Here is a 225682-nt window from a genome sequence, read left to right as displayed (position 1 = left end):
ACTCTTCGTCTGGTTTGAAAGTTTCTGCTATTGCTGTAGAAGTTTCTACTGGTTGATTGGATATTGCTTCTTGGCTTTTATCAAGGGGCGAGGGCGAAAGCATTACTGGTTGGCTGATTAGTTCAAGTTGCTCAGCTGATTGAGCTAAGTCTTGAAGTGCCCCTGTTAAATAGTCTTGAAAACCTTTAACTCTTCTAGCAATCGCATCTGACTGCCCTGAAAAAGAAGTTTTGAATTCTTTTTCAATCTGGGACTTTCTTTCTGACAAATCGGCGAGTTCGCCTTCTAATGCAATTCTCTTTTCTGTGAGATCTTGGAGAGCTACTTCTAGAATTTGTGCGAGGTTCGCTTCTGATGGAGGTTTTTGGGGATCTTTTGGAGTTGGAGCTTTGAATTCATTTGTCGATTCGTATTTACTCTCCTCTAAGGGAACTCGAAAACTTGGATCATCAATAGACGCTTTCTCCCCATCCTTGCTTTCTGTTGAAGATTGAGTGTTTTCTGGGAGCTCGGCTTCAGTCATTAAATATTTCTCTTGTTAGGTGGATTTTATGATGGAACTTTTTGGTTGTTTTCATTAAGTATTTGAAGCTTCCCAACATGAATCTTAAGTTGCTCTTCAAGCATTTTTGTGTTGAAAAGGATTGGTAATAAATGAGGACTGGCTTCTTCGCGAAAGTAAAGAAGTCCAGGTAACTTAGGCAGTAAAATACGCCATGCGATCCATTTTTTAAAGGGGAAACGTCGTAATTCTCTCCCTAATTGTAAAACGATTAGTTCTTTCGACGTAAATTTCAATCTAAGAGTGAATGATTGGAGTAGTAGGAAAAGACCAAATCCACTTATAACTAAAGTAGGCCAGGGCCTAATTGGTAGTAGTAATAAAGGGAATCCCATTGACATTATGAAGAGAGGTAATCGATACATTGGAGTCAGAATTACACCGTCTTCGTCTTGAATATTGGGTTGAAGTGAAGATTTTGAAAACATTAGCCGAAAAGTACTTTGGTTAAAAGGACATCCATTAATGAGACACTTAATAATGTCATAACTACAGCTCCAGTAGTACTTGTTCCAACTTCTTTAGCGCCACCTCTAGTAGTAAGCCCCCATCCACAGGCAATAACAGCAATTTGAAAGCCAAATACTACTGCTTTAATAAGCATGAAAGGGATATCACTGATAACTAACCATTCATTCACTGAATTCCAAAATACATTTATTGGAATGCTGTAAAAGTACGTACTACTGATTTGGCCACTCCATAAAGCCACTGTAAAAAATAGCAGGCATTGCAAAGGAGCCATTATGACCATTGCAATCACTCTAGGGACAACCAGGTAATCAATTGGATCAGTTTGGAGCATTGTGATTGCATCGATCTGCTCAGTAACCTTCATCGTTCCAAGTTGAGCGGCATATGCTGTTGCCACTTTTCCTGTTAAAAGAGTTGCCGTAAGTAAAGGAGCAATTTCTCTTGCTAATCCAATGGCTAGGAGACCACCAACTTCTGAACCGACTCCTTGTCTACTTAGTTCAGCTGCGACCTGAATATTAAAAACCGTGCCTGCTGAAATCCCTGTGATTAAAACGATAATGAAACTTGCTGGACCAGCTTCCATTAATTGATCAATTAAGTCTGACTTGTTTATATTCCCTTTTGTCGAAGAAGTTATTGCTTGACCTCCTATAAGCATGCTTGATCCCAGTCTTTTTAGCCAGCGAGGTGATTTCATTAATTAGCAGTTTGAAGTGGAGAGGGGGTGTCATTCCAACCTTTCATTATGTATATCCCGCTGCCTACAAGTAATGATGGGATTAAACCCATACATATACGTATTGTTGTTATAGCGCTATCAGGTTGGTCAATACAGCTTGTTATTTTTAAGCATTCATTTGAAGAAATATAGCCTGCGAGAGAAAGAAGCAATCCTAATAGTTGAACACTTAGGCCAATTCCAAGTTTTTGAATTAAGACCATCCAGGCTGTATAAATTCCTGCAGGTTTTTCTGGATCAGCGTCAATTGCATCTGGTAGAAGCGACCATGGAATTAGGTATGCAGTTGATGCGCCAAAACCAACCAGCGTAATTGTTAACAATAAAAGAAGCATTTTTGAGCTCTCTAAACTAGTTATGTTTAAAAGGTTCCCTAATGAGAAATCGGAAGATAGTGGCGGCAGCAGCATGGCTATTAGGCAAGCCGTTATCCAGATTGAGCCTCCTTTATATAATGCTTTCAATCTGGAGTATCTATTGGAGTAGAAACTCCAGAATTGAAGGCCTAATAGAGCACTTATTTGAAAAGGAATGGGGATCCATTTTGAAAACCCTGTTGGTACCTTCATAACTTGCTCAAGATAAATGAGGGAAACTGTTTGCATTAATTGAAGACCGCACCAAAGAAGTAGATAAAGCCCAATGATTTGTATAAAACGCTTGTTCTTAAGAATTCTTTTTAGTTGAAGTTTAAATGGCTCAGACTTTTCTATTGGCTTTCTTGCTTTTTTCGCGAAAGGTGCAAGCCCCCAGCATGAGATTAAAGTCGTAATGGTAGCCAAAGAGCCAGTTATTCGACCCATCATTAAATAGCCATCATTTCCATTGGCCAAAAGCCTTGCAGCAATAATCAAACCACTTAAACCAGCAAGAATTGATCCAGTAAATCTTGCTGCATTTAAACGAGTCCTAATAGATGTTTTGGGAGTGAGTTCTGTTGATAATGCTGCGAATGGAAGGTTTACGCTTGTATAGGCGGTCATCAGAAGAACTGTAATGGCTATGTAATACGCTGTTTTTTCAGTTGTATTTCCTGGTGGCACCCACCAAATAGCAGCAAGACTTATACCTAATGGAGTGGCTGCTCCAATCATCCATGGAAGGCGAGGTCCCCATCGGGATTTTGTGTGATCACTTAACCAACCAATTAATGGATCATTGATTGCATCCCAAACTTTTATAACCATTAATAAAGAACCAGCTATGAACGCAGGCAGTCCGGCGGCCCCTGTAAAGAAAGGGAAAAGATAAAAGCCAAGCTGAGTAGCAGCCAATCCTGTGCCAGAATCCCCTAGTCCATAGGAAATCATTAGCCTTCTGCGCCCCCTTTCAATTGGCGATCTGGATTTTGTCAAGCTATTTGGAAGGGCAGGCACAAGGTAATAATGTAAGAAGTGCTAAATCAAGACTCAGATAATATGTGATCTGGAGACTTGATTCTTAGCGCGGGCGTAGTTTAGTGGTAAAACCTCAGCCTTCCAAGCTGATGATGCGGGTTCGATTCCCGCCGCCCGCTTTAGAAAGTACACTTCAAATTCTTAGCTTTTTTGTATATTCTTTAGCAACCAATACCACGAGGCTTTTGCTTTCTATCTCAATCTCAAGTTGATTAGAAAGTCTAAATAGGCCGTACTCTTTTTGGGTGAGTAAAGTTGTATCTAATATTTTTACCCATGGTGATAATGGCTTAGGCAATTCGAACTTCATAGATTGATTGAATGCATTGAATCCCATCCATATAATGGCTCCTTCTTTTGCTTTGTTAATGCTAAAACCTATTGTATTAGACCAACTTCCCCAGTCTGGGGCATTAATTTTAACTCCATGCCATTGAACCCATAACTTCTCTTGACTTTGCAGAGAAGGTGAGTCTGAATTTATGTTGATTAAGGGAGCAAAGAAATCTGACAGTTCTTTCCTTATATAAATACACATTGAGACAAAACTCCTCAGCTCATTATCACAATTATCAGTCCTCCAAATCATCCAACCTAGAGGGTTGTCCTGACACCAAGCATTATTATTTCCTCCTTGACTTCTTCCAACCTCATCCCCCATAAGAATCATTGGAATACCAGGGGATAAAAGAAGAGTAGCAATAAGATTTCTTTGATTCTTACTTCTAATAAGATTTACTTTTTTATTTGTAGTTGGACCTTCTATCCCATTATTACAGCTATTGTTATGATTTTCTCCATCACGATTACTCTCACCATTAGAAAGATTATGCTTTAAATTAAAACTAACTAAATCTTTAAGTGTAAAGCCATCATGGGAAGTAATAAAATTGATAGATTTCTGTGCACTTTTAAAATTATCTTTATATAATTCAGGACTTCCAGTTAGGCGATCTTTTAAGGGCCAAGTACTATTTTTATCTCCGTTCCAGAATCTTCGAATATCATCCCTGAAATGACCATTCCAAGTGCAGCATCTTTTAGCGGGAAAATCAGAAAGTCTATAAAGCCCTCCACAATCCCATGGCTCACTTATTAACTTTAAATCACTTAATGCAGGATCACTTTCTATCTCTTCAAAAAGAGGAGGAGAATCAAGCGGCTTAAGATCTTTTCCCCTACTTAAAGATATCCCTAAATCAAAACGAAAACCATCTACACCTAGCTCATTTGCCCAACAGCGCATTGATTCAAGTATTAATTGCCTTACAAGAGGATTATTTGCTGCAATAGTGTTTCCGCAACCCGTGACATCTAAATACTTACCTTCTTTATTTTGATGATAATAAGTTGACTCTGCAAATCCCTTCCAGCTAATTATTGGACCCTTTTCATTACCTTCTGTTGTGTGATTGTATACAACGTCTAGAATTACTTCTAAATCATTTTTATGACAAACTTTTATGAAATTACGAAATTGGTCTCTTGCATTTATTGGATTGTTACTTGCAATAAAACTGTGATGTGGTGTGAACCAATTGATTGGGCTATAACCCCAATAATTATTCAGGCCATATGGAGAATCCGTTGTATCGAATGCAAAAACTGGTAAAAGTTCAAGAGTTGTTACTCCTAGTTGCTTTAGGTAGGGTATCTTTTCAATCAAGCCAAGAAAAGTACCTTTAATCTTATCCTTGACGTCAGATTCAGAGCTTTTAGTGAATCCTCCAACATGTAACTCATAAATAATTGTTTTATCCCATGAATGTTTTGGACGAGGATAGGATTGGAAGTCAAATTGATCTCTTTCAGTTACTATACTTTTGAGACATTTATCTATGTTTGTGGATAGACCTGTTGCAGACTCTCTTTGAAATATATTCCATCCTGCGATACCTCTAGAGCATGGGTCTAATAATATCTTTCTAGAAAAGATATCTTGCTTACAAGTACTTCTATTTCCAATTACTCTATAGCAGTAGAAGCATCCAGTATTTATACCTTCAACTTCAATATGCCAATAGTCTCCTGATCTATGGTTCTTATCAAGGGTTAGTATTTTCTTCGGCTGTAAGTCATCTTCATTTTTAAAAATAAGTAACTCTATATAGCTTGCTTCAGGTGAAGCTACAGAGAAATTTACTCCTCGACTAGTTATGCTACTGCCAAGTGGCCATGGAGAACCTTTATGAATTTTGCCCACTGGCCTTTTCTTCTCTATCAGTAAGCATTAAGTACAAACTAGTTGTTTAGATTTTTTTGGCAACATTCTTTTTTTAACTTTATTCCCTAGTTCAACTAACACAGTATGCAAGTGAGTGAAAAAATTTGGGTTTTCCATTCTAAAAACGCTAGTGAAGGAGTTACTTCATGGTGGTTGAACTGCGATCCTGAGCCTGTTTTGATCGATTGTCCTGATATAACAACAAGTTTGCTTGACCAATTGACTGAATTGGCAAATGGACGAAAACCAAGAATTCTTTTGACGAATAAATACTCTCACGGGAAGGTTAGACAATTACAACAAACACTTGGTTGGTCTGTTTTGCTACAAGAGCAGGAAGCTTATCTTCTTCCTGGTCTTGAGTCTTTGGAAAGCTTCTCAGAGGAGTTTCAAACACCTTCCGGCTTGAAATTGCTTTGGACTCCTGGTCCGACTCCAGGAAGCTGTGTTGTATACGCACCTCCTCCTTCCAACGTGCTTTTCTGTGGTCGTTTGTTAATACCAGCATCATCTTCTGAATTGATAGCTTCTCGGACAAAAAAGACTTTTCACTGGTCGATTCAGCAGAGGAGCTTGGTTAAGCTTCGGCACTGGCTTCCTCGAGAATCCAATCCCTTACTTGCATCAGGGACGGGCTTCGGCTTGTTAGCAAAGCAAAAGTTGCTTCGCTGGGATGCTTGGAAATAGCACAAAATGACCTGAATTTAAAAACTGTTTTTTGTATAAAGCTTTGCCTTACTAACTTTTTGAGTTGCTTCTAAGGCGTTACGTCCATACCATTAGCGAGTTCGAGTATTTGAAGGACTGATTCCTTTTTAGGTCTCTTCCGCCTTTACTCTCTGCAAAAACTAATTTTCCCAATGAACAAAGCAGATCTGGTCAACCTTGTTGCAGCTCGTACCGAGCTGACAAAAACAGACGTTGCACTTGTTATCGATGCCGCCATAGACACCATCATCGATTCAGTGGTGGAGGGTAAAAAAGTCTCCATTCTTGGATTTGGTTCTTTCGAACCTCGTGATCGCTCTGCCAGACAAGGCCTTAATCCAAAAACTGGTGAGAAAATTAAGATTCCTGCTAAGCGAGTACCTGCTTTTACAGCTGGCAAATTATTTAAGGATCGCGTTCAAGCAGGCTGATTATTGCTTTGTAGAAGAGCTTTTACTTGTTTGACAGTTAGGTTACCTAGCTCTTTAAAAGGGCCTATTTTACTAACTCTTCTTACTAGTAAATGGCTACTTGTAAGTCACTAAATGAAGGCTTGTTCGAGGCCTTTAATGTTGGAAAGTCCCTAAGGGGGAAGGGGTATTGCGGACGCTTTGCTCCTTCTCCCACAGGCCCACTTCATTTGGGCAATCTTCGTACCGCTTTGGTCTCTTGGTTGAAAGCGCGTATGAGCCAGGGGAAATGGCTTCTTCGAATAGATGATCTAGATACTCCTAGGAATCGTCCTGGCGCCATAGAGAGTATTCAAAATGATCTTCTTTGGCTTGGTTTGTCCTGGGATGATCAGGTTGTTTTTCAAAGTCAAAGAATAGATTTGTATGTTTCAGCCCTTTCTTTCTTTAAAAGCCAGGGTAAAATTTTTGCTTGTCAATGCACTAGGAAAACTTTAGACAAAGATAATAATACCTTTGGAGAATTTATTACTTATTCTGGAAAATGCAAGAACTTAGGATTAGATTTGGAACCTAAAAAAGATCAATTAACTTCTTGGCGCCTGAAAGTAAATAAAAAATTTTCTCGAACTGCTGGTGATCTCATTGTAAGAAGATCAGATGGATTTATTGCATATCATTTGGCAACTGTTGTTGATGAGTTAACGCTTGGGATTAATGAAGTTATTAGAGGCAATGACCTTAACCCAGCAATGTATGTACAATTGGCAATTTTTGATGCCTTTAACCAGTCCCCAATTTCTTATGGGCATGTTCCTCTAATGCTAAACTCCGATGGCACTAAGCTCTCTAAAAGACATGGTGGAGTTTGCGTGGACTCCTTGAAGAAGCAAGGTATGAACTCATCAAAAGTCATTGGATGCCTAGCATCTGATCTAAAATTAGTTCCATCTAATACAGAACTATCATCTCTTGAACTTTTAGATTACCTAAGAAGTAAGAAGACAAATCTTGATAATTTGCTTCAGGAAAGATTCACCTCAGAAAACTAAATTTAGGTTTAAAATGAAGAATATTAATCTTTACAAATTCACCTTGTTAAGACTTAGACAAATGGAAAGTAATCAGTTACTTATATTTATAATTTTGATATTAGGCTTTGAAAGTTTCTTTTCCAGTGTTAAGTCAGAACATTTTTATGACGTTAACCTTTTGACCAATAATTGTATTAAATCTAGGCTTTTAAGAGATTGTAGACTGGCCTTAACTAAATCAGAAGCATTCCAATTGTATGCAGTTTCAAAAGGAAGGTATGACTGTCAAACACGTTTAATAGGTTTACAATCAGATTTAACAATGATGATATTAAATCCATCTACAAAGAAACAATCAGCATTGGTTATGCTGGAGGATCTAAAGAATTCCTGCAACAATTTTTAAAGCCTTGTGAAGAACAAAAGTTCAATATTTTCATTAATAAGACAGGCTTTAATCTTTAATTTTTCCTATTCGGTGTAAAGTAAAGAATGTTTTCTACCTACTGCTAGCAGATTATTTTTATTTTGACTAATGGCTGAATCAAAAAAAGTTTCTGAAGGAGAGGCTAAATCCCAAAAGCCAGATTCTTTAGACCGTAACGTAAAATCTAAGAAATCAGCAAAAGCTTCTTCTAATTCTACGGTTGAGGCAAATGCAAGTAAGGAAGATGTCCTTTTAAGAATTCCTGGAGTTTTAGAATATAAAGTTCCTAGTAAAAAAACCAGGATTATCCTAGGAGCTCTTGTACTAGCATTAAATATGCTGCTGCTTGTTGCAGTTGGCCTTTATTTCTATGTCCCAGGATTTAAAGACTTTATATATAATATTGGTCGCTAGAATAGTTATTAAAGAATATACAAATAACCTGGTAGCAGAATATATTTCACCCTTTCAATGAATACCTTGTAAATTATTTTATATAGTCAGTATTTAAACTTAAAAAAAGTTCTTTTTGACCTGTCAGCAGAACCTCATTAGATTTTACTTTTAAAGCATAAAAAAAGAGACCCTGCCGAAGGCAGGGTCTCTTTGAGATTCAACAAGGAAGTCTTTCCTAGTTTCGACTCCTTAGTGAATCTCAACTCCTCACGTTTTCATTATTGCCAATGTTTCTATATTTGCAACCATCCTTACTGCAACTAGGGCAACTGTCACAGTGACAGTTGGGGGAGGTGACTGACCAAAGTTAAAAATGAAGAATGCTAAAGATTTCTGCATTAGCAAGTCTTTTCAGGGTTTAATGTCACAACTGATACCAAAGGAGCCGTTCATGAGTAATCCAAGGCAGTCAGGCTTTAACAATGGCAAGGCACCTCTTCAGAGGAAAACAACTTTAAAATGGAGTGTTGATGGAGAGCTTTCAGCTGTTGATATGACAAGAATTCTTGAAAGGCTTGAAAATACTGAATTAATAGAGTGTGATTTGACCTGCAATTTAGAAGATTAATCTGTAGTTGCTCTTGGCTAGCATTTCTTTATAAGGCTAACTTTTGCTTTTGCAGTTAAAAATTTATAAGATTATAAGAGTTTCTTATTAATTAGGCTATTTAGATGAAAGTAGTTTTTATTGTAGCTTCTACTATCTTAGCTATCTTAATAACAATTCTTTTAGTAAAAAATTCTTTGAATAAGTACGGATCTGCTTTTGAGGCTGATCAACAATGTCATGCTGACATGCAGAATAATTATGTAGAAGACTCTACCTTTGGTTGTGATCATGACCTGGAGACTAGGCAGTGGATCCTTTTCAATAAAGGCGTTGAAGCAGCCCCAGCAATCGTTTTGGAAAGATATAGATATTAATAATGCATATAACCCCTGAGCTACTTTGTATAATTAAGTGGTGCTTACTTGGTAAGTCTATCTCTAACTTTAGGAAATATTACTATTGCCATAATAATGCATATTATGGCAGTCAAGGAAAAAGTGGTTAATTGTCCTATAGAACCAGCGTTATAAATACTTTTCTGAAGTAGTGGGTAGTCAATTAAGGATCCAAATGTCCCCCAAATTATTACCCAAGTTGATACATAGGCAATACCAATCCAATCCTTTCTGCTCATAATTAACTATAGAGAAGTCTTTTGGTTACATCTTAAAGGAATTTTAGACGGTTTTGATAATCAGCCGATACCAAAAATACTGTGAGTTGTTGCTTGGCCTCCAAATACTATTTCAGTGATTACAAGCATTAAGAACCCAAACATTGCAGCTCTTCCATTGACTAGCTCTGCATTTTGATTGAACCCGAAAACTTTTTCTACAGCTTCTCCGCTATTGTCTATCCATTTTGCCTCTGTGAGACTCGCTTTGCTGACTTGTTCTAAAGATGAAAGCTTGTTCTTCGTAAAGTTGTTTTCTGAGTCGGAAGGAGAATCTGGCATTACTTAAAAGTTCCCATATTTAAAAATTCTATTTGCTTTTCCTTTTTCTTCGACCCTTTTTTTTGAGTTTCTTGACCATTCGCGTTGATTTCTCCAATAAGTATCTACTTTCTACGATATTTAACCTAAACCCAATTATTGAGATGAAAACAACTATAAAAAAAATAATAATGTAATTATTCATAGTTATTGGATGCTGATAGTATCAGCCTAATATGTGAAAATAAGTTTTTCCTATTTTATTAAATTAAATTCTTATTACTCTCGAAGATTAGAAGAACCTATTTATAGGATTGAGTTGATGGGGCAGAATTTTCTTCATAGATTTAATATCTTTTTGGCTTAGTCTGGGCAATATTCGCTTGCATAGTTTTTAAATGTGTTTTAATTTTTGCAGATTTGATAACTGGTGTAGAATTTCAGAAGGATCTTTTCTTGATAGCCACAAAAAAGTAAGCAGATGCCTTCATTGATAGATGTCTCTTGGTTAATCCCAATTTCACCTTTGGTATGCGCAACTTTAATTGGGGTCTTGCTCCTCAGTTTTAACAGGACAATGAACAGGCTTACAAAGCCTGTTAGCTTTTTCATAATTAATAGCATAATCTTGTCAACCTTGATAAGTTTTCTCTTGATATTGAATCATCAATCAGGAACACCAATTAATTGGCATCTCAAGCTTCTTTCATATGAGATTAAATTAAATCTAAGATTTGACTATATATCTGAAATAAGTTCGCTTGCCACAGGCTTATTCTTGATACTTACCTTGACATTGTCTTATTTCCGTTTACCAAGAGCAAAAGGCTATGTAAGGTATGTTACTTTATTATGCTTTGCCTCTGGGTTGCTATTTTTATTAATACTTGGCACTGACTTAACTCAATCAACTTTCCATGATTTTTTTGCTTAGTAGATTTTATAATGACCATTTATTTGTATAAGATTTAATCACTGCTCATTGTAAGAGGCTTGGAATTTGGTTAACAAAGTCCCTACTGATTTTCCAGAGAGAGTAGCTCTTGTGCATGAGTGGTTTTCTTCTCGATCAACTGGGGGTGCAGAGCAGGTAGTTCATGCAATTGATAATTTGATTTTATCTTTAGGTTCTAAACCCCAACTTTTTTCTTTGGTTGAGAGCGAAAGTGCTCGTCCAGATAGTTGGTTGTTTGGCAGATCAATTGAAACTAGTTTTATTCAGAATCTTCCATTTGGTTCCTCTCATGTTCAAAGATTTTTGCCATTGCTACCTTATGCAATCGAGCAAATTGACCTTAGCGATTACCCTCTGGTAGTCAGCAGCAACCATCTTGTAGCAAAGGGAATACTTACCTCGCCTGATCAACTCCATATTAGTTATATACATACTCCAGTTAGATATGCATGGGATCAGATGAATGTCTATTTAAAGAGGTCTTCTTTAAGGAAAGTTGGTTTAGAGCCTTTAATACGTTGGCAATTACATCAGTTAAGGCAATGGGATCAGCTTAGTGCAGCAAGAGTTGATTGTATTTTGGCAAATTCAAGCTTTACTGCTAGAAGAATTTTTAAATATTGGGGCCGCAGGGCTCAGATTGTCCATCCGCCAGTTGAAGTTGATCGGTTCTCATTTTGTGAGCGTAGAGATGAATATTATTTATGCCTTTGTAGGCTTGTTCCCAATAAGAAAGTAGATGTTGTAGTAGAAGCTTTTAATTTATTGAAGTTGCCTTTGATTATTGTAGGAGAAGGGCCTGAGAGGAATTATTTAGAAAAGATTGCAGGCCCAAATATAGAGTTCCTAGGCTTTCAGAGTAGAAGAAATGTTGAGAGACTTATGGAACGATGCAGGGCTTACGTCTACGCAGGTGTTGAAGACTTTGGGATTGCTCCTGTAGAAGCTATGGCAGCAGGAGCACCCGTAATTGCTTTGGCGAAGGGTGGGCTATTGGATACTATTACCTGTGCGAGGAAAGATATCAATACCTCTACAGGTGTTCTTTTCTCAAACCAAACTATGGAATCTTTGTTCGAAGCAGTTTCTTGGTTTGAAGAAAAGAGAATCTATGAGAAGTTGAGCCCTGAATTAATCAATCAGCGGGCTCAAGAATTTCGACCTGAGGTTTTCTCTAGGAATTTCCAATCTGCTCTCAAAACAGCATGGGAAGGTCATTTGAAATCTTCTTTGTGCGGTTCCTTTAACTGACCTTAGAATTACGGCAAGAAAATAGATCTTTAATACAATATTTATCATAGAAGTTGCTTTTTTATAATTACTAAAAAGATGTTCTATTTTTGATCCATGGCATTAGATCAACAATTTTCCCAAGATGATCAGATCATAAGAAAGAACTATTATTACAGGTCTATAAAAAGATTTGCAGATATTATTTTTTCTCTATCAATTTTGCTAGTAGGGTTTCCATTCTTTCTTTTGTTTGCTTTATTGGTCAAGCTAAGTTCTGTTGGCCCTGTTTTCTATGTTCAGGAAAGAGTTGGTCGAAACTTTTCTAGATTTGGTTGTATAAAGTTTCGTACAATGCATCCTGAAGCAGAAGATATATTAAATAATTTACTTGAAGAGAACTCACTTTTAAAGGAAGAGTTTCAAAAGGATTTTAAATTAAGAAATGATCCTAGAATAACATCAATTGGCAAATTTCTTAGGAGAACTAGCCTTGACGAATTACCACAATTTTTTAATGTTCTAAGAGGTGAAATGAGTGTTGTGGGACCAAGGCCAATTGTTCCAGAAGAGGTAGAGCGCTACGGAGAATTTATGGAGGAAGTTAACTCAGTAAGACCAGGAATAACAGGCTTGTGGCAAATCAGTGGAAGAAATAACCTAAGTTATAAAAGACGCATTAGCTTAGACCTTGTATATGTAAGACAAAAGAATATTTGGATGGACTTTAGAATAATTATGCGTACATTTTTTGTATTATTATTTCCTATTGATAGAGGTGCATACTAGTTGAATGTTATTGAAATAGTCATTATTGAGATTAGCCAAAGCATTTCCAGATAAAATCCAATCTTTAGGATATTGTAAATACCTTCTTTGTTTGCTTCTGGTGAATATTTAGAAAGTATTGGTTTATATATTAGCTTCCCTTTATATAAGTTTGCTCCACCCATCTTTATTCCCGCACAGTAAGCAAAGATTGCTTCTGATAAACCGGAATTAGGAGATAAATCTTTTGAACCATCTTCAAAAGCACCTTTCACAAGATTAGGTAATTCATTTAATGGACGACTTACCAAAGGCAGTGAAAGCAATACTAATCTGCAAGGAATAAAAGTCAAAATGTCATCTAATCGAGCACTTGCTGTGCCAAGCCATCTTAAATTACCTTCACGATAACCCAGCATGGAATCCATTGTGCTAGCAGATTTAAATGCAAAAGCACATGCTAATGGACCTGGCAAATTAGGAGAGATGTTCCAAAGTAAAATACCAGTTGCCATCCAAAATAGAGGAGCAAAAACTCCATCAACAGCATTTTCGCTAGCAGTTTCTGCAGTCGCTCTTAGTATTTCTTGCTTTTCTAATTGATCAACATCTCGACCAACAATATAACCAAGCTCTTTACGTGCAGCTTCTATAGATTCTTCAGAAGATTGATTGTTTAAACTATTAATCACTCTCAAAATGCTGTCATAAAGACTTCGGGCTGACAAGCAACTTGCTAAAGAAATTATAAGAATTGAATTATTAAATAAAATAGGAAAAAATGATTCTTTGTAAGCTAATCGCTCAATCATCCAGCCACTGAGGCCTGCAGTAGTAAATACTATAAAAGTTATTAATACTCCGCCTAAGCGTAAACTAAGGATATTTTCCTCAGCAAATGATTCAACTTTTTTTTGTAAAAAGTTGATTAAGTAGCCCATAAAAACTACTGGATGGGGAAGCTTTTTGGGATCTCCTGCAGCTAAATCTAATAAAACTGCGGCCAAGATTAATAATGTAGAAATTTTCAGTCTGTTTTTAACCAGCTGAACATTGCTCGCAGACCTTTACCAACTTGTTCAACAGGTAAAGCAGCGTCTTCATTTCGAATCCTTTTCATCTCGGGTTTTCCGGCTTCACACTCGGCTACAAAGTTTCTGGCGAAAGTTCCATCTTGAATATCAGAAAGTATTCTCTTCATCTCAGCTTTTGTTTCTGATGTAATTAACCTGGGACCAGATATGTAGTCACCATACTCGGCAGTATTTGAGATTGAATCTCTCATAGCAGTTAGCCCGCCCTTTACCATTAGGTCGACAATTAGTTTTACCTCATGAAGACATTCAAAATAGGCTAATTCTGGTTGATAACCAGCATCTACAAGTGTTTCAAACCCAGCTTTTACAAGTGCTGAAAGACCTCCACAAAGAACAGCTTGCTCACCAAATAAGTCAGTTTCTGTTTCTTCTTTGAAATTAGTTTCAAGAATGCCTGCTCGAGTTCCTCCAATACCTTTTGCATAAGCCATTGCAAGATCTCTTGCTTTGCCTGAGGCATCTTGTTCTATAGCAAAAAGCGCTGGTACGCCTTGACCATTTTGAAATTCCCAACGCACAGTGTGACCAGGTCCTTTGGGTGCAATCATCACGACATCAACAAAAGATGGTGGCTTTATCAACTCAAAGCGAATATTGAAACCATGCGCAAAACTTAAAACTTTTCCTGGTTGCAGGTGGGGAGATATCTCTTTGTTATATACATCCTTTTGGAACTCATCTGGGAGAAGAACCATTATCCAATCAGCTTTTGCTGAAGCTTCTCCCACGCTTAGAACTTCAAGACCATCGGCGATTGCTTTGCTAGCAGATCGACTTCCGTCATAAAGCCCTACAACAACATTAATTCCGCTGTCTTTTAGGTTTAATGCATGTGCATGACCTTGCGATCCATAGCCAATAATTGCAACGGTTTTGCCACTTAAGAGGCTAAGGTCTGCATCTGAGTCGTAAAAGAGTTGAGCCATTAGGTTGCTGTGTTCGTTCTGTATTAGTGCAGGGCTTTCGAAAGAGAGCGTATAAAACCTATTAAACGCTTCAATTAAAAGTTTGTTTGATTCTAAGAAACTTTCAGAAAATTAGATCACTAAGCTTCATTGGGATGACAGATTACTTTGTCAATTAAGCCATACTCTTCTGCTTCTTTTGCACTAAGAAAGTAGTCTCTGTCAGTATCCTTTTCGATTTTTTCAAAGCTCTGCCCTGTCATCTCAGCTAATGATCTATTTAACATCTCTTTGATTCGAAGAATTTCTTTAGCTTCAATTTCTATATCACTTGCTTGTCTTTGAGATGTCCCACCAAGAGGTTGATGAATCATGATGCGACTGTGGGGTAAGGCTAAGCGTTTGTTCTTTGTACCTGCTGATAAAAGGAATGCACCCATAGATGCCGCAAGACCAACGCAAATAGTTACTACATCACTTTTTACATATTTCATGGTGTCATATATAGCCAGACCAGCAGTCACTGATCCTCCAGGGCTATTGATGTATAAGTAGATAGGTTTTGTGCTGTCTTCAGAATCAAGGTAAAGCATTTGCGCTACAAGGCTGTTAGCCACGCCATCATTAACTTCTTGACCAAGAAATAGGATCCTTTCAGCTCCTAGTCTTGTATAAATATCTACCCAGCGTTCAAATTGGCTGCCTGGAAGTCTATAAGGAACACTTGGAGTACCAATTGGCATAATAAAAAAAGTTTTTGAAAGGTGATAACTGAGAGGTTTTAGAAGTTTTAAGGCGACATTGCTTCGCAAATTTTGATTAGGTTTCTGGAGTTGGGCAAGGTAAATCTTTTCTGCTTTTAAGGACTCTGTCGATTAACCCATATTCAACCGCTTGGTTTGGATTGAGATAACTCATTCGATCTGAATCTTTAGATAGCTCTTCAACACTACGACCAGTATTTTTTGAAAGTATTTCAAGCATGGACTGCTTGTTATGTATCACTTCTTTCGCTCTGATCTGTATATCAGTTGCTTGTCCTTGAGCCCCACTCCTGGGTTGGTGAAGAACTATTGATGAATGAGGTAGAGCAGCGCGTTGCCCTTTTGTCCCTGCAGATAGGATTACGGCGGCAGTCCCCATCGCTTGTCCTATGCAGATTGTATGAACTGGGGGTTTTATGTAGCTAATGGTGTCACAAATGGCAAATGCTTCTGTCTCAAAACCTATGGCATCTCCTGTGTACCAACTTGTACCTGTTGAATTGATATAGAAGTAAACAGGTTTATCTGGATTGTCGAACTCTAAATAAAGAAGTTGAGCAACTATCAATTCGGTAACATCCATCCCAAGTTGTCTCTTGGCATCATCATCCGAAAACAAAGGAAGTCCAAGATATACAATCCTTTCCTTTAGAAGCAGTGAAGGAAGGTCAGGAGGAGGAGTTTTGAGTACTGAGGAGTCTCCGTAGTAAGGAGCAGATACAGTCATATGAAATAAATTTGTCCAGGTTTTGAGCCTAGCTACGACTGGCTAGAAGAGGGCTTTTTTTTGTCAGATTTGTTGGCCGGATGATCTTTCTCAAGCTTTCCAAAAATCATTCTGCCTGTAGAAGTCTGTAAAGCTCCTGTGACAATAACTTCTAAGCGCTCACCTATAGATTTCCTAGCACCTTCGATAACCACCATTGTTCCGTCTTCAAGATAACCAACACCTTGTGTTTCTTCCTTTCCTTCTCGAACAATTTTTAGGTTGAGTTTTTCTCCTGGCTGTACTTCTGGTCTCAGGGCAATGACCAAATCACTGAGATTTAATACTCTTAATTCTTTGACTTGGGCTACTTGCGAGAGATTGAAATCTGCAGTAATTAAAGTCCCGCCTGTATCTTCAGTTAATTTCAAGAGACGGTCGTCAGTACCTTGACCCTGATACTTTGTGCTATTTATTACAAGTCTTCTGCCATAGTCTTCTCTTAACTCTGTTAATAGCTTTAGTCCTCGTCTTCCTTTTGCCCTTTTTTCGTTGTTACTTGAATCAGCTAATTGTTGCAATTCTTCGATAACAGTTTGAGCTACAATCACCTGCCCTTCTATAAGTCCACATTTTAAAAGGCCTTGAATTCGTCCATCAATAATTACACTTGTGTCAAGAATTTTTCCACTTGCAGGAGTAAGAATACCTTCAGCTATTAAAAGAGCTTCTGTGCTGTTTGGATTTAACAACCTAAGGAATGTTCTGCCATGCACTTCTGCGAGGTTGTAGCCAAGAACTCCAAAAAAAATGTTGCTTAATATTGCAATAAGAGGCTTTATATAAAACACTTCTTTTGCAAGTGGCAATAGCAATAATGGCGCTAAAAGAAGATTGGCAATCAGTAACCCTAGGATTAGGCCTACAGATCTGCTTACTAGAAGATCCGTAGGTGTGCTTTTTGTTTCTTGAGTGATTTTTGTCGTTAATTGCTGAAAAAGAATTCCTGTTATTAGTCCTAGAAACCCTCCAAGAGCTGTAATTACAGTTTTTGTTTCCCCAAAGTAGGAAGCACCTTGCACAACTTTCTCGGGTAAATACTCAAACCCAAGCCAAGAGCTAGCAGCTCCAGCAATTAGGAATAAAATAATTGTCAGGAAGCCCGCCATGGAATTAATTTTTGGGACCTGCTTTTTGTATATGCAGCATGATTCATCTTTAAGGTATCAGCCTAGAAAAATCTGCACACCTTTGCGGATTGATTTATAGATGAAGTCGTGAAAGAACCTAGAAGTGCTTACTTGCATATTCCGTTTTGTCATAGACGTTGTTTTTATTGTGACTTTCCTATTGTGCCTTTGGGAGATAAAGCTCGCGGGGAAGGAGCTGCTGGGAGTAAATCAATTAAGTCTTATTTAAAACTACTTTTCAGAGAAATTTCCTTGGCTCCCCAAGCCTCGCCTTTGTCAACCGTTTATATAGGAGGAGGAACTCCTTCTCTTTTGACTCCTAATCAACTAGGTGATTTGTTACAACATCTTTTTGATCACTTTGGACTTCAAGATGGTGCGGAAGTTACTGTTGAGGTTGATCCGGCAAGTTTTAATGAAGAAGATCTTCGAGAGTATTTAGAAATTGGTATTACGAGACTGAGTCTTGGTGCACAAAGTTTTGATAATGAAGCACTTTCTATGCTTGGCAGAAGACATGATTCTTCGCAATTATTTGATTCTTGCCAATGGATAAAAAAAGCTTATAGCCAAGGGAATCTATTTAGTTGGAGTTTAGACCTTATTCAGAACCTCCCAAAACAAAATTTATTTACTTGGGAACAACAACTCAAAAAACTCTTGGAGATTTCTCCGCCACATCTTTCTATCTATGATCTTAGTATTGAGGAAGGAACAGTGTTTGCATGGAGACAATCTCGAGGCGAATTGAATTTACCAAGCGATGAATTTGCTGCGGATATTACTTCCTTAACTAGTTCAATACTTCAAGAAGCTGGTTATTCGCGTTATGAGATTTCTAATTTTGCATTACCTGGTCATACTTCTCGACATAATAGAGTTTATTGGAGTGGGGCTAGATGGTGGGGATTTGGATTAGGTGCCACAAGTTGTCCTTGGGGAAAAAGATTAGAGCGACCAAAAACAAGAGCTGCTTATGAAGCATGGCTTCTAAAGCAAGAGTTAGAAGGTATAGACAAATCCTTGCTCCCTACAAATCAAAGTTCAATAGATTTGGACGAACTTTTTCTTGTTGGACTCCGTAGACGCGAGGGGATAAATTTTGAAGAAATGGCTATTGAATGGGGGTGGGATCAAACTCATAGCAATATTTTTTTGAAAGAATTGGAAAACCACTGGAATGGAGCTATTGAGAAAGGTTGGTTAAAGCGGCAAGGTAAGAGGTTTGTATTGACTGATCCAGTGGGAATGAATGTCAGTAATCAAGTCCTTGTAGAAATGCTTTTATGGTGGGACTCTCTCCCTAAGTCCGCTGTTGCTCAACCCAGTTTTTAAGAGCACCAACAAATATTTCCCGTCCTTTTATAAGGGGCTTGCTAAAAGGTGGTTGTTTTTTCGTAAGACCAAGTAAGTCAGCTGTCACTCTTACTTGTCCATCGCAGTTTTCACCAGCGCCTATTCCGATGACAGGAACTCTTAGTTTGCTTTTCAATTGAAGAGCAAGCGTCTCTGGAACATGCTCTAAAACTATTGCAAAGCATCCAGCTTCCTCTAATTGAATACCCTGACGCATGATTTTTTTTTGACTGATTGGATCTTCGGCTTGTTTTCGATAACCAAGATTGTTAACTGATTGAGGCGTCAATCCAAGATGTCCCATTACAGGTATTCCCATTCTTATTAAACGTTCGATAACTTTTAGAACTTCCGGTTCGGCACCTTCAATTTTTACAGCAGAAGTACATGAGTGCTTTAGTAAAGTCCCTGCAGCTGAAACGGCTCTATCTTCTCCGCATTGAAAACTTAGGAAGGGCAGATCACACACAACTAAAGGTTGTTTTTCGGCTGGATTAACGAAACCTCTCCCTACAGCCTGTGCATGAAGGAGCATTTGCTCAAGTGTTACAGGTAATGTTGATGTATGACCATGAACAAACATGGCCAAGGAATCTCCTACTAGTACAACATCTGCTCCTGCAGCCTCAACAATTGCCGATGACAAGCTATCCCATGCAGTAAGGACTGTGATTGGTTTTCCTAGCTCTTTAAGTAGAGCTAATTCCTTTGGAATCATTTAGCTGTTTTGCTAAAACATTGAGGTTGCTAAGATTGAGACGACTCGGACCTATGCGGCTTTGACGCCTATACCTGGTCAGAACCGGAAGGTAGCAGCCAAACGGGATGCTTGAAGCAGGCGTGGACTCCGGGTCACCTAAAAATCTAGTTTTCCGGATCTTTTCTGATTTGGCGGAGTCTTAGAAACTCAGGAATGCTTGCTCCAGCTTCTTTACTAGCACCTTGTCTATAAAACGCTTGAGGAGATAACTTAGCCCCTGACTTTTGATTCTTGTATGGTTGGCTCCCATTGAAACCTGTTGCTATAACAGTGACTTGTACCTCTCCGTCAAGTTCAGGGTCAATAACTGCTCCAACGATAATATTTGCTTCTGGGTCGACCACATCAGCAATCACCTCTGATGCTGTAGTCATATCTTCTAGGGTCATATCTTTCCCACCAGTAATATTTAATACACATCCTCTAGCGCCATCAATACGACTTGCTTCTAATAGCGGGCTGTTTATTGCTGCCTGGGCAGCTTCTACTGCTCTAGAACGACCTGATCCAAAACCAATTCCAAGCAAGGAAGTTCCTGCTTCTGTCATTACAGATCTGACATCTGCGAAGTCCACATTTACAAGACCAGGACATGTAATTATGTCACTGATGCCTTTCACTCCCATTCTTAGAATGTCATCTGCATTTCTGAATGCTTCTTGAAGAGGTGCTCCTGCATTTACATCTTTGAGACGGTCATTGGGAATCACAATCAGAGTGTCAACATTCTCTGCAAGTCTTTCAATCCCTTCATCGGCTTGACGCATTCGACGGCGACCTTCAAATCCAAATGGCTTCGTAACAATTGCCACAGTCAGTGCACCAGTCTCTTTTGCAACTTCAGCAACTACAGGAGCTGCTCCTGTCCCCGTTCCTCCTCCCATCCCTGCAGCTATAAATACCAGATCTGCACCTTCTAAGGCTTGTTGAAGATCAGCGCGGGATTCTTCTGCAGCCTTTTGGCCAATGCTTGGATTTCCTCCTGCTCCTAACCCTCTAGTGAGAGTTTGGCCTAGTTGCACTCTGTTTTCGGCAGAAGATTGAAGTAATGCTTGAGCATCTGTATTGAGAACCCTATATGAAACCCCTTTTAAGTCACTAAGAATCATCCGGTTGACGGCATTACTACCTCCACCGCCTACTCCGATAACTTCAATTCGAGCGTTTTGGCTTGGTTGAATGTCTTCAACTTTGGAAGCCCCCAAATTGTTTCCCATGCCTATAGCCATATCGAGAGTTTAAACGCTAATTTTTTGTGCATTATGAACTAGTAATAGAGTTCTGTTGGGTTTTTCAATAATCTCTAGATATTAATAGGGTAATAAATCAGAGTTCACTGACTTTTCTCGAAAAATTGTCCAAATTTGGAACAATACGTTATCTGATTTTTTATTAGAACCCTATCTATTCCAATAGTAATTTGGGATTTGAGGGGTCTTTTAGATCAATAGTCGTTTTCTTGTTTTTAAACTGACTTGGTAAAGCCTTCATAAGGTGAGAAAGGGTAGAAATTTGTTTTTTTAACAAACTATGATTACTGCCTAAATAGATGAACTCAAAATCCCTTGTTTTAAAGCTGATGTCTCCATTGGGGCTCAAAATTATCTTTTCTAGAGGACTACTGAGCTTTTCTTGATTATTAATGATGTATGAGATCAGTTCCTTTTGATTCTCAGACCAACCCTGAATATGCATACTTTGTTTGTTAAGGATCTTTTTTGCTTGAATTTGATCGTATATAGGAATCCAATGAGCTTCTGCGTCTAGCATGCCTTGTTCAATGCCATTTACAGTAGTCCTTGTAGCGAAGGCAATTGGTTTTCTTTCGAGTATTTGTATATAAATTGTTGGTGGTGTAATGATTCGACCTGATTTTGTTGCTTTTATGGGTAGTTTTTTTAAGAGATTCTCTTCAATTTGTTTGGGGTTGATTGCTAGAAGAGGAGAAGGGAGTTTGATTCCCATGCCTTGGATTATTAAGTCCTTGTCTAAATAACTATTGCCTTCTATATGAATTTGACTAGTATCAATTTCCTCCCAGCCATTCTTGAAGATTAAGAAGCCGAATGTAAATGATATAACGCTAAAAAAAGTTAATCTCCATAGGTTTATAAGAAGAGGAGAAAGATCTTTGAGAGAGATTCTTTTGGAACTTCTTCTTTTCACAGATCACAACGAGCTTTTTCCATAAGTTGAGACATCCATTCACGGGCCCTTTCTGCATCTGCAAACGGTACATCTGTTTCTTTCCCTGAACCAATAAGCCTTAAGCGGCATTGACCTTGGGATTCATTGGTTAGTGGCGCTTCTCCAGAACTAAGTGCCATAAGCTCAACAAGTTCTAACTGTTTGATTTCAAAAGAATCCTTGTCGTTGAACTTCCCTGCTTCAAAATTACTCCAGCAAAGGATTCCTTCTTTAAGGCGAGCAGCTCCAGAGCTATCTAATTTTGCCAATTCCGCACCTTTAGCCCAACTTCTGTAGAGTGCCTGACGCCTTTTCTCAATCCAACCAAGGCCAGTTAAAAGGACAAAAGCTATTAATAAAGGGAACCAAAGTAGTCCGTGAGTCATTGTTTCAGCAAGAGCGTTTTCCTTATCAAAAAGAGAATTAAGTTAATTCAATCTTGAGCCGTTTCTACCAAAATTGCCACTAGTTTTTCGATATTTAATCCAGATTGATTCCAGAGCATTGGATACATGCTTTGCATGGTAAAGCCAGGTAAGGTATTTATTTCATTAATCAAAACATGATTAGTATCTTCTTTGTAGAAAAAATCAACTCTTGCAATGCCTTCTACTGAGATTGCTTTGCATGCAAGTAAAGATAATTCTTGAATTTTCTTTGAAATCTCTTCAGATATGGGGGCAGGAATTAAGACTTCACTAGAGACTCCTGAATACTTTGCTTGATAGTCATACCAATCAGATTGATGCTTTACTTCCCCTACTGTTGAAGCAATCATCTTCTCTTTCCCAAGTACCCCACATTCAAGTTCTCTACCAGTGACACTCTCCTCAATAACTATCCTTGGGTCATGATTTGCAGCAATGTTTAGGCCTTCTATGAGTTGTTGTTTGTTGTATGCCTTTGTAATACCAACTGATGAACCAAGATTGGCTGGCTTTATAAAACATGGATATCCAAGCTTGGCTTCTATTCTTTTAATGAATAATGAATGTGCATGAGGGTTTATAAGTTCATTTTTATTAATTGAGAAGTATTTAACTTGAGGCAAATTTGCCGAGGCAAAAGCTATTTTCATGGCAATCTTATCCATGCCTAATGCCGAACCGAGCACCCCAGATCCAACGAAAGGCTTTCCTGTTAACTTTAAGAGTCCCTGAATTGTGCCATCTTCTCCGTTTGGGCCATGAAGGACTGGAAACCAAACATCTATTTCTTCTATATCTTCTGGAAAATATCTAAAACCTTGGCTTGATAAGTTTTCTGGAGTTTCATTTGTGGAAGGTTTTCGACCATTGCTTAAAACTTCCTTTGCAACATTGTTATTCATCCATCTACCTTGCGAATCTATATATAGGCTTATTACTTCAAAGCGATTTGCATTTTCTCCTTGCTTTAATGCATTAACTACTGTAATCGCAGATTGAATGGATACATTGTGTTCCCCAGAAACCCCTCCAAAAATGACGCATACTTTTGTTTTAGATTTTGACATATAAAGATATTAATTGCTGTTTAATGAAAAGTAGCTCATGCGATTATCTTTTTAATTTTCAATTACTCCACTTAAGGAAAATGCGCGAATATCTTTCACTCTTACTTTTACCAGATCCCCAGGCTTATAGGAATTACCCTGATTGTCTACTTTAGGGAAAAAAGTTAGACGATTGGTTCTAGTCCTTCCCATTAATTGTTGTTTATCTTTTGGATTAGTATTTTCAGCAAGAACTTCTTCTACTCTGTCCTTATAGCGTACATTCCTTTCTTTAGCTTTAATTTCTACAAGAGAATTTAGTTTTCTTAGCCTTTCAATCTTTATTTCTTCTGGTATTTGATTTGGCCATAAAGCTGCGGGCGTATTAGGCCTTGGTGAATAAGCAGCAGTATTTAGTTGATCAAAACCAATCTCTTCTACAAGGCTTAGAGAGCGTTGAAATTGTTCATTTGTTTCTCCAGGGAAGGCAACTATTACATCGGCAGTTATTGATGCATTAGGCATGAGTTCTCGAATGCGACCAATAATTTTTTTGTAGGTCTTAATTTTGTATCCTCTTCTCATCTGATTGAGGATTTCATCGTCACCGCTTTGGAAAGGGATATGAAAGTGTTCGCAAACTTTTGGGAGTTCTGCACAAGCCTCTATTAGTCTTGAAGTGAAATAACGAGGGTGACTTGTCGCAAATCGAATACGTTCAATTCCCTCAATATCATGAATGTAATAAAGAAGATCAGTGAGAGTATTTTTTTTACGACCTTGAGGGGTTGTACCTGGTAAATCGCGTCCATATGCATCAATGTTTTGTCCTAGTAAAGTCACTTCTTTAAAACCTGTATTTGCGAGATTTTCTATTTCACGTTTTATGGCTGGAGGGGTTCTTGATTGTTCTTTGCCTCGTACAGAAGGGACTACACAATATGTGCATCTTTCATTGCATCCATAAATGACGTTTACCCAGGCACATATTGAACTATCTCTTCTTGCGGTGGTTAAGTCTTCGATGATGTAAAGCTCTTCTGTAGCTAAAACTTGTTGCCCTGTTTCCACTTTGTTTAGCAAGGTTTCTAGTCGATTTGCATGTTGAGGTCCCATTACGAGATCTAGTTCTGGGACTCTTCTAAGTAGAGATTCACCTTCTTGTTGAGCAACGCAACCAGCAACAATCAGCTTGAGCTGAGGAAATAATTTTTTTCTAAGAGCTTGTCTGCCAAGATAGCTGTAAACTTTTTGCTCAGCGTTATCTCTGATAGTGCAAGTGTTGTAAAGAACTAAATCTGCCTGTAATTCTTCCTCTGCTTGTTTGTAACCCATCCTTTCAAGAATGCCTGCCATACGCTCAGAGTCGGCTTTATTCATTTGACAGCCAAAGGTGGTAATCCAGTAGCTTCCTTTGGTTGGACTTTGTAGGCTCTCCTGAGCTTTGCTTGATGGAAGTGTTTTAGTTGATAACACGGCGAAAGTTGATTGCTCTGAAAGAGTGTTTGTTTTTCTTATATTGCGACTATTAAGCCAATTTTAATTTTGCCAAAGGTTCTCACTCCATAAAATTGTTTAATCAGGGCGAGCGAGGGGATTCGAACCCCCGAATAGCGGCGCCACAAGCCGCTGCCTTAACCACTTGGCGACGCCCGCCGCGTATCTATGAATTTACCAATTCTTCTTTACAGGATTAGAAATGATTGGCAAAAGAACAGAAGATTTAGATATTTCTTCTCTTGAGGCTTTTGTTCCTAGAGGCTTAATTAGTCAAAATTTAGCTTCAAAAGTTACTCTGGATGGGCTTTCTCCCATTCGTATTACTTGGCATCAGGACCGTATTACTAAGCTGGAAGCAATTGATATACCTAATAGATCATCATTAAAACTTCTTCTTCCTAGATTCGTTGAACCTCATGCTCATATTGATAAAGCATTTACTTGGCAAAACTTCCCAAATTTAGAGGGGAGCTACGAGGGTGCTTTAAAAGCAAACCTTCAAGAGCATCTAACCCGCTCAGTTATGCAAGTTCGACTTAGTGCGGAGAGATGTTTACAGCTTGCTTTGAAAAATGGGCTGAGGGCAATTAGAAGTCATGTTGATAGTTTTGGGCCTTTTGCAGATCAAACATGGGAGGTTCTAGTTGATCTTCAAAATGAATGGAAGCAATTAATTCAATTGCAATTTGTAGCAATGGTCCCTTTGGATTATTGGAGCACTAAAAATGGTAAAACTTTTGCTAGAAAGGTCGCATGTCATCAAGGACTCTTAGGAGGTGTGCTTACCCCACCTTTTTGTAAAAGGGAGACTAGAGATCACTTATATAAATTATTCAACCTGGCTAATGATTTTGGTTGTGGAGTTGATTTACATATAGATGAATCACATATTTCTCCAGGTGCTGGATTGAGGCAATTGATAAACGTTCTTGATCAGATTGACTTAAAAGTTCCTTTAACTTGTAGTCATTTAAGTAGCATGAGCCTTCTAGGGAAACGATCGTTGGTTGAATGTGCAGATCGACTGGCCCACCATGAAGTAAATGTGGTGGCAATGCCTTTAACTAATTCTTGGTTGCTTGGGGACAAAGAACTAAGCCCACCCTTAGAAAGGCCATTGGCTCCTATTGGGCATCTTCAAAATGCAGGAGTAAATGTTGCTATAGGAGGAGATAATGTTCAAGACCCTTGGTTCCCTGGCGGAAACTTTGATCCTCTTTCTTTGATGGCTTTCTCATTGCCTATAGCGCAGTTGGCACCATGGAATAGATTAGGACTTTCCCCTTTCACAACTTCAGCTTCCAGAGTAATGGGAATGGATTGGGATGGAACTTTTTCATTAGGTAGCCCTGCAGACTTTATTTACTTAGAGGCAAAAAATTGGTCAGAGGTGCTTGCCTCTCCACCTAAGCGAAATGTAATAATTAAAGGTAAACATCTTCATGAGAAGAGTTTTGATTTGAACCAATCTACTTTTAAAAATTATTTAAAATGAATAATAGATTGCCAGATAATTTTTTTAAAGATCTTGCTCGTGTTGATGGACTAATTATCATATCTTCTGCCAATGAAATTCAAAGATATTCTCGAGATTTTTATGACTATTCACCAATCCTATTAGAAAAACTTGGCCATTGTTGTGCTGATTTTGTAGTTAAACCATTGGCAATTGATGCAGTTATTGCAGTAGCCGGTATTTGTTATAAGTATTCCATCCCTTTGACTTTGCGAGGTGCAGGAACTGGCAATTATGGTCAGTGCGTTCCTCTTCAAGGGGGAGTGGTCATGCTAATGGGAGCTCTTAATAAGATAAGAAAATTTGATTCTTTTACAGGCCAAGTAATTGTTGAATGCGGTTGTTTAATGGGTGATTTGGACAATTATCTTTCAACAAAGGGACGTCAGTTGAGAATCTTGCCAAGCACCTGGAGAACGGCATCTATTGGGGGATTTATTGCAGGAGGTTCAGGAGGTATAGGGTCAATTAGGTGGGGCTTTTTGCGAGACCCAGGACACTTGCTTGCTCTAGAAGTTGTGACCACTGAAAAAGATCCAAAAATATTGCAATTAAATTCTCGTTCTTCAGAGTCGCTCAACCATGCATACGGAACTAATGGAATTATTACAGCATTAACTTTGGCGACTTCTTCTTTAATCCAATGGCAACAGGTAGTAATTGATTGTGAAAACTGGTCTGATGCTGTTCATCTTTTGCAAAGTTGTGCAAATGCATCTGTAAATCTTTTTTTGGGAAGCTTGCTGGAAAAGGAGATTATTGAAGCTATTCCTAATTGGAGCGGAGTTAGCCATGGTAAGCATCGCTTGCTTCTGTTAGTTGCTCCAGATGGCGTTACTACTATTGAAAGGCTCTCTTCCAGCATTGGAGCTAGGTTTAAAGATTTAGGCGGGGAAGGTAGAGGTAATGGATTGAGGGAACTGACATGGAACCACACCACATTGCATATGAGATCTATTGATTCAAATTGGACTTATCTTCAAATGCTTCTACCGCAAAATGAGGTTGAGGCAATGAACATTATTAGAAAAAAATGGGGTAAGAGTATTCTTTGGCATCTTGAGGCTGTTCGCCAGCAAGGAGCTCAACGAATAGCTGCTTTGCCACTTGTTAGATGGCAAGGCGAAGAGTCTTTGGGGGAATTAATTAATGATTGCAAGAAGGTTGGAGCAGTTATCTTTAATCCGCATGTAATTAGTGTTGAGGATGGCGGACTAGGAATTATTGATAGTGATCAAGTAAATACTAAAAAGATTTTTGATCCAAAAGGCATACTTAATCCAGGTAAATTAAGAGGGTGGACCTAGTTTTAAAAGAGAAGTAAGTCTTTTCTTAAAAGGTTTCCTATAAGAAGTAAGGAACCAGTTATTACAATGGTTTTTTTATCCTTACACATCTCTCCAGATGAAATCTTCTCTAGGACTTTTGCCACGCTATTGGCTTCATTTAATTGATTCGACATTTCAGGATATGTTTTGCAAAGATTACTTTTGCTCCAACTTTTAGTATTTGGAACTGGAACAACCCATCCAAGATCATTGACTTTTAGCAATTTCCTAATTATCTCAGGACCATCTTTATGCGCTTGAATGCCAAAAATCCAAAAAATTCCATTGCTTTCTGATGGCCAGAGCAATCGTTCTTTAGCTAATTGATTGGCTGCATGTTCATTATGGGCTCCATCTAAAATTAATGGCATATTCCCCCAGCTTGCTTTTTGAAGCCTTCCTGGCCATTTTGCTAGGGACAGCCCTCTACGAATTGTTGTTTGATTGACTTCCCATCCAAAGCTTGGTAAGGCTTCTAAAATTCCTTTAGCTACTGCGGCGTTTGTTCTTTGAATTTCACCAGCTATACCTAATTCCCAATCTTTAGATAATGGCTCTACCCATATAATTCTTGCATTATTTTTAGATACAACTTTCTCAATAACTCTTTTTACTTCTGGTTCCTGGGGTGAACTAATTACAGTACTTCCATATGAAATCACAGCGGCTTTTTCTTTAGTAATTGCTGTTAAAGTATTTCCCAGATATTCACAATGGTCTAAGCCAATTCCTCCAATAGCTATTAAAGGTCTGAAAGGATGTGCTGTTGTTGCATCGAGTTTTCCTCCTAGCCCCACCTCTAAAACCATTAACTCAACTTGATTGCTGTAAAAATAATCAAATGCAGAAAGTATTATTAGTTCAAATGGGGTTAAGCGGTAGCTTTTTGCGATTGCTTGGAATTTGGTAAGAATTTTCAGAAAGTCTTGAGAAGATATTTCTTGCCCATTAATGCGAATTCGCTCGCGCCAGCTTACGAGATGAGGAGAGGTGCTACATCCAATTTTAATTCTTGCTTCTTTTAGGCAGCTCTCAAGAAAACTTACAATTGAACCTTTCCCATTTGTTCCTATAACTTGTATTGCAGGAATTTCGTTGTAAGGATTGCCAAGATTTTTTAGAGCTGCTTGCATCCTATTTAATTCAAGACTTATACCTCTAGCCTTATATAAACTTAGAAGGTTTTCAATTTCGTCATCGCCATCGACTGTGAAGTTAATCAATTAAATAATATTAACTAAGGTCTTACTTAGACGATCTATTATGAAATCCACTTGTCTCTTTGTGATAACAAGAGGAGGTACCATTCTTACTACTTTTTGACCAGCAGAAATAATTAATAGTCCTTGATTAATTGCTTCTTCGACTATGATTTGTGATGTTAAGTCTGACTGATTTTTAATAACTAGTCCTTGGATTAATCCAATCCCCCTCACTTCTTCTAAATGATCTAAATGATCTTTAACAATACTTTGAAGACCTTCTCTTAGTTGTTTCCCTCTAGATAAAGTTTCTTCTAGAAGATTACGTTCCTCTATCGCTTTCGCAATAGTTAAGCCTGCTCTGCAAGCAAACGGATTGCCCCCAAAAGTACTTGCATGATCACCAGGCTCAAAAATATTGGCATTATTTTTTACTAATAATGCTCCAATCGCATGCCCACCTCCTAACCCTTTTGCAATAGTTAAAGCATCTGGCTCCACTTCAAGATTTTGATAGCCCCATAACCTTCCTGTTCTTCCCATGCCTGATTGAACCTCATCAAAGATCAATAAGATTTTGTTTTTAGTACATATATCTCTTAGTAATTTAAAAAATTTCTTATTGCCTGGTCTAATACCTCCTTCTCCTTGAATTGGTTCAATTAATACAGCAGCAATTCTTGGCCCATTAGCTTCAATTTGATCATGTAATTCTTGAAAGGATGCCGAATCGTTGAATTTGAAAAATGCAAACCCTTCTACTAAAGGCTTAAAACCTTCATGATACTTTTCTTGACCGGTAGCACTTAACGCTGCAAGTGTTCTTCCATGGAAGCTTCCATTTGCGCAAAGGATAACGGGCCGATCTATTTGCCTTTCTTTATGCCCATACTTGCGGGCTAGCTTGATGGCTGCTTCGTTGGCTTCCGCACCGCTATTGCAGAAAAAAGCACTGTCTGCACAACTTTTCTTTATCAACCATTTCGCAAGCTCTTCTTGTTCTGGGATTTGATAAAGGTTGGAAACGTGTTGGATTTTTCTTAGTTGATTGATTAATGCCTTGCGTAGTTTTCTATCACTATGTCCAAGAGTACAAGTGGCAATTCCTGCAACGGCATCAATATATTTCTTACCTTTATCGTCCCAAACCCAAGCACCTTGGCCTTTTACCAGGCTAATTGGCAGGCGTTTATATGTTTGCATTAAGGGAGTGGGAGCGGTCGGACTCGAACCGACAAACCCGAAGGTGCCGCATTTTGAGTGCGGTGCGTCTACCAATTCCACCACGCTCCCAAGGGATCTCAGCGAATCAACGCTAAAGATTTTTGAAATACAAGCTTAAAATAACCCTTTTTTGTGTTGTGGTGCAAGCATTCCATCTACTTACTTTTTCGGATTATAAGGATTCATTGAAAAATACTGGCTTTATATTTTAACGCTTAGGGTAAATAACTTAGAGAGTTAATCGTTTCTTTCATTGAGGTAAAAATATTCATATAAATGCTCAAATATAAATTCTTTATGATCCTAGCTTTTAATTATTTATTCAAATCCTTTGATTTTAGACTCAAGCCACTTCTTGCTGAATGCTTTGAGGAGTTAGTGGCTTAAAGCCTTCCTTAGAATTTTTATTAGCAGAAATTGTTATTTTTTCTCGAGAAATATCAGCTCCTACTTTTTTTAGCTTATCTTCCATTCTTTCATATCCTCTATCAAGGTAATCGAGTCCTATGATCTTACTAACTCCCTTTGCTGAAAGACTCGCCAGAACCATTGCGGCTGATGCACGTAAATCACCTGCGGATAAAGATGTTCCTGTTAATTGAGGAACTCCTGTAATCAAAGCTGTGTTACCTAAAAGCTTTATTGAGCTTCCCATTCGATTTAGCTCAGATACATGTTGCATTCTTTTCTCAAAGACTGTCTCAGTGATTTTGCTTGTGCCCTTAGCGGTTGTCATAAGAGCCATGAAGGGAGCTTGCAAATCAGTTGGGAATCCTGGATAAGGAGAAGTTGTTACGTCTACAGCGGTTATTTCGTTTGGAGTGATTTTTACTGAATCCCCCATGGTGTTAATTAGGCAACCACATTCACGAAGTTTTTTGAAGACTGCCTCAAGGTGCTCAGGTATAACAGGGGTTAAAGAAATGGATGATCGAGTTATTGCTGCTGCGATAAGAAATGTTCCTGCTTCAATGCGATCTGGGATGACAGTGTGATTACAACCGTTTAATTTCTCTACACCTTCAATAATAATTTCTTTCGTCCCTGCGCCTCTTATTTGTGCACCCATAGAATTCAACATGTTTGCAAGATCTTGGATCTCAGGCTCTTGAGCAGAATTCTCTAAAACGGTACGTCCTTCAGCAAGAGTTGCTGCCATAAGTATGGTTTCAGTAGCTCCTACACTTTGGCAATTGAATTTTATATGAGCTCCTTTTAATTTCTTTTTGTTCTTAGGTAGTTTTGCCTTTACCACTCCTTTCTCAATACTTACTGAGGCGCCTAAAGCTTCAAGACCTCTGATGTGCTCTTCAATAGGTCTATTCCCTATGCGACATCCCCCAGGTAATGGGATGCTAACTTCTCCAATTCTTGCAAGAAGAGGTCCAGCGCAGACAAAACTAGCTCTTAGAGCATGAACTAATTTGTAAGGAAGTTCCGATTGAAGGAGGTCTCTAGCGGTTAAAGAAATTTCATTCGACTTGCGTTCAATGCGTACTCCTATAGAACTAAGTAGTTCTGACATCACATTGATATCTGTAAGACTTGGGATATTTTTAAGAAAAAGAGCCTCTTCTGTAAGCAATGTTGCTGCCATTAGTACTAATGCAGAGTTTTTAGCACCGCTAATTTTTATTTGTCCAGACAAAAAATTGCTTCCACGAACCTCTAAATGATGCTTCGCAACTGTGTTTGAAATTGAAGCCACACTATTCATGCAGTACATATAATCACTAATGCACCTATATTGACAAGTGCTCTTAATACCGTCTAGGTATATGAAAGACAAATACTAGAAATTGAGAATTACTTAAGCTTTAATTAAGTAAATTCAATATTCTAGAAATTAGTTAAATAACCATTGATTCATTTCCTCTTTCTTTCTATTTGATATCACATATGCTTTCTTTGATTACTAGAAAAACTATTAGAGCTATTGTCTTTTTTTTACTAGTTTGATTGGGCTCGCGGATGTGGCGGAATTGGTAGACGCGCATGTTTCAGGTACATGTGGCCTTGTGCTATGGGAGTTCAAGTCTCCCCATCCGCATTATTCTTAGTTAAGGAAAAGAGGGTTTTTTAATGATTGTGCTAAAGATAACTAATTCCTCGGAATTGGTAGCCTCAAAAATAGGTCAATTTATTGAGCGTTTGACACCAGATAGTATGGATGAGACCCTTGTGGAGGAAATAGTCATGAAGAAGATGATAGAAACCCTTACTGCAGAAGGATTGAGAGGTGAGATTTCTTTGATTAATGGGATTGAAGTAGATAAAAAAAAATTGATTTTAAATGATGAATTGAAAGTTTCTGAACCTACACAATTTTAAGGTAATAGGATCATTAAGTTTGATTTGCCATTGATATCAAGCCGTAGGAACCCTTTGGTACGGCGCTTGAGAGCTTTATCAACTCCCAAAGGACGCTCTATTGAGTCTTTATTGCTTTTAGAAGGCACTCATTTGCTTGAAGAGGCTTTAAAAAATGGTTCTATACCCGAAGAAATTATCGCCACTTCGAAATGGCTTGAAAATCATTCAAGAATTTTGGAATTTCTTCCTAAGAATGTCCAATTTCATCTAGTTACAGCCTCTGTCCTTCAAGCTTCGTTGACCACTGTTACTCCAGACGGAGTGGCCTCTTTATTGTCTTTATCTGCTCTGCCAAAACTTAAGCACTCACCAGATTTTATTTTAGTTTTGGATCGATTGCAGGACCCAGGCAATGTAGGAACTTTATTTAGAACAGCACTTGCTGCAGATATAGATGCGTTGTGGCTTGCTCTAGGCGCTGACCCCTTAAGTCAAAAGGTTTTAAGATCTTCTGCAGGAGCTGTTCTGAAATTGCCATTTGAACGTCTTGCTGATTCAGAGGATATAGCTATTGATGGACTGGTTGATAAATTAAGAGGGGTTTCCCAAGAGGGGTATCAAGTTGTAGCTACGTACGTTGCTGGAAAACCTTCAGATTTTGAAGTTATACCTTATTGGGAGCTTGATTGGATAAAGCCAACTGTATTGGTCTTAGGAAATGAGGGGAGTGGCCTTTCTCCAAGAATCCAAGCTTGTTGTACACATGGTGTAACTTTGCCGCATAGTGAAGCTGTTGAGTCTTTAAATGTTGCGGTGGCTGCCGCTCCTTTACTGTTAGAGAGGCGAAGGGCCAAAATGACCTCTTATATGAGCAAGAACGGTGAGCGAAGCAAACTTTGAATTTGACCTGATCGTCATAGGCGCTGGATATGGCGGCTTTGATGCTGCTAAGCATGCTGCCGAGCATGGTTTAAGTGTCGCGATTATTGAATCACGAGAAATGGGAGGTACATGTGTCAATAGAGGCTGTGTCCCCTCAAAGGCTTTGCTTGCGGCAAGCGGGAAAGTTAGAGAGCTGGCAGATGCTGAACACCTTTCGTCCTTTGGTATTCATGCTGCACCAGTTCGCTTTGAGAGAAGAAAGATAGCTGAGCATGCTAATCAATTAGTGAAGAACATTCGAAATAATTTAACTAAGGCGCTTGAGCGTTCGGGTGTAAAGATCTTGAGAGGGTATGGACGAATAGAAGGTACCCAGAAAGTTGGCTTACGAGAAAGTAATGGTGTGGATCGCTTAATTTCGGCTAAGGATATTGTCATTGCTACAGGTTCAGATCCATTTGTTCCGCCAGGGATAGAAACTGATGGACGTACTGTTTTTACTAGTGATGAAGCTATTAATCTTGAGTGGTTACCTCGTTGGATAGCAATTATTGGTAGTGGATATATCGGCCTTGAATTTGCTGATGTTTACACAGCATTAGGTTGCGAAGTAACAATGATCGAAGCTTTGGAAAGAGTTATGCCGACATTTGATACTGATATTGCAAAAATTGCCGGGAGAAATTTGATCCAAGGAAGAGATATAGATGCTAGGGCTGGTGTTTTGGCAAGTAAAGTTTCTCCTGGCTGTCCAGTGAAGATTGAATTGTCCGATGTCAAAAACCGGGAGTTGCTAGAAGAATTGGAAGTAGATGCAGTTTTAGTAGCAACAGGCAGAGTCCCAACGAGTGCAGGCTTAAACTTAGAGTCAGTTGGAGTTAAAACTAATCGTGGTTATATCCCCATTGATGATTCAATGAGGGTTCTTGTTGACGGTAAGCCTCTAAAGAATCTTTGGGCTGTTGGAGATGTCACTGGAAAACTAATGCTTGCTCATACAGCAGCTGCTCAAGGGACGGTAGCAGTCGATAACATCCTTGGTAAAAATAGAGAAATTGATTATCGAAGTATTCCTGCTGCGACATTTACACACCCTGAAATTAGCTCGGTTGGCATGGCGGAATCAGAGGCAAAGGAGTTCGCTGAAAAAAATAATTTTGAACTTGGCATTGTCAGGAGTTACTTTAAAGCAAACTCAAAAGCATTGGCAGAGTTGGAAAGTGATGGATTAATGAAATTACTTTTTAGGAAAGATAATGGTGAAGTATTAGGAGCACATATTTATGGACTACATGCTGCAGATTTAATACAGGAAGTTGCAAATGCAGTTGCAAGACGACAGAAAGTCAATGAATTGGCTATTGAAGTCCATACTCACCCAACACTTAGTGAAGTAATAGAGGTTGCCTATAAACAGGCTGTTGCTCAATTAAAACAGTCTTAGAAGGCTAAAAAACAATTAAGTTTTCCCATGGAGATTCGTCGACGTCCACCAAACCCTAAAGTTAAGGTTGCAAACCTTGAATATGCTATTCCGCATGAAGATGGTGAACCCAGAAATATTCTTGAAAAAATCTTGTGGGAGAAAGATCGTGAAGTAAAAGTTTCAAGAGAGAGAGTTCCTCTTTCGGAATTAAAGGCTCAGATCAATAATTTGCCTCAAACTAAAGATTTCTTAGGGGCTTTGAGACAATCCTCTACTTCACCAGCTGTTATAGCAGAAATAAAGAAAGCAAGTCCTAGCAAGGGAGTGATTCGCGAAAACTTTGATCCAATAGAAATAGCACTTGCTTATAAGTTAGGAGGTGCAACATGCTTATCAGTGTTGACAGATAAAAGTTTTTTTCAAGGAGGCTTTGAGGTACTTGTTCAAGTCAGAAAGACTGTTGATTTACCATTGTTATGCAAGGAATTCATTATTCAGCCTTACCAGATTTATCAAGCAAGAGTTGCTGGTGCTGATGCGGTTTTATTGATTGCAGCCATACTTTCTGATCAAGATCTTCTTTATCTGAGAAAAGTTGCAATTAGCCTTGGATTAACAATATTGGTTGAAGTGCATGACTCTAATGAGTTGAAAAGAGTACTAGATTTAGAAGGATTTCCTCTGGTTGGAATTAATAATCGCGACCTTAAGACTTTCAATACTGATTTAAGAACGACAAAAGAAGTAGTAAAAGAGCATAAAAAGAGAATTTCTGAACAAGAGGTTCTATTGGTAAGTGAGTCTGGTTTATTTAACTCTGCAGATCTAGAAGAAGTTAGTTCCTATGGAGCAAAGGCTGTTCTTGTTGGTGAGTCTTTGATGAGACAACCTGATATTGGATTGGCGTTAAAAAACTTGCAAGGATTTAAGTAGATCTGACTTGTTCGCAACAAGAATATCTTCTTATGTTGGAAAATTGCCAAATAAAGCTTCTCAATGGTTCAAACTAAAAGCAATGTCGCTTCGATATTTTGATTAGTGTTTTTGCAGGTTTTTTAGCTGGAGCTGTCCATGTAGTTGGGGGGGTGGACCATATAGTTGCAATGGCACCAAATGCCTTTAAGAGTCCTAAATTGGCGCTTCGAGATGGTTTGGCTTGGGGATTAGGTCATTCGACAGGAATTTTGTTTCTATTAGGGCTCGCAATATTGCTAAAAGATTTGGTTCATATACAAAGAATGTCCTCTTTCGCTGAATTCAGTGTTGGCGTTGTGTTGCTAGTAGGAGGAACTGTGGCGATAAAAACCTCATTCGGATTGAAAATACATACTCATCTTCACAATCATGGAGAAGGGCATAATCATCAACATTTTCACCTTCATTTTAGAGGCGCAAAGAAGCATGCTCAACATTCACATGCTTCAACAAGCTTGGGAGTTTTGCATGGTTTAGCAGGGGCTAGCCACCTTTTTGCAGTTATTCCTGCTTTGGCATTGCCACCTATTGGGGCTGTTGCATATATGGCCGCTTATCTTCTTGGTTCCATCGTTGCGATGGGAGCAATGTTGCTAGCAATGTCTTTGGCAACCCTGAAAGCTGGAAGAAAGGCTTTGCCTGGCCTGATTGGATTTACAGGAGGTTTATCTATAATTACTGGATTCTTCTGGGTACATAAAACATCAAGTTATATTCTTTGATGATTGATACTTAATCAAGGTTTTTGGGGATGATTTGTTCTACAATACCAATAACATTTTCTATGCTTATAAACCCAAATTGTCGACTATCAATACTATTAAACTCATTATCCCCTCTTACTTCTAAAAATGGTAAGTCTAGTTTAAAGATCCTTTTGACTAATAATGTCTTTTGTTTTTGTGGGTGTTCAATTACCACCATGTTGCCTTTTTTTAGCAAATGAATCTTCTCTTTTAGAGGAATGTAAATTAAGGTATCACCTGACTTAATAGTTGGATGCATAGAGTCTCCGACAACACGACAATGTTGCCGGAGACCAAGTATTAGAAGGACTAAAGACTTGAATGCCTCAATCCTTGATAAATATTTGTCAGCTTGCAGTAACCCAGGAGTCAGAACGTCCTTTGGATGTCCAAAACATGTGATGAATTTTTTCTACAGTATCCATAAGCTCTTGGGCTTTTGCTTGATCAATATTGACCTTGCAAGCACTGCAAAGCTTGGCTGCTTTCCAAAAAGTTTCATGCAGGTCTGGGTACGCAGATAGATGTTCAGGCTTGAAATAATCTGTCCAAAGAATTAGAAGCTCTTTTTTTGCTTGTTGGGCTTGTTCTTCTTTAACTGCCACAAAACGAGAGAAAGTGTTGTTATATGCAGCCAATGTGAGTGGATCATTGTCTTCTGGAGGAGTCAATGCCAGCAGTTTCTTTGTCATAGAAAGCACTGCTTCAGCGGCTACTCGCGCTGATGTAGGGTCATAAACACCACATGGGCCATCACAGTGAGCATGCACTGTCTTGGCGGGAAGTCTATTGAAGATTACGGAAAGTGCCGAATACAGCATCTGGCGTAGATAAAAAATCTTAAAGATAGCCTACTTGGCAATCTCCCATTTGAGTGCTGCTTTTGCTTTCTTCCTTATTCTGATTTTAATTCAGCTCTAATAATTCAACTTCAAAAATCAAAGTAGCGTTAGGTGGAATCAGTCCATTGCCTGCTCCCCTGCTTCCATACCCAAGTTCAGATGGTATTACTAGTTTCCTTTTCCCTCCAACCTTCATGCCAGCTACTCCTTCATCCCAACCTTTAATTACTCTTCCTGCTCCAAGTGGAAATTTGAACGGACCTCTGCCGTAACTGCTATCAAATTCTTTGCCATTCTCAAGTGTTCCTTTGTAGTTAACAGAAACGTTTTGGCCAGCTGTAGCCTCTGGACCTTCGCCGACTCGGATGTCAGTAATTCTGAGTCCACTTGCTGTAAGAATTGATTCTTGTGTTTCCATAATGCTGCCTAGAGGTGTTTTGTTCTGGGATTTTGTCTCTTTTGCCATTACGAAAAGAGTTGGATTAGGGTCGTTGGGATCTAATTCAAAAGGATTCTTAACAGAGTTTTCTGCAGGTTTGAATGCAGCTTGCTCAGTTGAATTCAAATTTACCGCATCAACTTTTGTAGGAGAAATGATTTGGCTTGTGATTGCAATCATTACGCAAGCAACAAAAACGCTGAAACTAATTAAGACTTCTTTCACGGATAGATATAGTGATTATGCAAAGATTCTTGCAGAACAGGGGTACCTAAAACCTTTTTTATCTTTTTAAGAGAAGAGAATATCTAAATAGATAACTCTTGAATTGCTTCGTGAGGAAAATGATAACGGATAAATATTCCACTTTTTTGAGAGCAGGTTTTGGAGGAATACTCGCGGGGGTTGGCCTTTCACAAGGAGGAATATTGCTTATGCCACTCGCAATTGCTTTCCTTTGGTCAAGTAGTAGGTTCCCTTTGGCTGGAAGTATTTGGGGAGCAGTAGCAGTACTTATAAGTCATAGATGGTTGCTGGCTCTTCACCCTTTGATGTGGATGGGAGTTTCTCAACCGTTTAGTTTGTTTATAACGATTTCAATATGGTTATTTTGTGGTCTCTTAGGAGCATTCCTCTCAGCCTTGTGGTGCTGGTTAGGAAGACTCAATTTTTTGGTTGATGCTAGAAATGGTTGCTTCAAAAGAAAGTTTCTTTATGCGTTTGTTTTGTCAGCATGCTGGGGGCTTGGAGAAAATGTTCTTGCTCAATCCCCTCTACTGTGGGTAGGCATTTCAAGTAGTTTGCTGCCTGGAGATCGATTGCTTGCCGGATTGTCTAGTTGGTTTGGTTCAAGTGGTTTAACAACAGTTCAGTTTCTTGTTGGGTGGTGGTTGTGGCAAACAGGAATTTTATTTAAGTCTCAAAATAATTGGCAAAGATTTTTTTCTTTTGGTTTAGCAGCATTGGTTTTTGCACATTTGTTTGGATGGGCACTATTAGAAAAAGAAATCTTCTCTTCGTCGAAAGCTGTTGCTATTTGGCAAAGCGCTATTCCTACAAGAGAGAAGTTCTCAATAGATCAATTAAGGCGTTTGCCTTTTTCCCTGGAACAGGCTTTAAAAGAGGCCAATGTATTAGGGGCATCGTTTATGGTTGCCCCTGAAGGAACCTTGCCTATTGGACAAGAACTTCTTTCTCCTGCTCAAATTCCTTTGCTTTCAGGAGGCTTTAGAGCTGATAAAGGGAATCAAAGGAGTTCATTGCTTGTTTTTAAAAAAGACCAGACAACTTTTACTGATTTTGTTGACAAGTATCGCTTGGTCCCTTTAGGGGAATGGATACCTCCTTTGCCAGGATTATCTATTCCAGGACTGTCTTCTATTGGTGGAATTGAACCAGGAGAATCTTCAAGATTGCTTATTTGGGATGGCCCTCCAATTGCTGTGGCAATTTGTTATGAGATAACTAATGGGAATGGATTAAGTAAAGCGGTCAAAGATGGGGCGCAATGGATCTTAGCAATAGCGAACCTTGATCCATACCCAATTTCTCTTCAAAAGCAATTTCTTGCATTGGCTCAAATGAGAAGTATTGAGTCGGCAAGGGACTTGATAACAGTTTCTAATACTGGACCTTCTACGATGATCTCTGCTGACGGTAGTATTACACCTGTCATACCACCTTTTAAACAAAAGGTGGGGCTAGCATCTCTGCATTTTTCTGAAAAAATAACTCCTTATGTTAGGTGGGGAGAAAAACCGTTGATAGTTTTTTTGATAGCGGGAATATTTGGATTATTTTTTCTAGAGCCAAAAGCATGAAAAATTAATATTCAAAAGGTTGAATTATTCCTCCGCCAAGGACCACTTCACCTTTATAAAAAACAGCAGCTTGACCTGGTGAAATTGAAAACTGCGGGTTCTCAAACTCAATTCTGCATCTGTGAGGACGGTTGTTTTTTATATCCTTAATTGTTGGCTCTATTGGAACTAGCTTTGCTTTTACAGGATCACTCCTATACCTAACTTGAACTTCGACAAGCCTCTCTTGCATAGGGGCAGAAATTGATACCCAATTAACTTCTCCAACAGTGCAATTTGATCGACCAGATTGATCTCTAGGACCAACTATTACTCGATTTAAAGAGGGTTGAATATTGATTACGTGTAATGGCTCTTTCCATGCGATCCCCAAGCCCTTCCTTTGACCAATTGTGAAATGTTCAATTCCATCATGCTCGCCAACTACCAGGCCATCTGTAAGGACAATTTCGCCTTTTCTGGGAGGGAGATAATTGTTTAAAAAAGCTTTCATGGATCCATGCTTTTCAGCAAGGCAAAGATCTTGACTTTCCTTTTTGTTGGCTGTTCTTAGGCCATACCGATTTGCTTCCTTGCGAGTAAAAGATTTGGTTAATGCTCCTAAAGGAAAAACAACATGTCCAAGAATCTCTTGTGATAAATCATATAAAAAATAACTTTGGTCTTTGTTTTGATCTATCCCACGCAAAAGCTGATGTCTATTTTTTCTTTCATCTAGGCTATTTAATTTATTTGTCTCAGCATGTTTAATGCGTGCATAATGACCAGTTGCGATCCTCTTAAGATTTCGATTTTTTCTTGCCCAGTTAATCATTGGTGAGAACTTTACGAACCTATTGCATCTGGAGCAAGGTAAAGGGGTTATGCCTTCTTGATATCCGTTGACTAAATTCTCAACTACTTCTTTTTGAAATGTCGATCTTTCATCTACGACATGATGAGGGATTTTTAACTGTTCACAAATCCCTGCTGCATCAACCAACCCTTCCGTACAACAAGAACCTTTACCTTCCATTAACCAAAGAGTTAACCCTTCGACTTTCCATCCAGCTTCAACTAGAAGCGCAGCTGTTAATGAACTGTCAACTCCACCTGAAAGGCCTACTGCAATGGCATGCTCTCCCTGAAGTTGCTTGAGATGTGATACAACTTCCATTTCAATAGGAGATCTTTCCAGCTTGCTTTTGTTAGATATTGGCTTGGCTTTTTGAGATTTCATAGCCATTATCGCAATGATGTCTCCATAGTGGAATGGAGTGGAGATTTTTTTTGTGAACTGGCCTAAATCAGATGCAGATCATTTAATTGCCTCAACTGCTCAGATGAGAAGCTTTGAAAACAATCTCATCAATAGAGGCATGCCTGTTGAGGCATTAATGGAAAAAGTAGGGCAAAAACTGAAAGATTGGTTTTTGGAAAGGCCTGAATTACTTTTAAACGGTGTATTGATTTTAGTTGGTCCAGGGCACAATGGAGGGGACGGGCTGGTTTTAGCTAGAGAATTGTTCTTGGAGAACATAGATGTATCTATTTGGTGTCCTTTGCCAATTACGCAATCTTTAACTCGGCGTCATCAGGCTTATTCGCATTGGCTGGGTATTAAGGAATTGCATGAAGAACCTAATGTTTATTGTAAGACTCTTTGGATTGACGCCCTTTTTGGACTTGGACAGACCCGTCCTCTTCCTGAGAAAATAGCAAATCTTTTAAAGGGTAGAGAGGAAAAACAACCAAGAAGATTAATCTCTATTGATGTTCCATCTGGGATTTGTTCAGATACAGGAAAGACTTTCTCAAACGTTGCAGCTACAGCTTCTTATACCTTGACTATTGGCTTGAATAAGCAGGGATTGATTCAAGACATTGCTATCCCATATGTGGGTGAATTAATAAGACTTGATATTGGTATTCCACAGAAAGTTCTCAAGAAAGATAAGCAAATTAACTTCTTCAAACTTGCAGGTGATGATCTTTTTTCGATCCCTTGGCCTGAGCCTTCTTCAATTTCTTCTAAATATCAGCGTGGAAGACTTTTGGTTGTTGCCGGCAGTGACAAGTATAAAGGTGCTGCTTTACTTGCTTTACAAGGCGCATTAGCAAGTGGTGTGGGCAGTATTAAGGCGCTTTTGCCCCAAAAAATGGCAGATAATATTTGGCAAGTTTCTCCAGAAATTGTTGTTTCAGGAATATTGGGAAATTCAATTGATGGAGAATCTGAGATAGGGGAGGCGATCTTAAAACACAAATTAGACCGTCTAGACTCATTATTAATTGGTCCTGGTTTAGCTTTGGCTAACGAAAAGTGGAGTGATATTGCTTGCCAGCTTGAAAAATTTCCAGGGTTATTAGTTCTTGATGCTGATGCTTTAAATAGATTAGCTTTTTCTACTGAGAGCTGGGAGTGGATTAATAAGCGTGAAGGACCAACATGGCTGACTCCTCATTTACAGGAGTTCTATCGTTTATTCCCAAATCTTAAGGACTTATCACCTTTGGATGCAGCGCCTAAAGCGGCAAAGATGACTGGGGCAAATGTATTGCTTAAAGGGGCACATAGCCTTATAGCATCCCCCTCTGGGGTGAGATGGCAATTGGTGTCTACATCTAGCTGTGCTGCGCGTGCAGGTTTAGGGGATGTTTTGGCTGGATTTGTTGCTGGAGTAGGTGCAATAGGGTTTTCTATAGGAGGAGCAATGAATGATGAATTACTTGCTTTAGCAGCATTGCTTCACGCGGAAGCGGCAAAAAGTTGCAAAAAAGGAAGTAAAGCAAGCTCAATTGCATTGGCTTTAGAAAAACTTGTAAGACACATTCAGTGTCCTGAATGTGTTCAAAGAAACATTTAAGAGTGTTAGATGAACAGTTTTGGCTGAATTGTGTAGGTTTGCAAGCAAGAATCTGAAGGGTTTTTGAAGGCTTGGCCTCTTTTCCAATATCTGTAGGAAAGTCGTTGTTAGTTAATTGGGATAAGAGACAATGGTTTCATCTGCACCCAAGGCGGCTGAATCACAAAAGCGACGTAGTAGTGACCCAATAAGTTGGTACTTATCAACAATTGGGAGGGTTCCACTTCTTACTCCTGCTGAGGAAATTGAGTTAGGCAATCAGGTTCAGGTAATGATGAACTTGACCGAAGACGGGAGTATTGATGTAAAGAGTGAGGAGTTCACATCTCATCAGCGACGTTTAATTAGAATTGGTCGTAGGGCTAAAGAGAGGATGATGAAGGCCAATCTCAGGCTGGTAGTTAGTGTTGCTAAGAAATATCAGGGTAAAGGGCTCGAGTTGCTTGATCTTGTTCAAGAAGGATCTTTAGGCTTAGAAAGAGCTGTGGAGAAGTTTGACCCTACGAGAGGATATAAATTCTCAACTTATGCTTTTTGGTGGATTAGACAGAGCATGACTAGGGCTATAGCTTGTCAGTCAAGAACTATTAGGCTTCCAGTTCATTTAAGTGAACGTCTTGCAACTATAAGAAAAATCAGCTCAGACTTGGCTCATAAATTAGGAGCAATGCCAAGTAGGGCTGAGCTTGCAGAAGCTATGGAAATTGATGCTGAAGAGCTAGATTCCATTCTGCGCCAAGCTCTTACAACAAGTAGTTTAGATGCACCAGTAAATGGTGATGACGGACGTAGTTTCTTGGGGGATTTGATTGCTGACTCTTCTTTAGAAGAACCGTTAGATAAAGTTGAGCAACGTATTCATCAAGAGCAACTTGGTAGATGGTTGACACACCTAAGTGAGCAAGAACAGCATGTTCTTAAACTTAGATTTGGCTTAGAAGGAAATGAAAGACATACTCTTGCTGAGATTGGACGTTTGTTACAAGTCTCTAGAGAGAGAGTAAGGCAAGTTGAATTGAAGTCCCTTCGAAAATTACGCAATCTGACTAGGAAACTTCCAAGTGGTATATAAACTTTTTTGATTGAAAGTTATTCCTCAATCTAAATCCTTAAGTTGATTTAAAGAATACATACCATATATTTCAATTGATTTTTTCAGGTCTTTAATACATAGGGACTAGTCAGCAGTTTCTTCTCCTTATTCAGCCCAGATATATTTAGTTAATTCACTTGGGTCAGGGTCTTTAGCTGCAAGTGCAAATTCAACTGCATCAGTAACTTCAGAATCAATCTCTTTCTCAATATTTTTAAGTTCATTTTCATTTGCCAATTCTTTTGATACAAGAACCTTGGCAAGGTTCTTTAATGGATCTCTTTGTGCCCAAAACTCTTTTTCTTGTTCAGATCTTAATTCGTCCGGATCAGCAAGAGAATGACCTCTAAATCTATAGGTAAGACATTCAATTAAAGAAGGTCCTTCTCCTGCTCTAGCTCTTTCAAGGGCCCTTTCTGCTGCTCCTCTAACCGCTAGGACATCCATTCCATCAACCTCTTCTCCCTCCATGCCAAAAGCTCCAGCTTTTCTCCAAATTTCAGGATCACTAGTAGCTCTGTCATGAGCCATCCCTATAGCCCATTTATTGTTTTCAACAACAAAAATTATTGGCAGCTTCCATAGTTGGGCCATGTTGAGGCATTCGAAAAATTGACCGTTATTACACGTACCATCTCCAAAGAAGGCGGCTGTTACAGCATCGCTATTTTTATCTTTAAAAACCTCTTTTTTGTAACGACTGCTAAAGGCTGCACCTAGAGCGACTGGAATCCCTTCTCCAATAAATGCATAGCCTCCCAAAAGATGATGTTCTTTGGAAAAAAGATGCATGGATCCTCCTCTCCCCTTGCTGCATCCAGTCTCTTTGCCAAATAGCTCACTCATTACTTCCCTTGCAGGGACTCCAGCGCTAAGAGCATGTACATGATCGCGATAGGTGCTGCAAAACCAATCGTGTTTGAGCTTCATTGCTCCTATGACACCGGAACTCACAGCTTCTTGCCCGTTGTAAAGATGAACAAATCCAAACATTTTCCCTCGGTAATACATCTCAGCACATTTGTCCTCAAACCTTCTTCCTAAGGTCATGTCTTTGAAAAGCCTTAGGCCTGTATCGCGATCTATAACTGCAGACTCACCTCCTGATAACGAGGAAAGTCGCTCAGCATGATCCTCTTTCTTGGGGAGATTACTCATCTCATGATCTGCAATTGTGCTCTGATTCATCTTGATTTATCTATCAAACCTTTTACAACTTTAAGGGTCTATGGAAGAAGAATGTGCAGAGATCGTGCATATGCCTAGAGTTTCTTTTTAATAGCCAATTAATGCTTGGAACTCCCAATAGATCATTTTCGTTTGCTCGGAGTTAGTCCATCTGCTGATGCAGAGGAGGTTCTTAGGTTCTTTCAGCTGAGATTAAATCGTATTCCGCATCCTGGATTTACTCCTGAAGTTATTGCGCAGAGGTCTGAACTTTTACGTCTTTCTGCTGATTTGCTTTGTGATAAAGATTTGAGGGAGGATTATGAGTCAGCTCTTTTAAATGGAGCCGTAGGGCTTGATCTTTCATTTAATAGAGAAGTAGCAGGACTCATTCTGCTTTGGGAAGGCGGAGTAGCGGATGAAGCTTTTAAGCTTGCAAGAAAAGCACTTCAACCTCCTCAAACACCAGCACTGGGAAGCGGCCGTGAGGCGGATTTGGCATTGATAGGGGCCTTGGCTTGTAGAGATGCTGCAATACAGGAGCAAGAACTAAGACGTTACGCTTCGGCTGCGGAACTCCTTGAGGAAGGTATTCAATTGCTTCAAAGGATGGGGAAACTTCCTGAACAGAGAAAGATAATTGAAAGAGATTTAGAAGTGTTACTACCTTATAGAATCCTTGATTTGTTAAGCAGAGATTTATCTGATGAGAAATCTCACGAAGAAGGATTGAATCTATTAGATAGTCTTGTCCTTAAGAGGGGAGGCTTGGAAGGGGATAATTTGTCGAATTCTTCTATTGAACTATCACAGCGAGAGTTTGAACTTTTCTTTCAGCAAATAAGGAATTTCCTAACTGCGCAAGAGCAGATTGACTTATTTCTCCATTGGCAAAGGAGAGGATCTCCAGATGCTGGTTTTTTGGGTGCCCTGGCTTTGGTCGCATCAGGCTTCCATTGGCGGAAACCTGAATTTTTGCAAAAAGCAAAGAAACAGTTGAAGGCATTGAATCAGCAGGGCTTTGATTCAATGCCTTTGCTTGGCTGTATAGATCTTTTGCTGGCGGATGTTCAGCAGGCAGGCGTTCGTTTTAAAAGTAGTCCTGATAAAGGATTACAAGATTGGCTAAATGCATATCCTGGAGAAGAATTGGCTGCTTTATGTCATTACTGTAGAAATTGGCTGCTTAGAGACGTTCTACCAGGTTTCAGAGATATTGAGATTGACACTGTTGATTTAGAGGCTTGGTTCGCAGATAGGGATGTTCAAGAATATGTAGAGCAAATAGAACGCAGAGGGGCTTTTGGGATTGCTCGAGCAGGGTTTTCTCTTTTTTCTGGACTGTCTTCAGATAAAACAAATGATTCAATAAACTCCTTAGAGAATGATTCGACTCTTTCTAATGTTGATGAAATTGAGAAGGATTCTGAAAAAAACAACAAATACCTAGGTTCTCCTGAAGAGGAGCTCAGTGATGAGAAAACTTTCTTGGAAAACTTAGTTCAATTGTTGAAGTGGAGACCTTTTTATATAGAAATAGCAAAACCACGAATTAAAATTCCAGAAAATAACTTTTTTAAAGCAACTTTAGCGTTGTTCCTATTACTGTTTTCAGGAACATTTACTGCTTTGATTTTATATAGAAATAATCCAACTGAAGATAATATATCTGAAAGCTTTAAAGAGCCTTCTGAAAAAATTGTCAGTAAAAAAACAGATATTAATTTGAATATAAAGCAACAGGATCAGACTAAATTAGAAAAAAGATACAACACTTTAACAAACAAATCACCATCAAAAGATGAAGTCCAACAATTAATTGAGGCTTGGCTTTCTGGGAAGGCAGGTATCTTATCTGGGGTTAACAATTTAGATTTATCAAATGTAGCAAGACCTTCTCTTGTGAAAATTGTTCTCGAGCAAAGGGAGAAAGATATTGCTCTTGGAGAAAGACAGATTATCTATGCAAATATTAAAAGTTTAGAGATAGAGGAACAAACTGAAAAGAGAATATCTGTAAAAGCAGTACTTAACTATAAAGACCAAAGAGTTAATTCTTCTGATCAGATCATTTCCGAGACAACGATTCCCTCATTAAAGCTAAAGTATGTTTTAGGAAGAGAAAAAAATATATGGCAGTTGCTTGATTTTTCAAGTAGCACATAGTTCTAGTAATATTTTCTTACTAGCTTAGTCTTATCTCTATTGGCACCTTTTAGTAATGTTTGATGATCTTTCAGCGAGCTTTGAAGACGCAATTAAAGGTTTAAGAGGTGAAAATAAAATCAGTGAAGAGAATATAGGGCCTGCACTAAAGCAAGTGCGTAGGGCTTTGTTGGAGGCAGATGTTAGCTTGTCAGTCGTTAAAGAATTTGTAGCAGAGGTTGGCCAAAAAGCTATTGGTGCAGAAGTAGTAAGAGGTGTTAAGCCTGGACAGAAGTTTGTAGAAGTTGTTAAGCAAGAATTGGTTGAAGTTATGGGAGGAGAAAATGCCCCATTAGCCAATGTTTCAGAAAAGCCCACAGTAATACTTATGGCAGGCTTACAAGGGGCTGGAAAAACTACTGCTACCGCAAAACTTGCTTTGCATTTAAAGGATCAAGGGCGTAAAGCTCTTATGGTCGCTGCAGATGTTTATAGGCCAGCAGCAATAGAGCAATTGACAACTTTGGGGAGCCAAATTGATATAGATGTTTTTAGTCTTGGGAGCAATTTAAAGCCTGAACAAATTGCTGCATCAGGCCTTGAGAAAGCTCGGAACGAAGGCTTTGACACATTATTGGTTGATACCGCTGGAAGACTTCAGATAGATAGCGAAATGATGGATGAAATGGTGCGAATTCGCTCAGCAGTTAATCCTGATGAAGTACTACTTGTAGTTGATTCGATGATTGGCCAGGAAGCCGCTGAGTTAACTAGGGCTTTTCATGAAAAAGTAGGAATTACTGGAGCTGTACTTACAAAATTAGATGGCGACTCGAGAGGTGGTGCAGCCCTTTCAATTAAGAAGATTAGCGGGAAACCAATCAAGTTCATTGGTACTGGAGAGAAAGTAGAAGCTTTAGAGCCATTTCACCCAGAAAGGATGGCCAGTCGAATACTTGGCATGGGCGATGTGCTCACACTAGTTGAGAAAGCGCAGAAAGAAGTAGAGATTGCAGATGCAGAGCAGATGCAAAAGAAGTTTCAGGAGGCAAGCTTCGATTTCTCAGATTTTGTTAAACAAATGCGTTTGATTAAAAGGATGGGCTCGTTAGGAGGGTTGATGAAAATGATCCCTGGGATGAATAAAATTGATGATGGAATGATTAAAAGTGGGGAAGAACAGCTTAAGCGTATTGAGGCAATGATTGGCTCTATGACCCCAGCAGAGAGAACTCAACCAGAATTGCTTGCTGCTCAACCTTCTCGTCGAAGAAGAGTCGCTCTAGGTAGTGGCCATACCCCGGCTGATATGGATAAGGTCTTGGCGGACTTTCAAAAAATGAGAGGCTTTATGAAGCAAATGTCTAGTGGGGCAGGTATCCCTGGTATGGGTGGCTTGCCTGGGCTTGGAGGCCCTGGAGCTATGCAAGGTATAGATCGCAGTCAATTATCGGGAAGAAATAATAGAAGCTCTAATGGACCTTTAAAAAGACAACGCCCGCCTAAAAAAAAGAAAGGATTTGGAGACTTATGACCCCTTAACCAGCTAAAGTATATGGATGGTAAGTGTTTTATGCACATGCCTTAAATTAAGACCACTTAGAACTAATCAAAGATGATCAAGCTCCGCCTTAAGCGGTATGGGAAAAAAAGGGAGGCAAGCTTCCGATTGGTAGCTTGCAATAGTACTTCTCGTAGAGACGGAAGACCTTTAGAAGAATTAGGCTTTTACAATCCTCGTACTAAAGAAACGAGATTGGATACTGAAGCCCTCAGAACGCGTTTGAGTCAAGGAGCACAGCCAACAGATGCTGTGAGATCTCTTCTGGAGAAAGGTGGTTTAATTGAAAAAACTATTCGCCCCGCTGAGATTGAGGGTAAGAAGAAACAGGCATTGGCTAGACAATCCGCCTCTAAAAAAGCTGTAAAAGAAAAAACGGAAGAATCAAAAGGCTCTGAAGTGGACTCTGAAACCTCAACTTCAGCAGATTAAAGAAATTTATGTCTGATGCAGCGTCTTTAAGGCGCTTCTCGATTGATTTGCCTGACTCTGATGCTGCGATTGCTCTTGCTGGTGCAGGACAGACAACGCTTCATACATTAGAGTCAATCACTGGTGCCTCTTTGGTTTTAAGAGGACTTAAGCTCGAGATAAGTGGTCTTTCTAACCAGCTTGAAAGAGCAGCAGCATTGGTGGAGTTAATACGACCAATATGGCAAGAGGGTCAGTCTGTTTCCTCAGTTGATTTACAGGCCGCACTTACTTCTTTAGATACAGGGAGACGAAATGATCATGCTTCTTTGACTGATCATGTAGTTGCAAGAAGTAAGAGTGGCAACCTTTTAAGACCCAGGACTATTAGGCAAAAGACTTATTTAGAGGCTATGGAGGCTCATGATTTGACTTTTGCTTTAGGGCCTGCAGGTACGGGTAAAACTTTTCTTGCAACAGTTCTTGCAGTTCGAATGTTGACAGAGAGAAGAATCGAGAAAATAGTGCTTACCAGACCAGCTTTAGAGGCAGGAGAGCGTCTTGGCTTCCTTCCAGGTGATCTTCAGCAAAAGGTTGATCCTTATTTGAGACCTTTGTATGACGCACTTCATACTTTGCTTGGATTGGAGAAAACCACTTCATTGCTTGATAAAGGAATTATTGAAGTAGCTCCCTTGGCCTATATGAGAGGAAGAACTCTTGAAGATGCTTTTGTGATTCTTGATGAGGCGCAAAACACAACATCTGCTCAGATGAGGATGGTTTTGACGAGACTTGGCGAAAAATCCCGAATGGTTGTTACTGGAGATATAACTCAAATAGATCTTCCCTTTGGACAAAAGAGTGGCCTAGTAGAAGCAATTGATGTTTTGCAATTAGTGAAGGGGATCTCTATTTGCCGTTTAACTACAGCAGACATTGTTCGACACCCACTTGTGCAAAAAGTCGTAGAGGCTTATGCAAGCAAAGAAAAGTAATAGTGACATCCGCACAATATAAACATCCCAATTATTTTTTTTTCTGCCAGAGTAAGTAACAAGTTTAAGTAGTGAATTATGCCAGCTAGTAGCAATTTTCAACAGGCTATTCGCGAAGCACAAACAAGTGCTTTGGTTGGACCCAATGTCGTAAATAAGGCTTTGCCTTATGTCGGAGGGGGAATGGTCCTTACTGCATTGGGAGTTATTAGTGGACTTTCCCTTTTGGCTTCGAACCCTTCTCTATTTCAGCCACTTGCCCTTGTAGCTTTTATTGGGGAGATTGTTCTTTTTTTCATGGCAACAAGTGCTGCAAACAATGCTAATAACAGCAAAGCATTGCCACTTTTAACAGCATTTAGTGTCCTGACCGGATTTACTCTAAGCGGTATTGTTGCTATAGCGATAGGCACAGCTGGCATAGGTTCTGTTGGTACAGCGGCCTTTGCTACAGGCATTACTTTTGTTGTTGCCTCTTCTGTTGGCCGTCGAATGAGTGACAGTGTTGGCCAAGCTCTGTCAGGAGTAGTTGGCTTAGGCCTTATGGGCTTAATTATTGCAATGGTTGTGCAGCTAATAGGAGGATTCTTTGCTCCAGGGATGTTTGGAGGTACTGGACTAGAGCTAATGATTGCTGGATTTGGAACAGTACTTTTTGTAGGAATGTCTTTTGTTGATTTCTATACCATGCCAAGGAGATATAACGATGAACAATATTTAGCTGGAGCTTTAGGCATGTACTTAACTTATATAAACTTGTTTGTATTTATCTTGCGGTTAATAATTGCCCTTCAAGGTGGTGGACGTAGGGATTAATTTAGTTTAGCTATTGGTTAATCTAGGAGAAGAGAGGGGCTTAATGCTCCTCTCTTTTTTTCTTTTATGCAATTGAACGAATGCTCTCAGAAATTGCGTTAATTTGTTCTTCATCATATTTCCATCGCTTTAAGAACTCCACATCTTTACCTTTCCCTTCAGTTGCCTCTAGTAGTGTATCCAGCTTTTTTTTAACTAGTTTTGCTTCCAATAACCTGAGAAGGTCTATGCATCTTTGTCTTATTCTTTCGGAACTATGTTGTTGTTCAGAGTTATTGCTTCTCTTATGAAATATTGCCATTGCTGAACTCATTGCCATATTCTTTATTGTTAAATCAATTACATGTTCACCCTCTTCTCTTAATGAGAAAATAAGAGGGTCTGGCAAACGATCCATAAGAGGAGAATCACTTAAAAGACTTATAACAAAAAAACCTCTTGCGCCTTCTTTCTTTCTTAAAAGATTCAGAATTTTATCTGCCAGTACTTCATCGCTTAATTCTCCTTGATCCCAAGCATTACACCAAAAAGATGCGATTTCTAATGCTTGTTCAAAATCAGGGTTTTGTTTTTTCATGGCTTTGTGCAACTTTTGTAGTAAGGCTATTAGGGTGTATACAGTTGGTTGATGTCCTTAGTTGAGCCCAAGGAAAAGATTTTTAGATCAGGGTTTGTTGCTTTGATTGGAAGGCCAAATGTAGGCAAATCAACTTTGGTGAATGAATTGGTTGGGCAAAAAGTATCCATTACTTCTCCAGTTGCACAGACTACAAGGAATCGACTTAGGGCTATTTTGACTACCCAAAATGCACAATTGGTTTTTGTAGATACACCTGGGATCCATAAACCTCATCATTTATTAGGGCAACGTTTAGTCCAAAGTGCGAGAAGGTCTATAGGGGAAGTTGATACTATTCTCCTTATATTCGAAGGGTGTCATCCTCCTGGGAAGGGAGACTATTTTGTGGTTAACTTGCTTCGCGAAGAAGAAAGGCCAGTATTAATAGTATTAAATAAGTGGGACCTTCTCCCATTAGAAAAATCTAAGCAAAGAGAAAATGAATATAAGGATCTATTCCGCGAGCTAGATTGGCCTATCTTTTGTTGTAGCGCAACTCATGGGACAGGCCTTGAAGGTCTAATTGAAGAGATTTCAAGGAATTTGCCCATTGGTCCTAGGCTTTTCCCCCCTGAAATGGTCTCTGATCAGAGCGAGCAAACCATATTTAGGGAGTTGATTCGTGAGCAAGTTTTATTACATACAAGAGAGGAAATACCTCATAGTGTTGCTGTAAGGATTGATCGTTTAGAAGAAATTCTTCCAAAACCAGGCAAGAAATCTCAAAATGTACATACTGCAATTCTTGCAACAATTCTGGTTGAACGAAAAAGCCAGAAAGGCATTCTTATTGGGAAAGGAGGTTCAATGTTGAAGCAGATTGGCCAAGCTGCACGGCTTCAAATGCAGGTATTCATAAATGGCTCTGTTTACCTTGAATTATTTGTCAAGGTTGTTCCCAATTGGAGAAGCAATCCAGCTAGCTTGGCGGAACTTGGTTATGAGGGTAATTGAACCTTATGACGGTATATCGTTTTGATGTTATAAGCCTTGCTCCAGAAGCATTCTCGAGTTTTAAAGAACTTGGTGTGGTTGGCAGGGCATTTTCATCTGGAATAGCGGAATTGCATGTTCATAACCCCCGAGAGTTTGCTTATGACAACTATCGAAAAGTAGATGACCAACCTTATGGAGGTGGTGCAGGCATGGTTCTTAAGCCAGAACCTTTTTTTGCTGCTTTTGATTCGGTTCCTTTTTCTTTAAAGAGGAGAGTTTTGTTAATGAGTCCTCAAGGTCAAACTCTTTCACAAGAAAAACTTTGGCGCTGGTCAGAAGAGTACAAACAACTTGTTTTGATTTGTGGCCATTATGAGGGCTTTGATGAACGGATTAGAACTATTGCTGACGAAGAGGTATCTATAGGTGATGTTGTTTTAACTGGAGGAGAGCTGCCTGCAATGACAGTTGTAAATGGTGTGGTTCGTTTGCTTCCTGGGACTGTTGGGGATCCTCAGTCATTGATTGAGGAAAGTCACTCGGATATTCTTCTTGAGCACCCGCATTACACACGCCCAGCAAAATTTCGTGGGATGGAAGTTCCCTCAGTCTTGCGTAGTGGTAATCATCAAGCAATCTCTAAATGGAGACAAGATCAAAGAGAGCTTCGTACGAAATATCGTCGACCAGATCTTTATGATCGTTGGCTTTCCAAAAAGTCATCAGATACTTAAAAGCTCTAAACCAGTAATAAATGCAATACAGCTATACTTTTAAGCCAACCAGAAATATCAATATGCAAATAAGAATTGGCAACGGTTATGACATCCATCGCTTGGTTGTTGGCAGAAGGCTTATCCTTGGAGGAGTCTTGTTAGAGCACCCTGAAGGTCTCGGGTTGGATGGACATAGTGATGCGGATGTACTTGTGCATGCAATTATGGATGCACTTTTAGGTGCTCTTGGTTTGGGCGATATTGGTAAGTTTTTCCCTCCAGACAATCCTCAATGGAAGAATGCTGACAGCCTTGTGCTTCTAGAAAATATTGAAAAATTAATTTCAGAAAAAAATTGGAAAATTGTAAATGTAGATTCTGTCATCATTGCTGAACGACCAAAATTAAAAAATCACATTGATTTAATGCGAAATAACATTGCTAAAAGATTGCGCATAGAGATCGATTTTGTGGGTATTAAGGCAACAACAAATGAGAGACTTGGTCCTGAAGGTCGAGAGGAAGGGATTAGTAGCCATGCAGTTGTCTTATTGGAGAAGGAATAGAAATGTATAGAGTTTTCAAAAAAAGTGGAATTGGGTTGTTTTTTTTAAAATTATTTATTTGCGTTGTAATTTTATTCTTTGGCACAACGCACATTGCTGTTGCTTCTTCTCAAATAACCTTGGAAAGCCCAAAAGAATATATGATTGTTGAATATCTTCGATTAAGAGTTCCTGAGGAAGATAGAGAGGCATGGTTAATTGCTGAGAAAAAAAGTTGGGAGCCTTGGCTGGAGAAGAAGGATGGTTTTCTAGGAAGGCAACTTTTTTGGGATAAGCAATCAGAGGAAGGAACAGTGCTGATTAGCTGGTCTAGTCGAGGCGATTGGAAATCTATACCTAAAGAAGAGATAGAGAAAGTGCAAGGTCTTTTTGAAGAATTGGCGAGGGGCCAAACGGGTAAGGAATTTGGCAATCCTTTTCCTATTCAGTTTGAAGGTGAGTTGTTGCCTCAATGATTAGCAAGGAAGCTCGTCTAGATCTTGACCGTTTGAGCAGGCTAGGAATGGTAGAGGCGATTTGGGGAGAACATAAAACATTTGAACAAATTGCTGAAATCTTAAAAAGCTTTTCTGAAGCTGGTCAATTGGCTTTTGTTACAAGAGTGTCTGTAGACAAAGCTGAAAAATTGATGCAGATCTTTGAACAAGCTGAATACCATTCAAAGGCGAAATGTCTCACACTTGGTAGGCCTTTTGAAGTTCATCCCACAGAAGGAAAAGTCGTTATCTTAAGTGGTGGAACAAGTGATCTAGCCGTAGCCTCTGAGGCTGAATTGTCCTTGCGCCTGCATGGCATTAAAACAGAGATTCTTTTGGATATAGGTGTTGCTGGGTTGCATAGACTATTGAATAATTTGGATAAATTAACGAGTGCAGAAGTTGTAATTGCTTGCGCAGGAATGGAAGGGGCTCTTCCCACAGTTTTGGGAGGTTTGATTCCTCAGCCAGTTATAGGAGTCCCTGTTTCGGTTGGATATGGAGTTAGCGCAGGTGGTATTACTGCTCTTAAGGGAATGCTTGCAAGTTGCTCACCAGGGCTGACAGTTGTCAATATTGATAATGGATATGGTGCCGCAATGGCTGCATTGAGGATTATTAGGTCTAGGAGCAATAAATAAAATAATTCGTTATTAGTGGTGCTTAATATTAGTGACTAGATTTGTTTTTTGGCTTGTATTTATATCAAGAAGCTTTTCAAGCCATAATTTCATTGGTCTAGGAAGCCGATTCTCTTGGTAGCGAAGCATTGCCTCCATAATTACAGGAGTATTAACCCATGCAATGGATCTGCTATTCATATGCACAACAAGTTTGATAGATCCAAGGTGAGTTATAAATTCCTTATGCGCAAGAGTGAGGATAATTAATTAATCTGCTTCGTCATATTTAGTGCCAAGCCATGAAAGTTCATTGCCATGAGTTGATGATTCAACATCAAGTAATTTATTGACTAGCTCAGAAAGATCTCTTTGAGCCAATTCGCCATTGCTCTCCCACTTCATCGAGCGTGGCTCTTGTTGTGATGAAGTTGACACTTAAAAATAAAATAAATTTCACACACCTTAATTGTGTTGAAGCCCTGATGAGGGAGATATTGCGATATTTTAGCGAAAGAAATTATGAAGATTTTTGGAGCTCCATGATCTAATGAGCTTTATAAATGTTTTAAATGCGGATAAGAAGTAAGAAGCTCTTCAGAGCTAAGTAATTCTCCTTCATTCTCAGGTTGCCAAAGAATTTCAAAAGCAAGCAAATCATTTGCAGATGTTCCTCCAATAATTCTGAGTCCTTCTTGCAAAGAGTCGGAAGTAATCGTTTCGCCTAGTGAGATATTTGCCTTTGATGCAAGTAAGACCGTTACAACAATAAATTCATTTCCTAGTTCTGGGGTTTGATTAGAGACCAAAGATTCTTGGTTGGTTTTTATTTCTCCAGAAACATTGGAAACGATCTCAACTGTTAGCTTGCTCCTTTCGGTAATTGAAAGCCTGTTGAATGTTGCTTCCGCTGCGTTAATAGGAACTTCGCCGCTTTCCAGGTTTGCATATGCCCATAGGTCTGGCAGACGTAGTAGAGCAAGAATTGTTTCTTGAAGAACCTTTTGTAAGCCTTTGGAGGTTGTTGTATCAGCTGTTTCAGCTAGTAGCCTTAATTCACTTTGAATAGACTTTGCATTAGAAAGAAGAGCTATTTGAGCCTGAATAATCTTTGCGGTTCCACTATTTCCCTCATTTATAATTTTTTCATTATTTGTAGAGGGTATAACTCCTTTTCTTAGTGAATTAATTATTGCTCCTGTAATTGCAAAAAGAATTAAAAAGCTGAATAGGCCGCCACCTCCAAGCCCAAAGAGTGGGATTATGAAAGGGAAGCCAATTCCTCCACGATTAAATCCACCATAGTTGCTTTGATAATTCCCTCCATATCCTCCAGACCTTGAGATAGAAGGCGAGCTGAAACTACCTCCTCCAATACGTCCTCCATTTGCTGCATTGACATTTTGTGGAAGGACCACAATGAATACTGCAAATAATATTGGAAGCAATACTGCTGATAGAAAGCGTTTGATTGATGTAAACAAGTTGATTAGCTAGAGAAACTAGTTAAAAAGTGATTGACGATTTAACAGACACTAGGCACCACCTCCAACAATGGTGACAATCTCTAGGTTGTCACCATCTTTAACGGCTTGGTTGTCCCAATCTTGTTGAGGCAAAATAATCCCATTGAATTCCACAACAATTAATTTTGGATTATGACCAAGGTCCTTGATCACTTCTGATAGAGATAAAGGCGTTGAAGAGTTTTGAAAGACTTTAAGGAGTCCATTGACTGTGATTTTCATGTCAAATCTCAAGTAGCTGCTTGCTTGCTTGAAAAGGGTCTTCTGCTTTCATGATGGCATCAATGACTGCTATTCGAGAGACTCCAGTTGACAACAATTTAGATCTGTTGAGATGGTTGATTCCACCAATTGCAAAACAAGGTTGATTAATTGAATTTGATATTTGCTTTAAGCACTCAAGACCAAGTGGAGCAACCTCTGGCTTTGAAGTAGTTCGAAAAATAGGACCAAAGCCTATATAGTCAGAACCATTTTTATCTGCCTTTTGAGCTTCTTCAAGAGAATGGCAACTAACTCCTATTAACTTTTCGGGACCTATAAGCTTTCTTGCTATATCTAGTGGTAAGTCTTCTTGACCAATATGAATACCGTCAGCATCTACGGCTAGAGCTATATCGATTCGGTCATTGACTATAAAGAGAGCACCATAATCTTTGCAAATCACAGCAAGTTTTTCAGCTTCAGAAAACTTGTCAATGTCTTTACCCTTTTTACAGCGATATTGCACCATCCCTACTCCTGCCTTTAATCCTGCAGAAACCTTTGCTATAAGCTCTTGGTGGGGGGTCGTTATTAAGCATAATTTGCAAGCTGAGAGTTCCTTTTGACGTTTTTTCCCAGAAGTTGCTTCTTGAATATTGATTTCTAGATCGTAAATCTCATAACGAATTTTTGAGGCTGCTTTTGTAAGCTCTGGATCAATATTTCTGGCAAATTCTTCTATCACGCGAAGAGCTTCTTGAACTCTTGCACAATTAGCACTCACGATTTGTAGAGGACTTATACGATCATTTTGAGCTTCGTGAGTTAATCCTGAACCTTGGTCAGTCTGTGCTGAGCGAGCTTGCTTATAAGTCTTTTGATGGAGGCGACCTAATTGATGACGATAATCCTTAATAATAATTATCAAGTCTTTTCTTTGCAGGCCATATCTGCACCAATCTTCAATGACTCTTAAACCTTCTCTTGCTCTATCAAGGTTTGCATCTATCAGCTGAGCAACATGTTTTTCAGGAGTAGGGATGACAGCCATTTATTTCGTGCCAACCTTGACATAATCCCATAGCTCCAAGTTCATGGAGAAAAATAATGCTAATGGCACCATTAATGTGCTCCTCTGGGGTGTGTTTTTGTTGGGAGGTATAGGTTTTTTTGTGGTTTGGGGCCTGGCTAATGCCTATCCTTCCTCTTTATAGGTTAGATCTTGCTCAATATCTCCTGAGCAATTTTTGCATCGAGACCAATTTGTTCGCTAAGTGTATTTAGGTCTTTAAATTTCTTTTGACTTCTAATGCGCTTTACCGGCTCAATAATCAATTCATTCTGAGTTAAATCAATTTCTTGATTTAGCAAATGTACTTCTACTGCTGAGGGTGCTAATGGGTCAATTGTTGGTTGAGGTCCTAAATTCATTACGGCAGGAAATTTATTTTTGCCATTGAGCTTCGTTGCCCAGGCAGCGTATACCCCAATCCCTGGGAGTAATTTCCTACCATCAACTTGAAGGTTTGCAGTAGGCCAGCCAATAGTTTTCCCTAAACCTTTGCCAGGAATTACTAATCCTCTAAAGATATACGGTCTGCCTAGCAGATCCTTAGTGGCTTTCAAATTGCCTTGTTTTAACTCTGATCTTATTCTGCTGCTACTCATTCTCCCTTGGGCATCTTCCAGAATAGGGACTATAGAAAGTTCTAAATCAGCACTTTCGCAAAGTTTTTTTAAAACATAGGGATCTCCTTCTCTATTTTTCCCAAATCGAAAATTTGCTCCCACAGCAATTCGCTTGGATTGAAGTTTGTTTATTAGTACCTCATTAAAAAATTTTTCTGCAGTTAGCTCTGCTAAATAATGATCGAAAGGCACTAGCACTAATTGCTTTACTCCTAAGGTCTCAAGAAGAGCCCCTTTCTCTGATGGGAGGTCTAAGCGAAGCCTTGATTCTCCATATAACACCTCTCTAGGATGAGGCCAAAAGCTAACTACAGTTGGTACTCCTTTATCTGAATTGGTTATTTCTTTGATAACTCTTTTGTGCCCTGCATGAAGGCCATCAAAACTTCCTAAAGCTATTGCAGTAGGAAGACAAGCTTGTGACGGAGAACAGAGAGGAATCAAGAGTTACGTGCAAAAGTTTGGATTAAGTGGCAAGTTTGAACTAACAATATATTTATCTTGATGCCAGACCAGCCCGATTTCCCATTGCTTTCTTTAGGGATGCGAAGAATTGGTTGGATACGTTTCTGGATCCAGACAATTCTTGGAGTCGTTGTCATAGGAGTTTTGCTTTTTAACAATGTTGGCAGCAGCTTGGCAAGAAATTCAGAAAGAGCATTAGGTCTAGGACCTGGTTTGTCATTAACCACTTTTGCATTTTTCTTATTGTTGTACAGCCTTTGGCAGGGATGGTTGATAGTTCGCGCTGGTAGAGCCATTAATAGTCCAGCAAGACCTAGTAGAGGAGAAACCAGTCGATTGTTAAAAAGAGGATTAATTGTCGACCTTTTGGGATTGGTTTTTTCTTCTGTTGGTTATCAGTCTTTGGCAGGTGCTCTATTTGTTCAAGCTTCAATGCAGGCACCTGGAATTTCACTTGGGGTAGGCAAGTTTGATATGAATAATTATCCAATTACTTCGCTGGAAATGCTCTCTGTTTTGAGTAATACGCAGGTTCTGTTTGCTCACTTAATTGGATTAATCTTTTCTCTTTGGTTGCTTCAAAGGATTTATCGGCTGAAATAGTTTTTTAAGTTTATAGCTGGGAGATCTGAGATATTTCCTCGCCAAAACAGGTCAGGTTCTATTGGTGTAATTGATGGAGAATTTGATTCGATTTGAGCTACATCACTTGGCCACTGAGAGGGACCATCTCCTGCCGAATCAATGTCTTTAACTGCATTCCCAGCCATCCAATAGTAAGGATTGCCTCTAGGGTCTATCCGCCTAGTGAATTGTTCTTCGTATTGCCTGATTGAAAGTCTGGTCCAACCTAATTGACCCATTTCTGAGGATTTGCAAGGTGGAGTATTTATATTCAAAAGCAACTTTTGAGGCCAGTTTTTGGTTAGAGCCTCTTCTGCAATTTCTAAAGCCAGTTGACTTGCAAAAGAAAAATCACGCCACTGGAAACTGGCTATGCTTATGGCTATAGCAGGAATGCCAGCAAGAGTTCCCTCAAGTGCAGCTGCAACTGTTCCAGAACAAAAAATATCAGTTCCTAAATTTGGTCCATGATTTATTCCAGAAAGAATTAGATCAGGTTTCTCTGGAAGAATTTCATTTAAAGCAAGCTTCACGCAATCTGCAGGCGTTCCATTACACCCCCATGCGCTCACTCCTTTCCCAAATAACTCATTTGCTTTTTCGGCTCTTATTGGTGAATGTAAGGTAAGCCCGTGACCAGTCGCAGAACGTTCTTGATCTGGACAAACCACTGTGACTTGGTGGCCTCTAAATGCTGCAGCGCCTGCAAGCGTTCTTATCCCTTCAGCAAAGACCCCATCGTCATTACTAATTAGAATTTTCAAAGGTTTCATTACTCTGAGATTTCTTTAAGCAAAATAATGACCCATAGCTGTTTAAAGTTTGTATTCAATACTTTTTACTCGTGAGCGAAACTGTATCTCTTAGGCAGCTTACTAATCAACTAGATCTTTTAGAGGAAAAGGCTGTAAAAGACATTTCACAGGCCGTTGAAGAGAAATCACTTGAGGAATTAAGAGTTGGTTTTCTTGGTAAAAAAGGAAGTGTTTCCAAGATTCTTGGCTCTATGGGATCACTGAGTGGAGAAGAGCGTCCAGTAATTGGTCAGAGAGCAAATTTATTAAAGAATCAAATCCAAAAACTCATTTCTGAAAGATTAAATGATTTAAAAACGAAAGCTCTTCGTGAATTGGTTGCTAAAGAAACTATTGATATCACTGTTCCCGTCAAAGGAATCCCTTTAGGACATAGACACCCTTTGATTACAACCACAGAACAAATTGTCGATTTGTTCTGTGGGTTAGGGTATTCAGTTGAAGAGGGACCTGAGGTTGAGAATGATTACTACAACTTTGCGGCTTTAAATATTCCTGAGGACCATCCGGCTAGAGATATGCAGGATACATTTTATTTAGGAGGGAACTTACTGCTTCGTACTCATACTTCTCCAGTACAAATTCGTTATTTGGAAAAGACTCCCCCACCAGTAAGGATAGTTTCTCCTGGAAGGGTTTATAGGCGTGATGCTGTTGATGCGACTCATTCGCCTGTATTCCATCAGGTTGAAGTTTTAGCAATAGACGAAGGACTTGACTTCAGTCATTTGCGGGGGACAGTTATGGCTTTCTTAAAAGCATTTTTTGGCGATTTACCAGTGCGATTTAGGGCAAGTTATTTTCCATTTACTGAGCCATCTGCCGAGGTTGATGTTCAATGGAGAGGTAAATGGCTTGAAGTTATGGGATGTGGCATGGTTGATCCTTCAGTATTAGAAGGACTTGGAATTGATTCTGAAAAGTGGACAGGTTTTGCTGCAGGCCTTGGAGTTGAACGCTTTTGTATGGTTCGTCATGGCATAGACGATATAAGACGTCTTTATACGAGTGATTTAAGGTTCCTTGAACAGTTTTAGCTTTAGGTTCTTTTTTAGTTTTTTTATTAAAATAAACTTAAAATAAAAAACATATTTTTTTTTAAATATGGCTCAGGGGTTTAATTATTGGATTTCAATCAGTGCCTAAATTAGGACTGATCGTAAATGATGGCAAAGAGCGTGCTGTTGAAATTGCTCTAACTATTCAGAAGAGACTTGAAAGCTCAGGCTATGAAGTGGTGAGAGCTAGTAGTTCAGGTGGAATGGTTGGTTTCGCTAATCCTGACCAGCACATGCGAATGAATGGTTATAGCGCTCATGTCCCAGAGGGCTTTGATTCATCTATGAAAATGGCAATAGTATTAGGTGGTGATGGAACTGTTTTATCTGCTGCACGTCAGACTGCTCCAGTACAAGTTCCTATTCTCACAATAAATACAGGTCATTTAGGCTTTTTGGCAGAGGCTTATCTCTCAGATCTTGATAATGCTATAGACCAGATTCTTTCTAGCGATTGGGAGATAGAACTAAGAACAAGTCTTGTTGTAAGCATACTAAGAGGTGATCAAAGAAGGTGGGAAGCTCTTTGCTTAAACGAGATGGCGCTTCACCGTGAGCCACTAACAAGTATGTGTCATTTCGAGATATCAATTGGTCGGCATGCTCCAGTGGATATTTCAGCTGATGGAGTAATTCTTTCTACACCAACTGGTTCGACAGCTTATTCACTTAGTGCGGGGGGGCCAGTCATTACTCCTGATTGCCCAGTCCTTCAATTGACTCCAATTGCTCCTCATTCTCTTGCTTCAAGGGCACTTGTGTTTAGTGATTTGGAGCCTGTAACTGTTTTCCCGGCAACTCCTGAGAGGCTAATGATGGTAGTAGATGGTACCGCCGGTTGTTATGTTTGGCCTGAAGATCGTGTCTTAATTCGAAGAAGTAACCACCCAGTAAAATTTGTAAGACTATCTGACCATGAATTTTTCCAAGTGCTTAGGAAGAAACTTGGTTGGGGGTTGCCTCATGAAGCCAAACCTGACAAAAGTTAAATAGATTTTAAATTTTTTCTAGATTAACTTGGCTTTTAAAATAAATACTGGGTTCATAGGTGAAAGTCTTGTTGCTTTGCCTATTTTAATTCCTCTGTAATTTTGATGCTGACTAATTTTTAATATGCAACCCCAGTCATTAAATATTTTTTCTATTTGATCAATTGATTGTAAAGTTGTTAAAGGGATTACAATAATTCCCTTGGGATTTAGCCTTTCGAGTAATTGCCCAATCAGATCTCTTTTTTCTCCTCCTCCTAGTATTATTCTGTCAGCTTTAGATACATTTTTTGGAATAGTTCCTTGCTCTAATAATCTTTCTATATCAGATTCAATAATTACTGAAGGTTTAACAGAAAGCCTTACTGCATTTTCATTAATTAGCTTTTGGCTACCAACTCTTTTATCTACTAGAAGTAGTTTTAGTTTTGGTCTTATTCTCAGGGCTTCTAGTCCTATGCTCCCTACACCAGCACCGATATCCCAAATTACTCCTTCTTCAGGTAACTCAATATCTGCAAGAATTTGGACCCTAACTTCTCTTTTAGTCATAAGACCTGGACGATCATCATGTTGAATAAATAGACCATCCTCAATACCAAATAGGGGTAAGTCAGTCTTTTGATGTATAGGGATACTTTCTTTTATTAGGACAACTATATTTAAAGGATCTATTGATTCGGGCAGTTTTTGAGAAGGCATGATCTTATAGATCCGCTCTTCAGAATGACCAAGCCTTTCAAATATCCAAAAAGTGTAGATTTTATCTAGTTCAGCTGATTCAAGAATATGTTTAATTTGCTTTGGGCTACCTAATTTAGGATCGGTTAGTATTGCTATTGCATTCGGCCTTTTCTTTAGAAGGTTTATAAGAGGGCTTGGATCCCTCCCGTGAAGACTAATCCAAGAGGCATCTTGCCAAGGTCTACCTATTCTAGCAAAAGCAAGCTGCAAAGATGTTGTTGAGGGGTGAAAAACAATTTCACGATTTGGTAAGTTTTCAATTAATACTCTTCCTATACCAAACCAAAGTGGATCGCCACTGGCTAATAAGATAGTTTTTTGATTTTGGCTTTTGAGCCAGTGAATTAGCTCATTTGTATTTGTGCTATCAAATAATTCTGGTAACTTTTTGCCGACTTCTGTTTTATGCCACCAATTAGTCAAGGGCGTCAAGATCCTTGCAGGACAAGCAATTCTCTCGGCTGAGACAATTAGCTCTTGAAGTGACAATGGAAGCTTTTCAACCCCCCCAGCGCAAATTCCTATCACATAGATTGGCTTTGAAGATCTGTTCATTGGTGTATTCTTTCGGTCCACCTAAAAGGTCTCTTATACAAGTTAAATGAGTTCTTAGCTCAAGGCCTAAATCTTCAATTACAAGACTCCGTGGAAAAAACAACCTTTCATAACGATAAATATTCAATAAGACGACAACGTCAGCATGAGCTTTTAGTGGCACTTATCAATAGACAAGAGGATTTAGAGCTTATGAATACTGATGCGCGGAGTTTGAATGGCAGTAATAGAGAGATTGATCCAGCTAGATGGATTGACCACAATCGACGTATTCTTGAGAAATATCAGTCCTTAGTTCGATCTGCAATGACTTTGGACGCGTTGCTTGACTCGGAACAAAGTGAGAACAGCTAAAATCATTTCAAAAAAAACTTTTAAAGGATTCTTTTTAGGACTCTTATTCTTTTTAGCAATAACAATTTTGCTTTTTAACCCTTCAGCTTTGGATGCAAAATTAGAGACAACACGAAATATAGATGGTGAAGAAACCCAAAGAAGTTTAGAAAGCCTTAGAGATCTTGATTATCAAACTTGGCAAGTAGTTGCGTATGCCAAAAATCTTGTTGAGAAGTCCATTACTTTGAGAATTGTAGGCTTTCCAGGAAGCCTACGCTTGTCTCACCCTGCAATATTAAATGTTCAATCTGGAATTAGGAGCTGGGATCTTGATGATATAACATTACAAAATAGTCTATTACTCAAAGATACTAGAGAGGCGGCTGCAGAATTTAATCTAACACCTTTACTCATAGATTTAAGTAACAATCGACCATTAAGATTATCTTTGAAAGGAGGATTTGATGAATTACCAGTTCCTCCATATGTCGTAGAAGAATGGCGGTCTTTAATTGAAAATAACTTATCAAATGACTAAAAAAGATTTGAATATTGAAGAATGCTTTTATTGGATGCAACGTGCATTCCAATTGGCTCAATTGGCAGATGGTGAGACAAATCCGAATCCATTAGTAGGAGCAGTGGTTCTTGATCCTGACAAGCTCTTGATAGGAGAAGGTTTTCATTCAAAAGCTGGTAGTCCACATGCTGAAGTAGAGGCTTTACGGCAAGCTGGTGATGCGGCAAAGGGAGGGACTCTTTTAGTTACTCTTGAGCCTTGTTGCCATTATGGGTTAACGCCACCTTGCACTAAAACTATTATTGAGTCCGGGGTCTCAAGAGTAGTTGTTGGCTTGCAAGACCCTGATCCAAGAGTGTCAGGGAATGGCATACGTTTGTTAAAGGAAGCTGGTATAGAAGTAATTACTGGAATTCTGAAAGAAGAAATTTCATTTCAGAATAGGGCCTTCATTTTTAGAATTAAAACAGGTAGGCCTTGGGGCATACTGAAATTAGCAATGAGTTTTGATGGTCGAACTGGTTTATCTAATGGGAAAAGTAAATGGATAACTTCACAAGAAGCAAGAGAAAAGGTCCATGCTCTTAGAGCCAAGTGTGATGCTGTAATTATCGGTGGGGGTACCCTTAGAGCCGATGACCCTCTTTTGACTAGTAGAGGTTTAAGAAATCCTGAGCCTTTAAGAGTTGTTTTTAGTCAAAGCCTTTCCTTGCCCATTGGCGCTCAAATTTGGAGGACTGAAAGTGCAAAAACCCTTGTTGCTTTCAGTAATGAAAACGCATTACCGCTTATTCAGGAATTGCCTGAAAATGTAGAAAAACTAAAACTTCACGAAAGTAATCCAAGAGAATTGCTTGAAGAACTTGCAAAAAAAGGCTGCAACAGAATTTTGTGGGAATGCGGCCCCTCTTTGGCTACCAGTGCAATAAAGCAAAATTGTGTTCAAGAGATTGTTATTTTTATGGCCCCTAAATTGTTAGGGGGCTTGCCTGCAATGACTCTCCTTGGAAATTTCGGCTTTGATTCTTTGGACCAGGCCCTGATCTTAAAAGAAGTTTCTTTGGCAAAAAGTGGTAAAGATTTTGTATTAAATACTTTTTTGGAATAGGCTCAATAGCCTGATATAGATAGAAAGCGTTCGGTTCTTACGCCTTAGATCAATCAACGGATTTGATGATATTTGTTTAGTTTGGTATTCAATCGAATTTTTGATCCCATGCCGATTCGTCAAGACGAGAATCAACCAAATCGGCGTTTTGGAATTATTAACTTAGTTTTGATTGGGTTTGGAGCTCTGTTGTTATTTAGCAGCTTCTTTCCAAATCAAAATATGCAAGTTCCCAGAGTTCCATACTCTCTTTTTATTAATCAAGTTAATGATGGTGAAGTAAAAAGGGCATACATAACTCAAGAACAAATTAGATATGAGCTTTCTTCACCAGCAGAAGACTCTCCATCAGTATTGGCCACTACGCCAATCTTTGATATGGATCTTCCTCAGCGTTTAGAAAGTAAAGGGGTTGAATTTGCAGCAGCTCCTCCTAAAAAACCAAACATCTTTACAACCATCCTTAGTTGGGTTGTACCTCCACTGATTTTCATCTTAGTTCTTCAGTTTTTTGCTCGAAGAAGTATGGGTGGTGGTGGAGCTCAAGGAGCATTGAGTTTTACAAAGAGCAAGGCAAAAGTTTATGTTCCTGATGAGGAATCCAGAGTTACTTTCGCTGATGTAGCAGGCGTGGACGAAGCAAAAGATGAATTAACAGAAATTGTTGATTTTTTAAAAAGGCCACAAAGGTATTCAGATATAGGAGCACGAATACCTAAAGGCGTGTTGTTGGTTGGACCTCCGGGGACAGGAAAAACATTACTTTCTAAAGCAGTCGCAGGAGAGGCTGAAGTCCCTTTCTTTATAATTTCAGGTTCTGAATTTGTAGAGCTTTTTGTTGGGGCTGGTGCTGCAAGAGTTCGTGATTTATTTGAGCAGGCAAAGAAAAAAGCTCCCTGCATTATCTTCATTGATGAATTAGATGCAATTGGAAAAAGCAGGTCTGGCTCAATGGGTGTTGTAGGAGGTAACGATGAAAGAGAGCAAACTCTTAATCAGCTCCTTACTGAAATGGATGGCTTCGCTTCTGCAGATAAGCCAGTAATAGTTTTAGCGGCAACTAACCAGCCCGAAGTACTTGATGCTGCACTTTTGAGGCCAGGCAGATTTGACAGACAGGTATTGGTAGATAGACCAGATCTTTCAGGCCGTAAGACGATATTAGAGATATATACAAAGAAAGTTAAGTTGGCTGATGATATTGATTTGGATTTGATTGCACAAGCAACAAGTGGTTTTGCTGGAGCTGACCTTGCAAATATGGTTAATGAGGCTGCATTACTAGCTGCTAGAAATAAGAGAAATAAAGTTGAGCAACAAGATTTAAATGAGGCAATAGAAAGAGTTGTTGCAGGCTTAGAGAAAAAAAGTAGAGTCCTCCAAGAAGATGAAAAAAAAGTTGTTGCTTATCACGAGGTAGGTCATGCAATTGTTGGGCATTTAATGCCAGGTGGAAGCAAGGTCGCAAAGATATCTATAGTTCCCAGAGGAATGAGCGCACTTGGGTATACCTTGCAATTGCCTACTGAAGAAAGGTTCCTTAATTCCAAAGAGGAATTGAAGGGGCAAATAGCAACTTTGCTAGGAGGAAGGTCTGCAGAAGAAATTGTCTTTGGCAAAATCACAACTGGCGCTTCAAATGACCTACAAAGAGCTACTGACCTTGCTGAACAAATGGTGGGCACATATGGAATGAGTGAGATCTTAGGACCTTTGGCATATGACAAACAAGGTGGAGGAGCTTTTCTTGGTGGGACTAACAACCCTAGAAGAGCAGTTAGTGATGCAACTGCTCAAGCCATAGACAAAGAAGTAAGGGGTCTTGTTGATGATGCGCATGAGAGTGCATTAAATATTCTCAGACATAACTTGCCTTTGCTTGAAAATATTGCTCAGAAGATTCTTGAAAGAGAAGTTATTGAAGGTAATGATCTTAAAGATATGCTTGCAGAAACAACTTTGCCTTAATTTTCTTTGATTAGGGCTTGACGAAAGGGGCCTTAATCTCCGATAAAGGCTTTTTAGTGCTAACTACATGGACGCTTCTTCCCAAGGAGTAGCTAGGGAGCTTTCTTTATTGAAAGGAAAGGACTTGATATCATCTGCTGATTTTCAGATGGAGCAGATAAATGCTTTATTTAATCTTTCAATACAACTTAAGAAGGAAGAAAGGAGGATAGATCTTGGTAATCGTGTATTAGGACTAATTTTTAGTAAAGCATCAACAAGAACAAGAGTAAGTTTTCAAGTTGCAATGGCCCGTTTAGGGGGACAAGTTGTTGATTTAAGTCTTCAAGCAACCCAAATAGGGAGAGGAGAACCTGTAAAAGATACTGCTAGGGTTTTGAGTCGTTATTGTGATGCTCTTGCTATAAGAACTTATTCCCATGAGGAGCTTATTGAGTATGCTAATTGGGCTTCAATTCCAGTAATAAATGCACTTACAGATTTAGAGCACCCCTGTCAGGCATTGGCTGATTTCCTTACAATTAAAGAAACTTTTGGTAAATTAAAAGGTCTAACGCTTGCTTATATAGGCGATGGAAATAATGTTTCTAACTCTCTGATTCTGTTAGGTGCAATTTTAGGGGTTCATTTACGTGTTGCATGCCCTTCTGGTTTCGAGCCAAGTGCCTGGGTTGTCGAAAAAGCACGTTCCTTGGCTTCTTTTGACTCGACTCTTCAAATTTTAAATGAACCAGTAGAAGCGGTTAGGGGAGCCAATGCAATTTATACGGATGTTTGGGCTTCAATGGGCCAAGAAAAAGAGCAACAAGAGCGAAAAGAAATTTTCAAGAAATTTACTGTAGATGAAAATTTATTTTGCGAAGCAAGTCAAGAGGCAATAGTTTTGCATTGCTTGCCTGCTCATAGAGGCGAAGAAATTACTGATGAATTAATTGAAAGTAAGGCTAGTAAAATATTTCATCAAGCAGAGAATCGACTGCATATACAACAGGCTCTGTTGGCATCCTTACTTGGAGGGCTGTGAAATTTGCCAAAAATTAGTTTTATAGGTACATATGTATTGAAGAACAAATGAATTACACGAATTGGTTATGGGAGAAGAGTCGCTTACACCAGCTCAGCAAGAGCTTTATGAATGGTTAACGGACTATATAGGCACGCATCATCACAGTCCTTCTATTAGGCAGATGATGAATGCGATGGGTTTGCGTTCTCCTGCTCCAATACAAAGTAGGTTGCGCCATCTTCAGGAGAAAGGATGGATTACATGGACTGAAGGTCATGCGAGAACTTTGCAATTACTTAGCGACTCTTTCTCTGGGGTCCCTGTATTGGGCGCAGTAGCTGCCGGAGGCTTAGTGGAAACATTTGATGATGTCCAAGAAACACTTGATTTAAATACTGTTCTTCAGACCAAAGGGATATTTGCTTTAACAGTTAATGGTGACTCAATGATTGATTCTTATATAGCCGATGGGGACATGGTTTTAATGGAGCCAGTCAATGATCCATCTGCACTTAGGAATGGGACTGTTGTTAGCGCAATGGTCCCTGGATCTGGGACTACTTTGAAGCATTTCTTTCGTAAAGGACCTTTAGTTCGTCTTGAAGCTGCCAATCCAGCTTATGAACCTATAGAGATTGATGCAGACCAAGTGCAAATTCAAGGAAAACTTTTGGCAGTTTGGCGCAAAACATAATTGACTTGGGTGTAAAGTTTCTGGTCTGGGGCCATAGCTCAGCTGGTAGAGCACCTGCATGGCATGCAGGGGGTCAGCGGTTCAAGTCCGCTTGGCTCCATAATTATTATCTTGTTGAGGCTATAATGAAGAAATATTCAAGGTCTTAGACGAAAATAATGTGCCTGCTAATTCATATACTTTATCTATACTAGACTTAGCTTAAGTATCAACCTTCCAAGAAAGTAGCTAGATGAGAGATGACAGACTAGAAGAATTAAAGAAGGGTTTAAGTCAGATTTTAGATGAAGAAAATATTCTCTCAGGTAATAGTCAAACTAAAAGTTATAGAGAGGGTATACGAGTAGGCAAAGGGATAGCAAGCTTTGTTGTTTTACCTCAAAACCTAGTTCAATTTTGGGATATTTTAAATCTTTGTATTTTCTTAGATAAGATTGTTATTATACAGGCAGCGAATACAGGACTTACAGGAGGCTCAACTCCTGATGGAGATACTTATGATCGAGATGTAGTAATTATAAATACATTAGCTATTGATAGAATAATATTATTAAATAATGCCAAACAAGTCATTGCGCTCCCTGGCTCTACGCTATCAAATCTAGAAAATATTTTGTTAGATTATGGGAGGGAGCCTCATTCATTGATAGGATCATCATGTATTGGGGCTTCTATAATAGGAGGCATATGTAATAATTCTGGAGGAAATTTAGTTAATAGAGGTCCTGCATATACTGAATTATCTCTTTATGCATCTGTAGATAAAAACGGAGAATTGGAATTAATTAATAACCTTGGTATTGATCTTGGTGAAACACCACAAGAGATATTATGTAATCTTGAAAATGCTAAATTTGATCAGAATAATTTACCGTACACTCACAGAAAAGCCTCTGATTATGAATATAAAAATCGTTTACGAGATATGACTTCTAAAATACCCGCTAGATTTAACTCTGATAAAAGACGTTTGTATGATTCTAGTGGGTGCGCTGGTAAAATTGCTGTATTTGCAGTCCGATTGGATACTTTTATAAAGCCAAAAAATGAGCAGGTTTTTTTGGTGGGGACAAATAATCCAGGTAACTTTAGTCAAATACGGAAAGAAATACTAACTTCTTTTGATCAACTGCCTGACATGGCAGAGTATATGCATAAAAGCTTTTTTGATGGAGCAGATAAATATGGGAAAGATACATTTCTAATAATTAAATATTTTGGTCAGAGATTTATGCCTAGGCTATTTAAACTTAAAAAACGATTTGATTTATTTTTTGATCGGCTTCCCTTTGCTAAGAAAAACTTATTTGAAAAGATATTGCATAACCACGCTCAACTGTTACCAGATCACCTTCCAGTCAGAATAAGGCAATATAGACATGCATACTCTCACCTTCTAATAATTAAGTCTAGTGATCTATGTATAGAAGAGACTAGAGATATGCTTGCCAAAAAAATAAATAATACTAGTGATGTTAAATTTCTCGAATGCTCTCAGTCCGAAGGTGAAGATTTGCTTTTACATAGATATGTAGCAGGAATTGCACCAAAGAGGTTTTGCATTATTAATGAAGATCAAACAACTAGCTTGCTTCCCTTAGATGTTGCTTTGCCTAGGAACAACAAAAATTGGCATGAAATTCTTCCTGAAAGTGCGTTTTTAGAGTCAGAAGCTTCTTTTCAAATGGGACATTTCCTATGCATGGTTTTTCATTGGGATTTCGTCTTTAATTCAGAATCAGACCTTGTTAAAATCAAGAAAGAAATTTTATCAGTCTTAGATAAAGCAGGAGCTAAATACCCTGCAGAACATAATGTCGGCCACTTGTACTTTGCTGAACATGACTTGTCTAACTTTTATAAGAAGATAGACCCAACCAATTCATTTAATGCTGGAATAGGAAAGATGTCGAAAAATAAATACTATGCTTAATAAAGTTATAAATCTAACGCTAAGTTATATTTATTGAGAAGATTAAAAGTAATTCATTTTTTCAACCCAAACCTAGTCTGGTGTCTACTATATTATGATTATAGACTAAATCTATTTTCTAAAGCAATGGATATAGCCATCCTATAGTTTCATCATAGTTTAAATCTATTGCAATAATGTATATATTCTTTTAAATTAGGCAGAGGCAGAGAAATCTTGATGAGTGAAAATAATTTGATTTTCTTAAATGCTAGTGAGCATTTATTTGGGCTAGACATTTCAGAGACTTTAATGCTACGAAATTACTCTCATGTTAATGGGTTCCTATTTTGTTCAATGATGGGGGGATCTGAGTCAATAAGAGACCTTCAGGAGGCTAGGAATCTTGGAGTTGAAGCGTATGAATTCCCTCTTGTTGAATCGTTATTTTCGGTTTCCAAGATCTTTCTTGCACTTGAGAAAGTCTTTTCTGATGATTTAAGTCTTTTGGCTAAGCATAAAATCTTTATAGACATATGTACAAAAGATGCTCTAGAGATGCTTTTGGATGTTAAGAAGTTATCAATACCATCTTTTTTGAAACGATCAAATCTTATTTTTAATCTTAATCGTAGAAGCTTAATTAGGTCTTCAAGAAACATAAGAACATCCTCTTATGAAGTTTCAGACTATGAAAATCAGATTAATCATATTATTTTGGAGATATCTAAGCCATTAAAAGACTCTGGACATTCTTTTTCTATAAGTGGAGGAATAAGTAATCAAAGTCTTCATTGTCTAGGCAAAGCTAATATTAAGCCTGATTTTATCAAAACAGGCTTGTTTACTATATCAAGAGAAGGTTTTTCTATAGATGAACTCTCTAGAAAAATATTAAACTTTCAAAGTATAGAAGCCAAGCTACTTGACCTTATGAATAATTCAATGCACTTTAAACATAGTTATGTAAACAAGAGGCAAATGCATATGATGAATTTTATAATTGAGAGTTTAGTTTAATGAAAACGTATTTATCTGTTTTAGAGAATAGTCTTCTAGATCTTTCTAAAACAAGTCAATTATTGGCTATTAAGGCGGAATTTGAGGCAGAAGGAACTCGTATCGAAGAGCTATCTGTATTATCTCAACTTTGTTGTAAATACTCAATTCCTCTTACTCTAAAAGTGGGAGGACCGTCTGCAAGTAGAGATATTTATGAAGCTTTTCAATTAGGAGCTTCTAATATTTTAATACCAATGGTTGAGTCCTCATTTGCTGTAGAAGTTTGTTCAGAGACTTTCTCGAAACTTTTGCCTGTTTTCCATGTATTAAAACAGAAACCGAAGCTTTTTGTAAACATAGAGACAAAATTAGCAGTTAAAAATTTTGATTCGATTTTACAGACTATCGATTCCTATAAACTGCCTATCTCTTCTATTGTCTTAGGTAGGACAGACCTTTCCGCTTCTTTAAATATAAGTGATGTTAACTCGCTAGAAATTTTTGAGATTGCCAAACAAATTCATACAAAGGCATCCTCAAGGTCTATAGGATTTACCGTAGGCGGTAATTTGTCAACAAATAGTTTTGAATTTATAGACCGACTAAGTTCTTTTGGACTCGATTCTTTTGAGTCTAGGAAATGTACCTTTAGATCTTCAAAAAACTGTTCAAGGGAATATTTTGTAGATATTATCAATAAAGGACTACAGTTTGAACTTGCTTGGTTAAGATATAAGAGGGCCTTATATGAACTTCGATCAGCAGAAGAGAATATTAGGATAGGTGTAATAAAAGCCAGGATTGAATGAATTAATATGGTAGATATTAGTGTAAACCAGAGAACTTATAAAAACATCAAGGCTGTCATCTTTGACAAAGATGGTACTCTTACAGATAGTCATATCTACTGGAAAGAAATTATCTTAAGGAGGGCTAATATTCTTTTAAAAGAGTTTAAACTCCCAAAATCATATTTGCATAGCCTTATGCTATCAATGGGATTTGACAGCTCATCTAATCGACTTTTGCCAGAGGGACCAATAGCTATAAAAAGTAGGGATGAAGTTATAGATGCTGTTTTAAGATATTTATATAATCATTCAATACAATCTACAGAAAAAGAAATAAACTTAATCTTTGAATCAGTTCAATTAGGCTTCAAAATAGAATCTAATAATTATATTAAGCCATTAGAATCAGCACTAAATTTTGCCACGCTATTATATTCATTAGGAGTTAAGCTTGCATTGGTTACAAGTGATAAGGAGTATAACGCTATTTCCACTTTACAAAAATTAGAATTAATGAATATTTTCGAGATTATTTTAGGCGGAGATTCTGGGTATGGGAAAAAGATTACAGGAGAACCAGCTTTGCAGGTTTGTAAATCTCTTTGTTTATCTCCTAATAATGTTATGGCAATAGGAGATGCGAAAATGGATTATATTATGGCCAACAAAGCAGAATTAGCGGGTTCAATACTTGTAGCAACAGGTCAAATAGGATTAGAAGAATTACTTTCAATTAATCCTTCATCAGTTCAAACCCTAAAGGAAATTATTGTCAATCAACAGTAGGTTAATTCCTTTTACCTTTAAAAATGTTATTATCTACATGTATTTAATTGATCGATGGATAGATTCGCGAGATATAAGGAGCTTTTGTCGACGGGATCTTTTTTTAAGCTGGTTTGTGGCGCAGGTAATGAAGACATCAATGAAGTCAGAAAACTATCCTTTATATATACCTTGGCTGGATGTAAGGGGTTCGATGTTTCTGCTAGTCCTGATGTAGTCAGGGCTTGCAAGGAAGGTATTGATTCTGCGTACTCCTATCCTAATCCATACTGGTCAGACCCTAAAGACCCTCCTTTTATTACCGTAAGTGTTGGGATGCCTGGAGACCATCATGTTAGAAAGGCAATTATCACTGATGATTGCGTAAAATGTAATTTATGCATCCCTGTTTGTCCAACAGATGCTATTCCTTCAACGCTAGAAATTGTAGATAGCTTATGCATAGGATGTGGTAATTGTGAGGCAGTATGCCCCCCTGCAGCTTCAGCTATTACTTATAGGCATAATGCTAAAGAACTTTCCTTGATACTTCCTCAATGCGTTGATGCTGGAGCTGAAAGTATTGAGCTGCATGCTGGTGTTCCTGATGATAAAACTACTATGAATGAATGGAAAACTGTATGTGAAGCAGTCCCAAATGGAATGGTATCTATGTGCCTAGATAGATATCATATGACAAATGTACATTTAATAGATCGAATTAAACAAGCACAGCAAATAGCAGATGATCGCATAATTATACAAGCAGATGGGATACCAATGAGTGGAGGTAAAGATGACTTTAATACTACTCTTCAGGCAGTAGCAATAGCAGATATCATAAATAAAGAACTGAAATTAAAAGACAGAAAATTTAGCAAAATGCCTGTTCTTATATCAGGTGGTACTAATACCTTAACTGGACAACTCGCTCGTCAATGTGAAGTTAACTTCTCAGGAATTACTATAGGAACGCATGCTAGAAAAATAGTTAAAAATGAGATTCAGTCTATAATTTTAGGAGATACTAGTCATAATATATATGATGCTGTTTCATCAGCACATAAATTAATTTCTAATAATCTTGGTTATGACTTTTAGATCAGGCCTAGGAATCTGGCAAATACTTTCTTCTGAGCTAATTACGGATATTATTGGCAAGTCAGGCTTTGATCTTTCCATATTAGATTTAGAACATGGTCTGCATGACCATCAAACTGTTCAAAAATGTCTTTTTGCTGCACAATCTAATAACTTGCTTACAATTGTTAGAGTACCTTCTATAAACTATCCATATTTGAATCAACTTGTTGATTCAGGTGTTGATGGAATACTTTTCCCACATATTGAAAATACATCACAAATAGATAGTTTAAAAAGTAATGCTCTGTTATACCCTGCAGGTAATAGAAGTTTCAGTCCATTTGTCCATAGATTTTCTTATGGGAAAGCATCACCTGCTAAAGACCATAATCCTAATATAGGAATTCTGATTGAATCTTTAAAGGGTATTAAATCATCAGATGATTTATTAGCTGATTCTTATATTGATTTTGTATATTTTGGAGCATATGATATTTCGGTTGAGCTATCTTGCAAGGGAGATATCTTCTCTGAACCTGTTATTAACCAACTTAGAGAATTATTAAAACTTTCAAAGCATTATAAAAAGAAAATGCTTGCTATTTACAGGACATTGGATGAGTTGAAGATCTTATTGGAACTAGGAGTACAATATCCTATCGCCTCTGTAGATACATCGAAATTCTTTAACTCATTGAATAGTGATGTAATTGAATATACTAGTATAATGAGGGATTACTGCTGATGATTTTTGTCACATCTATTAAATCAGATTCATTGTCAACAGCTTTTCCTGAATTCTTCAATTCAATACATTTAACTCTTATATCTAACTCTAAAAACCTATTAATTTCAAGGTCTTCTTCATCCTCAAAAGTTGTTTTTTTAATGCATTGAGAAAAAGCTTCTAAATGTAATCTATTAAAAGCATAAATACAAATATGCTTATAACCGAAACTAAAAGAACTCTGTTTATTAGATGGTATAGGAGCACGAGAAGAATAAAGCAAGTTTTTTGATTTTGTAAAGACCATTTTAGGGATTGAACTATTAAAAAATTCTTCCTTTGAAGTTATCCTCTTTACAGCCGTATAAACAAATTTGTTATTGACATTGACGCTATTAATAAATTCGTTCAATTCGCTGACTGGGAAAATTGGCTCATCGCCCTGAAGATTTATATATTGATCTACTTCAATATGCTTGGCTACTTCGGCAACTCGGTCAGTTCCAGTTAGACAATTTTTAGAAGTTAGGCAAACTTTGGCATTGATATCATCACAATGCTTCTTTATTTCTAAGGAATCTGTTGCAATTATGATTTTGTTTTTGTCCTTTACTGCTTTTAATGCCTGGCTATAGGTTCTTTCAATGATTGTCTTGCCTAGTATTTTTATCAGAGGTTTGCTTGGCAGACGTTTTGAATCTAGCCTCGCTGGAATAATGAGGACCCAACTGGAATTATTGCTTTTGACCATTAGATAAATGATTTTCTAAATTCTAGCAAAAATTGAAATTATTTTTATAGAAATCATATACTTGCGTAGCTTCACATTGATTAAATATAAACCTATTTTAACAAGAATATAAATGTGCTATTGTATTATCAAACTAGTAAATTACTAAGATGTTAACTTTAAAGCAAACAATACATATTTTCTAAAACATGTTTCTTGACAGGCAGGAACCTTTTATAGTTTCTTTCACAGAAGCAAATAAACTTTTCTTAGCGCTATCTCGCTTAAATGAGTTCAGAAAGATATCTAGTAAATCTTTATATTCTAGGAAAAGATACTTATTACTTTCCTTTATTTGTGATAGGGACATTGGAGGTTTAGACACTACTCCTTTACAAACAATGTTTATTTTAGGTTCAACTAATCATACTATATCAGCCGATTTATTCGCTTCTTTAAATGAAGAAGAAAAAATAGCCTATAGGATAGGTAAATTATATGCTTTAAAATTGATACTTACCTTTAAGGATTTCAAGTATATAGCCACTTCATTTCTCATTCTCCTAATAAAAATACTCAAGTCAACCATTGATTTAATTGGAATTATTTTACTTACCACTCTATACTCTTTCTATAAGTATGCTTTACCTTCCCCTTTTAATAGAAGAGAAATAGATTCCTTAAAAAATGATTTGTATACTATTTATTTCTGGAAAACAAAAGAAGAAAAATCCATAGAATATTATTATCCTGACTTTAACGATCAATCTAATATTAACTCTGCATTAGCTACTTCCTTTTATGGATTTAAATTTATAACCTTCGGAATTCTATCTACTTTTAGATTTAGAAATATTCATTCAGCCTTAGACTTTATTAAACCTATTCATATTCTCCAGGCCATATATAGATTAGTATTGATTCATTTCTATGAGTTATCATATGTGAGGTATTTTTCATATTCTTCTTTCATAGCTTCATTTAAAGCTTTCTCGAGTTTACATCAACGTTATTATTCTCTATTAAACTATTATTCAGCAGATGCAATTCTTAAAAGATATAGGTCTGAGAGAATATATCTCTGGCAGGAAAACCAAATTTATAACAAGTCACTGAGTATTGGTCTTTTAAACTCTAAATATTTTATCCCTGAACTCGCATCTAACATAATTACTTATTATGGATTTGCCTATTCACTTAACTCTTTACCTCAGTATAAGCCAACACAGTTTGAACAAGAAATGGGGTTTTGTGCAGTCAACAACTTTATGCTACAAGATAAAACATCCTTATTGGAACTAAAGGAAGCCACAAAAAATAATAGTTCAAAATCATCATTTTCTTTGGCTAGGATATCTTTGAAAAGATATAAATCACCACAACTTTCTATAAGAGAAACTCCCCCATCAGAATCTAGATATATTACTTACTTCTCTCATTCTGAGTCTCAGGAAATCTATATTTGTTTAAGACGTTTCTTCCATCATTATAACTACAGTCAAATAACTTATGCTGAGTTAAAGCATAATGATTTTTATTTACGTTTACATCCAAGCATATCATTAACAGAAGCACTTAGGCAATTAAAAAAGCTAAGGAGAGAATCTAATTTAGAATTACCTAATTTTAAAATAATAAACTCTAAACAAGAATCTATCTTAGAGTCAATCAGCTATACAGAATTTTGCATCTTTAGCAACTCATCATATGTAAATTTAGCATTAGAGTCAAAGGCTAATGTTATAGCAATAACCACATCCTATCTAAGAAATCCACCTATACATATAAATCACTTTAAAAAGGAGTTTCTAACTAGAATTTGAGTTGGAATAAATACTTAAACTTTAATATAGCCATTTCTTATTATATAGATAATTCCTAAATTTCATTGAAATATAGCCAACTATTGGAATAAAGGAAAGTATTACAAATAAATGGTTTTTCCTTATTTTATAGTTAAAGAAAAGATCTTTCATATCTTTGTAGCTTGGGAATAAACTCTCCATTCTAGTCTTAGCCTTTATAATCCTTAGTAACTCTTCTAGGGCCATTTTTTCATAAGAAAAAAGATTATTTACAAGGTTACATTTTGCCCATTTTAATTTCTCTATATCAAACAATCTGGGCTTTTTATTGCCCTCACTTTGAGCATGGATTCTATACATGGCCAAAGTCTTTGGCACATATACAATCTTAGTTACCTTAGACAATCTTGTTATTAAATCGAAGTCAGATATATGGCTATAGTCAGGATCAAAAGCTTTTTCCAATTTTTTTAGGTCTCTCACTCTTAGCATTACTGTCTCAAGGGAAATGTGATAATTTGTTATTAAACTATCTGTACTATCATTGATCCGAATGTCATCCGTGTATAACTTCATTTGGTTCTTATGGCTGAAAAATATTGTATTTGAGTAACAGATGCCCACCTCTTCCTGCTTGAAGTATTTTACTTGCTCACTTAATTTATTTTGCATCCATATATCATCACAGTCTAGGATTGTTAACATCTCACCTGTTATTTTATTATAGGCAAGTGCTCTTGCTTCCCCAAGATTTGTCCTCTTCCCAGCCTTGTAATACTTAATTCTTTCATCTTGATAACTAAGTACTATACTCTTTGAATTGTCAGTAGAAAGGTTGTCCCAAAATATCAGCTCCCAATTGCTATATGTTTGGTTTATTACACTATCAATTGCTTCACAAAGAAATTCTTCACCATTGAAGCAATTCATTATTATGCTTATTAGTGGCTGTTTATACATTATTCTTATACCAATTAATCACACTATAGAGGCTATCTTCCATTTCATAGTTAGCAGACCAATTGAGTATACTCTTTGCCTTTTCTAGGTTAGGGTATAGAGCCATACTTTCTGAATCTCTATAAGCTACTTCACCATAAAGGGGTTTCCCATAACCTATAATATTAACCACTTTGTTTGTAACTTCTCTAATAGATATAGGCTTTCCAGATCCTATATTAATTATTTCACCATAGGCACTTTTGTTTTCTATGCAATTTCTAATTGCAGATGTAAAGTCTTTTACATAGCAGTAATCTCTTAATTGATAACCTTCTGTTACCTTAAACTCTTTTTTGTTTATGCACTCTTTGATGATAAATGGAAGAAATCTATCAGTTTTTTGTTTCTCACCATATATAAGAAATGGTCTTAGTATGATTACAGGAAAAGACTTTGATCTAAACAAGTGTTGAAGATAATGTGAACACATTACTTTGCTTAGGGAATAGGGAGATATAGGTTTTTCTCTTGCTTTTTCATCTATAGGTGAACCTATGTCGCCATATTCGTCGCTCGATCCTAAGTGAATCATAGTTCTTAAAGGTATAGCTTTGGCTATTTCCACTAAATTAATTAATGACTTCATATTGTTATCGAATACTGATTGACCGCCACTTTCAAAACTTCTGTGATCGATATAACCTGAGCAGTTAACTATGTATTCTACATTAGATATTCTTTCTAATATATTCTTAGGTATTGGTCTGGTTATATCATGGACTATATAAGTAGCTTTTGGGTTATATTTGGTACCTATAGGTTGATTCTTCGAAATACTGATTACATTATAGTCATCTTCTAATAGGCTATCTATAACATGAGAACCAATAAAGCCCGAACCCCCAGAAACTAATGCACTCTTTTTAATTACCATATTTTAGAACCTTCACTTATTAACTTATCAAGCATATCCTTATCTCTTTTTGTATCTACGCATTGCCAGTAGCCTTGATGTAAGTAAGCCATCAACTGCGAGTCTTTTGCAGCTCTTTCTAATGGTTCTTTCTCTAGGATTGTTGAATCTCCTGAAATATAATCCAGGAACTCAGGTTCTATTACAAAAAATCCACCGTTAATCCATCCTTCTTCAAGTTGAGGCTTTTCCCTAAAGCTAGTAACTTGATTTGTTTTTGATATATTTAGTTCTCCAAACCTAGCTGTCGGCCTCACCCCTGTGACAGTAACCAACCTGCCATGTGACTTATGAAATTTTATTGTTTCATTGATATCTATATCGCTTACAGCATCGCCATAAGTTAATAAAAATGTCTCGTTATTAATATACTTCTTTAGCCTTAAGACTCTCCCCCCAGTCATTGTGTCTTTACCAGTGTCTATTAGGCTGACTGACCAATTTGGTGAATGCCTTTGGTAAGGGACTACAGCTCCACTAGCAAGATCAACTTTAAAGTCAGAGTCTAGGATTTGGTAGTTATAAAAATAATCTTTTATGATCTCAGCTTTATAACCCAGAGCTAGATAGAAATCATTCAAGCCATATTTTGAGTATATATTCATTATATGTTCAATAATTGGCTTATCACCAATTCTGATCATAGGTTTTGGTATAACAGCAGTATATTCGGAGAGCCTAGTGCCATAACCGCCTGCTAAAATTACTACTTTCATTTTTGAACAGGTAAGAACTTAAGGAAATTCAGTGGTTGTCTTTCCACTTCATTGCCATCATGAATAATGTCAGCAATATTTAGTATATAACTATCGCTTTCAGATAAACCTTTAAATCCGAACCAGATTCCAGGTCTGATAGTCAGTAAACAGTAGTTATCTTCTCCGATTATGGTATTTAGTATGAGCTTTTGATCTTCATAAAATATGAATTGTACATTTCCTATAGGAACGACAATGTTAAGGGTCATTCTTTGGTGCTTTTTCCATGCTTTGATTGATCCAGACTTTATTATTGAGAAGTAAGCTTCATTAAAACAATTATATTGTCTGTCTGTTGATTTAAGTACATGTAGAACATCTCCTCCTTCTACTCCTATTCTTTTTAGAGGCATTTGTATTATTTTTTGACTGCTACTTATATCCATTTGTTACCAGTTAACTTGGCTTCGGCAGAGTAAGAATTAATCTGTTTAAGACAAAGCTCATAAGGGTCTATAGATTTTGATTCTGAATAATAATCTAAATACCATGAGCTTGTATACAGTAGAGTTGATTCGAAGTTAAGTGTAGATTGCCAGCTTAATTGGGCCAAGGCTTTGTCACAATTTAATTTTAGAAGTGCTGATTCATTAGCTTTTGATTCACTCTTTTCTTCTATATCCAATAAATTGTATGACCATCCTTTAGCTAGTTCATTCACAACATCTAGAACTGAATAGTTCAGAGAAGATGTTGGGCCAAAATTAAATGACTCCCCATTAAGCAAACTTTCTGAGGTTAATTGTTGTGCAAGGCAAAGATATCCGCTTAGGGGCTCAAGCACATGTTGCCATGGTCTTGTTGAATATGGAGCTCTAATAGAAACTTCTCTCTCTTGTGTCCAAGCTCTTATACAGTCTGGGACTATTCTATTGTTGGCCCAATCTCCTCCTCCTATAACGTTACCTGCTCTTGCTGAAGCTATAGTTACCTTACTATTATTGTCATGAAAATAAGAACGATAAAAAGAACTAAATGCTAACTCTGCAGATCCTTTAGAGGCACTATAAGGATCTCCTCCTCCTAACTTATCAGACTCTCTATAACCCCATAACCATTCCTGGTTGTCATAGCACTTATCACTTGTAATTATTATGGCTGTACATCTATGGTTTACTACCCTAAGAGCATTTAGAACATTAACTGTACCTAACACATTTGTGTGCCATGTTTCAACTGGGTCAAGGTATGACTCTCTTACCAAAGGTTGTGCAGCTAAATGAAATAAAAAGTCAGGTTTAACTTCGTCTATAATTTCAATAACTTTATTAGTATCTTTTATATTAATTCTATTATCCACTACTCTCTCACTCATTAATGCTTCATCAAAAAGAGAAGGCAAGCTAGGAGGATCTAGTGCTATTCCATATACTTTTGCTCCAAGGGATAATAGCCAAATTGAGAGCCATGAACCTTTAAAGCCAGTATGACCGGTTACAACTACTCTTTTATTTTTGAATGTTGTGTTCAGATTCATTTATCAATAATAACATGCGAGATCATATAGGGATTAGTTTCTAAAATATCGTATTAGATTTAAAGCAAACTATGAAAATTATATGACATCTAAGAAATTGTTTTTACGACCTTCTAATGGATTAGTACTGTAAATAAAAGTTCTCATTAGTAGTTTTTCAATCCTTTGAAGTTGAAGATACTTAGGATGGTTATTTGGAAGTTTAAGCTGTTTATAATATGAAAGGTGATCATAACTGGTTTTCCCTATACTCATTACAGGTATAGAAGAGTTAAAGCCTTCTTCTAGTGTTGTTGATGAGTGTGCTATTAGGCAATCTGATTTATATAGATCTTCTTTAAGAGTGCTATTACTCGATAGTCTGGTAAATTGTGAAAACCGACGAAGAATATTTTCTAGATAAATCTTGTTCACTTCATTCTCATGAAAACGGACTCTTACAATAAATTCAATATCATCCTTAATTGGAGCAAGCTTTTCACAAATATTTACTAGGCCACTTAAGTATTCATAAGAAGATTCGAAATAATAACGCCTTACACCTTCAGGTTTAAAAGTTGATGCATGTAAAATCGTTAACTTAGAATTCTTTATTGTTCCCTCACAAGGAATTTTATTATTAATAGTTACTTGACCTAGAGGTAATATATTTAAATACTTGTAACCAATGGAATCGAAGTAATTATCAGTAAATATTGACTGACTGCAATGTATAATAGATTTTAAATTAGAGTAAAGAACTCCTAATGCTAGCTGTCTAGATGCAATGAAAGAAGGTGAACCTTTCATTTGAAGAGTATGTGTTCCATGCGATATGAGATACATCTTACCTTTGGCCTTTTCTAAAGTAGAGGCTAAAGCATACAGATCAGGGTATCTAGTGCTATGAAAGATAGAGGTTATATTTCTCCCTTTAAAAATTGTACTTAAATAATCAATATATGAAATTGTAAGGTTAAGATAGTTTGATATATCTAATGCCAAAATTCCTTTGTATTTTTCCGGAATTAGTTCTAATGGTACTTTTTTAATTAACCTTAGGATTACTTTACTACTTAGCTTAGTCTTCTCTTCATAGGGGTGGAGTATCATCCTAATAGGAGCACGGCTCCGCTTAAAAATTAAATTAACGATGTTAATTAACATCAAAATAAAAATCTTTCTTAAATCTTTAGTACATTGAAAAGTAATTAATCTCTTATTTTCTTTTTTTAGCTTATCTTTTATTTTGGGGAAATAATATGAGGATCTGTCTGAAAGAAAATAATGTTTTTGTTTAGAATTTAGTCTAAACCCAATTAGGTACCTTTGTAGCCTTATCAGGCAACTGCTTAATAGGTTTGACGATAGTCTACTATATCTATATGTACTGACTAAGGAACTACCTTTGTCTTGTATAAGAATATTCTCTATACCAATAATTAGATCTGTTTTATTAGTTAAAACAATCCACTTACCTTTATTAAATAATGAATATCTTTTCGAATTAGGTATTATACTTTCTAGGTAGTAAAAAGAGGATAGTCTTACGTGAAGGTAAGGTGCCATTAGCTCCTCGATCGAATTGATACAATCTAGTGTTGTACAATTCTCTATTAAATTATTTATTAGGGTTGTTGCTGCCTCTACCCTCTCTAATAAATTTGCTGACAAAGAAGCTGTTTTATTGGGATTGGGATGACTATTTACTTGACTTTGAAATAACCATTCAGTAGATATTAATGGTGTTATAGAGTAATGGCTTGTATTTTTTAGATTAATTCGATCTTTATCAGTCTCCTTTACAAGAATATGCAAAATTTCATTGGCTTCTTTCATGGCAAATTTTTACTAATTTAATCTTCTTGATGCTAAATTAATGCTCATTAGTTAAACAATCCTATTAATAATATTTCTGCCTTTAATAATATTTAGACAATTTTTGCAGGCCTTGGTCCTAGCCTCTTCTAATGATTCGTGACTATAGTAGGCAGTATGCGGGTTAATTATTATTCTACCTGCATAAGCATTTTCTTTTTTCCAATTTATATATAACTGATCTTTGTCTGTTGGAGGCTCTTGTGTCCATACATCGGTCCCATATCCTTCTAATTTGTGTGAGACAAGAGCATCATAGATTATGCTCTTGTCTTTCACTATGGCACCTCTTGAAACATTAATTAGGTAAGAACCATCCTTCATGTTTGATATGAAGTCTTCATTGACTAACCCTTTTGACTCATGGTTAAGAGGAGTATGAATTGAAACAATATCCGAATTTCGAAGTAAATCTTGCAAACTCTGAAACCTTTTTAATCCAAGGACTTTCTCCACGCCTGAAGGCAGGTAAGGGTCGTGGAATCCAACATTATTTGATAATGCTGTGAATTTCCTAGCTAAGCAGCCGCCTATCCTACCAAGACCAATTATCCCTAGGCTCATATCTCGTATCCTTTTAACAGGGAAGGGTATATCTTTCCCGCTCCAAGAATATTCATCTTCTTTGGCAAATTCTTGAAAGGAATTAATTTTTCTTGTTAAACATAAGATCATCGCTAGAGCAGTATCAGATACTTCGTCAATTCCATAGTCAGGAGTATTTACAACAATTATTTTTCTTTTTCTACAGATTTCTAGATCTATATTGTCAAAGCCAACTCCATATCTTACAATTGCTCTAATACTTGGATATTTTGATAGAAAATCTTGATTGATTACTTCATGCCAAACTAAAGCTATTGTAGTCTGACTAGTTAATTGATCTGAAAAGTATTCTCCAAGAATATCTCTTTCAACAATATAATCTTTTATATGATCTGTTACTGATACTATATCATTCTGCATGTTGATTCTTTTATAGGTTTTCTTTAAATGAATTATGTATCATTTTATATGACTCATTTAATATATTCATATCTACCATGTGAACAATAAAGTTAACTCCTATGCTCATTAGAAATTTCATATGATCAAATGATGTAGCAATTGTCCCGATTGATTTTTTATGCTTCTTGGCACTTTTTATAACATCTTTAAGTTTATCAATAACTATTTGATTTTGAACCTCACCAGCTATCCCTAAAGCTTTCGACAAATCAAATAGACCAACAAATATAATATCTATCCCATCGATAGACATAATAGAATCTATACTCTCTATTCCTTCTTTGCCTTCTACATTGATTCCAGTAACAAGAAGTTCATTCATTTGAATATTCCATGATGGCCCATTGTTCTGATAATTTGAACTTGGTACAAATGGGGAATAACCTCTAGAACCGATTGGTGGGTACTTAGCATAATCTACTACTAGCATTGCATCCTGTACATTCTCAACATTTGGTACTTGTATACCATGAGCTCCATTGTCTAAGGCTTGTTGAATGGAATCTTTATTAATTGATGAAGGCCTAACCATCGCGAAACAGTTATGAGCCTTAGCCGTATTGATTAGGGGCAGCAAGTCACCAAAAGCAATTGTCCCATGCTCTTGATCAAGAATCACAAAATCAATTCCAGTAGAGCAAATTGAATCTAAGCTATGAACGGATGGGCTTGTAACCCATGTGCCTAGGACTTTTTCTCTTTTTATTAGCTTTTCTCTAAAATTCATTTCTCAATATTATTAAGTTCATTTTTGTTGTCATTCAGAATTTGTGCCATCTTAAACTCCCATTTTGTATCAATGTCAATTCCATACTTTGAATCAATTTCATATAAGAATGGCTTTGTATTTATAACGTATCTAGTCTTTTTCATTTCCGCAAGATAATTTATGAATAAAGAACCTGATATTTTGTATAGGGAAGGTAGATTCTGTGAATAGGGATGCCATACTCCATAGGAATAATTCCAGGGCCTGCCCTTATCATCTATAATAAATTCTTTAAGTTTTTCTACAACTACTAAAGAATTGAAATTATTTTTATCTAGGTCTATAAATTTATTCAATGCTTTTTGGTACTCATCGAAAAGTGGTGTTGTTGTATGACACCATAGTATTATTGAGTTATCATCTTCAGGAATAGAGTTAACTATATTATAGATAACATCACTCCAAGAAGTTATGTTATTGCAATAAGTATCATCTCGGTCTATAAGACTGATTTTATTATCGCTTTCAATGCTTAAATCTTGATAGTTTGTACTAATGTATATATGATCTACAGTCTTTATCTTTAATAACTTCTCTAAAAGTATATCTAATAGAGAAGAACCATCTTTGGTAAATTCTCTAAAGTTTTTATTAGGTACTCTCTCGGAAACCTTTTTGACTGGTACAACCGCTATGACTCTTGGTAGATTTCCTTTATACATTTTTTTAGATAATTATTTATTCCTTATATACTATTAAAGAAACTAGCAATATGCTTTACTTGACACATCACCTTACAAGAGTAACCATATTCATTATCATACCAAAGAACAACCTTAATAAGATTTTCGCCTATTACATCTAACCACCGTGTGTCTATAATCGCAGAATAATCTTCTCCAATATAATCTAATGATACAAGAGGTTCATTTGACATTTTAATTATTGGATTGCTTTGATTCTCTTCATAACATTTAAAAAGTTTTATTAGGTTATCTTTACTTACCTTAGAATTAACTATATATGTTATATCTGCAGATCCTATTATTTGAGTTGGTGTCCGGTAAGATAGTGAGCCAATAGATTTTGAGCTAAGGGAAGGAATAACTTTAAAGACTGCATCCATTGCCGATGTAGGCTTTGGGATCATGTTCCCTATTGCAGACCTTCCAAGTGCATAATGATGGAAAATTTCTCCTGCAACTGCCCATGAACTTGATGGTCCATCCATAAGGTTTTGATAACTAAGCCATGGGTGTAGTGTTGTTACATAACCAGAATCAATTCTAAAGTTGTCATTAATTAATTTAGTAACCGGTCCAATAGCTGTAGCATCACAAATACTAGATGATATTAAATGATCAGTCTTATGATTGTATTTATTATCATTTACACCCATTACCATTGTGAAGTCAACTTCATCAGGTGAGTGAGTAACTATAACTTTCTTAGCATCATTTCGCTCTAGTAGCTTTCTTGCATTGATTACATTTTTTTGTATCCCCGTGCAATCTATAACAATATCAACATTCCATGTTCCCCAATCAACCTTGTCTATGTCCTCTTCGTGTGATGTATTGATTCTATTACCATTGACTATTAATCTATTTTCTTTAGTGGTAACTGTGGTGTCTAATTTTCCATAAATTGTATCGTAATTTAATGTATAAGCCCAATTCTTAATGTCTGGATTAAGTTCATTTACTCCAATTATATCAATTTGAGGATCTTTAATTGCTAAGCGAAATATTTGCCTTCCTATTCGGCCTAGTCCATTTATTCCAACCTTAATTGTATTCTTCATATTATTGGCTCTAGTTCACTTAGATTTTTAACTGTAATGTTAATAGCATCGAATTGATCTTTTGTTGGACTGGAATGGTCTGAAACAAAACCATCTACATATATAAACTTTAATGGATGACTTAAAGCAACGCTCAGATCACTCTTGCTGTCGCCTATAAAAATATCATCTCTATTGGCCTTAGACCTTTTTAGGTGATAAGACTTGCTTTCTTCTGAACACAGCAATTCATTAAAGTAACTATCCATCTTATTCTTAAGTATGAAAGATCTTATTTCTTCTTTTTCTCCACCACTTAAAATATATACTTTTATGGAAGGTTTAATCGCCTTGACCCTTTTAAGGAAATCGATAGAACCGCTTGTTGACTTAGAGTTGACGAAGAATTCTCTGCACTTTTTCCCATAACTTTGCATTATTAAATCAACATCGCCCATCTTAAAATATTTTCTTAATTTCACCTTTCTGCTGATACCAGCATATTCATTGAAATAATCTATTGCTTCTTTAGCAAGAATTGTGTTGCCAGCAACCTCTTTAATTGACTGATGTATTGCATCTTCCTTGAATCTATTTGAATCTACCAATACACCATCAAAGTCAACAAACAACTTTGCACAGTTAGAAACCGAGAATTTCTTAGTCATCTTCTTATTAACTCGCTCTATTCACAATATATCGTATTCTTTGATCTGCTAAACACATAAAGTTAGTTTAAATATGAGTTTATTCATAATTAAACAAAACCTTAAGTCGTTTAAATATACGACTATTTGTGAGATAGTAAATAAGCTATTTAATTAACTTTAGCCTAGCCTAAATATGTTTCGAGGCCAAATTTAGCTTTAGCAACCCATTTTTTACTAAAGTAGTAGTTATAATCTATTCTTGAAAGTATAATTATCTAAAGTTTCTCTATCAATGCCTTCTTTCTCAAGACCTTTTTTAGTTACAGGTGCAGCGGGATTTATTGGAGCAGCTTTAGTAAAAAAGCTGCTTAAAAATGGAGAAAAAGTAATTGGTATAGACGATTTAAATTCTTATTATGATCCTGGCTTAAAACAAGCAAGACTTGATGAGATTCAGAAAATATTAAAACCTTCTTCAAGTGAATGGGCTTTTTACAAAATTGGTTTAGAAGATATGGATTCTTTAAGGGAACTATTTCTCGAAAAATCACCTTCGGTTGTGGTTAACCTTGCAGCGCAGGCAGGAGTTAGGTATTCAATAGAAAACCCATCTGCATATCTCAATAGTAATTTGGTTGGATTTTTCAATATTCTAGAACTTTGTCGTCATCATTCCGTTGAAAATTTGATATATGCTTCAAGCAGCTCTGTTTATGGAGGTAATAGGAATCTACCTTTTGTGGAAACTCAGCCAGTTAATCATCCTGTAAGTTTCTATGCAGCTACAAAAAAATCTAATGAGTTGATGGCTCATTCATATAGTCATCTTTATAAAATTCCTGCCACAGGTTTAAGGTTCTTCACAGTATATGGCCCATGGGGCAGACCTGACATGGCTCCAATGATTTTTGCTAAAGCAATTTTTTCTGGGAAGCCGATCAACATTTATAACCAAGGGGAGATGCTTAGGGATTTCACTTATATAGATGATATAGCTGAGTCGCTACTTCGTTGTTGTTACAAGCCAGCTACTCCGAATTCTAATTTCGACTCATTGAACCCTGACCCTTCAAGTTCTTTGGCTTCGCATCGCATTTTTAATATAGGAAACAGTGAGCCAATAGAGCTTTTAAGGTTTATTGAATTATTAGAAGACTCTTTAGGCATAAGGGCCATTAAAAATATGCTGCCTATGCAGCTTGGAGATGTAGTTGCAACTGCTGCTGATACAAATTTACTTGAAAAGTGGATAGATTTTAGGCCAAGAACATCTATAGAAGAGGGAGTCAAGATGTTTACAAAATGGTATCGCGACTTTTATAAATGCTGAATAAATATGAGTTAATATTAAAGATACTTATCTTCTCTCTTGTATCTCAGAAAGTAATTTTTTTGTGAAATTATGAGAACTATCTTGATTACTGGTGGGGCTGGTTTTATAGGTAGCCATACATGTTTAACTCTCCTAGACCATGGATATGATTTATTGGTATTAGATTCATATGTAAATAGCTCTCCTATTGCTATAAAAAAAGTAATTATTTTGCATAAAAGGAATAATCAAATATCCAATAATCAATTAATGCAGATTTCAGGTGATATTAGAGACTATAAATTTCTGAAAAAATTATTCTTTGAGTCGAAATTAAATGGGAAACCTATTGAAGCAGTCATACATTTTGCTGGTTTAAAAGCTGTGGAGGAATCAGTGGAGAATCCTTTGCTTTATTGGGATGTCAACGTCGGCGGGTCAATTAACTTATTGCGTGTTATGGATGAATTCCGTTGCAGAACGATTGTATTTAGCAGTAGTGCGACAATTTACGCTCCTAAAACTGATGAACTATTGAAAGAGGATTCTGACATTGCCCCTTTAAACCCTTATGGGCAAACAAAGGCTGCTATTGAGCAAATACTTAGTGATCTTTTTCAACACACTGACCAACAGTGGCGTATAGCAAATCTCCGTTACTTCAATCCAATTGGTGCCCACCAATCTGGAGAGATTGGAGAGTCCCCATTAGGTAAACCAAACAATTTGTTCCCTTATATCAGTCAAGTTGCTGTTGGGGCTAGGGATATATTAAACATCTTTGGAAATGACTGGCCGACGCCTGACGGGACAGGAATTCGTGATTACATTCATGTCATGGATTTAGCAGAAGCTCACCATGCAGCATTGGAATACTTATTAGATAATGAATCTATATTGACTAATCTAAATATCGGTACAGGAAAAGGTACAAGTGTTCTTGAACTTATTAATACATTTATAAATGTCAATGACTGCAAAGTACCTTATACTTTTTGCAATAGGCGATTGGGGGATGTCCCTGTCTCTGTCGCAAATAATGAATTGGCAATTAAAACTTTAAATTGGCATCCTAAAAGAAGCTTAGAAGATATATGTCGTGATGGTTGGAAATGGCAAATGCTTAATCCCCAGGGCTATTTAAATAAAGCCATTTAGCTTTTTTAGGAATTTCTTGTGAAATGATGCTTCATAGATAAACTTTTCTTAAGCCAGTAGACTTCTAGCTTGAATCTTGTGTAATTAGATACAAAATTAAAAAAGTTCTCTGTTGATTCTGATGATCCCTTTTGAGATCACTGTAGCGAGCGTTGTGTTCTTATCTCTTATTTATTGGGAAGTGAGGTTTTTGTATGCATCACGCTGATTTAAGAAATCTTTTGTTGAAAGCCTTAAAAAGGCTTTCAAACGCTCCGTTCAGGATTCGAACCTGAGACCCACTGCTTAGAAGGCAGTTGCTCTATCCAGCTGAGCTAACGGAGCAGTATTTCAATATTAGTGATTGATAAGGTGCCAAACTATGTTTAGTCCAATTTCAATTTAATCGATTTGGCTAGGAAGCTTTCGAAAAATCAAAAATCGGAGATTGTTAAAAAAGCTCTTTTGGGGATGCCTTTTGGGGAACTCGCAAAAGAATATGATTGTACTCCAAGCACAATAACAAGAACAGTCAAAGGGTGTTTATCTGATCAAGAGTACCTTTCTTTAAAAAAATTACGGTCTAAGTTTAATCCTTTAAATCAAGACCAAGCTCCTGAGAATCTCTCCAAAGAAAATCAGAGTGAAACTTTAGGAAATAACTTGGTTAGAGAAGATGACTTTGAGAATAATCAATTTTCTCAAGTATTTGACGAAGAGGAAGAAAATTCTGAGTTCAATGATCAGGACCCAAAGGAAAACTTCCAAGAAGTAATTCCATTGATTTCTGAATTTGCTTGGGAAGAACAAAAGGAAGTTGCTGCAAAAGCCTTTGCTGTTGAACTTTTGCCTGAAACTGTATATATGCTTGTTGATAAGAAGGTGGAATTGGAATCGAAACCTTTAAAGGAATTCTCTCAATGGAGCTTTCTCCCAGAACATGATCAGGAAAGGCTGGCAATAATGCTTTTTTCTAATCAGCGCTCTGCAAAGAGGAATTGCTCTAGAAATCAGAGAGTTCTTAAGGTCCCTAACCCAGATGTTTTTAAACTGTCGTGCCCTTTTTTGCTGTCTAAAGGAATTACCAGATTAATAATTGATGATTGCTTAATAGCCCTTGATATTATAGAGAAGGAGATAAGTTAATTATCAGACTCTCTTTGATTAGAAGTTAGTACAGCTGCTGTGCAGCCACCACTAATAAAGCCTAAAGTTATTGACATACCTACAATAAATCCTGTTGGATATGAAGATGTTGAAGAAAAGCCTAGGTTTAGTGATTTTCTGCTATTAAGGTTTTGAGTACCTAAGCAAAGAACAAGAAGAATTAAACTTGCGTTAGCAAAAGTAAAAAAAACTAGAAGAAGTTTTTTTAGCATTTAATACTTAAGCAACAGTATAGATATTCATTTTGCCTCTTTAGTGTCTATTTGACTATCAAGATTGGATTTATTGTGAAGTAATTCATAAAGAAACCTTTTTGATAATTTAGTTTCATTTGAGATTTGTTTAGCAGCAAAATTTGCGCTTGCACCTGTTTTGATTATAGCTTCCATCTTTTTAAGCAACTCAGTTTGGCTTTGATTGGCTATTTTCTTTTTATACTTTTCAGTGCCTCCCAAGACAATTGTGCATTCACCTTTAGGCTTATTTTCTTTGAAATGTTTTAGTACTTCTCCAAGAGTTGGACCAATATGCTCCTCATATTTTTTGGTCAATTCTCGGGCGACTTGAACCGGCCTGTCTTCTCCGCATAATTCATATAGTTGTTCTAATAGCTTTATTAACTTTTTAGGAGATTCATAAATAACAGTTGTTCTTTCTTCATTTGCAATAGAAGAAAGAGCTTTGTTGCGATCTTTTGTCTTTGATGGAAGAAATCCCTCGAAGCAAAACTTTTGCGAAGGTAAGCCACTACTGACTAACGCTGTAGTTATTGCACAGGGACCCGGTATGCAAATCGCTGAATAACCGGCTTCTTTAGCCGCTTTAACAAGCTCCTCGCCAGGGTCGCTAATGCCCGGAAGTCCAGCATCACTAATCAATCCAATATTTTGTCCCTCTTTTAGGCATTTCAATAGCTTCGGGAGTCTGCTTTGAGTGTTGTGCTTGTGAAAACTTATAAGATTATTTTTAATTCCTAACTTTTTTAGAAGCTGCCCACTATGACGCGTGTCTTCACAAGCTATAAGTGAGACTTTTTGAAGTATAGATTTTGCTCTTGGAGATAAATCTCCAAGATTTCCTATAGGTGTTCCAATAATGTATAGATTCCCTGAGGTTGGTTCGCTCGATTTTCCTAAAGCTTCGTTTTCTAAAAAATCCATGAGTTCTACTGATTGTTTTCTTCCGAATGGGGTCAATCTTGAAGATCTATTAGAAGGTCTTAGAAGTTTGAGTTGGGGAGCTGCTGATATTTTGATGGCATATGCCAGGGGAAGTAAGCCTCCTTATGGTTTTCCAATGGAATTGGAGATCGAAGATAATCCTGGAGGACCGGTCTCTGCAGCTGACTTGGCCGTTAATAGTTGGTTGCTTGATGGTATTAACTCTAAGTTTCCTACTGCAACTTGGAAGTTATTGAGTGAAGAGAATGCAAAAGAAGAATTTGTTGAAGGACTTTCAGCTTGTAATGGTTGGATCTGGATCTTAGACCCTCTTGACGGGACTAAGGATTTTATTAAAGGAACGGGAGAATACGCCGTGCATTTGGCACTTGTGAATGATCATCATTTAAAAATGGGGGTCGTTTTGATTCCAGAGAAGGAAGAATTATGGTTCGGAGTTTTAGGGGAAGGCGCGTGGTGTGAGAATCGGTTGGGAGAAAAAAGGAATGTGAAATTTAGTAATAGAACGCAAATTTCGGAAATGATTCTTGTAGCAAGTAAAAGTCATAGAGATAAAACACTGTCTCAATTAATGGAAAGGATCTCTCCTGGAGAGACTAAAGGTATTGGAAGTGTTGGATGCAAAGTAGGGACCATACTTAGAGGAGAAGCAGATTTCTATATATCTTTGTCAGGCAAAACAGCTCCTAAAGATTGGGATATGGCAGCACCTGAGGCAGTCCTAAGGGCTGCAGGAGGAGGATTTACACACGCCGATGGTAGACCCCTTTCATACAACAAAGATAACTATGAGCAACGAGGATGCTTGATTGTTAGCCATGGTAAAAACCATGACCTTATATGTAAACTAGCTGAAGATGAAATAAAAAAATTAGACCCTTTTTTTGAAATTTAAATTAGATAAACCTATTAATTTAATGGTGCTACTGGAGTAGGGGTTGGTTGAGGGTAATTCATGTCATTGTTATTCTGAGAAACTCCTCGCAAAGTAAGATTAATTCTACCTCTATTATCAATTTCTCTAACTCTTACTGTGACCTCATCGCCGACTTTTACTACATCCTCAACTTTCTCTACTCTAGCTTCTGATAATTGAGAGATATGTATCATTCCTTCTTTGCCAGGAAGAATTTCAACAAATGCTCCTATTGGGATAATGCGAGTTATTGAACCTGTAAAGATCTCTCCTTCATGTACTTTTCTGGTTAACCCTTCAATAATCTTCTGGGCTTCTTCCGCTGCGACACCATCATGAGAAGCAATGGTAACTATTCCTCCATCTTCAATATCTATCTTTGTATTTGTTCTTTCAGTTATCCCTTTAATAGTTCTACCACCAGGACCAATAACAGTACCAATAAGCTCTGGATCAATTCTGAAGCTTAGAAGTCTAGGTGCATGAGGAGAAAGTGTTTCTCTAGGCTTGTCAATAGTCTCATTCATTTTTTCAAGGATATGTGTCCTTGCAGGCTTGGCTTGATTTATGGCATCTGCAATTGTTTTTACTTCTAACCCAGTTACTTTCATATCCATTTGAAGAGCAGTAATTCCTTTTTCTGTCCCAGCGACTTTGAAGTCCATATCACCAAGGAAGTCTTCAATCCCTTGAATATCTGTGAGTATCCTTATTTCTTTACCTTCTTTAATTAGACCCATTGCTGCTCCACTTACAGGAGCTTTCAATGGAACGCCTGCATCTAAAAGGGCAATAGTACTTCCACAAACTGAACCCATAGAAGTTGAACCATTGGAACTGAGTACTTCGCTAACCACCCTCAGGACATAAGGGAAAGACTCTTTTGGAGGTAATACTGGTATAAGAGCTCTTTCTGCTAATGCCCCATGGCCAACTTCTCTTCGGCCTGGGGTCCTCATTGGTCGTGTCTCCCCAACTGAATAAGGTGGAAAGTTGTAATGATGAATATAGGTTTTATCAGAGCTAGGGTTTAGATCATCCATCTCTTGAGCATCACTTGGTGTACCTAATGTTGCTGTTGATAGCACTTGGGTAAGACCTCTTTGAAATAGTCCTGAACCATGAACTCTTTTTGGAAGAATGCCAGCGGCAGCTTCGATTTTTCTTACTTCGTCTAAAGCCCTACCGTCCACACGCTTACCATCTTTAATTATTTGCTCCCTCATAAGTTTCTTAGTGAGGGATTTAAAGCTGGTGGTAAGTAGTTTTGGGTTTGAGGAAATAGCTTTCTTTACAGCATTGTCTTCTTTTAAAGAATCTATTTTCTCACCTAAGTTAGTTTTGATTTCTTCAAGTTTTAAATCTCGTTCTTTTTTTGTGAGTTCAAACTTTTTGAGTAATTCACCTATTGGCTTTCTGCCATTCTTGTCTAAATAATTAGGCAGTGTTTCATCGATCTCTTGTTCATCTGGCTTTTTGTGATCTATTCCAGATTCTTTGAGAATCGATTGCTGAGCTTTAATTAATTCTGTGACTGCTTCATACCCAAAATCTACCGCTTCAATAACGTCTTGTTCGGAAAGTTGATTGGCCCCTGCTTCTATCATCACTACTCCATCTGGAGTTCCAGCAACTACTAGATCAAGATCGCCACGCTCTATTTCCCTAAAGCTTGGGTTTAAAACAAAGTCATCTCCAAGCAAGCCAACTCTTACTGCAGCCATTGGTCCGTAAAACGGTATCTCTGCAAGCAGAGTGGCCATTGATGAAGCGGTTACAGCAAGTACGTCACTAGGGACTCTTTCATCTAATGAAAGACAAGTCGCAACAACTTGAATATCGTCTCTCATCCAACTTGGGAAAAGAGGCCTTAATGGGCGATCAATTAGTCGTGAAATTAAAGTAGCTCTCTCTGGAGGCCTCCCCTCCCGCCTCATAAAGCTGCCAGGTATTCTTCCGGCTGCATAAAGTCTTTCTTCGTAATCACAGATTAGTGGAAGGAAGTCGGCGCCTTCTCGACCTGGAGACTGAGTTGCTGTAACTAAGACTGCGGTATCACCGCATTCAATAAGTACTGAACCACCAGCTTGTGGAGCATATCGTCCTGTAGTTAGCCGTATTTCCCGACCATCAAAGGAGACCGTTGTTGTCTGACCTTGCACGTTTGCTTATGTCTTTTTATCTTTTAACATTCTTGCACTTGATAGGTACTTATTTAGTAGAAAACTTCATTTGCTCGTCTTTCTAAATTGTTGTATAGGTTCTCCTTTTGCTCAAGATCCCTTTGATAGATTGGCTTCTTGGTTTATTAGGCGCTGATTTTTTTTTGGTGTTAATTTCTTGAGTTTTGTTTTTACCAGCTTGATTTAACAACTCCTGGTAATTCACCTTTATGAGCTCTTTCACGAAGTTGATTTCTGCACAGGCCAAAATCGCGATATACACCTCTTGGCTTGCCAGTTGCCCAACAACGATTTCTCATCCTTGAAGGTGCACTATTCCTTGGTAGAGCTTGAATCTTTCTATGAATCTCAAGCCGCTCCATAGGATCTTTTGCAGAATTAAACTCATCTAATAGTTTTTTCCTCTTAGTTGCATAGCGCTCAACGAGTTTCTTTCGCTTGACGTCGCGGGCAATCATCGATTTCTTTGCCATGAAATAGGAGTTGATCTGCAATTTCTTTAGAGACTTTACTCCTTTGGGTTGTTTAAAGCGAGCAGAATGTCTAACTAGTGATTACTTGCTAATTGTTGAAGTATTGATAATTGACTTGTATCGCGAATAATAAGCACAATGCTTAGTCCTATTAGAAGAAGAAAGCCTGATTGCATAAAAGCGAGTTGAATTTTTTCTGGAACTGGCTTTCCTCTTACCGCCTCTATAAGAATTAATGCAAATTGACCTCCATCAAGGACCGGCAAGGGTAAGGAATTTAAAACGGCAAGATTTATTGAAACTAGAGAAGCAAAAAATATTAATCCAGATACCCCTTGCCCTGACATTTGGGCCCCTAATTCAACAATTTTAACTGGTCCGCTAATTTGCTTTGATGTTGAGGCGAAATCTGTAAACAGTCCTTGATACCCTTTAACAGTTCGAATTAATAAATCTGTAAATTGAGAATTAGAATGAACAATAATTTCTAATATTCCCTTTGCAGGCCTTGAAGAAACAACAGTATTTTGTTGTAATTGTGCACCTACTCTGCCGTTGCCAAAATAATCTGAAGGAGTGATGGTGATAGTAAAGTTACCTTTACTATTTGCTTTATCAAGTTCTATTGATTTACCTGGAGAAGCTTTAATTTTGTCAACTAAAGATTGAACAGCTTCTTGGCCTGAACCTAGTTTGATGCCGTCAATGCTTAAGACTTTATCGCCTATTTCTAGGCCTGCTTGGTAAGCAGCTTCTTGATCTTGTACTCCAATAATAAGAACACCAGGATCAGGCTGATTTGGCAGGCCTATAAAAGTTGCTTGGCTAAATAATGCAATCCATGCAACTAATAGATTGGCAATAACACCAGCTGAAATAACCAATAATCTTTGATAAATTGGCCTATTACTTAATAGATCAGGATCGTCTAGAGAAATCTTTTCTTTTTCATTGTCATCATCAGGAAAGGATACAAACCCTCCTAAAGGGAATGCTCTTATTGAGTAAGTGACACCTTTAAATTCTTTTTCTAAAAGTGCAGGACCAAAGCCAATTGAAAATCCACTGACTCGAATGCCTTGCAATGTGGCTGCAAGAAAATGCCCTGCTTCATGGAAAAAAATTAGAAGCGCTAAGACGGCAATGGAAGCAATCACATTAAAAAAAGTCATAGTATTTATTTGGCTTCGGGTTGAATCTTATTTTTGCCAAAATATGGTACGAGTGCATCTGGGATACTGACTGTCCCATCCAGGTTTTGGCCATTTTCTAATATTGCAGCCATTGTTCTTCCTATCGCAAGACCACTAGCGTTAAGAGTATGGACCAGTCGACTTTTTTTGCCTTCTTTTGTTCTAATTGAAGATCTTCTTGCTTGGAAATCATTACAGATACTAGAGCTTGAGATTTCCCTGTAAGCATTGGCTCCTGGGAGCCAAACTTCTAAGTCATATGTTCGTGATGCTGAGAATCCAAGATCTCCCGTGCATAGCTCTAGGACTCGATAAGGTAGTTCTAAAGCTTGAAGAATAGACTCTGCGTCTTTTGTTATTTGTTCATGAGCAGCTGGTGATTTCTCAGGATGTACAAACCAAAAGAGCTCGACTTTATTGAATTGATGAAGTCTTATTAACCCTCTTGTATCTCTACCATAACTACCAGCTTCTCTTCTGAAACAAGGGGTGTAAGCAACGTATTTAATTGGTAATTCTTCAGATGGAATTATTTCACCTCTATGTAATGAAGTTAGAGGAACTTCAGCAGTTGGAGTGAGCCAGAGATCATCTTCAGCACATCTAAAGCTTTCCTCAGAGAATTTTGGTAATTGTCCAGATGCAGTCAGGCTGGCTGTATTTACTAAAACCGGCGGAAGAACTTCTAAATATCCTTTTTTTGAATGCATATCTAGCATGAAATTAATCAATGCCCTTTCAAGGCGGGCCCCTTGATTTAATAGAGTGACAAATCTACTTTTAGCTATTTTTACTGACCTTTGAGTATCTAAAAGTTGAAGCTCTTCTGCAATTTCCCAATGTTCTTTATAGGCTTTACTTTCTAAAGGTTCGCCCCAAGAACGAACTTCTACATTGTCCGTTTCGTTTTTACCTATAGGACACTCTTTGTCAGGAATATTTGGTAAATGAAGAATTTCTTCAGTAATTTTTTCTGAGATAGCCTTCTCAAGCTCTTCTAATTCATTAACTTTCTTTTTGACCGTATTACCACTGCTGCGAAGTAATTCTATTTCTGGAGAACTTGGGTCAAGACCACTTCTGATTTTTTGACCAACTTCTTTCCCTATCTCATTACCTTCAGCCTGAAGAAGATTCCTTTGTTGCTCTATTTGCTTTAGCTTTTCAATATCTAGCTGTAAATCTCCAAGATCAACTTGTATTCCCCGAGTTTGTAAGCCCTCGATAATTAGTTTGGGATTTTCCCTGATAAGGCGCTGGTCAAGCACTATTTTTTTAACCAAGCTTAATTGATGCTGGCCTAGCTCGGCCACTAGATGCCCATTCTTTTAGAAAGTCAAGTTGTTCTTTCGCGGTTCTTGATAAAGGTACAAGCTGTGATGCTGCAAGAATTAGATCCGTTTCCTCTAATTCTCTCCTTTCTGCGAAAGCAAGATGCATAGCTTCAATAACGGTTTGCTCAAGCTCTGCACCTGAAAAGCCATCTGTGCGACTAACAATTGACTGAAGTGGTATTTCCAAGTCAGGTCGTCTTTGGTTCAAATGTAAGTTGAGAATGCTTAGGCGCTCTTGTGTGGTTGGTAGGTCAAGTAAAAATATCTCATCAAATCTTCCTTTTCTTAATAGTTCTCCTGGTAATCGATCAACACCATTTGCTGTAGCAACTACAAAAACGGCAGAAGTCTTTTCTGCCATCCATGTAAGAACATTTGCTAAAACTCGCTGACTTGTTCCTCCATCGCTTCTTGCATCACCTCCAAAACCCTTATCAATCTCATCAATCCATAAAACACATGGTGCCATTGCTTCTGCTCGTCGGATAGTCTCTCTTGTTCTTGCTTCACTTGCACCAACTAAACCAGCAAATAGACGGCCTACATCAAGGCGAAGGAGGGGCATTGACCAGCTATGAGCAATTGCCTTTGCGGTTAAAGATTTTCCTGTTCCTTGAGGTCCTATTAAAAGCACTCCGCGTGGCAAAGGTAGTCCGAAATTACGTGCTTCATCCGAAAAAGCTGCATGACGTTGGTTAAGCCAGTTTTTTAATGCATCTAGCCCCCCAATGTCTGATGGTGTTGCTGAAGTTTCGCAGTATTCAAGTACTTCACTTCTAGCAATAGCCTGACGCTTTTCTGCTAAAACTTCTTCTAGATCTTCCCTACTTAATTTTCCTCTTTGGGCAAGTGCTCTGGCAGCGACTTGACGTACTCTTATTTCGCTTAAGCCGCTACAGGCGTGGGTTAATTCTTCTAGGACATCCTCAGACAGTAGAGATTCACTTGCTTGGGCTATGTTTCTAAGAAGCCTTTTTAATTCATTTTCTTTAGGTAAAGGGAGGTCTAATATTGTCATTGACTCTTCCAAATCATTAGGTGGATTCCAATCTCCTGCAGTTAGCACAAGAGTATGTTTTGTGCTTCTTAAATCAGCAGATAAGTTTCTTAGCATTCTTGATACACCAGCATCTTCTGCAAATCGATGGAAGTCTTTAGCAAGAAGAATTGTTGGTGATGCAGTGTCGAGATTTTTTAACCATTGCAATACTTCCATAGGCTGTCTTGCACCTAAACCCTTTGAATTAAGTACTCCTCTTAAACCTTCTATATAATCCCAAGTTGCTAGGCGTCTCGAATTGAGTCTTTTTGTTGCTTCGACTAATAAAGACTCAACTCTTTCTTCTTCTCCACTTCGAACAAAAATTAATGGAGTTTTAGATTTAATCAATAAATCAAAATGGTCATTCCAGTTCTGCATAAATCAAATAGCTATCATATATATCAAATTATTTAATAATTAACACTAAAAAAATACGCTTTATAAATCTGAATAGGAGCTTGATATTCATAGGCTATTTGTTGCTTTTTGGCTCAAATGGAAGTCTTTCTGTGTCAGCCGTAATATCTATTGTGGCTTCTTTTGCAGACTGCTTTGATTGCTGCTTCAGTTGTTCTTCAAGGATTTTTTGTAGATTATCAGGTAAAGCTTCTTGACTAAGTAAAAATGTTTGAATTGCCTGGAAGATATTTGCAATCACCATGTAAAGGAGTACTCCAGCAGGCAGGGGGAAGAACAGAAACATACCAGTAATCATTACTGGTGTAATTTTTTGTGCTGTAGCTTGTTGTGGATTAGGTGGCATCCCTCTGCCTGAAAGAACTTGAGAAATAACAAGAGTTACCCCAAACCCTCCTACAAGAATTGCTATATCCCAGTTAATTGACCCATCTACATAGAAACCTACATTGCCTAGAGCTTTTATGAAAAGGAATCCGCTTTTTGCAGCTAAACCAGGGATTTTCCCTTCAATAGTTGCATCTCCTGGGTAACGGGCAGTTATAGTTCCTTCTTTGGAAACTTTTACAAGATCATCCCCTTTGGTCACTCGCCAAGTTGGTGTAAATTTAGATCCATCTTTGAAACGAGAAAGCATATTGCTATAGCCTTCTCCACTAGGGGTTTGAAGTTTAATATCTACAGACTCGCCAGCTGCTATTTTTGTTCCTCCAGGTATTGAGGCAATAACAGGGAAATGGTCTTTTTCTGTAATAAATATTGAGTGCTTAGGACTTGTAAAAGGTTTTGGCTCAATTGTGGCTATTTGCTCTGGTGGAAGAACCTTTACATTCACTAGATAGGGAACATCTGCGAAAGGTGAACCCCTTAAGGTTGCAAAAAGGGCAAAAAGTATTGGCATTTGAACCAATAATGGAAGACATCCAGCTAGAGGGCTTCCAAACTCACCCATTAATTTTCCTAGCTCTTCTTGTTGCTTTTGTGGATTATTAGCGTAACGAGTTTTAATTTCTGCCTGACGTTTTTGCATTACTGGCTGCGCTATTTTCATCCTTCTTGCGCTCCTTATGGATCCAGCACTTAAGGGGAATAGGGCTAAGCGGATCACAATTGTTAGAGCCACTATTGCGAGACCATAGCTTGGTACTAATCCATAGAAAAAATCCAGGATCGGGATAAGCAGATTGTCAGAGATGTACCCGATCACGATGTCTTAATGAGGATGAAGGAAAGCTGATGGTGCTTTTAAATAAAAGATAATAAGTTCTTTCTGGATTTTTGGCTGATTTTTTAGAGTTAAAACCCTTTTATCTTATCTGAGGGAGATTTTGAACTGGTTTGATCAATTCGCTCTTGAATATAATCTGACACTTCTCTGAAGTTTGGGATAGACCTCATTTCTAGTTTCTCGCCGTCTTTTGTTACCACAACCATATCTCCATATGTACCAAGTCCCCTAGGAATAGATCTTACTTGACTTATTTGTGAATAGACCACTTGGGTTTTGTCTCTTCCAAACCAACCTCCTGTTACAGAAATACGTTTATTAGTTACTTTGAATCTAAGCCAAAGTGCTCTTACTAAAGCTCCGAAAGTGAAAGGGAGACCAATGATAGTAAGGCCTGCTAACAGATTGAAGACAAGATCTTCTTTGGCAGGAGGACCTTCGAAAAAAACTTTTTCTGAAGAATTAATCATTGAAAATTCTGGCTTTGCTAATTAGGGTATCCATTTCTTTTAGCAACTCTTTTGGATCTTTGTTCAAGGAGCTAGGCCTTAAGCTAAATAGAAGCCACAAATTTTGATTGGTAGGAATATTTGCAAGCTTAGCCTTCAAGTAATCATGCAGCATCCGTCTTAATTGATTGCGAACAACAGCTCTCTTGCTAACTTTATTACTTATTGAAATTGCACATCTAGTTGAATTAATAAATTTCGAATCAGATAATTTGGATTTAATTAGCCTTGAATTAGCTTTCGCTACCTTAAGTAGCATTGATGAACTGTTATACCTCAGACCAGTTTTGTGAAGATAGTCAAATGATTTATAACCCTTTATTCGCATAGATTTTGGTAAGACCATTCTGTTTAATATTATAAGGCAGTTTCTAAATGGATTGATTTAATTCCTCTAAGCTAATTAGACGGCCAATTGAGACCTGCCTTTTTTCCTTCTTGCTCTAATAACTCTCCTGCCTGTATGTGTTCTCATTCTTACTCGAAAGCCTGAGACTCGTTTCCTCTTTCGACTTGTTCCACCAAGAGTTCTTTTTGTCATTTGAGTGAGATCCTTTTCAGGAATTAATTATTGTCTTGTTTAAGTAATTTACCAGTTCAATCGACGTCAAAGGTCCAGGTACCAACATAACTAGATATAGGCATCGCTCCAGGCGATTGGGCATAGGCATGAAATTGAAACATTCCAGACTTCCTAGGGTTCCAGACTTTCATAACCACGGCATAAGTTTTGGAGTCAACAGGAATAGGCTGAGCTGGGTAGACTTCAACAGATGTTTGGTTTTCAGAAACTTCAAAATCTGCAGGTATCTCTTTTACACACCTTGTTTTCTCTTGCCAGCCTCCTATTTTGGCTTGACATAGACTAAGCTTTTCAGGCTTTATTTTTGCCTCAAAGTAGTCAGGAATCTTTATTGAGAGCTTTAAAATTCCTGTCTTTCGTTCCGATGATCTTAGGAAAAAATAATAAATTGCTCTATCTAATCTTTCGTCTGAACTTTGATAGGACCTTAGCTTTTTGAAGTTTGGGTCAGGATCCCATTGAAATTCAATCATTCCTGGGCCAGCTAAAGAAGCTTTTTTAGTTACTTCTTCTAGTCCTAGGAAGGCACTAATCATTAATGAAGAGATAATGACTCCTTTGAATAATTTCTGAATGTGCTTTTTGAGATGAATCATTTTAAAGAATTAATTGGATGAGTGATTAATGAGTTTGGTATTTAAGTTGATTAATTGTCGTCTAAAACTTTTTAGATTTTAGAAGTTTGTTCAAGCAATATAACTGTCATTGAAAAGCTCATCTGTCTGGTCGCAGCATATTGGCTTTACCTAAGTAAGTATGTTGAGGCGTTTGTTCATCTGGCATCCATACATGAGCAAGAATTCTAATGCAATTTTTTAGATCTCCTTTGACATACATTTGTTGACAATCAAGTAAGGCGACTTTTTCCCACCCTGGCTGTTTCCTTGCTATTGAAGCAGGGAAGCATGCATCTAGGTCTTTAGTTGCTGAGAAGGTTATAGAAACAACTTGAGTAACCTCAAGACTATTTCGTTCAACCAACTCGCAAACTAGCTCAGTAACAGCTTCCGAAATGGCTTTAGGCGAGTTGCTTAAGCTTGTTGTGGCTCCTCTCACAGCTTGCAGTTTCATTTCTTGCTTATTGAGGGTGGTTTTTATGGTCGGAAGAGCCAAAGGATTTGACCTGAATTTGAAAGCTCCATAGTTACTTGTTCTACAAGATTTCTGAGAATATTTCCTCCTGGAAGTAATCCTAATAACTTCTTTTTGGGACGACCAAGAGTAATTGGTTGTAACTTCTCATCAAGGTCTGCAAGCTTTGCAGCCAAAAGCTTTGCATGATTCTCATCTCCTAATTCATCTACTAGGCCAAGCTCTCTGGCTTGAGTTCCTGTAAATACCCTGCCATCTGCAAAGCCACGTACCACTTCTTCACTTAGACCTCTCCCTTTCGCAACTGCTTCTACAAATTGGCCATAACTACTGTCTATAAGTGATTGAAGTAGTTCTCTCTCTTCTTTAGAGAGGGCCCTGTCAGGTGAAAGAATGTCTTTATAAAGACCACTTTTGACGGTCTCAAATTTAATACCTATTTTTTCGAGAAGCTTTGAGAGGTTATTGCCACGAAGTATTACTCCGATAGAGCCAGTTATAGTTCCTGGGTTCGCGACAATTTTTTCTGCAGCTACGCCAACATATACTCCTCCAGAAGCAGATATGTTTCCAAAGCTTGCCACTACATGACACCCGCTTTCTCTAAGTCTGAGAAGAGCTGCATGAATCTCTTGACTATCACCGACAGTCCCTCCTGGACTATCAATTCTCACAAGTAAAGCAGGGAACTCTCTTTCCTCAACTTGCTTCACTGCTTTAAGGAAAAGCTTCCTTGTATCACCATTGATTGCTCCATCAATAATGATTCTTGCCATTCTTTTTTTGGATTTACGACGCCAAGGCCAGATCATTGAATTAGTGCAGGTTTCATTGGATCTTAAAAAGAAGCCACCAGGCTGAGGTCATGTTTGAAATGTTGAATTGGTTATTAATGATTCTTCCCTTTGCATTATGGGGAACAGCGATGGCTGCTATGGCCCCCTTGGTTCAATCAGGTGGCCCTGAAATTGTTGCTTTTTTAAGGCTCATGCCTGCGGGCTTTGCAGTAATTTTAACCTTATTAATCTTAAAGAGACCTTTAACAATTGCCAAGGGAGACTTGGCATGGTTCGTAGTTTTTACTTTGATTGATGGAACAGTCTTTCAGTTTTTGCTTGCAAGAGGTCTACTGGAAACAGGCGCAGGCTTGGGCTCTGTATTTATTGACTCACAACCCTTAATTGTGGCAATTCTTGCTAGAAGCCTTTTTGGTGATGCAATCAACCCAGTTGGGTGGTCAGGGTTAATGCTTGGCTTGGGAGGAATCATTTGCTTAGGAGTCTCTCCAGAATTTATTAGTCAGTGGTTATTAATGGGAGATGTGGTTTCTGAAGGGAGCCTTTTTAGCCATGGTCAAGGTTGGATGCTTGGAGCAGCGATAGCTATGGCATTGGGAACTGTTTTAATTCGATTTACATGTAAAGAAAGTGATCCGGTCGCTGTAACAGGTTGGCACATGCTTCTAGGAAGTGTTCCTTTATTGACTTGGCATATTTTTGATAAAAGTTGGCCTTTGTGGCCTGATTGGTCAATTGTGCAATGGTCCTTTATGGGCTATGCAAGTCTTTTTGGAGGTGCTTTAGCTTATGGATTGTTTTTTTGGTTTGCTAATAAAAAAGAACTTACAAGTTTCACTACCCTTGCCTTCTTGACTCCTGTATTTGCTCTTATCTCAGGAGGTATTTGGCTTGGAGAAAGGCTACTTTTTTTGCAATGGATTGGGGCTGGATTGGTTCTTATTTCTGTTTTCTTAGTAAGTCAAAGGAATCGTCTATGGGAGTCTTTGGATAATTTTCAAGAGGACTTCAAAGGAGGTATATCTAAGTGACAGTTAAAGCATTAAAGCTTTTATTAGTAAGCACTCCGATTGGTTTTTTAGGTAGTGGTCAAGGGGGTGGTGTTGAATTGACTTTGATCTCTTTAGTTAAAGGTCTTTTAGAACTTGGGCATGAAGTTGTTTTAATTGCTCCAAATGGTTCAGAACTTCCAAAAGAATGCGAAGGCGTTGAAATTAGATATGTTTCAGGATTTGATCAACCAAGTTGGCAACATCAAGATTATGGTTCTCCAGTAATCATTCCAGCTAACGGAGTACTTCCAATGCTTTGGGAAAAGGCACTTGATGTTGGGAAAGAAGATTTTGATGCGATTTTGAATTTTGGCTATGACTGGTTGCCTTTATGGCTAACACCTCATGTTGAGCCAAGATTATTTCATTTGATAAGTATGGGAGCTGTTTCAAAAGTGATTAAGGATCAGATAATGAAACTATCTAAGACACAACATTCTCGACTTGCTTTTCATACTCATGTTCAGGCTTCAGATTATGAATTGAGTGATACTCCAACAGTTGTAGGCAATGGCTTTGATCTTAATCAATATAAATTCCAGTCAAAGTCTGATGGACCTTTAGGTTGGGCTGGAAGAGTTGCTCCTGAAAAAGGATTAGAAGATGCAGTGGCTGTAGCGGCTCATTTTGATGACACTTTGTTGGTATGGGGACTGATTGAAGATGAAAATTATGCCAGAACAATTGAAGAATCTTACCCGCCTGGAACAATTGATTGGAGAGGCTTCCTTAAAACAAATGAGTTTCAGGACCAACTTGGTAAGTGTAGGGCTTTAATTAATACTCCAAAATGGAATGAAGCTTATGGAAATGTTGTTGTAGAGGCTTTGGCTTGTGGTGTTCCAGTGGTTGCCTATAAACGAGGCGGCCCAGGTGAATTAATCCAATCCGGCAGTACAGGCTGGTTAGTCGCTCCTGATGATTTGGATGCCTTAATCTCTGCCACATATCGAGTAAATGAAATTGATCGACTTAAGTGTAGAAATTGGGCTATAGACTCAGCTTCTTCCAAAGGATTTGCTAAACGAATCACCTCTTGGGTCCAGAAAGATATTATGGAATAATCCATAAATTTAGTTTAAATCCATAGAGAGATTCAGTGACGCTATTGATCAATAGAGCTAAATATCAAAGATGCCTTTGTTTAATACTTTTTTTAGGTGTTTTGATTTTTTGCTGGCAACTAGGTGCAACGGGCTTGGTTGATGAAACACCGCCACTTTTTGCAGCGGCAAGTCGTGCAATGAGTAGAACTGGAGACTGGCTAACCCCAAGAGTTAATGGATTACCTCGATTTGATAAGCCCCCTCTTGTCTATTGGCTTATGGGTATCTTTTATTCAGTGCCAGGGCAAAACATTTGGGACCCTTTAGGGACGTGGTCCGCTCGGCTCCCTTCTGCTCTCTCATCTTTAGTAATGATGTTGATGCTTGGGGATACATTATTGAGATGGCCACCTAAGGGTATTGTTTCACCTAGAAGAGCTGCTGTAGTTGCGGCTTTGGCTTTTGCGCTCTCTCCTTTAGTACTTATTTGGAGTCGAATTGCTGTTAGTGATGCCCTTCTATGTTCAACATTAGGAATAAGTTTAATTCTTAGTTGGCGATGTTATGCCAATCCAGAAAACAATCAATGGTACTGGTCTTGGATATTTCTAGGACTTGCTGTCCTTACTAAAGGCCCTGTGGCAATTGTGCTAACGGCAATGACATTTATTTGTTTTTCTATTATACAACGAGACTATTTAATATTTTTTAAGAGGGTTAAACCTATTAGAGGAATCTTTCTGAGCTTATCAATAAGTATTCCTTGGTACTTAATGGAATTAATTAAAGAAGGAAAACCTTTTTGGGATAGTTTCTTTGGATATCATAATTTTCAGAGATTAACCTCAGTTGTTAATAGTCATTCTCAGCCTTGGTGGTTTTTCTTGCTGATTTTGGTTCTTTCCTCTTTACCATTTACACCTTTTTTAATTCTTGGACTTGGAGAAGTAATATCTTCTTCTTTGAAGGATAAGAATCAGATGTTGAACCCTCCAAGCCAGTCTCTTTTGAATTTTTCTGCAAGTTGGTTGATTTCTGTTTTATTACTATTTACTTTCGCTGCTACTAAGTTGCCTAGCTATTGGCTTCCAGCAACACCAGCAGCAGCAATTGTCATAGGAATATCGACACATAATATTGAATCTAAAAGTGGTCGATATAAATTATCACTTGCTTTTACATCAGCAATTTCATTTACATTAGCCTTAATTATATTCACTTCTAGCTTATGGATTTATTCTATAAATGACCCTGAGATACCAAACTTCTCTCAAGAATTTATTTACAACAGATTATATTTAAAAGGGTCTATATGTTTTGCAATATCAGCCCTTATATGTTTTATCTTGCTTGTCAAGAATACTCCAAATAAAATCTTTTTAAGCCAAGTACCGCTGATTTTTTTCCAGTTATTATTTATGCTCCCTATGTGGAATATTAGCGATAGACTTCGTCAGTTACCTTTAAGGCAAGTGTCTACTTTATTGGTTTCTTCTCAGAACAATGATGAGCCAATAGCAATGGTTGGTATTAACAAGCCATCGTTACATTTCTATACTGATAGGGTTATTCTTTTTGAAGCAAATGATGCTGAGGGTCTTGTTAACTTAGCTGATAGATTAAAATTAGAAGTTAGGCAAGGTTGGAAAGGATCATCTCTTTCCTCTGTAAATGGATCAAGGACTGTTCTGGTAGTAATAGATGACCAAACAAGTAAGTATCGGCATTGGAGAGGCTTGAACCCGGAGATAATTGGTAAATACAGTATTTATAATATTTGGAGATTAGACAGAAATAAGCTAGAGCAACGAGCTATTTCTTTAATTGATGGAGGGCAATCGCCAGACTGGCAACTCCCAAAGCCGGAGAGGATTTAAGATTTGAATCTTGTAAAAAACTTTTTCCAAACCTACTAATTTATAAGCCAACAAACGAAACAATCAAATCTTCCTCTTATGATTGACCTCCTGAATAAACTCCAAGAGGCTTTTTGCCAGTCTTTTCCGATCAGCGCGGGAAAGGAAGATCTTGTTTTTGTCTGCGGCAAAAACAATAGACACTTAAATCTAAAGGAAAGATTAAGAGGTAACCCTATCACGTAGAAGTTTTTTTTTCAATGCTGCCCAACGGGGGGCTTATGGGGGCTATCTGTTCTTATTGAAGAAAAAAAACTTTTGTAGTCCCTAGCTACCTGGAGGAGGGCTGAAAAAACCTTTTGCACCTAGAAACCAACCCATTATCAAGATTGGCCCTATCCCAAAGGTAAGCAATATTATTTTTTGGGTTAATGGGCTTTGCTCTTTTTCTTTTTTAAGTTTTGTCATTTTCTTTACGGTGCTTTTGCGTTTTTCTGTGGTTAATAAGCGAGGAACTAGTACCTAGTAACGATTTTATATTGATAGCTAAGGTTTTGATCTGGGACTTTTGGCAAAAGAACTTTTTCTTTTTTTTTATCTTAACTCCTCTTCTAAAGCGACTGAAGTACTATTCGCAATGACATATCTACCTGTGTAAAAAATTAAATGCCAGATATTTCTATCAGCAATTTAAGACTCTCTATTGTTTTGCCAACTTTTAGAGAGAGGGAAAATATACCTCAAATTGTTGAGCAATTATTTAAGTTAGGAAGTTATTATGAACTAGAGATTCTTATCATAGATGATGATTCCCGTGATGGTACTTTCGACTTTGTTAAAAATCTCTCTATAGAGGATCATCGCGTAAGGATAATTAGACGGGTCGGTCGCTCTGGACTGGCTAGTGCAATTAAAGAAGGCTTTTTAAATGCAACTGGTGATATTGTTGCTTTGATGGATGCTGATGGCCAACATCAACCAGTAGATGTTTTTAAAGCAATTGATTATTTAATTTCCAATAACTATGACTTAGTAATTGGGAGTAGATTTTTAGAGAGAGCAAATATTCTTGGATTAAGCCAAAGAAGGGTAGGTGGATCTTCTATGGCAAACTATGTTGCTAAATTAAGCTTACCTAAAAATTATAATCATATAACTGATTATATGAGTGGATGCTTTGTTTTAAGGTTAAATAAATGCTTGCCAATTATATACAAAGTAGATGTTAATGGCTTTAAATTTTTGTATGAGTTTTTAGCTTTAACTAAAGGAAGGCTATGGGTTGGAGAGGTGCCATTAAGTTTTCAGCCTAGATTACATGGGACTTCAAAATTAGATATATCTATTGTATGGGATTTTATGATCTCACTTTTGCATACTTTGTCTTGCAGAATCCTTCCTAGACGGGCAATAAGCTTTGCAATTGTTGGTTTGACTGGTGTTGGTGTTCAGTTGGTTGCAACTAATATAATGATGAGATTTTTTCTTTTAACCTTTAAAGAAGCACTTCCAATAGCTGTAATAAGTGCGGCAACCTCAAATTATCTAATTAACAATGCATTGACTTTCAGGTCAAAAAGGCTAGCTGGCATAAGTTTATTAAAAGGACTTCTTAAGTTCCTTTTAGTTGCATCTTTCCCAGTAATAGCAAATGTTGGACTTGCCACAGCGTTTTATAACATTGTGTCTGAGAATGAGACTTGGGCACAGCTTGCTGGCATCTCAATAGTATTTATCTGGAATTATGTTGCTTCTTCAAGGTTTGTCTGGAATACTCCTTAAAGCAAAATAAAGCTATCAATAACTTTAAGGTTATTTTTATGAAAAATAGTATATTTCCAACATTCGTACTAATTGATTAGATTTTTTATAGGAATTATATAAGTAAAATTAGGTGGCTTAGGGCATGATTCGGATACATGCGCATTGCAAAGTAAGTCATTTAAATTCTTTTTTGTAGTTCCTTCTGGAAGAGTGGCGTAAGTCTCAGCCCAATTTAGACTACCAACTATAAAACTTGCGCCTTCTTTAAACCACAGCTCAATATTATTTTTATTGATGCTGCTTGCTGATACTAACCATCCTTGCCTTCTGCCTAGATTTAATAAAGTAGGGTCATGGTTGGTAACACTTACAATTCTTTCATTTAAAGGTACATTGTTCCTAATTTCTAACGCAAGAGGTAGCCATATCTTCGTCTGACGTTTTTCTAATAAATAATAATCAAATGCTAAAATATTAATACTTATCAAACCAATAAATATTAATGTAATCCTAAGTACTTTTCTGTGTAACTTTTCTTTCTTAATTGCATGAATTAATACTTGGACTCCTTGACCCATAAATGGGCAGCTAAATATTAATAATGGAAGTTGATAATATTCATGTATGCTGCTCGACCTGATTGAGATTAATAATGTTAAAAGTATTCCTATAATGCCTGAGATTAGGATTTTGCCACCATACCCTTTGTAAGTAGTCCTTATTCCAATAAAAAGAAGAGGTAAACCAAGTATTGCAAAGCATCTAATACTTGTCCTTAATATAAGGTTACCCCACATTTGAGTGTTAAATAACATACTAAAACTACTTCTATCAGAGTCTTCCCAAAAACCAAAACTAAGGCCACTTAATTTTCCTATTTCGTAAGCATGGGAATACCATAAATATAAAATTAATAATGCACCAAGCATATAAATATAAATGATTTGAGAAGATGCCAATCTTTTTGTTAAGCCTATAAAGCTATTCTTTTGATCACGCTCTTTTCTTGCTAAAATTATAGTAGTAATTAAAGGCAAACCCAGCCAAACCAAAGGTAGGACTTTTATTAGACATGCTAAAACAAATGCAGCCCAGCTAATTAGTAAATTTGTATATTTATAAGATCTTATTGATTCAATTAACCTTTCTAGGCTTAATGCTGATAATAGAAGTAATAGGGACTCAGCTTGAAATGCTCGTCCATAATAAACACTCATTGGCAGTATTGAAAATAATATTCCACCCCACCAACCAGCTTCTTTATTAATTAAAAGCTCACCAATTCTAATTATTAACAAAATAGTTAGTAGGCTAAATATTACTGAAAAACTTCTTCCTATCCATTCATGGATACCAAATAATTTGTAGAGTTGAGCAGTTAAATATGGGAATATAGGGAACTCTGATTCTACAAACCCTTCTCCATTGCCAGCCCAATCTATTTGCGGAAGCCATATAGGAGTATTATTTAAATAAAAGTGTCTAGCCATTGCAGCTGTATCAGCTTGCCGCCAACTATGCACTCCTACAATTGGCGAATTTAGTAGAATAGTTCTTAATATGAAACCAATTAATAAAGGCAATGCAATAAATCTTGGATATTGATTAAATTTAAGTTTCCGCATTCTCTGGGAGGATATATTTTAATATATTCAATTTTCTATTATAAAACGAATTCCCTTTATTTTCGCATCCTTCGTTCAAGTTAAAATTATGATTTTGAATTGTGAATCAAATGCACAAAAGCCAATCAATTAATTTCATGTCAAAAATTATACTAACTTGACTCTACACAGTTTGACATTCGGAAATGGCACTAATTGGGTTTACATGATGCTTCGGTTTTAACATCACAACTTCCCATAACGGAACACCTCGACAACCAAGTTATAGCAATACGCATGCACTTTCAGGACATTATTTCTTCCCTCAACTCCTTTTGGAGCAAACAAGGTTGTTTGCTTTTGCAGCCTTATGACACTGAAAAGGGAGCAGGTACGATGAGCCCACATACTTTTTTGAGAGCTATTGGCCCAGAGCCCTGGGCTGTGGCTTATCCGGAGCCTTGTCGCAGACCAACTGATGGAAGATATGGTGATAACCCTAATCGAGCTCAGCATTATTTTCAGTATCAAGTATTGATAAAACCATCCTTTGATGGGATTCAGGAAACATACCTTTCATCCTTGGAAATCATTGGCATTGATCCAAAGGATCATGATATTCGTTTCGTTGAAGACAATTGGGAGTCTCCAACCTTAGGTGCCTGGGGAGTTGGATGGGAAGTATGGCTTGATGGAATGGAAGTGACTCAATTCACTTATTTCCAGCAGTGTGGAGGCTTGGATTGCAAGCCTGTATCTATTGAGATCACCTATGGCTTGGAAAGATTAGCAATGTATCTTCAAAATGTAGATTGCATTTGGGATCTCAGTTGGAATCAAACTTATAAATATGGAGATATTTGGCTTGATTTAGAAAAAAGTAATTGTAAATATAATTTTGAGTTCTCTAATCCCAAAAGATTAAAAGAGCTTTTTGAGATTTATGAGGGTGAGGCCTCGGATCTCGTTCTAAATAAACTCCCAGGACCTGCTTTAGATTTTGTGCTGAAATGTAGCCATACATTTAACCTTTTAGAAGCAAGAGGTGTTATTTCAGTTACTGAAAGGACCTCAACGATTGGAAGAATTCGCAATTTAGCGCGTAAAGTTGCTGAATTATGGCTAGAGGAGAGGCAAGCCCTTGGATTTCCCCTCCTCGAGGGCGATGCGAAGGAATAACAGGCCGTCAATACTGACATTGAATGTATTAAATTTTACACTTAGACGTACTTTTTTGTGGTGTTTGGTTGTATCATCTGATTACCCATATTTTATATGGGCACAGTGTGAGGAACCCAATGAAATTATTCCAGCAATTGCTGGTTTTCCCTGCTGCTTTGGGATTGGTTGCGCCTTTGGCTGCAAATGCAGCTGAAGTCAATATGACTGATGTTTCTAAGTATGCGGCGAAAACAGCTAAAAGCATCAAAGCTCCTTCTAGTGCTCAATTCTCAGACATCGTTCCTGGGGACTGGGCCTATACATCTCTTAAAAACCTAAGCGCTAGCTACGGTTGTGTAGATAATGCCTACACTCAAAACCTTAATTCAGGTCTTGCTTTAACTCGTTATGAAGCTGCTGCATTAGTAAATGCATGCCTTGATAACGGTCTGGTTGCAAGTGGTGAAGGTCTTTCTTCTGATGCTTCTCTTCTTGCCGATGAGTTTGGCGTTGAGATGGCAATTCTCAAAGGCCGTGTTGATGGACTTGAGTACAAGCTTAATGAGCTTAGTGCTGGTCAGTTCTCATCAACTACTAAGTTGGACGGAACGGTAGCTTTCGTTGTAGGTGCTGTTGACTATGAAAACAGTGCTGATACAGCAGTTGATCATGGCGACAAGCTTACTGGTACTTACAGCTACAAGCTTGACTTGAACACCAGCTTCAATGGTAATGACCGCTTGCATGCAAGCATCATGACCGGAAACATGGATGGAAATAATCCATGGGGCGATAAAGATGGTGGTACTTACCTAGCTGTCGCTAACGACAACGAGCAAGTTCTTGAGATAGACAAGCTCTGGTATGAGTGGACCAAGGATGACCTTAAATTCTGGGCCGGTCCAAAGATCGAGAGCAACCAGATGTTGGCATCTTCTCCATCTATCTATAAGCCTGTTCAGAAGCAATTTGCCTTCGGCGGTAATACTGCTGCTTATGCTTCAAGCACAACAACAGGTTTTGGTGTCGCTTGGACACAGCCAACTGAGGCTGATAGAAAGTGGACAGTTAGTGCTAACTACGCCTCTATTGGTGGTGACGATGCTACCAAGGGTATCCTTACCGATGAGCAAACTAAGTTCCTGACTCAGGTTACTTACGGTGGTCAGAGATGGCAGATCGCTGCTGCTGTTGCTCGCCATGGTTGCGCAGGCCAGGATGCAAACAGCTCTTGTCACGCATGGTCTGACCTCTATGCAACTGCTGCAGGCGACAATGCAACTGGAGAAGGCGAGATGGCCTATTCATTGCGCTATTACTGGAAGCCAGTAGAAACAGGTGCAATGCCTTCTATTCAGCTCGGTATGGATTACCGTGAGCTAGATGATGCAGCTGACACAGAAGTTCAGAGTACTGCTGCTTGGATGGCTGGTCTTACTTGGGATGATGCTTGGATCGATGGCAACAGAGCTGGAATCGCTTTTGGTTCTCGTGAGCATGCTACCGATTATGCAGGTTCCGGTGACGACGAAGCTGATGACAACCTAGTTTGGGAAGCCTATTACGATTACCAGTTGACTGATGGAATCACCATCACTCCAGCTCTATTCGGTGGCTCTCATGTCTATGACGGTTCTGACGATGACATCTTTGGTGCTCTAGTTCAGACTGTATTTAAGTTCTGATTTCTTCAAGAAAACATTACTTAAAGAAAAGGGTGCCTATACAGGCACCCTTTTTTATTGAATGCCCAAGGTTCAACTTGAACGACTAATTCGTATCATCTGTTACATCGACTTGTCTCATGGCGAACTTGTTCCTCTTGCATCTATAGATAAAGTCTATGTACCCATATTTTATATGGGCACAGTGTGAGGAACCCAATGAAATTATTCCAGCAATTGCTGGTTTTCCCTGCTGCTTTGGGATTGGTTGCGCCTTTGGCTGCAAATGCAGCTGAAGTCAATATGACTGATGTTTCTAAGTATGCGGCGAAAACAGCTAAAAGCATCAAAGCTCCTTCTAGTGCTCAATTCTCAGACATCGTTCCTGGGGACTGGGCCTATACATCTCTTAAAAACCTAAGTGCTAGCTACGGTTGTGTAGATAATGCCTACACTCAAAACCTTAATTCAGGTCTTGCTTTAACTCGTTATGAAGCTGCTGCATTAGTAAATGCATGCCTTGATAACGGTCTGGTTGCAAGTGGTGAAGGTCTTTCTTCTGATGCTTCTCTTCTTGCCGATGAGTTTGGCGTTGAGATGGCAATTCTCAAAGGCCGTGTTGATGGACTTGAGTACAAGCTTAATGAGCTTAGTGCTGGTCAGTTCTCATCAACTACCAAGTTGAATGGTAAGGCAGCTTTCGTTGTAGGTGCTGTTGACTATGAAGACAGTGCTGATACAGCAGTTGATCATGGCGACAAGCTTACTGGTACTTACAGCTACAGGCTTGATGTAAATACCAGCTTCAATGGTAATGACCGCTTGTATACAAGAATCATTACTGGAAACATGGATGGAAATAATCCATGGGGCGATAAAGATGGTGGTACTTACCTAGCTGTCGCTAACGACCACGAGCAAGTTCTTGAGGTAGATAAGCTCTGGTATGAGTGGACCAAGGATGACCTTAAATTCTGGGCCGGTCCAAAGATCGAGAACTACTACATGTTGGCAGCTTCTCCATCTATCTATAAGCCTGTTCAGAAGCAATTTGCTTTAGGTGGTAACACTGCTGCTTATGCTTCAAGCACAACAGCAGGTTTTGGTGTCGCTTGGACACAGCCAACTGAGGCTGATAGAAAGTGGACAGTTAGCTCTAACTACGCCTCTGTTGGAGCTGATGATGCTACCAAGGGTATCCTTACCGATGAGCAAACTAAGTGGCTGACTCAAGTTACTTACGGTGGTAAGAGATGGCAGATCGCTGCTGCTTATGCTCGCCATGGTTGCGCAGGCCAGGATGCAAACAGCTCTTGTAAAGCATGGTCTGACTACTATTCAACTGCTGCAGGCGACAATGCAACTGGAGAAGGCGAAAATGCTTATTCATTGCGCTATTGGTGGAGACCAGCTGAAACAGGTATAATGCCTTCTATTCAGCTCGGTATGGATTACCGTGAGCTAGATGATGCAGCTGACACAGAAGTTCAGAGTACTGCTGCTTGGATGGTTGGTCTTAACTGGAAAGACGCTTGGATCGATGGCAACAGAGCTGGAATCGCTTTTGGTTCTCGTGAGCATGCTACCGATTATGCAGGTTCCGGTGACGACGAAGCTGATGACAACCTAGTTTGGGAAGCCTATTACGATTACCAGTTGACTGATGGAATCACCATCACTCCAGCTCTATTCGGTGGCTCTCATGTCTATGACGGTTCTAACGATGACATCTTTGGTGCTCTAGTTCAGACTGTATTTAAGTTCTGATTTCTTCAAGAAAACATTACTTAAAGAAAAGGGTGCCTGTATAGGCACCCTTTTTTTGATTTCTAAAAATTGATCTAAGAGAAGAGTCCTACCAGCAATTCTCACCTTCCCCTATTGGGATGCAGACGTCTTCTTCTTTGGCTTTCTTTTTTGCTGCTTTTGCTGCCTTATCGAGGGTCCCTTCAGCATCGATTGACTCATCAGTTGTCCATTCCTTGAGACCCCCTAGCTCTTCAGAATTGGCTAAATTATTTGTTTGCAACGAGCTTGCAGCAACAATTGCTGTCGCAGCTATAAATATCGCCACAGGTGAGCTTTTCATCTTCTTTATGATTGTTGATAGTTATTATCTTGCTCCTAACAGGCAAATGCAAGCTGAGCTAATGCTACATAGTTAAGTATCAAAAGATATAGATTCAATCGCCAAGTCTTCTTAGGAGGTTGCTATAGGCTTGAAAAACAAGATCAAGCTCGTCTGACCTCCCATGCTTAGCAAGTAATCCTCTCGCTCCAGCATCAAGTCCAAATAAAAAATTCCGATCTTCATTATTAGCTACATAGCTTTGAATCCAACCAACGCAAACGATTCTCTCTCCTTGTGAAACTTGTTTTACGGAGTGAAGAGAGGTGCTTGGATAAATAACTATTTGCCCACAATTAAGCTTTATTTCCTTAACACCTTGCATTGATTGAATTAATAGCTCACCTCCTTGATATTCGTTAGGTGAACTTAGGAATATAGTGAAGGACAAGTCACTCCTCCCACTTGACATATATGCATTGTCAACGTGCATTCCATAACCTTGACCTACAGAGGATCGAGTAAACATTGTTCCATGAACTTTCCTAGGTAAAGCAAAGCTTTTTATGAGTTGATCTGAAGTAAGCTTATTGTTTACTTTATTAGAATTAGTTACTCCAACTTCTGAATCTTTTTTAAGCTGCAAGTTATTCTTCACCTTCGCTGCATAAGATCCTGCAGAAGTTTTACCATCTATCCAACAGCTATTATCCTTAGTGATATTTGAAGTTATTTTCTTGCTTTCTTCTTTAGAAAGAAGTTGGTGTATCAAGAGTTCCATCTGTTAATTAATATATTCAAGCAATATCAAAATAATATAGCCTATTATCAATAGCAGCAATTAATACTTATAAATGTATAATATGATAAATCAGAGCAAAACCTTCTGCTCTTATATAAAATGTTTGAAATAGCTCTTATTACTTAATCAATTGGTTTGATGAAAAATTTGCATCGTTTGCTTCCTACTCTTGTAGCAACCTCAAGCTTAATTGCTACAGTTTTAACGAACTCCACTATCGCCTCAACTAGGGAGGTAAGAGTTTACTCAGGGAGGCATTACAATACTGATCGTAAAGTCTTTAAAAAGTTTGCTGAAGAAACAGGCATCCGTGTTCGCCTAATAGAAGCACAAGGAATATCTCTCATTGAAAGAATTAAAAGAGAAGGAAGAAATTCAAAAGCAGATGTAATACTTTTAGTAGATGCAGCAAGGATTAGTAATGCTGCAAAGAGTGGATTGTTGCAATCTTATCGATCTGAAAAATTAGAGAAATCTGTACCAGCTGAATATAGAGACCCAGAATCAAGATGGTATGCGCTTACTAGAAGAGTTCGAGTTTTAGTTGCAAATCCGAAGATCGTTGATATTAAAAAAATACAAAAATATTCAAGCCTTGCCGACCCCTCCTTAAAAGGTTTGGTATGCCTGCGTAAAAGAAATAGCCCTTATAATCAATCACTTGTTGCTGACCAAATTGCTCTTTATGGGAAGAAAGAAACCAAACGATGGTTAAAAGGAATGATAGAAAATGTTTCTGAACCTTTCTTCCCTGGGGATATTGGAATTACTAGAGCAGTTGCACAAGGAAAATGCGGAGTAGGAATAGTAAACCACTATTATGTTGCTCGTATGCTTGCAGGAGTAAATGGAGTTAAAGATAGACGTTTCGCGCGAAAAGTTGAGATAATTACACCAGACCCAGCGCATGTCAATGTCAGTGCTGGAGGGATAGCCAAATATGCCCAGAACAAATCAGAAGCAATAGAATTACTTGAATTCCTTGCATCTCCTACTGGAAGTTCTGGATTAGCTGGGCCAACTTATGAACATCCATTGAAAGGGGTTAACACAAGTCCTGAGGTTAAGTCTTTCGGAGGTTTTACCCCTGATAAGGTGACAATTGAAGAGTTAGGATTATTGAACTCAAAGGCAATCAAGTTGATGGCTGAGACAGGTTGGGAATAAAATATTCATAGCAAATTTCTAATTAAATCTATATTAAAGCGACTCATAATTACCAATAAACTCATCACGAAATCAATTTTATAGAGTTAATGACTAGAGTATTTAAAGTCAAAATTTAGGTCTATATAGGAAAATCAATTTTTTTTCTTCATAAGACTTTTAGTTCAATCTTTCTCTAAAAATAGTTAGTAGTTTTTCTAGGCATAAACTAGAAGAGCTTATCTCTGGAGAGGTGGCTGAGTGGTCGAAAGCGAACGACTCGAAATCGTTAGACGGGTAAAGCTCGTCCGTGGGTTCGAATCCCACCCTCTCCGTTCCTGACTTTTGTCCATAGGCGTCTCAGGGCGTCCATAGCGGTCCAAAGTTTCGTGTGAATTCAACATCTTCAGTCGAGTTCAGATTTTTGAATGCTTGTTTGTCAGAGGAAATCCAAAAAGATCTATTAAGTGAAATCTATTCGCCATGTTCCTTCAATAATTCAACAGCACTTTCTTCTCCAAGTTCTGATGCTTTCTTCCAATCAGAACAAGCACTCGTAAGATTATTTAGATTCGCTTTTGCTAAACCTCTATTTAAATATGGCAATGAAAATGTTGAATTATTTTCTATTGCTTTATTAAAATCTAATATCGCACCTCTATAGTTTTCTAAACACATTTTGGCACATCCTCTACGGTTATAGATATCAGAATTACTCTGATCAAATTCTATTAGTTTATTGAAGTCTAAAATTGCACCTTGATAATCTCCTAATTCATGCTTAGCAATTCCTCTGTAATAGAGTGCTTCCCCTCTTTGACTCTCTTCAGGATCAATTTCCATGACTTTGTTGAGATCATACAGTGCTGATTCGTAGTCGTTAATATTTATTTTTGATATTGCACGACTTCCATATCCTTCTGTAAAAAAGGGGTCGATCGTGACTGCTTTAGTAAAATCGGAAATAGCACCTTGATAATCTTCATCGATATTTTTACATAAACCTCTATTGAGATAAGCAGGACCACTTTCTTGATCTAGTGATATCGCTTTATCGAAGTCATTGAATGCACTTTTGTGATCTCCAGATGAAAATATCATTTGACCACGATCGTTATATGCCATTGCAAATTCTGGATTTAATTCTATTGCTTTATTGAAATCATCTAACGCACCTTTACGGTCACCTAGATTTTCTTTAGCACAAGCACGATGATTATATGCCACCTCATTCTTAGGATCTATTCTTATAACCTGGTTGAAATCATCGATTGCTTCTTTATTATTTTCTAAAAGCATTAAAAAATATCCGCGATATAAATATGCATCAACAAAATTATTATCGATATCTATTATCTTAGTAAAATCTTCTATTGCACCTTGATTATCATTCAACTCTGCCTTGGATTGCCCTCTTTGAAAATAAGCATCTATATCATTAGGGGTATTATTTAATACTTTACTATAATATTTGATTTCTTCCTTGTGGAACAACTCATCTTCTTCTTTGCTATAATTCGTTGATTTTCTATTATTTATCTCTGCTACATTTTCTAAATCTTTCATTTGTTTATTTTTACTCGATTTACGTCGGGCACGTGTTTCTTTGAAATCAATATAAGAATCAAATAAAAGAATATAAACTGGAAATATAAATGAAAATCTTACTAAATTTACAGATATAGTTAATAACCAATCTGGAACTATAGGGAAAAAGAAATTAAATACAAAGAGTATCCCTGAAAGGAACAGAGACCAGATTAGGGGGACTAAAGAAAGTTCGAATGAAGAACCAAGTTTCATAGAACATTACTTTTATATTTAGTTTAAATAATCTATATGCTTTTTCATGGAGCGGGACAAGAACGTTGCAATAGAAGCGTTGTTTCTCTTCGGAGCACTAATGAAAATCGACATCAGAGAACGCTTTCTGCGCATTCGGGAAGTTGTTCATAGGACTGGAATGAGTAGAGGAACTATCTACAACAAAATCCATGCTGGGACCTTCCCTAAACAAATACCAATCGGAGCAAACCTTGTTGTCTGGTTGGAAAGAGATGTCCAACAATGGATGCAAGAACAAGTTGATAAATCGAGGGGGTAAAACCCCTCTTTCTTATAATTAGTCGTCGGTTATTTGTCGTCAATACAGTCTAAAATCCGTTGTAGGGTATGTTGTAGGGTATTTCATAAATGACTTGTAAAACCTGTCTAATCCCGTCTAATGCAGTCTAATTTTCGCCGAACTCGACAGACACCCTCTCCGTTCAATTAATTTGTCAGGAGTTGTCTTGACGAGTCACTTTCACGTAAATACGTTGCAGTAACTACTATTTTAAGCGTGAAGAGATATCCACCAGTATTCAGGATAGTTCAACTTTGGGAAAAATATGTTGGGGATATGTTGGGGATTCTTATGGAATATGTTGGGGATCTTCTAGTAGCAATGAATCTTGTGCTTCTCGTTATAAAGAATAGTGCAAAAACTATTGATAATCTTAATATCTAGAGCTATTTAGATCCATCGTTTTTTAATTCAAAAATAAATCCATTAAGTGACAACTCTGGTCTGAAATCTTTGAACATTGTTGCCCGTATTCTCTTGTTAATCTCATTCTTATCCATATCAATTTGAATCTTAGTAAGTTCATTAAAATCATTTCTCTGGATTGGAGCTCTGGTCCACTCCTCATCACTTTTTGGTAATAATTTACCAGTATAGAGATAATGAGTTATTTCATAAAACAAGCATAGTTGATGATCGTAGGTTCTTGTTAGCAATGTTTCAACATTATCATTAGGATAAACTGGGAATCTAGATACTTGGATAATGTCACCACTATCCACTTTTTGTACCATATGGTGACAAGTCGCTCCATATTCTTTGGCATCTTCATAAAGGGCAAAGTTAATACAACCAATACCAGGGAAATCAGGAGACGCTGGATGGAAGTTAATTGCTACTTCCTTTGATTTTTCAAGCAAGTACTTTGGAACAATCCATCTTGATTTGTACGATATTATAATGTCTCCATCCCACCAAGATGCTTCTTCTGGAAACTTGTCTCCCCATTCTCCTAGGCAAGAATATACATCACTAAAAAGTAATCTAAGATGATTTAATGCCTTTAAAGTATAAGGATCATTCTTTTTCCCAAGAAATAAAACCTTTTTGCTTATCATCAGAATCTATATTGATATCTTATGGTTCTAGAATCTCGAGACTCACTAGTCAAGATCTAGGGACTAGTTCCTTCCTGAGATTGTCTTTAGTTAAAAGTCATCCACTAAATCATTGACGATAGAATTTACGGTACCTGTCATTGCTTCTCCTCCTTTTGAATAGAAGGGTTCTTCTCACAATGCTGTTTATGGTGCTCGATGTAGGAATAGGGTCTCCAGTGCTGTCTAGGTGCTTCTAAACCACAGAACTCACAGATAAGACAATGTCTAAAAAACTATCTGTAGGTTCGAAGCTGTTTATCCATCCAATTGTCTCAGGTTCTTTGGTGTAAAAACTTGAAGCTCTGAATCGGCAGAGCTCTCCATAATCATAAATCTCGAAAAGGTTTTTTCTATCTTTCTCTCCTAGAACCTTCAATGTCCTATTGAACCGTTTGTCTCCAATAGCTAGCAAATTTCTTTTTAGCTTTCGAATTATTCTTTTTAAAATCATTAATTTCTATCTTAAGATCCTTAAATTAGATTACTGCTTGGTTTAAGTGCAAGTCTCTTCGCACACTGCAGTACCTTGATTATCGCTTTGGGGCTCTACTCAAAGCAAATTTTGTGCCTATGTAGATCTCCACAAAAAATTTGTTCGGGGGCAAAACTCTTTTTAGTTACGTATATATAAGTACGGGAAAAGATGAAACAAATAACAGGCAAAAGCTTTTCTAGGGTTAATGTTTTTTTGTTACTGGAATTGTATGATCATTAACCTATTTTCAGCTTGAATACTCAACAATCTGTGGTTGCAAGCCCCATACCAAGAACTGCCCCTAATGGGATAGACCAACCATAAGCATCTTTTCTCGATAGTGCAGCAGCAAGTCCACCTCCTAGCAATCCGCCAGTTGTTTTGTTTGTGTTATTACAGCTAGTAGCAACTTCTTGAGAGTCATAGCGATTCCTCCGTATGTGATAACCATAATTTCTTCTAACCGGTTCAGATGCATAGCGATGTCCATGTATTACATAACCGCTATTTAACCTTCTATGCCAAAAGGGTTTGTAATGGTGATACCTTCTAACAGCTCTCACACCAGAAGACTCGCAAGGCACTGAAGTTTCATCTTTAAAGGAGTTAACGTATCCAGGGGATGATTCTGTACCAGGGACATATATTTCTCTGTATTCAGTTTTGAAGCATTTGCGCTCTGATGCGTACCCAGGCTGAAACTCATCATATGCAAGCGCTTGAAAAGGGGTTATCAGTAGAAAAGCAAGCAAGAGAGATTGGTTCCTCATGGTTTTAATACTGATACTTATCAATAAGCAATATAATAGTACTATCTTGCAAGCCTAGGTTGGTTGATTTTTAAATTGTATAAAATGAGTACTATTTTGAATCTTTAAAGTAGTTATACTCAAGTATAATTTTCAATGCCTAGAACCATTGAATACTCCTAGTTGAGGTGTCTTTTATATTGATTTAAAAAGATAAATATTCAAGATATAAATAAGACTATAAATTAATTATCTACAAAATCAATTTCAACTTTTTTAAGTATTTTTAATGTATCCAAATCAATATTTATTGCCATAAGATACTTTCTACTCGTAAATATAACTTGCTCTCTATTTATACCACCAGCCCAAAGAGAGAATGTTGGTAAGTATTGATATAAGCCGTAGCATGTATCACAACTTTTTACTCCATGCCAGCCTACTTCTGTAAGATTAATTCCTTTGCTATAACCTAAAGTACTAGAACTAGAGTGTACAGAGTAGTTCTTTGAATTTAAAACATTTCCATAAGAGTCAAGTAGCTTTATTCTAATAGGGTTAAAGTAAGATACATCATCATAACTTCGTTTGCTGTTTTTATATAAATTCCATATCCAGTAATTATACAGATTTTTCTCATTATATTCATCTCTCATGTGTTCATAGATATCATTAATCCGATAAACAGTCTGTTTTACTTGTGGAGAAGTTGTATCAAATATAGTAAGGAAGTGGTCATTAGCACCGCCACCTAATTTAGAATTTGGGCTAGTACTACTAAAGGCTATTTTCTTTTGATCACTAATGTTATCTAGTATATTCATAATATTGTCTTTGAAGTTTCTTTTCAATTTAATTTGAAAAGGGAAAATAAAAGTTGTCTTACTATTCCATCCAGCTAAAACTCCATTCGTTTTACAGTAGGAATAGGTAGGGTTTTTTTTGCAATAATCTGAAGCCCAAAAATCTAGAACATTTATTGGTTCATCCAGATCAATTTCATAAACTTCACCATTCCTCAGGGGGTAAAAACCTTATTTACCAAAAGGTCATACTTGGACGATAGGTTCTCCGTTTCCGCGGCAGCTTTGGCGAATAGGTTTATAGAAACCTCTTGGGAACCATAGGCTAACTTCTTTACATATGCTTTGAAATCTTCGATTCTTATATCAACTCTAGCTTTTACAATGTAAAGACCATTCTCAGTCCTTCGTTCAAGAATTCTAAATGACTTTATAGAACCTTGAGAATACTCTTTTATCTCTTCTGTATAATCCTCATTAGATTTGAATTCAAAATTAACATCAGCTTCTGAATTAATGCCATTATTAATTTCAGTCTGCATTTTCATAATTGTTTCTGTATCAATAAAAGATCCAACTACTTGCATTAAGGCATTTTTTGCTGCATTTTGAGCCGCTTCGGGGAAATCGGATCCAAATCCTTCAATGACAACAACTTTGACATTTTTATTTTCCGCTATAAATGTATTTATTGACTTATTGCCGCTATGTTTTTTATTGGCTTTATAGGTAATTTCATCAGCAGAAAAATTAGGACCAATAATTGAGAAAAAACCAATTAAAAGTAATATTTTCTTCAAGATAATAAACATGGTAAAAGAAGACTTTTTTTAATTGACGTTGCTGATTCTAACAACTCTAGAAGTTTGCATTTCAAGAGCTTGTAGATCTTGTTTTGTTAAAAGCAGTCAAGGCTTATTTTAATCTACAACCCTTCTCTTGCTTTAAAGGCCAACTGTAGTCTGCTTTTATTATAGGCCGCTCCCCCATAAGGACAATTATAAAATAAGCTCAATTTCAAAAGGTTATGCTTATTGAGAAGTTTGAGTATTAAAATAAGTTCAACCGTTTTTTCCTTTAGAAAATAATAGAAATTTTAGAGCATTAAGAACCCGGATTGGGAATTGAATGCATTTTCTCGAATAAATACCGTACGCAATTCTGAAAATTTGCATGGTTTTGCTAATCTAAACCTTAATTAAACAGATCTGCATTAAATGATAAAAAGCTCTCATGCTATCCCTAGCCTCTTGCTAGTCCTTTGCTTTCCTGTCTCTGCATATGCATTGCCAACTTGTGAAGGAGCTCCTGGTGTTGGAGTAGAAGCTGTACAAGTAGATGATGCTGGTAATTTCAAATTTCGCGGCACTGCAGCAGTTAGAGCTCCTGGAGAGAACCCATCTTTGCTTTTACTTGCTAGAAAAAGGGCAGAAACAGCCGCTAGGCGCGAATTGGTAAGATTTTGGGAAGGAACTGATCTTGTAGATATTTGTTCTGATGATAATGAGGAGATGCAAAACATTACCGTTGAGAATGATGTTGAGAATATTAATTACTCTGAAGTAACAAAGGTTACATGCTCAATTCGCACAAGTTCTAGCGGACTGGTGAAAGGTGCTGAGTTTGGTGGAGCTTGTAAATCTGGGGGAATGTATTATCTCTCACTCATAATTACACCTGAATCGATTCAAGCTGCTACTAGGGGTAGTAGGCAAATGAGCAGCGGAATGGGAGGTGGAATGAAACCTATAAACTCAAATCAGAATAGCAACTCATCTTCATCTCCTAGTGACTTTAATACATATGACAAATACCAGTTTTAGATAAATTTATTTACTGGCTATAAAAAGAAAATTTAACTCTAAGAGATTATTATAAAATTAAATTTAACTCATATAAATAACTAAGCAATCAAGTTCATGGTCAAGTTATCTTATAATGAAGATGTAATTATAATTTCGAAAGGAAAGATGAAAGTGAAAAGATATAGTTGCTCCAAATCTCTCTAAGTTAATTTACCAATAAATGCTCGCTCAAGGCTATTTATCAATGTTGCTAGACATGAAGCATGTTTTTTTATTTGTAAGCTAGATCATTATATTTACATCTTTGACATTATAAATAAGAAAAAATAATTATGATATATTATAGTTTATATACTATTTCACATAACGAGACTATTTATTTCTACCAGCTCTTATTAATGATTACCAATTCTTCTCAAACTTAAATGAACAATACAATTGTAATAGCTGAAGCAGGAGTAAACCATAATGGTGATATTTCTTTGGCAAAGAAACTTATTAAAGTAGCAGCAGACTCTGGAGCTAATTATGTGAAATTTCAGAGCTTTGTTGCTGATAAACTAGTTACTAAATTTTCCGATTGTGCAAGTTACCAAAATAGAAATAACTTAGTCAGTCAAACTCAGTTAGATATGCTTAGAAAACTAGAATTAAAAGAAGATGATTATTATACTCTTATAAAGGAATGTGCTAATCATGATATAGGTTTTTTATCTAGTCCTTTTGATATAGATGCGATAAAATTCCTCAAGAGACTAAACATTGATTATTTAAAGATCCCTTCCGGAGAGATAACAAACCTTCCTTATTTAGAAAGAGCAGCTTCTTTTGCTAAACCGATTATCCTATCTACAGGAATGTCAACATTAACAGAAATTGAGGCAGCATTGAATATTTTATATAAAGGCGGATGTAAGAAAAATAATGTCAACCTCCTTCATTGTATTAGCGAATATCCAGCACCAAAAGAAATAGTTAATCTAAATTTTATAACTACACTGAAGAAGAATTTTGGTGTTAATGTAGGCTACTCTGATCACACTATGGGCATAGAAATACCGATAGCAGCTGTAGCTCTTGGGGCAAATATTATAGAAAAACATTTTACATTAGATAGAGGAATGGAAGGGCCAGACCATAAAGCAAGTTTAGAGCCTATAGAATTAAAAGAAATGGTAAAATCTATTAGATCAATAGATTTAGCACTTGGTTCTGGAGTGAAGGATATCTCCCTTATTGAAAAAGAAAATGCCAAGATTGTTAGAAAATCATTGGTTGCTATAAATGAAATTAAGATAGGTGATTTATTCACTGAAGAAAATGTTGGTATTAAACGACCTGGAACTGGTATATCTCCCATGAGATTAGAAGAAGTATTAGGTCAAAAAGCCACCAAATCATTTGGTATAGATCAGATAATAGAATTAGATTATGAATAAACGCAAAAACAAAATTTGTTTTATTACTGGAACAAGAGCTGAATACGGACTGTTGAAATGTTTAATGAAGGAAGTTGAACAATCAAGAGATCTTTCGCTTCAGTTAGTTGTTACTGGAAGTCACTTATCCAGAATACATGGGTATACAAAAGATGAAATTATTAAAGACGGTTTTTTGATAGATAGTGAAATTGAAATAGATTTAAAAGAAGATACAAATTCATCTACATGTTTCTCTCTTGCAGAGATTATAACTAAGGCTTCAGGCACATTTGAGCGGATGAAACCTGATTTAATCGTATTATTAGGAGATCGTTATGAATTACTTGGAGCAGCTTCTGCAGCAATGGTTCACAGAATTCCAATTGCACATATTCATGGAGGAGAAATAACTGAAGGATCATTTGATGATAATATAAGGCATTGTTTAACTAAACTTTCCCATATTCACTTTGTAGCTACAGAGCAATATCGTAAGCGTGTCATTCAATTAGGTGAGAAACCTTCTAATGTGCATAATGTAGGGGGGTTAGGCGTAGATGCAATTGACAAAATAAATCTCTTAAGTAGGGCAGATCTAGAGAAAGATATTGGAATAAATTTTCTCAAAAGAAATCTTATAATTACATACCATCCCTTAACTCTTTCTTCATCAGAGCAAACAGAATCAGAGGTCGTTGAACTAATAAAAGCATTATCTCGACTGGAAAATACTCTTCAGATTTTCACTCTACCTAATGCTGACCCTGGTAATTTCAGGATCACAGAAATAATAAATTCATATGTTAATGAAAATGATTCGGCTATTGCATTTAAATCCCTTGGCCAATTACGGTATCTTTCCTGTCTGTCTCATGTCGATGCAGTTATTGGAAACTCATCAAGTGGACTTATAGAGGCACCCTCTTTCAATATAGGTACAATAAACATTGGAGAAAGGCAAAAAGGTAGATTGACAGCAAAAAGTGTAATTAATGTGAGAGCCGATGCAGATTTAATACATAACTCAATATCTACTATATATACAAAAGAGTTTCAGGAATTACTAAATGATAATTCTAATCCTTATGGAGAAGGAGAAGCCGTACAAAAGATATTGTACATATTGACTAATCTCAAAATAGAAAAATTGCTAAGAAAAAAATTTTTTGATTTAGATTTTAATCTACGATGAAAAGGGCAGCATCTAACGAAATAGCGCTTTGGTCCTTTCGAGTAAATGCTCCGCTTAAAGTAATTTCTAAACAAGAGGAAGACTGGTCAATTGGACTATCTCCAAGAAGATCTCTTCAATTTAAACATTCAAGAGGACATGTACGTTCAGCATTAGGAGACCTTTGGAAAATATCCCCTTTAGATATACCTTTATATGCTCCTCCAGGGAAACCACCTGAGTTAAGTAGTGGATGGGGTAATATAAGCTTTAGCCATTGTAATGACAGGCTTTTTATTGGGTGGTCTTCAAGATCAATTGGAGTTGACATTGAGAGAGTTGATAGGAATCTGCAAGCAAATAAGCTCAATAACCGTTACTTCTCGAAGCAGGAAGATCACTCACTTGATGAATTAAGTGAAGAAGGTTTTCGTAAAGCAATTCTTGAGAAATGGGTTTTAAACGAAGCAGCAATTAAATGGCAAAAAGGTAATATTGCTAGTGATATGCCGAATTGGGTGTTCTATAAGGAATCGAACCTCGCAGTTCATAAAATATTGGGATTTACAATTGCTCTAAAAATTATTCATTTTGAATCTTGGTATACCGCTATTGCTTATGATAAAAGTTTAATCAATGAACCCATTATTATTTGCCAGAAGTAATATAATTTATTTAGGTATATGTGATTCTTTAATATCTGTATACTTAACTAATCTTTTAATATCTTCCTTGGTATCTATGTCTAGAGCGTATTTACCCCTTACTTTGAAATTATACGTCTCACCATGGATTAATGTCTTTTTTGGGTAGAAAAACTTCTTCCAGAAAACATATAACCCCCCAGTAAGTACATAATAATTAGCAAGCTCTTGGCTGTTATAGGATTGAAGTGCTAGCTCGGGCAATATTGGATGCAACTTTTTTCCCTTTAAACTATATATATGAGCAGGCTTTTCTTTACATAAACGAGTGGCAACAATAGTTACCTGTCGATTAATATTTTTGGAATACACAGATTTTATATATTTGGCGATACGCTTTGTGTCTCTAAAAGGTGTTGTAGGTTGGAGCAAAATTGTAAGTGTATTTTCATTTCCATGGTTTTCAAAAATATTATTTATTACGTCTAACATACGAGTACTGTCTTTTGCTAATTCTGGAGGTCTTAAAACCTTTTTTAGGTTCTGATATTGCCTTGTATTCTTTATTAGATACTCGTCATCTGTTGATAAAACTATTTCATAGTCTATCCCAAGAAGATTACCTATTTGTTCTCCAGTAGCAATAGACCTTTCAGCTAGAGAGTAGCCTTCAATTAGCAATCTATTCTTGTTAGGGATTCTTTTGCTACCCTTACGAGCAGGTACAATGAAAAGTAAGTTTGATTTACTTAAATTCATTTACTTATCAATTTTTCATAATCTTTTTACTTAGTATTTGTGGACTACTTGGAAGATTTATTAGTCTATTGAATTCATTCTCTATATTAATTAGTTCTCCTTTAGGCATATCTCTATACATTGGGAGCATATGAATAGGCTTCCATGAAGGCCTTAATTGTATCCCTAATTCGTGAGATTTGGTTAGAAGCTCATTTCTTACTTGATTTATCTCTATAGTATCTTTCATGCATAAACGTAATGTTATTAACCAATGATTACTCTTGCAATTGTGCGGTTCTTTTAATATCTGAGTATTTTCTAGAGAGCCCAACTCTTTAAGATATTTCTGGAATAATACTCTTTTCATTTCTATTCGGGAGCTTAGTTCCTCTAATTGAGCTACGCCAATTGCTGCATTTATGCCTGGCAAGCGATCATTCCAACCAACCTCATCATGGTTGAAATCCCACTTATGTTTTAACTTTGCAGTTGTTGAAAGATGCCTTGCTTTAACTGCTAACTCAGCATTATTTGTCAATAATGCGCCCCCGCCTCCAGTAGTTATAATTTTATTGCCATTAAAGCTAAGGATTCCTATCTCACCTATCAAACCACAATGTAACCATTGGTGTTCAATTTTTTTAAAACTTCCTAATGCTTCAGCAGCATCTTCAATCATAGGTAGATTAAAATCGTCACATACTTTCTTTAAGGATAGAATTTTTGCAGGAGTTCCAAAAACATGAACAGGAACTACAGCTGCAATTTTTCTGCCAGTTTCTTTATTAATTAATGAGCCATTCTTTTCCTCACAGATATTATTTAATCTAACCCTAAGAGCTACTGGGCATAAACCAAGATTTTCACGTTCAATATCTACAAAATGTGGGACTCCCCCCAGATGTGAAATAGCATTGGCCGTTGCGACAAAACTTAGTGGTGGAAGTATAACTTCTTCCCCAGGCTTTACTCCTGCTAAATGTAATGCAAGTCTAAGTGCGACTGTTCCATTGTTTACTGCTATACAATGATTTGAATTTGTATAATTCTTAATCGCGTTCTCAAATCGCTCAACCCATTCGCCTGAAGAGCTTACCCATCCACTGTCTAGAGATTCTTTGACATATTTATAAGCATTAGTCTCTTTAAATAGAGGTTCATGCAACCCAATAAAAGTTGAATCAGAAGGGACACCTGTAACCTTCTTTATGGAATCTAATATTTCATCTGCAATTAGGAGATCAGACATTATATTGAGTAAATATTGTGCTTATATTTACTTAGGTTATATGGTTTTTGAAACCACTCTATAGTCTTTTTAAGGCCATTATTAAATCCATTTTTACCAGAGAATTTAGGCTGCCAATCTGTCAAGTCTTTTATAAGACTATTGTCTCCATATAACCTGTTGACCTCTGAATTAATTGGCCTAATTCTCTTTGAATCAGTACAAAGATCTACTTTAGATTGCATTAAAGATGCAATTAAGCTTGCTGTATCACCAATTGATATTTCAAAATTACTAGCAGCATTAATTACCTTCCCAGTGACTTTATTGCTATTGGCGATTGCTATATAGGCTGAGCATGTATCTAACACATAAGTAAAGTCTCTTGTTGGCGAAAGCGAGCCCAGTTCAATTTTTTTTGCACCTGATGCAATTTGACTAATAATCGTAGGTATTACAGCTCTATTACTCTGGCGAGGGCCAAAAGTATTAAATGGACGTATAACAGTTACGGGAATGTTGAAGCTATGCCAAAAGCTAAGAGCAATTTGGTCAGCCCCGATTTTACTTGCAGAATATGGAGATTGGCCAGAGAGTGGGTGCTTTTCATTTATAGGAACAGATTGTGCCGTACCATATGTTTCTGACGTAGACGTGTGAATTATTTTCGAAACCCCTAAATCTTTTGCTGCCTCTAATACATTTAGTGTGCCAATAATGTTTGTTTCTATATAACTTCTAGCGGCTATGTAGCTATAAGGAATTCCTATTAGTGCTGCGAGGTGGAATACCATGTCGCATCCTTTCATGGCTTCCTTGACACAAACAGGGTCTCTTATATCACCTAAAAAGACATCAAGCTCCTTGCTTTTTTCATCACATAGCTCTTCTAGCCATCCCCAGCTCCCACTTGAATTATAGAAACAAAAAGGTTTAACCTCATAGCCATTGTCTAGCAAGCTCTCTACCAGATGAGAGCCTATAAACCCGTCCGCACCAGTAACCAGTACTTTCCTAGTCATTGGTAGCCAATACAGTACTTTCAACGGGTAAAGTAGCTTTCATATACTCCTGATGGACGCTGCTTGGTTTTGAGTTGAAAACTGTATTCATATAAGTACTATTTTGAAATGGTTAATTGTAATAGCTATGACTTAATCATTATATTATAATACTATATAGAATTCATTCCACGACTTTATATCCCAAATAAAATTTACTATAGAGGAAATTTTATAAGTTAAATATTATCATTAACGCTCCATTCATTGTGTGCTTGCTTAAGAGTCTCTGGTCTTCCCACATCTATCCAGTATTCATGAATAGGAAATGCAATAATATGCGATCCATTTTTCTTAGCCTTTAATATCAGGTTTGGCATATCTAAATAGGAGTTAGACTCAATTAATCTTAGAATGCCAGGATTGATTAGGTATATGCCAGCGTTTACTAGGTATGAATGTATTGGCTTCTCTTTTAACTCTTCTACGTTAATACCATCTAGCTTAATTACTCCATAAGGTATCAATGTGGATTCTTCTCTTGCGCATAGAGTAATATCAGCATTATTCTCTTGATGAAAATTAATTAAACCATGTAAATTTAAATTAGTTAGTACATCACCATTTAATATTAGTATTGTTTCTTTAATATCCTTTGGCAGTAAATGAAGTGAACCTGCTGTACCTAATGGCATGTCTTCGTATAGATACTCTATATCTACCCCTAGAGTAGATCCATCCCCTAGATGGTTTATTATCTGCTCTTTTAAATAGTTTACAGAAATAAAGAACTTGGTTAAGCCAAAATCTATACAATTTCTTATTATTATTTCTATTATAGGCTTTCCATTAACATGAAGCATTGGTTTAGGACAATTATTTGTATGTGGTTTTAGTCTAGAACCTTTACCTCCAGCCATTATTACTACTGAATTTGGCTTAGTACTAAGACATTCCTTTGTCTGACCTTCCCTCATTATTAATCCAACTATCTTCCCTTCGTTATCAATTACTGGCAATTGATTGATCCCATTTTTAAATTTCTGATTAATTAATGATTTAGAAACTTCTCGCTGATCAATGCTGTCGAAATTCCTATTCATAAAGTCTGTAGCTTTTGCTTCCAGTGTTTTTCCCTTTAATAGCCCTCGTCTGATATCTCCATCAGTTATTGTTCCGATAAGAAGATTAGAATCATCTACCACAAGTGCTATGTAGGCATGATTGCTTGAATTAATTACCTCTAGTGCTTCTAATGCGCTAGAAGAATAATTTATGCATGCTTTCTTGAAATCAACCATATAGGCTTTTCCTATGAAATCCTCGACTAACGTTATCATTCTAGTTAATTGAGGGACTTACTACGTAAATTAGAAATAGACTTTAGAGCTTTTCCTTCAAGGACTAGGTTGGGTCTTTAGTTTCCTATTAAGAATATTTGATCTTTAGTATGCGCTTTACGTTGAAAGTATTCCTCTTATTTGATAAATCTATATTATACTTTACTCGCAATACTAGCTTTTTTAATCCATCAGACCTCTTCCCCCTTATCAATAAAATAGAATAATATAAGTTCTAATTCTCGGCTCTACTTTAAACAATAGATCTCTGATAACGATACTACCTAGGAAGAATATTATTGTAAAAAATAATACCTATTGATTCAATATCTACACATAACATATTTTCATCTTACCAATAAGGGTCGATCGAATACTCTACATCTAGAAGCCCTGTTTCCTGGCTGGGAATTGAGCTTATACAAGCCCTTATAACTTCTCCGTTAACCTCGATCTCACAAGCCCCGCAGCTACCATTAAGGCATCCAGTAGGGATTTCTACCCCTACCTTATTAGCTTCTTTCAGCCAGTCAGAACCAATTTTTACAGTTGACTCAGAACCATTAGGCCATTTTATGTGAACATGTCCTCTCTTCATCTCTTATAGGACCGGCGATAAATCGATATTCTTAGCGAATGAATCTGCTAGTCGATTTATAATCTCATCTCTTTCATGTCGATAGTTAACTTCTCTTATCCCTAGCAAAGGCAACCCTTTCCTCTGTCTTATTTCATTCATCCAATGTCTTCGCCATTCTCCATTTTCAAATACACCATGAAGATAAGTACCACAAATAATTCCTGACTCAGGATCTGATATAACCCAACCAAGTAGTGGGTCTTCTGCGAATGGTTTTGTTTCATTGCTTTTGACATTATTGAGATGACTAATGCCATGATGAATCTCAAAACCTTCAACTTGACACTTTGCTGGCCACAAAGCCAATACCTCCCTATTGATAAGGGACTTCTTAGGTTTAAAGATTGTTTTAATTGGCAGTAAATTTAGACCTTCTAGCTTTAGAGAAGATTTGCCTGCCTGTAAGTTCTCACCGCAATAAGTTTCTTCCAGACTTTCACCAAGAATTTGAAGTCCTCCACATATTCCTAAAACATTACCGCCACTCATCGCATAATCTTTTATTTGATCTCCAAGCCCACTCGCTTTTAATTCTTGTAAGTCTTTTAGTGTTTCTTTGCTGCCAGGGATAATCACAGCATCTGGTTTACCAAGTAAACCACCTGGTAATACCCATTGAATATTAATTGTTGACTCTGCTTCTAGTGGATCTAAGTCAGAGAAATTGCTTATTGAACTTAATCTTATGGCAACGATGTTAATTTCTGCTGATTTTTTTTTCTTAGCTCTTTCAATTAAATCCAAGGAGTCTTCCTTTGGGAAGAGCTCATTTAGCCATGGCATTACTCCTAAGACAGGAATGCCTGTTTCCTTCTCGATCCATTCTCGACCGGTATCAAATAGAGATGAATCACCTCTGAATCGATTAATTATTATTCCTTTTATTAGTTTTCTTTCACTTGAGCTAAGAAGTGCAAGAGTACCTATTAATTGAGCAAAAACACCCCCTCGCTCAATATCTGCAACTAATAGGCAGTTGGCATTTATATATTGTGCCAAACGTAAATTGGTTAGGTCTCTGTGCTTGAGGTTTATTTCTACTGGACTACCAGCACCTTCTACTATCAGTCTGCCTTGCGGATGGATAGATTTGAGTTCTTTTAATCCTTTTTGAATTGCTTTCCAGCCTGGAGCAAACCAGTCTTCGTAGTATTCTCTGGCCTTAGTCACTCCAACACTTTTACCTAGGTGAATCACCTCACTAATAGAATCACCTTTTGGCTTTAGCAATATTGGATTCATGCAACATAAGGGATCTATTTTTGCTGCCCATGCTTGTACAGCCTGGGAGTAGGCCATTTCACAATTATTCTTGTCTACCCATGCATTGTTACTCATATTTTGCCCTTTAAATGGCAAGACTGTTTCACCATGACTTTGCAGGAATCTACAAATAGCTGTAGCCATTAAAGATTTCCCTGAACCGCTTGATGTCCCAAGAATCATTAATGCTTTTTTTGCTGAGGATTGTTTCACAGAAAACTAAATATTCGAACGAGAAAATCTGTAGCCTTCTCAAAGAAATTGGCTTTTTGAATTGGTAGCTCAGGACATTTGACAAGAATTTGTCGACCTAATGGTGTTAGTCGAACTTTTGAGGTTAAGCCTTGACCATCAACCTCTCTTCTTAGTACGCCTAATATGATTAGCCAGCGAAAAGTATCTTCTAGTGCTTCAGAGCTTTGAAACCTATGTAAATTAGTCTTCAAATATTTTTCCTTCATATCAAGTACTTCTTTAGCTGTTAATCCATTGGAATCAATATCTTTATAGAAATTTTGATTTAATGCAAGGCATTTAATTGCTCTAGTAGATCGAACAAGAATTTGATTATCAATTAAATTCATTGCATCTAGAAAAAAAATAGTTTTAATTTCAATGGTCTTTGTGGTTCAAATCCTATTCGCTTCTCACAGAGGATTATTTTATGACTCTTATTCTTGCTTCTGCTTCTAAAGCACGCAGTAATTTGTTGGATCAGGTCAATATTTCTCATGAAGTGATTGTAAGTGATGTTGATGAGAGCAAGTTTTGTTCATCGCATCCTAAGGTTTTAGCTCTATCACTAGCTATTGCTAAAGCAAAATCTGTGGCTTCTAAGGTTTCTAAAAAATATCAAACACAAAATACTTCAGACAACTTCTTCCTTGTACTTGGTTGTGACTCGCTATTCGAGTTTGATGGGGAGATTTATGGAAAACCTAATACTCTTCAAGATGCCATTAATCGTTGGCAAAAGATGTCTTCTAATAGTGGAATTTTGCATACAGGTCATTGCTTGATTTTTCATGAACCTTTAATTGAAAGATCTGGCTCAAAAGGTTTTCAGGGTTTGATTAAGGAAGTAGTCAGTACAAAAATAAACTTTGCAAAAGTTTCTGATCAAGAAATAAAAGATTATGTAGACAGTAATGAACCAATGGAATGTGCAGGTGGATTTGCAATAGAGGGGAAAGGGGCCTTGTTTATTAATTCTATTGATGGTTGCTATAGCAATGTTATAGGCCTAAGTCTTCCATGGCTGAATAATGCTTTAAATAGATCAGGACTTTATTCAAGAGAACTAAACTGATTAATTCTTGAGGATTACTTAATTTATTCTTTTTATTTAAGTTGTTTTTACTAAAAAAGCCCTCAAATTAATTTGAGGGCTTTTTTCTGTTGATGATAGGAACTTCTTAGTCCAAATCAGGCATTGAAAGGGCAGGCTCGTTCTTGCGATCGATACCTTTTTCAAAGCCGCCCGCAGCAGCTCTGGCTCTTCCTGCATGCCATAGGTGGCCAACAAATGTAAACCATCCTAAGAAGAAGTGGGCTGATGCAAGCCACTGACGGAGATTTACAAAGTTAACTGCATTAGGCTCAGTAATGATTCCACCAACTGAGTTGATAGAAGCGTTAGGAGCGTGCGTCATGTATTCAGCAGCTCGACGAACTTGCCAAGGCTGTATATCATTTTGAACTTTATCTAAACTTAGACCGTTTTCACCCCTTAATGGTTCAAGCCAAGGACCACGGAAGTCCCAAAAACGCATTGTTTCTCCGCCAAAGATGATTTCACCAGTTGGAGAACGCATTAAATACTTACCTAAACCAGTAGGACCCATTGTGGTTCCAACGTTTGCACCTATCCGCTGGTCTCTGACAAGGAATGTGAAGCTTTGCGCTTGAGAGGCTTCAGCGTTTGTTGGTCCGTAAAACTCTGAAGGATAGGCAGTGTTGTTGAACCAAACAAATACAGATGCGTAGAAGCTTGCTACACATAACCCACCTAGGGCATAGCTAAGTAAAGCTTCGCCATTCCAAATGAAGGCTCTTCTCGCCCATCCAAAAGGTTTGGTTTGCATGTGAAAATGACCACCTATTAATTCGATGATTCCTAGGTAGTAATGGCCACCAACAATATCTTCAACTGAATTAACTCCCACCATATTTCCTCCTCCTCCCCAAGGGGTCTGGAAAAGGTAGCCGAAGATGATACCAGGGTCAGTTGTAGGTGTGATTAATCTCACCTCACCACCGCCTGGAGCCCATGTGTCATAGAGACCACCAAGGAATTGCCAGTTAGCGGCAAAAGCTATTGCTCCTAAGCCAAGAACACATAAATGACGGCCAAGAATGGTTGTCATTTGGTCCTTATCTCTCCAGTCAGTTGAAAAGAATGGGAACTCCTCTTCTAATTTTTCAGGACCTGCAAGGGCATGGTAAATACCACCAAATCCGAGGATTGCTGAAGCTACAAGGTGAACAACACCTGCCTGGAAATATGGCATTACATCAACAACTTCTCCACCCGGTCCAATTCCATAACCAAACATGGCTACATGAGGCAAAAGGATTAAACCTTGCTCCCACATTGGTTTGTCGAAGGTGAAGTGACTAACTTCATAGAGCATCATGGCTCCTGCCCAAAAGACCATTAGTCCTGTATGGGCTATGTGAGCTCCAAGCAATCTTCCTGAAAGATTGATTAGACGAGCATTACCTACATACCAGGCATAACCCGTCTCTTCAATACTTTGATTGGGAGCTTTTAGAAGATTATTAAAGGGCGTTTCCACGTGGGAGTACCTCCTCAGGGAATACAAAGTTTTCGTGTGGCTGATCCACAGAAGACATCCAGGCTCTCATACCTTCATTTAAAAGAATGTTTTTGGTATAGAACGTTTCAAACTCAGGGTCTTCAGCAGCGCGAATTTCTTGGCTAACAAAGTCATAGGCCCTTAGGTTTAGGGCTAAACCAACGATGCCAATAGCAGCGCACCACATACCCATTACAGGTACGAAGAGCATTAAGAAATGAAGGAAGCGCTTGTTTGAGAAGGCAATTCCAAAGATCTGACTCCAAAAGCGATTAGCAGTAACCATGGAGTAGGTCTCTTCTTCTTGAGTTGGGTCAAAACCTCTAAAAGTAGTACTTTGAGCTTTGCCACCCGTATAAATACTCGTGTCCTCATACAGAGTGTTCTGCACAGTGGCTCCATGAATTGCACAAAGAAGCGCACCTCCAAGAATTCCCGCAACTCCCATCATGTGAAATGGGTTAAGAGTGATGTTATGGAAACCTTGAATAAAGAGGATGAAGCGGAAAATTGCTGCTACCCCAAAAGAAGGAGCAAAGAAAAAGCTGTGCTGACCTAGTGGGTATATAAGGAAGCAAGCTGTATAAACGGCAATTACAGCAGAAAATGCAAGAGCGTTGTAGGGACGAATTCCAACAAGTCTTGCGATTTCAAATTGACGAAGCATGAAGCCTATAAGGCTAAATATTCCATGGAGAACTACAAAGTTCCATAGACCGCCAAGTTGTAACCAACGAACAAGACTGCCTTGTGCCTCAGGTCCCCAAAGGAATAGAAGGCTATGACCCATGGCATCACCAGGGGTGCTAACTGCAGCTGTAAGAAAATTACAACCTTCTAGGTAAGAGCTGGCTACACCATGTGTGTACCAGGAAGTAACAAAGGTTGTGCCTAAGAACCACCCCCCTATTGCCAAATAGGCAGTAGGAAAAAGTAGAAGACCAGACCAACCAACAAATACGAATCGGTCGCGCTTAAGCCAGTCATCAAGGACGTCAAACCATCCTCTTTCTTGGGCGCCACCAACAGCTATCGTCATGAGAACAACGTTGCTTAGCTTTTGGGATACGCCGAGAACTTTAACAATTTAGGCAACGTCTCGGGGGATATTTTTATTAGATGAAATCCCTTGTTGTATTGCTAATCGTCCAAAAAATGGTTTTTGTGGCCAATACAGGCTATTTTTTAGACAATAGTATTCAGTACTGGTCTGATATTTCAGCCGATATCAAGGAGCCTATCTAAATGGAAAACTTTCCAGAAACCTGTCTTGAACAAAGTATTAAAGGATCAAAAAAAATTTCGAATTATGTAGTCGCCTCAATGCTCACTATTGGGGGAACTGGTTTTTTACTTGCTTCTGGCTCAAGTTACTTTGGTAAAGATTTACTCCCTATGGGAAGTCCTTCAACATTAATTTTTGTACCTCAAGGGTTAATTATGGGGCTTTATGGCATCGTTGGCAGTTTGATGGCTATATATCTCTGGTCTTTGGTTAGAGTTGACTTTGGATCTGGATTTAATTCATTTGATAAAAATAAAGGGGTTTTAATTATTTCCAGAAGAGGTTTTTTTAAAGAACTTGTGGTTGAGATACCTCTAAAAGATATTCAGGCTGTCAAAATGGAGATAAAAGATGGTTTTAATGCAAAAAGAAGAATATGTTTAAAACTGAGAGGTAGAAAAGATTTGCCTATAAGTGGAGGAAGTCAACCTCGACCTTTATTAGAATTAGAGCAAGAAGGAGCAGAATTAGCAAGATTCCTCGAGGTTAATTTGGAAGGATTGACTACTTAAAAGCCTAAATATTTGATGAACTTCTTTTGTAGAAAAGGCTCTTTAATCTTTACTTGCTTATTTGCCTTTACCTTGTCTTCTTGCGGTATTACAGGTCAGGTTCATAAGAAAAATTCAACTTTGCAAATTTGCCCATATAAAGAAATTCAATGCCTTAAGGGTACAAAATACATTGAGGTGATTACTAATAGAGGAAAGATTATTTTTGAGTTGGATGGTGAATCTTCTCCGTTGACATCTGGAAATTTCCTTGATTTAGCCAATCGAGGAGTATATAATGGCACTATTTTTCATAGGGTAATCAAATCACCTATGCCATTTATTGTTCAAGGTGGAGACCCGCTTTCTAAAAATATTAAGGCCAATAAAAATCTTTTAGGAACTGGCAATTTTATAGACCCTAAGAAAGGGAATTCACGTTTTATACCTTTAGAAATTAAGCTAAAAAATGAGGACTCACCTCGTTATAACCAACTCCTTACTAATCAAGATCAATTTAGAAGGATTCAACTAATGCATGTAAGGGGTTCCCTGGCGATGGCAAGATCTGAATCCATGGGTTCTGCAAGTTCTCAGTTCTATATTGTTTTAAGAGATTTGCCAGAGTTAGATGGTAGATATTCTGTCTTTGGGAAAGTAGTTAAAGGTATGGATATAGTAGATAAAATTAAAGAAGGAGATTATATTCTAAGGGTTAAGAATAAAGTCGATCATAATTAGAACCTTTATATAGAACTTGGATTCTTATGCAGGTAAATTAATTCCCGATGAAGTTGATTTCAGCATTTCTGTATTGACTCCAGAGGCCCTTTTTAATGCGACTTTTCCGGTTCTAGCAATTTCAAGAATTCCATAAGGCTTCAATAACTTCTCTAATGCAACTAGTTTGCCAGGGTCCCCAACCACCTCAAGAATGAGTGCCTCATCAGATACATCGACAACTTTTGCTCTGAAGACTTGAACTAGATCTAAAATGTCTTTTCTAGCATCTTTTTTTGCAGAGACTTTTAGTAACATTAGCTCTCTTTCCACTGCTGGTAGCCTGGTCAGGTCAATTACGTTTAGTACATTTACTAACTTGTCGAGTTGTTTGGTCATTTGTTGAAGAGTTTCTTCGTCCCCTTCAACAACCATTGTCAACCTTGATATCCCTTTGGCTTCTGCAGGACCAACAGCCAAACTTTCTATGTTGAAGCCTCTTCGTGCAAATAAACCTGAAATTCTACTTAGAGCACCTGACTGGTCTTCTACTAGTACTGAAAGGGTGTGCTTCATAATGTTTGTAATGCTTTTATAGATTTAATTTCAACCAATTTAAAACGTATTGATTGAATTTATCTGAAGACTCGTCATGAGGACAATGACCAGTATTCTCCAAAATTAATAATTTCAACCAAGGGTACTCCTTTATTATTTTTCGACCAATATTTAAAGGCACTAATTTGTCTTGCCTTCCCCACACAAGGAGAATTGGAGATTGATTGGGACTTTTAGCAATGCTTTCTAGCAATAGAGGAGCTGTATGGACAATGTTTCGAGTAGACATACCAATACACATCGCCCTAAGAGCTCTTGCTGCTGTTGATCTTTTTGCAGGTTGTTTAACAATTCGCAGGAGTTCTACATCAGACTTTATAGATTTATAATAAGCAAGTTGAAGAGCTGATTTAAGTAATCTTGTTTTTACAATTAATGGGATAAAAATCTCTAGTGGAAGTAGTTTAAAAAAAATATGAACGAAATACTTTTTCAGTCTTACCAGCCAACTTGGAAGTTTTATACAAATTGATTGCATGAATATAGGGTCAGGTAAGGGTGCCGCAATTACAGCCGATACAAGCTCTGAATGAAACCTTGATACTGTTACAGCTGCTAGCCCACCTAAAGAATTCCCAATAAGGATTGCCTTCTGATTTTCATTTTTGAGAACTATTTCTCGCAAGAAATCTGCAATTTGCTCAGACCAAAATTTATTATCTAGACGTTTAGTTATTGATGTGCTTGGTTGTTCTGATTTCCCAAAACCGATTAAATCCATGCCATAAACACGAAAACCAGACTCTGCGAAGAAATGAGCATTGTTTCGCCAATGATCGCTGCTAGCACCAAATCCATGAATTAAGAGTAGTGGTTGTTTGTTCTTTTCTCCAAGGACTCGCCAGTGACATTGAATGCCTTTCCAGGCCCATGTTTGGCTTTTACCCCACTTTGGATTTTTATTTTTAAAATATGACATTGGGAAATAATGGACTATTTATTGCTGTTGGGGATGAATTGCTTTGGGATTTAAATGTTAGGGGTTTAAATAGTCAAATGAATTAGATTCTTTAAATGGCTTCAGAGATTTTTGGAACCGCTGCAGTCTTCTGGGTGTTAATCCCAGTTGGACTATTGGGCGGTGCTATTTTGCTAAAGCTACAAGGAGATTGAGCATTCCTTATCTCTCCATTTCGCAGCGGTTCAATTAAGCTGCTCACTCACGATTAGCTTTCGGATGCAGGTTCTGGTTATCGGCGGGACAGGGACACTTGGGCGTCAAATAGCCAAGAAGGCTATTGACGCTGGTTACCAAGTGAGATGCATGGTGCGCAAGCCCAGAAGCGCATCTTTCCTTCAAGAGTGGGGATGCGAACTAACTCAAGGAGACTTGCTTAAACAAGACTCTATTGAATATGCCCTAAAAGGTGTTGATGCAGTTATAGATTCATCTACTAGTAGGCCTGAAGATCCTAAAAGTGTTTATGAAACTGATTGGGATGGAAAGCTAAATCTTTTTAGAGCTTGTGAAAATATTGGAGTGAAGAGGGTTGTATTTCTTTCTTTGCTTGCCGCTGAAAAGTTTAGGAATGTCCCACTGATGGATATCAAATATTGCACCGAACGGTTGCTTGAAGACTCATCATTTGATTACACAATCCTTAAAGGTGCTGCTTTTATGCAAGGGGTCATAGGTCAATTTGCTATTCCGATCCTTGATAGCCAGCCAGTGTGGATAAGTGGTACTACAGGTCCAATTGCTTATATGAACACTCAGGATATGGCGCGTTTCGCAGTAGCAGCTTTAAGTAGGGAAGCAACTGTTAGGAAATCATTTCCAGTTGTAGGTCCAAAGGCTTGGAATGCTGATGAGCTGGTCAAATTGTGTGAAAAATATAGTAATAAAACCGCCAGGGTCTTAAGAGTTTCCCCTTTCCTTATCGATATTGCTAAAACAATGGTTTCTTTTTTTGAACCCACTGTAAACGTAGCTGAGCGACTTTCTTTTGCAGATGTAAGTGGTAGTGGAATCACTTTGGACTCTTCAATGGAAGAGTCCTATAGAGTTTTTGGCCTTGATCCCTCTGAAACAACTGAGATAGAGTCCTACGTCAAAGAATATTACGACTTAATTCTTAAGCGACTTCGAGAAATGGAAACAGATCTGAACAAAGAGCAAAGGAAGAAATTACCTTTTTAGGGAAAACATGAAAAAGACTTGCAAGCTCATAGTTTATTTGTACTATCGGTAAGTTGATAGGTGCAAATGTCTGCCGCGCAAATTAAAAATCTCAATCGAAGGTTGGACAACCTTTCTTTAGAAGCAGCAAATGAACTCGACAAAGCTTGTGGCAATGAATTGTGGAGAAAGCTAGGCTTTGATGCTTTTGATGGTTTAGAGGATTGTGATCGTCGAGCAAGAGCAAATTATTACTATGGACAATTGCAGACTGTAAGAGAGCTACAAGAAGTGTTGGGTTAGCTTTTGTATATTGCTCTGTGCATAATGTTTTTAATAGAATAAATTTATTCGAATAGGTTTTAAGTAAACAGAATGATTGAAACTTCAGGAGTTATTGAAAAAGAGCAAGGCAATGGTTTTTATTTGGTAACTCTAGAACAGCCTGAAGGCCATCAGTGTTTGTGCCGTGCAGCTGGGAAACTTACTAAATTTAGAATTAAGTTGCTTGCTGGAGACAAGGTCTTAGTTGAGATAAGCCCATATGACCTAACCAGAGGAAGAATTACATATAGAGAACGTAATGCTGGAGCAGGAGGAGGTAGGGGTGGCCCTAAGTCAAGCGGTAATCGTCCAGGAGGACCTAGAAGAAAATAGTTGGAAGTTAATCTTTTTTCAGCAAGTTGATTATTTCCTCTTTGAAAACACTTCTTTGCTTAACACCTTGCCACTCATTGTGGAGCTTTTTAGACTTAAAAAGTTGAACAGTTGGTGTTCCATTTACCCCAGCTTGTTTAGCTATTTCTGTATCTAGCTCTATATCAATTTCAACTCCAAGCGCTTGTCCTTTTAGTTCATTAAGTACTCTTTTAAGCTGAGGCTTTAGGACATGGCATGGGCCACAACTTTTAGATGTATAAACAATTAAAAGAGGTTTATTTGATTCGTGATAGAGCTTCCTTAACGGATAACTGCCTTTTTGCCAAATAGCTTCTTCGCTAAATGTTTCTTCTGTTGTGGTTTGAGTTGATTTATTTTTAGGACTCGGCTCAGGTTCAGAATTCTTACGTTTGATAAGTGAGGCAAGATTTTCTTTGCTAAGCCACTTTTCCGCTGCCAAGGCAGCCTTGCACCCACTTGCTGCAGCAGTGATACCTTGACGCCATTCCTTATCTGCTACATCACCTGCTGCGAAAACACCATTTATAGAAGTTTCTGGCCTTCCATCTTTTGTAATTATGTAGCCTTTATTATCTATTTCAAGTTGGTTTTTTAATAGATCAATGTTTGGTGTATGTCCTATCGCATAAAACAGACCTTTGACACTGATGCTTCTTGTTTGGTTGGAACCTTTTCTTTTTATGAGAACTTTTTCAAGCCAATCTTTCCCTTCTGCATCAAGCAATTCAGTCTCAAAATGAACGCTGATCTGAGGGTTCGAAATTACTCGATCAGACATTGATGCAGTTGCTCTTAGCTGATTTGATCTAACAAGTAAATGTACATGACTTCCATATTTCGTTAGATATACCGCTTCTTCACAGGCGGAATCTCCACCTCCAACAACTGCTAGTTCTTCGTTTCTAAATTGTGGAGTCGCTCCATCACAAATTGCGCAAGCACTAATTCCTCGACTCCAGAAACGCACTTCACTAGGTATGCCGAGTTTGTTGGCTCTTGCTCCAGTAGCAATTATCAAAGAATTCGTTCTAATAGTTTCTTCTGTTGTTTTTATTATGAAGGGAGGTTTCTTCAGTTCAATCTCCTCTGCATCAGCTTCTAAAAGATTTGTCCCCCAACGTAATGCTTGAGCCTTCATTAGATCCATTAACTCGGGCCCAAGCACTCCATCAGGGAATCCAGGAAAGTTTTCGACAAATGTAGTTGTCATCAATTGCCCCCCTGGGATCCCTCCTTTTGCAAAACCAGTAACTAATAATGGCTGCAGGTTTGCTCTCGCTGCATAAATTGCAGCTGTATATCCAGCTGGGCCAGAGCCAATTATCACAACATTCTCAATGTGTGTTGAATCGTTGGTATTTTTTTCGCCCATCATTTAAAGGCGAACAATAAAGTTGAGGAATTTAAGAATAATTCAATCCAGCATTTTTAAAAGAATAGCTATTTAGAAAGAAATTTCAGACAAGAAAAGCTTTTAAAGATTCCCTAGGTTTTATTTGCAATTTCTTTATAATTCAAGGAGCTCGTCGGTTTCCGAGGCTTCATCTGCAATTGAATTGATCAGAGGCTTAGGAAATTTAAGTACTGATGAATGTATCTCATCAGACTTGCTTTCTAAACAAATTATCCACTCTTTAAACTCCTGAGTTATTGCATAGCTGTCTTCATAGCTTTCAATGCTATCTAATAGGGCAATTCTGCTAGAAGCCCAGCCAGTAGCAATGTTAATTCTTCTTTTAAAAAAACTTTCCATAGTTAATCCCCCAACGGGCATACCCTTACATGCCAAGGTCCAAAATCTTGTTTCTATTTGTACAAATTGGAGTTTTATCAACAAATAGAATTATTGCCTTAATAAAATCTTTATACCTTTTATGAATTTACTGGCTTTTGAGGTTTATCAGGTTTTGTATTTAATGTTTTTTTAATTAAATCTAATCCGCAGATTTAGCCCTAAAACAATTTTTTTTATACAGCCTCAGTGTGGTTTAGTAGCAATTTCTCAACTTCATTTATCCCTTCATGCGCAGATTTTCTTGCTAATTCAAAGTCTCCATTTGCCTCTTCTAAAAGATTTTCTGCTAATCGATCTAAAAGCTCTTCTTTCTTTTCTTCAAGCATTGCCATGACTTCATTCTCTATTAGAGAGTGAACTGCTTTAGAGCGAAGTTTGTCGTCGGTGGCCTCTGCAAATGTTCCTTGAACTAGTTCTTGAATGAATAGTCGGTGAACTTCGCTACTGCGCAAGAAACTTTCTGTGGCATTAATAATTCCTTCTACAAGAGCTTCATCAGGTTCTGAGCCTTGATCTGACAATTTAAATTCCCAATCAAGATGCCTCCTTTGCCATCCAGAAGAATGAAGGCTTGGCATAACTGTTTGAGAGAAAGTGTCTACAGACATCTCATAGATTCTTTCGGCAAGTCTTTCGCACCATTCTTTCCCATGACTTTGAAGATTTTTTTGCATTGCCGTTCGAGGAACAGCATGTCCACCATGGTGGCTATGGCATACACCATCGGGACATTCAATTGCAGTAAGGCCCATTTTCGTACTGATTATTTAGGATCCTATTTTCTTCTTAGCTAAAAACCATCGGAAGGAAAACCTTTTTTTTAAGAAAGTCCTGGTCTTAGGACCTTTTCGGTCTTAATCTCAATATGAAAAAGCTTTTTGACTTTGCCAAGACTTTTAATTCCCCGTGAATCGTTGCCGGGTGAAACCCGAGTTGCTGCAACGCCTGAAACAATCAAGAAGTTTCTAGGACTCGGATGTCATGTTCATGTACAGGAAGGTGCAGGACTCTTGGCGGGCTTTATAAAAGAAGATTACATAAAGGCTGGAGCAGAAGTTTTTGCTGCAGAAGATTCAAATTTATTGAGGCAGGTTGATGCAGTCCTTTGTGTTAATTCTCCACAACAGGCACTTTTATCAAAGTTGAGCAAAGGCACTTTATTGGTGGGGTTACTAGCTCCTTATGGCAATTCTTCTTTAGAGGCTTCATTAAAGTCAAATCAACTTTCGGCTTTGGCTTTAGAACTATTACCAAGAATTAGTAGAGCGCAATCTTCAGATGCTTTATCTTCTCAGGCAAATATTGCTGGATATAAAGCGACCCTCCTTGCTGCTAGTGCTTTAGATAGATATTTCCCAATGCTTATGACTGCAGCTGGAACTGTCCAGCCTGCGAAAGTTGTTATTTTGGGAGCTGGTGTTGCTGGACTTCAAGCAATTGCTACTGCGAAAAGGCTTGGAGCAGTCGTTTATGTAAGTGATATTCGTCCTGCTGTGAAGGAGCAGGTTGAATCTTTGGGAGCAAGGTTTATTAACCCACCTGAATTAGAGGAAAAGCCTAATGAAGCTGGGGGGTATGCACGTCAAGCTTCCGAATTGTTCCTTGCTGCTCAGCGCAAGCAATTAATGGAACAATTGTCAGAGGCAGATGTTGCAATTTGTACAGCTCAAGTTCCTGGTAAAAAAGCACCAAGATTGTTGAATGAAGAAATGCTGGATCAAATGAGACCAGGTTCAGTTGTTATAGATCTTGCAGTTTCTCAGGGAGGAAATTGTTTTGGAACAAAACCTGGAGAAACAATTGTTAGGAAAGGTGTTCGACTTATAGGTGCTTCAGATTTGCCATGTAGCGTTCCTAATCATGCAAGTGTTTTGTATTCAAGGAATTTGCTGTCTTTAATTAGTCCATTGGTTAAAGATGGAGAATTTATTCTTGATACAAATGATGAAATGATTGATGGCTCTTTAATTAGCGAAAATGGTGTTATTCGACATGAAAATGTTTTTAATGCAGGAGGTACAAACTAATGTCTTTCTTAAGTGAAGCTCTATGGGTACTTCTTCTTGGAAGTCTTCTTGGATTGGAGTTGATTGGGAAAGTGCCTCCTACTTTGCATACGCCTTTAATGAGTGGAGCTAATGCGATATCAGGGATCACAATGCTCGCAGCTTTAACCTTGATAATTAAAGCTGGTAACAATATTCCTTTATTGGTTATGGGTGCTGTTTCCTTAGGGTTCGCACTGTTCAACGTAGTTGGTGGATTCCTTGTAACAGACAGGATGCTTGCAATGTTTAGTCGTAAATCACCTCGTAAATAGGAGAAGTTTTGATGACGTTTACCGAAATTCTTAAATACTCTATCGACCTATTAGCTGTTCTCTTTTTGGCTTTAGGGATCAAGGGACTTTCTAAAGTTAGATCTGCGCGAGAAGCTAATCGTCTTGCTGCTGTAGCAATGACCCTTGCCGTATTTGGGGTGTTGGTCAATTCTCTTGGAGATATTGGTATATCTCTTACTGCATGGCTTTGGATAGTCTTTGGCTCAGTGATAGGAGCATGCTTAGGAGCAATTACTGCAAAAAGGGTCCCAATGACTGCCATGCCAGAAACAGTGGCATTGTTTAATGGCTGCGGAGGAATGTCTTCTTTGCTTGTTGCTTTGGCAGTTGCCCTTTTTTCCAATACAACAGCACAACTTGAAAATGGATTGGTTGAAAAAATCTCTATTGGGATCTCTGTTTTTGTAGGGGCGATTACCTTTACAGGATCAATAATTGCAATGGCGAAGCTACAGGGATGGCTTTCGACTCCACCATGGATGCAAAGCAAGATTCGTCATATTGTCAATATTGCTTTGTTTGTTCTAGCTTTAATAGCTTTCTTTGAAATCTCAATTGGTGGCGACAGAGGGCTTTTTCTACTTGTTATTAGTTCTAGTTTGCTTGGGATAGGAGTCACATTGCCTATTGGTGGTGCTGATATGCCTGTAGTTATTTCGTTGCTTAATAGCTACTCCGGCGTAGCAGCAGCAGCAGCAGGTTTTGTTGTTCGTAGTCAGCTTCTAATAGTTGCTGGTGCAATGGTAGGAGCGGCAGGGTTAATACTGACTCAAGTTATGTGCAATGGAATGAATAGATCTCTGATATCTGTGCTTTTTGGAGGTGCTATTGGCGTCGATACATCTTCTGGTGAAGGAACGGCAGGGGAATATACAAATATTACAAGTTGCAGTGTTGAGGAATGTGCTTTAACACTAGAAGCTGCTGAAAGAGTTGTAATTGTTCCAGGTTATGGATTAGCAGTCGCTCAGGCTCAACATACTCTTAGGGAAGTTACTCGATCGTTGGAAGCTAATGGGATTAATGTTACTTATGCAATTCATCCTGTTGCAGGTCGAATGCCAGGTCATATGAATGTTCTTCTAGCAGAAGCTGATGTCCCATATGAACAGTTGAAGGAAATGGATGTTATCAATCCCGAGTTTCCTGCTACTGATGTTGTTCTTGTTCTTGGTGCAAATGATGTAGTTAATCCACAGGCTAAAAATAATCCAAGTTCTCCTTTATATGGGATGCCAGTTCTTGATGTCCAAGATGCCAGAACAGTATTTGTTGTGAAAAGAGGTATGAGTGCAGGCTATTCAGGTATTAAAAATGATTTGTTTGAGTTAACTAATACGTCTATGGTTTTTGGTGATGCAAAAAAAGTACTAGGTGACCTTTTAGTGGAATTGAAGGAGTTGGGTATTGGTAGTAAAGGTTGAATGAATTAGTGTTGCTTAAAGAACTTGGAATAGATCCTTTCCAAGAGAAGTTCCCTTGGCTAGGGGGAGATCTACAAACACTTAGAGATACTTTTATCAGAGATCAGCTGCTTCCTGCAACAGGAGAAATTATTCAAATAGAAATACCTTCAATGCCTAATAAAGAGAGAGGCGCTGGGCATCTAATTGCTTTCCTGAACCGACCACATAAGTCTCTTGAGATTCGTGGGGTGATTTTAATTCTTCACGGCTTAGGAGGCTCCAGTAGACGTAGTGGTCTAAGACGCATGGCTTTAAATTTTTTGAAAGCAGGCTTTGCTGTCTTGAGGTTGAATCTTAGAGGCGCTGATCCTGGAAGAAAATTTGCACCGGGCACATATTCAGCAAAATGTGACAGTGACTTAAAGCCTGTGTTAGTTAAAGCTAGGGAAATTTGTCGCTCGCTAGCACTCACAGAGAACTGTAAGCCAGAATCACTACCACTTTTTGGAGTGGGCATATCACTTGGAGGAACAATTTTATTGAATGCCTACTCTGGATTAGCTCATCATTCAATCTTCCAAAACCAGGCAGTTTTAGACGGCTTAGCCTGTATTAGTAGCCCTTTAGATTTAGTGGAGTGTAGTGCTGCTATAGAACGACCGCGTAATCGCTTTTATCAGAATTGGCTTTTGCGGCGTCTGGTTAAACAAACTATTGCAGACCCCTTTGGACTCATTGATGCTGAACGAGATGCTTTAATTGGCAGAAATAATTCGAGCTTATTAAAAGTCTCATCTATTCGATTATTTGACTCTGCTATCACAGCCCCACGATGGGGGTATAAGGATGTTGATGAGTACTACGAGAAAGCCTCTCCATTAAAGAAACTCCTTGGGGATCCTTATGATTTGCCTAATACACTGTTTGTTCAATCTTTGGATGATCCATGGGTTCCTTCAGCAGCGCTTAGGAAGTTGTCAGAAAAGATGGGATCTTACAAACCACCTTTTAAAGTAGATATATGCCTTTCCTCTAGAGGGGGGCATAATGGATTTCATGGAGTAAATGGTTGTTGGAGTGATGAAGTTGTAAAGCGCTGGCTTATCAAGCTAGCGAGTTAGATGTGCTCATAAGTATTTCTGTAAAGGCGTTTGTTTGCATATAAATTCTTGTATTGGGATCCCACCAATTACGTGTTGATTAATTATTTGCTCAATCAAATCTGGAGTTACTTTCTCATACCAAATTCCATCTGGCCAAATTAAAAGAATGGGACCTTCCTTGCAAACTCTTAGACAATCCACTTTGCTTCGTAATACAATTCCTTCTGGACGTTGAGGATCCTCTAGGTTTAAATCTTTTAAGATTTTTTTAAGTCTTTTCCAACTATTGATTCCATTCTCCGGTTTACAACATAATGCATTCTTAGGTGATGCACATAATAAAAGATGATGGCTGATTTGCAGATTCATTCTGCAGTGTTAGCCATGGAATATCTATTAGCATTAGTTAGTACGTTTTCTCTAACTACTCTTCGAGCCCATTCGTCCACGGCAATTACATCATTAAGCTTAGGATTCTGATTTAAGTCATTTTTATGTTGTTCGCAAACACTCTCAATTATTTTTGGAATGCTTAGGAAATGAATTTTTTCTTTTAAGAATTGTGCTACAGCTTCTTCATTCGCTGCATTGAGAACGGCGGGCATCGTACCTCCTGATCTTCCAGCAGAATAGGCAAGTTCCATACATGGATACTTAGCAGTGTCTGGTGATTTGAAGGTTAGACTCCCTATTTCAGGAAGACTTAGCCTTTTCCAAGGAGTTTCTATTCTATTTGGCCAGCTCATTGCATAGAGAATTGGAAGCTTCATATCTGGCCAACCCATTTGGGCTAAAACAGATGAATCTCCCAATTCAATCATTGAATGAATAATGCTTTGTGGATGAATGACAATCTCTATGTGGTTGTAATTGAGACCAAATAAATAATGAGCTTCTATAACTTCTAGCCCCTTATTCATAAGAGTTGCTGAATCGACAGTAATCTTTTTCCCCATGCTCCAGTTGGGATGACTTGTTGCATCTTTAACAGATGCATTTCTCAGCTCATCGATTGACCAGTCTCTAAAAGCACCTCCAGATGCAGTGAGTTGAATATTTCTTAACCCAGGTGTTGGTACCCCTGTTGAGAGACGTGCATTCTCGGCCCAAGGTGTGCCTTGGAGGCATTGGAATATTGCTGAATGTTCGGAATCAGCTGGTAATAGCCTACTTCCACTTTTCTTTAATTCTGGCAATACAACTGGCCCTGCTGCGATAAGAGTTTCTTTATTGGCTAGCGCAATATCTTTACCGGCTTTTATTGCGGCTAGCGTTGGTAAAAGACCTGCACAGCCAACTATTCCAGTGACGACAAGGTCAGAGTGGTCCCAAGAAGCCGCAATGTTTAGACCTTCGGGACCTCCAAACAATTTCGGGAATTTTTTGGGTTTTTCTGAGGGATTTATATTATCTAGTCTTTCTTGAAGCTCTTGGACAAGACATTCTTCTGCAAGAGCGACTACTTCAGGACTGTGTTTTTTTATTTGCTCTATTAACAGGGTTAGGTTGCGACCTGCTGTTAGAGAAACAACTTTGAATTGCTCCGGAAATTCTTCGGCTATCTGAAGAGTTTGGGTACCAATAGAACCAGTGGAGCCCAGCACGCTGATAGCTTTCACATTGCCCAGACAACTGCATATAGTCTCTCATTCTATGGTTTGATCTAAAGCAAAAAATTCATTATCTGAGAGGGAATGACAAAAAAATTAAATTCGAATCCAATCAGTAACACCTTCAGATTTGTCAATTAACTCTATTCCCTGTTTTTTTAGGTCATCCCTTATTTGATCCGCTTTCTCATAATTGCGTACTCGTTTGGCCGCACTGCGTTGTTTAATTGCTTCTTCAATTACACTTTTATTAGGTATTGATGAGTTTCTTGACAAGTTCTCTTGTTTCATTTCTCCTTGAAGGCCAAGAACATTCGCAAGTTCAACGAGAGTAAGCCACCTTGCGTATAATTTTTTTGCTTTGATATCAGGGATTTGCTTGTAAGGGTTACGTTCGATTTCATTTGCTATAGACTTTAAAGGTCGTGCCAGCTCAAATAGTACAGCCATGGCCGCTGAAGTATTGAGGTCATCATTCATAACATCTATAAAACGTTGACGTAAATGATCTAACTCCTCTCTAGCCTCAGTAGGCGTAGAGTTTGTCTCTGTTGTTTTATTGACTGGATGCTTGGGCCATTGAAGAATGTTTTTGTTGACTTCGCCTAGACAGATAGCAGTATTAAGTCCTTTCCACCCTGATGAAGCAGCCTCAAGTCCTTCTAATGTGAAATCCAGTGGTTTGCGATAGTGGGCTTGCAGAATAAAAAACCTCAGTGTCATTGCTGAGACGCCTTCCTCTAAAAGACTTCTTATTGTTGTGAAATTGCCAAGGGATTTACTCATTTTTTGCCCTCCGACATTTACCATGCCGTTATGGAGCCAATAATTTGCTAGCTTTTTACCAGTAGCAGCTTCTGATTGCGCTATTTCATTTTCATGATGAGGGAAAACAAGATCTGCTCCTCCGAGATGAATATCGATTGTTTCACCAAGCTCTTGAAGAACCATTGCGGAGCATTCAATATGCCAGCCAGGCCTACCGCTCCCCCAGGGGGAAGAGAAGCTTGGTTCTCCGTCTTTTGCGCTCTTCCATAGAGCAAAATCAAAAGGATGTTGCTTGCGAGCTTTTTCCTTTTCTGTTACACGACCCTCAGCATTTAGTTGTTGCGCTGATAGATCTCTACCACTTAGTTTTCCATAATTTGGATGTCTCATTACAGCAAAATAGACATCTCCTTCTGTTGAATAAGCTGCGCCTTTAGCTTCTAAATCTTGAATCATTGAACGAATTCCATCTATGCACTTTGTCGCCCTGGGCATTCGATCTGGGCGCAAAATTCCTAGTGAATCCATATCTTTATGAAACTCTTTGATATTACGCTCGCTCACTTCATTCATGGTGGAGTTCTCTTTAGCTGCTCGAGAAATTATTTTGTCATCGATATCCGTAAAGTTTTGGACAAAAGTGACTTTATATCCTTGCCAGATAAAGTATCGTCTCAGGACATCCCAAGATATATAACTACGGGCATGGCCAAGGTGACATAAGTCATAGACAGTAACTCCACAACAATAGATGGTTACATGATTAGGTTTTAGTGGATTGAAAACTTCAGTCTGTTGAGTAAGAGTGTTGGTTAATTTAAATGCCACTTGAACATTGGGCTTCTTATCAGAGGTGTCTACTATTGGTTGTTTTTTCATTTTGCATCCATCCAATTCTTGCCTACGGATGCTTCTACAACTAGTGGAACATTAAGCAAAACAGCCTTTTCCATTGTATGAATTACTAAAGCCTTAACTTGTTCAGTTGCTGTTGGATCTACCTCTAGAACCAACTCATCATGTACCTGTAAAAGTAAGTTGGCTGGCAATCCTTCATTTTTTAATTCTTTGTCGAGCTTAACCATGGCCACTTTAATAATATCTGCGCTAGAGCCCTGGATTGGTGCATTAGCTGCAGCTCGAAGTTGTTGAGCTTCCATTCCAGCTCTACGAGCCAGCTTTAGATCTATTTCTAAGGGGTTTTTCCCTAGTAGGCGACCCAAGCCATTCTTATCAAAATGAAAGTGACGTCTTCTGCCAAGTATGGTTTCTACAAAGCCTTTACTTAAAGCCAGTCTCTCTTGAAGCTCTAAATATGAAAAAACATTTGTATATCTCTCTTTGTATCGGTTCAAGAAGTCTTTAGCTTCTGATTGCGATACTCCTGTTGAACGAGCAAAACGTTGAACACCCATCCCATAAATTACTCCAAAGTTGATTGTTTTCCCTAGACGCCTCTCATTAGAAGTAATTGATTCTTTATCTAGTAAGATTTTTGCCGTTAATGCATGAACATCATCTCCATTCCTATAGGCCTCTTGAAGGGAGGCTTCTCCCGAAAGGTGTGCAAGAATCCTAAGCTCTATTTGTGAATAGTCAGCGCTTAATAATTGCCAGCCTTCTCTAGGCAGAAAAGCTTTGCGGATACGACGACTAAATTCAGTGCGGATAGGGATATTTTGTAAGTTTGGATTACTGCTACTCAACCTTCCTGTTGCAGTAACTGCTTGATTGAAATCAGTATGTACTCTTCCAGTTTGTGCCTCAACTAGTTGAGGCAGGGCTTCTACATATGTACTAAGTAACTTGCTAAGTGTTCTATGTTCTATAACTAAAGGAACAATAGGGTTATCGCCTTGAAGCCTCTCTAACACATTGGCATCTGTACTCCAACCAGTTTTTGTGCGCCTAGACTTTTTCTTGTCAAGGCCTAATTGCTCAAATAGTACTTCCCCTAATTGCTTCGGAGAGCTCAGGTTGAAATCAGTTTTTGCAATTTTGTAGGCGCTTTTTTCTATGTTTTTAAGTGCTTTGTTTAACTCAATTGACAGCTCTTTTAAATAAGGAATATCAATCCGGATACCTCTAGCCTCCATATCTGCAAGTATTGGTTCAAGAGGCTGCTCTACTTTTTCGAGAAGTTCGATTAGCTTTTGACCCATTTCTTCTAGATTGGATTTCTTCAGAAAATAGAGTTTTCTTGTTAGATATACATCCATGCCACAGTAGAGGCTTGCTGTACTGATGCTTACATTCTTGAAGGTTTCGTCTTTGCCAACAATTTCATTAAAGTTTGTTGGCGTAAACCCAAATTCTCTTTTTGCCATTGCCTCGAGGCTATGCCTATGAGTTACATCACAAAGGTAATCAGCCAGCAGTGTGTCCATTATTACGCCTTCTAAAGGGATCCCATACTGGAGAAATATTAATCGGTCATACTTGGCGTTTTGAAGTACTTTTGGGTGCTCTGAACTGCCAAGCCAAGGAGATAATCCTTTTATTACATCTATTAATGGTAGCTGTAGATTACTTGACTGGTCTTCAAATAGGTCTTCAGTTATGTGACCTAAAGGAATATATGCGATTTGTTCGGGTCTTTCCCCCCAGCAAAGACCTATTCCCACTAATTCAGATTGAAATGGATTTAAACTTGTAGTCTCTGTATCAATGGCGACAGGCTGTATAGGGTCGTCAAGTTGCAATAGGTTCTCTATAAGGACAGAAAGTTCAGAATTATTGCTGATAATTTGAGGCATAATAGTTGGTATGCCTTCTTTCTCGTCTGGCAAATTTTCTCTATTTTGTTGGTTTTTGCTTGAGGTATTTGAGCTTTTTGTATTAATAGTTTTTTTGTGGGCACTAAAACCACCAGGTGAGAATGTGGCAACAAAAGCTGGCATTTGTCGAACTAGGCTATTTAATTCAAGCTTTTGAAGAGAGTTTTCTAGATTTTCTCTGTTGATTTCACTTAATTTAAAAGATGGTAGAGGCTCAATAGGTACCTCTACTAGAATCTCTGCAAGATGGCGTGAAAGATAGGCATTGTCTTTGCCTTGCTTAAGCTTTGCTTTTAAAGCACCTTTGATTGCTCCTTTGTAAGCTTTCTCTCCTTGTGATTCTAATAGTTCTAAGGAGGCAAATACACCATCAAGATCCTTATTCTCATTTAGAAGATTGATTGCTGTTTTTGGTCCCACGCCTTTGACACCAGGAATATTATCTGAACTATCTCCAGTTAGAGCTTTAAAGTCTATGACTTTTGTTGGTACGATACCAAGCTTTGTCTTGACACCAGCTTCATTTATTAGAGTAGGGTTGCCACTCTTACCATAAGGGCCACCACCCATATACATTATAGCTATATTTCGTTCATCATCTACTAATTGAAAGAGATCTCTGTCTCCAGAAAGAATACGGACTATCCAACCATTGTCAGCTGCTTTGTTCGCTAATGTCCCAAGTACATCATCAGCTTCATATCCAGGAGCAGTACATATTGAGAGGTTGAGATCCTTCTCAAGGATTATTTGTAGCTGTTCTAAATCTTGGAAGAATATTGGAGGAGCAATATCTCTATTCGCTTTATAATTTGGATCAGTTTTGTGCCGAAATGTTGGCTCGGGAGTATCAAATGCAATTGTTATTCCCTGAGGACTAATTGCTCTACAGTTATCTAGCAGGCTTTTGAGAAAACCATAAGTAACACTTGTCGGTAGGCCTTCTTTCGTTGCAAGACCACCTTCACCTCCTTTGCTAAATGCATAAAAACTTCTAAAAGCCAGTGAATGCCCATCAACAAGAAGTAAAGTTGGTTTTTTCTGTTCACTAGTCATTGAGTTTAAATTAGTAATTTGGTAGAGATATGATTAGTCCCTTTTCCCTTTTGCCCATGGTGGGAGATCGATAAAGATTGGATCGCCTGGACTTACTCCTTTAAGTATTGCTGTTTTACTTCCACTACTAGAGCCAAGCTCTACTTTTTGGAATAAAGGTGTGTTGTTTTCACCAACTATCAAGAGACCAGGTTGTCCTTCTCTTGTAACGATTGCAACTGTAGGAACTAGTGTTTCCATTTCAGCTTTACCTGCTTGAAATTCAACATCAGCAGTCATCCCAATTCTTAATTTGGGGGGTGGACTAATTAATGACAATTTCACTTCAAAGGAAGTTACGTTATTGCTTCTTACAGCTCTAGGAGCAATGTTATTGACAATTGATTCAAATCTCTCATCAGGGAAAGCTTCTACACGAACACTTGCCTTTTGTTCTTTTTGAATACGACCTATCTCACTCTCAGGAACTTTTGCAATCACTTGAAGGCCTTGTGAGATCTCAACAACAGAAGTTTTAGGTGAGCCTTGATTTGTTGATGACCTTGAATTAGGGGAAACAAAAGAACCTGGTTCTACATATCTTGCTGTTACCATTCCCTTGAAGGGGGCTCGAATCAATAGTTCTTCTCCTTCAACTTGTATTTGTTCAAGGCGAGCCTTGCTTGTTAGAAAATCTTTTTTATACTCGCTGTATTTTTCTGCACTTATTGCCCCTTCATCAAAAAGTTGTTTTCGACGTTTAAATGCAGACTGTTTATTTTCAAACTCAGCTCTTAGCTCACTTAGGCGAAATGGAAAATCTCTGTCACTGATTTTTGCAATTAATTGGTTCCTCGCAACTGGGTCTCCTTCCTCTACATAAACCTCTTGAATAAGCCCTTGTCGATGAGGGTTCACGTTAATAGTTTTCTCAGCTTGTAATTCGCCGCTTGCACTAATAATAGAAGGGAGTTTACCTTTCTCCGCATTCATTGTATAGCTTGTGATATCTCTGGCATTTCCCTTGCCAGGTCCAATTTTCCATACAACTCCACCCCCTATTAGTACTAAAAGAAAAGAAAAGAGACTAATTAACTTTTTCTGTTTGAAAGTGGCACCGACCATTTGTCTGAGAGAGTTAAGGAATGATGGTTTATTTGTGGGCAATTAATAAAATCGTTTTTGATTAGAAGAGATGGCCTTAATCATATTTTGTTGGTTAAGCCTCCCAAGAGGGTTTATTTTAATCAAATTAGTGTTTGCATATCGCTCAAGAGCTTTTCTTATGCTGAAAGTTGGAATCATTGGCCTGCCAAACGTTGGGAAATCAACTTTATTTAATGCCTTGGTAGCGAATGCTCAGGCTCAAGCAGCTAACTTCCCATTCTGTACTATTGAACCAAATATTGGGACAGTTGCAGTTCCTGATGAAAGGCTTAACTTACTTGCAGCGCTTAGTTCTAGTAAGGAGATAATCTCTGCAAGAATTGAGTTTGTTGATATTGCAGGACTTGTTGAAGGTGCTAGTCAGGGAGAAGGTTTAGGGAACAAATTCCTTGCAAACATAAGAGAGGTAGATGCGATAGTTCATGTGGTTCGGTGCTTTGAAGATGAGAATGTTATCCATGTCTCTGGTTCAGTAGACCCTATTAGAGACATTGAAATAATCAATTTAGAGCTTGGCTTGTCTGATCTTGCTCAAATAGAGAAACGAAAAGAGAGACTACAGAAACAGATCAGAATTAATAAGGACGCTCAACTTGAATATGCAGCTTTAGAAAGAATCAATCTGACACTTCAACAGGGTGGTGCAGCTAGAGAGGTAGATTTACAAGATGAAGAAAGGATTTTGGTTAAACCTTTAGGTCTACTTACATCCAAACCTATTATTTACGCTAGTAATTTAACCGAAGATGATATAGCTATAGGGAATGCTTACTCAACTAAAGTCAATGATTTTGCGGTCTCTCAAGGCTCTCAGAATGTGAAAATTTCAGCACAAGTTGAATCAGAACTAATTGATTTAGGAGAACAAGAGAGATTAGATTACTTAAATGATCTAGGCGTTAAAGAAGGTGGACTACAAAGCCTTATAAGAACTTCTTATGATCTTTTGGGATTGCAAACATACTTCACCACTGGAGAAAAGGAAAGCAGAGCTTGGACTATTAAGCAAGGAATGACAGCACCTCAGGCTGCAGGAGTAATACATACTGACTTTGAAAGAGGATTTATTAGGGCGCAAACTATTGGATATAGAAAGCTGTTGGAAGCAGGTTCTTTCGTTGAAGCAAAGAGCAAAGGCTGGTTAAGAAGTGAAGGTAAGGACTATGTCGTAGAAGAGGGTGACGTAATGGAATTCTTGTTTAATGTATAGGCAGATCCCTTCTTGCACAGTTCATTTGACTATCCTTTTATTATAATTATCCTCTTGCAAATAGTCAGAAACTTGATCATATCAAATACTTTTAATTGATTAAAACGTCTTTTGAATGATTTTCGATGATTAATTGATTTATTTTTGACAGATTCCTAATCTTTTAGGTGCACAAAACTATTCCTGTTTAGACTCAGGAATATTATTATAAAAGAGAATCCTAGTAAAAATGCAGTAGTTAATATAAGGATGAATGCCATTAAGCTGTAGTCTGAATTGAAGAAAATAGCCGATTCAGCCATTTGCTTTAAGTAAGAATCATTTAAATAAGACATTAAACTTTAGTTGTCTCCATGAGTATGAGCAATGCCTAATTCATGCATACGTGCATGTTCATCAATACTATCTGTCAATCCTTTGGCGCCAGGACCAAATGAGTTGTACATTCCATATGCTACTGAACCAAATAAGAAAAATAAAATAATTCCTATCATTAGATAAGGTGTAGGGTGAAAGCTAGATGATTCCAAGAGGTTAATAGATTAAGGTTTAATCATCATTAATCATTATTTGATATTCTTCAAATAAATCTTTTACTTTTTTGGTGATCAATCTTCTCTTTAAAGATGTCAGTATGTTCGTTCTAAATGTTTTAATTGATTCAAGCTAAGGTTTGTATCCATGCCAATCGCAGGGATTCCAATACTCAACAAAGCAGTAGGTAATGCAAGAGCAGCGAGTAGGGGAAGTAGTAAGCGTTTCATATCTCAATTATGGAGACTCAACTCAGTTCAAGGAGAAATTTTAAAAGAATTCATGGTTCTCAGTGCTATACCAACCTGTCTTAATTCCGTCTTAAAGCTTGTCTAACCATTGAGAATTTAGTCTAACTTTTTTCGTGTTTGGTCTAGCCACTTTTTAGACGGTCAAACGCTAGTCATAGCCTGATGCAATGGAGTTCTTGTTTAATGTTTAAAGATTACTTTTATTTTGATTTTGGTAGGAATAAGGCTAAGCCTATATAAATCAAGAATGGGAAACCTAATGTGCACGTTGAAACTATAAAAATAATTCGCCAAAGGAATGCAGAGCCTCTTCTAGAATTTTCAAGACCTTTGCAAACCCCAAAAATAATTTTGTCTTCCTTTGCTAATTGAAGGCCTGCCATAATTAATTGCTTAAGTTAGTTCTAAATTTACTATATACTTAGAAGTCTGCTTCAATTTTTGAAGTTGGGTCTTAGCCGCTCTAACCTTAAATATTAGTTTTATTTATGATGATTGCAGACATATCTAATAAATTTCTTTTCTGGATGTTATGAAACACTCCTTACTTCAACTGGTCCAATATTTTTCTGGCAATAGTAATAACAGGGTGTAGTTATCCAAAGCAATCTCTAGAGGAAGAGATAGAAGAGATTTCCCTACAAAGTCAACCTATTCTAGATAATCAGATTGTTCAGATAGAAAGTGAAGGCGGTTAGAAGTTTTGCTGCATGGGAAAAGGGTTCTGTCGACTAAATTAACCATAACTATTCTTGTGCTTTGTAGGCTGATGAAAAGTGTCAAAAAATATGATCGATCAAGACCCATGCTCTTAAGAGACACTTATGACCTCTAAATTAGCCATGCGTGTAGAAGCGGATTGCGTCGTAAATTAAGTAAATAATAAAAACCGCTCCAAGATATAAGCCAAATCTAGGACTTTTGAAAAACTTGCTTAGTAAATTTGACTTTTCTTCAATCTTCTCTCTTTTCTTTTCCTTGGGTGGAAGGCCCTGCTCTTTTCTCCTTTTAGCTTCTCCCATCGAACTTATTGATGCATGCATACATATTATGAGGGTTTTACCTAAGAGGCTTTATTTTGTTTAACGCTCCAAGATGTTATCAAACTAAGGGCAAAGGCTAGGTTTTATGTAGTGTGTATTGAACGTTTAGGTATTAATATTAGGAGATGGTTTTTTTAAAGATTCTAAATGAGAAGACTTGATTTAAGATCTATCTTATTGATATCTATTGTTGGACTAAGTGGTGCTTTGCAAAATGATGCTCAATCAGCACTGAGGCAATGTATATCTGAAGAAGGCGCCACTAAAAGAAGCCTGATTGCTCTTGAGAAGTTTAAAGAGGTGCCAAGGTTAAAGAACTACTTTAAACAATCCAATGCATATGCTGTCTTCCCAAATGTTGTAAAAGGTGGCATTGGAATTGGTGGAGCTCGCGGGGATGGGGAAGTCTTTCAAAAATGTAAGGCAATTGGATCAACGTCTATGACACAAGTCTCAGTAGGCTTTCAGCTAGGGGGGCAAGCTTTCAGCCAAATTATTTTCTTTAAGAATAAAAGTGATACAGATAGATTCACTCAAGGGAAGTTCGAATTTGGCGCATCAGCAAGTGCTGCACTGATAACTGAAGGTGCAGCAACAGAAGCGGCATATAGTGATGGTGTCGGAGTTTTGACTTTGTCAAAGGGAGGATTGATGTACGAGGCAAGTATTGGCGGCCAAAAGTTTAATTTTTCACCTTATAAATGATTAACATCATTACTTATGATTTGACTCCTACTTTGTGCCATTGAAATAGGTTGATGATAGTCATCAACTCCTTCTCCCAATTTCGTCTCAATAGTGTGCAGCTTTTGATCTATTGAAATTCAAGTAAAATAAATTATCGATGGCTTATTATTAAACTTGCAAATACAGTTGTCTCCTCCATAGCAATCCAGTGAAAACTTTGGCAGATGATTTGCCAGGTTAAGTTTAGAGAATTCTTTAGGTAGCTACATGTCTTATTTTTGACTACCTTTAAAACCCTTTAGGTCTTTTGTCTATAGATTTCAGCGGCTGACTTTTTTTAACGGAATTAAGCTGCCTAATAAATGTCAAAGACAGTCCAGCGACAAGAACTACAAGAAATATGACCATTGTCGTCAAGACAATTGAAGTAGTCGTATTTGCTCCATTTAAATCAAGAGCCTTAGAAAAAGATCCCATTTCTAAATAATAGATGGAAATAGCTTTTCAGATAATAGGGTTAAGGGCTTATTAATATATAACTTAGCTAAAGCAAACTATCTATATATCTAATGTGTGAATTCTTGTTATGGATATAGAGAAAATTGATTTTTCAATCAATCACAGTCTTTCTTATTCGTTAAGCTCACTGAGCTCAATCCATCTGGTCTCTGCCTTCTCAAGACTCTCAATTATTTGAGCAAGCTCTAAACTATTCTTAATGATATCTCCTGCCCCACTTGCAATCTTAGATTCTAATAAAGACTTTATCTCTTCTAGTTTAGGTAATTCTTCGTTTAATTCTTTAAGCTCTCTTGATTCTTTAAAGGTAAGCCTCCTTGGTTTGTTTCTCTCATAATCATTCTTTTCTTGGCTAGTATTCTTTATAGCAATGTTTGAGTTTTTACCAACTTTTTTAATGCTATTAACTTTCTTCTTTTCATTAGTATTTTGTGCATTTTTTTTCTCTAGGAAATAACTGTAATTCCCTTGATATCTTCTTAACTTCCCAGACTCAAAGTTGAATATTATATCGACTGTACGATCTAAAAAATAACGGTCGTGTGAAACAATAACAACACAGCCTTTGAAATCTTCAATGAAATCTTCCAGTACACTCAATGTATTTATATCTAAATCATTAGTTGGCTCATCTAAAAGTAATATATTTGGAGCTTGAATAAGCAATCTGCATAGGCTAAGTCTCCTCTTCTCTCCTCCTGAAAGCTTGTTGAGGGGACTATGTTGTTGCTCAGGAGAAAAAAGAAATCTTTCTAGTAATTGGGATGCAGTGATTTGTTGTTTCCCTGTATTTATTCTAATTGCAGCTTCTTCAATAAAATCAATAACCTTTCTTTGCAAGCCTTTACCAGTATTTAAATCATTGGTGTGCTGGTCAAGGTAACCAATTTTAACCGTTTCGCCTAATCGAATTAATCCTCCATTTGGAGTCCTTCTCCCATCTATTAGGTCTAAAAGAGTCGACTTTCCACTTCCGTTTGGTCCAATAATACCCACTCTATCTTCTGGGCTAAAACTATAAGTAAATTCATCAAAAAGAACTGGGCTCTTCTCTTTCCCATCAATTGTTAATCGAAGAGCTTCTGTTTCGATTGCTATTTTCCCTATCCTTTTGCTGAGCGAATGTATTTCTAAAGTTTGCTTCGGTTGATTAATAGGCTTTGCTTGCATATCAGCAATCCTTTGAAGGCGAGCCTTTTGCTTTGTACTTCTTGCTTTTGGCCCTTGTCTTAACCAAGATAATTCTTTCCTTAAAATACCTTGAAATTTTTTCTTGCTAGCTGCTTCAGAGTACTCCTCCTGAACTTTTTGCTGAAGATAATTTGTATAGTTTCCTGAGTATTTCCTGGCTATTCCACTATTAACTTCAATCATTCTTTTCGTAACCTTGTCAAGCACGTATCGATCGTGAGTTACAAGCACAAGGGCGCCTTTATAAGTATCTAGCCAACTTTGAAGCCACTCAACTGCTGAAGCATCCAAGTGATTTGTTGGCTCATCTAAAAGTAATACATCAGGATTGGCTACTAATGCGGAGGCAAGCGCTATTCGTTTTTGATAACCACCAGATAACTCTCCTATTGGTATTCCTAGGTCATGAATCCCGAGCCTTCTGAGAATTTCTTTGCATTGTTGTTCGAGATTCCATGCGTTGGCTGTATCCATTAGCTCGCTTGTATGTCCCAGTTGAGCTAGTAAGTTTTTTTGTTGGGGATTTTTTGCAACCGCACTTGTAAGTTTATTGAAGCGAATCAATAAATCTCGCTTTTCTCCGCAGCCTTCAAGAACGGCTTCCAGAATTGTCTTGTCTTTATTTAGTTTGTTTTCTTGCCCAACTAGTGAGATTTTTAATGACGGTGAGCAAAGTCTTTCACCCTCTAGGAGAGGCTCAATACCAGCAAGTATCTTTAAAAGAGTAGACTTTCCAGCTCCATTTGGGCCAATCAAACCAAGTCTTTCTTTTTGGCTTATGTGAAGGTCCAGATTTGTAAAAAGACTCCGAATACCAAAGTCTTTAGAGGCATTAATAAGGCTTATTAAAGTCATATAACATTGCTCATTTGATCAATAGGCTCCAAATGAATCAGTATTGTTTACCAGTCTAAAGCTCCTCCGCAGCTCTCACTTAAGACATGACAATTAAACCAAGACATCTTAGGTCTATTTTGTGGTGTTAGATATTGCAAATGGGTCCAAAGCTGCAAGTATGAAAGCATATAAGTTTGAACACAAATGGAATCCTTGCTTAAAACGTGGAATGGTCTTAGCGAAGAGAATCAACTTCTGCTTAAGAAGAGTCTTGTTTGGGGACTATTGTTTTATATATTGCTTTTAGCCCTTCATGATCTACTCCCTTATGCCTTAACAGGAGTAGCTGTATTCTATCTATATCGGTGGGTCTTGAAAAAAAATGTGTAGAGAAACTTTCGGATAATAGAAATCAACAATATTGGGACTGTCTTATTTTGTGTTTAGCTATTATCTTCTTCCCTGATCCACTCTCTGTACCATTGCCTATCATCCAGCCAACGTATGACAGGCCAATTTACAAGAATTGATGTGAACAAGACATAATAAAAGGCTAGCCATTGAGACTTCTTAAGCGATTCATTGCATTCGAGCTCAAAACTTTTTTTTTCTTTGGAAGAGATTTCAAGCTTGGTTGAGATTTGATTGCAATTATAAGCTGAATATTTATTTGATCCGATAACAAAAACCCCTGTTGGGAAAATTGCCATCAGTGTTGCAGTAGCAAGTGCTCTTCTTGGAGACATTTTTGTTCTCATAAATCTATCTCAATGTTGTGGAACTCTTTTTAGTTCTTTATAGAGTAATTCTGCAACAATCATGAAAGAACTTTCTTTAAGGGTAGCAAGTTAAGGACTATTTAGATCTTTAGGATCAAGGACCATAACGGTATGGTAATTAAAGCAAAGATTGTGCTAAACACGACTAGGCTTGATGCCTTTTCTTCCTCATGTGAGTTCGCTTGAGAGATTAATAATATTGATATCGCAGTAGGAGCGGCTGATTGTAGAACCAATGCGTTGCGCATGAGATTTGGTAATTTGAGTAGTAGACATAGACAAAACATTAAAGAAGGAAGACCTAGTAATTTCATTATCAAACTTAATTTGATAACTCTCAATTTTGTTCTAATAGATGAACTGGTAGACGTTCCTATCCAACCTAATCTCATGCCGACTACGACAAGTGCGAGGATTATTACGATTTTTGATGGTCCCCATAGGAAAGATGTTAACTGTATATGCCAAGGACTGACTTGAACTAATAGGGCTCCTATCAACCCTTTACTAGCTGGACTCTTAATTAAAGCTTTAAGCACTCCATTACAATTCCTCGATCCGAGTAATTGATGTGCATCACCTCCTAAGAGCAATGGCCCGAGGCTCCAAATAAATAACGTTGCTCCAAGGTCAAAGCCTATGCTGTAACCTAGGGCTTGACTTGGAAGGAGCGTAAGTGCTACTGGAATCCCGAAGTAACCTGTATTCCCAAACCCGCTACCTAGTTGCAATGTTTTACATGAAATACTCTCTCTAAGCTGTGGGATTACAACTAATATTGTCATTAAAATCCCAATGGCTACCAATGCCATTAACGCCGACTCTATTAAATCCATCTTAAGACCGACTTTAAGTAATAAGCCCATTAAGCTGATTGGTATTCCAAAATTGATTAACGGTCTAGCAATAACTACCGATAGATTTTCATTGAACTTCCCAAGTAGATACCCTATTAGTAGACACGGTATTAATTCTGTCAGGAGACTTATGACATTCATTATTATCTATCTATACGCTTACATTTAAGAGTTGGCCAATCGGGCTATATAGGCATCTTTATGCCCTGCATTTATCCAGCCAGTGGCAATTGTTTTAGTACCGATTTTATTAACTCGCCCTCTATGAATATGTGAGGGACCTGCTGGAAAGATTAATAGCTTGCCTCGCTCTGCCTCCTCATAATGTTTTTGCCAGTGAAACTCTGTTCCTGCTGAGCTGAGATCATTGCAATAGAGTATCCATGCAAGTAGTCGATGGACTGGTTCTGTGGCCTCATTACTGGTAGTCCAGTCATAATGCCATTTCTTAAAACCTTCTCCTGGCGCATAGCGTTGCAAATTAAAGATAGGATTTACAAAAAGCGATTTTTCAGGTGTGCATTCTTTAAATAGCGGACGATCGTCTAAATACTTTTTTAGTCCAGCATTTACGCCTCTAATGATTACTTCTGATAGTGCAAATGACTCAGGGTCTGAACGATCAATTGCTACAAGACTTATGTCGGTTGAAACTTTTGCTGGCTCTGAAAGCTCAGCTGTGTCATAGCCAAAGGCAATCCCTCTATGCTGTAAATCAATACGTCTATCGAAAAAAGACATAACTCCATCAGCAACAGCCTCAAATCCTTTTGTGCGGTAACTAGCGATTAGTTCCATAGGATCAATTTTGATTAATGCTGATAGGAAGCTATAGAATCATTCTTTCATGGACTTGCAACATTCTTACGTATTCCCCAAGCTCTATAATTTCATTGATATCAATTAATATAAAGGTAATTGTTCATTAGAACCTTAAAAAACCTATAAAATGCTAACAACAGGTACATACACAAATGCCTTATTATGAAATTATGAGTGGTAATTCTTTGGGGTATGAGTTCTTAGCTCCTACAGAGCCTCTAGGTATATTAATATTATCGATTGGGATATTATTTACTGGTATGATCTTTTTTATTTTTTTTAATGCAAGTCAAGGCAGTGATTCACTAGCCGATAAAAAGGCAAAAGAGCTAGTTATATCTGAACAGGTAAAAAAAATAGCTAGATTATACCCAAATAAAAAAAATAATTAGGAAATATAGTTAATAATCACTATTGCTTGATCTTTGCTAACAAATGCGGTTTTTTATTACTAGACATGATGGGAAGGAGGATGAGGTTACTATCCAGGAATTTGCTAATTATGATGATGCCTATGACCTTTTGGAAGATGTCTATGGAGATATATGTTGTTCTGATGCTGATTATGATGATAGACCTTATTATGAAATTAACGAAAGAGAAAGCTAGTCAAAGAATTTTTTTCTAATCTAATCATAACTTTTATTGACTTGTTTGGTATGAGACCTGGACTAATTGAATTTTCGCTTTTGTTGATCCCCTTTATAGGCCTTCAGGTTTTGTGGATAGGTCTTACTATAAAAAAGGAAAAGAAAATAAGCCCAAGTATTGATAAAGAGTATTTGGATGAGGTAAAAAAGAGTTTAGAAAACATATTTAATTCTCAATGAGGTTCTTTTTAGTTCTCGGCATACTTTTTTGCTTTGTTTCGACACCAGTAAATGCATACCCCCAAGACCAATATGATGCATGTAAACTTTCTGCTAACTCAAACCCAGCAGTCAATAATCTTCCTGAAAGTTCCATAGATGATTTTTGTGACTGCGCATTAACGGCAATTTTGGATGAAGGTAAAAGTGATAAGGTTTCAGCTAATGAGTGTGCAAGAAAAACCTTAAATAACTAAATTAATTGTTGTTGGTCTTGGCCAGAAATAACAAAGCGAATCTACTTTACTTATTAGCTCGAGCCGTAATTTTACTTAAGAAAGCCTTTTGTTGAAAAGTTGTAAGCTTATTCTTTCCTGATAACCTGCTTCTTAGAAAAGAGAACCTAAAGGGTTAAATCGTAATGTGGAACTCTTAGACGAAATCATGGATACATTATTATTTTGGACTAGTCAGCAAAAAAAATGTTTGCAAGAGACTTTTAAGGATTTAGAAGCTAAGCCTTGGTCGTATGAATTACCAGTTTTTCTTTTAAATAGATGTTGGTTAAGACTAGAAAAAATCACAGTTATGGAATTGGCAGAAAGATTGCCAACAGACAATTCACGAGAATCACCTGAATTGATTTTCTATGACCAGCTCCTAAAAGTTGGCTACGATTCAATATTTGCAATGCAGTTGTGCTGGAAGGAATTTGGTATGGAGGATTTCCATAGGGCTCTTAGGAACTCATGGAGGTGGAAAGATCGTGGGAATAATGGTTGGACCTTTAAAAAATATGTCGCTCTTATAGAGCAATACCGAGCGAATATTGATAATTCACTTATAGCAATTCCATTAATCGTCTTGGCACGTCAAGACTTAAAAGATAGGCATGAGTTGACTTGGCTCAATCCAAAAGACTGCAGTTGAATCCACATATATTACTTTTTTCTGATTATCCTTAATTTATTAGGAGTGATTAGAGAATGAAAGAAGAGTCTTTAGGCTTTGTTGGACTAGGAGCTATTGGGCTTCCAATAGCCAAGAATTTATTAGCAGCAGGCTATAACCTTAGGGTTCATACACGATCACGGACAGCGGAAAAAGATCCAGGCCTAAAAGGTGCTAACGCTTGCTCAAGTCCTAGAGACGTAGCTAAAGGTTGTGAAGTGTTTTTTATTTGCGTTAGTGATGATGATGCAGTGGAGGATGTCCTTTTTGGATCCAAGGGTGCTTCTCAAAGTCTCGATAAAGGTAGTCTTATAATTGATTTGTCTACAATTAGCCCTTCAAGTGCTAGGTCTAATGAAAGAACACTTGCAAAGAAACATATTCAATATATTGATGCGCCTGTCACAGGTGGTACTGAGGGAGCAATAAATGGAGATCTGGCAATTTTTCTTGGATGTAGCAAGCAAACTCTTGGGAAAATAAATCCATTAATTAAATCAATAGCAACTCATATCTATACTTTTGGAGAAGTTGGCAAAGGTCAAGAAGTAAAAGCTATCAATCAAATACTTGTAGCTGGAAGTTACGCTGCAGTAGCTGAAGCAATTGCTTTAGGACAGACATTAGAATTGCCAATGAATATTGTAATTGATGCTTTAAGTAAAGGGGCCGCTAGTTCATGGGCTCTTGCGAATAGGTCGAAAGCCATGTTAGAAGATCAATATCCCCTAGGGTTTAAATTGGGACTTCACTATAAAGATTTATTGATTGCGCTAAAGACAGCGGAAGAATTAGGTTTGACATTAGAAGTAACGAAAAAAGTTAAGGATATTGAGAAGAAGTTAATTCATAATGGGTTTTCAGATTATGATGTTTCTGTACTTAGAAGGTCAGTTGCTAAATAAAAAATCATATCATTTATAAAATTAATTTAATTTCTTGTATATATACTTTCCTTAAAGTAAATCTCTTAGATAAATAATGACTAGAATAAATCTTGTTAAACCTATAGAATTATCTGATCAGCACCTTATTGCCGAATATAGGGAAATTTTCATGATAGGTTCAGCTCTTCAACGGTCAATGAAATCTCCCAATTGGAATATCACAAAAGAATCTTTGCCTAAAAACTTTACATTAAATACAGGTCATGTAAGATTCTTTTATAATAAAGGAAAGTATTTATATAAAAGATATCTAGATATTATAGAAGAAATGAAGAGAAGGGGAATGAATCCAAACCCAAGACGACTATTTAATAAAGAGCAATGGCCAGATGAACTATATAATGATTGGACACCTAATGAAATAGATATTCAGGTTGTAAAGGAAAGAATAAAAGAAAAGATCAACCAAAAGCCTCATTGGTATAGATGGACGATCTAATTATTCACCTTCAAAAGAGAATCATTATAAACATATTAATAGCCAAAGGATTGTTAATATTTTATCTGTTCAGGGTTAATAGTTGTCTTGGCTGGTAAGTTGTAGTGCTAAATTAGTACAAATTAATCATATATACAGAGTTTTTGAAATTGAATATTCAAAAAGTATTGGTAACCTTTCTTTCTCAAGGAGTCATGTTCACTACGATTAATTGCTAGCATGCGACTATATGCTTCAGACTTTTTATAGTTTTCTATAACTATCTCTTGGCTTTACAATAACAACAATTCATAGTATTCATTAATTTTAGTTTAGTCATAACCTGCCATTGCCTCTATTTTAGGTTTTCTCTTTTTATTGCCTTTATGTGAATTCTATAGCAACCTTTTATTTCCAAAAGCCGTTTATTACATTGAATCGCTTTGTTAAGAGAATAGTAGGTTAAATTATCTGATCTTCTGTAATGCCTGACTTGCAATAACATATTACTGTCAGTTCTAACCGGCTATCTAAATTGGCTTGGGCTCCTTAGCTTTGGCAATAAAGAATTTCCTTTAGGACCACTCATCTCATTCCTTTTTTAACAAGTCCAATTTTTCATGACCATCTTTATCGGCAATCTTTCTTTTGACGCAGAGCGAGAGGACATCGTATATGTATTCAGCACTTATGGTGAAGTCAAAGATTGCAAAATACCACTCGATCGTGAATCAGGTCGAAAGCGTGGATTTGCATTTGTCGAAATGGTAAATCAAGCAGATGAGGAAAAAGCAATCAATGATCTCCAGGACGTTGAATGGATGGGGAGAAATATCAGGGTTAACAAAGCAGAGCCAAAGAGAGATTCCAGAGATGGTCGTCGCAATTCAAACGGTGGTCGGAATCGGAGGTAATTCTCTAGCAGGCTTTGTTTTTGTTATTTGTTCTTTAATTTGAGTTCCTTTATTAGGTTAAAAAGCCTTGATGGTTGTCGACTGACAATTGGCTCTTTCCCTCCTTTCCTTTATGACTCGAGAGGAGGAGGAGGAATTGCTCGCATTACTTTTCTCGGTGACAAAAGACTTGTCTCCTTGAAATTTGATCCTTATGAGTTTTCGATTCCTTCATTAAACTGGCGTACAAGCAAGTTCTTAGGGCTACCTATTCCCCCTGGATTAGAAATAAATATGGTCTTAGATAAGCTTGAAGGAACTATCGATCGAGATAGCGGTGAAGTATTGCTTGATTTTGAAGCAAGATTTATTCTAAAAATCTTCAATTTTTGGGAATTCCCTAAGCTTATCGTTTCAACTTCCTTGAGTACTGGTCATGTGGTGTCTAATCTTCACGACATAAAGGGTCAGCCTTTAAACAACGAAGAGATTTCTAGACTTGTAGGTGTAGCAGTTATTCCTCCTACTGGAAATATGTTCCTTGATCGTTTCCTTGGCTTGCCGAATGAAGCAATGGCTTCACTTGAATGTGAGATTAAAGAAGGTGAAGTCCTTTGACTAGGAGTAAAAAAGGATCACTAAGCCTTTCTTTGAATAATGTGATTCTTTTTCTTCTCTGCTGAGATCTAGACCTACTTCTAATCCTTCTTTTAGTGCATCTTCGTACGAGCCGCCAGATGAATTCGACGCCCCTTGTTTACACAAGGCTGCTATACCAATAGGAGTTGCATGCCAATGGAATTTTTCTGTTTGGTCTATGGCAGGTTCTTGTAGCGAATCCTCTAGTAATTTCTGAGTGGACATGCACTAAAAGAAAATGGTTATTTATACGTTCGCAAGAATTTGAAGAAAGTGAGTCTATTTCTTTGCTTTCAGGACATTAACTTCTAATTCCTAAACCAAAGAAGGCATTGAAGATAAAAAGAACGCTAAACCCAATAAGGAAAAACAATCCTGCCCAGCATAATGATTTCATTAATGGCCCATAACGATATTCCTTTGAGACTAAATTGCTGTTAATCGTATCCATCGCCATCCATGCAAACAAAGGGGCCGACAAGAAACTGCCTGTCATTGCTCCAAAGACAAAGTCTTTGATTCCAATACCATCTGATTTAGCGATCAAAAGAGCACTCAAGGCTGCAAAAATATGTAAAACGATCCAAACTTCTAGTCGTTTTTGCTCTGACTTGGATGTTAACTGACCCCGGTCTTTCCCAGAGAGTAGTCCTTGAGTAGCAGAAATGCTTCTAGGGTAAGCATCGAGACAAGTTAGAGTTGTACTAAACATTGCCGCAAAAGAAGCGGGAATAATAATCCAAGCTGCCCATCCACCCATAGCTTCTGTATAAAGCCGAATAAGATTTTGAGCGAATGAAACGCCACTTCCTTCAAGCATTCCGTCTCCAGACCGATACATAGTTAGGGCACCTAGAGTTACAAAGAATATTGCCGTCACCACAGTGACTAGATACCCAAGATTGAAATCAAATTCAGCTTCTTTAGGACTTGCGTTGTAGTTACTATCTTTAGACCTTGAGAACATCCACAGAGATGGCCAAACGCATAATTCAACTGGGCCAGGCATCCATCCCATTAAAGGAATTAAAAAAGACAAGTTGGCTAACGTCCACGGGCTTGGATCACTATTAATTAGATTTATACTGATATCACTTAAAGAGGCACGATTTATAAGGGAATATACCGCTATAGCTGTAAGCAAAGTCAGTAATATGACAAGCACTTTTGATATCCGATCAAGTGCTCGGTAATGTCCCAGCAACAAAATTACTCCACTAATAACTAGTACACCAATGGAAAGATCCATTGGTGGAAATTGAGAAAATAATGGGATATTTGTTAGAAGTAGACCCGAGACAAAACTTACAGCAGCAATAGTAAAAGTACCTGTTATTAAGCTAACAATTAGATAAATAGGAAGATAAAATGGATTTCGGGCTTGAAAGCCTTCTAGTAATGAGAGCCCTGTAGATGCAGTAAAACGAGTCCCAACAAGAAGAAATGGGTACTTAATTAGATTAGTAAGTAATATCAAGCCAATCAAAGCAAATCCAAACCTTGCGCCTGCTGTTGTTGAGGACATAAGATGAGACCCGCCAATACAGGCACCTGCTAATAAAATCCCTGGCCCAAGACTTTTTTGGACCCCTTCTCTGGATAGCGACATTTTCAATTAAGTGTTGAGAGTATATTGACTAGTTAGCCGAAGCTTTGCAAAAGAAATAACAAAAATAGATGATGTATTAATTCAACTCTAAGTCCACCTTTTGGTGAGATAATTAACTGCTTTAAGGTTTTGCTTTAGTGGCAAACTCAAAACTTACTTTATTGTTTGACGGATCATGTCCCTTTTGCACGAGAGAAGTGGCTTTTCTACGTCTAAAAGATAAAAACAATAAGCTTAAATTTATTGATATTGATTCGAGGGAGTATAACCCAGATGAATTTTCAGGGATAACTTATAAAGAAGCTATGACTAGGATCCATGGCATTAAATCTGATGGAAAGGTCCTTAGGGATTTAGATGTTTTTAGAGAGGCTTATAAGTTAGTCGGTTTGTCTTGGGTTTATGAACCTACTAAATGGCCTTTGTTTAGGCAGTTTGCTCAAATATGTTATTGGCAATGGGCTAGATGGAGACTTTTATTGACGAATCGGCCTCCATTAGAGGAGTTATGTAAGTTTAGAGAGAATATTTTCAATAATTAATACCCTCCCCTGCTAGTTTTTAGATATTAAAAGAGGCTTTATGAAAGTAAGCGTTACTGAAACAAGCGTTCAAACCTCCACTGGGACCATTAAAAAACTTGGGGAATACTCGGGTAAAGTCCTTTTAATAGTAAATGTCGCTAGTTATTGTGGTAATACACCTCAGTATTCTGGATTGCAAGAACTGCAAAATAAGTTTAAAGATAAGGGCTTTGCTGTTTTGGGTTTTCCTTGCAATGACTTTGGGAATCAAGAGCCAGGAACACTAGATGAAATTAAAGAGTTTTGCTCGGTGAAATTTGGCGCAGATTTTGAAATCTTTAATAAGGTTCATGCAAAAGGATTTACCACGGAACCTTATACAACCCTGAATAAGGCGGATCCTGCTGGAGATGTCAGTTGGAATTTTGAGAAATTCTTGATAGGGAAGGACGGAAGTGTTGTTGGCAGATATGAACCTAGTGTTCAACCACTAAGTGAAGCCTTAATTTCTGCAATTCAACTTGCCTTAGATTCTTGAAAGTTGAAGAGGCTTCATTAGGCATGATCAATATTTGAAGTTCTTTTTTTGAGGAGGAGGGAATCAGTTGAAAATTTTTTGATGATTTATATTATTGACTTCTGTTGCAGCTTTTAAATATCTCACTGAAACTCTTTTCAGAAATATTGTTCTCAGAACTTTCTTTAACGCATTGATTCACATTATTTGTCCAAGTTGCTATTGGGGCAAGTCTTGTTACTCCTACGACAAGGGCAAGTGCACTAGAAGCTGAAATCAAAGCGGTGAAACATTTCATTGGCGTCATTTTCCTGCTTTCTTCTCTAATACTTTTTTCACGTTCTTCAGCTCTTTTTTCGGCCGCTATTTTGGCAATTTCGTCAGCTTTACGCTCCTCTAATCGTTTTTCTCTTTCCTCAGTGCGCTTTTGCTGGGCTAATATCTTTGATTGCTTTTTAGCTTCTGCTTGACGCTTGGCTATTTTATTTAAGTATTCTTCTCCTAGAGCGTAGCCAAAGGCAAGCGGCGCAAGGATTATGGTTTTGATTACTGGTAAGGACTCGCGCACTTCTTTTAATATTGGTTTTATCTCTTTAGCAAGGTTATTAGGATCTTCATTAATCATCTCATCTCAAGCGTAAGCCATACCTCTAATTTGATGGTTTTTGTTCCGTTAAACCACCCATAACACATAAAAAATGACAAAAATGTCTTAGGAGAGCTTTCGAGAAACTGATCTGAGGGAATGCCTTCTTTGATTCTAGGTAATAATCACTGATGGCTTTCACTGTAATTTACCGATAGAACTAGATTAGATAGATAATCTCACCATGATTCACAGTATTGTTTTGCAGATTCTTGCGACATTAGTTGGGATTACAATTTTATTGCGCCTCTCTAAGTAATACTCTAGGACTTCCATGATTCTTAAAAATGACAGTGAGGCCAATAGCAACTACCTAAGGGAGCTTGACGAGGCCCAAAATCAGCGATTAGAACAAATGTTTGAAGAACTTAAAAAATGTAAGATCGAACGCCTGTCAGAGATTGATCCAAAGCCAAGTTAATCAAAATTCTCCAGAATAGAATTAACGGTATATTCCTAAGCCTTATAAGTTTAAAATTTACTTTAAATATGTAAAAATATAGGAGTCATGAAGGATTTTATATTCTATTAAATAAATTATTGCTCAGATTATTTGAAAACATACTCTGTGGAAAAGGATAATATAGAGATAGATCATGCTTTAATGTTACTCAAAGCTTCCCATCAAGACTGTCCACCACATTTCTAGCAATGTCAAAAGAAGATCTTCGGAGATTTATTGAGAAGGTTGATCAACTTAATAAGATGATTGATTCATTGGACCAATTTCCTTTTAGGCGAGAACAACTATCTTCATGCAATACACATGAACAAGTGATAGAGCTTGCAAGAACTTGGGGCTTTCAAATTAGTCGCCGTTGGGGAGATCCTCTATGAAAAATTCACTTTTTCATTAGAAAAAATTAATTAAACCTATCAAATACTCTATTTATTGAATGTATATCTACTTTCTAATAATTGGTCTAATATTTTTTCTTATTAGTGCATTTTTTTGGAAAGACTGGGGGTCTGGAGTCGCAGGCATCATTTATGGAGGGATAATTCTTTGTATAATCAGCGTTTTTCTAAAGATTATAACAATTATTACTAGATAGCTCCTATTCAAACCTTTACTCTGATCTTAACATTTATTCCAAAGAACAATTCAAAGGAACTCAAGCTGCTTTTTCCTCTTCTTCGTTAATCAAATCAACTACTTCAGGACTAAAGCCATCAAGAGCTAGATCTTCATCAACCTCAATATTACTTATTGAGGCAATAGTTGAGGCATAGTTTTCTTCTGTAACCATTTGATTGTTTGCATTAATATTTTCGAGTTCTTGCGGCATCTTATTTGAACCAACTTCGAGCAAATCTTGAACAAGAAGTTGTATGAGTTTCTTGATATTATTCCCTATATTTCTCAGGCTTTTGAAAATAGCAATTAAAGTTTCATTAATCTGATGATGCTTTTGACCTTTATTTATAATAGCAAAAGTTGTCCATAAGACAAAGCCAAGAAATAAGTGGACGAATAGTACAAGCATTAATAAACCTCATTTACAATCTTAAATTCCCTCTTATTTCGACTTCGCACAAGCTTTGGTTTATAGATCTACATACCTTTCCTGAGAATTTGTTAAAAATGCTGATAAGGGAAGGCTAACTTTTCCTTTAATAAGGTTTAATTGGAGTAATCATCTTGAATTACTTCTACATTAATTGCCGAATTATTAGCTTTTATTAGAGCTTTATCTAAGGTTGAAGACTTTGCCAATGCCACACCCATCCTTCTGCCTTTTGTAGCACTTGGCTTTCCAAATATTAGTATTTTGGTACCTTCTTCTTCCAAAGCTTTTTCAATTCCTCTATACGCAACTTTTGTGCAATTCTTCTCAGACAAGATAACTCTACTAGCACTAGGGTGATTAACTGTGATTGAAGGAATTGGAAGGCCTAGGATCGCCCTGACATGAAGGTCAAACTCACTTAGGTCCTGGCTAATAAGCGTTACAAGGCCTGTATCATGTGGCCTAGGCGACAATTCAGAAAAAATCACACTTTCTTTAGTTATAAAGAATTCAACCCCAAATATTCCAACTCCGCCAAGCTCTTGAGTTACAGCTTTTGCCATAACTTGTGCTTCTTGTAGTTGACTCTCTGTAATTACTACAGGTTGCCAACTGGATTGATAGTCCCCATTTTTTTGTTCGTGGCCAATTGGAGGACAGAAAAGTGTGGACCCGTCTTTTTGACGAATAGTCAACAATGTAATCTCAAAGTCGAATTCGAGAAACTCTTCTACTATTACCCTGCTTGAAACTCCTCTTGCTTTCTTTAGAGCAAGTTCCCAGGCAAGCTCAATGTCCTCTTCTTTCCTTATGAAAGATTGACCTTTCCCAGAAGAACTCATAATTGGTTTAACTATTACGGGCAACCCAAGTTCTTTAGCAGCTTTTTTGACTTCATCACTGTTGGATGCATAAACATATTTAGCAGTTTTGAGATGAAGCTTATTAGATGCTAAATCTCTTATTTTGTCTCTATTCATTGTTATTTGTGTTGCTCTTGCTGTTGGTATGACAGTTATCCCATCTCTCTCAATCTCATCCAAAGCATCAACTGCTAAAGCTTCTATTTCTGGAATGATTACATCTGGCTTATATGAATTAATAACATCCTTAAGCTCACCGGAGTTGGTCATATCCAAAATTTCGGCAATATCTGCCACTTGCATTGCAGGAGCGTCAGCGTACCTATCGCAAGCAATCACTTTGCAGCCAAGTCTTTTAGCCGAAATAGCGACTTCCTTCCCAAGCTCTCCACTCCCTAGCAACATTAAGGTCTTTGGATAAATATTCATAAAATTTAAAAGCAATTAATCATTATGAATGCTGGCATGACATACATCAGCTAGAAAAGTGATTAGTGATTAATTAATTGATTGATTATGCCTAGTATTTTCTCTGTTGCACTTGGCTTGGGCCCAGTTGAAATTGGAGTAATTGCTATTGCTGGACTGGGTTTTATTGTCATGTTTGGACTTAGTTCTGCTAAAGGTAATTTTCAGGACTTGATCAAGACAACCTTAGATAATGACGAGGCTAGAAGAAATAAGAAATGATTTTCTGATTACTTTGTTGTGAAGATTAATTGGCTGAAAGTCTCTTTGCTGCCTGTTGCCAGATAAAACCTAGGCCAATAGCCATTAATGCTAAAGAAAAGATTGTTTTAAGGAAAAAAATAAGCAATGCAAAAAATATTGCAAAGGCAAGAAAAACAATTGATTTTGGATGGATTTGCTTAGCGCTTTCTCCTTCTTGGCTGTTAAGAGGGATGACTTCTGGTTGAATCGCCAAGGCACCAACTATTAATGGCCGCCTAACCATATAACATCTGAATAAGAAAACCCAGTTCATTGAAGGTCGTAGAAACATACTTAAACTTCTTAAAGTTTTCTTTAGAAGATGTCTGAATTCAATTTTTAAATAAAATGAGTGTGTGCCTTTTCTATTGCTGCCACTGGCTTTGTTAATCTTTAAAAAAAAACAGATATTATTTCTCTAGTTAATTATTTTGTTTGTGTCTCTTAAGACTTCATTGCTTGCAGCTTCTCTTGCTTTAGGTTGCGTAGCTGCACCTTCTTTGGCTGATACTTATTCAGGTGATCTTTTTGATGATATTGGCGGTAGTGCATCATCTGAAAATGATTTCAGTATTTATGTTTTTGGAGCTGGTGGATGGGTTTCTGGCGGAGACCTTGATTACGGTGGCACTGATTATGACCGCAGTGAGGGAGCTGCAGGTGAGGCAGGTATAGGAATTAGGTTTACAAAGAACATTAGATTGGATGCCGCTTTCCAGTACAACAACTTTGTAATAGATGAAGCTGCAGTTGAGAAGTTCTCTGCATACACATCTCTGTACACTCTTTACTATGATTTCACTAATGATTCCAGCTGGACCCCTTACATTGGTTATGGCTTTGGCTCAGCTGAAATGATTACTGACTCAAGTTCAGACAGAGAGGATGAAGACGTGACTGTAAACCAGTTTAAGGTTGGAGTTACTTATGAGACGGCTTCGAATTTAGATCTATTTGGAGAATTTGTTTGGCAAGGATATAGTGATTCCAATATGAACAATACTGATATTGATGAATTCGATCAGTGGAAGGCTCAGGCAGGTCTTAGATATTCCTTTTTCTAATTTCTTCCTTTAATTTAAATGGTCAGCTTCCTAGGATGCTGACCATTTTTTTTGCCACAAATTATTTGCATTTAGTATCTTTTGAACTTTTCTACTATTTGAAAGGGGTTATTCATTTCAAGGTTAACGAGAAGAACTTTTATCATCAAATTAATAAAGCACTAAAAATGAAGAATGCCTCACTAGCAAGTTTAGAGAGAGGCATTCTCTAAACGGCCAAACTCCATCACCCGGTCTTATCAACATACTGACCAATTTTCAACTGGAACTGAGTAGGGATTAATACTCAAACGCTACCTGTGTTGATACTTTGATAAAACACTAGACAAAGGCTACTAATTGTGGGGGTTGTTTTTCCTCTCTTCTTCATCTAGAAATAAGACTCCCCCATCACCCAGGCCCACGTCTATGTACGAGGGGCTTTTTTTTTGCGGTACAAAAAAATTTAGATAAGAGAATTCAATGGCAAATTTGTTGCCAGTCTTATGTTAGAGAAGCTAGCGCCTTCGATTTCGCCTTCTTTGTTGGAGTTTCCTTTTATATTTTTCAACTGGCGTTTCGTGATGACGAAGACGCTTCAATTCTCCGAAGATTCCAGCCTTGGAAACCTGACGCTTAAATCTACGAAGTGCAGATTCAATTCCTTCGTTTTCACCAACAGTTACTTGAGTCAAAAGAATGCCTAATGTCCAATTAACTTACCACTTGGCAGAAAGCAATCTCAAAAATTCTTTGTCAGAGGGTAATCATTAGCAACGTGAGAGCTGAATACCTTTATATTTTTCGAATGTTATATACCAACAATTCTCACAAATTCTCTTAAGCTCTTTGATTAGTTGATCTGTTTTTCCTGTTTGTATCCATTTGCTTTTGAGGGAGGGAAGTTGATCTTGCATAATTTCCATAGACATTTCCACTAAAAGAAGGCTTTCTTTTTTTGCCGCTTGGCGGATAAAGCCTTTATCACTTATTTCTAAAACTCTCAGCAAAAGTTCTAAGGCAATCTTTTCTCCAGCTTCCCCAGGACCATTCTTTAAATCGATAGGTTCTTTTATGGATTTTCCACCTAAGGGCATAGCTCGATTTTCTTCTTGCTGGATTAGAGCAATAGCTATCAGATATGGGAATTCAGCCATTAAAAGTAAAGTATCTAAATCAGTCTTAGCAGCAAACGAAATGGTTTAGGAATGAACTAGATTAAAAGAATGGCCCTTGATGATCTCAAGAAGTTTTTGCAGAAGATGCAAAATGACTCTGCTCTGAAAGAGGAGGTGCTTGCCTCTTCTACTGCTGATGATGTAGCTCAAATTGCATTAACACTTGGATTTGAGTTCTCTGGAGATGAATTGTTAAGGTTCTCAGGTAAGAAGGTAGGAAGGGTGACTGTAAAAAAAAATGACGTACCAGGAGAATACAATTAATTCTTAAGACTTTCGATATTCTCAAGAGTGCCTTTAATTGTGAAACGAGGTTTCTTGTATCCACTTTTGAAATTAATAATCAATTTATTGCCACATCCATGATTTGGCATTAGAAGGTAGTTACTACAAGTTTTCTAGCCAAAAGATGACTGAACAAGAAAAACTTCAAAAATATTGGGGGACCGCTAAATCACTTAAGAGTGATGATGAAAAGATTGCCTTCTTTGATAGTAATGAAGATGCTTTCTATTTGGATCCCCAGGAAGGAGATGAATTCCAAAATGCAAAGCTATCTTATTGTGCAGAAAGAAACTTTTCTGAGGATGAAACTCAAAGTTTTGAAGACCAACCTTGGCAAAGTTTACCTAAAGAATTTAAATTATATGCTTTTCAATATTGCATTTTAGAAGGGATTGGCTATGGAGATATTCAAGACCTTATGAGTACAGATGAAATTATTTCTCTAGTCTCACTTGATAGGATCAACGATCAATTAGAAAATGATGGAATTTTTCTTTCCGAAGCGGAAGAGGAAGTTATGCTCATTTTAGAAAAGAATATTAAGAACTCAGGGAAAAAAGCAACTGAGGATGATTTATATGATGCAACCAAAAAAGTAATTGGCCAACTTAGAGATTGGCTAGATGATAATCATCCAGATAACTTAGCAGCTTGATATTTAAATGATGTCATTAAAGGAACTACCAGACAAACCTTTTGAAGAGAAAGACTGCTTAGAATCTTTTCGCTTGGCTTATGAAAATCGCTATACCTGGGAATCAGATTTTCCTGGCTATAAAGGATCTTGTTCATATAAGAATGGTAAAGAGCTATTTAAAGGTGAATTTATCGTTGGAAAGGATTTAAAAGCCAGTATTAGCATTATCAATAATGAACTGGCTAAAAAAGCTTTGGCTTCTCAATTATGGGAAGTTTGTATACATAGAGTAAGAAGACCTTTTGAAAAAGTTCACTATGAGAATACGTTTAGTTTTGGTGATAAAAATGAAACTGGTCTAGAGGTTTTGGTTGGAGGCAAGAATAAAGGTGATAAATATCGTATAAAAGATAATGTTGTGACTATGGTTTATAGGCATGTACATGGTAGCTTAGTTAATATATTTACCAAAGAAGTTTTATTTACTGGCAAGGGATATCTGTCTAAGTGCTATACAAGTCAATATTTAAATCCATCTACAAAGGAGCCGATAGGACCAGAGAGTTATTTTAATGATGAATATATACCTTTATACTCTGGAGGTCCTTGGGTTTTATCTAACAGAACTATAATAAAGGAAGTTGATAACTCTATATATAATTCAGAAGAAACATATTCATTTTTTGATTTAGAGGAACTTAGTACCTGCTAGATTTAAAAAAGAGGTCAAATTTTAATTGTGAGTAAAGAACAGTTAAGTCCTGAAGTAAGAAAACGGATTTGTTCACATATGAATAAAGACCATAATGAGGCAATTCTTAAATATGCTCGTTATTATGCTGGGATTGTCAATCCAGTTAATGCTCGCATCATTGATCTTAATTCAAGATCAATGATGTTAGATGTAGATGGAGACGAATTAGAAGTTTTATTTGACCATGTATTGACAGATAGTGAGGATGCACATCAAACCCTAGTAAGAATGACTAGATCTCTTCCTGAGAATTAATTACATTTTTATCAATTATATCTAGGCAAATTTAATTAAAATGGTGTATCCGGAATAAAATGAAGCACTAAGAAGCCTATTGCAGCTGCAAATATTGCTGAAATGGCAATGGCAAATAAGCCTGGGATCATTCCACCACCTTCTTCAGAACTCATTGTTGTTTCGTATATTTACTCTTTAACTATGCTCCCAAATGTCCTTTTTCGCTACTTATTATGGATCTAGCGGCTGGTTGATTCAGTTTGGAGGATATCGAGTATTAATCGATCCCTGGCTTACAGGCTCTCTCTCATTCCCCCCTGGGAAGTGGCTTCTTGAAGGAAAGCTAAGAAATGAATATAAAGCTCCTGACAGCTTAAACCTTTTATTGCTTACGCAAGGATTGGCTGATCACGCGCATATTCCATCGCTAAACCTTCTACCTAGGGCAACAAAGGTAATTGCATCTCCATCTGCAGCATTATTGGTAAAGAAACTTGGGTTTGAGGATGTGCAAGAAATTACACCTGGCAATTTTATACAGCTCGAAGAGATTACTATTCAGGCAACTCCAGGAGCTGCTGTCCCAAATATAGAGAATGGATATATCTTAACTCACCTAAAAGGTTCTTTGTATATAGAGCCACATGGATTCTTTGATGAAAAAACTTCTTATCAAAAAGTTGATTCAGTCATTACCCCCGTTGTTAACTTGAAATTACCTTTAATGGGAAATATTATCAATGGTAAAAGTATATTACCTATATTAATTGATAAATTAAAGCCTATAAATATACTCTCTAGTACTACAGGTGGCGATGTTGAATTTACTGGTCTGCTTAATCGCTTTATTAGTTCTGAGGGAACAATAGAAGAAGCAAGGAAATCTATTTATGGTAAAGCATCCTTTATAGACCCAATCCCTGGAACTAGATATGAATTGGAGACTAGCTAATTAGCATATCTTATAAGTATAACGCAGTAAATAAACCTATCGTATTAGATTCAATAGTATTTACTAACTTTTTGTCCATTCCCTAGAAGAGTATACCTAATGGAAACCTAGGGAAGATCAATTTTCTTTCTTAACTGGTGCTGTTTCTCTCATGAGAGCGAGCAGCTAAAACAATCATTGTTAATGGGATGAAAATCAAAAAGAAAAATAGATGAACTAAATACAGGTCTCCAGGAATTCCATCTGGGTATTCTGGAAAGAAAAGTAAGGTCATCAAAGGGAGATTGATATTCATGTAGAAAAAATCATTATCATCAATTATCGCACACTCGGTACTAATAATTCAGACCTTCAATTCAAAAATATTAATTGATTTAATGTTAAGAAATAAATTTTATGCATAAATTCTTAAACAATAGATGGTTTTTGGATAGCAATGAACAGATTATTTTGCTTTCTTTAAGCCAGTATGCTTTTGCCTAAGGAATTGTTCGTATTGATCTACCCATTAGTGATATAAGAGCCTTGCAACGATAAATGATTTTACAACCTTGTGATTAATTCTCTGAGAGAGTTAGTTTAGAACCTGAAGAACTGCCATGACTGCCGAGCAAATTCAATTTGTAAGTGAATCCATTTCTGCTCACCCTCCTATAGTAATAGGAACTCTTTGCATTTTTATGTATATTAGAGGTCGCTTTATTCATAATAATAAAGTTCATAAATTATAGAAAAATCTGCTAATTTACCTCTATAACCTATTCAACTTTATGGAATTTTTAAAATTTATTCTTTTTGGTCTAGCAGGTCTAAGTATGATTTTCTGGACTTCAGTAATGGCAATTTGGCTTACTAATATGCTACCTAGAATATTCAAAGAAGATAGGTTGATTGCACCTGTTTTGAATGATAAATTGCCGGCTATGTTACCAAGTCAATCTACGCTTCCAAATCGAGGTAAATATTCAAGCCAGTCATTTGTGATTGCTGACTTTAATCCAGTTGAATCAACTTATAGTGTTAATAGGCTTTACACTACAATGCTTTTGAGTCTTGGCTGTATGAGCTTTTTAATACTTATTTATGGTTTACACAGCGGATTTGCTTTGTATGGAATTTACTGAATGTCTAAGCAATATTTTTATAATTAGGAAATTTAAATTTAGTACCCCTTGCTTAAGAAAAATATTAATACAAGCTTAGCTTCTTTGAGAGATAGCTCTCTTGAAGAAATCACATAAACCTTCATCTGTTAAATCTGGAATGCTCCATACATCATCTTGATTAAATCCTTCATCTTTCAGCCATTCTTTGTACTCAGAATAGAGTGAATGCCTATCTTTATCATTTAGCCTTTTAAGCCTTGAGGATATATAGCCGCAAATAACAATGTGGCTCTCATCTAGCCTATCCTTAGGATAATCCATGGATTTAAGGATTTCTTTATATTCTACACTCTCTTGTCTTGGTTTCTTTTGAGTTATTTCAATTGAATTTTCAGAGTAGAGGACTGCATTGAATTATGAATAGATTTACAGTCAGACTCAGTCGGTAGCAGCTAGATATACGGGTTGCATCATCCCGCCTCCTTCGTCATCGTCATCTTCATTGTCAGCGATGAAAATAAAGGCTATTGCCATTGCGGCTAGAGCTAGTGTCACTGCCAGTTCTTGTAACTCTCCCAAAAGCCCACTTAAAAATTCAGATGAGCTTAGTCGAACACGGGCGAACTTCTTGAAATCTTTAATATTTAAATTACTTGCAATATTTTTTATACCCATGGATAATAATTATGTAGCAACAACTACATAAGCGTTCACCTTCTTATTCGAAGGCGCAGTTCGACTCAAGCCATGGAACGGGGACTTGGGCTAGCTCGGAGAACCAAATGACTCTTACCTATCGTGGTCACAAGTATGAGCAGCATAAAGAGGCTGCTCAAAAGGAACGTATTTTACTTACCTATCGTGGCAAGCATTATCAGCGCTAAATTCTCATCAATATTAGAGCTATAAAAAACTACGAGTTCTTTATAGCTCTAACTCAGCTCCATTAATTTTTTATATAGATTATTAATTCTATTTTTGTTCACGCCAAGATCTGAAGCACCATATCTTGATGCAGACCTGATTTGAATGATCCCTTTTTTCTGAATGGTTGCCATCTTTGTACTTAAGTTGAGGATCTCCAAGTCGTCAGGGAAACGAAAAATTAAACTTCTGCAAATACCATGCCAATAATTTTTTTCTTGCTTGACAATTGTTGTTCTTGGTAGCGATGATGCTAAACCTATTAAGTGTTTATACTTAACATTTACATCTTCTAGCTCCCACTCTGTTAGCACGCAGTTTGTTTTAATAATGCATTGGGATAGAGTCCCTTTGTTTGTTAAAGGCATATTTTCTTCTTAACGAAGCTGATGTTGTTTTTAATAATTATATTAATATAAATAATCTTTTCTAGTGTTACCTGCTTCTTTTAGGAAAGAATAATTAGTCTTTATGTGATGAAAGCAAGTCTTATATGAAGTCCATAACTATTTAATTATCAACTTCTTTAACTTAGAAGAAGCCTGGGATTATCCAGCCAAATAAAGTGTAATTAATTAAAGCTGCAATAAATCCAACCATGGCTAGTCTGCCATTAGTTATTTCGGCGTTTTTCCAGTAACTATTATTCATTAGAATATCCCTGGAATTATTTGCCCACTGGTTATATAGGCCCCTAGCATTGCAATAAATCCAATCATTGCCCATCTGCCATTTGCCTTTTCTGCGTCTTCTATATAACCAGGATAGTTTTCTAGTAATTCAGGTTGGGCTTCGACAGGGAATACATTCTGACGATTGCCTGATTCAGTTGTTATTTGAGTGGATGATGTCATTGTTGTAGGTAGTTTAATTAGAAAATTCCTGGGATGATTTGTCCAGTTGTTGCATATGCTCCAAATGCAGCGACAAAGCCAACCATTGCAGCCCAACCATTGAACTTTTCAGCTTCAGGTGTCATTAGTTAAGAATTCAGGATGTGAAGCAATGTAACATACTTTATGAAGAACTGTGAACCAATGAACTTCGTCTGCTTTTCATTGGCAGAGATTTAATTCGCTATTGTTCTAATTCAGAAGAGCCGTCTACTTCTTCCTGCAAAATTTTTAATGCTATGAATTTTTTAAGGAACTTTGAATTTCTAGTATTTATTGCATTGGGACTTTATTTCTTTGTCTTTTTGTTTGGCTTCTTAGGTATAGGTAATAACCTTAAATCTCAAGGCCTTAAAAAGAAGAACTAATATGAATCGTTCTGAGCAAGAAAAGGTCAATGACTTTATAACTGAATTAAAGAGACTCACTGGCTGTCAAGAAGAGGACATTCAATTATTTAAATCAGATGTACTAGATATCGATATGGATCCAAAAATTAAATATAAAAAAAAATAATCCTATTCCAATTTTTAGTTATTAGGATCTCTTCACTTTGATGCATTTTTAAAGAGTTTCTTGTAGGCATTTCAAAGATTTTGCCTTTTACACGTGGGATAGCAGGTTATGGGTTCCTCCTAAATTCCTTAAAAACACTCATTTTCGTGTAAAAGGCGACAAAATAAGGATTCACTAAATAAAGACCTTTAACTATTCTGGCCATATCAATTGAGTCGCTTGTAGTGTTGGCAAAGCTATTTAGCCTTCATCTTTAAAAATTATGCAGACCTACGGAAACCCAGATGTCACCTATGGGTGGTGGGTTGGTAATTCTGTAGTCACCAACAGGGCAGGTCGATTTATCGGCTCTCATGTTGGACATACAGGAATTATTTGCTTCGCAACTGGTGCAAGTTGTCTTTGGGAGCTTTCCCGTTTTGATTCTTCAATCCCTATGGGGCATCAAAGCTCTATATATCTTTCCCATTTAGCTTCTCTAGGCATTGGCTTTGACGAAGCTGGTGTATGGACAGGAGCAGGAGTTGCCACAATCGCAATTTTCCATCTGATCTTCTCCTTGGTCTATGGCGGTGCTGGGCTTCTTCACTCATTACTTTTCGATCCAGATCTACAAAGTGGACCGATTGGTCGAGTTGATAAGTTTAAGCTTGAATGGGACAGCCCTGACAATCTCACTTTCATTCTTGGTCATCATTTGATCTTCTTAGGTGTTGCAAATATCTGGTTCGTTGAATGGGCCAGAGTTCATGGCATCTATGACCCCGCCGTTGAAGCTGTTCGCACAGTTTTCCCTGGTTATGGGGATTTCGGAATGGTTTGGGGCCACCAATTTGACTTCCTTAAGATAGACAGTCTTGAAGACGTAATGAGTGGTCACGCATTCTTAGCTTTCTTACAGATCAGTGGTGGTGCTTTCCATATAGCAACTCGGCAAATTGGTGAATACACCAAATTTAAAGGCCAGGGTTTGCTTTCAGCAGAAGCAGTACTTTCTTGGTCATTAGCTGGCCTTTTCTTGATGGGCTTAGTTGCAGCGTTTTGGGCTGCTGGAAACACAACTGTCTATCCCACTGAATGGTATGGAGAACCTTTAGAGCTTAAGTTCGGCATTTCTCCTTATTGGGTAGATACAGGAGATGTTTCTGACTGCAAATACTTTTTTGGACACACAACTAGGGCAGCTCTAGTCAATGTTCAATATTATTTTGCTTTCTTCTGCTTACAAGGCCATTTATGGCATGCTCTAAGAGCATTGGGCTTTGATTTCAGAAGGATTGCTCAGGCAATAGGTGGTTTGACAGAGTCAACTGCTTCTTAGAGCTTTAATCTAAAAAGCTATAAAAAAGCCTCGCCTAAATAGGCGAGGCTTTTTTTTTTTTTTTTTCTGAAAATTTAGTTAATTCAGAAATAAATTTTCACTTGATATACCAACTCTTTATCTGGAATACACTTTAAATGAGTTGGTACTATGTTCTAGGAACGATTAAATCCCTTAATAGTTTCTAGTTAGGGATAAGCGCTACTCTTAATCTCTTTTGGCCCAAGGATCAATCCTCTTGGAATCATCCGAGTAGTAAAAAAATTGGGAAGCACCAAAAAATGCTCCTAAGCCACATAGAGCAGCCCCCAAATTAAAGCCTCCTGATGGTTTGATTATGCCTATGTCAGATGGATGCGGTAATTGGGTGGCGAAATCAAGAATGTGAGTTGGATCAATCATTGAATTTGGATAGAAAGTTTTGTTCTTTGAAAAATTAATTAATCCTTTGAAGGATCGTTTGCATCAAAACCGTAATAGATGAATTGACTTACTTGGAAAACGGTAATTAGGCCGAATATTGCGGCTAGTGGGTTGAATCCACCAACGGTAATGGTTGCCATTAAAGGGGTTGAGTGAAAGATTTCTAGCATTGAATCTAGATGTTTTGGAAAATTTCCCTCTACATAACCATAAAGAGCACAGAAAATCTCATCTCGTTGCATGTTGAAAAATGTTTTTTTATTTCTCTTAGATAAAAACCTTTAACGATTCCGTACATATTAATTGACCTCCATGTAGTGTTCATGGGAAATAGCGCCTTTTCGCTCAAAAAGAAATTATGCAGACCTACGGAAACCCAGATGTCACCTACGGGTGGTGGGCTGGTAATTCTGGAGTCACCAACCGCTCAGGCAAATTCATTGCTGCTCATGCAGCTCATACTGGACTTATTGCCTTTGGGTGCGGTGCAGCCACACTTGTCGAACTAGCTGGCTTTGACGCTTCCCTGCCAATGGGACATCAAAGCTCTCTCTTTCTTGCTCACTTAGCATCAGTCGGCATTGGTTTCAATGATGCTGGAGTTTGGACAGGTGTAGGTGTGGCAAATATTGCAATACTTCACTTGATTCTCTCCATGGTTTATGGGGGAGGAGGACTTTTGCACTCTGTTTATTTCACAGGAGATATGCAGCAGTCAGAAGTACCACAAGCTCGAAAATTTAAATTGGAATGGGATAACCCAGACAACCAAACTTTTATTCTTGGTCACCATTTGCTTTTCTTTGGTGTTGCGAATATTTGGTTTGTTGAATGGGCCAGGATCCATGGAATTTATGATCCTGCTATTGATGCAATACGCCAAGTCAACTACAACCTTGACCTTACCCAGATTTGGAACCATCAATTTGATTTTCTAGCTATTGATAGCCTTGAGGATGTAATGGGTGGACATGCCTTCTTAGCTTTCTTCCAGCTCGGAGGAGGTGCTTTCCATATAGCAACAAAGCAAATTGGCACTTATACAAAATTCAAAGGCAAAGGTTTACTGTCCGCTGAAGCAATACTTTCTTGGTCACTAGCAGGTATTGGCTGGATGGCATGTGTTGCTGCTTTCTGGGCTGCAACAAACACAACTGTTTATCCAGAAGCTTGGTATGGAGAAGTTCTTCAGTTTAAATTTGGAGTAGCTCCTTATTGGATAGACACAGTTCCTGGAGGAACTGCGTTCTGGGGCCATACCACTAGGGCTGCTTTGGTTAATGTGCATTACTACTTTGGATTTTTCTTTATTCAAGGACATTTATGGCATGCATTAAGAGCTATGGGCTTTGACTTCAAGCGATTGAGAGATACAAATGGTCCTTTCGGAGTTCCAAGGACTCTTTAAATAAAGGCTCTGAGCCCTTCGAAAATGACCTAAACATTATCTTGGTTTAGCTAACCCCCCCCTGCTTTCGCAGGGGGGGTTAATACTGAAATTAGACACAAAAAAGGCAGAGAAAAATTCTCTGCCTTTTTATTTGGAAAGATCTAAATAATTAAACTTAGCTTTAAAAGCTTTTATGAATTTGACTTCAAGAACGTGATGATAATTTTTGTCTTTCCGTTCCTTCAAACTTTTCTGGATCGTTACAGTCTCTTGCATACCAATGGAATTGAGATACTTGAATTATTGCAAGTATTCCAAAAATAACTGGTACAAGTTGGAACCCACCTGATGGTTTTACTAAACCTATATCTGATGGATGAGGTAGTTGCGTTGCGAAATCCAGCAAATGCGAGAAATCAATCATCAAGTCAATGAAAAGTAGGTGTGTTATAGCCTAGAGACTAAGATTATGTCTAGGAAAATAATTTTTTGACACTACTATTAATTTAATAAGCTCTAAAAAATATCTGCCCCCCCCCATACCCTAAAAACTCTTATCCAACTAACTAGATCATTTCTCATTTGAAGTCCAATATGGAATCCCAGATTTGGCAAAATGCTTAAGCTTAATAGCTTTAAACCCTCTAAAGCTCAGTTTTATAAATCACTTCTTAACCAAACTTGGCTCGAAGAGAGTGCCAGATCATATTTTTTATAATTTCTCCTTTTTCTGAAATTCTTTTTTTAAGCCTGCGGATGATTTTTGCTAATGAGCTTTTTTTTATTCGAAGAAATTTATAAAGCTTTGCACTGCAAGGATTTTCCTCCTACTCCTAATCAATTTCTGATGGATGCTTTTTGCGAAAAACCCTTCAGAATCCAGTTTTTTTTTGATCGATCAAAAAAAAATCTCAACAACTAAATAAAGACCTTTAACTATTCTGCGCATATTTATTGACCACAGTGTAATCTTCATTCCATATTCGCCTGTATTGCTTAAAAATTATGCAGACCTATGGAAATCCAGAAGTTACCTATGGATGGTGGGCTGGTAATTCTGTGGTTACCAACCGCTCTGGCCGATTTATTGCCTCTCATATAGGCCATACGGGCTTGATCTGCTTTGCGGCTGGTGGCAGCACTCTTTGGGAGCTAGCCAGATATAACCCAGAAATACCTATGGGTCATCAAAGCTCTCTATTTCTGGCACATCTTGCTTCTATTGGGCTTGGCTTTGATGAAGCTGGAGTTTGGACAGGGGTTGGTGTTGCAACCATTGCAATTTTTCACCTTATCTTCTCAATGGTTTATGGAGGAGGAGGACTTCTTCATGCAATCCTATTTGAGGAGAATGTAGAAGATAGTGAAGTCTTACAAGCTAAGAAATTTAAGCTTGAGTGGAATAACCCTGATAATCAGACCTTCATACTTGGCCACCACCTTATATTTTTTGGTGTTGCATGTATTTGGTTTGTTGAATGGGCGAGAATTCACGGAATTTATGATCCTGCAGTAGGAGCAATTCGCCAGGTTAATTACAATCTTGACTTGTCAATGATTTGGGAAAGGCAGTTTGACTTTCTTGCTATTGATAGTCTTGAAGATGTTATGGGTGGCCATGCTTTCTTAGCTTTTGTTGAGATTACTGGGGGTGCTTTTCATATAGTTGCAGGCTCAACCCCTTGGGAAGATAAAAGACTAGGTGAATGGAGTAAGTTTAAAGGAGCAGAACTTCTTTCAGCTGAAGCAGTACTTTCTTGGTCACTAGCTGGCATTGGTTGGATGGCTATTGTTGCAGCTTTCTGGTGTGCTTCTAATACCACTGTTTATCCAGAAGCTTGGTATGGTGAGCCACTTGAATTTAAATTTTCAGTTTCACCATATTGGATAGATACTGGAGATTTATCTGATGCGACTGCTTTTTGGGGGCATTCCACTAGAGCTGCCTTGGCTAATGTGCATTATTATCTAGGCTTCTTCTTCCTTCAAGGTCATTTCTGGCATGCCCTTAGAGCCTTAGGCTTTGACTTCAAGAGTGTCACTAGTGCTATAGGAAATGAAAAGACAGCCACCTTTACTATTAAATCTTGATAGACCTTTAAAATAGGATCTTTTAGATTGCACTAAAGAGTCTCGTTTTCTAACGAGGCTCTTTTTTAATTCTTCTATTGAGTGGAGTAAAACATTGTGACCAACGTTTGTATCACGGAAGACACTGGAAAGTGATATCTGTTCTTCCAAGAATCAACTAATGATTTATGACAAATATGTTATTAGTTGATTCACATGACTGTAGGCATTTACTTCGCAACAACTACTGGTAAGACAGAGGATATAGCTGAAAGGCTTCATGGCTTGCTTGATGGAGCAGAATCTCCTAGAGATATGTCTGATGTTGATGATTTAAACGAATTTACCAATCATGAAGGAATTATCTGTGGAATTCCTACTTGGAATACTGGAGCTGATTCAGAAAGATCTGGCACAGCATGGGACGCTCTCCTTGAAGAGATAGGCAGCCTAAATCTTTCTGGTAAGAAAGTGGCAATTTTTGGTTTGGGTGATTCATCTACTTATACTGAGAACTATTGCGATGCAATGGAAGAGCTTCACCGCTTTTTTAAAAAGGCTGGAGCAACAATGGTTGGTTATGTAAGTACAAAGGAATATACATTTGATGAGTCAAAGAGTGCTATTGGAGATGTGTTTTGTGGCCTCCCTCTTGATGAAGATAGTGAGTCAGATATGACAGACGCGCGAATATCTCAATGGTCTGAGCAGCTTAAGCAAGAGATGTCAGGAATTTAGTCGTATTTCCTTATGGTTCTGGGGATAGCCACCTTCCCTAAGGTATAAAAGCTAAGAAATATCTATGCATACGCAAGGAACTTTAGATTACTTGAGATATATATAAGCCCTCATTAGTCATCAAATTCCGGCTTTGGCTTCTTTTTGACTTTTCCTGTAATTAGTTCATGTAAAGCATTGAGAGAGTTATAAACCTCTTTTAGTTCAGTTAATTCTGGAAGAAGACCATCTTGATTAAGCATCTGGTCTAAATCCCTTAGCTCTTGGCGTATATAGCGCAAATGGGAGCTGACTTCCTCTCTTTTACTGGTTGACATTTAAAAATTTCTAATTTTTAAAGGTTAATACTTTATGAGGCCCTTTCAAAAGGGTAATTTCCTGTACGTAATAAATCATATCTGCTCTTATAATTGAGTAATTTGTTTAGGCTCTAACTTTCTTAAGAACGAATCTTTTGGGTGAAAACAAAAAACAATGTCAACTGCTTTTTTGCTTATACCTACCTGTGATTCCATTTGCACTGCGTTTGAATCTGACTTGCATAGAATCATTTCGTCTAACCGAATGTAGTCGCGTTATAACCCCAGTTCTTTGCCTGTATATCCTCAAAATTTATATATATTCTTTCTTTTTGAACGCCTAATGACTCATTGATAAGCATGCACAAATCATTTGACATCCTAGAAGGATTTATTCCTCCTATTGATTTTACTTCTATGTAGCAGCAATCTTCTGAGCTACCTCCAAACAGCATGGGAGCATCAAACTCCAAAGTCGCCATAACATAAATTTCAGGCTTTGAAGTAAGTTCTGCAATTTTTGAAGAAACCTTTTTAAGGAATCCATTTGTATCTGTTATTTCAGTTGCGGATGTTCGAATATTAATTAGAGGCATTGTACGTAAATAGCGATTTTATTTGATTAGCTTAGAAAATATTTTCTTAAATCAGGAGTTTTTTTATTTATAAGGTTTTTTTTGTTTCTAAAATTAAAAAAAAATTAAGTATAAATTTGAGATAGCTCAAGCATCACGCCGTTGGGATTTTCTAGTTATATTTGCTGAGAAAGGCAATTATCTCTAGATGAAGGACAAGTTCAGTACGTTGCTCAATCAAAAGTCAGAACAATTTCAATCAAGTCAATCTGAAGTATTTTTTATGGAAGGCACGTTAGTTGTCTTCAACTTGTTGCTCATGTTATGCCTTGGCCTTTATTGGATAAATTCCTCCGTTCATCAATACATCTCGGGTATGCCACTCTAGAAGACAATTAATGATCCTTTCCTCTTGCTAAGCTTTTAATTAAGGTAAATGCATATATCTAATAAGCAATTATCTATTCCTTAAAGGGAGATAATTGAAAAGAATTATTTGGTTGGGAAACTCCATGATTAAATATCGACTCCTTTTACGCCTGGTTGCTTTTCTTCTGGGAGGATTTCTTTTGATTACTCCTTACAGCTCAGCTCATGCTGTTTTGCAAGAAGGAGATGAAGTGCCTAATTATGTACGTTCACAAATTACTGGCATTGACCTTCATGGCCAAGATTTATCGAAGTCTTCTATTGCTGGGGCTACTGCAAGAGATGCGAATCTAAGCGATGTAGATCTTCATGGGACTGTCGTAACTTTAGCTGACTTAAAGGGATCAAACCTTAATGGGATTGATTTAACAGATACTCTTTCTGACCGAGTCAATTTTCAAAAAACCGACTTAAGAAATGCCGTTCTAGTAAATATGATTGCATCAGGTAGTAGTTTCGCTGGGGCTCTTATAGCTGGCGCAGACTTTAGTGATTCGGTTTTAGATAGGGATGATCAACGTAACTTATGCGAAATTGCAGAAGGAGTTAATCCAAAAACGGGTATCGCAACAAGGGATAGCCTTGAGTGCTCAGACAATTTAGGAGGCTATAAGCCAGCTATGCCAGGTTCATAGGAACAAGGAACCTTTCTTAAAGGTGTTTTTACGAACCTTCCCTTTATCTCCTTTGGAAGACATTTGTGGAAATTTAACTGAGTTAAGAGAGATAGTTAAGTTGACCTCCTTAAAGGAGTCAATGAATCATCTCAGGCCTTATACAGTTCGTTATCGCTCTTTCGATAATGGAAAGTTAGAAAACTGCTTTTATGCAGCCGACTCTTTTGAAGCAAGAATGCTTGCAATGGAATTCAACAAATACATCAAGGATCATCCCAACTGCATTGATCTAATCAGGTGCGAAGAACAACTTCTGTCTGAAGTGAAAGGCTAATTAAGACAACTTTCAGGCACTATTTTAAATTAATCAATTTTATTCTCAAATTTATCTATAAGCGATTTATTTATAAGCTCTTATCTTTTTCTTATTATATGCCTCGCTATTATTGCCCTTTCTGCTCATCTGATTATCAAACTATAACTAAACCTAGGAAGAAAGATCTTATTTGCAGTATATGTGGAGAAGACTTAGAGAAGTATAAATTTATCAGGCCATCCCAAATCGCTGCCTTATTTGTAGTTTTTAGTCTATGCGCTCCTTTTCTGCTATATACCTTTGAAGTATTAGATGAAAAAGATAAAATATACCCTAATAATATAAACTTTCAGGAATATAAAACATAGGAAGGAATAATAATTTTTTCTATAGAGACTTAAGTGTGAAGATCCTCCTAGGTATCTTTATTCATAATTTCGATAACTTTATAGAATAGATTCAAAATCAAAGACTGGCATTATATTAAATAATAAACCATCCTTTTATTTAAACAATCAATTGGATTCTAATAATTCTATCAAGCTAATTATAAATATCTTTTCTTCCCATTTTTGGTATAGATATAAATGCCTCCCTTAGGGCCTTTGAAAAATGTAACTCCATTCATTTTTGATTGGCCAAACTTTGCCAGCCTGGCTCTATGTAAATTTGTCTTTTCTATTTGCTCATCATAGTTTCCTGAAGAGTTTATCTTTATATTTAACTCAGGGCTTAATAATAATTCATTATAATAATTGTTATGCAATTTCTCTATAAGGAATCTCTTTTCTAGCCTAGATTTAATAACATTCTGGAAGATTCTTATGCTTTTAATATTTAATAACACCTTCCAATGCTTGATTGATATATAAATAACTACTAAAATTATTATCAGCCCTAGAGTAAGTCGCATGCTTTGTTAGCTTTGTGAATAAAAATTCAACGCTTAGGACCTTTGAATTATTTCAATATCAAACCCAATGTTGCTTCTTTTTGAAAGGACTTCTTTCTTTAGAATACCTTTCCAGAAAATTGATATTAAGATGATTATTGATTCTAAGAAAAGGATGAAAAAGATTAATATTGAGAATATTGCTAGAGAAACAAGGCTTTTACTTTTATATAACTCGTCCTGAGAACCCTTCTTAAAGATCATTTGCTTTGAATTTTGAGTAGAAGTACCCACTTTAGAAATGCTAGAAGTGCTTCCTATTGATTTTGATTATATATATGGTCCAAAGAAAGTTGTACATATAGCACCACATTTTGCTGCTAGGTTTAAGGCTTTGTTAATTTCCCAGCCAGCTGCTAACCCGGCAGTTAGTCCTGCTGCAAAACTATCCCCGCAGCCATATGAGTCAATTATTTTGTGATTTAGTTTGACTGCTTTATACCTGCCTCCAGGGATTACGTAACCACCTTGAGCACCTTCTGTAGCCACTTGTTTTTTAGGTTGAGGATACAGGTCCATTATTGGAATTTGTTCAGCTAAATCTAGTGCACTCCCAACTAACGCATCTAGCTCAATATTGGCTTCTTTTAATGTCTGAACTCCCACTCTAGGAGTGGCAACAATGTTTTTTGCATTTCTGCAAAGTTGAATACCCTTGGCGTCTGTAGCTGTTATGAAAATACCATCAAAACCATCTAATATTTGCCATGGCAAAGAGTCATTCGAAGTAGGTTGTAGTCTTTTACCGATAACAGTTATTGTCCTTTCCCCTTTTTCGTCAACGAAACTAATCCCTTTCCTGGTCGGCTCATCTTTCCAGGCAACATGTAACTTAAGACCATTATCTTCTAATTTTTTATAACTTTCTATTCCATTTCTGTCTTTGCCTAATGATGTAAAGAAATGAACAGTCTGCTTAGTAAGCTTTCCGAGTTGTATTGCTGCTACAGCTCCTCCTCCAGCTGGTTCCTCTCTAAAGTTGCTTGCGTGAATAATATCTCCTGGCTTGGGAAGACCTTTAACACCTATGAAACTTATCCACTCAACGTGCCCTACAACTGCAAGTTTTAAATTGGGAAATAAAGGCAAATCTTTGGATGTGTAGGTATCCATAAAAAATGATTTGCTAAGTATGCCTTGACTACTTTATCTTAGGGATTCTTGTCTTTAATTTAACGGACTTAAATCAAATGCCTAGCAAGCGTTACTTTCTGAGTTGTATTTACGTATTGCTTGCCATTCTCGGCGCTGTTCTACCTATGCTAGCTAATATTGACTTTATAAACAATTATGGTCCGTCTTTCGATCTTGATAACTTTATAAAACTTGCAAATATAAATCCAGCGGCACAGTCTCTTTCTAGAGATTTATTTATAGGAGCGGGTGCAACGACTATATGGATGTTTTCTGAAGCACGTAGATTAAAAATCAAGCATTTTTGGCTAGTAATTATTAGTATGTTTGTTATTGCTTTTGCATTCGCGGCTCCATTGTTTCTCTTTTTAAGAGAGCTTCGAATGATAGAGCTAGAAAAAGATGGATTTATCTTTGAATATAATTAATGATTGGTAATCTAGGTAATAATAGGCTTTATCTTTTGGATTAATGGTGTAACAGCTATACAGCAAAAACTCGTAAGTGACCAAAGAAGCACTGCGTTGCCGTTTGTATCAATAATAATACCTGCAATTAGTGGTGCTAATAAGGCGCTAATGCCAAAACATTGAGAATATACTGCCATTGTAATTCCCCTATATCTCTCAGGTGAAATCTGTACTATTGCCTCTGTTGCGGTAGGAAGAAAAGATGCTAGTCCTATTGAGACAGCTATTAACCCTATCGCTGTCAAAATAAGACCTTCTTTAAATATGCTTGACAAAGACAATAATAAACAACCTATTGAAAAACTGTAAAGGCTTAAACCTAAGCCAAAACGTACATCCTTTTTTGTTAGCCAATTGCCTATTGGCCACTGAATTAATAATAGTAGACTAAGTTGTATTGCTATTAGTATTCCAATAGAGCTATTATTAATTGCTGGCCTATTAACTCCTCCTAATACTAAATCAATTGGCAATGCGCTTTGTAAAAGTGAAAGAATCCCAGTGGATAACAAACTTACAACTAGTATTGGAAAAAGCTTAGGGATAAATCTTATATAGTCTTTTGATTCCTGTGTGGACTTTAGTTTTGATAACTCTTCTTTAGATTTGCCAATTGACTTAAAACTATGGAAGCTCTTTATATTATCTAACAGAGCAATAAGTCCAAACATGCAAATAATTTCCAAACAATAAATTAATCTAATAGCGTCGATTAATGCCGAAAATGCTCCAATCAATGCACCAATACTGACTCCTAGTGCATCAGCGCTTCGCACGAGAGCAAAGCCTTTGCTGGATTGGAAACTTTCGCAGCTAGCAGGTACCGCTAACTCTACTGATGGCCAATACACTCCTGCAGCGGCCCCCAAAAAAAGTTCTCCTATTACATACGCACTGTATGAGTGAGCACTTAGGAGAATGCAATCAGCAAGAATTACATTTATTGCAGCTATTTTTAACGGTGTGGCTAAATGAACCCCTTTATCTAGGTAAAGGCCAGTTATTAATCTTGTAATAGTTCCAGCAATTGCAGCTGCTGTAAGACCACTGCCAATTTCACTTGCTGAAAAAGATAGATCATTGAAAACCAATGGAGTTAAATAAAGAACACCACCAGCTCCTACAGAAGCAAAAAATCGACCTCTAGTTAGAAGGCGTAATTTTGGGGGGAACTGGTTCCACCACGATTTGAGTTTTGGCGTTGTCTTCAAGACGTTCAATAAGAAGAATAATTGCTCTTGGTTTGTTAACCAACTTGTTTTCTTGCCATTTAAGAGTTGGTCAGCTGCATGCTGCTGAAAGAGTTGAGTTTCATTTTGAAGATGTGACTATTCCAATTTCTATAAAGGAATTGTCAGATTGGAGTAAAGATGTTGAATCGAAAATGGATTCCGGCGAATCTGATAGTGATATGAATTCAGAATTAGCTGTTTGGTTAAATATGCTTGGGTTTGAAAGTAGGTTCGCATTATCTCAATCTCTACAGGCTCCTCTTGTTAAAGATAAAAGCATGGCAAGACAGCTATTAAGGAGCTGGGTTGGGCGAAAGCTGTTAGATGAAGTAAGTGATGTTGTCCGATTAGATGAGGATAGTTCCGGGACAAAAGTTTTTAATACTTTGGAGTCATTGCTTGAGGATCAAGAAAAGGTCTCTGCTTTAGATTTATTGAAATCATTGCCAGCTGAAGTCATTCATTTTGATTTAAACGCATGGGTTCAGGTGGTTAGTAGTTGGAAAGATGAGTTAAAAGGTCAGCAAAAGCTTCTAACAGACCTAAGAAGACTTTCTTTAGAAACAAATGATGCCTTCAAGGCAAAAGAATCCGATATAGAAGAAGGTAAGTCTCTTAATGAATTAAAAGAATCAATATATGAAGTGGTCAAATTGAATGTTCCACATCGAACTGAAGCTTTGAATGTTGAAGTATGGAATCCACTAGCAAGGGATGAGCCTCGTAAAAGTTGGATTGTTTTTATGCCCGGATTAGGTGGTGATCAATTACATTTCCGTTGGCTTGCCCGAAGTCTCAGTCATCAGGGTTGGCCAGTTGTAGTTCTTGATCACCCTGGTAGTGATTCGAAGGCTCTTAATTCATTGGTTGATGGCAGCCTTCCTGCCCCAAGCGGAGCAGAAGTATTTCCTTATAGGCTTTCTGATTTGCGTGCGGTTCTATTAGCTAGAGAGAAGGAGCTGTTTACGGTTCCTGGTGAAAAAGTTGTTTTAATGGGTCATTCATTAGGAGCGCTAACTGCATTTCTTGCATCAGGAAATCTCCCTCAAACAGGGTTGCTTGAACGTTGCAAAAATGCGCTTGATGATTTTTCTATTACAAACCTTTCAAGACTTCTGCAATGTCAATTGGTAGATGTTCCACTCCCAACTTTCTCTGAGATCACTCAGTTAGAGGCAATAGTAGGTATTAATAGTTTTGGTAGTTTGCTTTGGCCTGATCCTTCTACCTTAAAATTAAATGTACCTGTATTTCTTACAGGAGGAACCTTTGATTTAATTACTCCAGCTCTTAGTGAGCAATTAGGCCTACTGCTTTCTACTAAACCTAATCCATTTAGTAGAGTCCTAGTTATTGAAGGGGCAAGTCATTTTTCCCCAATAAGAGTTAAAAATCAGACTGATCATTCTAAAGGAGAGGACCTCTTTCAATTAGGTGAGGCTTTGGTCGGGACTTATCCATTGTCAGTACAAGGGTTGCTTGCTTCACAAATAATACGTTATCTGGATCAATTGGAGGATGGTAAACCTCTTCCGACTTTAGAGAATACAACTAATATGAATTTAAAATTTCATATTTTAGATCATTCCACTACTAGAAAAGTTATTGGAAATTAATAACTAACTCTAGGATCAATTAATGCAATTAATAAATCAACAAAAACACCTATAAACACCACTAACATTGATATTACTACAATAATTCCTTGAACAATTGGATAGTCTCTTTGACTGATTGCCTCTTGCAACCGTAAGGCTATACCAGGCCAAGAAAATGTTATCTCTATTAGTAGAGCACCTCCAATTAAAGAAGCAACTGTTAGTCCTGTAATTGTGAGGACAGGAAGTAAAGAATTAGGAAGTGCATGAAATAAAAGAATCTTTCTTTCTTTTATTCCTCTACATCTTGCTGCTTCAATATGACCTGCTTTTAAAGTTTTTTCGAGGTTTACTCTTAAAGATCGACTAAAGATACCACTTAGTAAAAAGCCTAAAGTTCCTGCTGGAAGAAATAAATGCATAAGTGCATCTTTTAAAGCTAAAAAGTTTCCACTTAGAAGGCTGTCGATTATTAAGAACCCTGTGCCTTCGGGGGGTAAATAAGTAACTGGGAATCGACCACCAACTGGAAACCAACCCAAGTTCGCAGCAAAAAATAATTGAATTAACATTGCTGCCCAGAAGGGTGGCAATGCATATGTTCCAATCCCATATAAGCGGCCTGCTAAATCTGTTTTACCTTCAGGTCTGGCTATGCCAGTAAAGCCGACTCCAAAGCCAATTACTAATGCAACAATTATTGCTGTAAGCCCTAATTCAAGACTTGCTGGCAAGGCTTTGACAATTATTTGACTGACTGGTTCTTGGGTATTTAGTGATTCCCCGAGGTCTCCATGTATAAGACCATTTAAGAAATTTAAATATTGATTGAATAGTGGTTGATCTAATCCAAGCTTTGCTCGCATTACTTCCCTTGCTAGAGCGTCGGCTCTGTTGCCGAGTACTGCATCTACAGGATCTCCAGGAGCAACCCTTAAAAGAAGAAAAACCATGCTTGATATAAGCCATAGCATGATTGGAGCTAAAGCAAGCCTCGTTGCTGAGTATTTAAGAAGAGCTGTTGCTCTATTCATTTATTGCTTTTTGAAGACGGTCTAGTAATAATCTTCCGTTCCCATCAAACTTTGGTCGAGAAAAATTAGGTTGAGCCCAAGCTCTAGGCTTTACAAGCCAAACAGGTAATATTGCGGCTCCATCGGCCGCTAAAAATTCAATTTCGGATAATTTTTCTAGTCTTTGAGAACCTTGTAGATTTTCGCTTTGTTCAAGTGAGGTTTTAATTTGATTTGATGCCCAAAAAGTTCCACCATAAACAGCCTCTCCCTCTAAGCAAGTGGAACCTTGACTTTTAGTGCAGTCCAGTAACGGTGATAAATATGCCTCTGGATCAGGGTATTCTCCAGTCCAGCCAAGTATGACTGCTTCATAGGCTCCTTCTGCAAGCTGCTTATATACAGTCGTAGACTCAACTCCATTGAGTTTAACTGTTATACAATCTGAAAAATCTCTTCCTAATTGTTCTTGCCAAGTAAGCGCTAATAGTTTGTCTGCAGGAACGTTTGATCTAAATGTCAAAGGGATTGTCACTTTGTTGGAATCACATAAGCCTGCTTTCTTAAACAAGTCTCTTGCAATTTGAGGATTATATTTTGGCCAAGGTGATGTTTTACTGGTTTTTAGAATAGGTGGAACTATTGATCTTAAAGGCTCTCTTAACCCATAACCTACTTTTCTAGAAATAAGATTTCTATCAAGGCTGTATGAAAGGGCCGATCTTAAAATCTTATTATCCAGTGGCGCTGAATTACTACGAAAGGCAATATATCCAATTTGCATAGCCGGTCCAATCCCTTCTATAAGCTTTCCTTTCTTTGAAAGTTTATGAAGAGCTAATCGGTGCCCATCTTCAACTGAGTTGGACAATAAAACATCTACCTGACCAGTTTTAATTGCGCTAAAAAGAGATGTAGAAGTTGTGTAACTTACATAGTCAATTCCAAGGTTTTTTGGGGCTTTATCCCAATAACGTGGGAATGGTATTAAACGTTGTCTTTCTGGAGTAAAGCTATCTAATTGATAGGGACCTGTTCCAATGAATTTTTTGTTTAAGAATTTATCCTGATGCTCTAAATATGCTTTGGGAGATACTGGGGTCAGGTTTATAGAACTGAGTAATCCTTTTATAGAACTTGAAGGTTTATTTAGTCTAAGGCGAATCAAAAAAGGACCTGGTGTTTCAATTTTGGTTATTTTTTCTCCTATTACATAATTAAGAGTACCTATTTCCATAAAACGTTTAATACTAAATGCCATAGCATCTGCATTAAAAGGTGTCCCGTCATGAAAAAGTACATCTTCTCTCAAAGCTATTGAAATAGTTAAACCATCTTTGCTTATCTGAGGATAGTCTTTTGCAAGTCTTGGCTCAAGTAAACCTGATTCATTAATTCTGTATAGAGGGTCTCCTAAAGCACTAATAAGTTGAATTGCCAACAACTTATTGGCTTGGGCAGGATCTAACGATTCAATTTTCCCTTTGCTTGCAACGATTATTCGATCTGATTCTTTAGTTGCCTTACAAGAGGTTTGAGTGATGATTATTAGAGAAGTAGCTAGTAATGTTAATAGCTTTCTGTAGGCCTTGGCTTTGGATTTAAATAATAAGGTCATCAAAGCACTCCTTTCTCAGGATTGTTGGCTAGAAGTTTTTTATGCCTTGATTGCAGGAGAGGCAATTTGTTCAATTGGTACTTCGAAAACAGGCGAACCTTGTGGCAGTAGTGGCCATTGTCTTACCCAACATTTTTCATGCTCATCATCTATTCCAATTATTTGAAAGAGGTTCTTGTCATTTACGAGTTGCACACAATCACCCTGATGAAGTACTTCCTCAACCCTCTCGCTAGCTTGTTGGAACCTATTTTCCTTTAAGTCCATAGACTTGCTAAGAATGAACCCGCTCTCACTACAATTAACAATTCCTGAATGAATTTGCCATATATGACTTTGTTTAAAGACAACTTAGATGGGCTGCAATTTGTTTGATCTCTGGGAGTTGCTGTATCTCAGAAAGAGAATCTGTCAGTAAACCTTTGAACACCTTGTGAGTAATTACAACGATTTCCGCATCCTCTTCACTAGCATCGAATTGGACTATTGATTGAATTGAGACATTGTGAGATCCAAATATTTTCCCAATTTGACCAATTACCCCTGGAGCATCTTTAGCAATGAGACGGACATAGTTCTTTTGTAAAATTTCTTTTGGCTTTGCTAAATGGCATTCTCTCCAGCTAGATGCTGAGAGTAGAGGGTCTAGAGACGTCTTTTCCCCTCCCATAAGTTTTATCCCTGCAATATTAAGTATGTCTGCCACTACTGCTGAGGCGGTAGGTCCTGCTCCTGCTCCAGGTCCATAGAACATTACTTCTCCGATTGGATCTCCTTCAACAAGAATTGCGTTGTTTACTCCATTAACTTCTGCAAGTGGATGGCCGGTTGGTAATAGTGTTGGCTCAACTCTTACTGCTAATGGGAGTGAAGAGTTGTTTTCAAGATTGCTAGCAAGTCTCTCAGCTATAGCTAAAAGCTTGACTTCATAACCCAACTGATTTGCATAGTCAACATCTCTATTTTGAAGAGTGCTTATCCCTTTGGTTGGTACAGATGCTCTTTTAATTGGCCCACCAAAAGCAAGATTGCTGAGTATCGAGATCTTATCTGCTGCATCGAGGCCCTCTACATCTGCCATGGGATCAGACTCTGCATAGCCAAGAGATTGAGCTTCTTTTAATACGGCTTCGTAGTCAGCACCTTCCTTTGCCATCCTGGTCAGAATGTAGTTCGTAGTTCCATTCACAATTCCAGTGACCTTTTGAATTATGTTGCCTCCTAGTGATTGTTTTAACGGTTCGATAATTGGGATCCCTCCACCTACTGCTGCTTCTATGAGTACATAAACACCTGAAGAAATTGCGGCTTCTGCAATTTCCTCACCATGTCTTGCGATAACAGCTTTGTTTGCAGTAACTACAGATTTGCCGGACTTGATTGCCTTGAGAATCAGACTTCTTGCGGGCTCAAGACCTCCTATAACTTCAACAACAATTTCTACATCAGGATCCTCGACAACTTCCCAGGCATCTTCTGTGATTAATTTGTTAGGTATTGACAGAGCTCTGATTTTCTTAGAATCTCTGAGAGCTATTCGCTTTAACTCGACTCTAGATGTCAAAGGGTGGCGCCCTTCCGGAGAATTGATTATCTGTGCTACTCCAGTCCCTACTGTTCCAAGTCCTAGGAGGCCTATACCAATATTCTTTGTCATAAGGATTCTATGGATTTTGTTTTTAACTCTATTAATTCAAGAGCATATATTTATAGAAATAATTTAGCCTGTGAATTCATTTTAAGAAAAATATTTAGGAAGCCATTTGCTCTAGAAGGGGTAAGACTTGTATTTAAGCCAGTCTCTTCAATAAATATTGGATTAATTTCTAAGACTTCTTTAGGAGAAAGGTTGTCTAGGCCATGAATAAGAAAGGAAAGCATTCCTTTGGTTATCAATGCATCTGAGTAGCCTCTCCAGCGCAATTTTTTGTCCACAAGCTCTCCAAGAACATAAACCTGTGAAATGCATCCTTTTACCTTGATGGATTCTTGTAAGGATTCTTCTGGGAGAAGGGGAAGCTTTTTCGCAAGCCAAAGCAAGTACTCATATTTTCTTCGAGGATCTGATGAAGATTGAAGTTTGGACACTAATTTATTCAGCTCTATGCTTCCAAAATTTGGAGAAAAGTCTTTTTTAGTTTCCTCAGCCATAACATTGGCGATGCAGTGTTTTTCTATCAGCTTAACTATTTGAGCTATGAGCTTCAAAATAACCTTCTTCACTAATCCACCCATCAAATGGAACATCCCAGTGGTCAACTGGTAAGGGAGTTAAAGAAATACATGCCTTCGGAATTATTACTATTGCCTTGATTGATCTCCATGATTTTTCACTCCTTAGGCGATCAAAGAAACCACCACCATAACCTAGTCGAAACCCTTTTAGGTCAACTGCTAAAGCAGGTACAAGCAATAGTTTTACTTCCTCTGGCTTAAGAGCAGTTTGGTTTACTGGAGCAGGTATTCCATAAGCATCTTTTTTTAAGGAATTAGTTTTCCATTCGTAATAATTCATTCTTCCAGATTGGTCAATTGCTGGCAATGCAAGAGATTGATTGGATAAGTACTTAAGATCTTTTATGTTAATTTCCCCTTCTAATGGCCAATATATACCAATACATCTTTTGTCGTCTTGGTTAACAATTTCTATCAATACATCTTCTAACTTAGTGCTAAATAAATCTGAGTTTCTTTTAACCTCTTCCTTTCGTATTGATTTATACTTTTGCCTTTGATAGGCTTTTGTACCAATTAAGTCCATCTTAAAGATAATAATAAATCCCTTGTCATTTTTTATTCAGCCTTAATATTCTATTTAACTATTCGTTGTTGATAATAGGCTGTTAATGCAATAGCCAGTGCATCTGATGCATCATCAGGGCGAGGGGGCTTGCTTAGGTCAAGTTCCCTAATTACTGCCATTGAAACTTCATCTTTGTTTGCCTTGCCAGACCCTGTCACTGCAAGTTTAATTTGCATTGGTGGAAACTCTAATATAGGGACTCGAAATCTAGCTAAGGTCATAATTACTACTCCTCGGGCTTGAACTACTTTAATGGTGGTACTAGATCGGTAGAAAAAGAATTTTTCAACAGAAGCTATTTGAGGCTTCCACTTGTTTATTAAGTAACGAAGATCCCTTGTGATCTCAACCATTCTTTCACCATCATTATGGTCTTGACTGGTTTTAATTATTCCACAATCAAGCATTTTCTTCTGCGTCATATTGCAATCTATTAGCCCATATCCAACTCTTGCCAGTCCTGGATCTATCCCGAGAATTATCAACTTATTAATCTATTGAAGCTAGTTCAAAACTATTAGCAACATCTTCATCACTCCTTTCGAAGATATTGCAAAAGGCTTTTATTACCCTGTCTCCAGAATCTATTTGCTCTAGAGGGTCTTTGCGGAGGCGATGTCTTAATGAACATGTGATTACTCTGGCCACATCTTCTTCCGAAACTTCATTACGGCCTTCAAAAGCAGCCAAAGCTCTTGCTGCTCTATTGGAAACAATATCTCCTCGAAGACCATCAACATCTAATTCTCCACAAATTGCTGAAATCTTAAGTCTCAGATCTTCATCAATAACTACATTCTGAAGGCGATCCTGTGCGCTAACTACTTTCTTTTGCAAAGAATCTTGCTTTGCCTGAACTGACGAAATGAATGAATCTGGATCATCGTCAAAAGCAGTTCTTTGATCTACGACTTGGACCCTTAGTTCTGCTTCTCTAACAGTGCGAACTTCAACACTCATGCCAAATCTATCTAGTAATTGAGGCCTTAATTCTCCTTCTTCAGGGTTGCCTGAGCCTATTAGTACGAATCTTGCTGGGTGCCTAACTGATACTCCTTCTCTCTCAACTGTGTTCCAGCCTGAAGCTGCAGAGTCAAGGAGTACATCTACTAAGTGATCATCCAGTAGATTTACTTCATCAACATATAAAAGACCCCGATTTGCCTTTGCCAAAAGGCCTGGTTCAAATGCTCTAACTCCTTCTGATAGAGCTTTTTCTATATCTATTGTTCCGCAGAGTCGGTCTTCAGTTGCACCCAGAGGAAGATCAATCATTGGTACTTGTCGTTCTTCCGTGGAGACCTCATTCCCCTGTTCTATTAGTTGCCTGACTTCAGTGCTTTGTAAGTCTGGGTCATTAGGCGAGCTGTTGTAAGGGTCTCCTTGTACTACATCTATGCCTGGCAGAAGATCCGCAAGTGCGCGAATCGTAGTGGACTTGCCTGTTCCACGATCTCCCATAATCATTACTCCCCCAATTCGAGGGTCAATAATGTTGAGAAGAAGAGCTAGCTTCATCTCTTCTTGGCCAATAACTGCTGCGAAGGGGAATACCCTGCGCTTACTAGATGAACTCACTGTTTAATGGTTTGCCCTGTTTTGGATTGTTTCATAGGCGGGTGACTTGAGGCCTATATAGGTGTTAAAAAGCCTGATAAAGCAATGTTTATTTAAAACCCTCTTTAGATTTTAAACTCTTTTAGGGTTATCTGCTCTCAGAATTGATATAGGAAATTATCTGTGCTGCCATATCCCTAATGAGATTGGTAGAACGTTGATCATTAAAGGGACCCTTGACTAACAATGCAGTAACAGCTCTGGATGAATTTGGCATTTCTATTAGAGCTGCATCACCATAAGCTATCCCAATATCCCCTGCTTTGTTGTACACCCTAAAACCTTCAATTAAAAGTTTGTAATCTGAATTCCCTTTATAAACTCCTAGTCCTTTTAGAATTCCTTCTGGCAATAAATTGTTTGAAATAGAAGTACTCATTACTTCTCTAAAAATATCTCTGGACTTTGTACTTAGTAATCCTGAGACATCAACTAATTTCATTATTTTAGAAAGATCTTTGGCACTTGTTTTATTTGTTCCGCTTAGGTCTGGTAGAAGACTATTGATTTCTGTTTGCATTAAACCAAGCTCTTTAAAGCGTTTATTTAGAATATCTAAACCTCCAACTCTTTCTATTAAAAGATTTGCAGCAGTATTGTCGCTTACTCTTATCATTTCAGTGGTAATTTCATGAATAGGAAATTTCTTTCCTAATGATTGGTACCTCATCCAACCAGCCCCTTTGGCTATTGACTCTTTAGTTAGCTCTATCTCTTCATCCCATCGTAATTTTCCATCGTCTAACATCTCTAGAGATAAAAAGAGAATTGCTATTTTAATTGTGCTTGCTGAAGGTAGGGATTTTTCAGCATTGAATTGGGCATACCTACCATCTTCAAATAAAATATAAGCACTTACTTCTAAGTCTTTATATTCGTCTGCAAGCTCTTTCCACTTTTTACTTAATGGTATTATCTCTTGAGATTGCTTGTACTCTCCAAAAGTTATTGTAGATTTCTTTTGATTTCTTTTTCTAGCAATAGATTTTCTGGAGAAAGGTGATAATTTATTTGATTTTGAAGTATTTTCTTCTGGAGATATAAATGTAAGTAAAGTACCTAATATTACGCCAAGCCCTAATCCAATTAGTGATAAATTAACAATTGACTTTATAAAATAGCCTATCCTTAATTGATTAGAGTGAGGTTTAGTTTTCAATTATCTTATGAGTATTTTCTTAATGGTAATAGGATTAAGTTTGATTATCAATGAACCATTTTGTTTGTCTTAATATGCCCCTTATTAAGGCAACTTCTTCAGACCTTACCTCTGCTCTTTGCAGTAAGCCCTTTATTTTTGACATCCTAGACTTGGATGTGTGCTTATGGAGAAAACCTATCTCTAGAAGAAAATCCTCTGTTTGATCAAGACAATTACTTAATTCTTTTGGTGTCGAGAGGCTATGTAATTCTTTGTTTTTGATGGAGTATTCATATTTTTGACTGTAGCGAATTAAGTCGTGCAAGATAATAGCAACAGCATGAGAGAGATTGAGTGATGGATAAGTTAGAGATGACGGGAGAGTGATTACTTTTTGAGCTAGTTGAAGCTCTTGATTGCTAAGACCACGGTCTTCTCTGCCAAAAATAATTGCAATGGGGTCTTTAGAACTACCTTGCAATAGCCAATTCAAAGCAGTTTCTGAAGAATGCAATGGGATTTCACCATGGTCTATACGACCACAAGTGGCGACTACTCGAACACAATCATCAATTGCCTCTAAAAGGTTTGAATGTATTTGAGCGTTTTCTAGTAAATCTGAACCCTTTAAGGCCATTTTTTTTGTTGTTATATCCAGAGGATCGCATCTAGGTGAAACTAGTCTGAGCTGATTAATTCCAAAGTTTTTGCAAAGTCTAGCAACGCTTCCTAGATTAATTTCTCCTAATGGTTCAACTAGAACAACTCTGATGTTTTTAAGATTGAAAGCCAAAATTAATTTAGTGAATGTAGGTAAGACAGAAGATCAGCCATTGATTGTGGATCCATTTCAAAGCTTGGCATTGGGGGAGTAAGGCCTTTTATTACTTGGTTAATGATTCTCTCGTCACTAAGTTGATTGGTAACATTATTTAGGTCAGGTCCCACTAAACCTTGAGCGGATATTCCATGACATCCAACGCAATTCATTCTAAAAAGATTGCCTCCTTTTTCTATTGATCCATTCAACTCGAGAGAGTTTTGAATATAAGGGCTCCCTTTTTCTAGGTATATGAACAACCAAGATAGAATTATTAAGCAGGATGTCGCACTAATAATGATCAGTGCCAACAACCCTTTGGTTGGGTTTCTCTTATCCTCTATCCCAATTGGTGAAGTCCTTTTCACGAAATGATCATTAATATGAAAGAATTGTGTTTAACATTCTCATAAATTGAGAGAAAATGATCGAACCGCTTCTGTGTGGCATTGTTTTGGGCTTAGTCCCTATAACCATTGTAGGTTTGTTTGTGAGTGCTTGGAACCAGTATCGGCGTGAGAGTGCTATGCCAGATTGGGAGTAAGGAAAATTAAAGAGCTCTTCCCATAGTGTCTTTTATTTGTAATAGTCCAACTTTCAGAAATTTCTAGAAATGAACTTTTGGAGAATTCACAAATTACTAATGATTTTTTTTGCAACCACTTTCCATTGATCAAGTTTTCAAGTACGGAAGAATAAATCTTTGCTTTGTAAGGTGGGTCAAAATAAACAAAGTCAAATTTATTTAGATTAGCTTTCATAGTTTGTTTGGATTTAATTATATGGCTTTCAAACCCTTCTTTTAGCCATGTAATTACATCAGAATTAATTACTTCAAAGTTACTGCTGGTTTGCTTCCTTTCCGATACAAGAGAAAGGTTTGATTTGCAAACTCTTGCAGCATTACTATTTAATTCAACTGCTATAACAGTTTTTGCACCTCTTTGTAAAGCTTCACAGCCCATTATTCCACTACCGCTGCATAGATCAAGCCAATTGCAATTGTTTATTTTCTCTCCAACCATATTCATTACTGCTTCTCTAACAATAGATGTTGTTGGTCTTGTATGAAGGCCTGAAGGACTATTGATTTTCATCCCTCCTAATAGCCTTAGGCTACCTTTCAAGATAAATCTGAGTTTTTTTCATGTAGCCACTTGAGCCAGCTAGAAAGTAGCCTTTGACCAGATTTACCTGACTTCTCTGGATGAAACTGACAAGCTCCTAATGAATCCTTCCAAACTATTGCAGTGACTTCACTATCTCCAAAGCTTACTGTTGCCGCTAGATCTTCTGGAGATGGAATTGCTGAATAAGAATGTACGAAATACATCCATCTTGAAGTATTTTCATTGTCCAATAGAGGACATTCTTTAATCTGTTTTAAAAGTGACCAACCCATGTGAGGGATCCTTTCTTTTGTATTTCTAGGTAAATTACAAACCTTTCCTTTTAGTAGTCCTAAGCCTTCTGAATTTCCTTCTTCGCTGGATTCAAATATCAGTTGCAATCCTAGGCATATCCCTAGTAGAGGTTTCCCATCTTTGACCCATGATTTGATTTTTGGGATAAGATCTGTTCTTCTTAGATTTTCCATAGCAGGGTCAAATGAACCAACTCCAGGAAGAATCAATGCATTGCATTCATGTACATCATTGGGTGATTTGACTATTCTTATTGACTGGTCTAATCGTTTGAAAGATTGCTGGACAGAGTGTAAATTACCCATGCCATAATCGATTATACCAATATTAGTATTCACTTAAACTATAAAGTCTTAGAAGTTGTTCTTAGATAGTTCTATATATGCTTAGAAATTGTTCCTGAAAGTGTGGCTTTTGGTACTGCGCCAACAACGGTATCAACTTTTTGCCCTCCTTTAAAAATCATTAAAGTCGGAATGCTGCGTATGCCATATTGACTGGCCACGTTTGGATTTTCATCTGTATTTAATTTGCAGACTTTTATTTTCCCTTCAAAATCTTTAGATATTTCATCGACTATTGGAGCGACCATTCGGCAGGGCCCGCACCAAGGAGCCCAAAAGTCAACGAGCACAGGTACGTCACTTTGTAGGACTTCCTGTTCAAATGATGAATCAGTTACAGCTGCTGCGCTTGACATACCTTTGAAAAATTTATTGGACAGAATTAAGTAATTGTATTTTGCCGAAGAAAATGATTCCTGCCATCTGTTTCTTTTAACTTTGATTGGAGCATTCATATAAACAATAGGACTAGCAAGCATTCTTGAAGGTTTATGCAAAATTATTTACAGCGGATGTTCCTTTAACAAACGAAACTTATTTTTATTTTTGCACGAAATGAAATAGGCGTTATTTGCCCATTCCAAGCTGTTGGGCCTTTTGGTAAACCTTTCCTTCAGTAAGAAGAGAAGGGGCTATAACTACTTCCACTTCTTGCATTTCTTTAATTGTTCTTGCGCCTAAGGTCCCCATTGAAGTTTTAAGAGCGCCTAGTAGGTTTTGGGTGCCATCATCAATCACTGCTGGACCTTTAATGATCCTTTCTAAAGTTCCGGTTGACCCTACTTTTATGCGAGTTCCTCTTGGTAAGACAGGGCTAGGTGTTGCCATGCCCCAATGGAAACCTTGTCCTGGAGCTTCTTGTGCTCTTGCTATGGGAGATCCAATCATTACTCCATCTGCCCCACAAGCAATACATTTGCAAATGTCCCCACCAGTAACTATTCCTCCATCGGCAATGATCGGCACATATTCTCCAGTTTCTTTTTTGTAATCTTCTCTTGCAGAAGAGCAATCCGCAATTGCTGTGGCTTGAGGGGTGCCAATACCTAATACACCTCTTGAAGTACATGCAGCTCCTGGACCAATTCCAACAAGAATCCCTTTCGCACCAGCTCGCATTAGTTTTAATGCAACCTCATATGTAACACAGTTTCCTACTAATACTGGTATATTCATCGTTTTACAAAGTTTAGAGAGATCTAGGCTTTCTCTATCGGGAGGGCCAATATGTTCTGTTGAAACCACAGTGGCCTGTAGGAAAAACAGATCTGTTTTTGCTTCAAGAATTGTCTCTTTAAACTTAATTGCTGCTTGTGGGGTTGCACTAACTGCAGCGATTGCACCCTTGGATTTGATCTCTTTTATTCGATGTACTATTAAATCTTTTTGTATTGGTTGGCTATAAATATCTTGCATTAAGGGTACAAAATCCTCTTTTCCCACAGAGGTGATTTTTTTTATTACTTCTTTTGGATTTTCATATCTTGTTTGAATTCCTTCAAGGTTTAATACACCAAGAGCTCCAATACTTGATAGAGCTGTAGCCATTTCAACATCTACAACGCCATCCATGGCGCTTGCAATGATAGGAACCTCTAGGGTTTTGCCACCCAGCTTTAAGGAAGTGTCTGTTATCTCTGGATCTACAGTCCTTCCCCCAGGCACTAGGGCTATTTCATCGATGCCATATGCCCGACGTACAAATTTTGAGTGGCCAAGTTGAATATTCAAATCAGAACCGAATCAATTTTGGAAAAGTTACCAAATGAATAGGACCATTTTTATCTAAAAGTGATTGGTCACCAAAGTTTTGTGAGTGCATCAACAATTTCTTTGGTCCGTGTTTTGGTTCAAGAATAGACTCCTAAAAACGATTGAGTAAAAAAATAGCTCTGGAAAACTAGTATTTTTGGAATCCAACTAGATATACCAATAGTTGGTTTTGATGCTCTTACATAGAAAAATAATTCAGTCTATTTAGTGCTTTTTGGTACTTTTCTCTATCAATTGATCTTATTTCGAGATAATCTATTGATTGGTAAAATTGTCCTTCATGGCTGATCCAGTGGAACCCAATAACGGTGTTCCTGGCGAGTTCGAAGATCGGATAATCCAGACAGATCTGCGCAATGAAATGTCGCGTTCCTATTTGGAATACGCGATGAGTGTAATTGTTGGGAGAGCATTGCCCGATGCAAGGGATGGTCTTAAGCCAGTGCATAGGCGAATCCTTTATGCAATGTATGAGTTGGGTCTAACAAGTGATAGGCCCTATAGAAAGTGCGCGCGTGTTGTGGGAGAGGTTTTAGGTAAATACCATCCTCATGGAGATACTGCCGTTTATGACGCCTTGGTAAGAATGGCTCAAGATTTTTCCATGCGCATGCCATTGGTAGATGGCCATGGGAATTTTGGATCAATAGATAATGACCCGCCTGCGGCTATGAGATATACGGAATCACGACTTCAGTCTCTTACAACTGAAAGTCTTCTTGAAGATATTGAATCTGAAACGGTTGATTTCTTAGATAATTTTGATGGTTCTCAGCAAGAACCAACTGTCCTTCCAGCTCGTATTCCGCAACTTTTATTAAATGGCTCTTCTGGAATAGCAGTTGGAATGGCGACGAATATTCCTCCACACAATTTGGGTGAACTAATTGAAGGGTTAATGGCTCTGATATCTAACCCTGAATTAACCAACAATGAACTTTTTAAGATTATCCAAGGACCAGATTTCCCTACAGGTGGTCAGATTCTAGGAAGGAATGGTATTCAAGAGACTTATTTAACGGGTAGAGGATCAGTCACTATGAGAGGTGTAGCCGATATTGAAACGATTGAGGTTGCAGGAAGGCCTGACAGAGATGCAGTTATTATTACTCAACTCCCTTATCAAACAAATAAAGCTGCTTTAATCGAAAGGATTGCAGATATGGTTAACGATAAGAAACTGGAAGGCATATCTGATATTAGAGATGAAAGTGATCGTGATGGTATGAGAATAGTAGTTGAACTTAGGAGGGATTCGTACCCTCAAGTAGTACTAAATAATTTATTTAAGTTAACACCTCTTCAGTCAAACTTTAGTGCGAATATGTTGGCATTGGTTGATGGAGAACCAGTTACACTTTCACTACTAAGAATGCTTCAGGTTTTCTTAGACTTTAGAGTAGAGACAATAGAACGTAGAACAAGTTATTTATTACGTAAGGCGGAAGAACGTAATCACTTGCTTTTAGGCCTATTGGTCGCTTTGGATCAACTTGATCCCATAATAGAGCTTATTAGAGCAGCATCAGATACATCAGTAGCTAAGGCTAAATTGCAAGAGTTGCATCGCCTAACTGAGGTTCAAGCAGATGCAATTTTGCAAATGCAACTAAGAAGATTGACTGCTTTAGAGGCAGATAAAATTCGTCTAGAGCATGAAGATCTTTTAAAAAGAATAGCTGATTTCCAAGATATCTTGGCTAATAAACCAAGAGTATTTGATCTCATCAAGAAAGAGCTAATACAGTTGAAAGAGAAATATGAAGCGCCAAGACGTACTGAAATCCTTGATCTTGGAGGAGGTATTGATGATATTGATTTAATCGCAAATGAGAGGTCAGTTGTATTGCTTACAGAAACAGGTTATTTAAAAAGAATGCCAGTCAATCAATTTGAAGCAACTAGTAGAGGTACAAGAGGGAAGTCTGGTACTCGCAGTCAGGGAGAGGAAGAGGTAAAGCTATTTATAAGTTGCAATGACCATGACAATCTTCTTCTTTTTAGTGATCGAGGTGTGGCATATTCATTGCCTGCTTATCGAGTCCCTATCTCTAGTCGTTCTGCAAAAGGTACGCCAGTAGTTCAATTATTACCTATTCCTCGGGAAGAGGCGATTACGTCACTCTTATCTGTTAGCTCTTTTGATGATGATAATCATCTATTAATGCTAACTAAAGGTGGATATATAAAAAGAACGTTAGTCTCAGCATTTAGTAAAATCAGAGCAAATGGTCTTATTGCTATAAGCCTTGAGGATGGTGATGCTTTGACTTGGGTTAGGTTGGCTGCTTCAGGAGACAGCGTTTTGATTGGTTCACGGAAAGGAATGACAATACATTTCCGTTTAAATGATGACGAACTACGACCACTAGGAAGAACTGCAAGAGGTGTAAGGTCAATGAATTTGAGAAAGGGTGATTCTTTGGTTGGAATGGATGTTCTTCCTAGAGAACTTGCTGATCGAATAGCGGGAACTAATAATGATGATTCAGATTCAGATTCAGATTCAGATTCAGATTCAGATGAAGTTGGTATTGCAGAAGGCCCTTGGGTTTTGGTCGCTTCTGCCTCAGGTTTAGGGAAAAGAGTACCTGTTACTCAGTTTCGACTTCAAAAGAGAGCAGGCATGGGGTTGCGAGCTATAAAATTTAGAAATGATGGTGATTCTTTGGTGGGATTGAAAGTTCTTGGTCATGGCGAAGAGCTTTTATTTGTTACCGAAAAGGGGATTATCGTAAGAACAAGTGCAGATAAGATCTCTCAGCAATCTAGAGCTGCTACAGGGGTTAGGCTTCAACGTCTAGATTCAGGGGATCATCTTTCTGAAGTCGTTTTGGTCCCGCCAGAGCAAGAAGTGCAAGATGATGATTCTCCAGGAGTTGAGGAAATACAAAGTGAAAATAATGCTTCGCCAGAATCAAATTGATAGCCTGTTCTGATGTATTGGTTATGGGGGCTGGCCCAGCAGCTCTTTGTATTGCCTCGGAGTTAGTTCAGAAAGGATTGAAAGTTAGCGCTCTTGCCTCGAATTCTCCAGATAGATTATGGACTAATACTTATGGAATTTGGGCAGAAGAACTTGAAAGCCTTGGGATGGCATCTTTATTAGGAAGCCGATGGACTAATACTGTCAGTTACTTTGGAGATGGCGTTAAGGAGGAAGGATTAAAGCCCACTCTTCATAATTTTGATTATGGACTTTTTGATCAATCACTCTTTCAAAAGAATCTTTTAGATAAATGTGATGGTATTAATTGGATAATTGAAACTGCCGAAGATATACGCTATAGGGATTCGATAACGGAGGTCATTTGTACCTCAGGCAAAATATATCGAGCAAGAGTAGTTATTGATGCTAGTGGACATAGAAGTCCTTTCGTTAAGAGACCAGACCATGGACCAATTGCTCAACAAGCTGCCTATGGAATAGTTGGAAGGTTTAGCTCTCCTCCTGTTGAGAAAGATCAATTTGTTCTAATGGATTTTCGACCTGATCATTTAACTAAAGATGAATTAGAAGAACCACCTTCATTTTTGTATGCAATGGATTTTGGTGAAGGACTTTATTTTGTTGAAGAAACATCTTTGGCTTGTGCTCCTCCACTTACATGGAGCAAGTTGAAAGAAAGATTGCTTTTAAGGTTGTCTCATAGAGGAATCGAAATTCAAGAAGTTGTTCATGAAGAGCATTGCTTGTTCCCTATGAATTTGCCACTGCCCTTTTTGAATCAACCCCTCCTTGCCTTTGGAGGTGCTGCAAGTATGGTTCATCCCGCTTCTGGCTATATGGTTGGTGCTCTTTTGAGGCGAGCTCCAGCATTGGCCGATGAGCTATCGAAAGCTATAACTAGCGATCCAAGTTTGGATTCGGCTCGCTTGGCTAAGCGAGGTTGGCAGGTTCTTTGGACTCCCGACCTCGTCTTAAGGCATCGCTTATATCAATTTGGATTAAAAAGGTTAATGAGCTTTGATGAGACTCTTTTAAGAAGCTTCTTTACTTCTTTTTTTAAGCTCCCACAAGATGAATGGTTTGGGTTTCTAGCTAATACGCTTCGCTTGCCTAGGTTGTTAATAGTAATGATTAGGTTATATTTCCTTTCTCCAATCGGAGTAAAATTAGGAATGGTTGGATTGGTAAAAAAGTAGTCAATAATTAATAGATTTGGTACCAATCATTTGCATGGATTAAAGGGAATATCGAATCTTCTAGTTCTAACTCTTTTAGTTCAGACTCTGACATTCCATTTTTTGATTCAATTGCTTGCATTAAATTCCAAAACCTATTTAGGTGACGATGAATTCTTTCTTTAGCTAATTCTGTAGTTGTTCCTGCTTTAAGAATAAAACTCCAGTCAGAAGATTGAGCAAGAAGAAGCTCTCTTCCTGCTTGTTGGAGGATCCTTAGATTTAATTGATTAGAGACGCCATTACTGCAGCATTCAACCATTGCTTTCCCCGCCTTGCTCCATTCATTGACTACCCATGCATTGGTTTCATTTAGCCAATAATTGTGGAAACCACCTTGCCCCCAACTTGAAGGACAGGGTTCACACAACTGCAACTCTTTTTTTGAGCTGAGGTAATCCTTTAAAGTCGTAAATTGGACTTTATGATTCTTTGCTTGCTTAAAAATCTCAGCTAAAAACATTGGCCCTTCAAACCACCAATGGCCAAATAGCTCCGCATCAAAAGGAGCTATTAATAAAGGATTTATCCCAGTCTGATCGATTAGCTTTATTAGTTGCTTTTTTCTTCCTATTAAATAGTCTTTTGCATCTTCTTTTACCTGCTTGGATGCTGATGTTGGATCATATAAATCTTTTTCTCTAATTGATTGCTTACTAGTAACTTTATGAAGCTTTAAGCCTAGAGGCCGATTCCCTTCAAGGCCTAGTTTCGCAAGTTCTTCAAACGGTATATCCCAGCCTAAATCTTTGTGAAACTCTCGATATTCAGGATTGCCTGGATATCCTTCTCTGGCTGACCAAACAGGAAGAGTTGATTCACTATCTCTAGCAAAAAAAGCTATACCATTTTTGGTACAAACAGGAGCATATATCCCATATTTAGGTCTTGGCTTCCCATGGAGTATTCCATGACCATCTAAAACTGAATAACGTAAATCACATTCACGCATCAAATGGTCTAACCCTTCGTAGTAAGCGCATTCAGGCAACCAAATACCTTTAGGTTTTTTGCCAAAAAATCTTTGGTGTTCTCGAATGGCAGTCTTTAGTTGCCCTTTGACAGCCTCAGGAGTTTCTCGCAAAAGAGGCAGATAACCATGTGTTGCGGCACATGTCATTAGGTCAAGAGCTTTTAGCTTTTCTAGTTGCGAGAATCTGTCAATAATTTCTCCATCACAAGAGGACCAATTCTTTAATTGTTTAATAATGTTTTTCTTTAAGAATCTGCCTGCTTCATTTTGGGATTTAGTGCTTTTTTCTAAGAGAGATAGTCTTAACTTTACCCAGTCTGGAAAACGATTTTTTAAATCTTGATCACTTAATAAAGAAAGAAGAGTTGGTGAAAGGGATATTGTGATTTTCGGATTTTGTTCGTTTGAATTTACTGAGTTTTCGATTACTTCAAGTAAAGGTAAATAACATTCCAAAAGTGCCTGAAAGAACCAGTCTTCTTCTAGAGAGCCAGGGTTAGCAGATCTCACATATGGGAGATGTGCATGAAGTACTAGAGCTAGTTTGCCTTTTGTCAAATGAAAGAAATTGGTTTATTGAATTTAAACAGGTTTGTGTAGCTAGCTAGAATAAAACTAGTACATAAATTAAAAAGGTCATTACATGGCCAAGGATCCAGGCCGAGTTTTAATTTTTGATACCACCTTAAGAGATGGTGAGCAATCTCCTGGTGCGAGTTTGAATTTAGAAGAGAAACTTGCCATTGCGCAGCAACTTGCAAGGTTAGGAGTTGACATAATTGAAGCAGGGTTCCCATACGCAAGCCAAGGAGACTTTACTGCTGTTCAAAGGATAGCTGAGCAAGTCGGTGGAGAAGAAGGGCCTATTATCTGCGGTCTTGCCCGAGCTTCAAAAGCAGATATCAAAGCTTGTGGAGAAGCAATTGCGCCTGCTCCTAAAAAGAGAATTCATACATTTATTGCAACTAGTGATATACATCTTGAGCATAAACTTCGAAAAACAAGAGAGGAAGTGATTCAGATTGTCCCTGAGATGGTTCATTATGCGAAGTCTTTCTCAGAAGATGTTGAATTCTCTTGTGAAGATGCCGCTAGAAGTGATCCAGATTTTTTATATGAACTAATTGAGCTTGCTATTTCTGCAGGTGCCGGCACTATTAACATTCCCGACACAGTGGGTTATATAACACCATCAGAATTTGGAGAATTAATTCAAGGAATAGATGCCAATGTGCCAAATATTGATGAGGCGATTTTATCCGTGCACGGTCATAATGATCTGGGTCTTGCAGTGGCTAATTTCTTGGAAGCAATTAAGAGAGGTGCGAGACAGTTGGAATGCACAATTAATGGCATAGGAGAAAGAGCAGGGAATGCAGCTTTAGAAGAATTGGTTATGGCTTTACATGTGCGTAGGAGTTTTTATAACCCCTTTTTCGGTAGAGATCCTGAAAGCCCTACACCACTTACAGCAATTCGTACTGAAGAAATAACAAAGACTTCACGTCTGGTCTCAAATTTAACTGGGATGGTGGTTCAACCAAACAAGGCAATTGTTGGCGCTAATGCCTTTGCTCATGAATCAGGCATTCATCAAGATGGAGTTTTAAAAAATCGGCTAACTTATGAAATAGTTGACGCAAAAACAGTCGGTCTTACAGATAATAGGATCTCATTAGGGAAGCTAAGTGGAAGAAGTGCTGTAAGGGCAAGACTTGAAGAATTAGGATATGATCTTACGAGAGATGATTTAAATGAGGCATTCGCCAAATTTAAGGATTTGGCAGATCGTAAAAGAGAAATTACTGATAGAGATTTAGAAGCGATAGTTAGCGAACAGGTGATGCAACCCGATGCAAGATTTCAACTACAACTTGTTCAAGTAAGTTGTGGAACGACATTAAAGCCTACAGCCACAGTCACTCTTGCAGATCAAGATGGTACTGAGCAAACGGCAGTCGCCCTTGGAACTGGGCCTGTTGATGCTGTTTGCAAGGCACTTGACTCTTTAGCAGGAGAAAGTAATGAATTGATTGAATTTTCAGTTAAGTCTGTAACGGAAGGAATTGATGCCTTGGGCGAAGTTACAATTCGTCTAAGGAGAGAAGGCAAAATTTTTTCTGGTCATTCTGCTGATACAGATGTTGTTGTTGCCGCAGCTCAGGCATACGTAAATGCTCTTAATAGGCTTATATATTTTGAAAAAAAGAACCCTATTCACCCTCAGCATGATCTGATCAAGGCAAACCTATGAATCTACCAACGCAACTTTATTTGCTTTTAAAAAATTGGGGCTTAGATAAAAGTGTTTAATGTGACTGGTTCTATTGAAACAATTTTTGGGATTGAAGTTATAACAACTAACGGTTTTTGGATAACAATTAGATTTTGTTAACTGATAGATGACCTTTTCTGAGATATTAAATACTAGTTACCGTTAAGAAAATGTTGGTTAGCATTGATCTTTGCCTTTTGCCTTTGGGGGTAGGGACTTCCCTCTCACCGTACATAGCTGTATGTAGGGACATTATCGAAGAGAAGGGACTTGATTATGAACTTGGGCCAAATGGAACAGCTATTGAAGGAGATTGGAATGATGTTTTTGAATGTATTAGAGCTTGCCATGAAGCTATTCATTCATTAGGAGCGAATCGCATCTATTCAAGCGTGAAGGTCAATACTCGTATTGATCGTCATCAGTCTTTTCGTGAAAAGGTAAAAAGCGTAACTACTGCTTCCTTACCTAAGAATAAAGTAGATTTATGATTGATTAACTTCGTATCAATCACTAACTTCTCATAATGCTTTTTTCTTTTTAAGAGCTATTTTTTAATTAGGATTAAAAGACTTTATTAATGGTTAGTGGTGTTAAAGGTTATTGGTTACTTACGTGGCTAGGCCTACTTTCAAATGTAGCGGCAATACTTTTCTTTGCTTTTGTGGTCAGCTTTTATAACCCAAGTTTTAGAGCAGGAAATATAAGTTTTTCAGCTGCTATACATTGGCCATCGGCTGTCGTTGGAATAGTTGCCTGCTCTGGCCTCCTTGCAGAAAGACGTTGGGGAGTAGTTCTGGCGATAGTTGCATTGTCAATGACAATCATTGGCTCATTAACTTATGCTATTTTCTTGCTTCAAAGTGAGAAGTATTTATCTAATTTAAGTTTGATTGCCTTTTTAATCTCTATTTTTAATTCAATGGCATTAATCTATTGGTGTAGGCCAGCACATAGGAAAACAAAGAGAATAAGGTTATAGAGGATTTTGGATTGCTTATTGATATATTGATGCTAAAGCTTCTGTTTGTTCTTTAATTATAAAATTGAAGCTCATAATTTGAAATAATTAAGCTGGATATGATGCTTTAAATGAACTAATAGGATACTTAATACGCCGATGCCTCATCCTTCTCCATACACTTATAAAGGCTCTTATAACCAATTCAATCTCAGAATTGCTAATACTACTTTTTAGCAATTGTCCATCTAATTTACGAGAGCGAATAATTTTTCTAATTGTTGACTCTGCATCTATATCAGTACTTTGTGGCCCTAAAGCTCTAAGAGCTGCTTCGCATCCATCGGCCATCATAAGAATTGCAGTTTCCTTAGAGCGTGGAACGGGGCCTTTATACCTAAAACGCTTTTCTTCTACTGAGGGATTCTTCTCTTTCGCCTTATGAAGGAAGTAGCCCATCTTTAGTGTCCCTTGGTGTTCTGGTATGAAATCAGCTATAGGAGTTGGTAGTCGGTAACGTCTAGCTAGCTTCAGGCCTTCATCTACATGCGCTTGTAAAATATCAGCACTTTTAAGTGGGTCGTCAAGTGTTTCATGCGGGTTGACTCCATTCTCTTGATTCTCTATAAACCATTCTGGCGCATGTAGTTTCCCTACGTCATGATATAGAGCTCCTGATCTAATTAGGTCAACGTCAGCCCCAATACTTCTTGCACCTTCTTCGGCTAGTCCACAGATCATCAATGTGTGTTCAAATGTTCCTGGTGCTTCCTTAGACAATCTTCTTAAAAGAGGTTTCTCTTGATCGGATATTTCCATGAGCCTTGCGCGTGTTAATAGGCCAAAAGTATTTTCAATAATTGGTATTAATAAAATAGTAAACATCAAAATTGCCCCTAAAACCAAAGCTTCAGTAAGCAAAGTCTCTGAATTAGGCGAAAGCTTCCTCCACACCCCACCTGAAGAAAATAGTTGACTCCTTAACAGAACCCACTGACTAAGGTATGCACTAAAAGGTACAAAAACTACTACCTGAAGAAGCTGGGCTCTGCTTCTCATTCGCCCACCAAGTATCGCTACTAAGGTTGAAGTAAGGACTGCAATTATCAAACGTCCTTCTCCAATGCCACTTACGGGAACGGGCCATAGCAAACTAGCGATTGCCATCCATCCCAAGGCTGTTGTGGTACTAATGCCTTGGGAAAGAAGTAATGTTGGTGGAACAAGAATTTGCAAAGGACTGATTGCAGCTCCAAACCAGTCTTTACTTGCTTGAACAATTAATAGGAGACCAAGTGGTAATAGTCCATTCTTAGGTTTCAAAGAGGGTTTATCTCTTCTCATTATCATTAAAAGAACTAAACAACTTGCAAGTGCCTCACTAAATTTTCCGAACCATTCCAGTGGTCTAGCACTTCTTCTGATTAGGCCAAAATGATCAAGAACAACATATCCTTTAGCAGTGATTCTTTCCCCTTTTTTTGTGATTAGATCTCCTTTCTTAACTTCTATCTCAGGGATTCCTTGTTTGGTTATAAGTTCTTCAAGTAATTGCTGGCTTCTGGCAGCATCATGCTGAAGATTTGTTTTACCAAATAAAGTATTTGCAATTAATTTGCTGCCAAGGTTTATAGAAGGATTATTGCTTTCAGCTTGGGCCGATAATTGGAATTTAGCTGATTCTAGTATTTGGTCATGAGCCAATGTCTTTATAAGGCCCTGACTTAGCATTTTTTGTGACAGGAGAATTATTTCGCCTTCCCATTGTTTTCTTGATTTAGTAGTTTGGTTCGCCAGCCACTCCCTTTCTTTTGGAGTTAGGTTTACTGGACCTATCCTGAAAGAATTAGAACCTTTAGTGCCTGATGAAACTTTTTCTAAATAGCCCAGTTGTTTAATTAACTCTTCTTGAATTTTTTGAGACTCTCCTTTGTCAATTACTTGTACTGAGGTTCTTGGTATAAGGTCTTTTCTTTGCTGTTGTAAAGCTGCAGTATCTATTACAAAAGCGGTTTTTGGTGCAGTCGCGTTAAATGGGGCAATATCACCAGGCTTAAGGTCAGGAACATCTAATAATTTATAGCTTGAAATTATTGCTATTACTAGGCAAACCATAAGCAAACCTGTTCTATCAGCTAATGCCCATGGAACTATGACCCTTCTTGGCGATTGGCTATTTAACAAGCTTCGCCAAATCCTTTTTAGGCTTAGAATCTTTGCCAAATCAATTTGATGTAGACCATAACCCTAGCTATTAATTAAAAGCATGCTTCATCTAATTTATTAAGAAACAAATGGCCCATAAACTTGATGGTAAGCAATTAGCTGGAGAGATTGAGCAAAGACTTAGTCATGAGATAACTCTTTGCTTAAAAAAAGGTGTCCGCCCACCAGGGTTGGCGGTGATCCGAGTTGGTGATGATCCTGCCAGTCAAGTTTATGTTTCGAATAAAGAAAAGGCCTGTAGAAGGGCTGGTATTAAAAGTTTTGGTTGCCATCTTGATGCAAATTCTTCTTTTCGTGAAATTGAGGAACAGATTATAAAGTTGAACTCCAACCAAGAAGTGGATGGCATTTTGTTGCAGCTTCCTCTACCTATAGGACTTGATGCAGGAAGACTTTTGAAGGTTATAGACCCCAGGAAAGATGCTGATGGACTACACACTTTAAATTTAGGAAGATTACTCAAGGATGAAATAGGCCCTAGATCTTGTACTCCTGCTGGAGTTATGGCTTTGTTGGCTGCTAATCAGATAGAGATTAAGGGTAAGAACACTGTTGTCATTGGTCGTAGCATTCTCGTAGGGAAACCAATGGCATTAATGCTTCAGGCTGCGAATGCAACTGTTACTCTTGTTCATTCTCATACAAGGGATTTGATTGGCTTTACAAAACAAGCAGAAATACTTGTTGTGGCTGCAGGGAAGCCTCAATTGATTGGCCTAGAGCATGTCAAGGAAAAATCGGTAGTAGTAGATGTGGGAATTCATAGGGTATTTAAGGATCAAAACTTAGGAGATGCTGGCGGTTACAAGCTTTGTGGTGATGTTCGTAGAGAAGAGGTTGATGATTTTGTAAGTGCAATTACACCAGTCCCTGGAGGCGTTGGCCCTATGACTGTTGCAATGTTGCTTGTAAATACTGTTAATAGTTGGCAGCAGCATTGCGACTTATCCTTGAGTTTGGATGATTTACTTCCATGAAGTTCTAACCTCTGAGAGAATCAGATTAATTAATTCTTTTTATGTCAGAAGCGGTCATTTCATCTTTTGACTTTGCCGCTTATCTGGCTAAGGAGAAGATTCGTGTGGAAGCAGCTCTAGATGCTTCTCTTGGTCCAGAGCGTCCAAAGCAATTAAGGGAAGCAATGAGGTATTCCCTTCTGGCAGGAGGGAAAAGGTTAAGACCTATTCTTTGTTTGGCAGCGTGTGAACTTATAGCAGGCGAATCTGAAACGGCTTTACCTACAGCAGTAGCTATAGAAATGATTCACACAATGTCTCTTATTCATGATGATTTGCCATCTATGGATAACGATGATTTAAGAAGAGGACGGCCGACTAATCACAAAGTATATGGGGACGCTTTAGCAATTCTTGCCGGGGACGCTTTGTTAACACGCGCTTTTGAGATGGTTTCACTAAGAAGTCCTGGGATATCTGCAGAAAGACTTATTAAAGTTGTTGGTGAACTCTCATTAGTTGCTGGAGCGCCTGGCTTAGTGGGAGGCCAGGTGGCAGATCTTGAGTGTGAGGGTAAGGATGTTGATATAGATACTCTTGAATATATTCACATCCATAAAACTGGAGCGCTTCTAAAGGCATCAGTTGTTTGCGGAGCTCTTATTGGGGGTGCAAAAGATGATTTGCTTGATGCTCTTAGAACTTATGCTGAAGCCATAGGCTTGGCATTTCAAATTATTGATGACATCTTAGATGTGACTTCAAGTAGTGAAGTTCTCGGCAAAACAGCTGGTAAGGATTTAATTGCAGACAAAACTACTTATCCCAAGTTGTTAGGTGTAGACGAATCTCGTCAGAGAGCGAAAGTGCTTATAGAAAAAGCTAAGAGTGTCTTGGAACCCTGGGAAGATGATGCAACCCCTTTGCTTGCCTTGGCTGACTACATTATTAGTAGAGATAGATGAGCTTTGCTAATACTCTTTCATATTCATCTTTCCTAGAGTTGCTCGACAACGGAGTTCTTGCCTGGGGGCTAGCAGCATGTGGTTTGGCACAATTATCAAAATTGATCTTTGAATTGATTTTTTATCAACAGTGGAGGCCCTCAGTTCTTTTTGAAACTGGTGGTATGCCTTCTAGCCACTCTGCGCTTGTTACAGGGACAGCTTCTGCTATTGGATTTCAAGTTGGATTTTCTGATCCAATATTTGCACTTGCTTCCACAATTGCATTCATAGTCATGTACGACGCCAGTGGAATAAGACGAGCAGCAGGTCTAACAGCTGCTCGTCTTAATCAATTGCCTTCGGATAATTGGCCAATCAAGCCAGAAGCTCCACTAAAGGAGAGTTTGGGACATACACGTAAAGAAGTTTTAGTTGGAAGTCTTTTGGGCCCAGCAATTGCTTTGCCAGGAATGTTCTTTATTGGCTCACCACTTCATTTCTTTGAGTTATTGGGTCTAATCCAAGGTTGAAAAATCTTTCGTTAACATTTGACCAAGGCAAAGCAATCAAAGCTTTTGAACTTTGGCTTGAGAAGACTTCGCTTACAGACCCTTTTATTCTTAAGGGGTGTGCAGGAACAGGAAAAACGTTTTTATCAATAAAGTTTCTTGAGCTTGTAGAGAATCGCAAGCTTTGTTGGACGGTTGTTGCTCCAACGCATAAAGCTGTTGGTGTTCTTCGAAGGTCTATGTCTAGGGCAAATCTAAAACCAACTTTTTACCCTTCAACAATTCATAGATTGCTTCGATTAAAGCTAAAAAGACAAGGTGATACAGAAGCATGTGAACAAACTCCTCAAACAATGAAATCACTTGAACAGCTAAAGCTAGTACTTGTTGACGAAGCCTCAATGATAAGTAGCACACTCTTAGAGATAATTCTTCAATGTGCCCATACTTATAAAACCAGACTTGTTTTTGTTGGAGACCCAGCCCAGTTACCACCAATTGGTGAA

The 225682-nt window shown here is 37.6% G+C and carries 253 protein-coding genes, 7 tRNA genes, 1 other RNA gene and 2 pseudogenes (2 of these 263 only partly in view); 122 read left to right on the top strand and 141 right to left on the bottom strand.

Going from position 1 to position 225682, the window contains the following annotated elements:
- The 4 genes in view from P9211_RS06720 to P9211_RS06705 are tightly spaced (at most 26 nt apart) and all read right to left on the bottom strand, a layout consistent with a single transcriptional unit that may run on beyond the window.
- Window positions 1-523, bottom strand: the 5' portion of a protein-coding gene (locus P9211_RS06720; RefSeq protein WP_012195932.1) for a DUF3086 domain-containing protein. Its footprint begins 518 nt before the window's first position; only the first 523 of its 1041 coding nucleotides appear in the window; the start codon lies at window positions 521-523; its stop codon lies off the left edge, out of view.
- Between the two features lie 26 nt (window positions 524-549).
- Window positions 550-990 (bottom strand): DUF3119 family protein, encoded by a 441-nt coding sequence (locus P9211_RS06715; RefSeq protein WP_012195931.1) that lies wholly within the window; start codon window positions 988-990, stop codon window positions 550-552.
- Window positions 990-1736 (bottom strand): MlaE family ABC transporter permease, encoded by a 747-nt coding sequence (locus P9211_RS06710; protein ID WP_012195930.1) that lies wholly within the window; start codon window positions 1734-1736, stop codon window positions 990-992. The genes P9211_RS06715 and P9211_RS06710 overlap by 1 nt, the downstream gene beginning before the upstream one ends.
- The gene (locus P9211_RS06705; RefSeq protein WP_041391579.1) at window positions 1736-3088 is read right to left on the bottom strand and encodes an MFS transporter; all 1353 of its coding nucleotides are present in this window, start codon (window positions 3086-3088) and stop codon (window positions 1736-1738) included. The genes P9211_RS06710 and P9211_RS06705 overlap by 1 nt, the downstream gene beginning before the upstream one ends.
- Window positions 3089-3223: 135 nt before the next feature.
- Between P9211_RS06705 and P9211_RS06700 the strand changes: the two genes are divergently transcribed.
- A tRNA-Gly gene (locus tag P9211_RS06700) sits at window positions 3224-3294 on the top strand.
- A gap of 14 nt (window positions 3295-3308) precedes the next feature.
- Here the strand turns inward: P9211_RS06700 and P9211_RS06695 are convergent.
- A complete protein-coding gene (locus tag P9211_RS06695) occupies window positions 3309-5378 on the bottom strand; it encodes a glycogen debranching protein (protein WP_012195928.1) in 2070 nt (689 codons plus the stop codon).
- A 105-nt stretch (window positions 5379-5483) separates the two neighbouring features.
- On the opposite strand from P9211_RS06695, the gene P9211_RS06690 reads away from it, so the two are divergent.
- The 4 genes from P9211_RS06690 (at window position 5484) to P9211_RS06670 (ending at window position 8392) form a co-directional block, all read left to right on the top strand.
- On the top strand, window positions 5484-6086 hold the full coding sequence (locus tag P9211_RS06690; RefSeq protein ID WP_012195927.1) for an MBL fold metallo-hydrolase: 603 nt from the start codon (window positions 5484-5486) through the stop codon (window positions 6084-6086).
- Between the two features lie 173 nt (window positions 6087-6259).
- Complete coding sequence (locus P9211_RS06685; RefSeq protein WP_012195926.1) at window positions 6260-6538, top strand: HU family DNA-binding protein; 279 nt, start codon at window positions 6260-6262, stop codon at window positions 6536-6538.
- 92 nt (window positions 6539-6630) lie between these two features.
- On the top strand, window positions 6631-7569 hold the full coding sequence (gene gluQRS / locus P9211_RS06680; protein ID WP_012195925.1) for a tRNA glutamyl-Q(34) synthetase GluQRS: 939 nt from the start codon (window positions 6631-6633) through the stop codon (window positions 7567-7569).
- Between the two features lie 517 nt (window positions 7570-8086).
- Complete coding sequence (locus tag P9211_RS06670) at window positions 8087-8392, top strand: hypothetical protein (protein ID WP_012195924.1); 306 nt, start codon at window positions 8087-8089, stop codon at window positions 8390-8392.
- A 249-nt stretch (window positions 8393-8641) separates the two neighbouring features.
- Here the strand turns inward: P9211_RS06670 and P9211_RS09975 are convergent, their stop codons facing one another.
- Complete coding sequence (locus P9211_RS09975; RefSeq protein WP_263969731.1) at window positions 8642-8773, bottom strand: hypothetical protein; 132 nt, start codon at window positions 8771-8773, stop codon at window positions 8642-8644.
- 22 nt (window positions 8774-8795) lie between these two features.
- Here P9211_RS09975 and P9211_RS09600 point away from each other — a divergent pair, with 22 nt between their 5' ends.
- Together P9211_RS09600 and P9211_RS06665 are read left to right on the top strand one after the other, a co-directional pair.
- Entirely contained in the window at window positions 8796-9002 is a 207-nt protein-coding gene (locus P9211_RS09600; protein WP_159088379.1) for a hypothetical protein, read from the top strand.
- A gap of 104 nt (window positions 9003-9106) precedes the next feature.
- Window positions 9107-9358, top strand: coding sequence for a hypothetical protein (locus P9211_RS06665; protein WP_012195922.1), 252 nt, complete (start codon window positions 9107-9109; stop codon window positions 9356-9358).
- 44 nt (window positions 9359-9402) lie between these two features.
- On the opposite strand, the gene P9211_RS06660 is transcribed toward P9211_RS06665, so the two are convergent.
- On the bottom strand, window positions 9403-9618 hold the full coding sequence (locus P9211_RS06660; protein WP_012195921.1) for a hypothetical protein: 216 nt from the start codon (window positions 9616-9618) through the stop codon (window positions 9403-9405).
- Window positions 9619-9678: 60 nt separating this feature from the next.
- Window positions 9679-9939, bottom strand: coding sequence for a chlorophyll a/b-binding protein (locus P9211_RS06655; protein WP_012195920.1), 261 nt, complete (start codon window positions 9937-9939; stop codon window positions 9679-9681).
- A gap of 637 nt (window positions 9940-10576) precedes the next feature.
- Between P9211_RS06655 and P9211_RS09520 the strand changes: the two genes are divergently transcribed.
- From P9211_RS09520 to P9211_RS06640, 3 genes are all read left to right on the top strand, one after another.
- Window positions 10577-10852: a hypothetical protein gene (locus P9211_RS09520; RefSeq protein WP_143703347.1), complete on the top strand. Its 276-nt coding sequence runs from the start codon at window positions 10577-10579 to the stop codon at window positions 10850-10852.
- Between the two features lie 66 nt (window positions 10853-10918).
- The gene (locus P9211_RS06645) at window positions 10919-12124 is read left to right on the top strand and encodes a glycosyltransferase (RefSeq protein WP_012195918.1); all 1206 of its coding nucleotides are present in this window, start codon (window positions 10919-10921) and stop codon (window positions 12122-12124) included.
- A gap of 96 nt (window positions 12125-12220) precedes the next feature.
- The gene (locus P9211_RS06640) at window positions 12221-12892 is read left to right on the top strand and encodes a sugar transferase (protein ID WP_012195917.1); all 672 of its coding nucleotides are present in this window, start codon (window positions 12221-12223) and stop codon (window positions 12890-12892) included.
- Here P9211_RS06640 and cbiB read toward each other — a convergent pair.
- The 5 genes from cbiB to P9211_RS06615 all read right to left on the bottom strand — a co-directional run bounded on the left by cbiB (window position 12889) and on the right by P9211_RS06615 (window position 17512).
- Entirely contained in the window at window positions 12889-13878 is a 990-nt protein-coding gene (gene cbiB, locus P9211_RS06635; protein WP_012195916.1) for an adenosylcobinamide-phosphate synthase CbiB, read from the bottom strand. The two genes, P9211_RS06640 and cbiB, sit on opposite strands and share 4 nt — an antisense overlap.
- Window positions 13879-13898: 20 nt before the next feature.
- Window positions 13899-14894 (bottom strand): ketol-acid reductoisomerase, encoded by a 996-nt coding sequence (gene ilvC, locus P9211_RS06630; RefSeq protein WP_012195915.1) that lies wholly within the window; start codon window positions 14892-14894, stop codon window positions 13899-13901.
- A 119-nt stretch (window positions 14895-15013) separates the two neighbouring features.
- Window positions 15014-15616 (bottom strand): ATP-dependent Clp protease proteolytic subunit, encoded by a 603-nt coding sequence (locus tag P9211_RS06625; RefSeq protein WP_041391577.1) that lies wholly within the window; start codon window positions 15614-15616, stop codon window positions 15014-15016.
- A 76-nt stretch (window positions 15617-15692) separates the two neighbouring features.
- Window positions 15693-16364: an ATP-dependent Clp protease proteolytic subunit gene (locus P9211_RS06620; RefSeq protein ID WP_012195913.1), complete on the bottom strand. Its 672-nt coding sequence runs from the start codon at window positions 16362-16364 to the stop codon at window positions 15693-15695.
- A 32-nt stretch (window positions 16365-16396) separates the two neighbouring features.
- Window positions 16397-17512 carry a PIN/TRAM domain-containing protein gene (locus P9211_RS06615; protein WP_012195912.1) on the bottom strand — a complete coding sequence of 372 codons (1116 nt, stop codon included), beginning with the start codon at window positions 17510-17512 and terminating at the stop codon, window positions 16397-16399.
- A gap of 108 nt (window positions 17513-17620) precedes the next feature.
- Between P9211_RS06615 and hemW the strand changes: the two genes are divergently transcribed.
- Window positions 17621-18868, top strand: a complete 1248-nt coding sequence (gene hemW, locus P9211_RS06610; RefSeq protein ID WP_012195911.1) for a radical SAM family heme chaperone HemW — start codon at window positions 17621-17623, stop codon at window positions 18866-18868.
- Here the strand turns inward: hemW and panB are convergent.
- Entirely contained in the window at window positions 18837-19607 is a 771-nt protein-coding gene (gene panB / locus P9211_RS06605; protein ID WP_012195910.1) for a 3-methyl-2-oxobutanoate hydroxymethyltransferase, read from the bottom strand. The genes hemW and panB overlap by 32 nt on opposite strands.
- Window positions 19608-19649: 42 nt before the next feature.
- Between panB and ffs the strand changes: the two genes are divergently transcribed.
- An RNA gene (gene ffs, locus P9211_RS09375) (signal recognition particle sRNA small type) lies at window positions 19650-19746 on the top strand.
- A 7-nt stretch (window positions 19747-19753) separates the two neighbouring features.
- Here the strand turns inward: ffs and ftsZ are convergent.
- The 6 genes from ftsZ to P9211_RS06575 form a co-directional block, all read right to left on the bottom strand.
- Window positions 19754-20872, bottom strand: coding sequence for a cell division protein FtsZ (gene ftsZ / locus P9211_RS06600; RefSeq protein WP_086934912.1), 1119 nt, complete (start codon window positions 20870-20872; stop codon window positions 19754-19756).
- Between the two features lie 181 nt (window positions 20873-21053).
- Window positions 21054-21815 (bottom strand): cell division protein FtsQ/DivIB, encoded by a 762-nt coding sequence (locus P9211_RS06595; RefSeq protein WP_012195908.1) that lies wholly within the window; start codon window positions 21813-21815, stop codon window positions 21054-21056.
- Window positions 21812-22222, bottom strand: a complete 411-nt coding sequence (locus P9211_RS06590) for a hypothetical protein (protein WP_012195907.1) — start codon at window positions 22220-22222, stop codon at window positions 21812-21814. Before P9211_RS06590 ends, P9211_RS06595 begins: the two co-directional genes overlap by 4 nt.
- Window positions 22223-22269: 47 nt before the next feature.
- A complete protein-coding gene (locus tag P9211_RS06585; RefSeq protein ID WP_012195906.1) occupies window positions 22270-23331 on the bottom strand; it encodes a D-alanine--D-alanine ligase family protein in 1062 nt (353 codons plus the stop codon).
- Between the two features lie 51 nt (window positions 23332-23382).
- Window positions 23383-24690, bottom strand: a complete 1308-nt coding sequence (gene miaB / locus P9211_RS06580) for a tRNA (N6-isopentenyl adenosine(37)-C2)-methylthiotransferase MiaB (RefSeq protein ID WP_263969738.1) — start codon at window positions 24688-24690, stop codon at window positions 23383-23385.
- Window positions 24691-24893: 203 nt separating this feature from the next.
- Window positions 24894-24966, bottom strand: a tRNA-His gene (locus P9211_RS06575).
- A 43-nt stretch (window positions 24967-25009) separates the two neighbouring features.
- On the opposite strand from P9211_RS06575, the gene P9211_RS06570 reads away from it, so the two are divergent.
- Together P9211_RS06570 and P9211_RS06565 are read left to right on the top strand one after the other, a co-directional pair.
- Window positions 25010-26305 (top strand): amidohydrolase family protein, encoded by a 1296-nt coding sequence (locus tag P9211_RS06570; RefSeq protein ID WP_012195904.1) that lies wholly within the window; start codon window positions 25010-25012, stop codon window positions 26303-26305.
- Window positions 26302-27633 (top strand): FAD-binding oxidoreductase, encoded by a 1332-nt coding sequence (locus tag P9211_RS06565; RefSeq protein ID WP_012195903.1) that lies wholly within the window; start codon window positions 26302-26304, stop codon window positions 27631-27633. The genes P9211_RS06570 and P9211_RS06565 overlap by 4 nt, the downstream gene beginning before the upstream one ends.
- 2 nt (window positions 27634-27635) lie before the next feature.
- On the opposite strand, the gene P9211_RS06560 is transcribed toward P9211_RS06565, so the two are convergent.
- The 4 genes from P9211_RS06560 to murA all read right to left on the bottom strand — a co-directional run bounded on the left by P9211_RS06560 (window position 27636) and on the right by murA (window position 31797).
- Window positions 27636-28877: a bifunctional folylpolyglutamate synthase/dihydrofolate synthase gene (locus tag P9211_RS06560; protein WP_012195902.1), complete on the bottom strand. Its 1242-nt coding sequence runs from the start codon at window positions 28875-28877 to the stop codon at window positions 27636-27638.
- Window positions 28878-30059, bottom strand: coding sequence for an aspartate aminotransferase family protein (locus P9211_RS06555; RefSeq protein WP_041391171.1), 1182 nt, complete (start codon window positions 30057-30059; stop codon window positions 28878-28880).
- Window positions 30060-30067: 8 nt separating this feature from the next.
- Window positions 30068-30149 (bottom strand) — tRNA-Leu (locus tag P9211_RS06550).
- A gap of 274 nt (window positions 30150-30423) precedes the next feature.
- Window positions 30424-31797 (bottom strand): UDP-N-acetylglucosamine 1-carboxyvinyltransferase, encoded by a 1374-nt coding sequence (gene murA / locus P9211_RS06545; protein ID WP_041391574.1) that lies wholly within the window; start codon window positions 31795-31797, stop codon window positions 30424-30426.
- Window positions 31798-32047: 250 nt separating this feature from the next.
- Between murA and P9211_RS06540 the strand changes: the two genes are divergently transcribed.
- The 6 genes from P9211_RS06540 to P9211_RS06515 all read left to right on the top strand — a co-directional run bounded on the left by P9211_RS06540 (window position 32048) and on the right by P9211_RS06515 (window position 36398).
- Window positions 32048-32130: transfer RNA gene (locus P9211_RS06540), tRNA-Leu, on the top strand.
- 32 nt (window positions 32131-32162) lie between these two features.
- On the top strand, window positions 32163-32411 hold the full coding sequence (locus P9211_RS06535) for a hypothetical protein (protein ID WP_012195899.1): 249 nt from the start codon (window positions 32163-32165) through the stop codon (window positions 32409-32411).
- A gap of 30 nt (window positions 32412-32441) precedes the next feature.
- On the top strand, window positions 32442-33293 hold the full coding sequence (locus P9211_RS06530) for a TrmH family RNA methyltransferase (RefSeq protein ID WP_041391573.1): 852 nt from the start codon (window positions 32442-32444) through the stop codon (window positions 33291-33293).
- Window positions 33274-34719 (top strand): dihydrolipoyl dehydrogenase, encoded by a 1446-nt coding sequence (gene lpdA, locus P9211_RS06525; RefSeq protein ID WP_012195897.1) that lies wholly within the window; start codon window positions 33274-33276, stop codon window positions 34717-34719. The genes P9211_RS06530 and lpdA overlap by 20 nt, the downstream gene beginning before the upstream one ends.
- Window positions 34720-34746: 27 nt before the next feature.
- Entirely contained in the window at window positions 34747-35634 is an 888-nt protein-coding gene (gene trpC / locus P9211_RS06520) for an indole-3-glycerol phosphate synthase TrpC (RefSeq protein ID WP_012195896.1), read from the top strand.
- A 95-nt stretch (window positions 35635-35729) separates the two neighbouring features.
- Window positions 35730-36398, top strand: a complete 669-nt coding sequence (locus tag P9211_RS06515; RefSeq protein WP_041391169.1) for a hypothetical protein — start codon at window positions 35730-35732, stop codon at window positions 36396-36398.
- A gap of 10 nt (window positions 36399-36408) precedes the next feature.
- Here P9211_RS06515 and sodX read toward each other — a convergent pair whose 3' ends face one another.
- The 3 genes from sodX to P9211_RS06500 form a co-directional block, all read right to left on the bottom strand.
- The gene (gene sodX, locus P9211_RS06510; protein ID WP_225866232.1) at window positions 36409-36723 is read right to left on the bottom strand and encodes a nickel-type superoxide dismutase maturation protease; all 315 of its coding nucleotides are present in this window, start codon (window positions 36721-36723) and stop codon (window positions 36409-36411) included.
- 46 nt (window positions 36724-36769) lie between these two features.
- On the bottom strand, window positions 36770-37243 hold the full coding sequence (gene sodN, locus P9211_RS06505; RefSeq protein ID WP_012195893.1) for a superoxide dismutase, Ni: 474 nt from the start codon (window positions 37241-37243) through the stop codon (window positions 36770-36772).
- Between the two features lie 85 nt (window positions 37244-37328).
- Complete coding sequence (locus P9211_RS06500; RefSeq protein ID WP_012195892.1) at window positions 37329-37928, bottom strand: FKBP-type peptidyl-prolyl cis-trans isomerase; 600 nt, start codon at window positions 37926-37928, stop codon at window positions 37329-37331.
- A gap of 119 nt (window positions 37929-38047) precedes the next feature.
- Here P9211_RS06500 and P9211_RS06495 point away from each other — a divergent pair, with 119 nt between their 5' ends.
- The gene (locus P9211_RS06495) at window positions 38048-39523 is read left to right on the top strand and encodes an apolipoprotein N-acyltransferase (protein WP_012195891.1); all 1476 of its coding nucleotides are present in this window, start codon (window positions 38048-38050) and stop codon (window positions 39521-39523) included.
- A 4-nt stretch (window positions 39524-39527) separates the two neighbouring features.
- On the opposite strand, the gene mnmA is transcribed toward P9211_RS06495, so the two are convergent.
- A complete protein-coding gene (gene mnmA / locus P9211_RS06490) occupies window positions 39528-40679 on the bottom strand; it encodes a tRNA 2-thiouridine(34) synthase MnmA (RefSeq protein WP_162465551.1) in 1152 nt (383 codons plus the stop codon).
- Window positions 40680-40794: 115 nt separating this feature from the next.
- Here mnmA and P9211_RS06485 point away from each other — a divergent pair, with 115 nt between their 5' ends.
- Together P9211_RS06485 and P9211_RS06480 are read left to right on the top strand one after the other, a co-directional pair.
- Window positions 40795-42369, top strand: coding sequence for a bifunctional ADP-dependent NAD(P)H-hydrate dehydratase/NAD(P)H-hydrate epimerase (locus P9211_RS06485; protein ID WP_012195889.1), 1575 nt, complete (start codon window positions 40795-40797; stop codon window positions 42367-42369).
- A 130-nt stretch (window positions 42370-42499) separates the two neighbouring features.
- Window positions 42500-43441, top strand: coding sequence for an RpoD/SigA family RNA polymerase sigma factor (locus P9211_RS06480; protein ID WP_012195888.1), 942 nt, complete (start codon window positions 42500-42502; stop codon window positions 43439-43441).
- Between the two features lie 126 nt (window positions 43442-43567).
- On the opposite strand, the gene pdhA is transcribed toward P9211_RS06480, so the two are convergent.
- Window positions 43568-44650: a pyruvate dehydrogenase (acetyl-transferring) E1 component subunit alpha gene (gene pdhA / locus P9211_RS06475; RefSeq protein ID WP_012195887.1), complete on the bottom strand. Its 1083-nt coding sequence runs from the start codon at window positions 44648-44650 to the stop codon at window positions 43568-43570.
- Between the two features lie 105 nt (window positions 44651-44755).
- Here pdhA and P9211_RS06470 point away from each other — a divergent pair, with 105 nt between their 5' ends.
- The 5 genes from P9211_RS06470 (at window position 44756) to P9211_RS06450 (ending at window position 50560) form a co-directional block, all read left to right on the top strand.
- Window positions 44756-46795: an IMS domain-containing protein gene (locus P9211_RS06470; protein ID WP_012195886.1), complete on the top strand. Its 2040-nt coding sequence runs from the start codon at window positions 44756-44758 to the stop codon at window positions 46793-46795.
- 55 nt (window positions 46796-46850) lie between these two features.
- Window positions 46851-48308, top strand: coding sequence for a signal recognition particle protein (gene ffh / locus P9211_RS06465; RefSeq protein ID WP_012195885.1), 1458 nt, complete (start codon window positions 46851-46853; stop codon window positions 48306-48308).
- Between the two features lie 81 nt (window positions 48309-48389).
- Window positions 48390-48767: a 30S ribosomal protein S16 gene (gene rpsP, locus P9211_RS06460; protein ID WP_012195884.1), complete on the top strand. Its 378-nt coding sequence runs from the start codon at window positions 48390-48392 to the stop codon at window positions 48765-48767.
- Window positions 48768-48775: 8 nt separating this feature from the next.
- Entirely contained in the window at window positions 48776-49744 is a 969-nt protein-coding gene (locus P9211_RS06455) for a PhoH family protein (protein WP_012195883.1), read from the top strand.
- A gap of 78 nt (window positions 49745-49822) precedes the next feature.
- On the top strand, window positions 49823-50560 hold the full coding sequence (locus P9211_RS06450) for a Bax inhibitor-1/YccA family protein (RefSeq protein WP_012195882.1): 738 nt from the start codon (window positions 49823-49825) through the stop codon (window positions 50558-50560).
- 64 nt (window positions 50561-50624) lie between these two features.
- Here the strand turns inward: P9211_RS06450 and P9211_RS06445 are convergent, their stop codons facing one another.
- Window positions 50625-51137 (bottom strand): hypothetical protein, encoded by a 513-nt coding sequence (locus P9211_RS06445; RefSeq protein WP_012195881.1) that lies wholly within the window; start codon window positions 51135-51137, stop codon window positions 50625-50627.
- Window positions 51138-51188: 51 nt separating this feature from the next.
- On the opposite strand from P9211_RS06445, the gene era reads away from it, so the two are divergent.
- The 5 genes from era (at window position 51189) to larB (ending at window position 54514) form a co-directional block, all read left to right on the top strand.
- The gene (gene era / locus P9211_RS06440; RefSeq protein ID WP_012195880.1) at window positions 51189-52133 is read left to right on the top strand and encodes a GTPase Era; all 945 of its coding nucleotides are present in this window, start codon (window positions 51189-51191) and stop codon (window positions 52131-52133) included.
- A gap of 5 nt (window positions 52134-52138) precedes the next feature.
- Window positions 52139-52849, top strand: a complete 711-nt coding sequence (gene trmD, locus P9211_RS06435; protein ID WP_012195879.1) for a tRNA (guanosine(37)-N1)-methyltransferase TrmD — start codon at window positions 52139-52141, stop codon at window positions 52847-52849.
- A gap of 62 nt (window positions 52850-52911) precedes the next feature.
- Complete coding sequence (ispF, locus tag P9211_RS06430) at window positions 52912-53397, top strand: 2-C-methyl-D-erythritol 2,4-cyclodiphosphate synthase (RefSeq protein WP_041391166.1); 486 nt, start codon at window positions 52912-52914, stop codon at window positions 53395-53397.
- Window positions 53398-53399: 2 nt separating this feature from the next.
- The gene (locus P9211_RS06425) at window positions 53400-53852 is read left to right on the top strand and encodes a TIGR03792 family protein (protein WP_012195877.1); all 453 of its coding nucleotides are present in this window, start codon (window positions 53400-53402) and stop codon (window positions 53850-53852) included.
- The gene (gene larB, locus P9211_RS06420; RefSeq protein WP_012195876.1) at window positions 53849-54514 is read left to right on the top strand and encodes a nickel pincer cofactor biosynthesis protein LarB; all 666 of its coding nucleotides are present in this window, start codon (window positions 53849-53851) and stop codon (window positions 54512-54514) included. Before P9211_RS06425 ends, larB begins: the two co-directional genes overlap by 4 nt.
- A gap of 12 nt (window positions 54515-54526) precedes the next feature.
- Here the strand turns inward: larB and P9211_RS09785 are convergent, their stop codons facing one another.
- From P9211_RS09785 to ribF, 6 genes are all read right to left on the bottom strand, one after another.
- Window positions 54527-54694 carry a hypothetical protein gene (locus P9211_RS09785; RefSeq protein WP_193328929.1) on the bottom strand — a complete coding sequence of 56 codons (168 nt, stop codon included), beginning with the start codon at window positions 54692-54694 and terminating at the stop codon, window positions 54527-54529.
- Between the two features lie 69 nt (window positions 54695-54763).
- On the bottom strand, window positions 54764-54931 hold the full coding sequence (locus P9211_RS09780; protein ID WP_012195874.1) for a hypothetical protein: 168 nt from the start codon (window positions 54929-54931) through the stop codon (window positions 54764-54766).
- 119 nt (window positions 54932-55050) lie between these two features.
- Window positions 55051-55977: a DUF1517 domain-containing protein gene (locus P9211_RS06415; RefSeq protein ID WP_225866200.1), complete on the bottom strand. Its 927-nt coding sequence runs from the start codon at window positions 55975-55977 to the stop codon at window positions 55051-55053.
- Window positions 55978-56028: 51 nt separating this feature from the next.
- On the bottom strand, window positions 56029-56241 hold the full coding sequence (gene thiS, locus P9211_RS06410) for a sulfur carrier protein ThiS (RefSeq protein WP_012195872.1): 213 nt from the start codon (window positions 56239-56241) through the stop codon (window positions 56029-56031).
- Window position 56242: 1 nt separating this feature from the next.
- Complete coding sequence (locus P9211_RS06405) at window positions 56243-57274, bottom strand: thiamine phosphate synthase (RefSeq protein WP_012195871.1); 1032 nt, start codon at window positions 57272-57274, stop codon at window positions 56243-56245.
- Window positions 57275-57438: 164 nt separating this feature from the next.
- Window positions 57439-58356 carry a riboflavin biosynthesis protein RibF gene (ribF, locus tag P9211_RS06400; protein WP_012195869.1) on the bottom strand — a complete coding sequence of 306 codons (918 nt, stop codon included), beginning with the start codon at window positions 58354-58356 and terminating at the stop codon, window positions 57439-57441.
- A 60-nt stretch (window positions 58357-58416) separates the two neighbouring features.
- Between ribF and P9211_RS06395 the strand changes: the two genes are divergently transcribed.
- Window positions 58417-58980: a DUF3611 family protein gene (locus P9211_RS06395; RefSeq protein WP_012195868.1), complete on the top strand. Its 564-nt coding sequence runs from the start codon at window positions 58417-58419 to the stop codon at window positions 58978-58980.
- Here P9211_RS06395 and surE read toward each other — a convergent pair.
- Window positions 58965-59774 carry a 5'/3'-nucleotidase SurE gene (surE, locus tag P9211_RS06390; RefSeq protein WP_012195867.1) on the bottom strand — a complete coding sequence of 270 codons (810 nt, stop codon included), beginning with the start codon at window positions 59772-59774 and terminating at the stop codon, window positions 58965-58967. The two genes, P9211_RS06395 and surE, sit on opposite strands and share 16 nt — an antisense overlap.
- A gap of 71 nt (window positions 59775-59845) precedes the next feature.
- Here surE and pheS point away from each other — a divergent pair, with 71 nt between their 5' ends.
- The gene (pheS, locus tag P9211_RS06385; RefSeq protein WP_012195866.1) at window positions 59846-60853 is read left to right on the top strand and encodes a phenylalanine--tRNA ligase subunit alpha; all 1008 of its coding nucleotides are present in this window, start codon (window positions 59846-59848) and stop codon (window positions 60851-60853) included.
- Between the two features lie 101 nt (window positions 60854-60954).
- A complete protein-coding gene (locus tag P9211_RS06380) occupies window positions 60955-61863 on the top strand; it encodes an NAD(+) kinase (RefSeq protein WP_012195865.1) in 909 nt (302 codons plus the stop codon).
- An 18-nt stretch (window positions 61864-61881) separates the two neighbouring features.
- Here P9211_RS06380 and P9211_RS06375 read toward each other — a convergent pair whose 3' ends face one another.
- Window positions 61882-63162 (bottom strand): bifunctional cobalt-precorrin-7 (C(5))-methyltransferase/cobalt-precorrin-6B (C(15))-methyltransferase, encoded by a 1281-nt coding sequence (locus tag P9211_RS06375; protein ID WP_012195864.1) that lies wholly within the window; start codon window positions 63160-63162, stop codon window positions 61882-61884.
- A 90-nt stretch (window positions 63163-63252) separates the two neighbouring features.
- On the opposite strand from P9211_RS06375, the gene P9211_RS06370 reads away from it, so the two are divergent.
- From P9211_RS06370 to P9211_RS06310, 13 genes are all read left to right on the top strand, one after another.
- Window positions 63253-63516 (top strand): hypothetical protein, encoded by a 264-nt coding sequence (locus P9211_RS06370; protein WP_012195862.1) that lies wholly within the window; start codon window positions 63253-63255, stop codon window positions 63514-63516.
- Window positions 63488-64036: a DUF3122 domain-containing protein gene (locus P9211_RS06365; protein ID WP_225866199.1), complete on the top strand. Its 549-nt coding sequence runs from the start codon at window positions 63488-63490 to the stop codon at window positions 64034-64036. The genes P9211_RS06370 and P9211_RS06365 overlap by 29 nt, the downstream gene beginning before the upstream one ends.
- A complete protein-coding gene (gene ribD, locus P9211_RS06360) occupies window positions 64029-65126 on the top strand; it encodes a bifunctional diaminohydroxyphosphoribosylaminopyrimidine deaminase/5-amino-6-(5-phosphoribosylamino)uracil reductase RibD (protein WP_012195860.1) in 1098 nt (365 codons plus the stop codon). Before P9211_RS06365 ends, ribD begins: the two co-directional genes overlap by 8 nt.
- A 108-nt stretch (window positions 65127-65234) precedes the next feature.
- The gene (ftsH, locus tag P9211_RS06355) at window positions 65235-67094 is read left to right on the top strand and encodes an ATP-dependent zinc metalloprotease FtsH (protein WP_012195859.1); all 1860 of its coding nucleotides are present in this window, start codon (window positions 65235-65237) and stop codon (window positions 67092-67094) included.
- A 67-nt stretch (window positions 67095-67161) separates the two neighbouring features.
- The gene (gene argF / locus P9211_RS06350) at window positions 67162-68118 is read left to right on the top strand and encodes an ornithine carbamoyltransferase (RefSeq protein WP_012195858.1); all 957 of its coding nucleotides are present in this window, start codon (window positions 67162-67164) and stop codon (window positions 68116-68118) included.
- 67 nt (window positions 68119-68185) lie between these two features.
- Window positions 68186-68794: a transcriptional repressor LexA gene (gene lexA, locus P9211_RS06345; protein ID WP_012195857.1), complete on the top strand. Its 609-nt coding sequence runs from the start codon at window positions 68186-68188 to the stop codon at window positions 68792-68794.
- A 27-nt stretch (window positions 68795-68821) separates the two neighbouring features.
- A tRNA-Ala gene (locus tag P9211_RS06340) sits at window positions 68822-68894 on the top strand.
- Window positions 68895-69026: 132 nt separating this feature from the next.
- Complete coding sequence (gene dld / locus P9211_RS06335) at window positions 69027-70727, top strand: D-lactate dehydrogenase (protein ID WP_012195855.1); 1701 nt, start codon at window positions 69027-69029, stop codon at window positions 70725-70727.
- Window positions 70728-70946: 219 nt separating this feature from the next.
- On the top strand, window positions 70947-71726 hold the full coding sequence (locus P9211_RS06330; protein WP_012195854.1) for a hypothetical protein: 780 nt from the start codon (window positions 70947-70949) through the stop codon (window positions 71724-71726).
- Window positions 71726-72517, top strand: coding sequence for an aldolase/citrate lyase family protein (locus P9211_RS06325; RefSeq protein ID WP_012195853.1), 792 nt, complete (start codon window positions 71726-71728; stop codon window positions 72515-72517). Before P9211_RS06330 ends, P9211_RS06325 begins: the two co-directional genes overlap by 1 nt.
- A gap of 6 nt (window positions 72518-72523) precedes the next feature.
- The gene (locus P9211_RS06320) at window positions 72524-73285 is read left to right on the top strand and encodes an HAD family hydrolase (RefSeq protein WP_012195852.1); all 762 of its coding nucleotides are present in this window, start codon (window positions 72524-72526) and stop codon (window positions 73283-73285) included.
- A 54-nt stretch (window positions 73286-73339) separates the two neighbouring features.
- Window positions 73340-74365 (top strand): 4Fe-4S binding protein, encoded by a 1026-nt coding sequence (locus tag P9211_RS06315; protein WP_012195851.1) that lies wholly within the window; start codon window positions 73340-73342, stop codon window positions 74363-74365.
- Window positions 74355-75092, top strand: coding sequence for an aldolase/citrate lyase family protein (locus P9211_RS06310; RefSeq protein ID WP_012195850.1), 738 nt, complete (start codon window positions 74355-74357; stop codon window positions 75090-75092). The genes P9211_RS06315 and P9211_RS06310 overlap by 11 nt, the downstream gene beginning before the upstream one ends.
- Here P9211_RS06310 and P9211_RS06305 read toward each other — a convergent pair.
- Window positions 75067-75825, bottom strand: a complete 759-nt coding sequence (locus P9211_RS06305; protein WP_012195849.1) for a 3-deoxy-manno-octulosonate cytidylyltransferase — start codon at window positions 75823-75825, stop codon at window positions 75067-75069. The genes P9211_RS06310 and P9211_RS06305 overlap by 26 nt on opposite strands.
- 188 nt (window positions 75826-76013) lie before the next feature.
- Between P9211_RS06305 and P9211_RS06300 the strand changes: the two genes are divergently transcribed.
- On the top strand, window positions 76014-77627 hold the full coding sequence (locus P9211_RS06300; RefSeq protein ID WP_012195848.1) for a hypothetical protein: 1614 nt from the start codon (window positions 76014-76016) through the stop codon (window positions 77625-77627).
- Between the two features lie 21 nt (window positions 77628-77648).
- Here P9211_RS06300 and P9211_RS06295 read toward each other — a convergent pair whose 3' ends face one another.
- The 11 genes from P9211_RS06295 to P9211_RS06245 all read right to left on the bottom strand — a co-directional run bounded on the left by P9211_RS06295 (window position 77649) and on the right by P9211_RS06245 (window position 87784).
- The gene (locus P9211_RS06295; RefSeq protein WP_012195847.1) at window positions 77649-78569 is read right to left on the bottom strand and encodes a glycosyltransferase family 2 protein; all 921 of its coding nucleotides are present in this window, start codon (window positions 78567-78569) and stop codon (window positions 77649-77651) included.
- The gene (locus P9211_RS06290; RefSeq protein WP_012195846.1) at window positions 78562-79485 is read right to left on the bottom strand and encodes an NAD-dependent epimerase/dehydratase family protein; all 924 of its coding nucleotides are present in this window, start codon (window positions 79483-79485) and stop codon (window positions 78562-78564) included. The genes P9211_RS06295 and P9211_RS06290 overlap by 8 nt, the downstream gene beginning before the upstream one ends.
- Window positions 79479-80240, bottom strand: a complete 762-nt coding sequence (gene rfbF, locus P9211_RS06285; protein ID WP_012195845.1) for a glucose-1-phosphate cytidylyltransferase — start codon at window positions 80238-80240, stop codon at window positions 79479-79481. The genes P9211_RS06290 and rfbF overlap by 7 nt, the downstream gene beginning before the upstream one ends.
- The gene (locus P9211_RS06280; RefSeq protein ID WP_012195844.1) at window positions 80237-80668 is read right to left on the bottom strand and encodes a hypothetical protein; all 432 of its coding nucleotides are present in this window, start codon (window positions 80666-80668) and stop codon (window positions 80237-80239) included. Before P9211_RS06280 ends, rfbF begins: the two co-directional genes overlap by 4 nt.
- Entirely contained in the window at window positions 80659-81759 is a 1101-nt protein-coding gene (gene rfbG, locus P9211_RS06275; RefSeq protein WP_012195843.1) for a CDP-glucose 4,6-dehydratase, read from the bottom strand. The genes P9211_RS06280 and rfbG overlap by 10 nt, the downstream gene beginning before the upstream one ends.
- A gap of 78 nt (window positions 81760-81837) precedes the next feature.
- Window positions 81838-83577 carry a hypothetical protein gene (locus P9211_RS06270; protein WP_012195842.1) on the bottom strand — a complete coding sequence of 580 codons (1740 nt, stop codon included), beginning with the start codon at window positions 83575-83577 and terminating at the stop codon, window positions 81838-81840.
- 51 nt (window positions 83578-83628) lie between these two features.
- The gene (locus P9211_RS06265) at window positions 83629-84582 is read right to left on the bottom strand and encodes an NAD(P)-dependent oxidoreductase (RefSeq protein WP_012195841.1); all 954 of its coding nucleotides are present in this window, start codon (window positions 84580-84582) and stop codon (window positions 83629-83631) included.
- A gap of 10 nt (window positions 84583-84592) precedes the next feature.
- Window positions 84593-85351, bottom strand: a complete 759-nt coding sequence (locus tag P9211_RS06260; protein ID WP_012195840.1) for an HpcH/HpaI aldolase family protein — start codon at window positions 85349-85351, stop codon at window positions 84593-84595.
- Complete coding sequence (locus tag P9211_RS06255; RefSeq protein ID WP_012195839.1) at window positions 85348-86055, bottom strand: cytidylyltransferase domain-containing protein; 708 nt, start codon at window positions 86053-86055, stop codon at window positions 85348-85350. Before P9211_RS06255 ends, P9211_RS06260 begins: the two co-directional genes overlap by 4 nt.
- Window positions 86056-86078: 23 nt before the next feature.
- Entirely contained in the window at window positions 86079-87137 is a 1059-nt protein-coding gene (locus P9211_RS06250; protein ID WP_012195838.1) for a type I glyceraldehyde-3-phosphate dehydrogenase, read from the bottom strand.
- Window positions 87134-87784, bottom strand: a complete 651-nt coding sequence (locus tag P9211_RS06245) for an HAD family hydrolase (RefSeq protein ID WP_012195837.1) — start codon at window positions 87782-87784, stop codon at window positions 87134-87136. The genes P9211_RS06250 and P9211_RS06245 overlap by 4 nt, the downstream gene beginning before the upstream one ends.
- A 274-nt stretch (window positions 87785-88058) precedes the next feature.
- Here P9211_RS06245 and P9211_RS06240 point away from each other — a divergent pair, with 274 nt between their 5' ends.
- Both P9211_RS06240 and galE read left to right on the top strand, forming a co-directional pair.
- The gene (locus P9211_RS06240; protein WP_012195836.1) at window positions 88059-89096 is read left to right on the top strand and encodes an NAD-dependent epimerase; all 1038 of its coding nucleotides are present in this window, start codon (window positions 88059-88061) and stop codon (window positions 89094-89096) included.
- 72 nt (window positions 89097-89168) lie between these two features.
- Complete coding sequence (gene galE / locus P9211_RS06235; RefSeq protein ID WP_012195835.1) at window positions 89169-90236, top strand: UDP-glucose 4-epimerase GalE; 1068 nt, start codon at window positions 89169-89171, stop codon at window positions 90234-90236.
- A 250-nt stretch (window positions 90237-90486) separates the two neighbouring features.
- Here galE and P9211_RS06230 read toward each other — a convergent pair.
- A tRNA-Arg gene (locus P9211_RS06230) sits at window positions 90487-90560 on the bottom strand.
- 66 nt (window positions 90561-90626) lie between these two features.
- On the opposite strand from P9211_RS06230, the gene P9211_RS06225 reads away from it, so the two are divergent.
- Window positions 90627-91361: a hypothetical protein gene (locus P9211_RS06225; RefSeq protein ID WP_012195834.1), complete on the top strand. Its 735-nt coding sequence runs from the start codon at window positions 90627-90629 to the stop codon at window positions 91359-91361.
- Here P9211_RS06225 and P9211_RS06220 read toward each other — a convergent pair.
- Both P9211_RS06220 and rsmI read right to left on the bottom strand, forming a co-directional pair.
- Complete coding sequence (locus P9211_RS06220; protein WP_012195833.1) at window positions 91358-91594, bottom strand: hypothetical protein; 237 nt, start codon at window positions 91592-91594, stop codon at window positions 91358-91360. The genes P9211_RS06225 and P9211_RS06220 overlap by 4 nt on opposite strands.
- A 27-nt stretch (window positions 91595-91621) precedes the next feature.
- Window positions 91622-92542 (bottom strand): 16S rRNA (cytidine(1402)-2'-O)-methyltransferase, encoded by a 921-nt coding sequence (rsmI, locus tag P9211_RS06215; protein WP_012195832.1) that lies wholly within the window; start codon window positions 92540-92542, stop codon window positions 91622-91624.
- Between rsmI and P9211_RS06210 the strand changes: the two genes are divergently transcribed.
- Entirely contained in the window at window positions 92541-93458 is a 918-nt protein-coding gene (locus P9211_RS06210; RefSeq protein ID WP_041391160.1) for a 3'(2'),5'-bisphosphate nucleotidase CysQ family protein, read from the top strand. The two genes, rsmI and P9211_RS06210, sit on opposite strands and share 2 nt — an antisense overlap.
- A 14-nt stretch (window positions 93459-93472) precedes the next feature.
- On the opposite strand, the gene P9211_RS06205 is transcribed toward P9211_RS06210, so the two are convergent.
- From P9211_RS06205 to sppA, 12 genes are all read right to left on the bottom strand, one after another.
- Window positions 93473-95641, bottom strand: coding sequence for a polyribonucleotide nucleotidyltransferase (locus P9211_RS06205; RefSeq protein ID WP_012195830.1), 2169 nt, complete (start codon window positions 95639-95641; stop codon window positions 93473-93475).
- Between the two features lie 191 nt (window positions 95642-95832).
- A complete protein-coding gene (gene rpsN, locus P9211_RS06200; RefSeq protein ID WP_012195829.1) occupies window positions 95833-96135 on the bottom strand; it encodes a 30S ribosomal protein S14 in 303 nt (100 codons plus the stop codon).
- Window positions 96136-96209: 74 nt separating this feature from the next.
- Entirely contained in the window at window positions 96210-97307 is a 1098-nt protein-coding gene (gene rseP, locus P9211_RS06195; RefSeq protein WP_012195828.1) for an RIP metalloprotease RseP, read from the bottom strand.
- Between the two features lie 5 nt (window positions 97308-97312).
- On the bottom strand, window positions 97313-98596 hold the full coding sequence (gene serS / locus P9211_RS06190) for a serine--tRNA ligase (protein ID WP_041391567.1): 1284 nt from the start codon (window positions 98594-98596) through the stop codon (window positions 97313-97315).
- Window positions 98597-98603: 7 nt separating this feature from the next.
- Entirely contained in the window at window positions 98604-100082 is a 1479-nt protein-coding gene (locus tag P9211_RS06185; RefSeq protein ID WP_012195826.1) for an AAA family ATPase, read from the bottom strand.
- A 94-nt stretch (window positions 100083-100176) separates the two neighbouring features.
- Entirely contained in the window at window positions 100177-101328 is a 1152-nt protein-coding gene (gene yidC / locus P9211_RS06180) for a membrane protein insertase YidC (RefSeq protein ID WP_012195825.1), read from the bottom strand.
- A gap of 89 nt (window positions 101329-101417) precedes the next feature.
- Window positions 101418-101819, bottom strand: a complete 402-nt coding sequence (locus P9211_RS06175) for a PH domain-containing protein (RefSeq protein ID WP_012195824.1) — start codon at window positions 101817-101819, stop codon at window positions 101418-101420.
- The gene (locus P9211_RS06170) at window positions 101812-102204 is read right to left on the bottom strand and encodes a ribonuclease P protein component (RefSeq protein ID WP_012195823.1); all 393 of its coding nucleotides are present in this window, start codon (window positions 102202-102204) and stop codon (window positions 101812-101814) included. Before P9211_RS06170 ends, P9211_RS06175 begins: the two co-directional genes overlap by 8 nt.
- Window positions 102205-102261: 57 nt before the next feature.
- A complete protein-coding gene (gene rpmH / locus P9211_RS06165) occupies window positions 102262-102399 on the bottom strand; it encodes a 50S ribosomal protein L34 (RefSeq protein WP_012195822.1) in 138 nt (45 codons plus the stop codon).
- A 56-nt stretch (window positions 102400-102455) separates the two neighbouring features.
- Window positions 102456-103037 carry a DUF2808 domain-containing protein gene (locus tag P9211_RS06160; protein WP_012195821.1) on the bottom strand — a complete coding sequence of 194 codons (582 nt, stop codon included), beginning with the start codon at window positions 103035-103037 and terminating at the stop codon, window positions 102456-102458.
- Window positions 103038-103155: 118 nt separating this feature from the next.
- Complete coding sequence (aroH, locus tag P9211_RS06155) at window positions 103156-103512, bottom strand: chorismate mutase (RefSeq protein ID WP_012195820.1); 357 nt, start codon at window positions 103510-103512, stop codon at window positions 103156-103158.
- Between the two features lie 23 nt (window positions 103513-103535).
- Window positions 103536-104345: a signal peptide peptidase SppA gene (gene sppA, locus P9211_RS06150; RefSeq protein ID WP_012195819.1), complete on the bottom strand. Its 810-nt coding sequence runs from the start codon at window positions 104343-104345 to the stop codon at window positions 103536-103538.
- Window positions 104346-104398: 53 nt separating this feature from the next.
- On the opposite strand from sppA, the gene P9211_RS06145 reads away from it, so the two are divergent.
- Genes P9211_RS06145 through P9211_RS06135 form a run of 3 tightly spaced genes read left to right on the top strand, consistent with a single transcriptional unit; the run spans window position 104399 to window position 108305 of the window.
- The gene (locus tag P9211_RS06145) at window positions 104399-105361 is read left to right on the top strand and encodes a DMT family transporter (protein ID WP_041391157.1); all 963 of its coding nucleotides are present in this window, start codon (window positions 104399-104401) and stop codon (window positions 105359-105361) included.
- A complete protein-coding gene (locus tag P9211_RS06140) occupies window positions 105358-106446 on the top strand; it encodes a glycosyltransferase family 4 protein (RefSeq protein ID WP_012195817.1) in 1089 nt (362 codons plus the stop codon). The genes P9211_RS06145 and P9211_RS06140 overlap by 4 nt, the downstream gene beginning before the upstream one ends.
- Before the next feature lie 44 nt (window positions 106447-106490).
- The gene (locus tag P9211_RS06135; RefSeq protein ID WP_012195816.1) at window positions 106491-108305 is read left to right on the top strand and encodes an ArnT family glycosyltransferase; all 1815 of its coding nucleotides are present in this window, start codon (window positions 106491-106493) and stop codon (window positions 108303-108305) included.
- Window positions 108306-108611: 306 nt separating this feature from the next.
- Here P9211_RS06135 and P9211_RS09775 read toward each other — a convergent pair whose 3' ends face one another.
- Window positions 108612-108752 carry a hypothetical protein gene (locus tag P9211_RS09775; protein ID WP_012195815.1) on the bottom strand — a complete coding sequence of 47 codons (141 nt, stop codon included), beginning with the start codon at window positions 108750-108752 and terminating at the stop codon, window positions 108612-108614.
- 198 nt (window positions 108753-108950) lie between these two features.
- On the opposite strand from P9211_RS09775, the gene P9211_RS06130 reads away from it, so the two are divergent.
- A complete protein-coding gene (locus P9211_RS06130; protein ID WP_012195814.1) occupies window positions 108951-110066 on the top strand; it encodes a glycosyltransferase in 1116 nt (371 codons plus the stop codon).
- Window positions 110067-110134: 68 nt separating this feature from the next.
- Here the strand turns inward: P9211_RS06130 and P9211_RS06125 are convergent, their stop codons facing one another.
- On the bottom strand, window positions 110135-111673 hold the full coding sequence (locus tag P9211_RS06125) for an ArnT family glycosyltransferase (protein ID WP_012195813.1): 1539 nt from the start codon (window positions 111671-111673) through the stop codon (window positions 110135-110137).
- A 276-nt stretch (window positions 111674-111949) separates the two neighbouring features.
- Between P9211_RS06125 and glyQ the strand changes: the two genes are divergently transcribed.
- The 3 genes from glyQ to P9211_RS06110 all read left to right on the top strand — a co-directional run bounded on the left by glyQ (window position 111950) and on the right by P9211_RS06110 (window position 116244).
- Window positions 111950-112831: a glycine--tRNA ligase subunit alpha gene (glyQ, locus tag P9211_RS06120; protein WP_012195812.1), complete on the top strand. Its 882-nt coding sequence runs from the start codon at window positions 111950-111952 to the stop codon at window positions 112829-112831.
- A 119-nt stretch (window positions 112832-112950) separates the two neighbouring features.
- Window positions 112951-114498: an iron uptake porin gene (locus P9211_RS06115; protein WP_012195811.1), complete on the top strand. Its 1548-nt coding sequence runs from the start codon at window positions 112951-112953 to the stop codon at window positions 114496-114498.
- A 198-nt stretch (window positions 114499-114696) separates the two neighbouring features.
- Entirely contained in the window at window positions 114697-116244 is a 1548-nt protein-coding gene (locus P9211_RS06110; RefSeq protein ID WP_012195810.1) for an iron uptake porin, read from the top strand.
- 88 nt (window positions 116245-116332) lie between these two features.
- Here the strand turns inward: P9211_RS06110 and P9211_RS06105 are convergent, their stop codons facing one another.
- Window positions 116333-116566, bottom strand: a complete 234-nt coding sequence (locus P9211_RS06105; protein ID WP_012195809.1) for a hypothetical protein — start codon at window positions 116564-116566, stop codon at window positions 116333-116335.
- Between the two features lie 94 nt (window positions 116567-116660).
- Complete coding sequence (locus P9211_RS06100) at window positions 116661-117326, bottom strand: Fe2+-dependent dioxygenase (protein ID WP_012195808.1); 666 nt, start codon at window positions 117324-117326, stop codon at window positions 116661-116663.
- 159 nt (window positions 117327-117485) lie between these two features.
- Here P9211_RS06100 and P9211_RS06095 point away from each other — a divergent pair, with 159 nt between their 5' ends.
- Both P9211_RS06095 and P9211_RS06090 read left to right on the top strand, forming a co-directional pair.
- Entirely contained in the window at window positions 117486-118514 is a 1029-nt protein-coding gene (locus P9211_RS06095) for an extracellular solute-binding protein (protein WP_012195807.1), read from the top strand.
- A gap of 226 nt (window positions 118515-118740) precedes the next feature.
- Window positions 118741-118828: transfer RNA gene (locus tag P9211_RS06090), tRNA-Ser, on the top strand.
- Between the two features lie 139 nt (window positions 118829-118967).
- Here P9211_RS06090 and P9211_RS06085 read toward each other — a convergent pair.
- On the bottom strand, window positions 118968-120296 hold the full coding sequence (locus P9211_RS06085) for a tetratricopeptide repeat protein (protein WP_012195806.1): 1329 nt from the start codon (window positions 120294-120296) through the stop codon (window positions 118968-118970).
- Window positions 120297-120342: 46 nt separating this feature from the next.
- Here P9211_RS06085 and P9211_RS06080 point away from each other — a divergent pair, with 46 nt between their 5' ends.
- On the top strand, window positions 120343-120597 hold the full coding sequence (locus P9211_RS06080) for a helix-turn-helix transcriptional regulator (protein ID WP_225866198.1): 255 nt from the start codon (window positions 120343-120345) through the stop codon (window positions 120595-120597).
- 407 nt (window positions 120598-121004) lie between these two features.
- Here P9211_RS06080 and P9211_RS09115 read toward each other — a convergent pair whose 3' ends face one another.
- From P9211_RS09115 to P9211_RS06055, 5 genes are all read right to left on the bottom strand, one after another.
- Window positions 121005-121676, bottom strand: coding sequence for a formyltransferase family protein (locus P9211_RS09115; protein ID WP_012195803.1), 672 nt, complete (start codon window positions 121674-121676; stop codon window positions 121005-121007).
- 235 nt (window positions 121677-121911) lie between these two features.
- A complete protein-coding gene (locus P9211_RS06070) occupies window positions 121912-122169 on the bottom strand; it encodes a hypothetical protein (protein ID WP_012195802.1) in 258 nt (85 codons plus the stop codon).
- Between the two features lie 284 nt (window positions 122170-122453).
- Window positions 122454-122963, bottom strand: a complete 510-nt coding sequence (locus P9211_RS09110; RefSeq protein WP_012195801.1) for a hypothetical protein — start codon at window positions 122961-122963, stop codon at window positions 122454-122456.
- 224 nt (window positions 122964-123187) lie between these two features.
- On the bottom strand, window positions 123188-123766 hold the full coding sequence (locus tag P9211_RS06060; RefSeq protein ID WP_012195800.1) for a hypothetical protein: 579 nt from the start codon (window positions 123764-123766) through the stop codon (window positions 123188-123190).
- Window positions 123767-123960: 194 nt separating this feature from the next.
- Window positions 123961-124557 carry a hypothetical protein gene (locus P9211_RS06055; RefSeq protein ID WP_012195799.1) on the bottom strand — a complete coding sequence of 199 codons (597 nt, stop codon included), beginning with the start codon at window positions 124555-124557 and terminating at the stop codon, window positions 123961-123963.
- Between the two features lie 405 nt (window positions 124558-124962).
- On the opposite strand from P9211_RS06055, the gene P9211_RS06050 reads away from it, so the two are divergent.
- From P9211_RS06050 to P9211_RS06035, 4 genes are all read left to right on the top strand, one after another.
- A complete protein-coding gene (locus tag P9211_RS06050) occupies window positions 124963-125568 on the top strand; it encodes a hypothetical protein (RefSeq protein WP_012195798.1) in 606 nt (201 codons plus the stop codon).
- Between the two features lie 407 nt (window positions 125569-125975).
- Window positions 125976-126989 carry an N-acetylneuraminate synthase gene (neuB, locus tag P9211_RS06045; RefSeq protein WP_012195797.1) on the top strand — a complete coding sequence of 338 codons (1014 nt, stop codon included), beginning with the start codon at window positions 125976-125978 and terminating at the stop codon, window positions 126987-126989.
- On the top strand, window positions 126982-128163 hold the full coding sequence (neuC, locus tag P9211_RS06040; RefSeq protein WP_012195796.1) for a UDP-N-acetylglucosamine 2-epimerase: 1182 nt from the start codon (window positions 126982-126984) through the stop codon (window positions 128161-128163). The genes neuB and neuC overlap by 8 nt, the downstream gene beginning before the upstream one ends.
- Complete coding sequence (locus tag P9211_RS06035; protein WP_012195795.1) at window positions 128160-128807, top strand: 4'-phosphopantetheinyl transferase family protein; 648 nt, start codon at window positions 128160-128162, stop codon at window positions 128805-128807. The genes neuC and P9211_RS06035 overlap by 4 nt, the downstream gene beginning before the upstream one ends.
- A 6-nt stretch (window positions 128808-128813) precedes the next feature.
- Here the strand turns inward: P9211_RS06035 and P9211_RS06030 are convergent, their stop codons facing one another.
- From P9211_RS06030 to P9211_RS06000, 7 genes are all read right to left on the bottom strand, one after another.
- Complete coding sequence (locus tag P9211_RS06030; RefSeq protein WP_012195794.1) at window positions 128814-129545, bottom strand: cytidylyltransferase domain-containing protein; 732 nt, start codon at window positions 129543-129545, stop codon at window positions 128814-128816.
- A gap of 7 nt (window positions 129546-129552) precedes the next feature.
- Window positions 129553-130776, bottom strand: coding sequence for a LegC family aminotransferase (locus P9211_RS06025; protein ID WP_012195793.1), 1224 nt, complete (start codon window positions 130774-130776; stop codon window positions 129553-129555).
- Complete coding sequence (locus P9211_RS06020; protein WP_012195792.1) at window positions 130776-131777, bottom strand: NAD-dependent 4,6-dehydratase LegB; 1002 nt, start codon at window positions 131775-131777, stop codon at window positions 130776-130778. The genes P9211_RS06025 and P9211_RS06020 overlap by 1 nt, the downstream gene beginning before the upstream one ends.
- 218 nt (window positions 131778-131995) lie before the next feature.
- Window positions 131996-133096: a nucleotidyltransferase family protein gene (locus P9211_RS06015; protein WP_225866197.1), complete on the bottom strand. Its 1101-nt coding sequence runs from the start codon at window positions 133094-133096 to the stop codon at window positions 131996-131998.
- 352 nt (window positions 133097-133448) lie between these two features.
- A complete protein-coding gene (locus P9211_RS06010; RefSeq protein ID WP_012195790.1) occupies window positions 133449-133694 on the bottom strand; it encodes a 2Fe-2S iron-sulfur cluster binding domain-containing protein in 246 nt (81 codons plus the stop codon).
- Window positions 133695-133697: 3 nt separating this feature from the next.
- Complete coding sequence (locus tag P9211_RS06005; RefSeq protein WP_012195789.1) at window positions 133698-135182, bottom strand: cobyric acid synthase; 1485 nt, start codon at window positions 135180-135182, stop codon at window positions 133698-133700.
- Between the two features lie 26 nt (window positions 135183-135208).
- On the bottom strand, window positions 135209-135583 hold the full coding sequence (locus P9211_RS06000; protein ID WP_012195788.1) for an Npun_F0494 family protein: 375 nt from the start codon (window positions 135581-135583) through the stop codon (window positions 135209-135211).
- A gap of 80 nt (window positions 135584-135663) precedes the next feature.
- Between P9211_RS06000 and P9211_RS05995 the strand changes: the two genes are divergently transcribed.
- Window positions 135664-136308, top strand: a complete 645-nt coding sequence (locus P9211_RS05995; protein WP_012195787.1) for a nucleoside triphosphate pyrophosphatase — start codon at window positions 135664-135666, stop codon at window positions 136306-136308.
- A 106-nt stretch (window positions 136309-136414) separates the two neighbouring features.
- Here P9211_RS05995 and psbC read toward each other — a convergent pair whose 3' ends face one another.
- Together psbC and psbD are read right to left on the bottom strand one after the other, a co-directional pair.
- Complete coding sequence (gene psbC / locus P9211_RS05990) at window positions 136415-137797, bottom strand: photosystem II reaction center protein CP43 (RefSeq protein ID WP_012195786.1); 1383 nt, start codon at window positions 137795-137797, stop codon at window positions 136415-136417.
- The gene (gene psbD / locus P9211_RS05985; protein ID WP_012195785.1) at window positions 137781-138857 is read right to left on the bottom strand and encodes a photosystem II D2 protein (photosystem q(a) protein); all 1077 of its coding nucleotides are present in this window, start codon (window positions 138855-138857) and stop codon (window positions 137781-137783) included. Before psbD ends, psbC begins: the two co-directional genes overlap by 17 nt.
- Window positions 138858-139063: 206 nt before the next feature.
- Between psbD and P9211_RS05980 the strand changes: the two genes are divergently transcribed.
- A complete protein-coding gene (locus P9211_RS05980) occupies window positions 139064-139615 on the top strand; it encodes a photosystem I assembly protein Ycf4 (protein WP_012195784.1) in 552 nt (183 codons plus the stop codon).
- A 72-nt stretch (window positions 139616-139687) separates the two neighbouring features.
- Complete coding sequence (locus P9211_RS05975; RefSeq protein WP_225866196.1) at window positions 139688-140335, top strand: peptidylprolyl isomerase; 648 nt, start codon at window positions 139688-139690, stop codon at window positions 140333-140335.
- A 24-nt stretch (window positions 140336-140359) separates the two neighbouring features.
- Here the strand turns inward: P9211_RS05975 and ilvN are convergent, their stop codons facing one another.
- The gene (ilvN, locus tag P9211_RS05970) at window positions 140360-140890 is read right to left on the bottom strand and encodes an acetolactate synthase small subunit (protein WP_012195782.1); all 531 of its coding nucleotides are present in this window, start codon (window positions 140888-140890) and stop codon (window positions 140360-140362) included.
- A 16-nt stretch (window positions 140891-140906) separates the two neighbouring features.
- Entirely contained in the window at window positions 140907-141851 is a 945-nt protein-coding gene (locus tag P9211_RS05965; RefSeq protein WP_012195781.1) for an alpha/beta fold hydrolase, read from the bottom strand.
- A 95-nt stretch (window positions 141852-141946) separates the two neighbouring features.
- Between P9211_RS05965 and petM the strand changes: the two genes are divergently transcribed.
- The 4 genes from petM (at window position 141947) to infA (ending at window position 143708) form a co-directional block, all read left to right on the top strand.
- Entirely contained in the window at window positions 141947-142045 is a 99-nt protein-coding gene (petM, locus tag P9211_RS05960) for a cytochrome b6-f complex subunit PetM (RefSeq protein WP_012195780.1), read from the top strand.
- A gap of 64 nt (window positions 142046-142109) precedes the next feature.
- The gene (locus tag P9211_RS05955; RefSeq protein WP_012195779.1) at window positions 142110-143072 is read left to right on the top strand and encodes an NmrA family NAD(P)-binding protein; all 963 of its coding nucleotides are present in this window, start codon (window positions 142110-142112) and stop codon (window positions 143070-143072) included.
- A gap of 66 nt (window positions 143073-143138) precedes the next feature.
- Complete coding sequence (locus P9211_RS05950) at window positions 143139-143354, top strand: hypothetical protein (protein ID WP_012195778.1); 216 nt, start codon at window positions 143139-143141, stop codon at window positions 143352-143354.
- A 72-nt stretch (window positions 143355-143426) separates the two neighbouring features.
- Window positions 143427-143708, top strand: coding sequence for a translation initiation factor IF-1 (gene infA / locus P9211_RS05945; RefSeq protein WP_012195777.1), 282 nt, complete (start codon window positions 143427-143429; stop codon window positions 143706-143708).
- Between the two features lie 7 nt (window positions 143709-143715).
- Here infA and trxB read toward each other — a convergent pair whose 3' ends face one another.
- The 3 genes from trxB to P9211_RS05930 all read right to left on the bottom strand — a co-directional run bounded on the left by trxB (window position 143716) and on the right by P9211_RS05930 (window position 146279).
- The gene (trxB, locus tag P9211_RS05940) at window positions 143716-145107 is read right to left on the bottom strand and encodes a thioredoxin-disulfide reductase (RefSeq protein ID WP_012195776.1); all 1392 of its coding nucleotides are present in this window, start codon (window positions 145105-145107) and stop codon (window positions 143716-143718) included.
- 132 nt (window positions 145108-145239) lie between these two features.
- Window positions 145240-145566: a hypothetical protein gene (locus P9211_RS05935; RefSeq protein WP_225866195.1), complete on the bottom strand. Its 327-nt coding sequence runs from the start codon at window positions 145564-145566 to the stop codon at window positions 145240-145242.
- Between the two features lie 134 nt (window positions 145567-145700).
- Complete coding sequence (locus P9211_RS05930) at window positions 145701-146279, bottom strand: hypothetical protein (RefSeq protein ID WP_012195774.1); 579 nt, start codon at window positions 146277-146279, stop codon at window positions 145701-145703.
- A gap of 132 nt (window positions 146280-146411) precedes the next feature.
- Between P9211_RS05930 and P9211_RS05925 the strand changes: the two genes are divergently transcribed.
- The 4 genes from P9211_RS05925 to P9211_RS05910 are packed head-to-tail and all read left to right on the top strand — an operon-like array spanning window position 146412 to window position 150395.
- Window positions 146412-147554, top strand: a complete 1143-nt coding sequence (locus P9211_RS05925) for a Re/Si-specific NAD(P)(+) transhydrogenase subunit alpha (RefSeq protein ID WP_041391560.1) — start codon at window positions 146412-146414, stop codon at window positions 147552-147554.
- Window positions 147554-147847, top strand: a complete 294-nt coding sequence (locus P9211_RS05920) for an NAD(P) transhydrogenase subunit alpha (protein ID WP_012195772.1) — start codon at window positions 147554-147556, stop codon at window positions 147845-147847. Before P9211_RS05925 ends, P9211_RS05920 begins: the two co-directional genes overlap by 1 nt.
- An 11-nt stretch (window positions 147848-147858) precedes the next feature.
- Complete coding sequence (locus P9211_RS05915; RefSeq protein ID WP_012195771.1) at window positions 147859-149292, top strand: NAD(P)(+) transhydrogenase (Re/Si-specific) subunit beta; 1434 nt, start codon at window positions 147859-147861, stop codon at window positions 149290-149292.
- Between the two features lie 8 nt (window positions 149293-149300).
- On the top strand, window positions 149301-150395 hold the full coding sequence (locus P9211_RS05910; RefSeq protein WP_012195770.1) for a YheT family hydrolase: 1095 nt from the start codon (window positions 149301-149303) through the stop codon (window positions 150393-150395).
- A gap of 6 nt (window positions 150396-150401) precedes the next feature.
- Here the strand turns inward: P9211_RS05910 and P9211_RS05905 are convergent, their stop codons facing one another.
- The 5 genes from P9211_RS05905 to P9211_RS05885 all read right to left on the bottom strand — a co-directional run bounded on the left by P9211_RS05905 (window position 150402) and on the right by P9211_RS05885 (window position 157692).
- Entirely contained in the window at window positions 150402-150746 is a 345-nt protein-coding gene (locus P9211_RS05905; RefSeq protein WP_012195769.1) for a (2Fe-2S) ferredoxin domain-containing protein, read from the bottom strand.
- Window positions 150743-151996, bottom strand: coding sequence for a 1-deoxy-D-xylulose-5-phosphate reductoisomerase (locus P9211_RS05900; protein ID WP_162465535.1), 1254 nt, complete (start codon window positions 151994-151996; stop codon window positions 150743-150745). Before P9211_RS05900 ends, P9211_RS05905 begins: the two co-directional genes overlap by 4 nt.
- Before the next feature lie 87 nt (window positions 151997-152083).
- Window positions 152084-153634 (bottom strand): cysteine--tRNA ligase, encoded by a 1551-nt coding sequence (gene cysS / locus P9211_RS05895; RefSeq protein ID WP_012195767.1) that lies wholly within the window; start codon window positions 153632-153634, stop codon window positions 152084-152086.
- Window positions 153631-156588 carry a DNA polymerase I gene (gene polA, locus P9211_RS05890; RefSeq protein ID WP_012195766.1) on the bottom strand — a complete coding sequence of 986 codons (2958 nt, stop codon included), beginning with the start codon at window positions 156586-156588 and terminating at the stop codon, window positions 153631-153633. Before polA ends, cysS begins: the two co-directional genes overlap by 4 nt.
- A gap of 33 nt (window positions 156589-156621) precedes the next feature.
- Entirely contained in the window at window positions 156622-157692 is a 1071-nt protein-coding gene (locus P9211_RS05885; protein ID WP_012195765.1) for an efflux RND transporter periplasmic adaptor subunit, read from the bottom strand.
- 160 nt (window positions 157693-157852) lie between these two features.
- Between P9211_RS05885 and ychF the strand changes: the two genes are divergently transcribed.
- Window positions 157853-158944 carry a redox-regulated ATPase YchF gene (ychF, locus tag P9211_RS05880; RefSeq protein WP_041391558.1) on the top strand — a complete coding sequence of 364 codons (1092 nt, stop codon included), beginning with the start codon at window positions 157853-157855 and terminating at the stop codon, window positions 158942-158944.
- A gap of 341 nt (window positions 158945-159285) precedes the next feature.
- Here the strand turns inward: ychF and psbN are convergent, their stop codons facing one another.
- The 3 genes from psbN to P9211_RS05865 all read right to left on the bottom strand — a co-directional run bounded on the left by psbN (window position 159286) and on the right by P9211_RS05865 (window position 160112).
- Complete coding sequence (gene psbN / locus P9211_RS05875) at window positions 159286-159474, bottom strand: photosystem II reaction center protein PsbN (RefSeq protein ID WP_041391152.1); 189 nt, start codon at window positions 159472-159474, stop codon at window positions 159286-159288.
- Between the two features lie 99 nt (window positions 159475-159573).
- Window positions 159574-159708, bottom strand: coding sequence for a hypothetical protein (locus P9211_RS09970; protein WP_263969730.1), 135 nt, complete (start codon window positions 159706-159708; stop codon window positions 159574-159576).
- A 221-nt stretch (window positions 159709-159929) separates the two neighbouring features.
- Window positions 159930-160112 (bottom strand): PspC domain-containing protein, encoded by a 183-nt coding sequence (locus tag P9211_RS05865; protein WP_012195762.1) that lies wholly within the window; start codon window positions 160110-160112, stop codon window positions 159930-159932.
- Between the two features lie 807 nt (window positions 160113-160919).
- Between P9211_RS05865 and P9211_RS05855 the strand changes: the two genes are divergently transcribed.
- Complete coding sequence (locus P9211_RS05855; RefSeq protein ID WP_012195760.1) at window positions 160920-161477, top strand: YSC84-related protein; 558 nt, start codon at window positions 160920-160922, stop codon at window positions 161475-161477.
- 270 nt (window positions 161478-161747) lie between these two features.
- Here the strand turns inward: P9211_RS05855 and P9211_RS05850 are convergent, their stop codons facing one another.
- The 3 genes and pseudogenes from P9211_RS05850 to P9211_RS10065 all read right to left on the bottom strand — a co-directional run.
- Window positions 161748-161936, bottom strand: coding sequence for a hypothetical protein (locus tag P9211_RS05850; RefSeq protein WP_012195759.1), 189 nt, complete (start codon window positions 161934-161936; stop codon window positions 161748-161750).
- 153 nt (window positions 161937-162089) lie between these two features.
- The gene (locus tag P9211_RS05845; RefSeq protein WP_430270481.1) at window positions 162090-163352 is read right to left on the bottom strand and encodes an ABC-F family ATP-binding cassette domain-containing protein; all 1263 of its coding nucleotides are present in this window, start codon (window positions 163350-163352) and stop codon (window positions 162090-162092) included.
- A gap of 171 nt (window positions 163353-163523) precedes the next feature.
- Window positions 163524-163955 (bottom strand): annotated as a pseudogene (locus P9211_RS10065) (ATP-binding cassette domain-containing protein); the annotation flags it as partial.
- A gap of 255 nt (window positions 163956-164210) precedes the next feature.
- On the opposite strand from P9211_RS10065, the gene P9211_RS09595 reads away from it, so the two are divergent.
- Window positions 164211-164396 carry a hypothetical protein gene (locus tag P9211_RS09595; RefSeq protein ID WP_012195757.1) on the top strand — a complete coding sequence of 62 codons (186 nt, stop codon included), beginning with the start codon at window positions 164211-164213 and terminating at the stop codon, window positions 164394-164396.
- Between the two features lie 53 nt (window positions 164397-164449).
- On the opposite strand, the gene P9211_RS09515 is transcribed toward P9211_RS09595, so the two are convergent.
- The 3 genes from P9211_RS09515 to P9211_RS05825 form a co-directional block, all read right to left on the bottom strand.
- Entirely contained in the window at window positions 164450-164764 is a 315-nt protein-coding gene (locus tag P9211_RS09515) for a hypothetical protein (RefSeq protein WP_012195756.1), read from the bottom strand.
- Window positions 164765-164865: 101 nt separating this feature from the next.
- Window positions 164866-165783 (bottom strand): AEC family transporter, encoded by a 918-nt coding sequence (locus tag P9211_RS05830; RefSeq protein WP_012195755.1) that lies wholly within the window; start codon window positions 165781-165783, stop codon window positions 164866-164868.
- Window positions 165784-165807: 24 nt separating this feature from the next.
- Window positions 165808-166440: a 2OG-Fe(II) oxygenase gene (locus P9211_RS05825; protein WP_012195754.1), complete on the bottom strand. Its 633-nt coding sequence runs from the start codon at window positions 166438-166440 to the stop codon at window positions 165808-165810.
- A gap of 176 nt (window positions 166441-166616) precedes the next feature.
- Between P9211_RS05825 and P9211_RS05820 the strand changes: the two genes are divergently transcribed.
- The 8 genes from P9211_RS05820 to P9211_RS05790 all read left to right on the top strand — a co-directional run bounded on the left by P9211_RS05820 (window position 166617) and on the right by P9211_RS05790 (window position 171100).
- Window positions 166617-166856 carry a hypothetical protein gene (locus P9211_RS05820; protein WP_012195753.1) on the top strand — a complete coding sequence of 80 codons (240 nt, stop codon included), beginning with the start codon at window positions 166617-166619 and terminating at the stop codon, window positions 166854-166856.
- A gap of 43 nt (window positions 166857-166899) precedes the next feature.
- Window positions 166900-167073 carry a hypothetical protein gene (locus P9211_RS09770; RefSeq protein WP_012195752.1) on the top strand — a complete coding sequence of 58 codons (174 nt, stop codon included), beginning with the start codon at window positions 166900-166902 and terminating at the stop codon, window positions 167071-167073.
- Between the two features lie 217 nt (window positions 167074-167290).
- On the top strand, window positions 167291-167530 hold the full coding sequence (locus P9211_RS05815) for a hypothetical protein (RefSeq protein ID WP_012195750.1): 240 nt from the start codon (window positions 167291-167293) through the stop codon (window positions 167528-167530).
- 187 nt (window positions 167531-167717) lie between these two features.
- Window positions 167718-168203, top strand: coding sequence for a hypothetical protein (locus tag P9211_RS05810; protein ID WP_041391149.1), 486 nt, complete (start codon window positions 167718-167720; stop codon window positions 168201-168203).
- A 56-nt stretch (window positions 168204-168259) separates the two neighbouring features.
- Window positions 168260-169129 carry an NAD(P)-dependent oxidoreductase gene (locus P9211_RS05805; RefSeq protein ID WP_012195748.1) on the top strand — a complete coding sequence of 290 codons (870 nt, stop codon included), beginning with the start codon at window positions 168260-168262 and terminating at the stop codon, window positions 169127-169129.
- Between the two features lie 76 nt (window positions 169130-169205).
- Window positions 169206-169610, top strand: a complete 405-nt coding sequence (locus tag P9211_RS05800) for a pyrimidine dimer DNA glycosylase/endonuclease V (RefSeq protein WP_012195747.1) — start codon at window positions 169206-169208, stop codon at window positions 169608-169610.
- Window positions 169611-170209: 599 nt separating this feature from the next.
- Window positions 170210-170503 (top strand): RNA recognition motif domain-containing protein, encoded by a 294-nt coding sequence (locus P9211_RS05795; protein ID WP_012195746.1) that lies wholly within the window; start codon window positions 170210-170212, stop codon window positions 170501-170503.
- Window positions 170504-170542: 39 nt separating this feature from the next.
- Complete coding sequence (locus P9211_RS05790) at window positions 170543-171100, top strand: hypothetical protein (protein ID WP_225866194.1); 558 nt, start codon at window positions 170543-170545, stop codon at window positions 171098-171100.
- On the opposite strand, the gene P9211_RS05785 is transcribed toward P9211_RS05790, so the two are convergent.
- On the bottom strand, window positions 171101-171346 hold the full coding sequence (locus P9211_RS05785; protein WP_012195744.1) for a hypothetical protein: 246 nt from the start codon (window positions 171344-171346) through the stop codon (window positions 171101-171103).
- Window positions 171347-171422: 76 nt separating this feature from the next.
- Window positions 171423-172730: an NRAMP family divalent metal transporter gene (locus tag P9211_RS05780; RefSeq protein ID WP_012195742.1), complete on the bottom strand. Its 1308-nt coding sequence runs from the start codon at window positions 172728-172730 to the stop codon at window positions 171423-171425.
- Window positions 172731-172867: 137 nt separating this feature from the next.
- On the opposite strand from P9211_RS05780, the gene P9211_RS05775 reads away from it, so the two are divergent.
- The gene (locus P9211_RS05775; protein ID WP_012195741.1) at window positions 172868-173272 is read left to right on the top strand and encodes a thiol-disulfide oxidoreductase DCC family protein; all 405 of its coding nucleotides are present in this window, start codon (window positions 172868-172870) and stop codon (window positions 173270-173272) included.
- A gap of 40 nt (window positions 173273-173312) precedes the next feature.
- A complete protein-coding gene (locus P9211_RS05770) occupies window positions 173313-173792 on the top strand; it encodes a glutathione peroxidase (RefSeq protein WP_012195740.1) in 480 nt (159 codons plus the stop codon).
- A gap of 91 nt (window positions 173793-173883) precedes the next feature.
- Here the strand turns inward: P9211_RS05770 and P9211_RS05765 are convergent, their stop codons facing one another.
- Window positions 173884-174396 carry a hypothetical protein gene (locus tag P9211_RS05765; RefSeq protein ID WP_012195739.1) on the bottom strand — a complete coding sequence of 171 codons (513 nt, stop codon included), beginning with the start codon at window positions 174394-174396 and terminating at the stop codon, window positions 173884-173886.
- A 295-nt stretch (window positions 174397-174691) separates the two neighbouring features.
- Here P9211_RS05765 and P9211_RS09870 point away from each other — a divergent pair, with 295 nt between their 5' ends.
- The gene (locus P9211_RS09870) at window positions 174692-174838 is read left to right on the top strand and encodes a hypothetical protein (RefSeq protein ID WP_225866193.1); all 147 of its coding nucleotides are present in this window, start codon (window positions 174692-174694) and stop codon (window positions 174836-174838) included.
- A 230-nt stretch (window positions 174839-175068) separates the two neighbouring features.
- Window positions 175069-175254, top strand: coding sequence for a Nif11 family protein (locus P9211_RS05760; RefSeq protein ID WP_012195738.1), 186 nt, complete (start codon window positions 175069-175071; stop codon window positions 175252-175254).
- A gap of 278 nt (window positions 175255-175532) precedes the next feature.
- Here P9211_RS05760 and P9211_RS05755 read toward each other — a convergent pair whose 3' ends face one another.
- Together P9211_RS05755 and purT are read right to left on the bottom strand one after the other, a co-directional pair.
- Complete coding sequence (locus tag P9211_RS05755) at window positions 175533-175904, bottom strand: hypothetical protein (protein ID WP_012195737.1); 372 nt, start codon at window positions 175902-175904, stop codon at window positions 175533-175535.
- A 137-nt stretch (window positions 175905-176041) separates the two neighbouring features.
- The gene (gene purT, locus P9211_RS05750) at window positions 176042-177220 is read right to left on the bottom strand and encodes a formate-dependent phosphoribosylglycinamide formyltransferase (RefSeq protein ID WP_012195736.1); all 1179 of its coding nucleotides are present in this window, start codon (window positions 177218-177220) and stop codon (window positions 176042-176044) included.
- A gap of 87 nt (window positions 177221-177307) precedes the next feature.
- Between purT and P9211_RS09765 the strand changes: the two genes are divergently transcribed.
- Window positions 177308-177481: a hypothetical protein gene (locus P9211_RS09765; protein ID WP_193328928.1), complete on the top strand. Its 174-nt coding sequence runs from the start codon at window positions 177308-177310 to the stop codon at window positions 177479-177481.
- A 25-nt stretch (window positions 177482-177506) separates the two neighbouring features.
- Here the strand turns inward: P9211_RS09765 and P9211_RS05745 are convergent, their stop codons facing one another.
- Complete coding sequence (locus tag P9211_RS05745) at window positions 177507-177794, bottom strand: hypothetical protein (RefSeq protein WP_012195734.1); 288 nt, start codon at window positions 177792-177794, stop codon at window positions 177507-177509.
- Between the two features lie 145 nt (window positions 177795-177939).
- On the opposite strand from P9211_RS05745, the gene P9211_RS05740 reads away from it, so the two are divergent.
- Window positions 177940-178566: an outer membrane beta-barrel protein gene (locus P9211_RS05740; protein WP_012195733.1), complete on the top strand. Its 627-nt coding sequence runs from the start codon at window positions 177940-177942 to the stop codon at window positions 178564-178566.
- Between the two features lie 497 nt (window positions 178567-179063).
- On the opposite strand, the gene rpsU is transcribed toward P9211_RS05740, so the two are convergent.
- Complete coding sequence (rpsU, locus tag P9211_RS05735; RefSeq protein ID WP_012195732.1) at window positions 179064-179240, bottom strand: 30S ribosomal protein S21; 177 nt, start codon at window positions 179238-179240, stop codon at window positions 179064-179066.
- 75 nt (window positions 179241-179315) lie between these two features.
- Window positions 179316-179702 carry a hypothetical protein gene (locus P9211_RS05730; RefSeq protein ID WP_012195731.1) on the bottom strand — a complete coding sequence of 129 codons (387 nt, stop codon included), beginning with the start codon at window positions 179700-179702 and terminating at the stop codon, window positions 179316-179318.
- Between the two features lie 69 nt (window positions 179703-179771).
- On the opposite strand from P9211_RS05730, the gene P9211_RS05725 reads away from it, so the two are divergent.
- From P9211_RS05725 to P9211_RS05700, 6 genes are all read left to right on the top strand, one after another.
- Complete coding sequence (locus P9211_RS05725; RefSeq protein ID WP_012195730.1) at window positions 179772-179987, top strand: Nif11-like leader peptide family natural product precursor; 216 nt, start codon at window positions 179772-179774, stop codon at window positions 179985-179987.
- A 145-nt stretch (window positions 179988-180132) separates the two neighbouring features.
- A complete protein-coding gene (locus P9211_RS05720) occupies window positions 180133-180663 on the top strand; it encodes a hypothetical protein (RefSeq protein ID WP_012195729.1) in 531 nt (176 codons plus the stop codon).
- A 7-nt stretch (window positions 180664-180670) separates the two neighbouring features.
- Window positions 180671-181357, top strand: a complete 687-nt coding sequence (locus tag P9211_RS05715; RefSeq protein ID WP_012195728.1) for a DUF3386 domain-containing protein — start codon at window positions 180671-180673, stop codon at window positions 181355-181357.
- Window positions 181358-181384: 27 nt separating this feature from the next.
- Entirely contained in the window at window positions 181385-181654 is a 270-nt protein-coding gene (locus P9211_RS05710) for a DUF2470 domain-containing protein (RefSeq protein WP_012195727.1), read from the top strand.
- Between the two features lie 193 nt (window positions 181655-181847).
- Window positions 181848-182588: an MBL fold metallo-hydrolase gene (locus P9211_RS05705; protein WP_012195725.1), complete on the top strand. Its 741-nt coding sequence runs from the start codon at window positions 181848-181850 to the stop codon at window positions 182586-182588.
- Between the two features lie 770 nt (window positions 182589-183358).
- Entirely contained in the window at window positions 183359-183712 is a 354-nt protein-coding gene (locus tag P9211_RS05700) for a hypothetical protein (protein ID WP_012195722.1), read from the top strand.
- A 75-nt stretch (window positions 183713-183787) separates the two neighbouring features.
- On the opposite strand, the gene P9211_RS05695 is transcribed toward P9211_RS05700, so the two are convergent.
- A complete protein-coding gene (locus tag P9211_RS05695; protein ID WP_012195721.1) occupies window positions 183788-184015 on the bottom strand; it encodes a hypothetical protein in 228 nt (75 codons plus the stop codon).
- A 117-nt stretch (window positions 184016-184132) separates the two neighbouring features.
- Window positions 184133-184369 (bottom strand): hypothetical protein, encoded by a 237-nt coding sequence (locus tag P9211_RS05690; RefSeq protein WP_012195720.1) that lies wholly within the window; start codon window positions 184367-184369, stop codon window positions 184133-184135.
- Window positions 184370-184476: 107 nt separating this feature from the next.
- On the opposite strand from P9211_RS05690, the gene P9211_RS10060 reads away from it, so the two are divergent.
- Window positions 184477-184578: a DUF4278 domain-containing protein gene (locus P9211_RS10060; RefSeq protein WP_086934885.1), complete on the top strand. Its 102-nt coding sequence runs from the start codon at window positions 184477-184479 to the stop codon at window positions 184576-184578.
- A 48-nt stretch (window positions 184579-184626) separates the two neighbouring features.
- Here P9211_RS10060 and P9211_RS05685 read toward each other — a convergent pair whose 3' ends face one another.
- The 4 genes and pseudogenes from P9211_RS05685 to P9211_RS05670 form a co-directional block, all read right to left on the bottom strand.
- Window positions 184627-184986, bottom strand: coding sequence for a DUF1499 domain-containing protein (locus P9211_RS05685; RefSeq protein ID WP_012195719.1), 360 nt, complete (start codon window positions 184984-184986; stop codon window positions 184627-184629).
- Between the two features lie 163 nt (window positions 184987-185149).
- A pseudogene (locus P9211_RS10055) lies at window positions 185150-185263 on the bottom strand (chlorophyll a/b-binding protein); the annotation flags it as partial.
- A gap of 5 nt (window positions 185264-185268) precedes the next feature.
- Window positions 185269-185472 carry a high light inducible protein gene (locus tag P9211_RS05675; RefSeq protein WP_012195717.1) on the bottom strand — a complete coding sequence of 68 codons (204 nt, stop codon included), beginning with the start codon at window positions 185470-185472 and terminating at the stop codon, window positions 185269-185271.
- Between the two features lie 17 nt (window positions 185473-185489).
- On the bottom strand, window positions 185490-185597 hold the full coding sequence (locus tag P9211_RS05670) for a high light inducible protein (RefSeq protein WP_012195716.1): 108 nt from the start codon (window positions 185595-185597) through the stop codon (window positions 185490-185492).
- Window positions 185598-185880: 283 nt separating this feature from the next.
- On the opposite strand from P9211_RS05670, the gene P9211_RS09590 reads away from it, so the two are divergent.
- Both P9211_RS09590 and P9211_RS05665 read left to right on the top strand, forming a co-directional pair.
- Complete coding sequence (locus P9211_RS09590) at window positions 185881-186027, top strand: hypothetical protein (protein ID WP_159088378.1); 147 nt, start codon at window positions 185881-185883, stop codon at window positions 186025-186027.
- A 262-nt stretch (window positions 186028-186289) separates the two neighbouring features.
- Entirely contained in the window at window positions 186290-187348 is a 1059-nt protein-coding gene (locus P9211_RS05665) for a chlorophyll a/b binding light-harvesting protein (protein WP_012195715.1), read from the top strand.
- A 207-nt stretch (window positions 187349-187555) separates the two neighbouring features.
- On the opposite strand, the gene P9211_RS05660 is transcribed toward P9211_RS05665, so the two are convergent.
- Window positions 187556-187750 (bottom strand): hypothetical protein, encoded by a 195-nt coding sequence (locus P9211_RS05660; RefSeq protein WP_012195714.1) that lies wholly within the window; start codon window positions 187748-187750, stop codon window positions 187556-187558.
- Between the two features lie 38 nt (window positions 187751-187788).
- On the bottom strand, window positions 187789-188013 hold the full coding sequence (locus tag P9211_RS05655; RefSeq protein WP_012195713.1) for a hypothetical protein: 225 nt from the start codon (window positions 188011-188013) through the stop codon (window positions 187789-187791).
- A 116-nt stretch (window positions 188014-188129) separates the two neighbouring features.
- Here P9211_RS05655 and P9211_RS05650 point away from each other — a divergent pair, with 116 nt between their 5' ends.
- The gene (locus P9211_RS05650; protein ID WP_012195712.1) at window positions 188130-189179 is read left to right on the top strand and encodes a chlorophyll a/b binding light-harvesting protein; all 1050 of its coding nucleotides are present in this window, start codon (window positions 188130-188132) and stop codon (window positions 189177-189179) included.
- A gap of 187 nt (window positions 189180-189366) precedes the next feature.
- Here the strand turns inward: P9211_RS05650 and P9211_RS05645 are convergent, their stop codons facing one another.
- The gene (locus P9211_RS05645; RefSeq protein WP_012195711.1) at window positions 189367-189585 is read right to left on the bottom strand and encodes a hypothetical protein; all 219 of its coding nucleotides are present in this window, start codon (window positions 189583-189585) and stop codon (window positions 189367-189369) included.
- Between the two features lie 581 nt (window positions 189586-190166).
- Between P9211_RS05645 and P9211_RS05640 the strand changes: the two genes are divergently transcribed.
- Window positions 190167-191252 carry a chlorophyll a/b binding light-harvesting protein gene (locus P9211_RS05640; protein ID WP_012195709.1) on the top strand — a complete coding sequence of 362 codons (1086 nt, stop codon included), beginning with the start codon at window positions 190167-190169 and terminating at the stop codon, window positions 191250-191252.
- Between the two features lie 195 nt (window positions 191253-191447).
- On the top strand, window positions 191448-191969 hold the full coding sequence (fldA, locus tag P9211_RS05635; protein ID WP_012195708.1) for a flavodoxin FldA: 522 nt from the start codon (window positions 191448-191450) through the stop codon (window positions 191967-191969).
- Between the two features lie 113 nt (window positions 191970-192082).
- Here fldA and P9211_RS05630 read toward each other — a convergent pair whose 3' ends face one another.
- Window positions 192083-192286 (bottom strand): hypothetical protein, encoded by a 204-nt coding sequence (locus tag P9211_RS05630; RefSeq protein WP_012195707.1) that lies wholly within the window; start codon window positions 192284-192286, stop codon window positions 192083-192085.
- Between the two features lie 239 nt (window positions 192287-192525).
- Window positions 192526-192864, bottom strand: coding sequence for a phenylpyruvate tautomerase MIF-related protein (locus P9211_RS05625; protein ID WP_012195706.1), 339 nt, complete (start codon window positions 192862-192864; stop codon window positions 192526-192528).
- A gap of 491 nt (window positions 192865-193355) precedes the next feature.
- Between P9211_RS05625 and P9211_RS05620 the strand changes: the two genes are divergently transcribed.
- Window positions 193356-193907 (top strand): pentapeptide repeat-containing protein, encoded by a 552-nt coding sequence (locus tag P9211_RS05620; protein ID WP_012195705.1) that lies wholly within the window; start codon window positions 193356-193358, stop codon window positions 193905-193907.
- A gap of 121 nt (window positions 193908-194028) precedes the next feature.
- A complete protein-coding gene (locus P9211_RS05615) occupies window positions 194029-194223 on the top strand; it encodes a hypothetical protein (RefSeq protein ID WP_012195704.1) in 195 nt (64 codons plus the stop codon).
- Window positions 194224-195427: 1204 nt separating this feature from the next.
- On the opposite strand, the gene P9211_RS05595 is transcribed toward P9211_RS05615, so the two are convergent.
- Window positions 195428-196270 (bottom strand): PfkB family carbohydrate kinase, encoded by an 843-nt coding sequence (locus tag P9211_RS05595; protein ID WP_012195700.1) that lies wholly within the window; start codon window positions 196268-196270, stop codon window positions 195428-195430.
- 77 nt (window positions 196271-196347) lie between these two features.
- Here P9211_RS05595 and P9211_RS05590 point away from each other — a divergent pair, with 77 nt between their 5' ends.
- Window positions 196348-196719, top strand: coding sequence for a DUF2834 domain-containing protein (locus tag P9211_RS05590; protein ID WP_012195699.1), 372 nt, complete (start codon window positions 196348-196350; stop codon window positions 196717-196719).
- An 11-nt stretch (window positions 196720-196730) separates the two neighbouring features.
- Here P9211_RS05590 and P9211_RS05585 read toward each other — a convergent pair whose 3' ends face one another.
- Complete coding sequence (locus tag P9211_RS05585) at window positions 196731-197981, bottom strand: MFS transporter (RefSeq protein ID WP_012195698.1); 1251 nt, start codon at window positions 197979-197981, stop codon at window positions 196731-196733.
- Between P9211_RS05585 and P9211_RS05580 the strand changes: the two genes are divergently transcribed.
- The gene (locus P9211_RS05580) at window positions 197963-199609 is read left to right on the top strand and encodes an alpha/beta hydrolase (protein ID WP_225866192.1); all 1647 of its coding nucleotides are present in this window, start codon (window positions 197963-197965) and stop codon (window positions 199607-199609) included. The two genes, P9211_RS05585 and P9211_RS05580, sit on opposite strands and share 19 nt — an antisense overlap.
- On the opposite strand, the gene P9211_RS05575 is transcribed toward P9211_RS05580, so the two are convergent.
- From P9211_RS05575 to P9211_RS05525, 11 genes are all read right to left on the bottom strand, one after another.
- Entirely contained in the window at window positions 199606-200625 is a 1020-nt protein-coding gene (locus tag P9211_RS05575) for an ABC transporter permease (RefSeq protein WP_012195696.1), read from the bottom strand. The genes P9211_RS05580 and P9211_RS05575 overlap by 4 nt on opposite strands.
- A complete protein-coding gene (locus P9211_RS05570; protein ID WP_012195695.1) occupies window positions 200618-202222 on the bottom strand; it encodes an ABC transporter substrate-binding protein in 1605 nt (534 codons plus the stop codon). The genes P9211_RS05575 and P9211_RS05570 overlap by 8 nt, the downstream gene beginning before the upstream one ends.
- A gap of 39 nt (window positions 202223-202261) precedes the next feature.
- Window positions 202262-202489: a hypothetical protein gene (locus P9211_RS05565; protein WP_012195693.1), complete on the bottom strand. Its 228-nt coding sequence runs from the start codon at window positions 202487-202489 to the stop codon at window positions 202262-202264.
- A 73-nt stretch (window positions 202490-202562) separates the two neighbouring features.
- Complete coding sequence (locus P9211_RS05560) at window positions 202563-203879, bottom strand: homoserine dehydrogenase (RefSeq protein ID WP_012195692.1); 1317 nt, start codon at window positions 203877-203879, stop codon at window positions 202563-202565.
- A 50-nt stretch (window positions 203880-203929) separates the two neighbouring features.
- Window positions 203930-204373, bottom strand: coding sequence for a SufE family protein (locus P9211_RS05555; RefSeq protein ID WP_041391143.1), 444 nt, complete (start codon window positions 204371-204373; stop codon window positions 203930-203932).
- A gap of 31 nt (window positions 204374-204404) precedes the next feature.
- Entirely contained in the window at window positions 204405-204983 is a 579-nt protein-coding gene (locus P9211_RS05550) for a 5-formyltetrahydrofolate cyclo-ligase (RefSeq protein ID WP_012195690.1), read from the bottom strand.
- Window positions 204984-205033: 50 nt separating this feature from the next.
- Window positions 205034-205510 (bottom strand): crossover junction endodeoxyribonuclease RuvC, encoded by a 477-nt coding sequence (ruvC, locus tag P9211_RS05545; protein WP_012195689.1) that lies wholly within the window; start codon window positions 205508-205510, stop codon window positions 205034-205036.
- Between the two features lie 4 nt (window positions 205511-205514).
- Window positions 205515-206603, bottom strand: coding sequence for a magnesium chelatase ATPase subunit I (gene bchI, locus P9211_RS05540; RefSeq protein ID WP_012195688.1), 1089 nt, complete (start codon window positions 206601-206603; stop codon window positions 205515-205517).
- Window positions 206604-206730: 127 nt separating this feature from the next.
- Window positions 206731-207801 carry a serine hydrolase gene (locus P9211_RS05535; RefSeq protein WP_012195687.1) on the bottom strand — a complete coding sequence of 357 codons (1071 nt, stop codon included), beginning with the start codon at window positions 207799-207801 and terminating at the stop codon, window positions 206731-206733.
- A 34-nt stretch (window positions 207802-207835) separates the two neighbouring features.
- Complete coding sequence (locus P9211_RS05530; RefSeq protein WP_012195686.1) at window positions 207836-208576, bottom strand: RNA methyltransferase; 741 nt, start codon at window positions 208574-208576, stop codon at window positions 207836-207838.
- Between the two features lie 2 nt (window positions 208577-208578).
- Window positions 208579-208971 (bottom strand): c-type cytochrome, encoded by a 393-nt coding sequence (locus P9211_RS05525; RefSeq protein ID WP_012195685.1) that lies wholly within the window; start codon window positions 208969-208971, stop codon window positions 208579-208581.
- A 56-nt stretch (window positions 208972-209027) separates the two neighbouring features.
- Here P9211_RS05525 and petG point away from each other — a divergent pair, with 56 nt between their 5' ends.
- Window positions 209028-209147, top strand: coding sequence for a cytochrome b6-f complex subunit V (petG, locus tag P9211_RS09340; protein ID WP_012195684.1), 120 nt, complete (start codon window positions 209028-209030; stop codon window positions 209145-209147).
- Here petG and rsmD read toward each other — a convergent pair.
- From rsmD to P9211_RS05505, 4 genes are all read right to left on the bottom strand, one after another.
- Entirely contained in the window at window positions 209128-209730 is a 603-nt protein-coding gene (rsmD, locus tag P9211_RS05520; RefSeq protein WP_012195683.1) for a 16S rRNA (guanine(966)-N(2))-methyltransferase RsmD, read from the bottom strand. The two genes, petG and rsmD, sit on opposite strands and share 20 nt — an antisense overlap.
- Window positions 209727-210365 carry an imidazole glycerol phosphate synthase subunit HisH gene (hisH, locus tag P9211_RS05515; protein ID WP_012195682.1) on the bottom strand — a complete coding sequence of 213 codons (639 nt, stop codon included), beginning with the start codon at window positions 210363-210365 and terminating at the stop codon, window positions 209727-209729. Before hisH ends, rsmD begins: the two co-directional genes overlap by 4 nt.
- 38 nt (window positions 210366-210403) lie before the next feature.
- Window positions 210404-210727, bottom strand: coding sequence for a thioredoxin (trxA, locus tag P9211_RS05510; protein WP_041391553.1), 324 nt, complete (start codon window positions 210725-210727; stop codon window positions 210404-210406).
- A gap of 211 nt (window positions 210728-210938) precedes the next feature.
- Window positions 210939-212102: a GuaB3 family IMP dehydrogenase-related protein gene (locus tag P9211_RS05505; RefSeq protein ID WP_012195680.1), complete on the bottom strand. Its 1164-nt coding sequence runs from the start codon at window positions 212100-212102 to the stop codon at window positions 210939-210941.
- 322 nt (window positions 212103-212424) lie between these two features.
- Between P9211_RS05505 and gyrA the strand changes: the two genes are divergently transcribed.
- Window positions 212425-215070: a DNA gyrase subunit A gene (gene gyrA / locus P9211_RS05500; RefSeq protein WP_012195679.1), complete on the top strand. Its 2646-nt coding sequence runs from the start codon at window positions 212425-212427 to the stop codon at window positions 215068-215070.
- Entirely contained in the window at window positions 215067-216290 is a 1224-nt protein-coding gene (gene crtL, locus P9211_RS05495) for a lycopene beta cyclase (protein ID WP_012195678.1), read from the top strand. The genes gyrA and crtL overlap by 4 nt, the downstream gene beginning before the upstream one ends.
- Before the next feature lie 7 nt (window positions 216291-216297).
- Here the strand turns inward: crtL and P9211_RS05490 are convergent, their stop codons facing one another.
- Window positions 216298-217860 (bottom strand): glycoside hydrolase family 57 protein, encoded by a 1563-nt coding sequence (locus P9211_RS05490; protein WP_012195677.1) that lies wholly within the window; start codon window positions 217858-217860, stop codon window positions 216298-216300.
- 85 nt (window positions 217861-217945) lie between these two features.
- Between P9211_RS05490 and P9211_RS05485 the strand changes: the two genes are divergently transcribed.
- From P9211_RS05485 to P9211_RS05475, 3 genes are all read left to right on the top strand, one after another.
- A complete protein-coding gene (locus P9211_RS05485) occupies window positions 217946-219556 on the top strand; it encodes a 2-isopropylmalate synthase (RefSeq protein WP_012195676.1) in 1611 nt (536 codons plus the stop codon).
- Between the two features lie 191 nt (window positions 219557-219747).
- Window positions 219748-220068 (top strand): MTH1187 family thiamine-binding protein, encoded by a 321-nt coding sequence (locus tag P9211_RS05480; RefSeq protein ID WP_012195675.1) that lies wholly within the window; start codon window positions 219748-219750, stop codon window positions 220066-220068.
- Window positions 220069-220157: 89 nt separating this feature from the next.
- Window positions 220158-220559, top strand: a complete 402-nt coding sequence (locus P9211_RS05475; RefSeq protein ID WP_012195674.1) for a hypothetical protein — start codon at window positions 220158-220160, stop codon at window positions 220557-220559.
- 87 nt (window positions 220560-220646) lie between these two features.
- Here the strand turns inward: P9211_RS05475 and P9211_RS05470 are convergent, their stop codons facing one another.
- Entirely contained in the window at window positions 220647-222761 is a 2115-nt protein-coding gene (locus P9211_RS05470) for an HDIG domain-containing metalloprotein (protein WP_041391142.1), read from the bottom strand.
- Between the two features lie 71 nt (window positions 222762-222832).
- On the opposite strand from P9211_RS05470, the gene folD reads away from it, so the two are divergent.
- The 4 genes in view from folD to P9211_RS05450 are tightly spaced (at most 41 nt apart) and all read left to right on the top strand, a layout consistent with a single transcriptional unit that may run on beyond the window.
- Window positions 222833-223741, top strand: a complete 909-nt coding sequence (gene folD, locus P9211_RS05465) for a bifunctional methylenetetrahydrofolate dehydrogenase/methenyltetrahydrofolate cyclohydrolase FolD (protein ID WP_012195672.1) — start codon at window positions 222833-222835, stop codon at window positions 223739-223741.
- Between the two features lie 41 nt (window positions 223742-223782).
- On the top strand, window positions 223783-224685 hold the full coding sequence (gene crtE / locus P9211_RS05460) for a geranylgeranyl diphosphate synthase CrtE (RefSeq protein WP_012195671.1): 903 nt from the start codon (window positions 223783-223785) through the stop codon (window positions 224683-224685).
- Complete coding sequence (locus P9211_RS05455; protein ID WP_012195670.1) at window positions 224682-225197, top strand: divergent PAP2 family protein; 516 nt, start codon at window positions 224682-224684, stop codon at window positions 225195-225197. The genes crtE and P9211_RS05455 overlap by 4 nt, the downstream gene beginning before the upstream one ends.
- Window positions 225194-225682 carry the 5' end (the start) of an AAA family ATPase gene (locus P9211_RS05450; protein WP_012195669.1) on the top strand. It continues 972 nt past the right edge of the window, so the window shows 489 of its 1461 coding nt (coding positions 1-489); the start codon lies at window positions 225194-225196; the stop codon falls past the right edge of the window. Before P9211_RS05455 ends, P9211_RS05450 begins: the two co-directional genes overlap by 4 nt.

The organism is Prochlorococcus marinus str. MIT 9211 (genome assembly GCF_000018585.1).
GTDB classification, from domain to species: domain Bacteria; phylum Cyanobacteriota; class Cyanobacteriia; order PCC-6307; family Cyanobiaceae; genus Prochlorococcus_D; species Prochlorococcus_D marinus_B.
The sequence above is the reverse complement of the archived record's forward strand: the minus strand, read 5'-3'. Positions and strand labels throughout refer to the sequence as shown.

Bases quoted from the DNA above. Each gene is read 5' to 3' on its own strand.
- P9211_RS06100 (WP_012195808.1), bottom strand. From the start codon at position 117,326: ATGGAACTCTTGATACACCAACTTCTTTCTAAAGAAGAAAGCAAGAAA.
- argF (WP_012195858.1), top strand. From the start codon at position 67,162: ATGGACGCTTCTTCCCAAGGAGTAGCTAGGGAGCTTTCTTTATTGAAA.
- polA (WP_012195766.1), bottom strand. From the start codon at position 156,588: ATGACTAGTGAACAGAAAAAACCAACTTTACTTCTTGTTGATGGGCAT.
- P9211_RS06175 (WP_012195824.1), bottom strand. From the start codon at position 101,819: ATGATTAATTCTTCAGAAAAAGTTTTTTTCGAAGGTCCTCCTGCCAAA.
- P9211_RS05565 (WP_012195693.1), bottom strand. From the start codon at position 202,489: ATGGACTTAAAGGAAAATAGGTTCCAACAAGCTAGCGAGAGGGTTGAG.
- P9211_RS05915 (WP_012195771.1), top strand. From the start codon at position 147,859: ATGACGTTTACCGAAATTCTTAAATACTCTATCGACCTATTAGCTGTT.
- P9211_RS06030 (WP_012195794.1), bottom strand. From the start codon at position 129,545: ATGAATTTAAGTAAATCAAACTTACTTTTCATTGTACCTGCTCGTAAG.
- P9211_RS05805 (WP_012195748.1), top strand. From the start codon at position 168,260: ATGAAAGAAGAGTCTTTAGGCTTTGTTGGACTAGGAGCTATTGGGCTT.
- P9211_RS05630 (WP_012195707.1), bottom strand. From the start codon at position 192,286: ATGTCAACCAGTAAAAGAGAGGAAGTCAGCTCCCATTTGCGCTATATA.
- P9211_RS05570 (WP_012195695.1), bottom strand. From the start codon at position 202,222: ATGACCTTATTATTTAAATCCAAAGCCAAGGCCTACAGAAAGCTATTA.
- lexA (WP_012195857.1), top strand. From the start codon at position 68,186: ATGGGAGAAGAGTCGCTTACACCAGCTCAGCAAGAGCTTTATGAATGG.
- P9211_RS09595 (WP_012195757.1), top strand. From the start codon at position 164,211: ATGGAATCCTTGCTTAAAACGTGGAATGGTCTTAGCGAAGAGAATCAA.
- glyQ (WP_012195812.1), top strand. From the start codon at position 111,950: ATGCACTTTCAGGACATTATTTCTTCCCTCAACTCCTTTTGGAGCAAA.
- P9211_RS06445 (WP_012195881.1), bottom strand. From the start codon at position 51,137: ATGAAAAAACAAAACCCTGATTTTGAACAAGCATTAGAAATCGCATCT.
- rseP (WP_012195828.1), bottom strand. From the start codon at position 97,307: ATGACTTTTTTTAATGTGATTGCTTCCATTGCCGTCTTAGCGCTTCTA.
- miaB (WP_263969738.1), bottom strand. From the start codon at position 24,690: ATGAATAAAGCCGACTCTGAGCGTATGGCAGGCATTCTTGAAAGGATG.
- P9211_RS06620 (WP_012195913.1), bottom strand. From the start codon at position 16,364: ATGACTGTATCTGCTCCTTACTACGGAGACTCCTCAGTACTCAAAACT.
- murA (WP_041391574.1), bottom strand. From the start codon at position 31,797: ATGAATAGTGTGGCTTCAATTTCAAACACAGTTGCGAAGCATCATTTA.
- P9211_RS06670 (WP_012195924.1), top strand. From the start codon at position 8,087: ATGGCTGAATCAAAAAAAGTTTCTGAAGGAGAGGCTAAATCCCAAAAG.
- rsmI (WP_012195832.1), bottom strand. From the start codon at position 92,542: ATGGATTTTTTAGAAAACGAAGCTTTAGGAAAATCGAGCGAACCAACC.
- ftsH (WP_012195859.1), top strand. From the start codon at position 65,235: ATGCCGATTCGTCAAGACGAGAATCAACCAAATCGGCGTTTTGGAATT.
- P9211_RS06480 (WP_012195888.1), top strand. From the start codon at position 42,500: ATGGTTTCATCTGCACCCAAGGCGGCTGAATCACAAAAGCGACGTAGT.
- P9211_RS06535 (WP_012195899.1), top strand. From the start codon at position 32,163: ATGATTGTGCTAAAGATAACTAATTCCTCGGAATTGGTAGCCTCAAAA.
- P9211_RS06300 (WP_012195848.1), top strand. From the start codon at position 76,014: ATGTTTCTTGACAGGCAGGAACCTTTTATAGTTTCTTTCACAGAAGCA.
- P9211_RS09775 (WP_012195815.1), bottom strand. From the start codon at position 108,752: ATGACAAAACTTAAAAAAGAAAAAGAGCAAAGCCCATTAACCCAAAAA.
- P9211_RS05980 (WP_012195784.1), top strand. From the start codon at position 139,064: ATGGAAAACTTTCCAGAAACCTGTCTTGAACAAAGTATTAAAGGATCA.
- petG (WP_012195684.1), top strand. From the start codon at position 209,028: ATGATCGAACCGCTTCTGTGTGGCATTGTTTTGGGCTTAGTCCCTATA.
- P9211_RS09765 (WP_193328928.1), top strand. From the start codon at position 177,308: ATGCCTAGTATTTTCTCTGTTGCACTTGGCTTGGGCCCAGTTGAAATT.
- P9211_RS06615 (WP_012195912.1), bottom strand. From the start codon at position 17,512: ATGGCGGGCTTCCTGACAATTATTTTATTCCTAATTGCTGGAGCTGCT.
- P9211_RS06375 (WP_012195864.1), bottom strand. From the start codon at position 63,162: ATGAACAGATCTTCAAAGCCAATCTATGTGATAGGAATTTGCGCTGGG.
- P9211_RS06240 (WP_012195836.1), top strand. From the start codon at position 88,059: ATGCCTTCTTTCTCAAGACCTTTTTTAGTTACAGGTGCAGCGGGATTT.
- P9211_RS05845 (WP_430270481.1), bottom strand. From the start codon at position 163,352: ATGATTGAAGTTAATAGTGGAATAGCCAGGAAATACTCAGGAAACTAT.
- P9211_RS06565 (WP_012195903.1), top strand. From the start codon at position 26,302: ATGAATAATAGATTGCCAGATAATTTTTTTAAAGATCTTGCTCGTGTT.
- P9211_RS06265 (WP_012195841.1), bottom strand. From the start codon at position 84,582: ATGCAGAATGATATAGTATCAGTAACAGATCATATAAAAGATTATATT.
- sppA (WP_012195819.1), bottom strand. From the start codon at position 104,345: ATGATCTGGCCTTGGCGTCGTAAATCCAAAAAAAGAATGGCAAGAATC.
- P9211_RS05590 (WP_012195699.1), top strand. From the start codon at position 196,348: ATGCCTAGCAAGCGTTACTTTCTGAGTTGTATTTACGTATTGCTTGCC.
- P9211_RS05755 (WP_012195737.1), bottom strand. From the start codon at position 175,904: ATGCTTGTACTATTCGTCCACTTATTTCTTGGCTTTGTCTTATGGACA.
- P9211_RS06395 (WP_012195868.1), top strand. From the start codon at position 58,417: ATGCCAGACCAGCCCGATTTCCCATTGCTTTCTTTAGGGATGCGAAGA.
- ilvN (WP_012195782.1), bottom strand. From the start codon at position 140,890: ATGAAGCACACCCTTTCAGTACTAGTAGAAGACCAGTCAGGTGCTCTA.
- mnmA (WP_162465551.1), bottom strand. From the start codon at position 40,679: ATGGAAGTTGTATCACATCTCAAGCAACTTCAGGGAGAGCATGCCATT.
- psbD (WP_012195785.1), bottom strand. From the start codon at position 138,857: ATGACGATAGCTGTTGGTGGCGCCCAAGAAAGAGGATGGTTTGACGTC.
- P9211_RS05650 (WP_012195712.1), top strand. From the start codon at position 188,130: ATGCAGACCTACGGAAACCCAGATGTCACCTACGGGTGGTGGGCTGGT.
- P9211_RS09785 (WP_193328929.1), bottom strand. From the start codon at position 54,694: ATGAATAGCAGATCCATTGCATGGGTTAATACTCCTGTAATTATGGAG.
- P9211_RS05820 (WP_012195753.1), top strand. From the start codon at position 166,617: ATGCCTTATTATGAAATTATGAGTGGTAATTCTTTGGGGTATGAGTTC.
- trxA (WP_041391553.1), bottom strand. From the start codon at position 210,727: ATGTCAAGCGCAGCAGCTGTAACTGATTCATCATTTGAACAGGAAGTC.
- P9211_RS05620 (WP_012195705.1), top strand. From the start codon at position 193,356: ATGATTAAATATCGACTCCTTTTACGCCTGGTTGCTTTTCTTCTGGGA.
- P9211_RS06105 (WP_012195809.1), bottom strand. From the start codon at position 116,566: ATGAAAAGCTCACCTGTGGCGATATTTATAGCTGCGACAGCAATTGTT.
- P9211_RS05730 (WP_012195731.1), bottom strand. From the start codon at position 179,702: ATGGCTGAATTCCCATATCTGATAGCTATTGCTCTAATCCAGCAAGAA.
- infA (WP_012195777.1), top strand. From the start codon at position 143,427: ATGATTGAAACTTCAGGAGTTATTGAAAAAGAGCAAGGCAATGGTTTT.
- thiS (WP_012195872.1), bottom strand. From the start codon at position 56,241: ATGAAAATCACAGTCAATGGACTCCTTAAAGTCTTTCAAAACTCTTCA.
- ispF (WP_041391166.1), top strand. From the start codon at position 52,912: ATGCAAATAAGAATTGGCAACGGTTATGACATCCATCGCTTGGTTGTT.
- era (WP_012195880.1), top strand. From the start codon at position 51,189: ATGTCCTTAGTTGAGCCCAAGGAAAAGATTTTTAGATCAGGGTTTGTT.
- P9211_RS05555 (WP_041391143.1), bottom strand. From the start codon at position 204,373: ATGGCTGAGGAAACTAAAAAAGACTTTTCTCCAAATTTTGGAAGCATA.
- P9211_RS06185 (WP_012195826.1), bottom strand. From the start codon at position 100,082: ATGCAGAACTGGAATGACCATTTTGATTTATTGATTAAATCTAAAACT.
- P9211_RS05810 (WP_041391149.1), top strand. From the start codon at position 167,718: ATGGATACATTATTATTTTGGACTAGTCAGCAAAAAAAATGTTTGCAA.
- P9211_RS06125 (WP_012195813.1), bottom strand. From the start codon at position 111,673: ATGCGGAAACTTAAATTTAATCAATATCCAAGATTTATTGCATTGCCT.
- ilvC (WP_012195915.1), bottom strand. From the start codon at position 14,894: ATGGCTCAACTCTTTTACGACTCAGATGCAGACCTTAGCCTCTTAAGT.
- P9211_RS05700 (WP_012195722.1), top strand. From the start codon at position 183,359: ATGGAATTTTTAAAATTTATTCTTTTTGGTCTAGCAGGTCTAAGTATG.
- P9211_RS06455 (WP_012195883.1), top strand. From the start codon at position 48,776: ATGTCTGATGCAGCGTCTTTAAGGCGCTTCTCGATTGATTTGCCTGAC.
- P9211_RS06325 (WP_012195853.1), top strand. From the start codon at position 71,726: ATGAAAACGTATTTATCTGTTTTAGAGAATAGTCTTCTAGATCTTTCT.
- rfbF (WP_012195845.1), bottom strand. From the start codon at position 80,240: ATGAAAGTAGTAATTTTAGCAGGCGGTTATGGCACTAGGCTCTCCGAA.
- aroH (WP_012195820.1), bottom strand. From the start codon at position 103,512: ATGAAACTGCAAGCTGTGAGAGGAGCCACAACAAGCTTAAGCAACTCG.
- purT (WP_012195736.1), bottom strand. From the start codon at position 177,220: ATGAATATTTATCCAAAGACCTTAATGTTGCTAGGGAGTGGAGAGCTT.
- P9211_RS09590 (WP_159088378.1), top strand. From the start codon at position 185,881: ATGAATCGTTCTGAGCAAGAAAAGGTCAATGACTTTATAACTGAATTA.
- P9211_RS06250 (WP_012195838.1), bottom strand. From the start codon at position 87,137: ATGAAGAATACAATTAAGGTTGGAATAAATGGACTAGGCCGAATAGGA.
- panB (WP_012195910.1), bottom strand. From the start codon at position 19,607: ATGATTCCAAAGGAATTAGCTCTACTTAAAGAGCTAGGAAAACCAATC.
- P9211_RS06585 (WP_012195906.1), bottom strand. From the start codon at position 23,331: ATGTCAAAATCTAAAACAAAAGTATGCGTCATTTTTGGAGGGGTTTCT.
- P9211_RS09770 (WP_012195752.1), top strand. From the start codon at position 166,900: ATGCGGTTTTTTATTACTAGACATGATGGGAAGGAGGATGAGGTTACT.
- P9211_RS05785 (WP_012195744.1), bottom strand. From the start codon at position 171,346: ATGTCCACTCAGAAATTACTAGAGGATTCGCTACAAGAACCTGCCATA.
- P9211_RS06320 (WP_012195852.1), top strand. From the start codon at position 72,524: ATGGTAGATATTAGTGTAAACCAGAGAACTTATAAAAACATCAAGGCT.
- P9211_RS05930 (WP_012195774.1), bottom strand. From the start codon at position 146,279: ATGGGCCTTACTGCAATTGAATGTCCCGATGGTGTATGCCATAGCCAC.
- P9211_RS05950 (WP_012195778.1), top strand. From the start codon at position 143,139: ATGTCTGCCGCGCAAATTAAAAATCTCAATCGAAGGTTGGACAACCTT.
- P9211_RS09975 (WP_263969731.1), bottom strand. From the start codon at position 8,773: ATGCAGAAATCTTTAGCATTCTTCATTTTTAACTTTGGTCAGTCACCT.
- P9211_RS06330 (WP_012195854.1), top strand. From the start codon at position 70,947: ATGAGTGAAAATAATTTGATTTTCTTAAATGCTAGTGAGCATTTATTT.
- P9211_RS05560 (WP_012195692.1), bottom strand. From the start codon at position 203,879: ATGACAAAGAATATTGGTATAGGCCTCCTAGGACTTGGAACAGTAGGG.
- P9211_RS06070 (WP_012195802.1), bottom strand. From the start codon at position 122,169: ATGATTTTAAAAAGAATAATTCGAAAGCTAAAAAGAAATTTGCTAGCT.
- P9211_RS05955 (WP_012195779.1), top strand. From the start codon at position 142,110: ATGCAGGTTCTGGTTATCGGCGGGACAGGGACACTTGGGCGTCAAATA.
- trmD (WP_012195879.1), top strand. From the start codon at position 52,139: ATGACGGTATATCGTTTTGATGTTATAAGCCTTGCTCCAGAAGCATTC.
- P9211_RS09970 (WP_263969730.1), bottom strand. From the start codon at position 159,708: ATGAAACGCTTACTACTTCCCCTACTCGCTGCTCTTGCATTACCTACT.
- gluQRS (WP_012195925.1), top strand. From the start codon at position 6,631: ATGGCTACTTGTAAGTCACTAAATGAAGGCTTGTTCGAGGCCTTTAAT.
- P9211_RS05675 (WP_012195717.1), bottom strand. From the start codon at position 185,472: ATGACATCATCCACTCAAATAACAACTGAATCAGGCAATCGTCAGAAT.
- P9211_RS05830 (WP_012195755.1), bottom strand. From the start codon at position 165,783: ATGAATGTCATAAGTCTCCTGACAGAATTAATACCGTGTCTACTAATA.
- P9211_RS05720 (WP_012195729.1), top strand. From the start codon at position 180,133: ATGACTGAACAAGAAAAACTTCAAAAATATTGGGGGACCGCTAAATCA.
- P9211_RS06715 (WP_012195931.1), bottom strand. From the start codon at position 990: ATGTTTTCAAAATCTTCACTTCAACCCAATATTCAAGACGAAGACGGT.
- P9211_RS06145 (WP_041391157.1), top strand. From the start codon at position 104,399: ATGTTTGAAATGTTGAATTGGTTATTAATGATTCTTCCCTTTGCATTA.
- P9211_RS05665 (WP_012195715.1), top strand. From the start codon at position 186,290: ATGCAGACCTACGGAAACCCAGATGTCACCTATGGGTGGTGGGTTGGT.
- P9211_RS06005 (WP_012195789.1), bottom strand. From the start codon at position 135,182: ATGATTCTTGGGACATCAAGCGGTTCAGGGAAATCTTTAATGGCTACA.
- ychF (WP_041391558.1), top strand. From the start codon at position 157,853: ATGCTGAAAGTTGGAATCATTGGCCTGCCAAACGTTGGGAAATCAACT.
- rpsP (WP_012195884.1), top strand. From the start codon at position 48,390: ATGATCAAGCTCCGCCTTAAGCGGTATGGGAAAAAAAGGGAGGCAAGC.
- P9211_RS05920 (WP_012195772.1), top strand. From the start codon at position 147,554: ATGTCTTTCTTAAGTGAAGCTCTATGGGTACTTCTTCTTGGAAGTCTT.
- P9211_RS05815 (WP_012195750.1), top strand. From the start codon at position 167,291: ATGAGGTTCTTTTTAGTTCTCGGCATACTTTTTTGCTTTGTTTCGACA.
- P9211_RS05795 (WP_012195746.1), top strand. From the start codon at position 170,210: ATGACCATCTTTATCGGCAATCTTTCTTTTGACGCAGAGCGAGAGGAC.
- P9211_RS06095 (WP_012195807.1), top strand. From the start codon at position 117,486: ATGAAAAATTTGCATCGTTTGCTTCCTACTCTTGTAGCAACCTCAAGC.
- P9211_RS06055 (WP_012195799.1), bottom strand. From the start codon at position 124,557: ATGTTTATTATCTTGAAGAAAATATTACTTTTAATTGGTTTTTTCTCA.
- rpmH (WP_012195822.1), bottom strand. From the start codon at position 102,399: ATGACAAAAAGAACTCTTGGTGGAACAAGTCGAAAGAGGAAACGAGTC.
- P9211_RS05455 (WP_012195670.1), top strand. From the start codon at position 224,682: ATGAGCTTTGCTAATACTCTTTCATATTCATCTTTCCTAGAGTTGCTC.
- P9211_RS06000 (WP_012195788.1), bottom strand. From the start codon at position 135,583: ATGAATTTAATTGATAATCAAATTCTTGTTCGATCTACTAGAGCAATT.
- P9211_RS06020 (WP_012195792.1), bottom strand. From the start codon at position 131,777: ATGACTAGGAAAGTACTGGTTACTGGTGCGGACGGGTTTATAGGCTCT.
- P9211_RS05595 (WP_012195700.1), bottom strand. From the start codon at position 196,270: ATGGATACCTACACATCCAAAGATTTGCCTTTATTTCCCAATTTAAAA.
- P9211_RS06010 (WP_012195790.1), bottom strand. From the start codon at position 133,694: ATGAAGAGAGGACATGTTCACATAAAATGGCCTAATGGTTCTGAGTCA.
- sodN (WP_012195893.1), bottom strand. From the start codon at position 37,243: ATGCTGTATTCGGCACTTTCCGTAATCTTCAATAGACTTCCCGCCAAG.
- P9211_RS06705 (WP_041391579.1), bottom strand. From the start codon at position 3,088: ATGATTTCCTATGGACTAGGGGATTCTGGCACAGGATTGGCTGCTACT.
- P9211_RS05745 (WP_012195734.1), bottom strand. From the start codon at position 177,794: ATGTTTCTACGACCTTCAATGAACTGGGTTTTCTTATTCAGATGTTAT.
- P9211_RS06660 (WP_012195921.1), bottom strand. From the start codon at position 9,618: ATGAGCAGAAAGGATTGGATTGGTATTGCCTATGTATCAACTTGGGTA.
- P9211_RS06710 (WP_012195930.1), bottom strand. From the start codon at position 1,736: ATGAAATCACCTCGCTGGCTAAAAAGACTGGGATCAAGCATGCTTATA.
- ffh (WP_012195885.1), top strand. From the start codon at position 46,851: ATGTTTGATGATCTTTCAGCGAGCTTTGAAGACGCAATTAAAGGTTTA.
- P9211_RS05780 (WP_012195742.1), bottom strand. From the start codon at position 172,730: ATGTCGCTATCCAGAGAAGGGGTCCAAAAAAGTCTTGGGCCAGGGATT.
- P9211_RS05850 (WP_012195759.1), bottom strand. From the start codon at position 161,936: ATGGGATCTTTTTCTAAGGCTCTTGATTTAAATGGAGCAAATACGACT.
- P9211_RS06685 (WP_012195926.1), top strand. From the start codon at position 6,260: ATGAACAAAGCAGATCTGGTCAACCTTGTTGCAGCTCGTACCGAGCTG.
- P9211_RS05655 (WP_012195713.1), bottom strand. From the start codon at position 188,013: ATGCAACGAGATGAGATTTTCTGTGCTCTTTATGGTTATGTAGAGGGA.
- trxB (WP_012195776.1), bottom strand. From the start codon at position 145,107: ATGATGGGCGAAAAAAATACCAACGATTCAACACACATTGAGAATGTT.
- rfbG (WP_012195843.1), bottom strand. From the start codon at position 81,759: ATGAATCTGAACACAACATTCAAAAATAAAAGAGTAGTTGTAACCGGT.
- rpsN (WP_012195829.1), bottom strand. From the start codon at position 96,135: ATGGCAAAGAAATCGATGATTGCCCGCGACGTCAAGCGAAAGAAACTC.
- P9211_RS05645 (WP_012195711.1), bottom strand. From the start codon at position 189,585: ATGATTGATTTCTCGCATTTGCTGGATTTCGCAACGCAACTACCTCAT.
- P9211_RS05885 (WP_012195765.1), bottom strand. From the start codon at position 157,692: ATGGTCGGTGCCACTTTCAAACAGAAAAAGTTAATTAGTCTCTTTTCT.
- P9211_RS06640 (WP_012195917.1), top strand. From the start codon at position 12,221: ATGGCATTAGATCAACAATTTTCCCAAGATGATCAGATCATAAGAAAG.
- P9211_RS05765 (WP_012195739.1), bottom strand. From the start codon at position 174,396: ATGATTAATGAAGATCCTAATAACCTTGCTAAAGAGATAAAACCAATA.
- P9211_RS06655 (WP_012195920.1), bottom strand. From the start codon at position 9,939: ATGCCAGATTCTCCTTCCGACTCAGAAAACAACTTTACGAAGAACAAG.
- P9211_RS05770 (WP_012195740.1), top strand. From the start codon at position 173,313: ATGAAAGTAAGCGTTACTGAAACAAGCGTTCAAACCTCCACTGGGACC.
- petM (WP_012195780.1), top strand. From the start codon at position 141,947: ATGGCTTCAGAGATTTTTGGAACCGCTGCAGTCTTCTGGGTGTTAATC.
- P9211_RS06245 (WP_012195837.1), bottom strand. From the start codon at position 87,784: ATGACTAAGAAATTCTCGGTTTCTAACTGTGCAAAGTTGTTTGTTGAC.
- trpC (WP_012195896.1), top strand. From the start codon at position 34,747: ATGGAGATTCGTCGACGTCCACCAAACCCTAAAGTTAAGGTTGCAAAC.
- P9211_RS06115 (WP_012195811.1), top strand. From the start codon at position 112,951: ATGAAATTATTCCAGCAATTGCTGGTTTTCCCTGCTGCTTTGGGATTG.
- P9211_RS06555 (WP_041391171.1), bottom strand. From the start codon at position 30,059: ATGCAAACATATAAACGCCTGCCAATTAGCCTGGTAAAAGGCCAAGGT.
- P9211_RS06450 (WP_012195882.1), top strand. From the start codon at position 49,823: ATGCCAGCTAGTAGCAATTTTCAACAGGCTATTCGCGAAGCACAAACA.
- P9211_RS05995 (WP_012195787.1), top strand. From the start codon at position 135,664: ATGACTCTTATTCTTGCTTCTGCTTCTAAAGCACGCAGTAATTTGTTG.
- P9211_RS06310 (WP_012195850.1), top strand. From the start codon at position 74,355: ATGACTTTTAGATCAGGCCTAGGAATCTGGCAAATACTTTCTTCTGAG.
- P9211_RS05855 (WP_012195760.1), top strand. From the start codon at position 160,920: ATGAGAAGACTTGATTTAAGATCTATCTTATTGATATCTATTGTTGGA.
- P9211_RS06015 (WP_225866197.1), bottom strand. From the start codon at position 133,096: ATGATAACGTTAGTCGAGGATTTCATAGGAAAAGCCTATATGGTTGAT.
- P9211_RS06050 (WP_012195798.1), top strand. From the start codon at position 124,963: ATGATAAAAAGCTCTCATGCTATCCCTAGCCTCTTGCTAGTCCTTTGC.
- P9211_RS06220 (WP_012195833.1), bottom strand. From the start codon at position 91,594: ATGCTAAAAAAACTTCTTCTAGTTTTTTTTACTTTTGCTAACGCAAGT.
- P9211_RS06290 (WP_012195846.1), bottom strand. From the start codon at position 79,485: ATGGTAATTAAAAAGAGTGCATTAGTTTCTGGGGGTTCGGGCTTTATT.
- crtE (WP_012195671.1), top strand. From the start codon at position 223,783: ATGTCAGAAGCGGTCATTTCATCTTTTGACTTTGCCGCTTATCTGGCT.
- P9211_RS09115 (WP_012195803.1), bottom strand. From the start codon at position 121,676: ATGATAAGCAAAAAGGTTTTATTTCTTGGGAAAAAGAATGATCCTTAT.
- P9211_RS06425 (WP_012195877.1), top strand. From the start codon at position 53,400: ATGTATAGAGTTTTCAAAAAAAGTGGAATTGGGTTGTTTTTTTTAAAA.
- folD (WP_012195672.1), top strand. From the start codon at position 222,833: ATGGCCCATAAACTTGATGGTAAGCAATTAGCTGGAGAGATTGAGCAA.
- cysS (WP_012195767.1), bottom strand. From the start codon at position 153,634: ATGAAAAAACAACCAATAGTAGACACCTCTGATAAGAAGCCCAATGTT.
- P9211_RS06590 (WP_012195907.1), bottom strand. From the start codon at position 22,222: ATGACTCACGGACTACTTTGGTTCCCTTTATTAATAGCTTTTGTCCTT.
- P9211_RS09515 (WP_012195756.1), bottom strand. From the start codon at position 164,764: ATGAGAACAAAAATGTCTCCAAGAAGAGCACTTGCTACTGCAACACTG.
- P9211_RS09600 (WP_159088379.1), top strand. From the start codon at position 8,796: ATGTCACAACTGATACCAAAGGAGCCGTTCATGAGTAATCCAAGGCAG.
- P9211_RS05695 (WP_012195721.1), bottom strand. From the start codon at position 184,015: ATGGATTATCCTAAGGATAGGCTAGATGAGAGCCACATTGTTATTTGC.
- P9211_RS05625 (WP_012195706.1), bottom strand. From the start codon at position 192,864: ATGCCTCTAATTAATATTCGAACATCCGCAACTGAAATAACAGATACA.
- P9211_RS06160 (WP_012195821.1), bottom strand. From the start codon at position 103,037: ATGATTCATCTCAAAAAGCACATTCAGAAATTATTCAAAGGAGTCATT.
- P9211_RS06110 (WP_012195810.1), top strand. From the start codon at position 114,697: ATGAAATTATTCCAGCAATTGCTGGTTTTCCCTGCTGCTTTGGGATTG.
- neuC (WP_012195796.1), top strand. From the start codon at position 126,982: ATGAATAAACGCAAAAACAAAATTTGTTTTATTACTGGAACAAGAGCT.
- P9211_RS05760 (WP_012195738.1), top strand. From the start codon at position 175,069: ATGTCAAAAGAAGATCTTCGGAGATTTATTGAGAAGGTTGATCAACTT.
- fldA (WP_012195708.1), top strand. From the start codon at position 191,448: ATGACTGTAGGCATTTACTTCGCAACAACTACTGGTAAGACAGAGGAT.
- galE (WP_012195835.1), top strand. From the start codon at position 89,169: ATGAGAACTATCTTGATTACTGGTGGGGCTGGTTTTATAGGTAGCCAT.
- P9211_RS05705 (WP_012195725.1), top strand. From the start codon at position 181,848: ATGTCCTTTTTCGCTACTTATTATGGATCTAGCGGCTGGTTGATTCAG.
- P9211_RS05670 (WP_012195716.1), bottom strand. From the start codon at position 185,597: ATGACACCTGAAGCTGAAAAGTTCAATGGTTGGGCTGCAATGGTTGGC.
- P9211_RS06080 (WP_225866198.1), top strand. From the start codon at position 120,343: ATGGAGCGGGACAAGAACGTTGCAATAGAAGCGTTGTTTCTCTTCGGA.
- P9211_RS06315 (WP_012195851.1), top strand. From the start codon at position 73,340: ATGGATAGATTCGCGAGATATAAGGAGCTTTTGTCGACGGGATCTTTT.
- gyrA (WP_012195679.1), top strand. From the start codon at position 212,425: ATGGCTGATCCAGTGGAACCCAATAACGGTGTTCCTGGCGAGTTCGAA.
- P9211_RS06305 (WP_012195849.1), bottom strand. From the start codon at position 75,825: ATGGTCAAAAGCAATAATTCCAGTTGGGTCCTCATTATTCCAGCGAGG.
- P9211_RS06210 (WP_041391160.1), top strand. From the start codon at position 92,541: ATGAGTTCTACTGATTGTTTTCTTCCGAATGGGGTCAATCTTGAAGAT.
- P9211_RS06280 (WP_012195844.1), bottom strand. From the start codon at position 80,668: ATGGATATAAGTAGCAGTCAAAAAATAATACAAATGCCTCTAAAAAGA.
- P9211_RS06170 (WP_012195823.1), bottom strand. From the start codon at position 102,204: ATGGTCTTACCAAAATCTATGCGAATAAAGGGTTATAAATCATTTGAC.
- P9211_RS06085 (WP_012195806.1), bottom strand. From the start codon at position 120,296: ATGAAACTTGGTTCTTCATTCGAACTTTCTTTAGTCCCCCTAATCTGG.
- P9211_RS05725 (WP_012195730.1), top strand. From the start codon at position 179,772: ATGGCCCTTGATGATCTCAAGAAGTTTTTGCAGAAGATGCAAAATGAC.
- P9211_RS06405 (WP_012195871.1), bottom strand. From the start codon at position 57,274: ATGGCTGTCATCCCTACTCCTGAAAAACATGTTGCTCAGCTGATAGAT.
- P9211_RS05965 (WP_012195781.1), bottom strand. From the start codon at position 141,851: ATGTCATATTTTAAAAATAAAAATCCAAAGTGGGGTAAAAGCCAAACA.
- P9211_RS05660 (WP_012195714.1), bottom strand. From the start codon at position 187,750: ATGATTGATCCAACTCACATTCTTGATTTCGCCACCCAATTACCGCAT.
- P9211_RS05485 (WP_012195676.1), top strand. From the start codon at position 217,946: ATGGCCAAGGATCCAGGCCGAGTTTTAATTTTTGATACCACCTTAAGA.
- P9211_RS09110 (WP_012195801.1), bottom strand. From the start codon at position 122,963: ATGAGGAACCAATCTCTCTTGCTTGCTTTTCTACTGATAACCCCTTTT.
- surE (WP_012195867.1), bottom strand. From the start codon at position 59,774: ATGAAACCTTTGAAAATTCTAATTAGTAATGACGATGGGGTCTTTGCT.
- P9211_RS05715 (WP_012195728.1), top strand. From the start codon at position 180,671: ATGATGTCATTAAAGGAACTACCAGACAAACCTTTTGAAGAGAAAGAC.
- P9211_RS05640 (WP_012195709.1), top strand. From the start codon at position 190,167: ATGCAGACCTATGGAAATCCAGAAGTTACCTATGGATGGTGGGCTGGT.
- P9211_RS06255 (WP_012195839.1), bottom strand. From the start codon at position 86,055: ATGTATAAAGGAAATCTACCAAGAGTCATAGCGGTTGTACCAGTCAAA.
- neuB (WP_012195797.1), top strand. From the start codon at position 125,976: ATGAACAATACAATTGTAATAGCTGAAGCAGGAGTAAACCATAATGGT.
- pdhA (WP_012195887.1), bottom strand. From the start codon at position 44,650: ATGAATCAGAGCACAATTGCAGATCATGAGATGAGTAATCTCCCCAAG.
- P9211_RS06570 (WP_012195904.1), top strand. From the start codon at position 25,010: ATGATTGGCAAAAGAACAGAAGATTTAGATATTTCTTCTCTTGAGGCT.
- P9211_RS06035 (WP_012195795.1), top strand. From the start codon at position 128,160: ATGAAAAGGGCAGCATCTAACGAAATAGCGCTTTGGTCCTTTCGAGTA.
- P9211_RS05615 (WP_012195704.1), top strand. From the start codon at position 194,029: ATGAATCATCTCAGGCCTTATACAGTTCGTTATCGCTCTTTCGATAAT.
- larB (WP_012195876.1), top strand. From the start codon at position 53,849: ATGATTAGCAAGGAAGCTCGTCTAGATCTTGACCGTTTGAGCAGGCTA.
- P9211_RS05825 (WP_012195754.1), bottom strand. From the start codon at position 166,440: ATGGAACTAATCGCTAGTTACCGCACAAAAGGATTTGAGGCTGTTGCT.
- P9211_RS05685 (WP_012195719.1), bottom strand. From the start codon at position 184,986: ATGCCTTTAACAAACAAAGGGACTCTATCCCAATGCATTATTAAAACA.
- P9211_RS10060 (WP_086934885.1), top strand. From the start codon at position 184,477: ATGACTCTTACCTATCGTGGTCACAAGTATGAGCAGCATAAAGAGGCT.
- P9211_RS06295 (WP_012195847.1), bottom strand. From the start codon at position 78,569: ATGTATAAACAGCCACTAATAAGCATAATAATGAATTGCTTCAATGGT.
- P9211_RS06025 (WP_012195793.1), bottom strand. From the start codon at position 130,776: ATGTCTGATCTCCTAATTGCAGATGAAATATTAGATTCCATAAAGAAG.
- P9211_RS05475 (WP_012195674.1), top strand. From the start codon at position 220,158: ATGGTTAGTGGTGTTAAAGGTTATTGGTTACTTACGTGGCTAGGCCTA.
- P9211_RS06270 (WP_012195842.1), bottom strand. From the start codon at position 83,577: ATGAAAGAAGCCAATGAAATTTTGCATATTCTTGTAAAGGAGACTGAT.
- P9211_RS05690 (WP_012195720.1), bottom strand. From the start codon at position 184,369: ATGGGTATAAAAAATATTGCAAGTAATTTAAATATTAAAGATTTCAAG.
- P9211_RS06625 (WP_041391577.1), bottom strand. From the start codon at position 15,616: ATGCCAATTGGTACTCCAAGTGTTCCTTATAGACTTCCAGGCAGCCAA.
- P9211_RS06060 (WP_012195800.1), bottom strand. From the start codon at position 123,766: ATGAATATACTAGATAACATTAGTGATCAAAAGAAAATAGCCTTTAGT.
- P9211_RS06495 (WP_012195891.1), top strand. From the start codon at position 38,048: ATGATAACGGATAAATATTCCACTTTTTTGAGAGCAGGTTTTGGAGGA.
- dld (WP_012195855.1), top strand. From the start codon at position 69,027: ATGAGAGATGACAGACTAGAAGAATTAAAGAAGGGTTTAAGTCAGATT.
- P9211_RS06130 (WP_012195814.1), top strand. From the start codon at position 108,951: ATGCCAGATATTTCTATCAGCAATTTAAGACTCTCTATTGTTTTGCCA.
- P9211_RS05480 (WP_012195675.1), top strand. From the start codon at position 219,748: ATGTTGGTTAGCATTGATCTTTGCCTTTTGCCTTTGGGGGTAGGGACT.
- P9211_RS05800 (WP_012195747.1), top strand. From the start codon at position 169,206: ATGACTAGAATAAATCTTGTTAAACCTATAGAATTATCTGATCAGCAC.
- ribD (WP_012195860.1), top strand. From the start codon at position 64,029: ATGACTAAAAAAGATTTGAATATTGAAGAATGCTTTTATTGGATGCAA.
- P9211_RS05575 (WP_012195696.1), bottom strand. From the start codon at position 200,625: ATGAATAGAGCAACAGCTCTTCTTAAATACTCAGCAACGAGGCTTGCT.
- P9211_RS05905 (WP_012195769.1), bottom strand. From the start codon at position 150,746: ATGAATCTGCAAATCAGCCATCATCTTTTATTATGTGCATCACCTAAG.
- P9211_RS06260 (WP_012195840.1), bottom strand. From the start codon at position 85,351: ATGAATTTTAGAGAAAAGCTAATAAAAAGAGAAAAAGTCCTAGGCACA.
- P9211_RS05865 (WP_012195762.1), bottom strand. From the start codon at position 160,112: ATGGCAGGCCTTCAATTAGCAAAGGAAGACAAAATTATTTTTGGGGTT.
- P9211_RS05550 (WP_012195690.1), bottom strand. From the start codon at position 204,983: ATGGACTTAATTGGTACAAAAGCCTATCAAAGGCAAAAGTATAAATCA.
- P9211_RS06665 (WP_012195922.1), top strand. From the start codon at position 9,107: ATGAAAGTAGTTTTTATTGTAGCTTCTACTATCTTAGCTATCTTAATA.
- P9211_RS06690 (WP_012195927.1), top strand. From the start codon at position 5,484: ATGCAAGTGAGTGAAAAAATTTGGGTTTTCCATTCTAAAAACGCTAGT.
- P9211_RS09870 (WP_225866193.1), top strand. From the start codon at position 174,692: ATGATTCTTAAAAATGACAGTGAGGCCAATAGCAACTACCTAAGGGAG.